The following is a 229,532-nucleotide window of genomic DNA, read 5'->3' as shown; positions in this document are numbered from 1 at the left end:
GTTCGCCTTCGAGAAGTTCCCCCAGGCCGACTCGCGCCTGACCACCCAGATGAAGTCGGTGGGCGAGGTGATGGCGATGGGCCGCACCTTCCAGGAGTCGCTGCAGAAAGCCCTGCGCGGGCTGGAGACCGACAAGGTCGGCCTCGACCCGACCGGCATCGACCTGACCACCGATGAAGGCATGGCCACGATCCGCCGCGAGCTCAAGGAGCCGGGCCCGGAGCGGATCTTCCACATCGGCGATGCCTTCCGCGCCGGGATGAGCGTGGAGGACGTGCACGCGCTGTCCTTCGTCGATCCGTGGTTCCTCGACCAGATGGAGGAGATCATCGCCGCCGAGAAGGACGTCGCCGCGCACGGGCTGTCCGCGCTTAACGCGGGCCGCATGCGCGAGCTCAAGCGCATGGGGTTCTCCGATGCGCGCCTGGCCCAGCTGACCGGCACCGACGAGACGGCCGTGCGTTCACTGCGCCGCGCCTTCGGCGTGCGCCCGGTGTACAAGCGCGTGGATTCCTGCGCCGCCGAGTTCGCCACCACCACCGCCTACATGTACTCGACCTACGAGGACGAGTGCGAGTCCAACCCGACCGACCGCGACAAGATCATGGTGCTCGGAGGCGGTCCCAACCGGATCGGCCAGGGCATCGAGTTCGACTACTGCTGCGTGCACGCGGCAATGGCCCTGCGCGAGGACGGGTTCGAGACCATCATGGTCAACTGCAACCCGGAAACCGTGTCCACCGACTACGACACCTCCGACCGCCTGTACTTCGAGTCGCTGACGCTGGAAGACGTGCTGGAGATCTGCGAGCTGGAGAAGCCGAAGGGCGTGATCGTCCAGTACGGCGGCCAGACCCCGCTGAAGCTGGCCCAGGCCCTGGAGGCCGCCGGCGTGCCGATCATCGGCACCAGCCCCGACAGCATCGACCTGGCCGAGGACCGCGAGCGTTTCCAGCAACTGGTCGACAAGCTGGGCCTGAAGCAGCCGCCCAACCGCATCGCCCGCAACGCCGAGGAGTCCGTCGTGCTGGCGCGCGAGGTCGGCTATCCGCTGGTGGTGCGTCCGAGCTACGTGCTCGGCGGACGGGCGATGGAGGTCGTGCATTCCGATGCCGACCTGGAGCGCTACATCCGCGACGCGGTGCGCGTGTCGGAAAAATCGCCGGTGCTGCTGGACCGCTTCCTCGACAACGCGATCGAGGTGGACGTCGACATCATCGCCGACAAGGACGGCAACGTCCTGATCGGCGGGGTGATGGAGCACATCGAGGAGGCCGGCGTGCACTCCGGGGATTCCTCCTGCTCGCTGCCGCCGTACTCGCTGTCGGCGCAGACCCAGGCGCGCCTGCGCGAGCAGGTGACGGCGCTGGCCAAGGCGCTCAACGTGGTCGGACTGATGAACACCCAGTTCGCGATCCAGAACGACGGCAACGGCGAGGACACGATCTACCTGCTGGAAGTGAACCCGCGCGCCTCGCGCACTGTGCCGTTCGTGTCGAAGGCCACCGGCATGGCGCTGGCGAAGATCGCCGCGCGCTGCATGACCGGCAAAACCCTGGCCGAGCAGGGCGCAACGGGCGAGATCATTCCGGACTACTACTCGGTCAAGGAAGCGATCTTCCCGTTCGCCAAGTTCCAGGGCGTCGATCCCATCCTTGGCCCGGAAATGCGCTCCACCGGCGAGGTGATGGGCGTGGGCCGCAGCTTCGGCGCGGCCATGGCACGCGCGCAGGAGGCCGCCAGCATCAAGGCGCTGCCCGACGGCGGCAAGGTCTTCGTCTCCGTGCGTGATCCGGACAAACAGCGCGTGCTGCCGGTGGCCCAGGATCTGGTCGCCCGCGGCTACTCGCTGGTCGCCACCAGCGGCACGGCGAAGTTCCTGCGCGCGCAGGGCCTGGAATGCCAGGCGATCAACAAGGTCAATGAAGGCCGCCCGCACATCGTGGATTTGATCAAGAACGGCGAGATCGTCTACATCGTCAATACCACCGAGGGCAGCCAGGCCATTTCGGATTCGTTCTCGATCCGTCGCGAGGCCCTCCAGCAGCGCATTACCTATTCGACCACCATCGCCGGCGCACGCGCATTGCTGCAGTCGCTGGAGTTCCGTGATGCCGGGCCGGTGCTGTCGCTGCAGGAACTGCACGCGACGGTGAAGACCACCGCCTAGCTTTGCCCCGACGCTCCCGGGCACAATCGGGACGTCGCAGAAAAACCAGTGCCGGCCACGCGCCGGCCCGAGGACCATTCCATGCAAGCACCCCTTACCGCCAAGGGTGCGCAGCGTCTGCGCACCGAACTTGAGCAGCTGAAATCCGTCAAGCGGCCGGCCGTCATCGCCGCCATTGCCGACGCCCGTGAACACGGCGATCTCAAGGAGAACGCCGAATACCACGCCGCGCGTGAGCAGCAGAGTTTCATCGAAGGCCGCATCAAGCAGCTTGAGAGCGAGCTGTCGAACTCGCAGATCATCGACATCGCCGCGCTGAACGTGGGCGACAAGATCGTGTTCGGCGCAACCGTCGACCTGGTCGATACCGAGAGCGATGAGGAGCGGACCTACCAGATCGTTGGCGACCTGGAGGCCGACATCAAGCTGGGCCTGATCGCGATTTCCTCGCCGGTCGCGCGCGCGCTGATCGGTCGCCATGAGGGCGACAGCATCATCATCGATGCACCGGGCGGCACCCGCGAATACGACATCGTCGCCGTCCGTTACGTCGTCTGAGGATGACCCGGCGCGCGGTCACCCTGCTGATGCCGGCGCGCAGCCGCTTCGGCGGCCAGCGGCTGTCGGAAAGCGCGGGTCGCTGGTTCGCCCGCGCGGACCGTTCCGATCCCGGCGGCGAGATGGTGCAGCGCCAGTTTGACGTGCTGCCGCGCGGCTGGCCGGTCGCGGCCGTCACTCGTCAGCGCGACGCCGGCGACGCGGCGGGATCGGCCTGGATGCGCGCGGACCCGGTCTATATCCAGCCGGAGATCAACGGCGCACGCCTGATGGCGCATGGCGACGCGCTGTCGCTGAGCGAGGCTGACATCGCCGCGTTCCTGCCGGCGCTCAAGCCGTACTTCGGCGATGGCGGGACCTTGCTGGATGCGCCCGTGCCGTCACGCTGGTACCTGCAAATGCCCGCCGGCGCGAAGCTGCCGGCGATGGCGTCGCTGGACAACGCGCTGGGCGCGGATCTGTTCGAGCAACTGCCCGACGGCCCGGACGGGCGCCGCTGGCGGGCGCTGCTGAGCGAGGCGCAGGTGATCCTGCACAATCATCCGCGCAATGCCGAGCGGGCCGCGCTGGGCCTGGCGCCGGTGAATTCGCTGTGGTTCTGGGGCGCCGGCACGCTGCCGGACCACGTGCGCACCGGGCATGCGCGGATCGCCAGCGACGACGACACCCTGACCGCGTTCGCGACCGCCGCCGGCGTGCCGGCCGGTCCGCTTCCCGCGCGCTGGACGCAGGACGGCGAAGGGCTGTTCGACCTGCGTCATCTGCGGGATCTGGCGGTGTTCGATTGCGACTGGTGGCAGCCCTTGTCGGTGCAGCTGGGATTGGGCGGCATTGCGTCGGTGATAGTGGAATTCGCCGACGGCCACCGTCTGGACATCCTGCCGCGCCATCGCTGGCGGTTCTGGCGGCGGCCAATGCGGTCCTTCGTCAATCCGGCGCCGGAATCCGTGCAGTGAGCCGCGGCGGGATCGTACGTCGCCCGGCCGGTGTCGGGTCCGGATCGTGGCCGGACAGCATTCCGCCACTGCTCCGGCGCATCTACGGCGCCCGCGGCGCGCTCACCGAGGCACAGGCGCGTCCTCGCCTGGCCCATCTGCTGCCGCCCGACGGCCTGCTCGGGCTGGACGCCGCCACTGCGCTGCTGGCTGACGCGATCTCCGGTGACCGCCACATCCTGGTGGTCGGTGACTTCGACTGCGACGGGGCGACCGCGTGTGCGGTCGCGGTTCGGGGCTTGGGCATGCTGGGCGCCCGGCGCGTGTCCCATGCCGTCCCCAACCGCGCGGTTCATGGCTACGGGCTGTCGCCCGCGCTGGTGGCCGAGCTCGCACCGCTGCAGCCGGACCTTCTGGTCACCGTGGACCACGGCATTGCCTGCCACCCCGGCATCGCCGCGGCCAAGGCGCTGGGGTGGAAGGTGCTGGTGACCGACCACCATCTGCCCGGCGACACGCTGCCGCCCGCCGATGCGATCGTCGATCCGAGCCAGCCCGGTGACACCTTCCCCAGCAAGGTGCTCGCCGGCGTCGGAGTGATGTTCTACGTGCTGCTGGCCCTGCGTCGGCGGCTGCTCGCGGACGGCTCGCTGGACGGCGGCAGCAACGGGCGCGGCCCCGACCTCAGCCAGTTGCTCGATCTGGTCGCGGTCGGCACCGTCGCCGATCTGGTGCCGCTGGACGCCAACAACCGCGCCCTCGTCGCGGCCGGGCTGCGGCAGTTGCGGGCGGGTAAAGGATGCGCAGGCCTGCAGGCGCTGATCGAGGCCGCTCAGCGGGATCCGGCGCGGTTGAGCGCCAGCGATATCGGTTTCGCCATCGCCCCGCGCCTGAACGCGGCGGGCCGGTTGGAGGACATGGCCGTCGGCATCGAGTGCCTGCTCACCGACGACCTGACCCAGGCGCGGGAGATTGCCACCACGCTCAACCGCATCAACACCGAGCGCCGCGCGGTCCAGCAGCAGATGACCGAGGAGGCCGAGCAGGCGTTTGCCCGGGTGGCCCTGGACACCAGCGACGTGCCGCTGGCCGCATGCCTGTTCGATCCGGGGTGGCACCCGGGCGTGGTCGGGCTGGTCGCCTCCAAGATGAAGGAGCGGCTGCACCGCCCGGCCATCGCCTTTGCACCGGCCGAGCCGGGCGGCGACATGTTGCGCGGTTCGGCGCGCTCGATTCCCGGCTTCCACATCCGCGATGCACTGGCCACGGTCGATGCGCGCAACCCCGGCCTGATCGAGCGCTTTGGCGGGCATGCGATGGCCGCCGGGCTTTCCCTGCCGCTCGCTTCGCTGGACGCGTTCCAGCATGCGTTCCGCAAATGCGTCGAGCTGACCCTGTCGCCCGAGTTGCTGCACCTGCAGATTCCCAGTGACGGCGAATTGGCCGCCGACGAGTTCACCCGCCACAGCGCCGATGCACTGCGCCACGGCGGCCCGTGGGGACAGGGCTTCCCCGAGCCCCAGTTCGACGGCGAATTCGATGTGCTCGGCTGGCGCATCGTCGGCCAGAAGCACCTGAAGCTCGAGCTCGCGCTCGCTGGCCGGCGGGTCAACGCCATCCATTTCGGTGGTTGGGACGAGCAGGAACCGCCGCCCCGGGTGCGGATCGCGTACCGGCTGGAAGCGGACGACTACCGTGGCGGCGACGCGATCCAGCTGGTCGTGGTGCACCGCGAAGCGGCGTGACGGGACGCCTCAGTCGACCTGCAGCGGTGCTGCCTTTGGCCGTTCAAGCCGCGCGCCCCGCGGCACCAGTCCGAGTCCGAACAGTGGCCGCAGCACCGTGACGCGACGAATCACCAGTTCGTGCAGCAACGCGCAGCCCGCGATCGTCAGCACTGTCACCAGCACCGGTTCCAGCACGGGCCCGATCTGCAGAGGGATCAGCCAGTACGCGGCCAGCACGATCAGGCTCTGGTGCAGGATGTACCACGGATACACGGCTTCGGTGGCGTAGGGGAGCCAGCGCATCCGGCGGTTCAACAGCGCGTGGCCCCAGGCAAAGATCGCCAGCAGCGCCGACCACATGTACAGCGCACGCGCGGCTCGCTCGACCGTGCCCCAAGGCACATGTTGCGCCCAGAGCGGGACGTCGCCGGCGGGCAGGTGCTGGCCCGCTGCCTTGAGGCTCAGCTCCACCGAAATGCAGGCCACCGCGATGGCCAACAACGGCTTTCGCAGGCGGGTCAGGCCGGTCCAGAACGCGGCTTTGTCGGCGACAGCGAAACCGAGTACGAAGACCGGAAAGTATTCCGCATGCAGGTACCAGTCGCCGACCAGCGCGTGGGTTTCCGGGAAGCGCGGCTTCAGGAGCACCAGGAAAGCAAAGAACATCGTCGCGGGCATCAGCAGCCAGGCAAGCCCGCGCGGGCGGACCAGCGATTCGATGGCCCGCTGTGCGGGGGCGGAGCGGAGCAGCGGCGCCAGCGCCAGCAGCACCAACGTGTACACCCACAGATAGGCCAGGTACCACAGGTGGTTCCACGTGATCCCGTGGGTGGACCCCGCGAAAGTGCCTGCCGGCCACGGGCGCAGTTGCAGATACCGCCACATGAAGGCGCCATAGCCGGTTTCGATCGTTCCCTTGCTGACCCCTTCGCAGTACGCCTGCGCGGACACAATGAACAGCATGCCGAAAACGAGCGGGGCCAGCAGGCGCCAGGTGCGGGCAAGCATGAAGCTGCGCGGGTTCCGTCCCCGCAGCGCCAGCCCGAGGGCAATGCCGGAGATGGCGAAGATCAGCGGCATCCGCCAGCGGTTGAACACGATCCGGACATAATCCAGCCAGCCATTCTGGTAGCTGCTGACAATGTGGAAATCCGAGTCGCGCTGATACACCCCGCTGACGTGATAGAGGATCAGGATGGCGAAGGCGATGACGCGCAACGCATCGATGTCATTGCGGCGGGGCATGCGGCGGTCCCTGGTGATTTCGCCAACCGTACTGCAATCCTCAGGCACCGCGCATCTTGACGGACGTCAGCGGCGCGCGGTCATCCTCTGCTGATGCATCCAGCAGGCAATGCTCAACCGGTTGCGCGTGGCCGGCAGCACCTCATGTTCGAATTGCGCCGAGAGAAACAGCACCAGTCTGCCGGCCTGCGGAAGGATGTCGCGATGCGATCCGTCGTCGAGGTAGAGCCTCAGTGCGCCACCGTCTGACTCGCGCCACGCCTCATTGAGGTAGTACACCGCGGACACGACGCGTGCGTCATCGTCGTGAATGCGGTCTAGATGTCGCGCATAACCTGTCGCGGGACGGTAGACGGCGTAATGCGATTCGCAATCGACCAGGCCGAGCATCAATTCGTGATTCAGCGCGATCCGCAGGGCGTTCATGCGGTCGATGAAGGCCCGCTGGGCCGCGCTTTCCGTGCTGGTGGAGAACCAGTGGATACGGTCACCGCGCAGCGACGACACGGTGCGGGCCGCACCGATCCGTGCCGGTGAAAGCGCATCGGCATCGTGCATGGCGGCGCACTCATCCGCCAGCGCCCGCGTCTGTCCGGGGTGCATCAGGTTCGCCAGCACGTACCATCCGTCCGCGGCGAGCGTCCGGGCGGCCACATGGAACTCGTCGTGGGAGAGGTTCATCGAGTGCCTGTCGCAGGGGAAGGATTGGAACTGTCGTTACCAATGCCGGTGCGAGTATGGGCGCCCCGTACCCCCACGCACATGCGCAAGCGGATTCGCCTTCTCCGGTCACGGGCGCGGGACGCCCTCAGCCCTTGCGCCTGCTAGACTTGGCGGTCATTTTTCGCATGAAACCACGGACATGATCGAACTGAATCCCGTCCACGAGCGCATCGACGATCTCAAGGATCGTTTGCAGGCGCTCAGGGGGTATCTTTGACTTCGACACCAAGGTCGAACGTCTGGAAGAAGTCAGCCGCGAGCTGGAAAGCCCGGACGTCTGGGACGACGCCGAGCGCGCGCAGTCGCTGGGTCGCGAACGCGCTTCGCTGGACCGCGTCGTCAATGGCATCCGCAGCCTGACCGAGAGCGTCACCGGTGCCGAGGAGCTGCTTGAGCTGGCGGAGATGGAAGGCGACGACGACACCGCCCAGGCGGTGATCGAGGACGTTGAAACCTATGTGAAGGCCGTCGACGAGCTCGAGTTCCGGCGGATGTTCTCCGGCGAGATGGACAACGCGGCTGCATTCGTCGACATCCAGGCCGGAGCCGGCGGCACCGAGGCCCAGGACTGGGCCGAGATCCTGTTGCGGATGTACCTGCGCTGGGCCGAATCGCGCGGCTGGAAGGCCGAGCTGATGGAAGTCAGCGGCGGCGACGTGGCCGGCGTGAAGTCGGCGACCTTCCGCGTCGAGGGTGAGTTCGCCTACGGCTGGCTGAAGACCGAGACCGGCGTGCACCGGCTGGTGCGCAAGTCGCCGTTCGACTCCGACAACCGCCGCCACACCAGTTTCACCTCGGTGTTCGTCGCGCCGGAAGTGGACGACAACATCGAGATCGACATCAATCCGGCCGACCTGAAGACGGACGTGTACCGCTCGTCGGGCGCCGGCGGCCAGCACGTCAACAAGACCGAGTCGGCCGTGCGCATCACCCACGTGCCGACCGGCACGGTGGTGGCCTGCCAGACCGAGCGCAGCCAGCACGCCAACCGCGACCGGGCGATGAAAATGCTGGCCGGAAAGCTCTATGAGCTGGAGATCCAGAAGCGCAACGCCGAGCGCGACGCGGTGGAGGCGACCAAGTCCGACATCGGCTGGGGCAGCCAGATCCGCAACTACGTGCTCGACCAGAGCCGGATCAAGGACCTGCGCACCGGTATCGAGCGCAGCGATACCCAGAACGTCCTCGATGGCGACCTTGACGAGTTCGTCTCGGCCAGCCTCAAGGCGGGCCTGGCGGTGGGCGCGAAACGCTCCGACGCCACCTGATCCGGGTCCCGCGACCGTTGCACCCCCATGCATCACCTTTCAGACATGACCATGACCGATTCCGCTCCAGCCCCTGCCGACGCCACGACCGCCGACGCCCGTCCCGACGAGAACAAGCTGGTGGCCGAGCGCCGCGCCAAGCTCGCCGAGTTGCGGGAGCAGGGCATCGCGTTTCCCAACGACTTCCGCCGTCATGACTACGCCGGTGATCTGCAGGCCGAATACGCCGATGCGGAGCAGTGGAGCGCGGAAGCACTGGACGCGAAGCAGCACCGGGTCGCGGTCGCCGGACGCATCGTGCTGAAGCGGGTGATGGGCAAGGCGAGCTTCGTCCAGATCCAGGACGAGTCCGGCCGTCTGCAGCTCTTCCTGCAGGCGAACACGCTGGGCGAGACCTATGCCGCGTTCAAGGGCTGGGACGTGGGCGACATCGTCGGCGCGCAGGGCGTGCTCACGCGCACCCGCACCGGCGAGCTGTCGGTCCGGGTCGACCAGTTGCGCCTGCTGACCAAGTCCCTGCGGCCGTTGCCGGACAAGTTCCACGGCCTGTCGGACGTGGAGCAGCGCTACCGCCAGCGCTATGTCGACCTGATCGTGTCGCCGGAAGCGCGCGAGGTGTTCATCAAGCGCTCGCGGATCATCCGCGCGATGCGCGAGTGGCTCGACAGCCGGCGCTTCCTGGAAGTCGAGACGCCGATGATGCACCACATCCCCGGCGGCGCCACGGCCAAGCCGTTCAGGACCCACCACAACGCGCTCGACCTGGACCTGTACCTGCGCGTCGCGCCCGAGCTGTACCTCAAGCGCCTGGTGGTCGGCGGCCTGGAGCGCGTCTACGAGATCAACCGCAACTTCCGCAACGAGGGCGTGTCCACCCGGCACAATCCCGAGTTCACGATGCTCGAGTTGTACGAGGCCTACGCGACCTACAACGAGGTCATGGATCTGACCGAAGCGATGATCCGCGACATTGCGGTGTCGGTGCTGGGCACCACTCAGCTGGAATGGGACGGGGAATCGATCGACGTCGGCCCGGCCTTCCGGCGCTGGACGATGAGCGACGCGGTGCTGGAACACAATCCGGAAATCAGCGCCGCCGACCTGCGCGATGTGGATGCGATGCGCGCCCACTGCGAGCGTCTGAAGATCCCGCTGAAGCCTGGCTATGGCTGGGGCAAGATGCTGCTGGAGATCTTCGAGGAAACCGTCGAGCACACCCTGATCCAGCCGACCTTCATCACACGCCATCCGGTCGAGGTCAGCCCGCTTGCCCGCGAAAGCGACGACGATGCCGGCATGACCGACCGCTTCGAGCTGTTCATCGGCGGCAAGGAGCTGGCGAACGGCTTCTCCGAGCTCAACGACGCCGAGGACCAGGTCGCGCGCTTCAAGGCGCAGGTCGCGGCCAAGGACAGCGGCGACGACGAGGCCATGCATTTCGACGCCGACTACATCCGTGCGCTGGAGATCGGGCTGCCGCCGACTGGCGGGCTGGGTGTGGGCATCGACCGTCTCGTCATGCTGATGACGGGTTCGTCTTCGATCCGCGACGTGCTGCTGTTCCCGTACATGCGGCCGGAATCGGCGAGCTAGCCACGCCGGTTCGCTGTAACGCGCGTAGGCTCGCTTCGCACAGCCACTCGGGTCACAGCAGTACTGACACGCATCGGCAACACCCACGCACCCGCACGCGTTGCTGGATGGTTCCCCGTGCCTAGAACCGTTCGCTGGCGGGCATGTAACGCCACTGCCCGACGGGCATCTTGTTCAGGCCGATGCGGCCAATGCGCAGGCGCCGGATTGCCACCACCCGCAGTCCCACCTGCGCGCACATGTCGCGCAACTGGCCGGGGCGGACATCCTTGATCGCAAAGCGCAGGCGGATCTCGTTCTGCCAGCTGACCTTGCACGTCGGTAGCGTGCGACCTTCGTAGCTCAGTCCGCGCGCAAGACGGCTCAAGGTGTAGGGACCTGCCTGGCCGTCGATCTCGACCAGGTACTCCTGCTCCAGTTTCGCCCCGTCCTCTTTCAGGCGCCGGGCGGTGCGGGGGTCTTGGCTGACCACGACCAGCCCGCTGGCATCGTCATCCAGCGGCATCAGCGGTTGCAGGTGGGAAAAATGGCGCTGCAGCGTGCGGATGCCGCGACGCTCGTCGCCTTCGATGCGGTTCGCCTCGGTGATCAACGACGCCGAATCGGGAAAGGCCAGGGCGGCCGGCTTGTGCAGCAACATGGTCGCCGGTTCGCTGGCTCCCAGGCGCGCGTCCGGGTCGAGCTCCACGCACTGCGCATCGACCATGAATTGCGGCGACTCGACCACTTCGCCGTCGACCTTGACCCAGCCCCCTTCGATGTACTGTTCGGCCTGCGCGCGCGAGCACGCCGCCAGGTCGGATACCTTGCGGGAGAGTCGCTCAGGGGATGGGGCGGGGTGATCGGACATCGGCGGCACCTGGGTACGGCCGACCAGTGTAGATCGACCCGGCCATAAAGGCCGGGTCGCGTTCGTGCTGCCGCCCGTTGCAGGCGGCGCGGCTCGTGTCAGGAAGCGTCGGCGATGTCCTTGATGGCCTGGTCCAGCACCGGCGCATCCGCGCCGGGCGCGACGTGGTGCGGCTTGCGCTCATCGGCGGCCAGCTTGCCCAGCGAGCTCTCCAGCTTGCTCTTGAGCTTCTGCGCGGCGCCGTTGATCGACTCCTGCACGGTGGCGGCCTCGGCGGTGACGGCGACCGGGTCGCGCGACGCCAGGCGCGCTTCCATCAGGCAGCGCTTGTCATTCTGGCCGGACTTGTCCGCGTTCAGGTCGCTCAGGTGCACCTCGATCCGGGTGATCTGGCTGGCGAAGCGCGACAGCACGTTGTTCACGACCTTGTCGACGTGGGCCGCGACCGATTCGTCGCCCTGGATGTTTCTGTCGGTGTTGAGCTGGATCTTCATTCAGACGTATCTCCGTCGGTGGGGTCGGCGTTGTCGCCGGGTCACAGGCAACAATAGTCCATTGCATGTTGACCGGGTGACAACGGGGCCTTGGACGCCGGAGCGGCCGCCGAAGTTCCCTCCGCGCCGACTGTGGCGGCCGCCACACAGCCAGTGGCCCCGGTAAAATCGGCGGATGAAGGTCATCAATATCGCCGCCTACCACTTCACCCACATCGCCGACCCTGACGCGATCGCCGAGCGTCTGCACAGCCGTGCGGTCGAGGCTGGTCTGCTCGGTACCGTGCTAATGGCGCCGGAAGGTCTCAATATCTTCCTGGCCGGCGCGGCGGAAGGCATTGACGCCTTCCTGTCGCCTCTGCGGGACGACCCGCGCTTTGCGGGCATGCCGGTCAAGACCAGCCGCAGCCGCCACCAGCCGTTTGTCCGGCTGAAGGTGAAGGTCAAGCCGGAAATCATCGCCTGGCGGCGGGCCGATGGGGCGCCGCTTGCGCATCCGCGGGCGCCGACGGTGGCGCCGGTGGATCTGGCGCGCTGGATCGAGTGCGGCGTCGATGACGATGGTCGCCCGGTGGTGCTGCTGGACACCCGCAATCGCGAGGAGTTCGCCTACGGTAGCTTCCGCAACTCGCTGACCCTGCCGATCGACAACTTCACCGATCTGGTAGGGGCGCTGGCGCCGCACCGCGAGGCGCTTGCCGGTGCGACGGTGGTGAGTTTCTGCACCGGCGGCATCCGTTGCGAGAAAGCCGCGCTGACGCTGCGGGCGGAAGGCATGGACAACGTCCTCCAGCTGGACGGCGGCATCCTCGGCTATTTCGAGCAGGTCGGCGGCGCCGGTTATGAGGGCCGCTGTTTCGTCTTCGATGAGCGCGTGGCGCTGGATCCGTCGCTGCAGCCACTCGTGGACCGGGATCCGCTCCAGCCGGCCGCCTGAGCGCGACGTGGCAACCGACGCCATCGTCCCCATATCGGGTGCTGGGAGTCTGGCGAAAATGGCTCGCTCAAGCGGAGAAATCACGACTGTGTTGCGGCTGGGTGTGGAAGGAATGTCCTGCGCGTCCTGCGTGGGCCGGGTCGAGAAGGCCTTGTCGAAGGTCGCCGGGGTGCGCGCAGTCAGCGTGAACCTGGCCACCGAAATGGCCGAGGTGGACGCGGGCGACGATGTCTCGCTGTCGACCCTGGTCGATGCGGTGACAGCGGGCGGCTACGCGGTCCGCGACGAGTCGATCGACCTGGCGATTGAGGGCATGACCTGTGCGTCGTGTGCTGGGCGGGTCGAGAAGGCGCTGGCCGCGGTTGCCGGCGTGCTGGAGGTCAACGTCAACCTGGCGACCGAGCAGGCCCGCGTGCGCATGCTTGCGGGGTCTGACGCTTCGGCGCTGGTCGATGCGGTGAGGGCTGCCGGCTACGGAGCGCGCATCCCCGCGACCGGTGCGGCCACCGACGGCGACCCGGGTACCACCGGGCGCCCCCCACGCGCCAGCCGCCACTCGCGTGAATTGCGCCACCTGCTGATCGCCATCGCCTTGTCGGCGCCACTGATGCTGCCGATGCTGGCGATGCCGTTCGGCCGCGACTGGATGCTGCCGGACTGGGTGCAGTTCGCGCTGGCCACGCCGGTGCAGTTCTGGCTGGGTGCGCGTTTTTACCGCGCCGGCTGGGGCGCGCTGAAGGCCGGCGCCGGCAACATGGACCTGCTGGTGGCACTAGGCACCAGTGCGGGATATGGATTGAGCGTGTACCACCTGTTTGCGGATGCCGGGCCGGGCGGCGCGCACCTGTACTTCGAGGCCTCCGCGGTCGTGATCACCCTGGTGCTGCTGGGCAAGTGGCTGGAGGCGCGGGCCAAACGACAGACGAAGGAGGCGATCCGCGCGCTGCAGGCCTTGCGCCCCGACACGGCGCGCGTGGTGCGCGATGGCGTGGAGCGCGAGCTGCCGCTGGAAGAGGTGCGGGTCGATGACGAGGTGGTGGTGCTGCCGGGCGAGCGCATTCCGGTGGATGCGCAGATCATCGAGGGTCGCAGCCACGCCGATGAGTCGCTGATCACCGGTGAGTCGCTGCCGGTGGCCAAGGAGCCGGGTGATCGCGTCACCGGCGGTGCGGTCAACGGCGAAGGCCGCCTGCGCCTGCGCACGGTCGCGATCGGCGCTGAAACCGCGCTGGCGCGGATCATCCGTCTGGTCGAGGACGCGCAGGCGAAGAAGGCGCCGATCCAGCGCATGGTCGACAAGATCAGCGCGGTGTTCGTGCCCGTGGTGGTGGGGATCGGTGTGCTGACCCTGCTCGGGTGGGGGTTGATTGGCGGCGACTGGAACGTGGCGATCCTCAACGCGGTCGCGGTGCTCGTGATTGCCTGTCCCTGCGCGCTGGGACTGGCGACGCCGACGGCAATCATGGCCGGCACCGGCGTCGCGGCGCGCGCGGGCATCCTGATCAAGGACGCCGAGGTGCTGGAGACCGCCCGCTCGCTGAAGATCATCGCCTTCGACAAGACCGGCACCCTGACCGTGGGCCGGCCGACGCTGGCGCAGCACATCGGCGCGGACGGCGATGACGCGGCGGTGCTGCGCCTGGCGGCTGCGTTACAGGCCGGCAGCGAGCATCCGCTGGCCAGCGCGGTGCTCCAGGCCGCGAGCGATATCGACGTTCCACGCGCTGCGAACGTGCGCGCCCTGGCAGGCCGCGGACTGGAAGGCGAGGTCGAGGGCAGCGACCTGCTGCTGGGAAGCTCGCGTCTGATGCAGGAAAGCGGCGTTGATCTCAGGTCCTTGGAATCGCAGGGCCGGGATTTGGCCGCACACGGTCACAGCGTCTCGTGGCTGGCCGAGCGCCAGCCCGACGGGATGCGTTTGCTGGGCCTGCTCGCGTTCCGCGACGAGCCGCGGCCCGAGGCCCGCGACGCCATCCGGACCCTGCACGCTCAAGGCCTGCGCACGGCGATGATTTCCGGTGACAACCTCGGCGCGGCGCGGGCCGTGGCCGATGCGCTTGGAATCGATGACGTGCGCGCCGAGGTGCTGCCCGGTGACAAGGCCGACGCGGTGAATGACCTGAAAGCCGCGGGGCCGGTGGCGATGGTCGGCGACGGCATCAACGATGCGCCGGCGTTGACCGCGGCCGACGTCGGCATTGCGATGGGCGGTGGTAGTGACGTGGCGATGCACGCGGCGGGGATCACCCTGATGCGCTCCGACCCGCGTCTGGTGTCGGACGCGATCGCCATCTCGCGCCGCACCAGCGCCAAGATCCGGCAGAACCTGTTCTGGGCGTTCATCTACAACGTGATCGGCATTCCGCTGGCGGCCGCTGGATTGCTCGATCCGGTGGTCGCCGGTGCCGCCATGGCGTTCTCCAGCGTCAGCGTGGTCTCCAACACGCTGCTGCTGCGACGCTGGAAACCGCAGTCGGCGAGTCAGCCCGCGGCGGAGTGACGCATGCTGCGGACGCTCAGCCCGGGATGTCGGCGGAGCGCGCCAGCCAGTCCACCGCGCCCAACCCGGCGCGGCGGCCGCTGGCGAAGCTGGCGCTGAGCAGGTAGCCACCGGTCGGCGCCTCCCAGTCCAGCATCTCGCCGGCGCAGAACACGGCGGGCAGGGCATTGAGCATGAGCGCCTCGTTCATCGCCTCCAGCCGGACGCCGCCGGCGCTGCTGATTACCTCGTCGATCGGGCGCGGGCGCAGCAGTGTCAAGGGCAGGCGTTTGATCGTACGGGCGACCCGGTCCGCATCAGCCAGTCCGTTCTTGCCCAGCACCTCATAAAGCAGCGCGGTTTTGACGCCGTTGAGTCCGGCTTGCCGGCGGAGGTGGTCGCTCATGCTGCGCCCGTTTCGGGGTTTGCCGAGGTCGGCACGCAGTCGGTCCAGATCGCGGCCGGGTGCGAGATCCAGTGTCAGCACGGTGTGGCCGTCGCGCGCAATCCCGTCGCGCAGCGGGGCGGAAATCGCGTAGACCAGGCTGCCCTCGATGCCGTCGGCGGTGATCACGCACTCGCCCTGCAGCGCATGGTCCGCGCCGTCCTCGCGCCAGTGTGCGATGACCGGCTTCAGCGGTGCGCCGGCATGGCGCTGGACGAAGTGCGCGCTCCAGTCGATGTCGAAACCGCAGTTGGCGGGCACCAGAGGCACCGTGTCCACGCCGCGCGCAGCCAGCCAGGGTTGCCAAGCGCCGTCCGAGCCGAGCTGGGGCCAGCTGGCGCCGCCCAGCGCAAGCACGGTGGCGCCATGACCCGCCGCTACTTCGCCCGTAGGCGTCCAGAATCGGAACGCGCCGTCACTGTCCCAGCCCTCCCAACGGTGCTGCACATGGAAACGGACGCCCTGATCGCGCAGTCGCCGCACCCAGCCGCGCAGCAGCGGCGCCGCCTTGCGATCCAGCGGGAAGACCCGGCCGGAACTGCCGACGTAGGTCTCCACTCCCAAGCCGCGCGCCCACTCCCTCAACGCAGCGGCATCGAAGTCGTCCAGCCACGCGCCGACCGCCTCGCTGCGCTCCCGGTATCGCCTGTCGAACGCCGGGCGGTCTTCGCCGTGGGTGAGGTTCAAGCCGCCCTTGCCGGCAATCAGGAACTTGCGCCCGACCGAGCCCTTGGCCTCGTAGAGGTCGACCTCGATGCCGGCCGCGCGGGCGGTTTCGGCGGCCATCAGACCGGCCGGCCCACCGCCGATAACGGCCAAGCCGGGCAGGGCGGTGGGGTCTGACATGAAACAGCTCCGGGGGGCGCAGCGGGGCGCTGCATTATGCCGTGCTGGGGTATCTTCAGCCCTTCGGATTTCAGGGGACACGGACACAGATGCCTATCACCAACCTCAGCCGGCTTGGTGCCGGAAAATGCCTCGCCTTTGCCATCGCGCTGGCCGGTGCCCTTGCGCTGGTCCCCGCCGCGCACGCGCAGGATGCCGCGACGGAGACGACGGCACCCGAAGCAAAGGCGCCCCCCGACCTCGCTGTTTTCGTCGACACGCCCGCCGGATTGCCGGCCCAGCTCGCCGACTTCGACGCCTACATCGATGACATCCGCGAGCGCTTCGAGGTGCCGGCGATGGCGGTGGCGATCGTCAAGGACGGGCGCGTCGTAATGGAGCGCGGCTATGGCACGCGCGACCTCGACAGCAAGGTCCCGGTCGACGAGCACACCCTGTTCGCCATCGCCTCCAACACCAAGGCATTCACCGCCGCCTCGCTGTCGATGCTGGCCGACGAGGGCAAGCTGAAAATGGACGACCGCGTGGTCGATCATCTGCCGTGGTTCCGCATGTCGGATGCCTACGTGACCGGCGAGATGCGCATCCGCGACTTGCTCGCCCACCGCAGCGGGCTCGGCCTGGGCGCCGGGGACCTGCTGTACTGGCCGGGCTCGAAATACACCACGGAAGAAGTCGCGCGCCGCTTGAAGGATGTCCCGCTCAAGGGCGGCTTCCGCGACCGCTACGCCTACGACAACATCCTGTTCGGCGTCGCCCAGCTGGTGGTCGAGTCGGCCAGCGGCCAGCCATTCCGGGAGTTCCTGCAGAGCCGGATCTTCCGTCCGCTGGGCATGGACGACACCCGCTTCAACAGCGACGACCTGCAGCCAAGCGACAACGTCGCGACGGGCTATGCGCAGGCCGATTTCACGAGGCTGGTGGCGGCGCCGCGCGTGAGCTGGGGCAATGTCTCCGGCGCCGGCGGCATCTATTCAAGCGTCCACGACCTGACCAACTGGGTACGCGTGCAGCTCGATGGCGGGGTGATTTCCGGCGAAGGCGACAGTGCCCGGCGCCTGTTCAGCGAGAAGCGCCAGCGCGAGATGTGGTCGATGATCACCCCGATCCCGGTACCAAAGCCGTCGGTGCCGGCGCTGGCCGCCGCCATGCCCAACTACGCCGGCTACGGCGAAGGCTGGTCGCTGTCGGACTACCGCGGCAGCAAGCTGGTCTGGCACACCGGCGGCTGGCCGGGTTTCTTCTCCCGCATCACCCTCGTGCCCGAACACGATCTGGGCGTCATCGTGCTGACCAGCGCCGAGCAGGGCGGGGCGTTCCAGGCGGCGACGATGCGCGTGCTGGATGCGTACCTGGGCGGGCCGCGTATCGACTGGACCGGCGCCTACCTGTCGGCGCGCGGCAATGCGCAGGAAAAGGCCGACAAGTCCTGGCAGGAGCACATCGCCAAGCGTGACCTGCGCTCCAGGCCGTCTCTGCCGCTGAGTGGCTACGCCGCGACCTACCGCGACCCCTGGTACGGCGACATCATCGTCGAGCGAAGCGGCGAGAAGCTGCGGATCCGTTTCGACAAGACGCCCGATCTGGTCGGCACCCTAAGCCATTGGCAGCACGACACCTTCGTGGTGCGCTGGGACGAGCGCTGGCTCAACGCCGACGCCTTCCTGACGTTCGCGCTTGAGCCCGACGGGGCGGTGCGCGAGGCGCGCATGCAGGCGATCTCGCCGCTGACCGACTTCAGCTTCGACTTCCACGACCTGCGGCTGGTGCCGATCAAGCCGGACGCGGAGTAGCGCGCCGATCCGCTAGGCGGTGCCGGTGGGGGCGTCCGGTTCGAACACAACCACGTGCTCCAGGTCGAGGCGGATGCCGATGTCCTGCCCGACCGCGTGGTCGTGGTGGGATGGCACCAGCGCCTGCACCTGCTCGCCGTCATCCACCTGCAGGGTGTAGAGGAAATCGGCGCCGCGGAAATGGCGCCGCACGATCCGCGCCTGCATCGGGGCGTCGTCGTCGTGGATAACGTCATCCGGACGCAGGAGCATCCGCACCTGTGAGCCCGGCGCGCTGAGCAGCCGGTGGTCGGACGTGAGCACGCCAAACCCGGTTCCCACGTGCATGTCGTCCACCACGCGCGCCGGCAACAGCACGCCTTCGCCGACAAAGCCGGCCACGAACGGGTTGGCCGGGCGGTGATAAAGATCGTAGGCGGTGGTCCACTGCTGCAGGCGGCCTTCGCCGATCACGCCGACCAGGTCGGCCATGGCAAAGGCCTCCGCCTGCGAGTGGGTGACCATCAGGGCGCCGATCCCGGTCGCCTTCAGCGCGGCGCGGACCTGGATCGCCAGGCGTTCGCGCAGGTCGGGATCAAGGCTGGAAAACGGCTCGTCCAGCAGCACCATGCGTGGCTCCGGCGCCAGCGCCCGGGCCAGGGCGACGCGTTGCTGCTGGCCCCCGGAGAGCTGGTGCGGCGGGCGTCTGGCGTAATCGGCCAGGCCGACCAGGTCGAGCATCGCTTCCGCGCGCGACTTCGCCTTCGCACGCGGCCAGCGGAAGAGGCCGAAGCGGACGTTGTCGATGACGCTGAGGTGGGGCAACAGGGCGTGATCCTGGAACACCATGCCCATCTGGCGTTTTTCCGGCGCCAGGTGCACGCCGTTGCCGACCAGCACTTCGCCGTCGGCGCGGATGCAGCCGGCGGCAAGCGGCTCGAACCCGGCGACCGCACGCAGCAACGTGGTCTTGCCCGCGCCCGAGGGCCCGATCAGGCAACCGATCTGGCCGTCGGCCAGCTCCAGGCTGGCTCCGGAAAGCACCACGCGGCCGTCGTAGCCGACCGCGGCATTGTCGATCTCAAGCCGCATCGCGTCCTCGACGGGTCAGGGCAATCACGGGAATCAGCCCCGCCAGCGCGATGGCCAGCGAGGGCAGGGCGGCGCGGGCGTACTCGCCTTCATTGGTCAGCTCGAAAACGCGGGTGGCCAGGGTGTCCCAGCCGAACGGACGCATCATGAGGGTGATCGGCATTTCCTTCATCGTGTCGACCAGCACCAGCAGGCCGGCGGTGGCGAAACTGCCGCGCAACAGCGGCCAGTGCACAACGCGCAACTGGCGGGCGCCGGTGACGCCCATGCTGCGGCTGGCCTCCAGCAACTGGGGCCGGACCCGCAACAGCCCGCCAGCGACCGGCGCATGCGCCACCGCGAGGAAGCGGATGCCGTAGGCCACCAGCAACAGCACGAGCCCCCCTTCCAGCGGGACGTCCCAGCCGCGGGTCTCGGCGAGCCATGTGGAGAACCGTGCCACCGGCACGTACAAGCCGATGGCCAGCAGCGCGCCCGGAAGCCCGTAGCCCAGGGTGGAGATGCGGGTGGCGGTGGTGGTGAGCATGCCGGGTTGCTCGCGCGCTGCCAGGGCGATGACGAAGGCCGCGGCGGTGGTGAGCGCCGCGGCCATGGCCGACAACGACAGCGCATTGCGCAGGCTCGCGAAATAGCGCGGATCCAGGTCGTCCAGATGCGCCAGCGCCTGCCAGCCCAACTGCGAGAGCGGCAAGCCGAGCGCGACGACCAACACCAACGCGCACAGGGCGGTTGCCCACCAGCCGCTGCGTCCCGTCTGCAGGCGTGGCGCCTTGGCGTGGCCGACGGAGACGAACGACTGGCGTCGCCGCGACGCGGTTTCCAGGCCGACCAGCACCAGCACCGCGACGAGCAGCACCGCGGCGATCTGCAAGGCCGTGTCGGTCGAGAACAGCGCAAACCACGCCTTGTAGATCGCGGTGGTGAACGTGTCGTAATTGAACGCCGACACCGCGCCAAAGTCGGCCAGGGTCTCCATCATCACCAGCAGCGTGCCGCCGGCGATCCACGGCCGTGCCATGGGCAGGCTGGCGCGGAAAAAAGCGCGCCACGGACCCATTCCCAGCGCGCGCGCCGCCTCCAGTGCGCGTGCGCCCTGGCTGGCAAACGCCTCGCGGGCGACCAGGTACACGTACGGGTACAGCGCCAGCGTCATGACCGCGATCAGGCCGGCGCGCGAGCGGATGTCCGGCAGTTGCCATGCGGCGTGTTCACGCAGCCAGGCGGTGAAGGGCGCGCCGTAGTCGAACAAACCGATGAAGGCGACCGCGAGCACGTAGCCGGGCATCGCCAACGGCAACACCAGCAGCCAGGCAAACCAGCGCCGGCCGGGGAATTCGCACAGCGCCACCAGCGCCGCCAGCGCAGTACCCAGGATCGCGCTTCCCGCGCCCACCCCCAGTAGCAGCCACGCGGTATTGCCGGCCACCTGCGGCAGTACGTACTGCCACAGGTGCTGCAGCGTCTCGCTCTCAGGTCGCGCCAGCGCCGCCAGGGTCGCCCCCAGCGGTATCAGGCTCGGGAGCGTCAGCGCGACCGCCAACCACGTCCATCCGCGCGGAACCGGTAGCGCACGCGCGTGGCGCCCGCCGCCGGCCACTTCCGGCACCGGTGAAACGGGAAACGGCTCAGCGATAGCCGGCACGGTCCATGAGCTTGACGGCGTCGGCCTGCATCGCGCCGGCCTGGGAGACGTTAATCAGGTCCTGGCGGTAGTCGCCCCAGGCCTTGATCAGCGGATCGGTGGAGATCTTGGGGTTGGCCGGGTATTCCAGGTTCTCGCCGGCGAACAGCTCCTGCGCGTCACCGTCGGAAAGCCACTCGATGAACTCGCGTGCCGCCTGCGGATGCGGTGCATGGCGGGTCACGCCTGCGCCCGATACGTTGACGTGCACGCCGCGCTCTCCCTCGGCCTGGTTGGGCCAGAAAACGGTGACCGGCAGCGCCTCGTCCTTGCGCAACGCGCGACCCAGGTAATAGGTGTTGCTGATACCCACGGCGCAGCGGCCGGCAGCGATCGCCTCGATCACCTCATTGTCGCTGGCCATCGGCGGCGCCGCCAGATTGGCCACCCAGCCGCGCACGACCTCTTCGGTCTTCTCCGCGCCCAGGCTGGCCATCATCGTGGCGATCAGGCTCTGGTTGTAGACCGAGTTGCTGGTGCGCAGGCACAGCTTGCCCTTCCATTTCGGGTCGGCCAGGTCTTCATACGTCGACAGGGTGTCCGCGGGGGCCTTGGCCGGGTCGTGGATGATCGTGCGTGCGCGCACCGAGAGGCCGAACCAGCGGTTCTCCGGGTCGCGCAGGTTTTCCGGGATGTTGTCGCGCAGGCGCTGGGAGTCCACCGGCTGCAGCAGGTCCATGTTGGTGGCCTGCCACAGGTTGCCGGCGTCAACGGTGATGAACACGTCCGCCTTGCTGCGGCTGCCTTCGGCCTTGAGCCGCTCCATCAGCGGGGGCGCCTTGTCGGTCAGGTAGGTGATCTTGACTCCGGTCTCCTCGGTGTAACGGTCGAACAGGGGCTTGAGCAGCTGCTCGTTGCGCGAGGTATAGACCACCAGTTCGGTCGCGGCATCGCTGGCCGGGGCGTCGGTGTCGGCATCGCTGGAAGGCGGCTTGTCGGCGGAGCAGGCGGCAAGCGCGGCCAGGATGACAGCGGTCAGGGGGAGCAGTCGCACGGAGGCACCTCGGCTGGGTACAAATGAGAATCGCTATTATCTACGAACCGGCGGCGGAAGTATCGGCAGGCAGGTTGGCAAAACCGTCGCGGCGGCCCCATGTAAAGGGCACTGGACCATCCCCCGCGAGTGTTCCCCATGATTCCCTATTCCCTGCTCGACCTTGCCCCCGTTACCGAGGGCAGCGATATCCGCCAGGCCTTCGTCAACACGCTGGACCTGGCGCGCAACGCCGAGCGCCTGGGCTACCAGCGCTTCTGGCTGGCCGAACACCACAACATGCCCGGCATCGCGAGCGCGGCGACCGCGGTCCTGATCGGCTATGTCGCCGGCGGCACCTCGACCATCCGCGTCGGCGCCGGCGGCATCATGCTGCCCAACCACTCACCGCTGCAGGTCGCCGAGCAGTTCGGCACCCTGGCGTCGCTCTACCCGGATCGCATCGACCTTGGATTGGGCCGAGCGCCGGGCACGGACCAGGCGACCGTGCGCGCGCTGCGGCGCTACCACGAGGGCGCCGACGCGTTCCCGCACGACGTCGCCGAACTGCTCGGCTTCTTCCGTCCGGCCAAGCCGGGCCAACCGGTGCGCGCCGTGCCCGGTGCCGGGATCCAGGTCCCGGTCTGGCTGCTGGGCTCCAGCCTGTTCAGTGCGCGGCTGTCGGCGGCGATGGGCCTGCCGTTCGCATTCGCATCGCATTTTGCGCCCGACGCGATGGACGACGCGCTGGCCCTGTACCACGGCGAGTTCACGCCGTCGGCGCGCCTGGACAAGCCGCACGCGATGCTGTCGCTGAACGTGGTCGCTGCCGAGACCGACGCCGAGGCGCGACGCCTGTTCACCACCCAGCAGCAGGCGTTCGCCAAGCTGCGCCGGGGCGACATCGGCCTGGTGCCGCCGCCGATCGACGACATCGACGCGTGGTGGACACCGCAGGAGAAGGAAGGCGTTGGCCGCGCGCTGGCCTGCGCGGTGGTCGGTGATATCGACACCGTGCGCAAAGGCATCGCCGCCTTCATCGAACGCCACCGGCCTGATGAGCTGCTGCTCACCGCGAACATCTTCGACCACGCGGCGCGGGTGCGCTCGTTCGAGATTGCCGCCGAAGCGATGTCGAAGAACTGACGCTCGATCCGCGGACGGGCCCCGGCTCAGTGCTTCTTGCTGACGTCCATCAGTTCGACCTCGAACACCAGCGAGGCGTCCGGCGGAATCACGCCGCCGGCGCCCCGGCTGCCGTAGCCCTGTGCGGCGGGTATCAGCAGCACGCGCTTGCCGCCGACCCGCATGCCGGCGACGCCGTCATCCCAGCCGCGGATCACCCGGCCGGCGCCCAGCACGAACTCGATCGGCGTGCCGCGCTCGCGCGAGCTGTCGAATTGCGCGCCTCGGTTTTCCGGCGCGTCCTGGTCGTACACCCAGCCGGTGTAGTGGACGCTGACCTCATCGCCCGCGGCCGCCACCGCTCCGGTGCCGTCGACCAGATCGATGCGCCGCAGTTCGGCCACGCTGCCGTTGGGTGGCGCAGGCGGAGTGGATGGCGAGCATCCGGCCAGCAAGGTGCCGGCGAGGGCGAAAACCAGCAGAAAAGTGGATGCGGCGCGCGCGGGTTTGCGGGTCGGGAAGGGCTTCAAGGTAACGGCTTCGCTGGCGGCTTCGGGAGGCCAACGATACCGCCCATCGGGAACCGGTTCAGCGCGATCCGGGCCAGAGCGCGGCCAATCGACCATACTGGCCGGCCGTCCAAGGCCGAACGTCAAACATGAAGACCCCCGCCGGCTTGCAGCCGTTGATAGATGAAGGCGTGATCGACGAAGTGCTGCGCCCGCTCAAGAGCGGCAAGGAAGCAGACGTTTACGTGGTCCGTTCCGGTGACGAGATCCTGTGCGCCAAGGTCTACAAGGACATGGCCCAGCGCAGCTTCCAGCAGCGCGTGCAGTACCAGGAAGGGCGCAAGGTCCGCGGCAGCCGCGAGCAGCGCGCGATCACCAAGGCGAGCAAGTTCGGCCGCAAGGAGCAGGAGGCCGCCTGGAAGAACACCGAGGTCGACGCGCTGTATCGCCTGGCCGATGCCGGGGTGCGCGTGCCTGCACCGCGCGGCTATTACAACGGCGTGCTGGTGATGGAGCTGGTGACCGACGCCGAGGGCCATTCCGCCGCGCGCCTGGGCGAGGTCGAGCTGACTGCCGCGCAGGCCCGCGAATACCACGCCTTCTTGGTGCGCCAGGTCGTGCTGATGCTGTGCATCGACCTGATCCACGGCGATCTGTCCGAGTACAACGTGCTGGTCGGGCCGGACGGTCCGGTGGTGATCGATTTCCCGCAGGTGGTCAGCGCATCGGGCAACAACGCCGCGCGCAAGATGCTCCAGCGTGACGTCAACAACCTCACCCTCAGCCTGGGCGGGGTCGCCCCCGAGTTGCTGTCCACCCACTACGCCGAGGAGATGTGGGCGCTGTACGAGAAGGGCGAGCTGCGGCCCGACAGCGAGCTGACCGGCCAGTTTGCATTCGATGAGTCCAGCGCCGACCTGGACAGCGTCCAGCTGGCCATCCGCGATGCCCGCGAGGAAGCGCTGATCCGCCAGCAGGGACGCGAGGCGGCGGCCGAGGAGTACTGACTTCGGCTTGACTGGTCGCGCGGGGCGGTTGCCGGGCACTACCATTCACCGGGTCTTTTCGCCACATGCGATTGGATGGCTGCCTTGCCGCCGATTGGGCGGCCTCCGGAGTCTTCCATGAGCACACCCAGCAGTGACCGCGCCGCCCACATCAAGCACCTGGCCGAACTGATCCACGACGTGGACGTGGCGATGATGACCACCATCGCCCGCGACGGGCGCCTGGTGAGTCGACCGCTGGGCACGCAGGAGGTCGAGTTCGATGGCGACCTCTGGTTCGCCACAGGGCGTTCCAGCGACAAGGTCGCCGAGATCAGAGCCAATCCGCAGGTCAACGTCTCCTACGCGTCCACCAGCAAGAACAGCTACCTGTCCGTGGCGGGACGCGCCTCCATCGTCAATGACCGGGCGAAGATCGACGAACTGTGGTCGCCGGCGATGAAGCTGTTTTTCCCGGGCGGCAAGGACGATCCCGACCTGTGCCTGATCCGGGTCGAAGTGGACAGCGCCGAATACTGGGACGGGCCGGGCAGCATTTTTGGCAAGGCGCTCTACATCGCCCTGACCGCAGTCACCAACGATCCCGCCAGCTTGTCGGAGAACGAGCGCTTCGAGCTCTAGACCGCGCTGCCGGCGGCGTGCCCCGACGCCCACGCCCACTGGAAGTTGTAGCCGCCCAGCCAGCCGGTGACGTCCAGCACCTCGCCGATGAAATACAGCCCCGGCACGTGGCGGGACTCCATCGTCGTTGATGACACGCCATGGGTATCGACGCCGCCCAGGGTGACCTCGGCGGTGCGGTAGCCCTCCGTGCCGCTGGCCACCAGCGGCAAACGGTGCAGCACCGCGGCGACTTCCTGCAGCTCCGGCAGGTTGAACTGGCGGATGGGCCGGGCGGGCTGCAGATGGCCCAGCCACGCCTCGCACAGGCGCTGGGCAAAGCGCTTGGGGAAGAGCTCGGCCAGCAACGTTTTCAACTCGGCCGCGGGCCGCGCGCGCTGCATGTGCTGCAGGGTGGTCAGCGCATCGGTATCGGGCAGCAGGTTCAGCTGCAGGTCCTCGCCGGGCTGCCAATAGGACGAGACCTGCAGGATCGCCGGGCCACTGATGCCACGGTGCGTGACTAGCAGGAAATTGCTGAAGGACTGACCGCCGGCGGTGGCGGTAACAGGCAGCGAGACGCCGCTCAGATCGACCAGGCGTTCCTGGTGATTGCCGCTGAGGGTCAGCGGAACGAGACCGGCGCGCAGCGGAAGGACGGCGTGGCCGAACTGCTTGGCCACTTCGTAGCCGAAACCGCTGGCGCCCATGCTGGGGATGGACAGGCCGCCACTGGCGACCACCAGCGCCGGCGCGCGGAACTCGGCCAGGCTCGTGTCGACCGCGAACCCGTCCTGCCCGCTCCCCGGGATGTCGCCGGGTGCGACGAGCCGCTCGATTTTGCGGACGCTGCAGCCCGTTTCCACCCGCACGCCCGCCGCGCTGCACTCGTCCAGCAGCATCTTCACGATCAGCTTGGAGGACTCGTCGCAGAACAGCTGGCCGAGCTCCTTCTCGTGCCAGGCGACGCGATGGCCGTCGACCATGTCGAGGAAGTGCCACGGCGCGTAGCGGGCCAGGGCGGACTTGCAGAAATGCGGGTTGGCCGACAGGAAGTTGGCCGGACTGGTGCCGGTATTGGTGAAATTGCAGCGACCGCCGCCGGACATCAGGATCTTCTTGCCGACCCGGTTGGCATGCTCGACCACCACGACCCGTTTGCCACGCCGGCCGGCGGTGATCGCGCACATCAGGCCGGCCGCGCCGCCGCCGACCACGATCACGTCTACTTCGCGGACGCCCGCAGGTCCACTGGAGTCAGGCGTCGCCACCGGTTCAGTCGGTGCTGGGCGCCATGCGCACGGTGGGGCGCAGCGATGTGCTGCCGCGATCGCCCATCAGCTGCAGTTCGCCGTCCTGGATCAGCACGTTCAGGCGCATGCCGCGCTCGCCGATCGCCGGCAACGCATCGACCACGTGGCTGGGGATGTCGAGGACGGTGAGGTTCTTCAGGCGCGACACGGAGCTGGCGATCTTGTCCCACCAGATATCCGAGGCGTTGCCGCCGTAGTTCACCACCACGACCTGCTCGGCCTTGGCGCAGGACTTCTTGATCCGCGACTCGTCGGGATGGCCCAGGTCGATCCACAGGCCGATGTCGCCCACGTAATCGCGCTGCCACAGGTCCGGCTCATCCTCGTTGCTGATCCCGCGGCCGAACTCCAGCCGCTCGTCGGCATACAGCGCGAAGGCGAGCAGGCGCACCATCAGGCGCGCATCGGTTTCGGAAGGATGCTGGGCCAGCGTCAGCGTATGGGTGGCGTAGTAATGCCGGTCCATGTCGCTGATCTGCAGCTCGGCTTTGACGACGGTGGAATTGGCTGCCATGACGGACTCGCGGAAGGTAGCCCGCCATTCTATGCGGTGCGGCCTCGCGGTGCCGGTTTAAACCTGTCCGGTGGCGAACTGGACCGCCAGGCTGGAAACCGCCACCGCGATCCACACGCCCAGTCCCAGCGCGATCGGCTTGAAGCCGGTGCTCGCCATCCGCCGCAGGTCGGCCGACAGGCCGATGGCGGTCAGCGCCATGATGATCAGGAAATTGGCGGCGACATGGATGGCAGGCTGCACTGCCTCGGGGATCAGCCCGAGCGTGCGCGCGGCAGAGGCGACCACGAACCAAAGGATGAACCACGGCACGATGGCCGACAGCCGGAAATCGCTGGCGCCGCTTTTCTTGTGTTTCCACGCCTCGATCGCGGCCAGGATCAGGCACATCGGGATGATCAGGGTCGCCCGGGTGAGCTTGACGATGGTCGCGTGGTCGCCGGCCTCCTTGCCATAGCTGTAGCCGGCGGCCACGACCGATGAAGTGTCGTTGATCGCGGTGCCAGCCCACAGGCCAAATCCCTGCTGGCTGAGGTCCATCAGGTGGCCCAGTGCCGGAAACACCAGCACCGCCACCAGGTTGAAAAGAAAGATCGTGGAGATCGCAAACGCGGTGTCGTGCTCGTCGGCCTTGATGATCGGCGTGACGGCAGCAATGGCGGAGCCGCCGCAGATCGCGGTTCCCGCGCCGATCAGCAGCTTCAGTTTCGACGGGATGTTGAGCAGCTTGCCCAGCACGAGGGCCGACGTGAACGCCGCAATGATCGTCACGGCGGTGATGGTGAGCGACTCCATCCCGGTCCGGGCCACCTGGGTCAGGCTGAGGCCGAACCCGAGCGCCATGATCGACCATTGCAGGATCTTCTTGCCGGCGAAGCGGATCCCCGGCTCGCATGCGCGCGGCGGCGACACCGTGTTGCGGATCAGCACCCCGAGCAGAATGCCGAAAACCGGACCGCCGACCAGCGGCAGCCAGCGCCCGAGCACCAGCGCGACCATCGCCACCACCGTGGCCAGCAGCAGGCCGGGCCAGAGCGGGGAGGGTGGGGCGGGAGTGGGGACTGGGGAGGTGGCTGGGGAGTGCGTGGGAGTGGCCGACATCAATCGCGTGGTCCAGGAACCGGACGCACAGGATAGACGCCGGCCCGGCAAGGGGCGAGCCCGGGCGGAGGCTCACCCGCCCGATCGATGCGGCGCCCGTCTCAGTTGTCGCGCAACGCCATCGCTGCCTTCATGTGGTCCTCGTAGTTGCCACGGGTGCGTTCCAGGTGCGCGCGGATGACGTCACGGTCCGACCCCTGCAGATGCTTGTCGATCAACGCCAGAGCCTGCTCGTGGGTCTCGACCACCGCGTCCAGATAGCCGCGCTGATAGGCGTCCGCATCCAGCTCGGCCAATGCCTTGAGCCGCTTCTCCTCCTCGCTGCGCTGGTTCCTGACGGCGGGAGTGTCGGTCACGTCCAGAGCCTCGGCATCCCCCAGCGCGCGGGTCTGGGTCAGATTGCGCCGGTGGTGCATGGAGATCTGCTCGGCCAGTTCGGCCACCGCGGGGTCCAACTGCTCGTGCTGGCGGGCCTGCTCGGCCATCGCAATCGCCTGCTGATCCAGCGCGATCAACTGGGCAAGCGTTTCGCCGGGCGCGATGGCACTCTCACTGGCTGCGGCTGTGGTCGTTTGATCCGGCGGCATCGGCGCACGGGTGCAAGCCGCCAACGCAAAAACTGTCAAAGCGACGAAGACAAGAGATACCTTTCTGGACATGTCATTCCTCCCGGGTTCGTGGCGCGCCGCATGAGTCGCAAGGCCCGCGGCCCGTCCATGGATGAATGGACCCGCAACAACCAAGCTAGGCCAAGCGCGGCAATACCGCGTGAAGGCGAGGTGATGGTGGGACGTTCTCACGGCTTGGCCTGTGCCGCCGCCCGGCCTCCCGTACGCTTGGGGGATGAAACCGAGACCCACCCCGGTCGATGGCGTACCCGCCAGCCGCGTGCAATTGCCGGGCGGAACCTGGCCGTCCGCCTTTGATGCGATGTGCGCCCGGTTTCCGCGGATCGATAAGGCGACGTGGCGGAGCCGGTTCGCCCGGGGCCGGGTGCTGGATGACGCGGGGCTCCCGCTGGCCGCGGACGCAAGCGTCACCGCAGGGATGACGCTCTATTACTACCGCGAGGTGGTGGAAGAGCCGGCCATCCCGTTCACCGGACAGGTCCTGCATGCCGACGCGGACCTGCTGGTGGTCGACAAGCCGCACTTCCTGCCGGTGATGCCAGCGGGCGCGTACGTGCGCGAGAGCCTGCTGTTTCGGCTGCAGCAAACCCTGAAAAACGCGGATATCGTCCCGTTGCACCGCATCGATCGGGGCACCGCCGGGCTGGTGATGTTCTCAGTCAATCCGGCGACCCGGGACGCCTATCAGGCGCTGTTTCGCGACCGGGCAATCGGCAAACACTACGAGGCGCTGGCGCCGGCGCTGCCCGCCACCCGGTTTCCCCTGGTCCACCGCAGCCATTTGCAGCGCGGCGAGCCGTTCTTCCGCATGCGCGAAGTACCCGGCGACGCCAACAGCGAAAGCCGGATCGACGTGCTCGACCGCGATGGCGACGTCTGGCGCTACGCGCTTGAACCGGTCACCGGCAAAAAGCACCAGTTACGGGTACACATGACGGCGCTGGGCGCGCCGATCATCAACGACCCGTTCTATCCCGACCTGCTGGAGCAGTCAGCCGACAAGCACGCGTTGCCGCTCAAGCTGCTGGCGCGGTCGCTGGCGTTCATCGACCCGCTGACCGGGGATGCGCGGGAGTTCCGGAGCGCGCTGGCCCTGGAACTCCCGGAGCCGATCAGCGCGGCTTGAAGGGTTTACGCGGAGCGAAATTGCCCGGCTTGCCACCGGCTGGCTTGCCGGCATGCGGTCCACGCGGGCCGGACGGTCGGGCCTGCGGCGGGCGCGGCGAGTTCGGACGCGCAGCGCGCCCTCCGGTGTTGTCGCGCTCGTCCGCGTGGCGGATGCGCAGGGCCTGGCCGGCCACATAGACCCGCTTCAGGTGCTCCATCAATTCGTGCGGCATGCCTTCGGGCAGGTCGACCAGGCTGTAGTCGTCGCGGATGTCGATCCGGCCGATGTAGCGGCTTTCCAGGTCGGCTTCGTTGGCAATCGCGCCGACGATGTTGCCAGGCTGCACGCCGTGCTCATGCCCGACTTCGATGCGGAATGTCTCCATGCCGATCTCGTCGGTGCGCGGTGCGTTGCGCTGCGGCGGCGCCGAAGGCGCGCTGCGTGGCGGCTGCGACGACGCTGCCGGTGCGGCGTCGTCGAACATGGCTTCAGCCGCGTTGGCGCCACTCGGGCGTGCGGGTGGCTGCGGCGCGGCGCGGGGCGGCGTCGGGCGGTCCTCGTCGAAGCGCCGCGGCTCCGCTGACGCCGGCGCCGGCGCGGAGTGGCGCTGGTCGAAGCTTCGCGGTGCGACATCGCGCTCGGTCCGTTGCTGGCGGGGCGGCCGCGGCGGCTGGCCGCGGTGACCGACGTCGCGCGGGCTGGCCCCACGCGGGTCCGGGCGCGGCTCGTATTTGGCCCGCGGCGGTGGCGGCGCCAACAGCAGCGGGTGATCGCCCTGGAACAGCTTGGCCAGTGCGGCGGCGATTTCCACCGCAGGCACGTTCTGCTCGCGCTCGTAGCGCTCGATCAGCTCGCGGAACAGGCCCAGGTCGTTGTCGGCCAGGGTGTCGGTGATGCGGTCAAGGAACTTGGAGACACGCTGCTCGTTCACCGTCTCGATCGAGGGCAGTTCCATCTGCTGGATCGGCTGGCGCGTGGCGCGCTCGATGGCGCGCAGCATGCCGCGCTCGCGCGGGGCGACGAACAGGATCGCCTCGCCCTTGCGCCCGGCGCGCCCTGTGCGGCCGATGCGGTGGACGTAGCTCTCGGTGTCGTACGGGATGTCGTAGTTGAGCACGTGGCTGATGCGGTCCACGTCCAGCCCGCGGGCGGCGACGTCGGTCGCGACCAGCACGTCGATCTTGCCGTCCTTGAGGTTCTGGATGGTCTTCTCGCGCTGCGCCTGCTGCACGTCGCCGTTGATGGCCGCAGCGGCGATGCCCCGGGCGGCGAGTTTGGAGGCGAGCTCATCGGTGCCCAGCTTGGTGCGCGCGAACACGATCATCGCGTCGAACGGCTCGGCCTCCAGGATACGGGTCAGCGCGTCGAGCTTCTGAACGCCGCTGACGGCCCAGTAACGCTGACGGATGTTGTCGGCGGTGCTGGTCCTGTTCTTGATCGCGATCTCGACCGGGTCTTTCAGGTAGGTCTGGGCGATGCGCCGGATCTGTACCGGCATGGTGGCCGAGAACAGCGCGACCTGGCGGGTTTCCGGGGTCTTCTTGAGGACCTTCTCGACATCGTCGATGAAGCCCATGCGCAGCATCTCGTCGGCCTCGTCCAGCACCAGGAATCGCAGCGCGGAGATGTCCAGCGAGCCGCGGTCCAGGTGGTCGATGACGCGACCCGGCGTGCCGACGATGACCTGTACGCCGCGCTTGAGCGCCTGCAGCTGCGGGTAATAGCTCTGGCCCCCGTAGATCGGCAGCACCTGGAAGCCCTTCATGTGCGAGGCGTAGCTCTGGAACGCCTCGGCGACCTGGATCGCCAGTTCGCGCGTCGGCGCCAACACCAACGCCTGCGGGGTCTTCTGCGCAGGATCGATGCGCGCCAGGATCGGCAGCGCGAATGCCGCGGTCTTGCCGGTGCCGGTCTGCGCCTGGCCGATGACGTCGCGGCCCTGCATCAGCGGCGGAATGGTGGCGGCCTGGATAGGCGAGGGCGACTCGTAGCCCAGCGCGCTGATGGCCTGCCGCAGTGTCTCGGGCAGGGCCAGGCCGTCGAAGTTCAACGGAGTGTCGGGGAGGGAGTCGGGGGTAGCGGGCGTTTCGGCGCTCATCGCGGTTCTCGGCAGCGCCGGCTGGGCCGGTCGGGTAGACCGCACAGTTTAACGCCCGCGCGCCGTTGACGCGATGCCAATCGTGATCGGGTGCGGTCCGGGTCAGCTGCCGCTAAGCAGATGACGCCAATGCAGCGCGCGCACACCCCCGTCCCGGGCTTCAGCCCTGTTCGGTGGTCGGCGCACCATCGCCGGCATGCGCGCCTGGCTCATCGCCGTCGTTGTCCGGCTTGTCGGCCTGCTTGCGCGAGAGCTTTTCTTCCTTCTTCTTCTTCTTGGCGATTTCTCGCTGACGCTTTTCAAACGAATAATTCGGCTTCGCCATCGGCATTTCCTTGGGGGTGTCTGGATCGGTGGATGGATCGGTGTGTCCGGACCAGTCTAGGTCATGCGTCCCCGGCGCACCGCTCCTGCGGCGGGAACGGCGCCCGCAAACGTTAGGATGGACGGTGCCCGCGCAACCAGGCGGCTCTTGAGCGGTGATAAGCAATGCTTGATCTGACGTTCGACAATGCCTTCGTGCGCGACCTTCCCGGTGATCCGGATACCTCGGCCGGCGTACGCCAGGTCGAGGGCGCGGTGTGGTCGGCAGCGGCTCCTACGCCCGTGCCTGCGCCGCGCGTTTTGGCCTGCTCCGCGGAAATGCTGGCCCATCTGGGGCTGACCGAAGCCGACGCCGCGACCCCTCAGTTCGCGGACGTGTTCAGCGGCAATGCGCTGCTCGCGGGCATGCAGCCGTACGCGGCCAATTACGGCGGCCACCAGTTCGGTGTGTGGGCCGGGCAGCTGGGCGACGGCCGCGCCATCAGCCTGGGCGAAGTCGTGACGGAAGCGGGCGAGCGCTGGGAGCTGCAGCTCAAGGGCGCCGGACCGACGCCGTACTCGCGCAGCGCGGACGGGCGGGCGGTGCTGCGTTCCTCGATCCGCGAGTTCCTGTGCAGCGAGGCGATGCACCATCTGGGCGTGCCGACCACCCGTGCGTTGTGCCTGATCGGTACCGGCGAGCAGGTCGTCCGCGATATGTTCTACGACGGCCGCGCCGCACCGGAGCCCGGCGCGATTGTCTGCCGCGTGGCGCCGTCCTTCCTGCGCTTTGGCAGTTTCGAGCTGCCCGCATCGCGTGGCGACACCGGCCTGCTGCGGCAGCTGGTCGATTTCTGTATCCGCCGTGACTTCCCCGAGCTTGACGGCGAGGGGGATGCCCTCCACGCAGCGTGGTTCAGCGAGATCTGCCGACGTAGCGCGGTCATGGTGGCGCACTGGATGCGTGTGGGTTTCGTGCACGGCGTATTGAACACCGACAACATGTCGATCCTTGGCCTGACCATCGATTACGGCCCCTACGGATGGATCGACAACTTCGATCCGGGCTGGACGCCCAACACCACCGACGCGCGGCGCAAGCGCTACCGCTTTGGCCAGCAGCCCGCCGTGGCCTACTGGAACCTGGGGCGACTTGCCGGCGCGCTTTCGCCCTTGTTCGGCGAGCCGGCACCGTTGCAGGCGGGCCTGCAGATCTACGTGGATGCCTACAACGCCGCTGATCGCGACAACACGGTGCGCAAGCTCGGTCTGGCCGCGTACCGCGAAGGCGACAGCGCGTTGATGCAGTCCTTGCAGCAATTGCTGACCGAGGCCGAGGTCGACATGACGCTGTTCTTCCGCGCGCTGTCGGATTGCGACCCGGATGCACTCGACGGGGCGATGGACAGCCCAGCATTTATCGAAGCGTTCTACGACGCGGACAAGCGCGTCGCGTCAGTCGCCGCATTCCGGGACTGGATGAAGCTCTATCAGGAGCGCCTGGCGGCCGACAGACTGGATCCGGAGCAGCGCCGACGGATCATGCGTGCCGCCAATCCGCGCTACGTGCTGCGCAACTACCTGGCCCAGCAGGCGATCGATCGGGCCACCCGTGGCGACATGGACGGAATCACCGAGCTGCTGGAAGTAATGCGCCGGCCGTACGAGGATCAACCCGGCCGGGAGCCATTCGCCGCCCGCAGGCCGGATTGGGCCCGCGACAAGGCGGGCTGCTCGATGCTCTCGTGCAGTTCCTGAGGCGCCGGTCCCGCGGCATCAACCGGACAGCGACGATCAGGCCGGAGTGAAGGCTTTCCCGGCTTTCTTGTCGCGCTTCTCCGCCTTCTTCTCTTTCATCGTCTTGGACGGCTTTTTCTTCTCGTCCTTCTTCTGGTCCATGCCCTTTGCCATGTCAATCTCCGGTAGCGCCGCTGAGTGGGCAGACGGACGTTTGCGGTCCGCACCGCCCAGTATGCGCGATTCCCTGCTACCGGGTTCGCGGGCCGCGTAGAATAGGGACATGTCATTGATCACCCTGAACAGCGTCGACTACAGCGTCGGCGGCCCGCTCCTGCTCGAGAACGTCGAGCTGTCCATTGAACCCGGCGAGCGCATCGCCCTGATCGGCCGCAACGGCGCCGGCAAGTCCACCCTCATGCGCCTGATGGCGGGCGATATCCAGCCCGACGACGGCGAGATCCGCCGTGCCAGCGGTCGCCGTATCGCGCGCCTGGAACAGGAGGTCCCGCCCGACGCCGGCGGCACGGTGTTCAACGTGGTCGCCAGCGGGATGGGCGAGCTGGGTTCCTGGCTGGCCGAATACCACCGGATCAGCCACGCCGACGTGTTCGACGGCGATGCGCTGTCCGACGTGCAGGCCAAGATCGAAGCGGCCGACGGCTGGGGCGCGGACCAGAAGGTGGTGGAGACCCTGGACCGCCTGGGCCTGGACGGCGACGCCGAGTTTTCCGGCCTGTCCGGGGGCATGAAGCGCCGCGTGTTGCTGGCCCGCTCGCTGGTCTCGGCGCCCGACCTGCTGCTGCTGGACGAGCCGACCAACCATCTGGACATCGAGGCGATCGACTGGCTCGAGGACTTCCTCAAGAATTCCTGGAAGGGCGCGCTGCTGTTCGTGACCCATGACCGGCGGTTCCTGCGCGCGCTGGCGACCCGGATCGTCGAGATCGACCGCGGCCAGGTCACCAGCTGGCCCGGCGACTGGGCCAACTACGAGCGTCGCCGCGAGGAGCGGCTCAACGCCGAAGCGCAGGAGAATGCGCGCTTCGACAAGATGCTGGTGCAGGAAGAGATCTGGATCCGGCAGGGCATCAAGGCGCGGCGCACGCGCGATGAAGGCCGCGTGCGGCGGCTCGAGGCCATGCGGTCCGAGCGCGCCAAGCGCCGCGATGCGGTCGGCAACGTGCGCATGGACCTGGCCCAGGCCGAGTCCTCGGGCAAGAAGGTCATCGAAGCCAAGTCGGTGTTCTTCGATTTCGGCGGCAAACCGCTGTTGAAGGACGTCTCCACGACGATCTTCCGCGGCGACCGCATCGGCCTGATCGGTCCCAACGGCAGCGGCAAGACCACGCTGCTGAAGGTCTTGCTGGGCGAACTGCAGCCGCTTTCTGGCGAGGTCCGCTCCGGCAGCAACCTGCAGATCGCCTACTTCGACCAGTACCGGGCGACGCTGCGCGAAGACTGGAACGCACTGGAGAACGTCTCCGAAGGCCGCGAGTTCGTCGAGGTCGGCGGCAAGCAGAAGCACGTGATCGGCTACCTGCAGGATTTCCTGTTCACACCGGAGCGCGCGCGTGCGCCGATCACGCGCCTGTCGGGCGGCGAGCGCAACCGCCTGTTGCTGGCCAAGCTGTTCGCCCAGCCGTCCAACCTGCTGGTGATGGACGAGCCCACCAACGACCTGGACGTGGAGACACTGGAGCTGCTGGAGGAGATCCTCGGCGACTACCCCGGCACGCTGCTGCTGGTCAGCCATGACCGTGACTTCATCGACAACGTCGTGACCTCCACCCTGGTGATGGAAGGCGATGGCAAGGTCGGCGAGTACGTCGGCGGCTACAGCGACTGGGTTCGCCAGCGTCCGGCAGAGCGGGTGGAGACGGCGGCGAAATCCGCCTCGATGCCGGTCTCCCCGATCGCCGCCGCCGCAACGACGCCGAGCAAGCCCAAGCGCAAGCTCGCCTACAAGGAAGCCCGCGAGCTGGACGCCTTGCCGGGCGTGATCGAGGGCCTGGACGCGCGCATCGCGGAGATGACGACGCAGATGAACGACCCTGCGTTCTACCAGCGCGACGCCGATGCGATCGCTGCCCACAACGTGGCGATGGCGCAGCTGCACGTGCAGTTGGAGCAGGCATTCGCGCGCTGGGCGGAACTGGAAGGCGAGGACTGAGCGACCCGCTGCGGCGGCTGCAGGCAAGTCCGCAGCGGCGGAGGTTCACGACGCGGTCAACCGGCCTTCGCCATCCTCGCCAGTCGATCCGAATCGGGCCACGCGATGTCGAGTCACCCTGTCAGCGCGAACCGTACGCGCAAGGCGCCGTCCTTGGGCACGCCCACGTCCGGCGGGGACGACGGTTTCGTCCGGGTGCGCGGCGCCCGCGAGCACAACCTGCAGGACATCGATGTCGACATTCCGCGCGACGCGCTGGTGGTGTTCACCGGCGTGTCGGGCTCGGGCAAGTCCTCGCTGGCGTTCGGCACCCTCTACGCCGAGGCCCAGAGGCGTTATCTGGACTCGGTTGCGCCCTATGCGCGCAGGCTGATCGACCAGGCCGGCGTGCCGGACGTGGACTCCATCGATGGCTTGCCACCGGCGGTCGCGTTGCAGCAGCAGCGTGGCTCGCCGAGCACGCGTTCCTCGGTGGGCAGCGTCACCACGGTGTCCAACTCGCTGCGCATGCTCTATTCCCGCGCCGGCGACTATCCGCCCGGGCAGCCGATCATCTATGCCGACGGGTTTTCGCCCAACACGCCGCAGGGTGCATGTCCGCGCTGCCACGGTCTGGGCAGCGTGCATGAGGTCAGCGAACGCTCGATGGTGCCTGACGACACCCTAAGCATCCGCGAGCGCGCGATCGCCGCCTGGCCGCCGGCGTGGCACGGCCAGAACCAGCGCGACATCCTGGTCACGCTGGGCTACGACATCGACATTCCCTGGCGGGAACTGCCGCAGGAGCAGCGCGACTGGATCCTCTTCACCGATGAGCAGCCGGTGGTGCCGGTGTACCGCGACCTGAGCCCTGCGCAGACCCGCGAGGCGATCGAGCGCGGCGACAACCCCAGCTACAACGGCACGTTTACCAGCGCGCAGCGCTACGTGCTGCACACGTTCGCGACCACCCAGAGCGCGATGATCAAGAAGCGTGTCGCGCGCTACATGGTCAGTGCGATGTGCCCGCTGTGTGAGGGCAAGCGTCTGCGTCGCGAGGCGCTGTCGGTCACGTTTGCCGGGCTGGATATCGGCGAGTTGTCGCGGCTGCCGCTGAAGGAACTCGCTGTGCTGCTGGAGCCGGTCGCGCACGGCGCGGCAGCAGATTCGCCGCAAGCGCATGAACATCCGGAGCAGGCGATCGTCGCGCAGCGCATTGCCGCCGACCTGCTGGCGCGGATCGAGGTCATCGTCGCGCTGGGCCTGGGCTACCTGACCCTTGAGCGCACCACGCCCACGCTGTCGCCGGGCGAGCTGCAGCGGTTGCGGCTGGCCACCCAGATCCGCTCCAACTTGTTTGGGGTGGTGTATGTGCTCGACGAGCCGTCGGCCGGGCTGCATCCGGCCGATACGCGGGCGCTGCTGGCGGCGCTGGATCAGCTCAAAGGCGCCGGCAACTCACTGTTCGTGGTCGAGCACGAAACCGACGTGATCCGCCGCGCCGACTGGGTGGTCGATATCGGCCCGGCGGCGGGCGAGCAGGGCGGTCGCGTGGTCTACAGCGGTCCGCTGGATGGGCTGGCCAGGGTGAGCGAGTCGCAGACCGCGCGCTACCTGTTCCCGTCGCCTGGCGCGAGGGTTGACGCCGCGTGCAGCGACAAACCCGGCGGGCCGATCGCTGAGGCGGGGCGTACGCCGCGCATTCCCACCGACTGGCTGCGACTGGAGGGCATCAGCCGCAACAACCTTGACCAGCTCGCCGTTGCCTTCCCGCTGGGGGTCTTCACCACCGTCACCGGGGTATCCGGTTCGGGCAAGTCCAGCCTGGTCAGCCAGGCGCTGGTCGAGTTGCTGTCCGAGCACCTTGGTAAACCGGCCGACAGCGACAGTGATGAGGACGACCCGCTGGAGTCCGCTCCGGTGACCCGCGGCGGCCGGATCGTTGCCGGACTCGACGCAGTCAGGCGGCTGGTGGTGGTTGACCAGAAGCCGATCGGCCGCACGCCGCGCTCCAACCTCGCGACCTACACCGGACTGTTCGACCAGGTCCGCAAGCTGTTCGCCGCCACGCCGGAAGCGCGCGCCAGGGGTTACGACGCGGGGCGGTTCTCGTTCAACGTCGCCAAGGGCCGCTGCCCGACCTGCGAGGGCGAGGGCTTCGTCAGCGTGGAATTGCTGTTCATGCCCAGCGTCTATGCGCCGTGCCCGCAGTGCCACGGCGCCCGCTACAACGCCGAGACCCTGGAGATCACCTGGCGCGACCTCACCATCGCCGGAGTGTTGGCGCTCACGGTGGATGCGGCGGCCGACTTCTTTGCCGACGCCCCGGCAGTGTTGCGCCCGCTGGAGGTGCTGCGCGAGATCGGGCTGGGCTATCTGCGGCTGGGCCAGCTGGCCACGGAACTGTCAGGCGGCGAGGCCCAGCGCATCAAGCTGGCCAGCGAGCTGCAGCGCGCGCAGCGGCGAGGAACGGTGTACCTGCTCGACGAGCCGACCACCGGCCTGCATCCGGCCGACGTGGACGTGCTGATGCGCCAGCTGGACGGGCTGGTGGAAGCGGGCAACACCGTCATCGTGGTCGAGCACGACATGCGGGTAGCGGCAGCCAGCGACTGGATCATCGATATCGGGCCCGGTGCCGGCGACGAGGGTGGGCGAGTGGTGGTGCAGGGGACGCCGTCGGACGTCGCAAAATCACCGGCCAGCAGGACCGCAGCTTTCCTGGGTGCGCAACTGCGCGGCGCGCACGTCCCCGAACTCTAGTCCGTGCCAGACTGGCCGCGTTCCCAAGCGGAGTCTGCATATGTCCGACGCCAAGCGCGCTCCTGACAAAACTGCAGCGCCCGGCGTCGATCGCATCCGTGTCGGCATCGGCGGATGGACATACGCGCCTTGGCGCGCGGGAATGTTCTATCCCGCCGGGTTGGCGCAGCGTCGCGAGCTGGAGTACGCCAGCCGGCATCTGACCGCCATCGAGATCAACGGCACCTATTACCGCGCGCAGAAGCCGGCGATCTACGCGAAGTGGCGGGATGAAACGTCTGAGGGATTCGTGTTTTCGGCGAAAGCGCCCAGACGCATCGTGGAATCCCGCATCTTGGCGAACACGGGCCCGCAGATTGACGACTTCATCAACGGCATTGTCGAACTGGGCGATCGCCTTGGGCCGCTGGTCTGGCAGTTCACCGCCAGGCACAAGCTCGACGCGGAGGATTTCGCGAAATTCCTCGACCTGCTGCCGAAAAAAGCGAACGGCCGGCGATTGCGCCACGCGCTGGATGTGCGCGATCCGGCATTCGTTGACTCCGCCTATCTGGATCTCGTGCGCAGCCACGGTATGGCGACGGTGTTCACCGACTCGAACGAGGAGCCCTCGTTTGCCGATATCACCGGCGATTTTGTCTACGCGCGACTGATGCGCTCACACGCTGACAGCATCACCGGCTATGAGCGCGGCGCCATCAAGGACTGGGCGCGCCGGGCAAGACTCTGGGCCAGCGGCCGGGAACCCGGCGACCTGCCGCGAATCGGTCCGCGACCCGCCAAGCCGGATCCAAAGCAGCGGGACGTGTTCGTTTTCTTCATCAGTGGGGCGAAAGAGCGAAACCCGTGTGCAGCGATGACGCTGATCGACGAGCTTTCGAGTCATTCCGCCTGACGTCCATCGGCCGGTGAAAATCATGGCCCGCTGCCAGCGCCCGAAGTACGCGCCGGCGGCGACCGTGGATCATCATTTCAAGACGGTTTGAGCAGCTGCGGCACGAATTCGCGCAGCGCCGCCTCAAGCAGGGTGCGGTCCAGGTCCGGTTCGCGGGTCTGGCGCACCTTCAGGCCTTCAAACAGCAGCTGCATCAACAGGGCGCGTTGTTGGGCCAGCGCGTGCGGCAGGCCGGGGCGGCCGTCCTCGTCGTCCTCGGCCAGCCAACCGGCCAACGCGCCCCGCATCGCCCGGTCAAAACCGTCCAGGGAGGCGGCGATGCTGGGATCGCGGGTCGCCTCGGCGGACATTTCCAGCAGCAGCGCCGGGTTCATGCCGCGGGTTTCATCGTCGCCGCACCGGTCGAAGCTGGCGATCAGTTCGGCGGTGATGTCGACCTTGCGCTTGAGGTTCATGTCCTTGAGCAGCATCGCCAGCTGGTGCTCGACGATGGCCAGGATGATCTCGTTCTTGCCGGCGAAATACCGGTAGATCAGGCCCGCGCTCATTCCGGCTGTGTCGGCGATGTTGGCCATGCTGGCGCCGTGGAAGCCGCGCTCGACGAAGCATTTCTGCGCGGCGACAAGGATCCGCTCGCGCTGCGCCTCCACGCGCGCTTCGGCCTTGTTGGCTCCAGGAAGGTCCGGCGTGGCGTTCATTGGCCTTCGACCCAGCCTCCGCCCAGCACCTTGTACAGCGTGACGCGGTTGGCCTGTTCGGCAAGCAGCGTGGCCACCAGCGACTGCTGGGCGTCGTACAGCGTGCGCTGGGTGATCAGCAGCGTGAGGTAGCTGTCCAGGCCGGCGTCGTAGCGGGCCTGGCTCAGCTCGTTGGTACGCGTGGCCGCCTGCAGCAGGGCTTCCTGCGCGATGCGCTGCTGGGCCAGCGTCTTGCTGAGCGCGAGCGCGTCGGCGACTTCGCGGAAGCCGCTCTGGATCGACTTCTCGTACTCGGCCAGGGCGATGTCGCGATCCGCCGTTGCCATGCCCAGGTTGGCGCGCAGGCGGCCGCCCTGGAAAATCGGCAGGTTGATCTGCGGCATGAACGACCACACGCCGTTGCCGGACTTGAACAACCCCGACAGCTCATCGCTCGCCGAGCCGATCGACCCCGTCAGGCTGATGGAGGGGAAGAAGGCGGCGCGCGCGGCGCCGATGTTGGCGTTCGCGGCCAGCAGGCGGTGCTCCGCGGACATCACGTCGGGCCGGCGCAGCAACACGCTGGAGGGCAGGCCGGCAGGCAGCCCGGCCAGGCCGCTCACGGCCGGTTCGAACCGGGTCGGCAGCAACGCAGGATCGAGCGTGTCGCCCACCAGCAAGGTCAGTGCGTTGATGTCCTGGGCCACCTGGCCGGCGAACCGGGCCACGTCGGAGCGCGCGGTTTCTACCGTGGTGCGGGCCTGGTTGACATCCAGCGCCGACAGCGCGCCCAGCTCGAAGCGTTTCTCAGTCAGGTCAAAGGCGGCTTGCTGGTTCGCCAGCCGCGCTTCGGTGACGCGCAGCAGTTCCTGGTCGGCAGCCAATGTCAGGTAGGTGTTGGCCACTTCGGCCACCAGCGCGAGCTGCGCGGCACGGCGCGACTCCTCGCTGGCGAAGTAGCTCTGCAGCGCTGCGTGGCTGAGGCTGCGCACGCGGCCGAACAGGTCCAGCTCGAACTGCGCGATGCCCACCCCGGCGGTATAAAGGTCGGTGACCGGCGCGTCACCGCCGGTGCGTTGCAGCTCCGCGCTGGCGCCCACGGAAGGCACCCGGTCGGCGCGCTGGATGCGGTACTGCGAACGCGCGCGCTCGACATTGAGCACCGCCACGCGCAGGTCGCGGTTGTTTTCCAGGGCCTGGCCGATCAGCTGCTCCAGTCGCGGATCGACGAAGAAGTCGCGCCAGCCCACATCGGCAACCGGTGTTGCGCCCAGGTCCATCTGCGGCTGGGCGGCGGCCGTGGACGGCCGATTGGCATCGGCCGAGGTGGTCGGCGGAAGCGGCCACTCGGCGGGGATCGCGGGGGCCACTTCCGGCACCCGCGGCTCGAGCATCGCGCAGCCGGACACGAACAGGCTGGTCGCCAGCGCGAGCGCGGTCACAAGTGGCTTATGCATTGCGGTCGTCTCCTGCTGCGAGGGCTTCGGCAGCGGGTTTGCGCAGGTCACGGTCAAACAGCAACTCGATGACCACGAAGAAGAGCGGGACGAAGAACAGGCCCAGCAGGGCGCCGACGATCATTCCGCCGAGCACGCCGGTACCGATCGCGCGCTGTGCACCCGAGCCCGCGCCGGTGGCGATGGCCAGGGGTAGCACGCCCATGCCGAAGGCCAGCGAAGTCATCAGGATCGGGCGCAGGCGCTCGTGCACGGCCTTCATGGTCGCGCGGATCAGGTCCATGCCTTCCTTCTCCATGTAGTCCCTGGCGAAGGTGATGATCATGATCGCGTTCTTGCTGGTCAGCCCGACGGTGGTCAGCATGGCGACCTGGAAATACACGTCACGCTCCATGCCGCGCATGGATGCGGCGAGCGCCGTGCCCAGGATGCCCAGCGGGGCGACCATCAACACGGCCGTCGGGATGGTCCAGCTCTCATACAGCGCGGCCAGGCAGAGGAACACGATCAGCAGCGAGAGGGTGTACAGCAGCGGGGTCTGCGCACCGGCGGCGCGTTCCTGGAAGGACAGGCCGGTCCACTCGATCTCGAAGCCCGGCGGCAACTGCGACGCCAGCTCCTCGACGCGGTCCATCGCCGCACCCGAGCTTTCGCCTGGGGCCGCCTCGCCGTTGATCTCCATTGCCGGCACGCCGTTGTATCGCTCCAGGCGCGGCGAGCCGTATTCCCAGCGCGAGGTACCGAAGGCCGAGAAGGGCACCATCTCGCCCTCGTTGTTGCGCACCGACCAGCGGTTGAAATCCTCGGGCACCATCCGGAACGGCGCATCGGCCTGCAACATCACCCGCTTGACCCGGCCGCGATCGATGAAATCATCGATGTACTGGCCGCCCCAGGCAGCCGCCAGCGTCGCGTTGATCTGCGCCGCCGACAGGCCCAGCGCTGCCGCCTTTTGCTGGTCGATGTCCAGACGCAACTGTGGCGCGTCTTCCTTGCCGTTGGGGCGCACGTTGACCAGCATCGGATCCTGCGAGGCAGCCCCGAGCAACTGGTTGCGCGCATTGACCAGCGCGTCGTGGCCGAGGCCGGCGTTGTCCTTGAGGTAGAAGGCGAAACCGGCCGACGTGCCGAGCTCGGGAATCGCCGGCGGCGAGAACGCGAACGCGAATGCGTCCTTGATTCCCGACAGGCCCATCATCGCGCGACCGGCCACGGCCGTGGCCGCCAGGTCCTCGTCCTTGCGCTCGCTCCAGTCCTTGAGCTTGATGAAGGCCATGCCGCTGTTCTGGCCAGTGCCGCTGAAGCTGAAGCCCTGGATGGAGAAGACCGACTCCACGGCTTCCTTCTCGTTCTCCAGGAAGTAGGACTCGACCTTCTTGATCGACTCCATGGTCCTTTGCTGGGTCGCACCGACGGGCGCGACGATCTCGGAGAACAGGATGCCCTGGTCCTCCGGCGGCAGGAACGAGCTGGGCAGGCGCAGGAACAGGAAGCCCATCAGCAGCACCATCAGCGCGAAGATGCCCATGTAGCGCTTGCGGCGACCGATCATCGAGCGCACGCCGCGCTGGTACTTGGCGCTGCCGCTGTCGAAGTGGCGGTTGAACCAGCCGAAGAAGCCGGTCGTCTTGCCGTGTTCACCGGGCTTGATCGGCTTGAGCATCGTCGCGCACAGCGCCGGCGTCAGCACGATGGCGACCAGCACCGACAGGCCCATCGCCGACACGATCGTGGCGGAGAACTGCCGGTAGATCACGCCGGTCGATCCGCCCAAGAACGCCATCGGCACGAACACCGCCGACAGCACCAGGCCGATGCCGACCAGGGCGCCGGTGATCTGGTCCATGGACTTGCGCGAGGCCTCCAGTGGCGACAGGCCTTCCTCGCTCATCAGTCGCTCGACGTTCTCCACCACCACGATCGCGTCATCCACCAGCAGGCCGATCGCGAGCACCATCGCGAACATGGTCAGCATGTTCACCGAGAAGCCCAGCGCCGCGAGGATGCCGAACGTGCCCAGCAGCACCACCGGCACGGCGATGGTCGGGATCAGGGTCGCGCGGAAGTTCTGCAGGAACAGGTACATGACCAGGAACACGAGCACGATCGCCTCGATCAGGGTCATGATCACGCCCTTGATCGCCACCCGGACGAACGGGGTGGAGTCGAACGGAGTGACCGCCACCAGGCCCGGCGGGAAGAACGGCTTCAGCTCCTCGAGGGTCTTCTTCACGCCATCGGCCGTGTCCAGCGCGTTCGCGCCGGTGGCCAGCGAGATCGCCACACCGGTCGCGGTCTGGCCGTTGTAGCGGGTGATGAACTCGTAGTTCTCCGCGCCCAGCTCGACCCGGGCCACGTCGCCCAGCCGCAGCACCGAGCCGTCCTTGTTGTTGCGCAGCATGATGTTGCGGAACTGTTCCGGGGTCTGCAGGCGGTCCTGCGCGGTGATGGTCGCGTTGATCTGCTGGCCATCGATCGCGGGTGCACCGCCCAGCGTGCCCACGGCGACCTGCGCGTTCTGCGCCTGCAGCGCGGCGGTGATGTCGGCCGGGGTCAAGGCGTAGGTGTCGAGCTTGTCGGGGTCGAGCCAGATGCGCATGGCGTACTTGGCGCCGAACACCTGGATGTTGCCGACGCCGGGGACGCGGCTGAGCGGATCGGCGATGTTTGCCCCCACGTAGTCGGCGATGTCGTCCTTCTCCAGGCTGCCGTCCTCGGACACGAAGCCGATGACCTGCAGGAATCCGCTGGAGGACTTGCTGACGTTCACGCCCTGGCGCTGGACTTCCTGCGGCATCAGCGGCATGGCGGACTGGAGCTTGTTCTGCACCTGCACCTGGGCGGTGTCCGGGTCGGTGCCTTCCTCGAAGGTCAGGGTGACCGACGCGCTGCCGTTGGCCTCGCTGGTGGAGGAGAAGTACATCAGGCCGTCCAGGCCTTTCAGGTTCTGCTCGATGATCTGGGTCACCGAGTCCTCGACCACCCGCGCGGACGCGCCCGGATAGTTGGCGCTGATCGACACCGTGGGCGGCGCGATCGTCGGGTACTGGGAGATGGGCAGGGTGAAGATCGCCAGCGAGCCGGCGAGCATCACGATGATCGCGATCACCCAGGCGAAAATCGGGCGGTCAATGAAGAAGTGGGCCATGGGGGATTCTCTGCTTACTGCTTCGAGGCCGGCGCGTCGTCAGCGGGCGTGGCTGCATCGGCGGGCGGCGCCGGGTCGGCGGCATCGGGATTGGGTGTGCCGGGCGACGCGGCCGCCGGTTGGGCTGGCGCGGGCGCGGCAGCGCCGGGGGCGGCCGGGGCCTGGGCCTCAGCTCCGGCTTCGGTCGGCTGCACCGGCGCGTCGGGCTGCACCTTCTGCAGGCCCTCGACGATCACCCGGTCGCCTGCCACCAGGCCGTCATCCACCAGCCACTTGTCGCCGATGGTGCGGCTGACCTTGACCTGGCGCACTTCAACCTTGTTCTCGGCGTTGACCACCATCGCCGTCGCGTGCCCCTTGGGGTCGCGGGTGATGCCCTGCTGCGGCACCAGGATCGCGTTCTGGCGGACGCCGCCGCCGATCACCGCGCGCACGTACATGCCAGGCAGCAGCAGGTCGTCGGGGTTGGCGACCTTGACCCGCAGCGCGTAGCTGCCGGTGGTGGGATCGACGCTGACCTCGGAGAACTCCAGCTCGCCTTTCTGGCCGAACTCGGTGCCGTCCTCCAGCAGGATCGTGACAGGCATGCTGCGGCCGTCCTCCAGCTTTCCCGACGCGAGTCCCTTGCGCAGTTCAAGCAGTTCGCTGGCCGACTGGGTGAGGTCGACGTAGATCGGATCCAGCTGCTGCACCGTGGCCAGCGCCTCGGGCTGGTTGGCGGTCACCAGCGCGCCCTGGGTGACGGAGGATTTGCCGATCCGGCCGCTGATCGGAGCGGTGATGTGGGCAAAGCCCAGGGTCACCTGGGCGCTCTGCACGGCCGCCTGGCCGGCAGCGACCTCGGCCTCGGCCTGGCGCAGCGCGGCAATCGCGTTCTCATTGTCCTGCTTGCTCACCGCATCGATCTTTGCCAGGTCGCTGGAGCGCGCGGCGGTGAGCCGCGCTGCCACCAACGTCGCCCTGGCGCGGGCCAGCTGCGCCTGCGCGGTCGCGGCCGAGGCCTTGTAGGCCGCGTTGTCCAACTGGTACAGCGGCTGCCCCGCCCTGACCATGCTGCCTTCCTGGAACAGCCGCTTGGCGACGATGCCGCTGACCTGCGGCCGCACCTCGGCAATCTGGAAGGCGGTGGTCCGGCCCGGCAGCTCGCGGGTCAGGGTCGTGGTTTCCGGAGCGAGCGTTACTACCGTGACCGGTGTCGGGGGCCGCTGCTGTGCTTCCGGCTCACCGCCACAGGCGGCGAGGGTGATGGCGAGCGCCAACGGCAGGAAAACCAAGCGGCGGGGGGACCTGGACATGGGAATGGACTCGGGAATTGGAAGAAAAAAGAGCGGAAGGCCGCTCAGACCGGGGGAGAATGAACGATCATTCTTTTGTTGTCAATACTGGCGGCGTGAAATATGAACAGGGGTCGCGAGGGATCCGGCAGAGCCCGTCTCATTGCCGCCGGCCAAAACGCAGCGCAGCAAAGCGGAAATAGTCGCGTTCCGGACTTTAAGTCGCGGTGATTGCGCGCCTGCGAGCGGTCGCACGTGAGTGTCGCGTTCAGGCCGTTCGCGTGTTGCACGGTAGGCTGCGCATCCATTGACCGCGGCGCTGTGACCGCGACGACGAGGTTTTGCACCATGCGACTACCCGCCCGCAACGCGGAGCCGCGCGCTTCGCTCCTGCACGGCTGCCTGCTGATTGCCCTGGGCCTGCCCGCGGGCGTGAGCGCGCAGGCGTCCGGCCAGCCGCAAGGCGACCAGTCCGGGCAGCCAGCTGCCGCGGTGCAGCTGCCTTCGGTCGTGGCCTCGGCGACCCGGATCCCGGCCGACGCCCTCGTGGTGCCGGCCGCCATCGACGTGGTGGAAGCCGACGCCATCCATCGGGCGCGTCCGGCCATCGACCTGTCCGAGTCCCTGGACCGGATACCTGGCGTGGTGGCGCGCAATCGCCAGAACGACGCCCAGGACCTGCAGATCTCGATCCGTGGCTTCGGCGCGCGGGCAACCTTTGGCGTACGAGGCGTGCGGCTCTACACCGACGGAATCCCCGCCACGATGCCGGACGGGCAGGGGCAGGTGTCGCATTTTCCGATCGCATCGGCGGAGCGCATCGAAGTGCTGCGCGGCCCGTTCTCGGCGCTGTACGGCAACGCCTCGGGCGGCGTGATTTCGCTGTTTACCGCATCGGCACCCGCCGAACCGACGCTCTCCGCCGGCCTTGTGCTGGGCGGCTACGGTTTGCAACAGTCCTCGCTGTCGTTCCAGACCCCGTGGGGTGACGGGAACGACGGCAGCTTCGTCGGCGATTTCGCCGATGTGCGCAGCGACGGCTATCGACGCCACAGCCGCTCGCATCGGCGCAGCGGCCAGGCGGTACTCAAAGGCGTCGCCGGCACGGGGACGCGCTACACCGTGCTGGTCAATGGCCTGGACCTGGAGGCCGACGACCCGCAGGGGCTGACCGCGGGCCAGTTGCGTGGTGACCGTCGGGCTGCCAGCGATGGCGCGCTCGCGTTCGACACCCGCAAGACGGTCCGCCAGGGCCAGGCCGGCGCCCGGATCGAGCAGGCGCTCGGCGAATCGCAGACGCTGCGACTGACGGCCCACGCCGGCAGTCGCAAGACCACCCAGATGCTGTCCGTGCCCGTCATCGTCCAGCGGAAGAACCCCATGCACGGCGGCGGGGCGATCGACCTGGATCGCGACTACAGCGGCGCCGACCTGCGCTGGCAATGGGCCTCGAGTCTCCTGGAGCGGCCGTTCTCGCTGACCACCGGGCTGGAACACCAGGTGTCGGAGGAGCGCCGGCGCGGTTTCGAGAATTTCATCGGCGACCGCATCGGCGTGGTGGGCAAGCTCCGCCGCGATCAGGACGACCGCGTCACTGCCCGCGATGTCTACGCGCAGGCCGAGTGGGCTCCGGCCGATCGCTGGCGGATCAACCTGGGCGCACGCCGCAGCCAGGTGCGTTTCAACTCGCGCGACCATTACATCACCGCCGACAACCCCGATGACAGCGGTTCGCTGGAGTACGCGCGCACCTCGCCGGTCGCCGGAGTGCTGTTCCGCGCGACCCCGTGGCTGAGCGTGTACGCCAACGCGGGCGCCGGATTCGAAACGCCCACCCTGTCGGAGCTGGCCTACCGCGATGACGATCGTAGCGGCCTCAACGATGGCCTTGAGCCGGCGCGCAGCCGCAACATCGAAGCCGGCGTCCGCGCACGGCGCGACGGCTGGGAGTGGTCCGGGGCGGTGTTCCAGAGCCGGACCCGCGACGAGCTGGTGGTGGTCGCCAACCAGGGCGGGCGCAGCGTGTACGGCAACGCCGGCGTGTCGCGGCGGCGAGGTGTCGAACTGGCCGGCACCGTCGAGTTTGCGCCGCAGTGGCACCTGTCGGGCGCCTACACCTTCCTGGACGCCGAATACCTGACCGATTTCGCCGCCTGCGGGACGCCGCCCTGCGGTGACGACAGCCTGATTATCCAGGCCGGGCGACGGATCCCGGGGCTGGCGCGCAATACCGCCTGGTCGGAGCTGCGCTGGAGCCCGCTCGCCTCGACCGACGTGATGCTGGAAGGCCAGTTCACCGACCGCATCGCCGTGGACGATGCCAACTCCGAATACGCACCGGCGGCCGCGCGCTTCGACCTGGCCGCCGAGCACCGCATCCAGCGCGACGGGCTGGAGTGGCGCGGTTTCGCACGGCTCAACAACGTCTTTGACCGCGACATCATCGGCTCGGTCATCGTCAACGACGGCAACGGCCGCTACTACGAGCCGGCGCCGGGGCGCCACTGGCAGGTGGGCGTGTCCGCGAGCCGCAGCTTCTGATTGAGCGCAAGAGCGCCAGCGGCAGGGGCGTTGGCGACCGGCTTCGCGTAGGCTCCGGGTTTCGATTTTTCCGGACCATCCAACGATGACGACCAACGCCGCCGCGGCGACCGGCAAGGCCCGGTTCCCGCGCCAGATCCGCTACATCATCGGCAACGAGGGATGCGAGCGCTTCAGCTTCTATGGCATGCGCAACATCCTGGTGCAGTTCCTGATCACCTCGACGTTGCTGCAGCACATCCTGGAAGGCACCGAGCGCGAGCTGGCGGCGAAGGACCTGATGCACACCTTCATGATCGGTGTGTACTTCTTCCCGTTGCTGGGCGGCTACCTGTCGGACCGGTTTTTCGGCAAGTACAACACCATCCTGTGGTTCAGCCTGATCTACTGCGCCGGCCACGCCTGCCTGGCGATGTTCGAGGACAGCCGCACCGGGTTCTTCACCGGCCTGGGCCTGATCGCGCTGGGCGCGGGCGGCATCAAGCCGCTGGTGGCGTCCTTTGTCGGCGACCAGTTCGACCGCACCAACAAGCACCTGGCGAAGCTCGTCTTTGACGGCTTCTACTGGATCATCAACTTCGGCTCGCTGTTCGCCTCGCTGATGATGCCGTTGTTTCTCAAGCACTTTGGTGCCAGCGTGGCCTTCGGTATCCCGGGCGCGCTGATGTTCATCGCCACCCTGGTGTTCTGGCTGGGCCGCAAGCACTACGTGGTCGTCCCGCCGGCCACGGTGGCGGATCCGGACTCCTTCTCGCGGGTCATCCGCACCGCGTTGCTGGCCGAGAAGCCGGGGCAGGGGAGGATGGGCCTGTGGATGGCGATGGCGGGCGTGGTCGTGGCCGCCGCCTCGTTCGCACTGATTCCGACCCTGGGATTCGTGATCGCGTTCTGCATCGCGCTGGTGGTGTTGCTGGTCGGCGTGGGCGGCGGCGCCTATATGCAGCTGGATAGGGCCCGCGGCGTGCATCCGGACATGGCGGTCGACGGCGTGCGCAGCGTCCTGCGCGTGCTGGTGATCTTCGCGCTGACCACTCCGTTCTTCTCGCTGTTCGACCAGAAGGCCTCGACCTGGGTCATCCAGGGCAACGCGATGACCAAGCCCGAATGGTTCGTCTCATCGCAGATGCAGGCGCTGAACCCGGCCCTGGTGATGATTCTGATCCCGTTCAACAACATGGTGCTGTACCCCGCGCTGCGTCGCTTCGGCTGGGAACCCACCGCTCTGCGCCGGATGACCGCGGGCATCGCCTTCAGCGGCCTGGCGTGGATCGTCATCGGCGGCATCCAGGTGGCCATGGACAACGGCGATCCGATGTCCATCGTCTGGCAGGTGCTGCCGTACGCGCTGCTGACCTTCGGCGAGGTACTGGTCTCGGCGACGGGGCTCGAGTTCGCCTACAGCCAGGCGCCGCTGGCCATGAAGGGCGTGGTGATGAGCTTCTGGAACCTGACCACCACCATCGGCAACCTGTGGGTGCTGCTGGCCAACGCCGCGGTCCGCAACGATGCGGTGACCGGCAACATCGCCGCCACCGGGCTCAGCACCGCCTCATTCCAGATGTTCTTCTTCGCCGCCTTCGCCCTGGTGGCCGCGCTGGTATTCGGCTTGTATGCCCGCCGCTACCGCGTCGTCGACCACTACCGGAAAGTCTGATTCATGATCACCCTGGCCATCATCGCCGTCACCGTCCTGGTCTCCTGGCAGGCGTTCGGAAATCCGCGCCTGCTCGAACGCCTGATCCTGTGGCCGCCGGCCATCAGCGGCGCGAAGCAGTACGACCGCCTGATCACCCACGGCTTCATCCACGCCGACTGGCAGCACCTGCTGTTCAACATGATCACGCTGTTTTTCTTCGGCCGCTTCGCCGAGCAGCTGATCACCCAGATGATCGGGCCAGTGGGCTTCGCGCTGTTCTACCTGTCGGCGATCGTGGTGGCGATCATGCCCACCTACGTGCGCCACAAGGGCGACCGCAACTACCGCAGCCTGGGCGCGTCCGGGGCGGTATCGGCGGTGTTGTTCGCCTTCATCCTGGTCAAGCCGTGGTCGCTGATCTTCGTGTTCTTCCTGCCGGTGCCGGCGATCCTGTACGGCGTGTTCTTCGTGGGCTATTCGTTCTGGATGGACCGCAGCGGCGGCGGCCGGACCAACCACAGCGCGCACCTGTCGGGCGCGATCTACGGTGTGCTGTTCGTGCTGATGCTCAATCCCGCCATCGGCAGCCACTTCCTGCGCGAGTTGCTGACTCCGTCGTTCGGGTAGGGCCGCCCGCAGGACGGGTCGCCCGCTGCGTCAGCCTCGCTTTCGACCCGCTTGCCTGTTGCCCGGTGCTCATCCGCGGTGAATGCCTGCGGTAGTAGATTGACTGCGATCCCACACAGTCAGGAGCTACCCATGGCCGGCCAATCCCCGGAGAACACCCCAGCGCAAACCCCGGCGCCGCGCCACGACGCCGATGCCGGCCGTTTCATCCTCACCGTGGATGGCACCGACGCGGTGCTCGACTATCACCGCGATGGGAACGTCATGGTCATCACCCACACCGGCGTGCCGTCGGAAATTGGCGGCCGCGGCATCGCCGGACAGCTGGTGGAAGCGGCCTTCCAGCACGCCAGCCAGCACAAGTGGAAGGTGCGTCCGGAATGCAGCTACGCCGCTGGATGGACCAAGCGCCACCCGGCCTACCTGTCGCTCGTCGAGTAAGCCCGGCAAACCTTACCCGGGCGCCGCGCATCGGTGGATCTTCCACCGGTGTTCGCCATTGAGGGACACTTGTGCCAGCCTACGCGGCCCCCACCGGTCCCCATCCCGTCATGCGCCTCAACAAACACATCAGCGAAAGCGGGTTCTGCTCCCGCCGCGAAGCCGATCGCCTGATCTCCGAAGGCCGGGTGACCGTGAACGGCATCCGCGCGCGGGTCGGCTCGGAAGTCGGTGAGGATGACGAGGTCAAGGTGGATGGTCAGGCGTTGCGGGTGAAGACCGTCGCCAAGGGCAAGCGCAAGCACGTCTACATCATGCTCAACAAGCCGGTCGGGATCACCTGCACGACCGAGTCAGCGGTGGACGGGAACATCATCGACTTCATCGGCCACGAGCAGCGGATCTTTCCGATCGGCCGGCTCGACAAGGATTCGGAAGGGCTGATCCTGCTGACCAGCAACGGGGACATCGTCAACGAGATCCTGCGCGCGGAGAACAAGCTGGAGAAGGAGTACCTGGTGGCGGTCAACCACGACGTGACACCCGAATTCCTGCGCGCGATGGCCAAGGGCGTGCCCATCCACGGTCAGACCACGCTGCCCTGCAAGACCACCAAGCTGGGCCGCTTCGGCTTCCGCATTGTTCTGGTGCAGGGACTCAATCGCCAGATTCGCCTGATGGCGGCGTATTTCAAGTTCCGGGTCAAGACGCTGGTGCGCGTGCGCATCGGCAACGTCAAGCTGGGCCGCCTGAAGATCGGCCAGTGGCGCAACCTGACCGACGAGGAGCTGCAGGGCCTGATCCCGCACCGCACCGAGTGGTGATACGCAGCGCGGCCTGAGCGGTCCGCGAGTGGAGTCCAGCCGCGCGCATGGCTGCGCCGGGCTCCCGTGCATTTGGGCGTCACGTCAGCGCGGCTAGGCTGCACGTAATTCGTCCAGGGGGATCACTGCATGCGTCACACGCCACTTATCGCCGCGCTCATGGCCGGCTTGCTGGTCACTGCAGTCGGCTGCGATCGCTCGCCGCCCGACACCGCGGGTCCCACCGGCACCGGCGCAACCCAGCCGGCGCCTGGATTGCCCGACCCGGTGACCGACGACCAGCCGGTGGTGCTGGAAGATATCGTGGAAGGCACCAGCGACTACCTCGTCGGCATCAGCTACCAGGGTGACGCGTCGGCCTATCCGGGCCTGGCCAGGCGCATGAAAGCCTATGCCGACAGCGCCCGCGGGGAAATGATCCAGGCCGCGCAGTCGCGTCCACCTGCGGAAGACGGCGGCAGCAACGCGCCCTACGACCTCTCGCTGAGCTTTGTCGAATTGCTGCGCACGCCGCAGCTCGTTTCCTGGGCCGCCGATGGCAGCAGCTACACCGGTGGCGCCCATGGCATGCCGCTGCTTGCGCGCTTCAACTGGCTGCCGGCCCGCAACAGGATGCTGACCCCCGAAGAGCTCGTAACCGATCCCGCCGGCTGGAAAGCGGTCTCCGAGTACGCCCGCGAGCAGTTGCACACACGTCTCTCGCAGCGCATCGATGGCGACGCCTCAGATCCTGCGGAACGCAACCGGATGATGCGCAGTGCAGGACGCATGATCGACGAGGGCACCGCACCCGAGCCCGCGCAGTTCGGCCAGTTCGAGCCCTTGCCCGGAGCGGCGGGAAAGCTGCGCGGCCTGCGCTTTGTTTTCTCGCCCTACCAGGTGGGTCCGTACTCCGATGGCGTGCAGACGGTGGACGTTCCGGCGGACGTCCTGAAGCCGTACATCGCGCCGGAATACCGTGACCTCTTCGAGGGTGGCAGCTAGCGCCACTCGATGCGTGGTCTGCTTCACACGGCCCGCTTCAGGCCATAAAAAAACGCCGCCGGGATCAAACCCGGCGGCGTTTTTGATCCAGGCCTCGTGGCTGGGCTACTCCTTGATGACTGGCACCTTGGCGTCGTCGGCGACCGGGCCGTCCAGTCCTCGGCGCACCAGCAACGGGTTGATCTCCGCCTCGTGGCCGGCAAAGTCACGGAACAGCTGCAGGGCGTCCTTGCTGCCGCCGCGCGAGAGCAGGGTGTCGCGGAAGCGATCGCCGTTCTCGCGGGTCAGGCCGCCGTTCTTCTTGATGTACTCCACCGTGTTGGCGTCCAGCACTTCCGACCAGATGTAGGCGTAGTAGCCGGCTGCGTAGCCGCCCATGATGTGGCTGAAGTAGGGCGTGCGGTAGCGCGGTGGCACGGCGGCGTAGTCGGTGCCGTTGGCTTTCAGCGCAGCGGCTTCGAAGTCCATCACGCCGGCGGCGTCGGGGATGGCGTCGGCCTTGGCCTGGTGCCAGCTCTGGTCAAGCATCGCCGAACCCAGGTACTCGGTGGTGGCAAAGCCCTGGTTGAACTTGGAGGCTGCCGCCACCTTGTCCAGCAGCGCCTGCGGCATCGCCTCGCCGGTCTTGTAGTGCTTGGCGTAGTTGGCCAGCACGCTGGGCCAGTCGGCCCACATCTCGTTGACCTGGGACGGGAACTCGACGAAGTCCCGCGGCACGCTGGTGCCGCTGAAGTAGGGGTACTTCACGTTGGAGAACATGCCGTGCAGCGCATGGCCGAACTCGTGGAACATCGTGGTGGTCTCGTCCCACGTCATCAGCGCCGGGCCGTTGGTCGGCTTGGTGATGTTGAGGTGGTTGGCCACGATCGGCAGGTTGCCGGTGAGTTCGGACTGGGACACGTAGGAGTTCATCCACGCCCCGCCGCGCTTGGACGGACGGGCAAACGGGTCGAACACGAAGATCGCCAGCTGGCTGCCGTCCTTGTCGAACACGTCATACGTGGTCACGTCGGGGTGATAGACCGGCAGGTCGGTGCGCTGCTTGAAGCTCAGGCCGTACAGCTGGCCGGCGGCGTAGAACACGCCGTTCTCGAGCACGTTCTTCATTTCCAGGTACGGCTTGAGCTGTGACTCGTCGAAGTCGTACTTGTCGGCGCGGACTTTCTCGGTGTAGTACGCCCAGTCCCACGGCTCCAGCTTGAAGGTCGGCTCGCCCTTGGCGGCCTGCTCCTTGTCGATCATCGCCTGCAGCGCGGCGCCTTCGCGGCGGGCGTTGGCGACGGCCGGCGGGGCGAGCTTGCCGAGCATTTCGTTGACCGCCTCGGGGGTCTTGGCGGTTTCATCGGCCAGCACGTAGGCCGCGTACGTCGGATAGCCCAGCATCCCGGCCTTCTCGGCGCGCAGCTTCAGGATCGTCGACACCAGCCTGGTGTTGTCGAACTCGTTGCCACGGCTGCCACGGTTGATCGAGGCCTTGTACAGGCGCTCGCGCAGGGCGCGGTTCTCCAGCTGCGACTGCAGCGGCTGGCCGGTGGTGTTGAGCAGGGCGATGACGTACTTGCCGTCCTTGCCGGCCGCCTTGGCGGCGTCGGCCGCGGCGGCGATCTGGTCGTCGGTCATGCCGGCCAGTTCGTCCTTGCTGTCAACCGTGATGGCGGAGGCGTTGACCTCGGCCAGAACGTTCTGGTTGAAGCTGGTACCCAGGTTGGCCAGCTCGCCGTTGATCTCCTTCAGACGCACCTTGTCGGCCTCGGGAAGCTTGGCGCCCGAACGGACCAGGTCGGTGTGGTAGCGCTCGACCAGGCGCACGCCCTCGGCGTCCAGGCCCAGCGAGTCGCGGGTGTCGTACAGCTTCTGGATGCGCTCGAACAGCTTCGGGTTCAGCGCGATGGCGTCGCGGTGCGCGGCCAGCTTGGGCGCGTACTCGGCCTGGATCGCCTTGCGGGTGTCGTTGGTGTCCGCACCGACCAGGGAGAAGAACACGGTCGAGGTGCGGTCGAGGATCTCGCCGGATTTCTCCAGCGCGATGATGGTGTTCTCGAAAGTCGGCGCTGCGCTGTTGTTGGCGATCGCCTCGACTTCCTTCAGGTGCTCGGCCATGCCGCGATCAAAACCGGGGCCGAAATCGGCGTCGGTGATCTTGTCGAAGGCGGGGTAGTGCAGCGGCAGGCTGCTCTCGGTGAAGAAGGGGTTGTTGCTGGATTCGTTCACGGTGTTGCCGTCCTGGGATGCGGACTGGCTGGGCTCAGCCGGATTGGCTTCGGACTGGCTGCATGCGGCCAGGCTGGTGGTCAGCGCCACAGCCAGGGCCAGCGCGAGAGGGTGCTTCATTGGACAGGAACCTCGTCGTTGGGATATTGCAGCCTAACCGATGCACGATTCGCGCACCCATGACAAAAGCCACCCCCCGCAAACAACCCTGGCGGACGGTATCCTTGCCGGTTTGGCGGATCCTGCGCCGCTTCCTGCCGCAATGCCTGAGCGCGCCATCATCATGAAAGACCAGTTTCCCGCGTGGACCCAGCAGTGGCTGGACGTGTTGTTGCCGGCCGGGCAGATCGTGCTGATCCTGATCGCGGCATGGGCGTTGCGGGCAATGGGCCGGCACCTGATCAAGCGGGTCAGTCAGCGCTACAACCTGCTGCCCCAGGTGGCCGTCGGCGGCCGGCGCCTGCTCGGGTTCCTGGTCTCGTTCGGCGCGCTGCTGCTGATACTGGAGCGTTTTGGCGTGTCCGGGACGATCCTGTGGACCGCGTTCACCGGCTTCGCCGCCGTCGGCGCGGTGGCGTTCTTTGCGGCGTGGAGCGTGCTGTCCAACATCTTCTGCACCGCGCTGATCCTCACCACGCGCCCGTTCCGGCTGAACGACCACATCGAATTGCTGGAAAACGGCGAAAAGCCCGGGCTGAAAGGCCAGGTCGTGGACATCAACCTGATCTACACGACGCTGCAGGAGTGCATCGACGGCAAATCCTCGTCGGTCCTGCAGGTGCCCAACAACCTGTTCTTCCAGCGTACGGTGCGGCGCCATCTGCCTGCACGTGGGGGCGCCAACCCCACCGCAATCCACACGCAGCCGCAAACAATTGCCCCCTATCCGGGTGTCCTGGCCGGTCCGGCTGAACAGAATTCCAACCGGCGCTACGGTCTGCCCGACGCTTGACCCGGATCACGGCCGCTCCGCCGCCCTCCGCGCACGATGGTTGGCAACACGAAATCAGGCAGGAGGACCGGCATGAGCGAGTTCCACATCGACATGGGCGAAAAGGCGGGCGCAATGGCGCTCGACCCGCAGGCGCTGGGTCGGATCGAAGATGCGATCCACGACGTCGATCCTGCGGCAGTGATCGATTTCGCTCCCTCCAGCCATCGCCTGCGGGTGGCGGCGGCGCTGGATGCCAACCATCTGGCCGTCGTGCTGGGCTTCGCCGGCTATCCGGTCGGGCCGGACGCGATCGAGCAACTGCCTTCGATCTGTTGCGGGGGTTGCAGCGGCTGAGGCGGTGATTCGGAGCATCGCGCCGTACCCGACGCTACTGCCGGACTGAGTTCCGCTTGGCCAGATCCAGCTGCGTCAGGTACAGCCGCATATCGAATTCCAACTGGTGGTAGTCCGGCTCCATGTGGTTGCACAGCTGGTAGAACGCGCGGTTGTGGTCGGACTGGCGCAGGTGGGCCAGTTCGTGGACGACGATCATGCGCAGGAACGGCTCTGGCGCATCGCGGAAAACCCCGGCGATCCGGATCTCGCGGCTGGCCTTGAGCCGGCCACCCTGCACGCGCGAGACCGCTGTGTGGGTTCCCAGCGCGTGCCGCACCGCCTGCAGGCGGTTGTCGAATACCACCTTGTCCAGCGGCGCCGCCTTGCGCATGTGGCGATCCTTGAGCCCGACCACGTACTGGTAAAGGGCGCCGTCGGTGCGCACCTCGTGGGCCTGGTCGTAGCGCTCCTGCAGCCAGGATCCCAGCCGGTCGCGACGGATCAACTCGCGCACCTGTTGGCGAAGTCCAGGATCGTAACCGGCAAGGTAGGGCAACTCGGGCATGTCGCCACGATACGGCATCGCGCCCTTCCTCCCGCCGGCGCGAGTCAGCGCGCAGGGTGGGTCGCGACATTGCCTTCAGGCGGGGAGGGTAGACTGGATTCAGGTCGCAGAACCCGGGTTTTGCCGCCCCCAAATTCACGTTCACAGAGGTGCCACGATGCATTCACTTATCGACGACTTCACCGGAAACCTGTTCCAGGATCCGGTCGGCCCGTGCATTTCGCTCTATCAGCCGACCCACCGCAGCCACCCGGACAACGGCCAGGACCCTATCCGTTTCGGCAACCTGGTCAAGAAGGCGGAGGCGTCGTGGAAGGAGCGCTACCCGGACAAGGATCCCGCGCCGCTGCTGGCCAACCTGCGCAAGCTGGGCGAGGAGCGCAACTTCTGGAACCACACCCTGGACGGACTGGCGGTGCTGGTCTCGCCGGACATGTTCCGCGTCTATCGCCTGCAGCGCGCCGTGCCCGAGCTGGTCAATGTCGGCGACAGCTTCCACATCAAGCCGCTGCTGCGGATGGTGCAGTCCGCCGATCGCTACCAGGTGCTGGCGATCAACCGTCACAGCGCCAAGATGTTTGTCGGCAACCGCGATGCGCTGGATCCGTTCGAAGCCGGCGACGACTTTCCCGACACGCTTGAGGCCGTGCTTGGCGATGACCCGCTGCGCCAGCGCCCGGCGTCGTGGGCGCGCGGAGCGGCGGCAACCATCGCCGGCGTCAACGACGGCCAGATCGAGCGCAGCAAGCTGGTCGATGCCGACACCGAGCAGTTCTTCCGTGCGGTTGATCGCGCGGTCGCCGAGCAGTTCTCGCGTCCGGCGCGACTGCCGCTGATGCTGGCCGCGCTGCCGGAGCATCAGGCGATGTTCCGCAAGCTGAGCCACAACGCCTATCTGCTGCCGCAGGGGATCGACACGCATCCCGACGCCATCAGCCTGGACGAGCTGCGCGAGCGCGCCTGGCGCGTCATGGAGCCCAAGTACCTGGAGCGTCTGGCGGGGCTGGTGGACATGTACCACGCCGCGCGTGCGCGCTGGCTGGCCAACGACGATATCGCCCAGGTGGCGCGCAGCGCCGTGTCCGCACGCGTATCCACTTTGCTGGTGGAAGCCGATCGGCAGGTCAACGGCCGCATGGACCTGCAGAGCGGTGCGGTCGACTTCGCCGCGGAAGGCGGCATCGGCGAGGACCTGCTGGACGATATCGCCGAGAAGGTGATCGCCAACGGTGGCCAGGTCGTAGTCGTGCCCAAGGGCCGCATGCCCAGCGAGACCGGGCTGGCTGCCATCTACCGCTTCTAAGGGCGCAATCGATCCTAGAATGGGGCTCCACAGCCAAGGAGCCCCATCGCATGCCGCACCTTCACACGCTTGCCGTCCACGCCGGGCGCGAGGATTTCGGCCAGTTGGGCGTTCACGCCCCGCCGATCGACCTCTCCGCGACCTACCCGGTGCCCGATCTGGCGGCAGGTACGGCCAGCTTCGACGCGCTGGTGGCCGGGGAGGCAAGCGCGGCCAACCCGATCTACGCACGGCTCCACAATCCCACGGTGGCACGGGTGGAGGACGCGCTGGCCCAGTTGGAAGCCAGCGAGGCCTGCGTCGCTTTTGGCTCCGGGATGGCGGCGCTGGCGGCATTGCTGATGGCGGTGAGGAAGGACGGCGGACACGTGCTGGTCGTGCGTCCGTTGTACGGGACCTCAGATCACCTGCTCGCCAGCGGCATGGCCGGACTGGAGGCCGAGTTCGTGGACGCGGCCGATATTGCCTCGCGTATCCGCCCCACGACTGCGCTGGTGATGATCGAGACGCCGGCCAACCCGACCCTGGACCTGGTCGACATCCGCGCCGTGGTCGCAGCGGCGGGCAAGGTCCCGGTAGCGGTGGACTCCACGTTTGCCACGCCCGTGCTGCAGAACCCCATCGCCCTGGGCGCGACGTATGTACTCCACAGCGCAACCAAGTTCCTCGGCGGCCACGGCGATGTGATTGCCGGGGTGGTGTGCTGCAGCGAGGAAAACGCCAAGCCGCTGCGACAGGTCCGTGCCGTTACCGGCGCGTTGCTGCACCCGCTGGGAGCGTATCTCCTGCATCGGGGGTTGCCGACGCTGGCGCTGCGCGTCGAGCGCGCCCAGCACAACGCCCGGGTCTTGGCACAGCGGCTGGCCGAACACCCTGCGGTGGCAACGGTGTTCTATCCCGGAATGGGGACCGTCGCCAACGATCACCTCGCGGCCACGCAGATGCGCGGGCCGGGCGCCCTGCTCGCCTTTGATTTGCACGGCGGGCACGCCGCGGCCTCGACCGTGATGAAGGCCGTGCGCCTGCTGACCCCGGCCGTCAGCCTGGGCTCGGTGGACAGTCTGATCCAGCACCCGGCCGGGCTGACCCACCGCGTACTTGATGAGGCGACCCGTCAGGCGACCGGCATCACCGCCGGCCTGCTGCGGGTGTCGGCCGGCATCGAGCATGTCGATGACCTGTGGGCAGACCTCTCAGCAGCGCTGGAGAACGCCCGCGGCTGATCACTTCGGGGACGGCTTACTCCGCCGGCGGCGCGGCTTCGTCGTAGAGACGCGAGTAGGCATCGCGAACGCTGCGGCAATCCGGGCTGCCCATCCGGAACGCGCGGCAGATTCCCGGCCGCTGGTCGTAGATCGTGCAGTTCATGCGCGTCGGGTCCACGGCCACGCACCAGCCGTCCTCGTCGTGGGCCATGACGTGCAGGCCGTGCGGCGTACGCGCGATCATGTGGCGGGGGACGGCAGTGTCCTCCGGCATGACCAGGACGGTTTGTCGGCAACACACCGCGTCGCATCGCTGGCAGCTTATCGAGCGGTCGATGTCCGGCAAATCCGTGCCCTCCGACATCATTGCGGACCGTCTGCCGCGCGGCGCCGGTAGTGCAGCAGTCGACCGCGCAAGGTCTCGGGCTCATCCTCGTCCAGGGCGCCGCGCGATTCGCTGACCTCAAAGCCCTGCAATGCCAGTGCGCGGGTGAACGCGCCGCTGTGGCCCCGGCCGGGGTCGCAGAACAACAACTCGGCCTCGGACAGCGCGTGCCTCTCGACCAGCGCGGCAATCAGTTCCGCGTGCGGCCGTTCGTAGAGGACATCCGCTCCTATGAGCAGGTCGAAGCGTCCCAGCGTGGGCAGTGGCACGCCCCACTGGAGCTTGCGGTAGGGCACGCTGGGCAGGTCGTTGAGTGCGCTGTTGTAGGCCAGGAAGGGCTCAGCCAGAGGGTGCATGTCGCTGGCGATCACGTCCGCACCGCGCCGCTGCAGCACCAGGCTTGCCAGCGCCAGGCCACAGCCGACCTCCAGGATGCGCTTGCCCTCGATATCGAAGGTCGCCATCGCATTGGCCAGCAGCTGTCCGGCGGGCCAGACCTGCCCGAACAGCGACCACTGGGCCGAGGAGATGCCCAGCCGTTTGGCGCGCCCGTCGGGGTCGGAAAACTGCTGTTTATCGCTGAGCGAGCGGATCGTGTAATCCAGATCGCCCAGGCGGATGCGCTGCTGGCGCGTGAGATAACCGGGCATGAAGACCCCCTGTTAGAACGCCGCCGATTGAGGGCAGGGCGCATGGCGGGAGCAGGCTTGGACCATGGAAAGCGGTCGGCAAGGAGAGGACCGTGCAGCAGGCCCCGCTCCATGCTACTCCGAAAGCGCCGCCAGCGCTGCGTGCCCGGGCACGCGATGCACGCGCGCTTCATAAGCAGATTCAATGAGTTGCGGCCACGTCCTGAGGCGCTGGCTTATACTGTCCGGCCCCCCCGACTCTTCGATGGATGGTGCGTTGATGCCTGATATTCCGGCCTGTTCCAAGTGCGGCAAGGAGAACACCTACCCCGACGGTGATCACTACGTCTGCGCCGACTGCGGCCACGAATGGCCGACCGATCCGAACGCGAAGCCCGCGGACGCGATGGTGGTGCGCGACGTCAACGGCAACATCCTCAACGAGGGCGACACCGTTACCGTCATCAAGGACCTCAAGGTCAAGGGCTCCTCGATCCCGCTCAAGCAGGGCACGGTGATCCGCAACATCCGCCTGGTGGAGGACGACCCGGAAAACATCGAAGGCAGCTCGGACAAGATCAAGGGTCTCGTGCTGAAGACGTGCTTCCTCAAGAAGGCCTGATGCCGCCGATCACCCGAGCCGCGGCGCCCACCGGTTGCCGGTAAACGGCGCTAGCATGGCCGGCATGCCTACCCTCTCATCGTCGCGGTCATCGCCGACGCCCGCGCCGGCGCCGGCTTCGGAGGAGCTCGCCAACGCCCTCACCCACGGACTGGGCGCGACGGCCGCGCTCGCCGGCGGCGCCGTCCTCATCACCCTGGCCGCGATGTGGGGCGATGCGTGGCAACTTACTAGCGCGATCGTCTTCGGCGTGTGCCTGTTGCTGCTTTACGTCGCATCAACGCTGTACCACGCGGTGCGCCACCCGGTTGCCAAGGCGAGGCTGAAGGTCTTCGACCACTGCGCGATCTACCTGTTGATCGCGGGGACCTACACGCCGTTCACGCTCATCGGCCTGCGTGGTCCGTGGGGCTGGTGGCTGTTCGGCGTGATCTGGACGCTGGCCGCAGCCGGGGTGGTGTTCAAGCTGTTCCTCACCGGCCGCTACAGGCGCCTGTCGACGATGATCTACATCGCGATGGGCTGGCTGGTGCTGGTCGCGATCAAGCCGATGTGGCGTGCGCTGGACGGCTGGACCCTGGGCTGGCTGCTGGCGGGCGGCATTTTCTACACCGCAGGGACGATTTTCTATCACCGGCCGGCACTGAAGTACTCGCATGCGATATGGCACATGTTTGTTCTGGGCGGCAGCCTGTGCCACTACATCGCAGTGATGGCGCACATTGTCTGAGCGCCGCGCCGACTCGCGGTCAACCGGAGCTACACGCATGCTGTGGGATGGGCTGAGCGCAACCCGGGATCTGGGGCGGGTCTACGACATCGCCTCGATACTGATCCGCTACGGCTTCGGCGACATGGTCGGCCGCCTCGGACTGGCGCCGGTGCTCGCCCGCGCAGGGCGCGTGCTGCCCCTGGGCCACATGGAGGAGCTGGTGGCGCTGCCCACGCCGGTGCGGGTGCGCCACGCGCTGGAGGAAATGGGCCCCAGTTTCGTCAAGCTGGGGCAGGTGCTGGCGACGCGCGTGGACCTGTTCCCGCCGGAGTGGATCGCCGAGTTCGGTAAGCTGCAAAACCAGGCGCCGGAAGTGCCCTACGAGCTCATCCGCCAGCAGATGCTGGAGGACCTGGGCGCGTCGCCCGAAGCCGTGTTCGCCTGGCTGGATCGGACGCCGCTGGCGGCCGCATCGATCGCCCAGGTCCACCGTGCGCGCCTGCACGACGGCACCGAGGTGGTCGTCAAGGTGCGCCGGCCAGGCATCAAGCCTGTGGTGGAAGCCGACATGCGCCTGCTTCACCGCGCGGCCCAGGCGATGGAGGCGCGCTTCGAGGAACTGCGCCAGTTCCAGCCCAGCGCGATGGTCCGCCAGTTCAAAATATCGCTGGGCCGCGAGCTCGACCTGGCGGCCGAGTGCCGTCACGCCGAGCGCATTGCTGCCAGCTTCGCCGGCTCGGGGGAGATCGTGGTTCCCGCGGTGCATTGGCAGTACACCGGCGCGCGGATGAACGTGCAGGATTTTGTCGACGGTGTGTCGCTGTCCAACCTGGCGGCGGTCGATGCCGCCGGGCTGGACCGCAAGCTGATCGCTCGGCGCGGCGCGAACGCAGTGCTGAAGATGATGTTCGAGGACGGGTTTTTCCACGCCGATCCGCACCCCGGCAATGTCTTCGTGCTGCCCGACAACGTTATCGCCCTGATCGACTACGGCATGGTCGGGCGACTGTCGGATGCCCGCCGCAACCAGGTGATCGGCCTGTTGGATGCGCTGGTGATGCGCGACGCGGCCCGGGTCACCGACGTGATGCTCGAGTGGGCCACGCAGGCCCACGCCGACGAGGCCCAGATGGCGCTGGACGTGGACGCGCTGGTCGACCAGTACCACGGGATTTCGCTGGGCCAGTTGAACCTGACCACGATGCTGGGCGACGTGACGGCCCTGCTGCGGGCCAACCGGCTGGCCCTGCCGGCCGACCTGGCCTTGATGATCAAGGTGTTCGTCACCCTGGAAGGCCTGGGTCGCAGCCTGGATCCGGATTTCGACATGGCCAGCGAGGCGGCGCCCTTCCTGCGCCGCGCGATGTTGCAGCGCTATCGACCGGCGACGCTGTTGCGCCAGGGCGCGCGCACGCTGGCGGAAACGACGGAATTACTGGCAGGCTTGCCGCGGGACATTCGCCGGCTGATGCGCTCGGTGCGGCGCGGCAACGTCAAACTGCATGTCGACATCGACCGCCTGGACGAATTCGGTACCCAGCTCAACCACGCAGCGAACCGCCTGACGGTCGGCGTGGTCCTGGCCGCACTCATCATCGGATCCTCGATCACCCTGACCGTGCGTGGCGGGCCCACACTGCTGGGTCTGCCGGCTTTCGGCCTGCTGGGTTTCGTCGGCGCCGCCATTGCCGGTGCCTGGCTGGTGGTGTCGATCTGGCGCAGCGGTGGCGGCACCTAGAGCGGGGCCTCCACACAGAACGCGGACAGCCGGCTCGCTGCGAGACGCTACGCTGCAGGACGCTTCCTGCAGCACCCTTTGCCACGGAACCGGCGGGCTAGCTAGCGCTTGTCAGGGCGCAGCGCGATACGGAAATTTGGCGAAGATCGCGCTTATCGCCTGGTCGGCCGCCGCGACGCGCTGCTGCGGGGTTTTCTGGTTGACCCGGCCGATGGCATCGCCGCTCCAGACGAGCCGGTTGCGCGCGGCGTCGACCAGGTCGACGGTCAGCGTGCCTTCGGTGTACTGGCTCACCCGGGTCTCGTCGTACCACACCGGGAACGCGTAATACGCGCGTGCTCGGTAGCTGTAGAAGTACTGGACGTCCGAGCGCGGAATCTCGTAGACGTCCGTCTTCTCGCGGATCACGCCCTGGAAGTTGACCAGCAGGTCGGCCTTGTCGGCGCTGTAGCGGTAGCCACGTGCTTCCATCTCCCGGCGCACCGCCATCTTGATGTTGTCGGAGAGGTAGGAGGTGTAACCCGATTGCTCCATCGCCAGCGGCTGGTAGAAGCCGTAGGACCGGTACTGCGAGAAGTCGGCCGTGGGATCCGCGTCGGTACGGATCCGGGGACCGGTGGCACACGCCGCCAGCATCGACACAAGCGCCAGCCCGATCAGGGCGCGCCACCAGAACGAAGACAAGGATGCGGTTTTCATGGTCGGTCCCACCGGTTTGGCCTGTGCCGAAAATAGCAGCGGCAACCCGTGCGACGCGTGAAAACCCGGCCTTTCACGACACCACGGCAGTCCATTCCGCCGTCTCGAATTTGGCCTCTGCCAGTCGCATCGCCTGACCCAGCTCATCCGGGGTGAGATGGTCATCGCGCAGCCCGTGGTTGCGGCGGAAGGTCGCGATCATGCGCTCGATGACGGCCGCGCGTGGCAAGCCGGTCTGGCGGCGCAGGGGATCGACCCGTTTGGCCGCACTGGTGGTGCCCTTGTCGGAGAGTTTCTCGCGTCCGATGCGCAGCACGTCGAGCATTTTGCCGGTGTCGATGTCGTAGGCCATGGTGACGTGGTGCAGCACGGCGTTGCCCTTGCGCGCCTGCGCGGCCCCGGCGATCTTGCCGGCGGGGGAGGTGATGTCGTTGAGCGGCTGGTAGCTCGCTGCCACGCCCAGTTCGGCCAGCGCCTCGATCACCCAGCGATCCATCAGCTCGTAGGACTGCTGGAACGACAGGCCCTCGACCAGCGAGAGCGGGCCGCAGATCGAATAGGTGATCGTGTTGCCCGGTTCGATGAACATCGCGCCGCCGCCGCTGATGCGTCGGACCACCTGGATGCCATGACCCGCGGCTGCATCTCCGTCGACCTCGTTGCGCAGCGACTGGAAGCGACCGATGACGACCGCCGGATCCGCCCATTCCCAGACCCGCAGCGTGGGGCGACGGCGGCCGGCGGACACCTCGTTGGTCAGCACCTCGTCCAGCGCCATGTGCATCGCCGGCGATTGGGCGTCGGTGTGGATCAGTTGCCAGTCGTGCTCGTGCCACCCGGTCCGGCTCATGGCGCGGCCTCGCCGTTGACCGCGCGGTCCACCGCGATGGCGACACCCTCGGCGCTGATGCCGTACAGCGACGCCCCATCGCCCAACGCGGTGCGTACGCCGGTGGCCCAGGCGTCGACGCCGGCGTCGGCGCGGGTGCCGACCAAGGCGCGGTTGATAAGGTCAAGCGCAGAATCGGGCTCCAGGAAGAAATCTCCGCTCACGCGAACGTCGCTCAACCGTCCGCCGGACACGACCAGATCGACCACCACCAGCTTGCCGCCGGGCTCCTTGTATTCGCCGTGCATGGACATCGACTCCTCGCCGTAAGCGCCGCAAGCGCGGCTGAGGCAGCCATCCTCGTCTGTGGGGGCGTGCGGATCAATGACATGGGTCACTCGACCGGCGCCGGCGGTGCTAACGCGCCGTGGCGTGTCTCGCGATCACGATTTCCCCGCAAGCGGCCAAATCATCGGCGCGGTCGGCGACAATCGACGCTTCGTGCGCGGCCCGGACAGCGGCCGACGCGGATGCCTCCCGACCCGGACCTGACTTCATGACCGATCCCCGCCTTCCCGAGAACAAACCCACGCCGTCGCTGCCCGGCAAGCAGTCGCAAGGCCTGCTGGCACGCTGGACCGGGACGAGCCTGGTCCTGCGGATCGTGATCGGGCTGATCGCCGGCACGCTGCTGGCGCTTGTTGCCCCCTCGGCGGCGTTGGCGGTCGGGCTGCTTGGCACGGTGTTCGTCTCGGCCCTGAAGGCGGTCGCGCCCATCCTGGTGCTGGTGCTGGTGGCCGCGTCCATCGCCAACCACCGGCAGGGTCAGAAGACCCACATCCGCCCGATCCTCGTGTTGTACCTGGTCGGCACGCTTGCGGCGGCCATGGTGGCCGTGGCGGCCAGTTTCCTGTTTCCGGTCACGCTGCACCTGGGGGTCGCCGGCGCAGGCGATCTGAGCCCGCCGGGCGGAATCGGCGAGGTGTTGCGCAACCTTCTGCTGCAGGTCGTGGACAACCCGATCCACGCGCTGCAGGCCGGCAACTACATCGGCATCCTCGCCTGGGCGGTCGGGCTCGGGATTGCCCTGCGTTACTCGGCCGACACCACCCGCACCGCGGTTGCGGACCTGTCGGATGCGGTGACCCGGCTGGTCCGCGCGGTGATCCAGCTGGCCCCGATCGGAATCTTCGGTCTGGTGGCCGAGACGATTGCAGCGACCGGACTGTCGACCCTGCTGGACTACGCCCAGCTGCTGGCGGTCCTGCTCGGGTGCATGCTGTTCGTGGCGCTGCTGGCCAATCCACTGATCGTGGCCCTCGTGACCCGCAGCAATCCGTATCCGCTGGTGCTGCGCTGCCTGCGCGAGAGCGGCATCACCGCGTTCTTCACCCGCAGCTCGGCGGCCAATATCCCGATCAACATGGAGCTGTGCCGCAAGATGGGCCTGCATCGCGAGACCTACGCGGTGTCGATCCCGATCGGCGCGACCATCAACATGGCCGGCGCGGCCATCACCATCACGGTACTGACGCTGGCGGCGGTGCACACGCTGGGGATTCCGGTGGACCTGCCGACCGCGCTCCTGCTCAGCGTGGTCGCCGCGGTCGCGGCCTGCGGCGCCTCCGGGGTGCCGGGCGGGTCGCTGCTGCTGATCCCCCTCGCGGCCGGCCTGTTCGGCATATCCGACGACCTGGCGATGCGCGTGGTCGCGATCGGCTTCATCGTCGGTGTGGTGCAGGACTCGGCCGAGACCGCGCTGAACTCCTCCACCGATGTGTTGTTCACCGCCGCGGCCTGCCAGCGCGCCGAATCCCGCGCAGCGCGCTGAAAGCGCGGGACGCGGTCAGGGCAGCATGCTGCCCGTGTCGATGAAGCGCTGGTGCCACGACAGGGCCTCCGGCAACAGGTGCGGGGTGTGCTTGGCGTAGCTGTCGCGGCAGGCGCGGTCGAAGTAGTCCTGCAGCATCGGCTTGAACTCGGGGTGCGCGCAGTGTTCGATGATGGCCCGGGCGCGCTGCTTGGGCGCCAGACCGCGCAGGTCGGCCAGCCCCTGGTCAGTGACCACGACCATGGTGTCGTGTTCGGTGTGGTCCACGTGGCTGACCATCGGCACGATGCCGGAGATCTTGCCGCCCTTGGCCGTGCTGGGCGCCATGAAGACCGACAGGTAACTGTTGCGCGCGAAGTCGCCCGAGCCACCGATGCCGTTCATGATCCGGCTGCCGGCGATGTGGGTCGAGTTGACGTTGCCGTAGATGTCCGCCTCGATCATGCCGTTCATGGCGATGCACCCGAGCCGGCGGATGACCTCGGGGTGGTTGGAGATCTCCTGCGGACGCAGCAGGATGCGCCTGGAGTAGAAGTCGACGTTGGCGTTGAATTCCTCGATCCCGGCCGGGCTGAGCGAGAACGAGGTGGCCGATGCCATCCGCAGCACCCCCTCCTTGATCAGCTGCAGCATGCCGTCCTGGATCACCTCGGTGTAGGCCGAGAGTCCGCTGTAACCGCCGGTCGCCAGCCCCGCCAGCACCGCGTTGGCGATGTTGCCCACGCCCGACTGCAGCGGCAGCAGCTTGTCGGTCAGCCGGCCGCGCTTGACCTCGCGGCCGAGGAAATCCAGCAGGTGCCCGGCGATCCGCTGTGACGCCTCGTCGGGCGGGTTGAATGGCGAGTTGCGGTCGGGGTCGTTGGTCTTCACGACGGCGATGACCTTGTCCTGGTCCAGGCGGAACCAGGGCTGGCCGATGCGGTCATCGGGATGCAGCAGCGGGATCGGCTTGCGGTCCGGGGGCAGGGCGGTGCCGTAATAGATGTCGTGCATGCCGGCCAGCGCCTCGGGCTGCCAGCGGTTGACCTCCAGGATGATCTTGTCGGCCTGTTCCAGCCAGGTCATGTTGTTGCCAACCGAGGAGGACGGAATCAGGCTGCCGTCCTCGCGGATGCCGGAGACCTCCACCACCGCCACATCGATCTTGCCGAAGAACCCGAACCACGTGTGCTGGGCAACGTGGCTCAGGTGGATGTCGATGTATTCCAGGTTGCCGGCGTTGATGCGCTCGCGCACGGCCGGGTCGGACTGGTAGGGCAGGCGCAACTCCATGCCTTCCACGCGGGCCAGCGCGCCGTCCAGCTCGGGCGCGGTGGATGCGCCGGTCAGGACCTTGATCTTGAACGGATGGCCGGCGGCGGACGCGGTCTCCATGCGCGCGGCGAGCGCCTGCGGAACCGCCTTGGGGTAGCCGGCGCCGGTGAATCCGCTCATGGCGACGGTCATGCCGGGCTGGATCAACTCGGCGGCCTGCGCCGCACCCATGATCTTGCCGGCCAGGCCGGGGTGGAGAATGCGTTCGGTCACGGTTGCCCTCGCTGCTGGGTAGTGGGGATCTTAACGGCCCGCTGCGCGCGCCGCAGTCCACGACCGTCAACATTCGCACCCGTATGTCCAGGCTTGACCCAGGTCATGGAGACTCCGCGGGCGGATGCCTATCGTGCCGGCCAACGAAGCACTTTTGCTGACTGGAAGGAAGATGGGAATGAAAGAGCTGGTTTTGCTGTTCGCCCTGGCCGGAGCGGCCGGGTTTGTGCCGCAGGCCATTGCGGCGCGTTCGGCGGACGTCACCCCGGTGGCGGACGTCACCTTTACCTTGCGCACCGCGATCGAGAACGGACAGCTGGTGTTCGTCGGCAACGCGGGCGCCATCAAGGGCCAGGTGAACCCCGAGCTGAAGGTCGCTGAAGGCGCGGTGGTTGCCATCACCGTGGTCAACGGCGACGGTGCGATGCACGACATCGCGGTGCCTGCGTTCAACGCGCAGTCCGACCAGCTTGTCGGCGAGGGGTCGTCGACCACCATCGTGTTCCGTGCGGGCAAGGCCGGCGTGTTCGAGTACGTCTGCACGATCCCCGGCCACAAGGCCGCGGGCATGTTCGGCAAGCTGGTCGTCGGTGACGTCGCCGACGTCGTCAGCACCGCCGTGGACGTTGCCAAGGACCCGTACCAGGTCGGCAAGCCGGTCGGCGACCGTGCCGCCCAGCACATCACCTACGACCTTCTGACCACCGAGGTGGAGGGCCAGCTGTCGGATGGCAGCACCTACCGCTACTGGACCTTTGACAACACGGTGCCCGGCCCGCTGCTGCGGATCCGCCAGAACGACACGGTCACCATCAACCTGAAGAACGCCGAGGACAGCATCAACATCCACTCGGTCGACTTCCATGCGGTCACCGGACCAGGTGGTGGCGCGGCGGTGACCCAGGTCGCGCCGGGGCAGACCAAGAGCTTCACCTTCAAGGCGCTGCATCCGGGACTGTTCGTCTACCACTGCGCCACCCCGATGATCGCCCAGCACATCTCCAACGGCATGTACGGGATGATCCTGGTCGAGCCCGAGGGCGGATTGCCCAGCGTGGACCGCGAGTTCTACGTCATGCAGGGCGAGCTCTACACCGCGCAGAAGCACGGCTCCAGCGGCCTGCAGGAGTTCTCGGTCGAGAAACTGCTCGATGAGCGGCCCGAGCACCTGATGTTCAACGGCAGCATGAACGCGCTGACCAAGACCTTTGACATGCAGGCAAACGTCGGCGAAACCGTGCGCATGTTCTTCGGCGTCGGTGGTCCGAACCTGACCTCCAGTTTCCACCTGATCGGTGAGGTGTTCGACCGCGTCTACAACCTGGCGTCCTTCACCAGTCCGCCGCTGCTCGACGTGCAGACCACGCTCGTGCCGCCGGGCGGGGCCACCATGGTGGAGTTCAAGGTCGACTACCCCGGCCGCTACCTGCTGGTCGACCACGCGCTGTCGCGCGCGGAGAAGGGCCTGATCGGGTTCCTCCACGTCAAGGGCGAAGCGGACGCCTCGATCTTTGACAGCAGCGAGAAGAGCGACCCGGCATCGGGCCACTGAGCCACGGGAGCAAGGAAGAAGGCGGGCCATCGCGGCCCGCCTTTTTTTTGCGCGACATTTCGCGCGCGTGCCTGACCAACGGCACGCTCGCCCGGCGCCCAGGCCGCTACGATGTCCGATTCGCCGCGACCCTTCCGGTTGCGGCAGGCCGATGCGGAGCAGCTGTATGCGCAAGACCACCCTTTCCCTGTTGATTGCTGCCAGCCTGCTTGGCGCCGGCGCGCTGTCCGGATGCCAGACCGCACCGGTCGCAGCGGACAGCAAGGCCGCCGCGGTGGACGCGGACTTCGCGAGCGTGGCCGAGTCGCTGCTGATGCGGGGGCTGGAGCGCAGTCCGGAGTCCTCGATCTATGCCGGTCGCTACGACAACGCGGCGACGCTCACGATTCCGGACGCCCGGCAGCGCGCCGCCGACCTGGCATTCGCCAGGGCAGGGCTGCAGGAGCTGGCCGCATTCGACCCGGCGCAACTGTCGCCCGCCGAGCGCATCGACCACATGCTGCTGAAGAACCGGTACGAGGCGAGCATCTGGTACCAGGAGACCTTTCGCGACTGGCAGTGGAATCCTTCGCGCTACAACATTGCCGGTCCCATTGGCCTGCTTCTCAACACGCCGTATGCCGACGAGGACGAGCGCCTGCGCACCGTCATGGCACGGCTGGAGCACGTCCCGCAGTACTACGCGGCCGCACGTGCCAACATCGCCGACCCGACCGCCGAGCACGTCGAACTCGCGATCGTGCAGGGTCGTGGGTCGCTCAGCGTGCTCGGTGATCCGCTGCGCAAGCAGATCGCCGATTCGGGTCTTGATGCCGCCGACAAGGCCACGTTCAACGCGCGCATCGACGCGGCCCGCTCCGCGATCGGCGAATGGACCGGCTGGCTGGAAGGCTTGCAGGCCCAACAGGTCGCCGCCGGCAAGGCCCGCTCCTTCCGCATCGGCGCCGAGCAGTACGAGCGCAAGTTCGCCTACGACATCCAGTCGCACTTCACCGCCGCCCAATTGCACCAGCGCGCGGTGGACGAGAAGAACCGCCTGCACGGGCAGATGGACAAAATCACCGTGGAGCTCTGGCCGAAGTACTTCGCCGGAACCGCGATGCCGGATGACCGCCTGCAGCGGATCGGCATGATGATCGACAAGCTTTCGGACCGGCACGTGGCGCCTGATGAGTTCTTCGACGAGATCAAGCGCCAGATCCCGCTGCTGGCCGAGTTCGTCCGCAAGCACGACCTGCTCGACCAGGACACCAGCCGCCCGCTGGTGGTCCGCGAGACGCCCGAGTACATGCGTGGCGGTGGTGCCGGCGCCTCGGTCAGTGCGCCGGGCCCGTTCAACCCGACCGCCAACACCTACTACAACGTCAGCCCGCTGGATGACTACAGCGACGAGCAGGCCGAGAGCTTCCTGCGCGAGTACAACCATTGGGTCCTGCAGATCCTCAACATCCACGAGGCGATCCCGGGCCACTACACCCAGCTGCTGCATGCCAACAAGAGCCCGAGCCTGGTCAAAAGCCTGGTGGGCAACGGCGCGATGATCGAAGGCTGGGCGGTCTACGCCGAGCGGATGATGCTGGAAGCCGGCTGGGGCGAGCAGGCGCCGGAGATGTGGCTGATGTACGGGAAGTGGAACCTGCGCGTGGTCACCAATGCGATCCTGGACTACGAGGTCCACGTGGAGGGCTTGAGCGAAGCCAAAGCACTCGATCTGCTGCGCCGCGAGGCCTTCCAGGAAGAGACCGAGGCGGTCAACAAGTGGCGCCGCGTCCGCCTGTCGCAGGTCCAGCTGACCTCGTACTTCACTGGCTACGCGGAGATCTACGACTTCCGTGAGCAGCAGAAGCAGCGCCTGGGCGAGGACTTCGACCTGAAGACCTTCCACAACCGTTTCCTGAGCTACGGCAACGCGCCGGTGCCGGCGATCATGCAGCTGATGGCCGAGTAGTCCGCAGACGTTTCCAGGGCGACGTGGCCCCTACAATAGGGGCTCATGATTGGAAAAAAACACGTGTTCCGCTGGCCCACGGTGGTCGCCACGCTGGCGCTGCTGATGGTGGCGCTGGCGATCAGCGCAAGGCTTCCGTCGCTGGACGGGCGGTCGCAGTCCACGCGCCTGGCCGACACCGCCGACACGCTGCTGGGTCGCGGCATCCAGCAGTTTGCCCGGGCGCATCCGGGGCTTTCCGGCGTGTTGCCGCTGGCGCGCGGCGATGACGCGTTCGCGGCCCGCGTCGCCCTCGCTGAAGGCGCGCAGCGCTCACTGGACGTGCAGTACTACATCTGGCGTGGCGACATGTCCGGGACCCTGCTGCTGGAAGCGCTGCACCGGGCCGCGGACCGCGGCGTGCGGGTGCGGCTCTTGCTGGATGACAACAACACCGCCGGGCTGGATCCGCTGCTGGCGACGCTGGATACGCATCCGCTGATCGAGGTCCGCCTGTTCAATCCGTTCCCGCACCGGAACTGGCGCTGGCTGGATTACCTGACCGATTTCGCGCGCCTGAACCGGCGGATGCACAACAAGTCCTTCACCGCCGACAACCAGGCGACGATCATGGGCGGGCGAAACGTCGGCGACGAGTACTTCGACGCCGGTGACGGCGTGCTCTTCGTCGACCTTGATCTCCTCGCGGTCGGGCCGATCGTGGACGAAGTGTCGCTCGACTTCGATCTCTACTGGGCCAGCGGCTCGTCCTATCCGTTGCACGGCATTGTCCCCGCCGCGCCGCCCGGTGCGCTGGAGGCGTTGGCCACGGCGGCGTCGGTGGTGGAGCGCGACCCGGCCGCGCGCGCGTACCTGCGTGCGCTGGATGACTCGCCGTACCTGCAGGCGCTGGCGAGCGGCGACCTGGGCCTGGAGTGGGTTCCGGTGGAGCTGCTCAGCGACGATCCGGCCAAGGGGCTCGGGCTGGCGGCGCGCGAGAGCCTGCTGTCGGAACGGCTGCAGCAGGTGATCGGCGTACCCGACGCCGAGCTGCAGATCGTCTCCCCGTACTTTGTCCCCACGGCGTTCGGGGTCGACTACCTGGCCGGACTGGCCAGAGAGGGCGTGAAAGTAACGGTGCTGACCAACTCGCTGGCGGCCACCGACGTCACGGCGGTCCACGCCGGCTACGCCAAGCGGCGCAAGCCCTTGCTGGACGCCGGGATCACCCTTTACGAAATGAAGCCGGAGACAGCGGACGTCCCGGCGGTGCGACGCAAGCTCACCGGCAGCTCGGCGTCGAGCCTGCACGCCAAAGTGTTCGCCGCCGACCGCCGCCGCGCCTTCATCGGTTCGTTCAACTTCGATCCGCGCTCGGCCAACCTCAATACCGAAATGGGGCTTGTGGTCGAAAGCACGGCGATCGCATCGGGCATCGCCAACCGCTTCGAGGAACTCGTTCCCGAGAGCGCCTGGCTGGTTCGGCGCGGGTCGGACGGCAAGCTGGAGTGGGTGGAGCGCGGCGAGCTGCCCGGTGAGGAGCATGCCCTGAAACAGGAGCCCGGCAACGGCTTCTGGCTGAACACCGCGGTCAGGGTGATGGAGGCGCTGCCGATAGAATGGCTGTTGTGAGCAACCCGACGACCCGATCCGACCTGACGCTGGAGCTGCTGCCACTGCCGCAGCCCGCCGCAGTCAACGACCCGCCTCCCGTGGAGCCCGAACGCCCGCTGCCGATGGATTGCTGCGACAGCGGTTGCGAGAGCTGCGTCCACGATGTCTACGCCGACGAAGTAGACCACTACCGGTCGCTTCTGGCCGCCTGGCAGGCCCGCAACCCGGGTCGATCAGCGGACTGAGTCAGTCCCCGATGACGTCGCCCTGGGTCAGCTCGCCCAGCGTGGCTTCGCGGACGTCCACCACCCGCAGGTCGAAGTGCAGCGTCTTTCCCGACAGCTCGTGGTTCCCGTCGACCTTGATCCGGTCACCATCGACCGTCAATACCGTCGCCAGCACCGGGCCCTGCGCGGTTTCCGTCAGGAACTTCGCGCCCGGCTTGACCATGTCCACATCCTCGAATGCCGACAGCGGAACCGTCTGGACCAGCTGTTCGTGACGCGGACCGTAGCCTTCCTCGGGGGGAACCACGGCCTTCAGTCGATCACCGACTTTCTTGCCTGCCAGCGCCTTCTCCAAGCCAGGCATCAACTTTCCCGCGCCGTGCAGGTACACCAGCGGTTGCGCGGAGTAGGACGAATGCACCTGCGTTCCGTCGTCGAGCTGGAGCGTGTAGTGCACCGTTGCAACGCGGCGGTCGGCAATTTCCATCGGGATTCCTGGGCTTCGTGTGCCGGATTGGCGGACGGGGCAGGCTAGGGGAAAGGGGACGACGGCCGCAAGTGGACACGCCCATCACGACGGCCCCCGCACGGCCTCGGCAGCACGACCGCGGCAGCACGACCGCCGCCGCGCGATGTCCACGACCTCATGGCATCCTGTGCTCCCGTTTTCCGGCGACCGCGCATTGGCCCTCAATACCATCATCACCACGGTCGACCTGATCGGGACCTTCGCCTTTGCCATCAGTGGTGCCACCGTCGGCGTGCGCAACCGGCTGGACATCTTCGGCGTGCTGGTGCTTTCTTTCGCCGCCGCGACGGCCGGTGGCATCACGCGCGACCTGATGATCGGTGCGATCCCGCCCGTCGCGCTGGCTAACTGGCATTACCTGGCGGTCAGCTGCCTGGCCGGGATCATCACGTTCTACCGCTACGCCGACATCGAGCGATTGCGCAACCCGGTTCGACTGTTCGACGCGGCGGGTCTGGCGCTGTTTGCGGTCATCGGTACGCTGAAGGCGCTCGACCACGGCCTGGGGCCGGTGGGTGCCGTGCTGCTGGGAATGCTCAGCGGGATCGGTGGCGGCATTGTCCGCGACGTGCTGGTGGCGCGCACGCCGGTGGTGTTCCAGTCCGACCTGTATGCGATCGCGGCGATGCTGGGAGCGATCGTGGTGGTGATCGGGGTTGCGCTGGAGCTACCCGCGGTGCTGGTGATGGCCACCTCGGCGGCGGTGTGCTTCGGCTTGCGCTACATGGCGATCCGCTACGACTGGCATCTTCCCGTCGCGCCGCCGTCGTGATTCTCCGGCGGAACTGATATCTTCGCGGCGGGGCTGCTGTGGCCAGGTTCGAGGATATGTCGATGAAGCAAGCCACCGACACGCGCGGCCGGAGCTGGGTTCTGGGTGTCGCTTTGCTGGCCACGGCCGGTTCCGGTTGCGCCACGCTCGCCGCCGGCGCCGCGCCGGGCTATGCCGACAGCATGACCGCGGCTGAAACGGCGATGCGCGGCGATGATGCCGCAGCAGCGATCCAGGCCTACCGGCGTGCGGCGGATGCCGCGCCGGGCCAGACCTTGCCGTGGCTCCACATCGCCGAGATCCATGCCGGACTGGGCGACTGGTCGCAGGCCGTGACGGCCGCGCGCGAAGTGCTCGATCGCGACCCCCAGGTCGAGGAAGCCCGCGACCTGTACCTGCGCGGCAGCGTCCAACTGGTCGAAGACGCGTTGCAGTACCTGCCCGAAGAAGACAGCAGCGGGATCCGCGACATGGCCGGCGCACTGCTGGCCAGGTTGATCAGGGACCTCGGCGACGAAGCCATCCCAGCCGATGTGCGTGCGCGACTGGAAAGCGGCGTGCAGGCGCGTCCGCGCCGGTCCGGCGCGCGTCCCGGAACTCCCCGGCAAGCCCCGCGTGGCCCGGAGAAGACCACCGCGGACCCGCTTGAGGTGTTGGGCGGCGGTTGAGCCGCAGCCGTCCGTCGGGCGGTATCATCGGCGGATGTCAAAGCTTCTGCTCAACCTGCGCCTGGTCCTGGACGATGAGATCGAGGACGTGCGCGCGATGCTCGATGAAAACCGCATCGAGTATTACGAGACCAAGCCCAGCCGCTGGGGCATCTCCCACGGCGCGATCTGGTTGTCCAACGACGGCGATCTGCCCGAGGCCAAGCGGCTCATGGCGATCTACCAGGGCAACCGGCAGGCCAGGGCCCGCGCCGAGTACGAGGCCGGGCAGCGGGACGGTACCGGCGAGACTTTCGCCGACGTGTGGCGCCGCGAACCGCTCAAGGTCCTCCTGGCCGCCGCTGCGGTCATCGTGTTGCTTGGTCTGGTGGCGCTGCCGGCGATCCTGCTGCGGGGATGACCGCCGGACCCGGCGCTGGTCGTTTGCGCTGGAACCACGGCAGCATCAGCTGGATCAGCGGGCCGATCAGCAGCATGTACAGCACCGTGCCCACGCCCAGCGTGCCGCCCAGCAGGTAACCGGTCGCCAGCACGCTGCCCTCGATGAGCGTGCGCACCAGCCGGACCGAGCGACCGCTGCGCCGGACCAGGCCGGTCATCAGTCCATCGCGCGGGCCGGCACCAAAATCCGCTCCCAGGTACGCCGCGGTTGCCGCGCCGTTGAGCACGATGCCGCCGCCCAGCAAGGCCATGCGCATCGCCGGGCCGGCGTTCTCGACCAGTTGCCCCACCGGGCCCACCACCGCATCGAAGGTCAACCCGATCAGGATGGCGTTGCAGACCGTGCCGAATCCCGGTTTCTGGCGGATCGGGATCCAGGCCAGCAGGACCACGAAGCTCACCGCCACGGTGACGCGACCCATCGGCCAGCCGCCCTGCAGCGAAAGGCCCTGGTGCAGCACATCCCACGGCATCAGGCCGTAACGGGACTGCAGCATCATCGCCATCGACAGCCCGTAGGCGGCCAGGGCGATGAACAACTTCAGCAGGCGGTAGGGCATGGACACGGCGGCAGGGCAGGGCGTGCAATTCTAGGGCTTTGCCGGCTGCTGCGCCCGGCGCCGGCGCGGGCGCACGCGCGGACCGGCTAACATGGTCGCTTCCCCAAAACGAGGTCCTGCCATGTCGATTTCCATGTACGCCGCGTCCGTTCCGGTCTTCCGGCAGATGCTGGGAAGCTTGGTGGCCATCATCGGCAAGGCCGAGGCCTACGCGGCGGAGCGCAAGATCGAGCCGACGGTGCTGCTGCAGTCGCGGCTTTTCCCGGACATGCTGCCGCTGGTCCGCCAGGTGCAGATCGCGTGCGATTTCGCGACCGGCGTGACCGCCCGTCTCGCGGGACAGGACGTGCCTGCCTACGACGACCAGGAGCAGGGTTTCGAGCAGCTGCGCGACCGGTTGCAGCGCACTCTGGCATTCCTCAACAGCGTCGATGCGGCGCGATTCGATGGCAGCGAGGACCGCGAGATCCTGACCCGCCCGGGTACCCCGAAGGAGCGTCGCTTCAGCGGCCAGGACTATCTGCTGACCTACGGCCTGCCGCAGTTCTTTTTCCATGTGACGACGGCCTACGCACTGCTGCGCCACAACGGCGTGGAAATCGGCAAGCGCGATTACATGGGCGCCTACTGAGCGCGGGTCGGCGATAATGCCCGGCCACGTCACTCCAGGTCCCGCTTTTGAATACTGACGCCAGCCCGCCCACCGCCCGAATCCTGGATGGCAAGCGCATTGCCGAGGACCTGCTGGACAACCTCAAGGCGCGTGTCGACGTGCGCCTGGCGGCGGGCAGGTCCGCGCCCGGGCTCGCCGTCGTGCTGGTCGGCGGTGATCCGGCGTCGGCGGTGTACGTGCGCAACAAGCGGCGGGCGGCACGCAAGGTGGGAATCCGCGCGGTGGACTTCGATCTGCCGTCCGGCACTACCGATGACGAGCTGCTGGAACTGATCGACCGTCTCAACGCGGATCCCAACATCCACGGCATCCTGGTCCAGTTGCCTTTGCCGGACCGCCGCGATGCCAGCGCCCTGATCCACCGCATCTCGCCGAGCAAGGACGTGGACGGGTTCCATCCCGAGAACGTCGGCCACTTGGCCCTGCGCCAGTTCGGCCTGCGCCCGTGCACGCCACGCGGCATCACCACCTTGCTAGCCTACACCGACCGGCCCGTACGCGGCGCCAGCGCGACCATCGTCGGCGTCTCCAACCACGTCGGCCGGCCGATGGCGCTGGAGCTTCTGATCGCCGGCTGCACGACCACCTGCTGCCACAAGTTCACTCCGCAGGACGTGCTGGAGGCGTCCGTTCGCGGCGCCGACATCCTGGTGGTGGCCGTGGGACGCCCGCAGCTGATCCCGGGCGAGTGGGTGAAGCCCGGCGCGGTGGTGATCGACGTGGGCATCAACCGCCTTGATGACGGGCGGCTGGTGGGCGATGTCGGCTTCGAGGCGGCCGCGCAACGTGCCAGCTGGATCACCCCGGTCCCGGGCGGCGTGGGTCCCATGACCGTGGCGACCCTGATGCAGAACACCCTGGAAGCCGCCGAGGCGGCCCACGGCTGAGCGCGATGGGAGCGCTGCGAAAGCGGTACAATGGCGCGCTTCACCTATTCCGGTTCCGACCATGTTGCGCATCCAGGCTGAAGCTCTCACCTACGACGATGTTTCGCTGATTCCGGCCCATTCGACGGTCCTGCCCAAGGACGTCAACCTGGGCGCCCGATTGACCCGCGAGCTTGGCCTGCGCCTGCCGATCCTGTCGGCGGCCATGGATACCGTCAGCGAGGCGCGGCTTGCGGTCGCCCTGGCCCAGCTGGGCGGGATGAGCATCATCCACAAGAGCATGACGGTCGCCCAGCAGGCCGCCCACGTCGCCCAGGTCAAGGGCTTCGAGGCCGGCGTGATCCGCGCGCCGTTCACCGTCAGTCCCGACACCACCATCGCCGATGTGCTCAACCTCACGCGCGAGCGCAACATCTCCGGCGTGCCCGTGGTCGACAGCGGCCAGCTGGTCGGCATCGTCACCAGCCGCGACATGCGCTTCGAGACCAAACTGGACGATCCGGTGCGCCACATCATGACGCGCAAGGACCGGCTGATCACCGTCAAGGAAGGCGCCAGCGACGAGGAAGTCATGGGCCTGCTGCACAAGCACCGGATCGAGAAGGTGCTGGTGGTCAACGATGCTTTCGAGCTCAAGGGCCTGATCACCGTCAAGGACATCCAGAAGAAGACCGACAACCCCAACGCCGCCTATGACAGCAGCGAACGCCTGCTGGTCGGAGCCGCGGTCGGTGTGGGCGGAGACACCGATGCGCGGGTCGAAGCGCTGGTCGCCGCCGGCGTCGACGTGGTGGTGGTGGACACCGCCCACGGCCATTCGCAGGGCGTGCTGAACCGGGTGAAGTGGGTCAAGAAGCATTTCCCGCAGCTGCAGGTGATCGGCGGCAACATCGTTACCGGCGACGCCGCCCTGGCGCTGATGGATCACGGCGCGGACGCGGTGAAGGTCGGCGTGGGTCCGGGCTCGATCTGTACCACCCGCATCGTCGCCGGCGTCGGCGTGCCGCAGATCTCGGCCATCGACATGGTCGCCGAGGCGCTGCAGGACCGGATTCCGCTGATCGCCGACGGCGGCATCCGCTACTCGGGTGATATCGGCAAGGCATTGGCGGCCGGCGCCTCCACGGTGATGATCGGCAGCCTGTTTGCCGGCACCGATGAGTCGCCCGGCGACAGCGAGCTGTTCCAAGGCCGTCATTACAAGAGCTACCGCGGCATGGGCAGCCTGGCGGCGATGGAAACCGGCTCCAAGGACCGCTATTTCCAGGACTCCTCCGATGCCGACAAGCTGGTGCCTGAAGGCATCGAGGGCCGGGTGCCGTACCGCGGTCCGTTGCGCAATATCGTCCACCAACTGGTGGGCGGCCTGCGCGCGACCATGGGCTACGTCGGCTGCGCGACCATCGAGGAGATGCGCAGCAAACCGGAGTTCGTGCGGGTGACGTCCGCCGGGTCGCGCGAGAGCCACGTCCACGACGTGCAGATCACCAAAGAGCCACCGAATTACCGGGTGGGCTGAAGACGATGACCGACATCCATAGAGACAAGATCCTGATCCTCGACTTCGGGGCCCAGTACACCCAGCTGATCGCGCGGCGCATCCGCGAGCTCGGCGTGTATTGCGAAATCTGGGCCTGGGACCACGACCCGGCCGAGATCGAGGGCTTTCGTGCCAAGGGCATCATCCTGTCCGGCGGCCCCGAATCGACGACCCTGGACGGCAGCCCGCAGGCGCCGCAGGAGGTCTTCGATTCCGGTTTGCCGCTGCTTGGCATCTGCTACGGCATGCAGACGATGGCCAAGCAGCTGGGCGGCGAAACCGAGGCCGCCGACCAGCGTGAGTACGGCCATGCCGAGGTGGCGCTGGTCGCGCAGGACCGTTTGCTGGACGGGCTCAAGGACCATCCCGGCTCGCCGCCACGGCTGGACGTGTGGATGAGCCACGGCGACCACGTCTCCAGGGCGCCGGACAGTTTTGTCGTTACCGCGCGCACCGATCGCGTGCCGGTGGCGGCGATGGCCAATGACGAACGCCGCTGGTACGGCGTCCAGTTCCATCCGGAAGTCACCCACACCAAGCAGGGCGGGGCGCTGCTGGAGCGCTTCGTCACCGACATCTGCGAATGCCAGACGCTGTGGACGCCGCAGCAGATCATCGAGGACCAGATCGCCCGCGTTCGCGAGCAGGTCGGCGAGGACGAGGTCATCCTCGGCCTGTCCGGCGGCGTGGACTCGTCGGTGGTCGCGGCGCTGCTGCACAAGGCGATCGGCGACCAGCTCACCTGCGTTTTTGTCGATACCGGCCTGCTGCGCTGGCAGGAAGGTGACCAGGTGATGGCGACGTTTGCCGAGCACCTGGGCGTCAAGGTCATCCGCGTCGATGCGGCGGACCGCTATTTCACCGCGCTGGCAGGCGTCACCGATCCGGAGGCCAAGCGCAAGATCATCGGCAACCTGTTTGTCGAGATCTTCGACGAGCAGTCCGGCAAGCTGGCCAACGCCAAATGGCTGGCCCAGGGCACGATCTACCCCGACGTGATCGAGTCGGCCGGCAGCAAGAACGGCAAGGCCCACATGATCAAGAGCCACCACAACGTGGGTGGCCTGCCCGAGCACATGAAACTGGGTCTGGTCGAGCCGCTGCGGGAGCTGTTCAAGGACGAGGTCCGCCGCATGGGGGTCGAGCTCGGCCTTCCCGCCTCGATGGTCTACCGCCATCCGTTCCCCGGCCCCGGCCTGGGCGTGCGGATCCTGGGCGAGGTCAAGCGCGAGTACGCCGAACTGCTGGCCCGCGCGGACCACATCTTCATCGACGAACTGCGCAAGGCCGACCTGTACGACAGGACCAGCCAGGCGTTCGCGGTGTTCCTGCCGGTCAAGTCGGTCGGCGTGGTGGGTGATGCGCGGGCCTATGAGTGGGTCATCGCGCTGCGTGCGGTGGAGACGATCGACTTCATGACGGCGCACTGGGCGCACCTGCCGTATGATTTTCTTGGGCGTGTTTCCAACAGGATAATCAACGAGTTGCGTGGTGTTTCTCGCGTGGTTTATGACATCAGTGGAAAGCCGCCCGCGACCATCGAGTGGGAATGAGCGACGACCAGCGCTGGATGCGCCACGCGCTGGCGCTGGCGGACCGCGCTGAGCGTGAGGACGACGAGATCCCGGTGGGCGCTGTGGTGGTCGCCGCGGACGGCTCGCTTCTGGGCGAGGGCTGGAACCGCAACATCACCGAGCATGATCCCACCGCACACGCGGAAATCGTGGCGATGCGCCAGGCCGGGTTCCGCCTGGCCAACCACCGCCTGCTCGGATGCACGGTCTACGTGACCCTGGAGCCATGCGCGATGTGCGCGATGGCCATGGTGCATGCGCGGGTTGCGCGGGTGGTCTATGGCGCCGCCGACCCGAAGACGGGCGCCGCCGGTGGCGTCTTCGACCTGCTGACCGACCCGCGCCACAACCACCGGGTGGAGGTGGAGGGCGGCTTGCTGGGAGAGGAGGCGGGTGCGCGACTAACCGCCTACTTCCGCCGCAAGCGTATGAAGTCGTCGTAAGGCGGCATTGCGCCTGACTCAGAACGGCTGCGGGATGGTCGAATCCTTGTCCAGCTCCGCGCGCAACTCGCGCTCCAGTACCCGCAGGCTGATCCGCGCCTCCTGCCCCAGGCACAGCGAGGCGGCCAGCATCAGCAGCACGCCGAGTACCGCCAGCAGCGTTGGCAGGTAGCCCAGCTGATAATGGAAGAACGCATCGGCGGCGATCCCGATGCTGGTGCCTACGAACGCGCTGAGCGCGGCGTACAGGATCCGCAGCGCGCCCAGCACCAGATACGAGCGACGGCGGTGGTAGCCGATCCGGATCTCCAGCTCGGTGCGCATCGGGCCCGGCACGGTTTCGCGCAGGTGCTCGATCTCCTTGCGCATGCGGTCGACCACGCGCGCCAGGCGGTTGTTGGAGGAGATCAACAGCGAACCGGTGGCGGTCAGGAAAAATGCGGGGGTGATCATCGCCGAAATCACTGCGTAGTGGTTGGGATCGGCGAAGGGCGTGGCAGACATGCAGGCTTCCGTTGCAGGGTGACGGTATGATGCCTGCCCCCTCCAAGCGACGCGAGCCCCCGATGGCCAACGGCCCTGTCAATGCCGACAACCTGGTCTGGATCGACCTGGAAATGACCGGTCTGGACACCGACAACGACGCGATCCTCGAGATCGCCACGGTGGTCACAGACAAACAACTGAACGTGCTCGCCGAAGGTCCGGAACTGGCCATCGCCCACCCGCTGGCGACGCTGGAGGCGATGGACGACTGGAACCGCAACCAGCACGGCGGCTCCGGGCTGTGGGCGCGCGTGCTGGAGCAGGGCGTGTCGCTGCAGGAAGCCGAGCAGCAGACCCTCGCATTCCTTGCCCACTGGGTGCCGGCGAACGCCTCGCCGATGTGCGGCAACTCCATCTGCCAGGACCGACGCTTCCTGCATCGCCAGATGCCGAAGCTGCAGCGCTATTTCCACTACCGCAACCTGGATGTCAGCACGGTCAAGGAGCTGGCGAAGCGCTGGGCGCCGTCAATCAGCGCCGGCCTCAACAAGCAGGCCAGCCACACCGCGTTGAGCGATGTTCACGACTCCATCAACGAGCTGCGCTATTACCGCCGCTTCATGGGCTCGCTGGGCGGTCTGGAATCCGCGGACCGGTTACCGGCGCAGGCTTGAGCAACAAGCAACGCCCCGCGGTCAGGCGGGGCGTTGGATGTGGTACCGGCGTGCGCGAGCGCCGTCTTCTGCGGCGCCTGATGGATCAGCCGGCGGCCTTGGCCTTGGCCAGGCGCAACCAGGTGTCGACCACGGTATCGGGGTTCAACGACACCGAATCGATGCCTTCTTCCATCAGCCACTGCGCCAGGTCGGGATGGTCGCTCGGCCCCTGGCCGCAGATACCGACGTACTTGCCCTTCGCCTTCGCGGTCTTGATCGCCATCGACAGCAGCTTCTTCACCGCCGGGTCGCGTTCGTCGAACAGGTGCGCGATCAGCCCCGAGTCCCGGTCCAGGCCGAGAGTGAGCTGGGTCATGTCGTTGGAGCCGATCGAAAAACCGTCGAAGATCTCCAGGAACTCCTCGGCCATCAGCGCATTCGATGGCAGCTCGCACATCATGATGATCTTCAGGCCGTCCTTGCCCTGTTCCAGGCCGTTGGCGCGCAGCACCTCGACCACCTTGCGACCCTCGTCCAGGGTGCGCACGAACGGGATCATGACCCACAGGTTGGTCAGGCCCATCTCGTCGCGCACCTTCAGCACCGCGCGGCACTCCAGCGCAAACGCATCACTGAAGCTCGGATCCACGTAGCGCGAGGCGCCACGGAAGCCGAGCATCGGGTTTTCCTCGTCCGGCTCGTAGGCCGCGCCGCCGATCAGATTGGCGTACTCGTTGGTCTTGAAGTCCGACAGGCGCACGATCACGGCCTTGGGTGCCACCGAGGCGGTGATGGTCGCGATTCCCTCGGCGAGGCGGTCGACGTAGAACTGGACCGGGTCGTTCCCGTAGCCGGCGATCTTTGCATCGATCTGCTTCTTTGTCCCCGCATCCTGGCGGTCGTATTCCAGCAGGGCCTTTGGGTGGATGCCGATGTGGCTGGCGATGATCATCTCCAGCCGGGCCAGGCCGATCCCGGCGTTGGGCAGCATCGCGAAATCGAAGGCGCGGTCGGGGTTGCCGACGTTCATCATCACCTTCAGCGGTGCCTCGGGCATCTTGTCCAGATCGGCGACGTGGCGCTCGAAGGGCAGGGCGCCGTCATAGATGAAACCGGTGTCGCCTTCCGCGCAGCTCACCGTCACCGTCTGGCCTTCCTTGATGGCCTCCAGCGCGTTGCCGGTGCCGACCACTGCGGGAACGCCGAGCTCGCGGGCGATGATCGCCGCGTGGCAGGTGCGTCCGCCGCGGTTGGTGACGATCGCCGCGGCGCGCTTCATCACCGGCTCCCAATCCGGGTCGGTCATGTCGGCGACCAACACGTCGCCGGCCTGCACGCGGGCCATGTCGTCCAGTGAACGGATCACGCGGGCGACGCCGCTGCCGATCTTGTTGCCGATCGAGCGCCCCTCGCACACGACCGGACCGCGCTCGCCCAGCTGGTAGCGCTCGATCTGGGTGGCGTGGCCGCGCGATTTCACGGTCTCCGGGCGCGCCTGGACGATGAACAGCTTGCCGCTGACGCCGTCCTTGGCCCACTCGATGTCCATCGGGCGGCCGTAGTGCTTCTCGATGATCAGCGCTTGGCGGGCCAGCTCGTGCACGTCCTCGTCGTTGATGGAGAAGGTGCCGCGCATGTCCGCCGGGGTGTCCTCGGTACGCACGCGCTCGCCGGGCTGGTCGGAGTAGACCATCCGCAGCTGCTTGGCACCGATCGAACGCCGCAGGATCGCCTGCTTGCCCTGCGCCAGGGTGGGCTTGTAGACGTAGAACTCGTCCGGATTGACCGCGCCCTGGACGACCATCTCGCCCAGGCCGAAGCTGGAGGTGATGAAGACCACTTCGCGGAAGCCCGACTCGGTGTCCAGGGTGAACAGCACCCCGGACGCACCCACGTCGGAGCGCACCATCAACTGCACGCCGGCCGACAGGAACACGTCCTCGTGCTTGAAGCCGTGGTGCACGCGGTAGGCGATCGCGCGGTCGTTGTAGAGGCTGGCGAAGACCTCCTTCACCTTGACCACCACGTCGTCCTCGCGGGTCACGTTGAGGAAGGTTTCCTGCTGGCCGGCGAAGCTGGCGTCGGGCAGGTCCTCGGCGGTCGCCGATGAACGCACCGCCACGGCCACGTCGCCTCCGCCGTTCTCGTCGCACAGCTGGCGATAGGCGATGCGGATGTCGCGGTCCAGCCCGGGCTGCAGCGGGGCGCTGATCACCCAGTCGCGGATGTCCTTGCCGGCTTCCGTCAGGGCCGCGACATCGTCGACGTCCAACGGCGCCAGACGGTCGAAAATGCGCTGGTGCAGGTCGTTGTGGGCGATGAAGTCCTTGAACGCCTCTGACGTGGTCGCATACCCGCCGGGAACGGAGACCCCGAGGGAGGACAGATTGCCGATCATTTCGCCCAGCGACGAGTTCTTGCCGCCGACGCGGGCCAGGTCGTCAAGGCGCAGCGCGTGCAGCCAGAGGATATTGTCGTTCAAAACAGGGTATCTCCGTGGGGGGACACGCCGCTGAACGCGGCGAAGCCGCTATGATCGCCGCTGCGCCGGGTGCTTACAAGGTTGATCTGGCGGGCTTTTTCCCTGCCGATTCCGAGACGCCAGACCCCATGAACGAAGCACGGCCCGTTTTCTACATATCCGATGGCACGGGCATCACCGCCGAGACGATCGGCCACAGTCTGCTGACCCAGTTCAACGGCACCGACTTCATCGCCGAGCGCATCTCCTTCGTCGACAGCGTGGAGCGCGCAGAAGACGCGGTGGAGCGCATCAAGGCCGCGGCCGAGCTGCATTCGGTGCGTCCGGTGGTGATCAACTCCTGCATGGACAGCGAGGTCGGCGAGGCGCTGGCCAAGAGTGGCGCGCTGATGCTGGATGTGTTCGCGCCCTTTATCGAGCCGCTGGAGCGGGAGCTGGGCCGGTCGCGCATGCGCCAGGTCGGTCGCGCCCACGCGATCGTCGATTTCGACACCTACCACCGGCGTATCAACGCCATGAACTACGCGCTCACCCACGACGACGGGATTGCCATCGATTACAACGACGCCGATGTGATCCTGGTGGCCGTGTCGCGCGCCGGCAAGACGCCCAGTTGCGTCTACCTGGCCCTGCAGTACGGCGTGCGGGCAGCCAACTACCCGCTGACCGAAGAGGATCTGGAGCACGACCGGCTGCCCGAGCGCCTGCGCAAATTCCGCGACAAGCTGTTCGGCCTGACCATTGATCCGCACCGGCTGCAGCAGATCCGCCAAGAGCGTCGTCCCGATTCCCACTACGCCAAGCTGGAGACCTGCAAGCGCGAGGTCGCCGCGGCCGAAGCGCTGTTCCGTGCCGAGCGGATCCCCACCCTGAGCACCACCAACACGTCGATCGAGGAGATCGCGAGCAAGGTCATGACGACGCTGCGGATCAATCGCGAGATGTTCTGAACCGCAGCGTTCCAGCGCCCCGGCGCTGCGCGGTCCGGCGCGACGGCGGACGTGTAGGATCAGTGCATGACCAGTTCTGTTGCCACCCGCCGCCTGCCTTCACTCGACCGCTTCGGCTGGTTGATGGCGTTGTATGCGGAGAACCACGTCCGCCTGCGCCGCCTGTTCAACACCTCCGATCTCGCGCCCGGGACGCACATCTCCAGCGTGGGTGATGGCCTGGACCTGCGGGTGGAAGTGCTGCTGCAGCATCGCTACACGACCGAGTTGCGCGTGAGTTACACGATGGTGGACCCGGTGACCGGGATGCCGGACCCCTCGGCCTACCTGCGCCATTACCACGACGCCAACCAACTGGAAGCCACGCACTGCTACATCGGTCGTCGCTGGCAGGATGTGCTGGGCATGTATCCACTGCCGGCGGCCCTGATAAGCCATCGTCTGCGGATGAACACCTTCCTCGGTAAATGGCTGGAGTACCTTGCCGAACGCGGGCACGGCCGGGGCACTTTGCGGCTGGAAAGCGAAAGTTCCGCGGAAATCCTGACTGGGGCTTGACGGGTGCCGGATAGCGCTCTAATCTTACGGACTTTCCAGCCCCGTGGGGCCATAGCTCAGCTGGGAGAGCGCCTGCATGGCATGCAGGAGGTCGGCGGTTCGATCCCGCCTGGCTCCACCATTTCAAAATGGTTTTTGTACCTGGTTGTGTGAAAGACAGCCGAAAAACAGGGTACAGGGACTACCGCGTCCCCATCGTCTAGAGGCCTAGGACACTGCCCTTTCACGGCGGCGACAGGGGTTCGAATCCCCTTGGGGACGCCACTTCAAACCATTGATTACCTTAGGGTTTTCAAGCAGTCAAGGCTCCTTAAACGGAGCCTTTTTTGTGTCTGCAAACCGTGCGGTGTCGCCGCCGCTCAGCCCCTCGGTCCGCCCATCACCGGCAGCACGATCCCGCTGATGTAGGAGGCGGTAACCGGGGAGGCGAGGAACACGTAGGCAGGCGAGATCTCCTCGGGCTGGGCGGCGCGCTTCATGTCGCTGTCGCGTCCAAACTCGCCGACCTCGTCGGCCGGCTTGTCGGCCGGATTGAGCGGGGTCCAGACCGGACCCGGTGCGACCGCGTTGACCCGGATGCCGCGCTCCAGCAGGTTGCTGGCCAGGGACTGGGTGAAGGCGTGGATGGCGCCCTTGGTCGCGGAGTAGTCGAGCAGCGACTTGTGCCCGAAGATGCCGGTTTCCGAGCCGGTATTGATGATGCTCGAGCCTTCCTTCAGGTGCGGCAGCGCCGCCTTCGCCATACGGAAGTAGCCGCCGATATTGGTCTGCAGGGTTTCCTGCAGGTGCTCCTCGCTCAGGTCCTCCAGTTTCTCGGCATGCAGCTGGAACGCGGCGTTGTTGACCAGCACGTCCAATCCGCCGAGCGCCTTGACCGAACGGGCGACTGCGCGCTTGCAGAATGCAGGATCCTTGACGTCGCCACTGATCAGCACGCAGCTGCGCCCCTCGGCCTCCACAGCCGCCTTGGTGGCCTTGGCGTCCTTGTGCTCGTTGAGATAGACCACCGCAACGTCGGCGCCCTCGCGCGCGAACAACACCGATACGGCGCGCCCGATGCCCGAATCACCGCCCGTGACAATGGCCTTCATGCCGGCGAGCTTGCCGCTGCCTTTGTAGTCGGGCGCCTGGTAACGCGGAGCGAGGCGCAGTTCATGCTCATTGCCCGGCTTGGGCAGATGCTGGGCAGGCATGTCGACCGGTTGCTCGCGGGTGCCAGCCTGGACGGCATCGGTCTTTTTCCGGGATTTAGTGGTCGATTTCGGTTTGGAAGACTTCGCGTCGATGGGCTCCTGCAGGTCCTGCTGGTGTTCCGCGGTGCTCGCCGCCTTCTTCGCCTCGGCCGAGGATTTTTTCCCTGTGCCGGGTTTGGATGAGCTGGCCATGAAACCTCCGTGTGGGTGTGTGGGCGCGGATCCGCGCGGTTTTCCAACGCTACGAAGGGTCGATTCAATGGCGGGTGAAACCCGCACGGGCGGTTCACATTCCCGTGAGCCACCGGCGCACAGATTTCCCCGCATGGACCACCGGAAAACACCGATGAAGGTTTCAGCACACACGGCACTGCTGGTGATCGACATGATCAACCCGTTCGACTTCGAGGACGGCGCAGCCCACGCCAAGGCGGCACTTTCGATCGCGCCGGCCATCGGCCGCGTGAAGGCTCGGGTGCGCGATGCGGGCGGGCAGTGCATCTATGTCAACGACAACTTCGGTCGCTGGAAGTCGAATTTCCTGCAGATCATCGAACGCGCGGACAAGGGACTGGCGCCGAAGATCCTCGACCACCTGATGCCGGACGAGGAAGACCTGTTCGTGCTCAAGCCCAGGCACTCCGCGTTCTTCCAGACCCCACTCCCGCTGCTGCTCGAATCGCTGGAAAGCACTGGCGTGGTGATCACCGGAATCGCTGCCGATGCCTGTGTTCTGGTGACGGCCCTGGATGCGCACATGCGCGGGTTCGACGTCCATGCGCCTACCGACTGCGTGGCGGCGCTGTCACAGCCGCGCAAGCAGGCCGCGTTGCAGGTGATGCGCAACGCGGACGTGCTGACCACGGCGGCGGGGTAGGGCCGGGGCCCGGAGAGAGTTACGCCGTTGCGGCGCGTGCGTGGCGGGCGCGCAGCGTCCTGCGCAGTTCCAGCAGCCCGGGCGCAACGATGATGAGCAAGGAGGCTGCGATCACCGCGGCGATAACCCACGGCGCAAAACCCGGCGTTCGTAACTGCAGCGACCAGTTCGCGCTGCCCGGCGAGAGCAGCGACACCGTCTGCGGCCAGTGGAGCACGCAGATGATTGCCAGCCCCACCAGCGGGAGCACGATCAGGAATGCGTGCAGAAACTGCTCCACGGGCGGGATGGGTCGCAGCGGTGCCGTGTAGCTCAGGTCCCAGTAAGCCGTGGCGGTGTGCGTCGCCGAGGCCACGAACGCCAGCACCAGCACGCTCGCGTCGACCTCGAGAAACAGGATGGCGATGATCGGCAGGCCCATCTGCGCGGTCTGCAGCAGATGCAGGACGGATTCGCCAACCCCGGACGTGTGCGCGATATCGGTTCGCGCGTGACAGATGAAGTCAGCGGCGCCCGCGGCAAGCCACAACGGGAATATCACGAAGCCGAGCAGGCCCCAAAGCAGCGCGCTGGAAACTCCGTCCACGGTGCAAATCTCCATCAGGTGAAAGCAGGAACGCCCGCAATTGCGGGCGTTCCTGGCTGCGCTTCAGGTTCAACGGCTCTTGGAGTCGTCGCTTTTCTTGGTGCTCTTGGATGTGCTGCCTGACGAGGACTTGCCGCTCTTCTGATCCGAGCCGCTGGCCTGCTTCTTGTCAGATTTGTCCGTCGATTGTTTCTTGTCGGTTGGCATGGTCATCTCCTGTGAGCCCTGCGAGGGCACGTAAAAAGCTATGCCCGGATTTGTGATGACGGCGTGGTCTGGAAAGGCTTCTGAAGGTGCTCCAGCGCTCACGTCATGAATGATTCATGTTCTGCGCTTGTCCCCGCCGGGCTTGGCTCTTGGCGCTCGTCGTATGCGACCGGGTTCGTGATCCGCCAGCGCCGGCCCTGGGTGGCTCAGCGCGGATTTGGCGGCAGGGCTCTGTGCACTGCCGTGGCCGCGATCGCTGCCTGTCCGACTGCCACGCTGATCTGGTTGAGCGCGCTGACCACGTCGCCTATCGCGTAGACCGCGCTTACGCTGGTCTGCATGTGGGCGTCGACGATCAACGCTCCGGCATCGTCGGTCGCTGCGCCAAGCGGCGACAACAGGGAAGACTGGACGTGTGAGCCCAGGACCGGATAAAGGGTGTCGAAGCGATGACGGGACCCGTCCGGGAGCTGCGCCTCGCAGCCGCCGTCGACCAGGCGCCACCGCTCCGGCGCCGCAAGCAGTGTCACGCCGCTGGCGGCGGCCCGGTCTCTCAGCGCCGGGTCCCCGTCAAGGCCGTCGGTCGCGATGGCGGTGACGCTGCGCGAGAACGTCCGCAGGAACTCGGCGTGGCCGATCGCCTCCTTGCGGCGACCGAGCACGGCTATCGCATCGTCCCGGGCCTCGTACCCGTCGCAGACCGCGCACAAGCGGATTGCGCCCGTGGCGATGGCATCTTCGGCGCCTTCAATCTCGGGCAGCAGGTCGACCACGCCGGTGGCCAGGATGATGCTGCGGGCGCGCCATTGGCGTGTCGCGGAGCGGGCGATGAAGATATCCCCGGCGCGTTCGAGCGCGTCCACCCGGTCCTCGACCACGGGCACGTAGTACTGGGTGGCGTGCTCGCGGAATCGGCCCAGCAGTTCATTGCCTGCCACGCCAAACGGAAAACCCGGGCAGTTGTGGCTTGCCGGGATCCAGCGCGCGCGGCTCTGACCCGCGTCGACCAGCACCAGTTTGCGACGGAAGCGCGCCAGGTAGGTCGCCGCCGTCAAACCACCCGGACCGCCGCCGATGACCAGGCAGTCCAGAACCGTATCGTCGGCATCAGGTGCAGTCATTGCGCGCTCCGGTAGGAAGCGGTGGATGTTAGCCGACGTCGATCTCCTGGAAGCCGTCGCCATCGTGCAGGGTGAACAATGCCTCCATTCCGCGTTCACGCGCCAGCCTGACCCCTTCCGTCTCGCCCAGAGCCAGCAAGGCGGTCGCCCACGCGTCGGCAAGCATGCACGTGGATTCCACGACACTGACCGCTGCCAAGCGGTTGCTGGCGGGCTGCTGGCCGGTGGCGTCCATCGTGTGCGGGTAGCTGCGGCCGTCATGCTCAACCCAGTGCCGGTAGTCGCCGGACGTGGCAATTGCCGCGTCAGCCAACTCCATCACCCCGGTGACCTCGCGCACACCGCGGACAGGCTTCTCGATCGCGACGGCCCAGGGACGGCCGTCTGGCTTGCTGCCGCGGGCGCGCATCTCACCGTCTATCCCGACGAGGTAGCGGGTAATGCCGAAACCGTCGAGACAGCGGGCCAGTTGGTCCACCCCAAAGCCCTTGGCGATCCCCGCGAGATCCAGGGTGATCGCCGCCCGCTTGCGGACGCGGCTCTGCGGGGCTTCCAGTTCGAGGATCTCGGATGCGGCGCGGCGGACACCCGCTTTACGAGCGGCGATCGCCGTAAGGTCGATCGCGCCTCCGGCGGGGCCGAAACCCCAGGACTGGACCAGATCGCCGACGCCGATATCGAACGCGCCCCAGGACTGTCGACCGACCTGAAGGGCGGTTTCCAGCACCGTGAACAGTTCGGCCGGAACCGGAACCCATTCATTGACCGGCGCCGCATTCAGCCGGTTCAGGTCGGACTCGGCCTTCCAGCTCGACATCTGTCGATCGACTGCATCGACCGCGGCGAACAGCCGCTGCCCGATGGCCGCTTCATCGACGCCGGGGGCGGCAAAGAACAGCGCGCTGTAACGGGTGCCCATCGTCTCGCCGTGCAGGCTGTACCGCTGCATCACCGCGACGGATGGATCAGCGGATTCAGAAGACGTCTTCACGGTAGCGCCCCTGCAGTTTGAGGGTGGCAACATCCAGGCCGATCGGAGCCACGATGGCGTCGATGGTCTGCCGGATGCTGTCGGCCATCGCGCGGCCGCCACAGACCAGGATCTGAGCGCCGTCTTCAATCAGTCGCCGCATCTGCGAGGAGTGGTCCAGCAGCCGGTCCTGCACGTAACCGCCATTGGCGGTGCGGGAGAAAATCGCGTTTAACCCGGTCAGCCGGTGATCGGCCAGGTAGCCGTCCAGCTCCGGCTCGTAGAGGAAGTCCGACGCCGGATCGCGGCCGCCCCAGTACAGATACATCGGGTGTTTACCGGTGTTGTTGCGGATGAATCCGGCCAGCGGCCCGATTCCTGTTCCGGCGCCGATGAGAACAACCGGCGACTTGCCCGAGGCCGGCCGGAAGTCGGGGTTGGGTTGGATAAACGCATCGATCCGGGCGCCGGGTTGCAGGTCGTGAAGCATCCCCGAACACAGGCCGCCGGGGTGCTTGCGCACACAGATTTCAAGGAAGCCGTCGCTGGATCCGCTGGCAAGGGAATAGAACCGCGGGACCGGGCTTCCCGGCGCCACGATTCCCACCAGATCACCTGCGTCGAAGTGGGGCAGTTCACTGGTACCGAGCATCCGACGCAACCTCCCGCCAGCGCTCGGTGAGGCGACCGGCCCGAAGCGCAGGATGCTGGTCGGCGCATTGACCTGGGCACCGTAGTCCATCCGGCTGATCAGCTCGAGTGGGCAGGTTTGGGGGTGGGACGGTACGTGGGTCAGCCCCAGCTTGAGGGACAGTGCACGTTCAACAGCCTCTCCCCAGCGCGCGAACTCCTGCGAGGACTGCCTGTCGACGGTGTCCAGCTCGAGAAATTCGGTCCAGCCGCGGCCAAGCAGGGCCTCGCGGGCGTCCCTGGCGAACTGGCAGAACCGCGGAAACTGGCGATCCCCGAATCCCAGGACCGCGAACGCCGGGTTGTTGTCACCGCTGAACCTTCCCAGGCGCGCAAGGAACTGCCTGGCCGATGTGGGCGCGTCTCCGTCACCGTAGGTGGCGGTGAGTACGAACAGGCGGCGTGCCTGGCGATATTCCCCCGCCAGCAGGTTCATCGGGGCGGTGTGCACCCGCTTGCCGGCCTTGTGCAACGCGTCGTGCAACGCGTTCGCAAAGCCCCAGGTGCTGTTGCCTTCGCTGCCCACAAGGATGACGGTGTCTGCCGCCTGCGCGCCGCTGTTGTTGGCGATGCGCGGCATCAGGCGGCGGCGCTGCCACCACATCACCACGCCGGTGGCGCTCATCACCGGAACGCTGAGTGCACAGACGCCCAGCAGGAGACCCAGCCACCACAGTCCCTCGCCGGTGTGCAGGCGGTAGATCAGTTCATGGATGTTCTGGACCCGGTCATGTGGCCGGAAGACCAGCAGGACGCCCGTGGCCTGGTCGATGTAGCCGTCGCCCTGCGCGGTGGCGAGCGAGTAGAAGTCCGAGGGAGTGTCCGGCATCGGATAGACGAGTTCGCGCAGGTCCTGGAGATCGATCTCCAGCAGAGCGGGCAGGGTGCCCACCGGTACCGGCGCGGCTGGCGTCTCCACCGCAGTCGGGAACGCAGGCTCGGTGTCCGCCCCCTCCGGTATCAGGCCGAAGGTGGTCGCCGACATGAGGATGCCCGTCAGCGCGGACAGCAGCAGCCCCAACAGGGCGATTCTCCCGAGCTCCGAGTGCCAACGCTGGCTCAAACTGCCTCGCAGTGGGCGCAACAGGTGCCGCCATCCCCCGACGCGCTTGAGCAGCAGTGCCATGCCTGACACGCACAGGACCAGCATCGTCAGCGCCGAGATCCCGGCCGCGGCCCTGCCCGGCGTGTCCGCAAGAAACGAGCGATGCAGGTTCTTGATCCAGCGCGTGGCGGGCGAGGGCGCATACGGGCCGATCGCCTTTCCGCTGAGCGGGTCGACACGCATCGCCTCGGCCCGGTCATCCTGGCTGTAGTAGACGATGATCGAGCCGGACGGGCTGCGCTGGATCTGCTCCACGCCGACGAAGTTCTCGGCTATCCGCTCCGCAAGCAGAGCGACGCTGACCTGCCCACGCTCCGGCACCGTCGTTCCCAGCCGGTCAATGGTTGGATTGACCGACAGGATCGCGCCGCTGATCGCCAATACGGCGATCAGCAGCCCAAGGACAAGAGCGGGCAGTGAGTGAATCCGACGCAACATGATGCGGACCTCCTTCAGGCCGATCGATTACATGTCGTAAGTGAATGACTGCACGTAACCGCGCCCCGCAGTCGCTTTGCCGCTGCCGGCCTTGGTCAGGGGCGCCCGCACGTCGGCGGGATTGTCGCGACCGTCTTCCACCGCAGTGTCGATCCGTATTTCATAGCCGGCATCGATCAACGAGTCCGCAAGTTCGGCGGTGACCTTGAGCGTGCGGCCGCTGCCGACGCTCGCGCCGCTCACGCCGTCGAATTCGCTCGCCCGCATGCCGCTGCCGCTGGCCCAGTCGCGCAGGTTCTTGTAGTACTTCGACTTCTTGCCCGAGACCCAGAGCGTCTTGTGGTACTTGCCCGAGGCATCGGTGACATAGATGGCCAGGTAGGCGCCGTCGCCGCCGTAGGCTTTCATCTGGGTGGTCAGGGTGAAGGGCCTGGCGTCAGCCAGTCCGGGCAGGGCCATGGCGCCGGCCAGACAGAGGGATAGGACGAGCTTGTTCATGTTGTTGCTCCTGCAATCGGGTGGGTGGCGGACTTGACTTCGCCCTCTGGTCCGGTTTTTGGTCCAGGTAGTCGCGGGCGCCGCCTTTGCCGTCGAACTTGATCTTCAGCTCGCGGATCTGCAGCGATGCCGGGGAGTACTCGGCCTTGAAGCGGTTTCCCAGCTTGTCGGTCCCGCGGACTTCGTAGCAGCCGTCGTCGACCTTGATGCGCTGGACTTCCCAGCCCTGTTGTTCCAGCTGCTGGCGCAGGACTTCCCGCGGCTGCCAGTCGGCTACGGGATCGGTACAGTCGTCACTGGCCAGTGCGCCGCCGCTGAAGGCGAGGCCGACGAGGACGACGCCGGTCAGAGTGAGCAGTTTCATGAGCGCGATCTCCTTTGAGTGGGTGCAACGTGGACTCTGGCGGAGCATCCTGATGCCAGCCTTAAGGCGGGGGTTTTTTGCAATGCGGGTACTGTTGATCGAGGACAACGCCGACCTGGGCCAGGCCGTGCGCGAGCAGATCGGCGATGACGGACACGCGGTGGATTGGGTGCAGACCCTGGCTCACGCGCAACTGGCGATCGGCTCGACTCCGTACGACCTTCTCCTGCTCGACCTGATGCTGCCCGACGGCCGCGGCATCGATTTCCTGCGCCGCCTGCGCTCGGCCGCCGACCGCACGCCGGTCATCATCCTGACGGCCATGGACCAGCTGTCCGACCGCATTGCCGGCCTCAACGCCGGAGCAGATGACTACCTGGTCAAGCCGTTCGACCTGTCGGAACTGTCCGCCCGCGTGGCTGCCGTGGCGCGTCGTTACAGCGGCAATCCGAACCCGAGGTTGCAACTGGGAGAGCTGTCCATCGACTTGACGGATCGAAGCATCCAGCGCGAAGGCGAAACCATCGCCTTGACGGCGCGGGAATGGGCGCTGCTGGAAGCCTTCCTCCAGCGCCCCGGCGCGTTGTTGTCGAAGTCCCAGTTGGAGGAACGCCTGTACGAGTTCGGGGCCGAGATAGAAAGCAATGCGGTGGAGGTCCATGTCAGCCACCTGCGTAAAAAGCTCGGCTTCAACGTGGTCGATACCGTCCGCGGCATGGGCTACCGATTGGGCCGGCTCGAGCACTCATGAAGGCGGCGGGCAGCCTGCAGAAGCAGCTCGTATACGGCCTCACGCTGGGGATCGTCGTGTTGTGGGTGGTCGCGACCGCCCTGTCCGGGCTGATCGTGCAGAACAGGCTCGACGATGCGTTTGACGATGCGATGCAGGGCGCTGCGCAGCGGATCCTGCCGCTCGCGGTCATGGACATCCTCAATCGCGAAGAGCCACTTACCCAGCAGAGGGTGGCGCCACTGAATGCGCTTCCCGGCCAGGTCGCGTATCTGGTGCGCGACCGCGAGGGCACCATCCTGCTGCAATCGCGCGACGCCGACCTGACGGTCTTTGGCCGACCGACGATGCAGGGCTTCAGCACGACGTCGACCCACCGCCTGTACGGCGCCAGTGCACTGCGCGACACGCTGTTCCTGCAGGTCGCCGAACCCCTGTCATATCGCCGCAAGGCCGCGCGGGATGCCACCTTTGCCCTGCTGCTGCCACTGCTGTTGCTGGTGCCGGCCAGCCTGCTCGGCGTCTGGCTGTTCGTGCGTTTCAGCCTGCGCAGCGTGCGCTCCTATCGACGCGCGGTCGAAGCCCGAGGCGTAGGTGACCTCTCGCCGATCCAGACCGCGCCCTTGCCGCTGGAAATCCGTCCGAGCGCGGATGCGGTCAACAACCTGATTGATCGCCTGCGGCGTGCGCTTGAGACTGAGCGCAGGTTCACCGCCAACAGTGCGCACGAGCTGCGCACCCCGCTGGCGGCCGCGCTTGCCCAGGTGCAGCGTCTCCGCCATGAGGCGGCCGACGGACCGGTCAAGGAGCGCGCAGCGCAGATCGAGGCATCGCTGAGGGAGCTGGCGCGCCTCGCCGAGAAGTTGATGCAACTGGCAAAGGCGGAGGGCGGGAGCGTGCTTGCGGAGGTTCCCCAGGACCTGGCGATGCTGCTGAACCACGTTGTGGGGGACCTGCAACGCGTGGCCACGGTTCCCATCCAGCTGACGCTGCCGCCGGATGGGCCGGTCCTCTCGCCGATCGATGCAGACGCATTCGCGATCCTGGCGCGAAATTTGATCGAGAACGCGTTGAAACACGGCGCGCCGGGACGTCCCATCCATGTCGAACTGACCACAGACGCGTGGCTTACCGTCGTCAATGCCGGCGACGTCCTGGACCCCGCCGAGCTGGCACAGCTGACCGAGCGTTTCGTCCGCGGTAGCGGCCGGGCGCCCGGCTATGGGCTGGGATTGGCGATCGTCTCGACCGTTGCGACGGCGGCACGCGCCGAGCTCAAATTGGCCTCGCCCGCCACTGACCGGGCAGACGGATTCCAGGCCTCAGTGCAGTTTCCGGTTGCCGGGATGTGATTCGGGGGGCTCAGTGCAGCCCGCTGCGGTCGGCCGCGCTGCTCGCGGATGAGGACGGGTTGGTCTTCATCTTCTCGTCGAGCTGGGCTTCGAACTGCGGGAACTCCAGTCCGAGCTGACGCGCTTCGGTGTGGGCGGCATCGCGCAGCGCATCGGAGAACTTGAGCGTTGCGGTGGCGCCGGTGCGCTCGTGCATCGAGGCGGCACGGCGGATGAGGGCCAGCATGGTGGCGGCGCTGTCGGAGCTGCCGACCATCTTGCCGTCCATGCCGAGCACCCATTCGCCATCGCGGCGGACGATTCCACCCAGCAGCTTGCCGGCCGCATCGCGCAGGTCGGCGTGGGGCTCGATGCCCGTATCCGGGGTGTCGTCATTGTCGTTGCGGCTGCCATTGAACTTGCTGGACATCAGGATTCCCTACTGTTGCGGGGCGCATCAAGCGGTGGTGCGTGGACGCCACAGGATACGGCAGGGCGATGTCCTATCCCTGAGCGAGTCGTATATCGACGATGCCTGAGGCGGCGTTGGCGTCGTCGATCTCCCAGCCGATGCGGTGGGCAAGCCGGCCGACCAGGGTCAGGCCAAGGCGACGGTCGCTGGTGGACGGGTGCGGCCTCGACGTGGTGGGTCGCCGGGTGTCATCGGCGTCGAAGACGAACGAGATACTGCTGTCGCAAATCGAGACACGCACCACTCCCGGCACGCCCGGAGGGAGCAGCCGGCGCAATACGCCGTGGACGATCAGGGTCGCGTCGCTCGCCGGCAGTTGCACGTGGATCTCGGGGCCTTCCAGCGCGACGCTCACCGCTCCGTCGGCGATGGACGCAACGCCTGCCAGGCAGGATGCCAGCCAAGCGTGCAGCGCCACCGGCTCAGCCGAATCGACGCGGTGACGGGCCAGGCGCATCAGCGCATCGATGAGTTCCGACAGTTCACGGATGCCGCGGTCCAGGCGCTGCAGACGCGGCTGCAGCGCCGGTATGTCGGCGCTGTCCTCCAGCAGCAACTCGGTCGCGCCGCGCACCACGGAAATCGGTGTGCGCAGTTCGTGGCTGGCATCGCCCAGGAAAGCCTGCTCGGCTTCGGCGGCAGCGGCCAGTCGGGCCTGGTAGTCATCAATTGCCGTGGCCAGCTGTCCCAGCTCGTCGGGTGGCAGTTGGGCTGCGAGCGCCGTGCGCTCGGGCTGGGTCGGCAACGCGGCGACGGACTCGGCCAGTTGCTGGACCGGGCGCACGACCCGACCCGACAGGAGCCATCCCAGCCACGCGCTGAAAGCGGTTCCCGCTAGCACCACCACGGCGAGGACGAAGGCGAGGTAGCGCTCCAGCGCTTCAATGTCGTGCAGGTCCATCACGAAGAACAGGCGTCCGGCCGCGGTATCGAACACGCCCAGGAACACCTCGTCGCCATCCGGGTCGCGTACCTCACGGATCCCCGGCGCCTGGGCCAGGAATACGCCCGGGACTTCGCCGCGGTTGCCCGGCAGGAGCTGATAGCCGCTGACCCGGTCGCTGCGTGGAAGGTCGATATCTGACTCGCGTTGCAAGCGCTCGGCGTAGTCATGCGCCTGGCCGGTGAGGATCGACTCCACGAGCACGCGCTCGTACTCCTCGGCGATGAACACCACGCCCAGCGCAAACACCACGCTCAGGACGGCGCCCATGGCCGTGTACAGGAAGGTCACGCGCGTGCGCAGCGGCAACGGGAACCTCATTCGGGTGGCACCAGGCGGTAGCCGATGGCGTGCACGGTGCGGATCAGTGGCGTGTCGAACGGCTTGTCCACCAGGTTCCGAAGGTCATACATATGCGTGTGCAGGGAGGCTGCATCGCCGCCGCGGGAGCCCGCAACGGCCCGGATCAGCAGTTCATGGGTGACCACGCCGGGCGATCGCTTCATCAGCAACTCCAGGATGCTGCTCTGGCTGCGCGTGAGCGCGATGCGGGTACCGCCGCGACTGGCGACCATCGACCCGGCGTCCAGCTGCAGCGGACCGGTGACCAGCGGCACCAGTGGCGAGGGCGCACCGCGACGGTGCAATGCCCGTATGCGCGCTTCCAGTTCCTTGAGTTCAAACGGCTTGACCATGTAGTCATCCGCGCCCTCATGGAACCCGCGGATCTTGTCGTCGAGCGTGTCGCGGGCGGTCAACATCAACACCGGTGTTCCACGGCCGGCCTCACGCAGCTGCCGGCACAGGTCCAGGCCGTCCAGGCGGGGCAGGCCAAGGTCCAGCACGATCACGTCGAATGCGACGCGAAGGGCGTGCATCAGCCCGGTCTCGCCGTCGGCTGCGTGGTCGACTTCGTGGCCGCGGCGCTCCAGGAAGTCCCAGATGTTGGCGGCGATATCGTGCTGGTCTTCCACGATCAGGATTTTCAGGGAGTCGGACATTGGCTCTGCTGGGGGCACGGATCAATGCAAGTCTAAGCGGGGCGGTTGCCGGTCAATAACGAACGGCTGAGAAATGCTTGAGAGCTCGCTACAGCGCGGCGCCCATGCTTCTTGCCTGCTCCCACTGCGATAGACCCGACGTGCCCGCCAGACCCGCAATGCCTTCCTCCTTGCCCCGCCGACACGGGTACCTGCATGTACCGACCGGCACCCTCAGGAATGTCCTGCGTAACCACCTCGTTCTTCCGCTGCTGGCCACCAGTCTGGCGAGCGCGATCCTGATCGGCGCCCGCGGCGATTTTTTACTTGCGGACCTGCTGTACGCGGCCCAAGGCCACACGTGGGCCCTTCGCGAGAGTTGGATCACCACAACGGTGGTGCACGAGGCCGGTAAGACCGTCTCCGCCGCCGCGTGGCTGGGCGTCTTGCTCGCATGGCTGTGGAGTCTTTTCGACAAGAGGCTGACCCGTTGGCGTCGCCCGCTGGGATATCTGGCGTGGGCAACGCTTGCAGGAGCGGTCACCGTATCGCTGCTCAAGGCAGGTAGCGGGATGGATTGTCCGTGGGACCTGCAGCGCTACGGTGGCTTGCAGCCGTTCGTCGGCTTGTTTGATGCGCGGCCGCCGAGCATGGGTCGTGCGGCGTGCTTTCCGGCCGGCCACGCAAGCGCCGGTTACGCGTGGGTGACGCTCTACTTCTTCTTTTGCGCCGTGCGACCGCGCTGGCGGTGGGCGGGACTTGCGGTTGCGCTGGGGGTGGGCGCGTTGTTCGGGATCAGCCAGCAGTTGCGCGGAGCCCACTTCCTGTCCCACGACCTGTGGACCTTGATCATCTGTTGGCTGGTGGCACTGGGCGGATCGACGTGGCTCCTTCGCCCGAACGGGAAGGGGGCGTCGGGATGAGCGCCGTCGTCCAAACCAGCGACGCGCGTCGTCGCGTATCGGTGTGGCGCCCCTCGGTTAGTCAGGAGGGCATGGCCCTGGCAGCGAGTATTTTCTTTTCCGTCGCCTGCAACGCCGCGTTCTGGCGTGCCTACGCCGGGACCGGTGCGCTGGACAGCGCAAGCGGCTGGGTGACCGCCGCGTCGCTGGCAACGGCGATGACCGGTCTGCACTTCCTGCTCCTGTGCGTGGTCATGAACCGCTGGACCGCCAAGCCGGTGCTGTCGGTGCTGCTGGTGGTCACCGCGGTGGCCGGCTATTACTCCCACCATTACGGCGTCTATCTGGATCCGGACATGATCCGCAACGTCCTGCATACCGACAGCCGCGAGGCCCGCGAATTGTTGACGCCCGGGCTGGCGCTGCCCGTGCTGGCCGCACTCATCCCCGTGGCGATGGTCTGGTGGACGCGGATTCCTGTGCAAGCGCCCGCGCCCGCGCTGTTGCGGCGTGTGGTCCTCATGGTGGCCGTCGCGGCCGTGACCACCGGCGCACTATTGGTGTCGTTCCAGGATATCTCGGCGCTCATGCGCAACCGGACTGAGTTGCGCCACCTGATCGCCCCGGGCAACTACCTCGTCTCCCTGATACGGGTTGCGACGGAGGATCCCGCGGCGGCCGTCCGCGCACGCCAACCGGTCGGCAGCGACGCCTTCGTTGTGGGACGCAGCGACGGCAAACCGCGGGTGCTGGTGATCGTCGTGGGCGAAACCGTGCGGGCACAGAACTGGGGCCTCAACGGCTACGCGCGCCAGACCACGCCCGAGCTGGCCAATCTGGATGTCCTCAACTTCACCGACGTGAGCGCGTGCGGTTCGAGCACCGATGTCTCCCTGCCGTGCATGTTCTCCGCGCAGGGGCGACGTGGCTACGACAAGCGGGCGATCAGGGAGTCGGAGTCGCTGCTCAACGTGCTCGACCACGCGGGCATCGCGACCCTGTGGCGCGACAACCAGGGCGGCTGCAAGGGCGTATGCGCCGGCTTGCCGTTTGAATCGCTCGTGGACGCCCGGGTTGCGGAGCTGTGCAACACGGAGCGCTGCCTGGACGAGGTTCTGTTGCATGACCTGCGGGCGAAGATCGACGCCCAGGATCGCGATCAGGTGATCGTGCTGCACCAGCTGGGCAATCACGGGCCGAGCTATTACCAGCGCTACCCGGATCAGTTCCGCCGGTTCGTCCCGGTGTGTGAATCGGCGGACCTGGGCAAGTGCCGCCAGGCGGAGATCGTCAACGCCTACGACAACGCGATCCTCTATACCGACCATTTCCTCGCCCGTTTGATCGAAACCCTGGGCGCGGACGACACCCGTGACAGTGCGGTGATCTATGTCTCCGACCACGGCGAATCGCTGGGCGAGGGCAATCTCTATCTGCACGGGATGCCCTACACGATCGCGCCGGCCACCCAGCTGAAGGTGCCCATGGTGATGTGGCTGTCACCAGCGCTGGCGGCGGACCGGCATATCGACATCGGCTGCATGCGCCAGCGCCTCGACGCACCTGCCACGCACGACAATCTTTTCAGTTCGGTGCTGGGGCTGATGCAGGTGGACACGACCGTCTACGACCCGAGCCAGGACCTGTTCGTACCGTGCATGGGTCGCGGGCACGGGTGATCGGGCGCTCCCCTCGCCATTCGCCTGCCGTCACGTTCGGGTTGGCAAAATCGACGGGTCGACTTACCGGAGCAGCGGCATGGCCACACCCGTCTCAGACGCATTCGTTTTCTTCGGCGCCACGGGGGACCTGGCGTACAAGAAGATCTTCCCTGCGCTGCAGGCGATGATCCGCAGCGGCGAGCTGGAGATGCCCCTGATCGGTGTCTCGCGTGGCGGCTGGTCGCTGGAGCGCCTGCGTCAGCGGGCGCGCGCCAGCCTTGAAGCCAATGGCGGCGTGGACGAGGACGCCTTTGCCCGCCTGTGCGAACAACTGCGTTACATCGACGGCGATTACAGCGACCCCGAGACATTCCGCGGTCTGAAACAGGCGCTGGGTTCGGCCTCGCGACCAATCCACTACCTGGCCATCCCTCCCAGCATGTTCGGCACGGTGGTGCAGGGCCTGGCCGCTTCGGGGTGCAACGCCAATGCTCGGGTGATTGTCGAGAAGCCGTTCGGGCGGGATTTGGCCTCGGCGCGGGAGCTCAACCGGGAACTGCACGCGGTGTTTCCCGAATCCTCGATCTTCCGCATCGACCACTACCTGGGCAAGGAGGCCGTGCGCAACCTGCTGTATTTCCGTTTTGCCAATACCTTCCTGGAGCCGGTCTGGAACCGCACCTATGTGGACAGTGTGCAGATCACGATGGCCGAGGACTTTGGCGTGCAGGGGCGTGGCGCGTTCTACGAGGAGGTCGGCACGATCCGCGACGTGGTCCAGAACCACCTGCTCCAGGTCATGTCCCTGCTGGCCATGGATGCCCCGGCGGGCCGCGATCCTGAGTCGCTGCGCGCCGAGAAGCTGCGCCTGTTCCGCGCCACCAGGTCGCTGCGCCCGCAGGACGTCGTGCGCGGGCAGTTCCGCGGCTATCGCGACGAGGCCGGGGTTGCCGCGGACTCGCAGGTTGAGACCTTCGTCGCGCTGCGCCTGTACATCGACACCTGGCGCTGGGCGGGAGTGCCGTTCTACATCCGCGCCGGCAAGAAGCTGCCCATCACCAGCACCCAGGTGATGGTCGACCTGAAGCCGCCGCCGCTGGAAATTTTCGACGGGATCTCACTGGCCGATACCAACTATTTCCGCTTCCGGCTGAGCCCCGAAGTGGTGATCTCCACCGGCGCACGGGTCAAGAAGGCCGGCGAGGGCATGGAAGGGCGCCCGGTCGAGCTGGTCGCGCGCAGTTCCCGCGACCTTGGAAAATCACCCTACGAGCAGCTGCTTGGCGACGCGATCGAAGGCGACACCAGCCTGTTTACCCGCGACGATTCGGTGGAGGAAGCCTGGCGCATCGTCGAGCCGGTGCTGCCCGATTCGCATGGCAATCACAACACGCCGCTCACCATCTACGAACCCGGAAGCTGGGGTCCGGAATCGGCCAGCGAGCTTGTCACCGACGGTCGCCACTGGCAGGACCCGCAGCCCGAGCAGAGCCACCCCTGCTAACCGGGCGCCGGCCCGGTTGCGCCGCGCCGACCACGCAATGGCATTGCTCCTTCGTACGCCCGGGGCACTACCATGTTGGTTGTTGCTGCATACCGGAGGACGCATGAAAACCACCCGAAAGCTCCACGACATGGGCCAGAGCCTGTGGCTGGACAACATTTCCCGAACCATCCTGGATGACGGCACCCTGGCGCGGTATATCGCCGATTTCTCCGTGACCGGGCTGACGTCCAACCCGAGCATCTTCAACGAGGCCGTTGGCGGCAGCGACGCCTACGACGAAGGGATGCGCACGAAGGCGGGCGAGGGCAAGTCCGGCGAAGCGCTGTTCATGGAGCTTGCGCTGGAGGACCTGCGCCGGGCGGCGGACCTGTTCAGGCCGGTCCACGACGCGACCGACGGCGTGGATGGCTGGGTATCGATGGAAGTCTCCCCGCTGCTGGCTGCCGATACCGCCGGCAGCATTGCCGCCGCCCAGGCAATCCACGAGCAGGGCGATCGTCCCAATCTCTTCGTCAAGATCCCGGGGACGCCTGAAGGGGTGCCGGCGATCGAGGAGTCGATCTTCGCCGGCGTGCCGGTCAACGTGACGCTGCTGTTCTCGACGGCGCAATACCTGGCCGTGGCCGAGGCGTACATGCGCGGGCTGGAGCGACGGCTGGAAGCCGGGCTGGATGCCCGAGTGGCCTCGGTGGCGTCGCTGTTCGTCAGCCGTTGGGACCGTGCGGTTGCCGACAAGGTGCCCGAGGAGATGCACAACATGCTGGGCATCGCGGTCGCCCGGCAGACCTACAAGGCCTACCGCGAACTGCTTGAGTCGCCGCGTTGGCAGAAACTCGCGTCGCGCGGCGCGCAGCCGCAGCGGATGTTGTGGGCGAGTACCGGCACCAAGGATCCCAAGGCGCCGGACACGCTGTACATCGAAGCACTCGCCGCGCCGGACACCATCAACACCGTTCCGGAGAAGACCCTGCACGCGTTTGCCGACCACGGCCAGCTGTCGGGCGCCATGGCGCTGGACGGCGGCGATTCGGAGGCGGTGCTGCAGCGGTTCTCCGCGGCTGGCGTGAATATTCCCGCGCTGGCGGACCGCTTGCAGGTGGAGGGCGCCGAGGCCTTCGTGAAGTCATGGAAGGAGTTGCTGCACACCATCGAATCGCATAGCCGCGCGCTTGCGGGAGAGGAAAGCGTCTGATGAAGGAGGGGTCGCTCACCGGAAAACCGCAATGGAAGGCGCTGGAGGAGCACCTGGCGTGGATGGCGCCGCGCCATCTGCGTGAACTGTTTGCCGACGATCCGGAGCGGGGCGCGCGCATGGCGGCGCAGGGAGCCGGGCTGTACCTCGATTACTCGAAGAACCGGGTCAATGGGGAAACCCTTGACCTCCTGTTCGCCCTGGCGCGTGCCCGCGGCCTCGAGGAGCGTCGCGAGGCGATGTTCGCCGGCGCCCGCATCAATGTCACCGAAGACCGTCCGGCGTTGCACGTCGCCCTGCGCATGCCCGCTGGCAGCAAGCTCGTGGTGGACGGCGAGGACGTGGTGGCCGATGTACACGCCGTGCTGGACCGGATGGCGGCGTTCTGCAATCGCGTGCGCAGCGGCCAATGGACGGGCCACACCGGCAAGCCGATCCGCAACATCATCAACATCGGCATCGGCGGCTCGGATCTGGGGCCGGTCATGGCCTACGAGGCGCTGCGTTTCTACAGCCAGCGCGAGCTCGCGTTCCATTTCGTGTCCAACGTGGACGGCACGGATTTCACCGAGGCCACCCGCGGTCTGGATCCGGCCGAGACCTTGTTCATCGTCTGCTCCAAGACGTTCACCACGCTGGAGACGCTGACCAACGCGCATGCCGCCCGAGCCTGGTGCATGCAGTCCCTGGGCGATGAGGCGGCGGTCGCGAAGCACTTCGTCGCGGTATCCACCAACGCCGAAGGGGTGGAGGCGTTCGGCATCGACACCGCCAACATGTTCGGGTTCTGGGACTGGGTGGGCGGACGCTATTCGATGGATTCCGCGATCGGCCTGTCGACGATGCTGGCCATCGGCCCGGAGCGCTTCCACGAGATGCTGGCGGGCTTCCACGCCATGGACGAGCATTTCCGGAGCGCCCCGATGGAGCGCAACCTGCCGGTGCTGATGGGCCTGCTGGGGATCTGGAACAACAATTTCCTCGGCGCCAATACGGTCGCGGTGCTGCCTTATTCGCAGTACCTGAGCCGGTTTCCCGCCTACCTGCAGCAGCTCACCATGGAGAGCAACGGCAAGCACGTGACCGCCGATGGCAGCCGGGTCGACTACCAGACCGCGCCGGTTTACTGGGGCGAGCCGGGCACCAACGGGCAGCACTCGTTCTATCAGCTGATCCATCAGGGCACGCGTCTGGTGCCGTGCGACTTCATCGGCTTCTGCCATCCGCTGAACCCGCTGCCGCTGCAAGCTGAGGCCGGTGCGGATACGGTTGCCGGCGACCAGCACGATCTCCTGATCGCGAACCTGCTGGCCCAGGGCGAGTCGCTGGCATTCGGCAAGACGCCCGCCCAGGTCGAGGCGGAGGGCACCGCCGAAGCGCTGCAACCGCACCGCGTGTTTGACGGCAACCGTCCCAGCAACACCATTCTTGCCGACCGGCTGACCCCGCACGCGCTGGGCAGCCTGGTGGCGCTCTACGAGCACAGCGTGTTCGTGCAGGGAGCCCTGTGGAACATCGATTCCTTCGACCAGTGGGGTGTCGAGCTCGGTAAACAGCTGGCGACGCCTCTTGCGGAGGAGCTCAAGGCCACGGACGCGCCCGCGCTGACCCACGACAGCTCGACCAATACCCTGATCCAGCGCTACCGCGCAGCGCGGGGACGAAGCTGATGGGCACGCGGATCGACAAACGCGCCGGGTCGCCCGCCGAAGCCCGGGACCTCATCGACGTAGGCCATCTGGTCAACGCCTACTTCCAGACCCGCCCGGACGCGTCGAACCCGGCCGAGCGGGTGTCGTTCGGGACCTCCGGCCATCGCGGCTCCTCGCTGGAAGGCAGTTTCAACGAGGACCACATCCTCGCCGTTACCCAGGCCATCTGTGCGTACCGGGAGGGGCAGGGCATCGACGGCCCGATCTTCATCGGCGCCGACACGCACGCGCTCTCCGCGCCGGCGCTGGAGACCGCGCTGGAGGTGCTGGCCGCCAACGGCGTCGAGGTGCGCGTCTCCGCGGGCGGGGAGCCGGTGCCGACGCCGGCGATTTCCCACGCGATCCTCGTCCACAACGCGAACCGCGAGCGCGGTCGTGCCGACGGCATCGTGATCACGCCGTCGCACAATCCGCCGGCGGACGGTGGCTTCAAGTACAACCCGCCCGACGGCGGCCCCGCCGATACGGACGTCACCGGCTGGATCCAGAAGCATGCCAACGCGAGCCTCGCCAACGGCCTGGCCGACGTGCGGCGCTGGACCGGCGGGCGCGCCCGCGCCGCGGACACCACGCGCGAGCACGACTTCCTGTCGGCCTATGTCGCCGATCTGGGCAATGTGATCGACTTTGACCTGATCCGCAGCGCGGACCTGCGGCTGGGCGTGGACCCGCTGGGCGGCGCTGGCGTCCACTACTGGGCCCGCATCGCCGAGCACTACCGGATCGCGCTGGACGTGGTCAGCGAGCAGGTGGATCCGCAGTTCGGCTTCATGAGCCTGGACTGGGACGGGCGCATCCGCATGGATCCGTCATCGCCGTACGCGATGAGCCGGCTGATCGGCATGAAGGCCCGCTACGACGTGGCGTTCGCCTGCGATACCGACCACGACCGCCACGGCATCGTGACCGCCAGCGCCGGGCTGATGCCATCCAATCACTACCTCTGCGTCGCCATCGACTACCTGTTCCGCAACAGGCCGCAGTGGGGCGCGCATGCCGGCATCGGCAAGACGGTGGTCAGCAGCGCCATGATCGACCGCATTGCCGCCGGGCTGGGCCGGCAGCTGTACGAGGTGCCCGTGGGGTTCAAGTGGTTCGTCGACGGGCTGTTTTCCGGCGCGCTCGGATTCGGCGGCGAGGAAAGCGCCGGGGCCTCCTTCCTGCGGCGCGACGGTTCTGTCTGGACGACCGACAAGGACGGCATCGCCCCGGCGCTGCTGGCCGCGGAAATCACCGCCCTGAGCGGCGATGATCCGGGCGTGGTCTACCGCCAGCTGTGCGAGCGCTATGGCGAGCCGTTCACCGATCGGGTGGAAGCGCCGGCGACCAAGGCCCAAAAGCGCGCGCTCGCTGCGCTGACCCCCGACGCCATCAGCGGCACCGAGCTTGCCGGCGAGCCGATCCGGCGCGTGCTGGACAAGGCGCCGGGCAACGGTGCGCCCATTGGTGGCATCAAGGTGGTCTCTGACAGTGGCTGGTTTGCCGCCCGCCCGTCCGGGACGGAGGACATCTACAAGATCTACGCCGAGAGTTTTCGCGACGCCGACCATCTGAAGCAATTGCTCAAGGATGCACAGCAAACCGTTGACGCCGCACTGGAGGAAGCATCCACCCAGGAGTGAGGTAACAGCATGTCCGCGCGAATCGACCAGCTCTGTATCGACACCCTTCGTTTCCTGTCCGTGGACATGGTGCAAAAGGCCGACAGCGGACACCCCGGTCTTCCGCTCGACGCCGCGCCGATGGCCTACGTGCTGTGGTCGCGCTGGCTGAAGGTCAATCCGCGCAACCCCGACTGGGCCGACCGCGACCGGTTCGTCCTCTCCGCCGGGCACGGTTCGGCCTTGCTCTACAGCCTGCTGTACCTGAGCGGCTTCGACCTCTCGGTGGAGGACATCAAGCAGTTCCGCCAATGGGGCAGCCGGGCGCCGGGCCATCCCGAGCGCGGGCACACGCCTGGCGTCGAGCTCACCACCGGACCGCTTGGGCAGGGCTTCGCCAACGCGGTCGGCATGGCGATGGCCGAGGCGCAGCTCGCGGCCCGCTACAACCGGCCCGGGCACAAGCTCGTCGACCATCGAACCTGGGTGCTGGCCAGTGATGGCGACCTGATGGAAGGCGTCGCCTCCGAGGCCGCCTCGCTCGCCGGCCACCTGCAGCTGGGCAAGCTGACCTGCCTGTACGACGCCAACTTCGTGACCCTGTCGGCGGCCACGGACATCGCCTTCACCGAGGATTGCGAAGCGCGCTTCCGCGCGTACGGCTGGCATACGCAATGGGTGGAGGATGGCAATGACCTGTCGGCCATTGACGCGGCAATCCGCGCGGCCGCCGATGAATCCGCGCGGCCGTCACTGATCCTGGTCCGCACCCACATCGGTTACGGCTCGCCCAAGCAGGACAGCTTCGAGGCCCACGGCTCGCCGCTCGGCGAGGAGGAGGTGCGCCTGACCAAGCAGAACCTGGGCTGGCCGGTGGAGCCGGCGTTCCGTGTTCCCGACGAGGCGCTCTCCACCATGCAGACCGCAGTGGGGAAGGGCGCCGACCAGGAAGAGGCCTGGAACCATCGGATGCAGGCCTACGCCGACGCCCATCCCGAACTGGCGTCGGAACTCCGCCGGCGCCTGGAGGGCGTGCTCCCGATCGGCTGGGATGCCGACATCCCGGTTTTTCCGGCCAATGCAAAGGGGATGGCGACCCGCGTTGCCAGCGGCAAGGTAATGAACGCGCTCGCGCCCAAGTTGCCGGAACTGTCGGGCGGTTCCGCCGACCTGGACCCCTCCACCAAGACCGCCCTGAAGGGAATGGGCGACTTCAATCCGCCGCTGGAAGCGGGCGAAGACCCGCAGGGCTCCGACGGAGGTGGCTGGAGCCTGGCCGGCCGCAACCTGCATTTCGGCGTGCGTGAGCACGCGATGGGCGCGATCGTCAACGGCATGGCGGTCCACGGCGGCTTCATCCCGTATGGGGCGACCTTTCTCGTCTTCTCCGACTACATGCGCCCGCCGATACGCCTCGCCGCACTGATGGGCCTGCATCTGATCCACGTGTTCACCCACGACAGCATCATGCTCGGCGAGGACGGCCCGACCCACCAGCCCGTCGAGCAGCTCGCCAGCCTGCGGGCAATCCCGCGGCTCAGCGTGATTCGGCCCGCTGATGCGAACGAGACCGCCGTGGCCTGGCGCGTTGCGGTGGAGACGCGCGACCGGCCGGTGATGCTCATCCTGACCCGGCAGGATCTGCCCACGCTGGACCGGGAGGTCTACGCCGCCGCCGAGGGCCTGAGGCAGGGCGCCTACGTGCTCGATGCCGACGCCGACGACTCGCCGCAGATCATCCTGATCGCCAGCGGATCGGAGGTCAGCCTGATCGTGGAGGCCGCGGGACGGCTTCGGCGCGACGGCGTCAGCGTCCGGTGCGTGTCGATGCCGAGCTGGGACCTGTTTGAGGCGAAGCCGCGCGACTACCGCGACTCGGTGCTGCCGCCTGCGGCCACTGCGCGGCTGGCGGTCGAGGCCGGAAGCGCGCAGGGCTGGCATCGCTGGGTCGGCGACGGCGGCGACGTGCTGTCGGTCGACCGCTTTGGCGCGTCCGCGCCGATGCAGGCACTGGCTGACGCCTACGAATTTACGGTCGACAACGTGGTCAAGCGGGCGAGGGCGCTGCTGGGCTGAGCGGCGCCGGAGTGATTACCAGACCAGGTCGTCGGGCACCTTGAACTGGCTGTAGAAATCATCGTCCTCGCCGGAATCGCCGGAATCGCCGGAGGCATCATCGCTGCGGCCGTGGTCAAGCACGATTGCCTCCGGATCACGCTCGCGGATCTTTTCCGCGGCGGCACGGGGCACCAGTTCATGGCTGTCGCCGTGGCGCACGATCACCAGTGCGCCCTTGGCGAGCTGGGCGCGCAAGGCCTCGTTGACCAGCACGCTGCGGATGGCCTTGCCGTCGTTGAAGCGGTAGTCGATCTCGCCCTCGCGCTTGACCCGGTGCATCTCCACGATCTGGCGCACCTGCGCCTTCAGCTCGTTGGCCCGCGCCTGCGCATTGCGTTCGGCCGACAGCGCGCGGTCGCGCTCGGCGCGCTCGGCGCGCAGTTGCTGGGCATCGACCGCGTCGGGCTCGGGCGATGCGTTGGGCGAGCCCTTGCCGTGCCGCTTCCTGTTCTGCTCGCGGACGACCTGGGTGACCTTGTTTTTCTTGACCAGGCCGGCTTTCAGCAACTGGTCCTGCAGGGGATTACGCATGGCTCTTCGGGCGCATCGAGCGACGGCGGTGTGGGGTGTCAGTGTAACGCCGGCGTCACTCCTTCTTGATCGCGTGCCCGCCGAACTGATTGCGCATCGCCGCCAGCAGCTTGTCGGAGTAGGAATCCTTGTCACGCGAGCGCAGCCGCTCCAGCAAGGCGAGGGTGATCACCGGGGCCGAGACGTCCAGATCGATCGCCTCCGCCACGGTCCAGCGGCCTTCGCCCGAGTCGTCCACCCACGGGGCGATCCCGTCCATCGCCGGGTTTTCGTCGAGGGCGCGGGCGGTAAGGTCCAGCAGCCACGAGCGCACCACGCTGCCGTTGCGCCAGATCTCGGCCACCTGATGCAGGTCCAGGGAGAATTCCTGCTTGTGCTGCAGGATCGCGAAGCCTTCCGCGTAGGCCTGCATCATTCCGTATTCGATCCCGTTGTGGACCATCTTGGTGAAGTGGCCGGCGCCGGGCGGGCCGACGTGGCCCCAGCCCTGGTCCGTCGCCGGAGCGAGGGTCTCGAACACCGGGCGCAGCGCCTTCACCGGGGCCGGTTCCCCGCCGATCATCAGGCTGTAGCCTTCCGCCAGGCCCCAGACACCGCCGCTGGTGCCGCAGTCCACGTAATGCATGTCGTGTTCGGCCAGCGATTTCGCCCGCCGCACGGTGTCCTTGTAGTTGGAGTTGCCACCATCGATCAGGGTGTCGCCGGCATCCAGCAGCGCCAGCAGGTCGCCTACCGTGCTTTCGGTGATGTCGCCGGCGGGGACCATCATCCAGACGTTGCGCGGGCCGGGCAGGGACTCGACCAGCGCCTTGAGGCTGTCGGCGGTCTGCGCGCCGTCGCTTTCCAGCGCCTTGCGGGCATCCGGGTCCGGATCGAATCCAACGATCGAGTGGCCGCCCTGGATCAGGCGGCGGGCCATGTTGGCGCCCATGCGTCCCAGGCCGATCATGCCGAGTTTCATCTCGCGCCTCCTTCTTCAAATAATGGGTCTTCGATCAGTGCGTGACTCCGTAGTCACCTCAGTCTCGCAATTTCCCCGTGACGGCATGGCCACGCTGGCTGTGCACAAACGCATCAGCCGCCATGCGGATGGCTTCAGACTGGGTGGGGTAGGGGTGGATCACCCGTGACAGCGTGTCCAGGCCCAGCTTGGCGACCATCGCCAGGGTGATCTCGTTGATCATTTCGCCGGCGTGGCGGGCGACGATCGTGGCCCCGAGGATCTCGGCGGTGCCATCGCGCACGTGGATCTTGACGAAGCCGCGGTCCTCGCCGTCGATGATCGCCCGGTCGACAGTGTGCATCGGGACGGTGAACGTGCGGACACCGATCTCGCGGGCCCTGGCCTGGCGCACGTACATGCCGACGTGGGCGATTTCCGGATCGGTGTAGGTGCACCAGGGAATCACCAGCTCGCTGAGACGTTGTGCAGCGCCGTCCAGGGCGTTGCAGACCGCCAGCCGGGCCGATGCGCGCGCAGCGTCGTTGAAGCGGTGCTCCAGACACACGTCGCCGGCGGCGAAAACGTTCGGGTTGGTGGTGCGCAGGAAGTCATCGACGTGGATGCCCCGGCTGCCGTCGTAGTGGATCCCCGCAAGCTCCAGATCCATGCCCTCCACGCGGGGAGAACGGCCCGTGCCGGTGAGGATGGCATCGAACTCGAGGGTGCTGCGGTCGTCGTCGCTCAGCAGCTCGGCGATCCGGTGCTCGCCGTCCATGCGGATATCCACCACGCGGGTGTTGAGGCGCACTTCCAGGCCGTCGCTCGCGAAGGCGCCCGACAGGATCTGCGCGGCGTCGCGCTCTTCGCGCGGCAGGAACAGCGGCCAGTCCTGCACGATGGTGGTGCGGGCGCCGAAGCGGCACAGCGCCTGGGCCATCTCGCAGCCCAGCGGCCCGCCGCCGATGACCAGGACGCGCGGCGGCAGGGCGGTCAGCTCGAACACGGTGTCACTGGTCAGGAACCCGCACTCGGCCAGCCCCGGAATCGCCGGAATCAGCGGCTGCGCGCCGGTCGCCACCAGTGCCTTGGAAAACTGCAATGGGATTCCCTCCACCTCGAGCGTGTCGTTGGCCGTAAACCGGGCCTGCCCGAAGAAGACATCCGTGCCCTGGGCCGACAGACGCGCCGCCGCGTCGCCGCGGCTGATCCGCGCTCGGGTGGCGCGCATGCGCTCCATCACGCTGGCAAAATCCACGCGCTCGGTCGCTGCAGGACCGTTGCCGTGTATGGCGGCGTCGCGCCACGCATGCACGGTCCTGGCGCTGTGGACCAGGGACTTGGACGGGACGCAGCCCGTGTTGAGGCAGGTGCCGCCGAGCAGCCCGGATTCGATCAGCGCGACCCGCGCCCCGCGCGAGCGTGCCTCGGCCGCAGCAGTCAGCCCGGCGGTCCCGCCTCCCAGGATCGCCAGGTCGTAACGCCCGGTCGGTCGCGGATTGCACCAGCCCGGCGGCCGCACGTTGCCCAGACGTTCTTCCTCATGCCGATCCAGCTCTGCAGGGATCAGCGCGTCGCCATGGTCGGGATCGTTCATTGCAGCCAACCTTCGCCGAAACCGGCGTTCTTCAATCCGCTGCCCAGATAGGGGCATCCGCGCATCAGTTCCCAGATCAGGCCGGTGCGGTGGTTCTCCACCATCATCACCACCAGGCCCTGGTCCAGCCCGAAGGTACCCGCCGACACCCAGGGCTCACCGTCGCTCCCCGCCAGCGACGGGTTGAAGGCACTGGCGAAACGGCCGTCGTGCAGGGTTTGCGGGTAGCGTTGCAGCACGGCGTGGGTGGCAGCGAGTCCCGCTTCCGGATCAAACGGCAGGCAGGACAGACCGAGCCAGGCACTCAAGGTGCCGTCATCGGGGCCATAGGGAACTCCGCGGGCCGCGTAGCCGTACAACCGCCCCAGGTGGCTCGCCAGCTCGGGCGTCCCCTCGTCGGGACCGTCGCACGCGGTGAGACCCCAGCAATCGCGGGTGTAGCCGGCAAATCCCCGGGGATTGCGCCATGCATATTCGCGCTGGACGGCGATGGCGCGACGGGTGTTTTCGAAATAGTCGCTGCGCTTGCGGCGCATGAAGGCGTCGCGTATCCCGCGAAAATCGATCCACGCATGCGAGAACAGGTGCACGAACAGCGGGCCGGCGTAGAGGAACTCCTCGCCGTACAGGTTTTCCCACTGGTAGGTGGCCGTCCAGGCCGTGTACTTCGCGGTCTCGATGGGGTGGGTCGGCGAGCCGGCAGCCAGCACATACAGCAGGATGCCTTCGTCGTAGCCGTCCCATCCGTAATGCAGGAATCCGCACTCCGGTTTCCAGCCCTGGCGGATGGTCGCGCGCCCCGCGCACGCCCAGTCCCAGTCCACCCGCAGGTACAGGGCCTCGGCCAGAAAGCGCAGTTCGCGCTCATCGCGGTGGGCGCGGTTGAAATACTGCGCTGCGAGCAGGACGCCGGCGATGAGCAGGGCCGTGTCGATCGTCGACAGCTCGCAGCGCCACGTCCGCCTGCCCGCTTCCATGTCCAGGAAGTGGTAATAGAAGCCCTTGTGGCCGGTGGCGTCGGCCGCGCCACTTTGGTCGCTGCCGTGAAAGAAGCGAAGCGTGGCCAGCGCACGCTGCAGCGCTTCGGTCCGGCCGATCCAGCCGCGTTCCACGGCGACGGGGTAGGTGGAGAGGGCGAAGCCGACCACCGCGATGCTGCAGGGCGCGCCCGGGCGGGTGGTGTCGGCGACCAGTCCGTTCGCTGGATTGAACGCACCGGGAAAGTAGTCGAATGCGGCGTGCTGCAGCCGGTCGATCAATTGCTCGTCGGTCACGGTGGCACCCGTCCGCCTCGGTAAGCGCAAGGTATCGAAAAGGCCTTCAAGGCGGCGTAACGGGCCGGGAGTAGGATCAGGTTTCCATGCTGTCTGATGGAACGGGCATGTCCGTGTCGAACGTCGCGACGATTGCCGTGCAGCGCGCGCACCTGCTGTCGAACGGCCGCTACACCACCCTGCTGACCGATGCCGGCTCGGGGTGGAGTCGTTGGTGCGGCCGGGCCTTGACCCGTTGGCGCGAGGACCCGACCCGCGACGTCTGGGGCAGTTACCTGTTGCTGCGCGACGTGGACGGTGGAGCGCTCTGGTCACCCACCAGGCAGCCGATGCCCCATGTTCCGGGCGACATCGATATCGACGCCGGCTGTGGGGTGTTCTCCAGCAGGCGGATTGCGCAGTTGCTGGAAACCCACCTGATTGTCGTCGTCGCTGCCGATCGCGATGCCGAGCTGCGCCACCTCACCATCACCAACCGGGACCTGCGTCCGCGCGTGCTCGAGGTGACCTCCTACAGCGAGCCGGTGTTGGGCTCGCTGACTGCCGACGCGGCGCACCCGGCCTTTTCCAAGCTGTTCGTGCGTACCGAATGGGTGGCCGAGGGCGGCGTCCTGCTGGCCACCCGGCGGCGCCAGTCGCCCGAGGAGCATGAAACGTGGGTCGCGCAGGTGGCCCGCGTGGAGGGCCAGCCTTCGGACACCTGCGAATACGAGACCGATCGCCGCCGGTTCCTCGGGCGTGGCCGGCCGCTGCAGGGCGCCTGCCAGTTGCGCAACGGCGAGGTGCTGGGCGAAAACGCCGGTGACGTGCTGGACGCGGTCATCAGCCTGCGTCGTCGCGTCCGCGTGGCGCCCGGCGCCACCGTAAGGATCGCGTTCTGGAATTGCGTGGCCGACTCGCGTGAAAACGTCCTCGCACTGGCGAGGTCGCTGGCGTCCGCGGAGCACTGCGGCGCGGTCATCGAGCAGGCGCGCGCCGCCGCGGCCGCCCGACGGACGCAGTTCGAGCTGGACGAGACGTGCGCGGCTCGTTATTCGCAATTGCTCGCCGCCCTGATGGTTTCCAACCCCGCGTGGCGCGCCTCGCGGGACGCGATCGCCAGCGCCGTCGGCGGCGCGCCGCAGCTCTGGGCCGGTGGGATTTCCGGCGACCGCCCCATCGTGCTGGTGATCGCGGACGAGCACCCGACCGCAACTGCCACGAGTGAACTGCTGCGGGTCCAGCGCTACTGGCAATCGATGGGTCTGGGCGTGGATGTGGTGGTGCTGGGGCACCGGAATGCCGTTGGCGGAGCCGCGCCAGGCCAGTCGCTCGCCCGGCTGGTGGAAGCGCAGAAGCGCGCACTCGGCGCCGATCCGGAAGCGGCGAAGGCGGAGGCGTTCTTTGTCGACGTGGACCAGATCGACCCGGGCCTGCGCGACGGCCTGATCGGCGCGGCGCGCGTGATACTGCCGGCCGGGGAGTGGCCCCCGTCGACCGAGGTGGGCGGCGATTTCCCGGGCAGCACGACAAGGGCAGGGCGGGTCGAGACGGCAGCCCAGGATGCGCCAGCGCGGACCGTGTCTGCTGCCGCCTCGCCACACGCGGGTCCCGGCGACGATCTGGCGCTGCAGTTCGACAATGGATACGGCGGTTTCTCACCCGGCGGTGACGAATATGTCATCCGTACCGATGGCTACCGGTGCACGCCGGCGCCGTGGAGCAACGTCGTTGCCAATCCGGTCGCCGGCTTCATCGCCACCGGCGAGGGCGGCGGGCACACATTCTCCTGCAACAGCCAGCAGAATCCGCTCACCCCGTGGCCCAACGATCCCGTCACCGATGAGCCCTGCGAGGTCGTCTATCTGAGTGACCGCGACAGTGGGGCGCTGTGGAGCGCGACCCCGTTGCCACTGCCCGGGCCCGGTACGAAGCGCATCACTCGCCATGGGCGCGGCTGGTCCAGTTGGTCGCACCAGTGCGACGGGCTGGAAATCGAACTGCTGCAGCTGCTCTCGCCCGACGATGGGGTGAAGGTCTCCCGCCTGCGGATCCGCAACCGCTCCGGTCGAGCCCGCGCCATTGTCGTGACCGCCTACCTGCAATGGGCGCTTGGACGCAACGGCAGTGTTCCCGGTCCGCAGGTGGTCACCTCGCAGGATCCACAGACCTCGGCCGTGTTTGCGGTGAACCGCTGGCGCGCGGACTTCGCCGGGCGGGTGGCCTTTGCCGACATCGGCGAGGGCATGCGGTGTTTCACCTGCGACCGGGGCGAGTTCCTGGGCATGCATGGCTCGCTCGAACGACCGGCCTCGCTGCACGGGGCCCTGCCGCTGTCGAACTGGTGCGGCGCGGGTCGCGATCCCTGCGCCGCTTTGCAATCGCTACTGGAAATCGAGCCGGACGCGACCGGCGAGCTGCGTTTCCTGATCGGCGATGCGGAGTCCACGGATGCGGCCAGCGCGCTGGTGCAGCACGCCCGCGGCCTGGATCTGGACGCTGTCATGGACGCGATCCGCAACCGCTGGGACGATGTCACCGCAACGCTCCAGGTCGACACGCCGGATCCGGCGATGAACCTGCTGCTCAACCAGTGGCTGCTCTACCAGGTCCTCTCGTGCCGGATGTGGGCGCGCACGGCGTACTACCAGGCCAGCGGCGCATACGGGTTCCGCGACCAGTTGCAGGACGTCATGGCGCTTTGCATCGCCTGTCCCGAGGTCGCCCGCGAGCATCTCCTGCGCGCCGCCTCGCGCCAGTTCCTCGAAGGCGACGTGCAGCACTGGTGGTTGCCGCCGAGCGGGAAGGGCATCCGCACCCGGATGAGCGACGACCGGCTTTGGCTGCCGTATTCGGCGCTGCACTATGTGACGGTGACCGGGGATGCACAGCTGCTCGATGCGCACGCCGCCTTCCTTGAGGGCCCTACGCTGGAAGAAGGCCAGACCGACGATTTTTTCACGCCGACCGTTTCGGCCACAACGGCGAGCATCTACGAACATTGCGCCCGCGCCGTCGATGCCTCGCTGGCACTGGGCCCACATCGCCTGCCGTTGATGGGCACCGGCGACTGGAACGACGGAATGAACCGGGTCGGGGCGCAGGGCAGCGGCGAGAGCGTCTGGCTCGGCTGGTTTCTGCTGGACGTCATCGCGCGGCTGGGGCCGATCGCCCGGTCGCGTGGCGATCACCAGCGCGCCGATTGCTGGGATCGAACCGCCGCCACGGTGAAGTCGGCGATGGAAGGAGCCGGTTGGGACGGCGCCTGGTACCGCCGCGGCTATTACGATGACGGCACCCCGCTGGGCAGCGCGCAGCAGCCTGAATGCCGCATCGACAGCATTGCCCAGTCCTGGGCGGTCATGTCGGCGGCCGGAGATCCCGACCGCCGGCGCCAGGCCATGGAGTCCACCGAGCGCGAACTGGTCGATCACCAACACCGCCTGGCGCGGCTGCTGACCCCGCCTTTTGAGAACGGTCCGCACGACCCGGGCTACATCAAGGCGTACCCGCCCGGCGTGCGCGAGAACGGCGGGCAGTACACGCACGGCTGCATCTGGTCGATCTTCGCCTGGGCGGGCCTGGGCGAGGGCGGCAGGGCCTGGGAACTCTTCGACTACTTCAACCCGATCACGCACTCAAATTCGCCACCCGCAGCGGAACACTTCGTCGTGGAGCCCTACGTGTCCTGCGCCGATGTCTATTCGGTGGGCGCGCTGGCGGGGCGGGGTGGCTGGACCTGGTACACCGGCTCGGCCGCCTGGCTCTACCGCGCAGGCGTCGAGGCGCTGCTGGGTTTCCACCTGCGCGGCGACCATCTACTGCTGGACCCCTGCATTCCCGCCAACTGGCCCGGCTTCAGCATCCTCTACCGCCACGGCGCTTCCCGCTACCGCATCCAGGTGGACAACCCCGAGGGAGCGACGCGCGGAATTCGCGACGCCACCTTGGACGGCGCCCCGATCCGCTGGACCGGTCCGGCCGCGCGCATCCCGTTGCGCGACGACGGGCAGGAGCACCGTTTGCACCTGACGATGGGCGTCCATGCCGCGGACGGCTGAGCCTTTCACCGTCATTCCCCGCATCACGTTGCGTATGCGCGGGCCGAACCATCTTTGAAGTCCCGCACCGTGGACAGGACCATGAGCCAGCACAACAGCCGTGACCGCAAAGACCCGCCGCCGCCGGATGAGCCGCCGGCAAGGGACGAGACGCCGGAGGAGCGGCAGCGCCGCAAACAGATCGAGAGCGAGAACCAGGACGAGGCGCTGGAGGAAACCTTCCCCGCCAGCGACCCCGTGTCGCCCTTCGTGCCGGCAAAACGGCCGGAATAGGCCGCCGCGGATCGATGAGTCTCACCGAGTACCGCAGGAAGCGGCAGTTCAACAGGACCCGCGAGCCCGAGCCGGGTAAACCGTTGACGCCGGGTGACCGGGCGATTTTCGTCGTCCAGCTCCATCACGCCTCGCGCCGCCATTACGACTTCCGCCTGCAGGTGGGCGATGCGCTGAAATCCTGGGCCGTGCCCAAGGGCCCCAGCTACGACCCCAAGGTCAAGCGCATGGCGGTCGAGGTGGAGGACCACCCGGTCGACTACGCCAGCTTTGAGGGCGAAATTCCCAAGGGCGAGTACGGCGGCGGCCACGTCGCGCAGTTCGACCATGGCGTCTGGAGCACGCAGTACGACGCCAAAGCCCAGCTCGCCAAGGGTCACCTGCGCTTCCAGCTGTTCGGCGAAAAGCTCAAGGGCGGGTGGCATCTGGTGCGCTCGGGCAAGGCGGCCCGGCAGCCGCAGTGGCTTCTGTTCAAGGACGATGACGCCTACGCCTCCGATCTGGAGGCCGACGACCTTCTGGGCGATGTCACGCCCGCGCCGGCGGCCGACGTCAAACGAGCCGGTCGAGGCAAGACGGGCAAGAAGGGCCTGCTGGCGCCACCGGAACCGCGCGCGACGTCAACACGTGCGGCGAAAAAGAAATGGGCGACGGCGGCGGCCAAACTGCCAGGCGCGAAAAAGGCCACGCTCGACGGTGGCGCGTTCGAGCCGCAATTGGCCAAGTTGGGCGATGCACCTCCCAGTGGTGAGCGCTGGCTGCACGAAGTGAAATGGGACGGCTACCGGCTGGTGGCGACCATCGTGGCCGGGCGGGTGCGGCTGTGGTCCCGCAACGCACTGGAGTGGACGGGGAAGGTCCCCGAGGTGGCACAAGCGCTGGAGCAACTGGGGCTGCGGAGTGCGGCGCTGGACGGTGAACTGATCGCCGGCACCGGCACCCAGCAGGACTTCAATGTCCTCCAGGCGACGCTGTCGGGAGAGCAGCAGGGCGCCCTGAGCTACGTCCTGTTCGACCTGTTGCACCTGGACGGGATCGCCATTGACCAAGCGCCGCTGCTGGAGCGCAAGCGATTGCTGGAAGCCGTGCTGGCCGACGCTCCGCCGTCGCTGGCGTACAGCTCGCACATCCCGGTCGATGGTGCCGCCGCATTCGCCCTGGCCGGCGAACAGCACTTCGAAGGCATCATTTCCAAACGCGCCGACGGCGTCTATCACCCCGGTCGCGGCGACGACTGGCGCAAGACCAAATCGATCCAGAGTGACGAGTTCGCCGTGGTTGGGACGCTGCCCCCCAAGGGCTCGCGCAAGGGCTTTGGCGCGCTTTTGCTGGCCCGCCCCGACGGGGCAGGGGGCTGGTCCTACGCCGGTCGCGTGGGCAGCGGTTTCAGCGACCGCCAGCTCGACGAGATCAGCGCCCATATCGGCAACGCCGGCAGTGCGACGCCCACCGTGGAGGTGCCGGCCAGCCAGAAGGGGCCGCTGCGCGCGGCGACCTGGTTCGACCCGCTGTTTGTCGCCGAGGTCTACCTGCGGGGCATCAGCGGCCAGGGCCTGCTCCGGCAGCCTTCGTTGAAGACCATTCGACTGGACAAGGATCCCGGTGACCTGATGAGCAGCGACAAGTCCGCCCCCAAGCCGTCCGCCGAGCCGATCAAGATCAGCAGCCCTACCAAGCTGATCTATCCCGACGCGCGCATCACCAAGGCCGACGTTGCGGCGTACTACGAGCAGGTCATGGACTACCTGCTGCCGGAGGTCATCAATCGGCCGCTGTCGGTGATCCGGTGCCCGTCCGGGACCGCCAAGGCGTGCTTCTTCCAGAAACACCACACCGCGGGCATGGAGCGCGTGGACCTGGTCCGCCTGAAGGAGGAAGCGGGCACCAACGCCAACTACCTGGTGGTCCGCGATGCCGCCGGGTTGATGGAACTGGTCCAGTTCAACGCCCTGGAATTCCACCCCTGGGGCTCGTTCGCCGACAACCCGGACGTGGCCAACCGGGTGGTTTTCGATCTGGATCCGGGCCCGGACGTCCCGTTTGCCGAGGTCAAGCAGGCCGCCCGCGACGTTCGGAAGCTGCTGCAGCAAGCCGGGCTGGTGAGCTTCCTGCGCACCACCGGCGGCAAGGGGCTGCACGTGGTGGTACCGCTGAACCCGGGGTGTGAATGGGAACTGGTCAAGCACTTCGCGCACGGGTTTGCTGACGCCCTGGCCGAGTCCGAGCCCGAGCGCTTCATCGCGGTCTCAACCTTGAAGCTGCGTCCGGGCAAGATCTTCATCGATTACCTGCGCAACAGTCGCGGCGCGACGGCGATCGCCAGTTACTCGCTGCGGGCACGGGAGGGCGCGCCGGTCGCCTTGCCACTGACATGGGCGCAACTGGGATCGCTCAAGGCCGGCAACGAGTTCGATCTGCGCAGCGTACCGCCGCGTCTGCGGCGCAGGCGCAAGGACCCGTGGGAGGGCATCAACTCCGTCCAGCAGGACCTGTCGCGCTGGTCGGCAGGCTGACGCGTATTTGATGCGGGTTTCACCTTCGCGGCCGTACGTTTCCCGTTCCAGACCACGCCGCGAGAGCACCATGCCGACTTCCAAACGCCCACCGTCCAATGGCAGCAAGAAGAGCGGTGCGGCTGCCAAGGCCGCCGCACGCGCGTCCGACAGCGGGCCCGCAGCGCCGCCTCCCGGTGACATCGACGATGCGCCGGCGCAGCAGGCCGCCGACATCAACGCCACCGTCGCGGCCATGCCTTACAACCCGACCAAGCCCGCCGAATACGGCCACGACAACGCCCGCGCGCCCAGCGAAGGGGCCCACAATCCTCCCGCGTCCGCGCTGGTCGGTGCCAGCACACTGGCGGAGACCAACCACTCCGACAAGACGGGGCGTGCGGCCACGGCAGGCAGGAACCCCACCGTCGATCCGCTCGACCGCGTCCGCGTGGATGCGACTGGCCAACCGCTGACGACCAACCAGGGAGTAGGGGTCGCCGACAACCAGAATTCCCTGAAGGCCGGGCTGCGGGGACCGGCCCTGCTGAAGGACTTCATCCTCCGCGAAAAGCTCACCCACTTCGACCACGAACGCATCCCGGAACGCGTCGTGCATGCGCGCGGATCCGGTGCCCACGGCATTTTCGAGTGCTACGAGCCGCTGACCAAGCTCACTCGGGCGGCGCCGTTCCAGGAGGCCGGCAAGATCACGCCGGTATTCGTCCGTTTTTCCACGGTGGCGGGCGAGCGCGGCTCCAAAGACACCCCACGTGACGTGCGCGGCTTCGCGGTCAAGTTCTACACCGACGAGGGCAACTGGGATCTGGTCGGCAACAACATGCCGGTGTTTTTCATCCAGGACGCGATGAAGTTCCCGGACCTGGTCCACGCGGTCAAGCCCGAGCCGCACCACGCGATGCCGCAGGCGGCGTCCGCCCACAACACGTTCTGGGACTTCATCGGCCTGATGCCCGAGTCGATCCACACGATCATGTGGCTGATGTCGGACCGGGCGATTCCGCGCAGCTTCCGCATGATGCAGGGCTTTGGCGTGCACACCTTCCGGTTCGTCAACGCGGAAGGCGCGTCGGTGTTCGTCAAGTTCCACTGGAACCCGATCCTGGGCACGCATTCGCTGGTCTGGGACGAGGCAGTCAAGATCGGCGGCGCAGACCCGGACTTCAACCGGCGCGACCTGTGGGATGCGATCGAAGCGGGGGAGTACCCGTCATGGGAACTGGGCGTGCAGATCTTCAGCGAGGAGGATGCGGAGAAGTACAGCTTCGACGTGCTCGACTCGACCAAGATCGTGCCCGAGGAACTGGTGCCGGTGAGACCGATCGGACGCATGACCCTCAACCGCAATCCGGACAATTTCTTCGCCGAAACCGAACAGGTCGCGTTCTGCAGCGCGCACGTGGTGCCGGGCATCGACTTCACCAATGACCCGTTGCTGGCCGGGCGCATCCATTCCTACGTGGATACCCAGCTCAGCCGGCTGGGCGGACCGAACTTCCACGAGATCCCGATCAATGCCCCGATCGCGCCGGTGCAGAACAACCAGCGGGACGGCATGCATCGCCAGGCGATCCACCGGGGTTCGGTCTCCTATGAGCCCAACAGTCTGGCGGGCGGGTGTCCGTTCCAGACCGGCGTGGCCGGTTACGTGCCATTTCCCGAGCCGGTGCATCAGGACGAAGTGCGCGGCAAGCCGGAGAAATTTGCCGAGCATTTCAACCAGGCAACCCTGTTTTACGAGAGCCAATCCGCCCCCGAGCAGGCGCACATCGTTGCCGCGTTCCGCTTTGAGCTGAGCAAATGCACCGTGCCGGCGATCCGCGAACGGATGGTGTCGATGCTGCGCAATGTTTCCGAGTCGCTGGCCGCACAGGTCGCCCAAGGGCTTGGCATGGCGCTTCCGGAGCCGATGCCCCGTGCACTGGCCAATCCGCCGGCCCCGGAAATCACCCGTTCACCCGCATTGTCGCTGTTGGCAAGGCCCGGCGATGGCGGCATCCGGACGCGAAAGATCGCAATGCTGGTCGCCGATGGCGTTGACGGGGAGGCCGTTGCCAGCACCCAGGCGGCGCTGCTTGCGGCCGGTGCGGTGCCGCGACTCGTGGGCAGCCGGATCGGTCCGGTCAAGCCGGCGGCGGGCGACACGTTGGATGCGGATGCGTCGATGGAGAACGAACCTTCGGTCCTGTTCGACGCCCTGGTGTTGCCGGCGGGCGAGGCAGGCATCGCCGCGCTCGCCCGCGATGGCCACACGGCCGAGTTCATCAAGGACCAGTACCGTCACGGCAAGACGATCCTTGCACTGGGCGGTTCGCGCTCCTTGCTCGATGACGCTGGCATTCCGGTCACGCTCGTCGACGGAAGTCCGGATCCGGGAATTCTGGTCGGCGCGGAGGAATCGCTCACGTCCAGCGTCAAGGCGTTTATCGAAGCGGTTGCCCGCCATCGTCATCCCGAGCGTGAGACCGATCCGCCGCGGGTCTGAGTGACAGGTCAGGCGCACCCAGCCATCCGGCATAGCGCCGGGTGGCTTTTTTGTGCCGGCCGCTTCAATGGGGTGGTCGCTCTGGGGATGGACGAGAAAGCCGTGCGACGGCGGCGCTGGTTCGTAGGTCAGATGTCCTGGTACATAATCTGCATTATGCGAAGTGTGGGGCGCAGGCTTTCCAGCCCAAACCTTCCCGCACCTTCGCCCACAGACCTTCCCGGAGCGCCGCCCGCAAAGCTGGCTGAACTGACCACCGCCGTTCAGCCCTCGGCGTACGCCGTGCTACGGTAGTTGGCATAGCTCGAGGAGACACCCGATCACCCATCCCGTTGATGCGCCCTCAATGGAAACGCTCTACAAGGCACTGAAGAAGTACGTGCCGCGGGTGAGAAAAGACAAACGCCTGCCCGCGCCGCCTGCCCGCACCGTTGACGTATACAGCGAGCTCTGCGGCAGCAAATTGACCCTCGATGCGGAAATAGTCGACGGTCGTGTGGCCGACGTCGGTTACCGCGTCCGCGCCTGCTCGCTGGGACAGGCCGCCACCGCCATCGCCGCGCAGCGCGCCATCGGCATGGACGCCGCCGGCCTGGCTCGCGTCCAGACCCAGCTTGAGAATCTACTTTCGGGTTCATCCGAACCCGATGCCCCACTCGACTGGCCTGAAGTCGAGATTTTCGCCGCCGCCAGGCAGCACAGTGCGCGACACGGAGCAATTTTGCTGCCGTTTGTCGCGTTCCAGAAACTGTTCGCCAATGACCACGCCCCTGGCAAAGGCGCAACTGAAGGAGAGTCCGTGTGAAAAAGGATATTTTCGTGATCGGCGGAGGGATCGGCGGCACCATGACCGCCAACAGCCTCGTCGCCAAACTCTATCCGGAGATCCGTCGCGGCGAGGTTCGCGTCTCGCTGATTTCCAACAGCCCGTGGCACTACTACAAGCCGGCCTTCATGTACGTGGCCTTTGGCATGTTCTACAAGAACGAACTGCGCCGCCGGCAGACATCGCTGCTGCGCCCGGAGGTGAATTTCATCCTTGACGAGGTCAGCGCGTTCGACTTCAAGGACAGCCGCCTGCGCACCAAATCGGGCGCCGACCACAGCTACGACTACCTGGTGGTGTCGACCGGCTGCATCCCCTCCCCCGAGCGCATCGAAGGCCTCGCCGAGGGCGGCGACCACTTCTACCAGCACGATCCCGCGCTGAAGCTTTACAACAAGCTGCGAACGATCGAGAAGGGCCGCATCTTCATCGGCGTGACCTTCCCGCAGACGCCCAACGTGCCCCATCAGTGCGGTATCGCGCCGATGGAGACCACCCTGATGCTGGACGACCTGCTGCGCAAGCGCGGCGTTCGCGACCAGGTTGAGATCGTCTACACCTACCCCACGATCTCGCAGCTATTGCGCAACTGCCTGTTCCTGCAAAAGGACGTCGGCGAGGTGCTGCCGGGCGTCTTCGAATCCAAGGGGATCGAGTACAAGCGCGGCTTCACGCTCAACCGCGTCGACCCGGACGCCAAGGTCGCCTACTCCGAGGAAGGTGGCGAGGAGCCCTTCGACATCCTGATGCAGACTCCGCCGATCCGCGCGGTCGATGCGGTGCTCAATTCCGGCATCTCGCAGGCGCCCAACAACGAAGGCTGGCTGCCGACCGATCGCCTGACGCTGCAGATGGACGGGTTCCCCAACGTGTTTCCGATGGGCGACACGGTGGACCTGCCGATCAGCAAGGCCGGCGGCAGCTGCCACAACCAAGCGCCGGTGATCTGCGACAACATCGCGGGACTCATCCGACTGGGGCACACGGTGGCCGAATACGACGGCAAGGTGCAGGCAATCGCGCAGATGGGACTGGAGGCGGGCATGCCGCTCTGGTACGACTACGACAAAGACGTGCAACCCACCCCGGCCACCAAGATCGGCGGGCTGATGCGCAAGGGATTCAACCGCGGCGTGTACTGGTCCGTCGCCCGTGGCCTGGTCTGAGGAGAACACCATGAACAAGGAAATTGAAACGACGCCCCAGCCGATGCAGTCACTCGCGGATCTGGCGCGCCAATCGCCGGAGCTGAACGATCGGGCTACGCTGGAAGGCATTTCCGACATCGTCGCCAAGCTGGCTCCGCTGCTGCAGGGCAAGCGGCTGCACAACGTTGTCGACCTGTTGTCGGCGGTGTCGGACGTGGTCGACATGGCCGATGACGCGATGGTCCAGAAGCTCATGAAGGGCTACGAAGACGTCGTCGCCGGCGCCTGGAACCTCAACAACATCACCCGCCATTCGGCGGCCTTGGCTGGCGCGGTGGAGACCCCGCCCACCCTGTGGCAGGGGATCCGGGCGTTCAACCGTGACGAGGATGCCCGCCGCGGACTGCTGGTGGCAATGAACCTGTTGAGCAGCGTGGGCCGCCAGGCGAGACTGGCCAGCGAGCCCATCGCCGAGGACTGAACCTGGAGGACACCGGAGGACAGCAGCTGGACGCGATCGCAGCCATCGGAAACGCCCTCGCCCGGGACGCCAGTGTCCTGCCCCTGGACTTCTACCAGCGACCGGCGACCGAACTGGCGCCGGCGCTGCTGAACAAGTTGCTGGTGACCACGGAAGGTCGCGCCGGCCGGATCGTCGAAGTCGAGGCCTACACCGATTCCGGCGATCCGGCGTCGCATTCCCACCGCGGACCAACGCCGCGCAACGCGACAATGTTCGGCCCGCCTGGCCACCTGTACGTCTATCTCAGCTACGGCATCCACTGGTGCGCGAACGTGGTCTGCGGCCAGGAGGGACAGGGCACTGCGGTGCTGATCCGCGCTCTGCAGCCGGTTGCCGGGTTGGAGCGGATGCGGGAGGCGCGTGGCAAGGCGCGCAGCGACCTGGACCTGTGCCGCGGCCCTGCGCGGCTCGCCCAGGCATTGGGCATCAGTGGCGAGGATGACGGCACCGACCTGCTCCGCGGCCCGATCCGGCTGCTTGGGGACGGCTGCCCTCCCCCGCCGCACCCCGTGTCCAGCCCACGGATAGGCATTACCCGCGCGACCGAACTGCCGTGGCGCTGGTACGTGCCCGACAATCCGCACGTATCCCGGCTGTCGGGGACCTCACGCTCGCGCTAGCCGCGCAGCTCAGAAGGTCATGGGAACCCGCGCCGTCAGGGTGACATCAGGCGTGTCGCGGGTGACGCCGACCCCTAGCGAGACATTGAGCGTGTAGCGCTCGCTGTAGCGGTAGGACGCGCCGAGCAGCAGCGTGCCCAGGGTGACGCGCACCGCGCCCGGCGCGTCTTCCCCGTTCTGCTGTGTCTTGCCGACCAGGCTGGTGTCGTAGCCGATGCTGATCGACGCCTTCTCGTTCAGCGCCAGCCCCATCCCGACGTTGAAGCCCCAGATATCGCCGGCGTCGACGTCGCCGATCGGATCGGTGGCCGTCTGGGGATAGCCCTCGGGCGCGCCGGTCAGCACGGTTCGCGACACTTCGTGACGGGCGAAATTGTGCAGGTAGCTGAAGCTGCCGAAAAACACGACCGGGTCCGACGGGTACAACCACGTGAGCCCGGGCTGGATGGACTGGAAACCGCTGCCCGTCGGCAGATGCAGCGGCAATCCGGTTCCGGTCGCGTTGGCGACGCAGCGGGTCACGCAGTCTGTGACCACTTCGAACGGGTCCTTGCCGGTATTGGATTTGTAGCGCAGCCAGCCAACATAGAACGCTTTGTCCGGCCCGCCCCGGTTCAACTGGTAGCGGACGGTCGCCTCCACATCACCGATCCCTTCGCCATGGGCGTTGAACACCTTGTCGAGCGCGCTGCCGGTAAAGATCTCCCGGCTCACCGTATCGGCGCTGGTGTAGACGTAGGGGACCCGCGCTTCGAGCTCCAAGCGGTTACTCAGCCCGTAACGCGCGGTCATGGTGGCCGTGCCGGTGGTGGTCTTGACCTGGCGCACGTCGATCAATCCGATCAGGATCGCCGGAATGACCGTATAGCCGACCAGGGCGACGCGGTTGCTGGAGGAATAGCCGTACTGCAGCGACGGTTCCAGGACGAACTTGCCCGGTGGCGTAAGCACGCCGGGCTGTTCGAATATCTGCGCGACTTCAGGCGGCCGCAGGTCCTGTTCCGGCGCTCGGCCGACCGGCTGCGGCCGGCGCTCCGGGTCCTGGCTGGATCGGGCGCCCTCGGCCGACGCGAGGGACGCCGCCGTCGCGTCTATCGGCCGTTCGGCGTCCTGCGTCGTATCGACCACACCGCGCGCGCGAGCTCCGGCCAGCCGCTCATCGGCGAGCGCCTGGCGAAGCTCGGCAACGCTGTGTTCCTGGGCCTGCAGTTGCGACCGTAGATCCTCCAGCTGGACCGTTTGCTGGTCCAGGCGCAGCTGCAGCGAGTCCAGACGGTCGCCCTGGCCCGTATCCGCCCCGCCGTCCTGCGCCCTCGCCCTGCCGGTGTCCAGCAGCGTCAGGCAGGGCGCCAGCACCGCAAGGGCCACCATGTGCTGCATCCGTTTGCTCATGGGCCTTCCTGTTCGATCACTTCGGGAGGTGACGTCGCGATGCCTTCAAGGCGCACCCGGTGCCCGCTGCAGGGCCGTTTGCAGCGCCTCGTTGGCCATGGCGCTGCGCATGGCGCCCAGCGAACCGATGCCGACATCGATCGTGGTAAGGGCGCTGATGTCCTGGCCGCTGGATGCGTTCTGGATTACCAGCACCGCGCCCTGGCTGACCAATCCGGCGCCACCTGATGAAGCGAACGTGTTCCCGTCACCGATCTGGACAACCATCCCCTCGCGGACGCGGGCGAGATCGCGCGCCTGTTCCGCAGTGATCCTGCTCAGATCAGGAATGACCACGCGGCTTGACGCAACCTGGGTGCCGTTGACCAGCACCACCCGCTCGATGCCAAAGGACAGTTGCAGTCCCGACGGCAGCTGGAATCCGCCGCGCATCGTTTCCAGGCGTGAAACAGGCAGCGCCTTCCACTCCGGCCCCAACGCCGGCAGTGAGGCTGGCGGCGGATCGGCCGCGGCAACCCTGGCAGGCGCCGCGAGGGCGGCAACCATCGTCAGCGCCAACAGTGGGTGGGCATGCATCGGATAGGCGCGCATCACGAATCCCCCGGGCCGAACTTGGGCCGCACAATGTCGTCCAGGCCGCGGCGGCCGAGGCCGGCGTCCAGCGGGGCCGGCGGGGCGGTACGCCAGTCACGTGCCAGGTTGAAGCGGGCGTCGTCTCGCTGGTTGTGGACGACGAAAAGCACGCCGTTATCCCATAGCGCATTGAACCGCCGCAGTGACATCGCCCGGGTTCCGCGTGCCGGGTCGCCCAGCAGCACGCGGCCGTTGCGCAGGCCCTTGACCACGACAAAGTGCCGGTAGCCGCGGTCGTTGAGCAGGACGATGGCCGGCAGTCCCTCCTCCAGCAGCTTGTCCAGCGGCAACTCGAAGCCGTCCGCAATGAACCCCAGGGACGCCAGGTAGCGCCGCATGTCGAGCAGCGAAAATCCCTCCGCGCGGATCTTTGGCTGATCGCCATGCCGGTACATCTGCACAAACACGTCCTGTTCCGTGACCGGATGGCCGTACTGGTAGGTCAACAGGGTTGCAGTGGCCGCGGAGCCACAACTGAAGTCGAAACGCTGCGCGATCGTGGTCTTGAATCGTGCCTCCTTCAGGCTGGTGATCGGCAGCGAGTAGCTGCCTCCGTGCGGTGCCTGGACCGTCAGGGCCGAGGCACCGGCCGCGATCGGGTTCGTGAGCACGAGCGCCGCGAGCAGCAGCGCCGCGGGGATCGCGCCGCCCCTCTCAAGCGGCAAGCCAGCGCTCCCGGATCCCATCGCTCTGAAGCTCATGGGCCTGAGCCGGAAAACTGCACGTTCACGATCATCGCGTTCTGGATCAGCACATTGGCGCCGCTGTTCTGGATCACCGTGCTGATGCCGTTCGCGTTGGAAAAAGCACCGCCGGTAAGTGAATTGGTCCCGGTGACCACGTTCTCGGCGTGGTTGTCGCTGACGATGCCGTTGTTGCGGAGCTCACTTTTCGCTTCGCCGCCGCGCAGTTCCTGCAGCACGCTGGCATTGACGGGCGCGCCGAAGCCGGTGACCGGCGCGGACGACTGCCCTTCGGCCCAGGCGCTTCCGCACGCCGCGGATACCGCGAAGGCGACGAGAAGCGACCATCCAGACCATTGCGCACGGCTGCGTGGACTCGCAGTTGACGGGTAGTGGTACATGCATGTTCTCCCTGGCCGATGGGGCCGTGTCCCCGGCGGTCGATGCCAGACCGCCAGGGCATATGCCGGGTTGGCCCGTGCCAGCTCCGGCGTTGGCAGCTGCTACGGGCCGACGGCCAGGTTCGCCTGGACAGTCACGCCCTGCTGGATCAACGATGCCGCGCCGCTGTTCTGCGCCACGACCATGATCCCGGCAGCCGCATTGGCCGAGCCGTTCATGTAGTTCGACATGTCGAAGCTTCCCGCATCGGCCATGGTGGAGCCGCCATCGCCCGCGCGGCCTCCGTTGCCACCCGTGCCGTCGCCGCCACGGCCGTTGCCGCCCATGCCGTCACCGCCGTTGCCGCCGTCACCCGACGTCGCCATGGCATCGCCGCTGTAACCCGAATCCGCGCTGTCGGCCGCGCCCGAATCGGCACTCGCGGTCGCGTCGGCTGTCGCCGCGCCCGAAGTCGATGTGTTGGCGCTGTCGGTGGTCGCATCTGCGCTTGCATCCGCCGTGGCATCCGCGGTCGAGTCACCCGCACGACGCTCACGGGCACGTGCGTCGGCATCCGAATAGCCATCCGCCCAAGTCTCCGCCAAGCCAAGGGCCGCAGAGTCGGAGCTTGAACCGGAGCCCGCCCAGGAGCCGGCATCGCCACTGTCACTGGACGCGTTGCCCAGGCGCATGCTGGCGGCCGTCGCGTCGCCGGTATCGCCACCGTCAGCGCCGTAGCCCTCGCCGCCGTTGCCGCTGCCGCCGCGCCCATCGCCCGCATAGCCGCCGTCGCCACCGCGCGCGTTGCCGTTGTTGCGCGCCACGTTGCCGATGTCATACACGCTGACACCGCTGACGTAGCCGTTCAGTTCGGTCCGGGCGACAGCCCTGCTGGTGTTGAACGAGCTGGACCAGTTGGCCGTGGCCGTGCTGTTGTTGTTGGCCGCCGCACTGCCCTGCCCCGAGGCGTCCGCGCGGCCGCGATTGTTGCGGTTGTTGCCGCTGTAGTCCTCGTCGTTGCTATCGGTGTTCGTGGTGGTCTGGTCGATCGTCTGGGTGTTGTCACCCGGTCCGCGTTCGTCGGCCGACTGCGCCAGGGCCTGGCCGGAGACACCCAGCGCCAGCAAAATCGTGGATGAGATGAGGGTTCTGCGTAGTTGCATCGTCGTTCTCCTGGGTCAATGCGCCGACCGTGGAAAACAGGGGGGAGGGGCCGACGCTGTAAGGAGAAAACGCATCAGTCATGCCAAGGTGTGCCCGGTCGAGTGCAAGCCAGAAACGGTGCGGGGCGTTCTGCCCATGCGCATGCCGCGAACCCAATCTCGGCTGTTGCACGCCCTGAACAGCTGGAGAGTCGACGCTTTTCCGTGCGGACGTTCTTGGCGTTGGGGAAGCGCGGCCCGGCGTTGCCGGACGCGGCATCGGGATCCGGACCCGCTGATGCAGCGATCCCACAGGGGTGTAACGGTGTAGTTACACCTTGTTACACCAGGGTTACATCGGCACCAGGTGGCGGCCAAGGCACGCCGATCAGCGTGCTTTTTTCTGCGCCACTATCCGCGCCGCGCGGATCCGGTCGATCTTTTCCTTCAACTTGATTTCCATACCCCGCTCCACCGGTCGGTAGTAGACCTGCTCGCCCATCGCATCGGGAAATCCGGTCTGCTCCAATGCGATGCCGTCGGCCGCATCATGGTCGTACTGATAGCCCTTGGCGTAGCCCAGTTCCTTCATCAGCTTGGTGGGCGCGTTGCGCAAATGCATCGGCACCTCCTGCGTGCCGTGCTCTCGCACGTCGCGTCGGGCGGCGTTCCAGGCCGTATAGGCGGCATTGGATTTGGCGGTGCTGGCCAGGTAGATCACCAGTTGGGCCAGCGCCAGGTCGCCCTCCGGACTGCCCAGGCGGTCGTAGGTATCCCAGGCGTCGATCGCCATCTGCTGGGCGCGCGGATCGGCCAGGCCGATGTCCTCGGTCGCCATCCGCGTCAGCCGGCGGGCCAGGTAGGCCGGATCGCAGCCGCCGTCCATCATCCGCGCGAACCAGTACAGCGCGGCGTCGGGGTTGGAGCTGCGCACCGACTTGTGCAGGGCCGATATCTGGTCGTAGAACTGCTCGCCACCCTTGTCGAAGCGGCGGGTCCTGTCGGCGAGGACCTGCACCAGCGTCGCCGGGGTGATCTCGCCCTCTTCGCCCAGAGCCAGCTCGGCGGCGATCTCCAGCAGCGTCAATCCGCGGCGTACATCGCCATCCGCCGCGCCGGCAATCTGCAGCAGTGCCTCGTCGGTGACTTTCAGGTGCTGCCCGCCGAGTCCGCGGTCGGCGTCGTCCAGCGCGCGGCGCAGTGCGATTGCGATGTCGTCGGCGGAAACCGCGTCCATGACGTGCACGCGGCAGCGTGACAGCAGCGCGGAATTGAGCTCGAAGGACGGATTTTCGGTGGTCGCGCCAACGAACAGGATCGTGCCGCGCTCGATGTGCGGCAGGAACGCGTCCTGCTGGGTCTTGTTGAAGCGGTGCACCTCGTCGACGAAGAGCACCGTACGCCGGCCTTCGGCGAATCGCTGAGCCGCCTCTGCCAGCACCTTGCGAACTTCCGGCAAGCCGGACAGCACCGCCGATATCGCCCGGAACTCGGCATCCGTGTACTGGGCCAGCAGCAACGCGAAGGTGGTCTTTCCGCAGCCCGGCGGTCCCCAAAGGATCATCGAGTGGGCGTGGCCGGATTCCACCGCGCGCCGCAGTGCCGACTCGGGTGCCAGCAGGCGTCGCTGGCCGACCATCTCGTCCAGCGACGCCGGCCGCATGCGCTCGGCGAGCGGGCGCAGCGCGCTGTTGTCCACGCTCAGCAGATCAGGCGTCAGGGACGCATCGGTACCGGCGGCGCGCGATCTGGGCAAGCGGGGAGCGTGATCAGCCTTCGCCGATCACGTCCACGCCCTTGGGCGGCGTGTATTTGAAGGTGGACGCGGCGAAGTCGGGATTGCGCTTCCACGCGCCGAACTCGATGCGGGTGCGCTGGCCTACAGCGTCCTCCACCTCCATGCGGACCAGCTTGGCGTCGGCAAAGCCCAGGCGTGCGGTGCGGAAGCTGGCCTCCTCGTCGCTCCTGGGGGCCAGGCTGAGCCAGTCCAAGCCGTCCGCCTTGCCGGTTTCCTTGACCACGAATCGCTGGTCCAGCTTGGCCGGCTCAAACAATGCGGAAAGCGGGCTGCTCTGCTCCTCGCCGCCCTGGGAACGCACGGTCACCTGCTCCAGGTCAGGATCGAAGATCCACACCTTCTTGCCGTCGGCGACGATCAGCTGCGGATGCGGTTTGACGTACTCCCAGCGGAACAGGTGCGGAACCGACAGCTGGACCTTGCCGGTGGAGGTCTCCTTCAGCTTGCCGCCAGCGTCGTACACCTGCTGGGTGAAAGAGCCATCCAGCCCGGTCAGCCCCTTGGTGAATTGCGAGAGATCATCACGTGCGCCCGCAAGCGCGCTGCCGGCGACAAACGCTCCCAGCAGCAATCCGGTACCCCAGCGAATCATCGGGTTCATAGGTCGATCTCCGGTTGCGTCAACGTTGCTGTCCAACGAACGTCAAGTGTGTGGGCACCAAGCTGAACAGGTACGCGACATCGTGCGCGACGGTTCAGTCCCGCGGTGGCGGCGGCGCCAGTACGCTGCGGTCGCCGTTGTGTTCCTGCGGGCTGACGATGCCGGCGGCCTCCATCGCCTCGACCAGCCGCGCGGCGCGGTTGTAGCCGATCTTGAGACGCCGCTGCACGCCCGAGATCGACGCCCTCCTCGTCTCGGTGACCACGCGGACCGCCTCGTCGTACAGCGGGTCGGATTCGTCGCCGCTGCTGACGGTTTCCGGCAGGCCACCGGCACCCACCACCACGCCGTCGCCCATGGTCTGGACGTCTTCCAGCACGCCGGTGATGTAATCGGGACCACCGCCGGTCTGCTTGAGGAACTCGACCACGCGATGCACCTCGTCGTCGGACACGAACGCACCGTGCACGCGCTCGGGCATCGCGGTGCCCGGCGGGAGGTAGAGCATGTCGCCATTGCCAAGCAGCGTTTCCGCGCCGGACTGGTCAAGGATGGTGCGGGAGTCGATCTTGCTCGACACCTGGAAGGCGATCCGGGTCGGGATGTTGGCCTTGATGAGCCCGGTGATGACGTCCACCGACGGCCGCTGCGTGGCCAGGATCAGGTGGATGCCGGCAGCGCGGGACTTCTGCGCCAGACGGGCGATCAGCTCCTCCACTTTCTTGCCGACGATCATCATCATGTCGGCGAATTCGTCGATGAAGATCACGATGAACGGCAGCGGTTCCAGCAGCGGCGCCACTTCATCGATTTCCGGATTCGGCTTGAACAGCGGGTCGCTCATCGGCTGGCCGGCGTCGATTGCGTCGCGCACCTTCTTGTTGAAGCCCGCCAGGTTGCGCACGCCGACCGCGCTCATCAGCTTGTAGCGCCGCTCCATCTCGGCCACGCACCAGCGCAGCGCGTTGGCGGCTTCCTTCATGTCGGTGACCACCGGCGCCAGCAGGTGCGGAATGCCCTCGTAGACCGAGAGTTCCAGCATCTTCGGGTCGATCATCAGCATCCGTACGTCTTTCGCCGATGCCTTGTAGAGCAGGCTCAACACCATCGCATTGACGCCGACCGACTTGCCCGAGCCGGTGGTGCCGGCGACCAGCAGGTGCGGCATGCGAGCCAGGTCCGCCACCGTCGGACGTCCACCGATGTCCTTGCCCAGTGCGATGGTCAGCGGACTGGAGGATTTGTCATATTCCTTGGAACGCAGCAGCTCGGAGAGGTAGATCATCTCGCGCTTGTCGTTCGGGGTTTCCAGGCCGATCACCGCCTTGCCCGGAATCACGTCGACCACGCGGACGGCCTTCACCGACAGCCCGCGCGCGATGTCCTTGTCCAGCGAGCTGATCTGGCTGACCTTGATCCCGGGCGCCGGCTCGATCTCGAAGCGCGTGATCACCGGCCCCGGATAGGCGCCGACCACGGTCGCATCGATGCGGAAATCCTTGAGCTTGAACTCGATCTGCCGCGACAGGGTCTCCAGCGTCTCGGAGTTGTAGCCCTTGGGCTGCGGCTTGGGGTCGTCCAGCAGCGACAAAGGCGGTATCCCGCTGCCATCGCTGACGTTGAGCAACGGGATCTGCTGCTCGCGGTGGGCGCGGTCGCTGCGCTCCACTGCCGCCGGTGCGGGCGGCTCGATCCTGACCGGCGCACGTTTTGCCCGCAGCTCGGTATCGACCTTGCGGACCTCCTCGCGCTCCTCGCGCAGCGCCCGGGTGTGCTGCCACTCGCTGGCTTGCTTCGTGCCACGCCGGAACAAACCGCCCAGCACCGGCCCCAGGCGCATCACGCCCTGCCCGATTCGATCCATCACAGCCAGCCAGGAGATGCCGGTGGCCAGGGTTACCGAGACCAGCAGCAAGGCCAGCAGGAACAGGTTGCCGCCGACCGGCCCGAAGCCCTTGTACAGCGAGTCCCCCACGAGCTTGCCCAGGATGCCGCCGGCGCCGGCCGAAAAGTCCGCCACCGGGCCGATGCGCAACTGCAGCAATCCGGTCGCCGAGACGAGGAAACCGACGATGCCGACCAGGCGAAGCGCGGGACCGAGGTCGGCCTCGCCGTCGCCGTCGGTATCCATTCCGAACAGCGCGATCCAGGCGACCAGGCCCAACATCACCGGCAACAGGAACGCCACATAACCGCACAGGGCGAGCAACACACTCGCCGTCCACGCGCCGAAATAGCCGCCCACGTTGCTGGTCGGCGCGGTCACGCTGACCGACTGCGACCAGCCCGGGTCGCTGGGCGAATAGGTGAACAGGCTGGCGACCAGATACAGCAGGACCGGCGCGATCACGATCATCGCGATATCCCGCATCAGCCGCTGGCGGCCCGGCGAAGGCGTTTTCGCAGCGCCGGGACTCAATGGGGCTTTCTTTTTCCGGGATGCAGCAGACGCTTGCGCCACCGTGATGTTCCGCCTTAGCTAAGTTGCGTTAGCTATTGAATATACGTGAAATAATGGAATCCGGCCGCATCAAGCGACTGCGATGCAACGATCCGTTCCCGCCCCTTCGCCTTGTGTTGCCGGGAACCGGACTCCAAGCTAGGTAGCATCCTGGCAGCTGCATTAACGCTGCCGCCGCATCTCCGACAACCGTTGCGATTATAGACATGACCCCAAACAAACACGCCCGCCTCATCATCCTGGGCTCCGGCCCTGCGGGCTGGACTTCCGCGGTGTACGCTGCCCGCGCCAACCTCAAACCGCTGCTGATCACCGGCATGCAGATGGGCGGTCAGCTGATGACCACCACTGACGTGGACAACTGGCCCGGCGATGCGCACGGCCTGCAGGGCCCCGACCTGATGTCGCGCATGCAGGCGCACGCCGAGCGCTTCGACACCGAGGTGGTGTTCGACCACATCCACTCGGCGGACCTGTCGCGTCGCCCGTTCCGCCTGATCGGCGACAGCGGCGAGTACACCTGCGACGCGTTGGTCATCGCCACCGGCGCCAGCGCCAAATACCTGGGGCTGGAGTCGGAGACCAAGTACATGGGCAAGGGCGTGTCCGCCTGCGCGACGTGCGACGGCTTCTTCTACAAGGAACAGGAAGTGGCGGTCATCGGCGGTGGCAACACGGCCGTCGAGGAGGCCCTGTACCTGTCCAACATCGCCCGCAAGGTCTATCTGGTGCATCGCCGCGACACCCTGCGCGCGGAGAAGATCCTGCAGGACAAGCTGTTCGCCAAGGCCCAGGCGGGCAAGATCGAACTGGTCTGGGACCATGCGGTGGAGGAAGTGCTCGGCGACGACTCCGGTGTGACCGGCATGCGCCTTCGCTCCACCAAGGGTGACCAGAGCGTCCGCGAGATCCAGGTCAACGGCTTCTTCGTGGCGATTGGCCACACCCCCAACACCTCGTTGTTCGAAGGCCAGCTGGAAATGAACAGCGGCTACCTGCAGATCGAGTCGGGCCTGGCCGGCAACGCGACCCAGACCTCGGTGCCCGGCGTGTTCGCCGCCGGCGATGTGGCCGACCAGGTCTACCGCCAGGCGATCACCTCGGCCGGCTTCGGCTGCATGGCCGCGCTGGACGCCGAGCGTTTCCTCGACCTGGAAAGCTGACCACCGGCACCCGCCGATGAGCGCCCTGCTCGCTCGCACGGTCGCCCGGCTGGATGAGATAGAGCCTGCAGCGTGGGACCGGCTGCACGACGGCGGCAATCCGTTCGTGCGCCATGCGTTCCTTGCCGGCCTGGAACGGCACGGCTGCATCCAGGCCGAATGGGGCTGGACGCCCCGGCACCTGACCCTGTGGCGCGACGGCACGCTGGTGGCCGCCGCGCCGGGCTATCTGAAAGAGAACTCGCACGGCGAGTTCGTGTTCGACCACGCCTGGGCCCGCGCTTACGCTTCGCAGGGCCTGGCGTACTTCCCCAAGCATCTTTACGCGGTGCCCTACTCCCCGGTCACCGGCCCGCGCCTGCTGGCGGCTGGCGATGCCGGGCTTGAGCGGGCACTGGTTGATGCGATGGCCGACGATGCGGCGCGTATGGGTAACTCCTCGGCGCACGTCAATTTCCACCCGGCGGGCCAGCAGGGAGCATTCGAGGACGCCGAAACCAGCAGCCAATGGCTGGCCCGCATCGACGTCCAGTACCACTGGACTAACCACGGCGACTGGGAGGACTTTGCTGCCTTTCTGGGCGCGCTCAGCCACAAGCGTCGCAAGAACATCCGCCAGGAACGCGCCCGCGTTGCCGCCGCAGGGGTGAGCTTGCGCATCGTCGATGGCACGAGCGCGACGGCGGAAGACCTGCGCCAGATCCACGGTTTCTACCTGCAGACATTCGCCGAATACGGTAACCACCCGGCGCTGACGCTGCCCTTCCTGCACCATCTCGCCGCGACGATGCCCGAGTCGATCGTCCTGTTCTTCGCCGAGCGCGAGGGCCGGCCCATCGCAGGCGCGCTGTGCCTGCGTGGCGGCGACACGCTGTACGGGCGCTACTGGGGCTCGATCGAAGACGTGCCTGGCCTGCACTTCGAGACCTGCTACTACCAGGGCATCGAATACTGCCTGCGCGAAGGCCTGTCGCGCTTTGAGCCCGGCGCGCAGGGCGAGCACAAACTGGCGCGCGGCTTCCTGCCTGTCTTCGTGCACAGCCGTCACTGGATTGCCGAGCCGGTGCTTCGTGACGCCCTGCGGCCCTGGTGCGCCCACGAGGCCGAATCGGTGCGCAGCTACGCGCGCACGCTGTCTGCGCATTCGCCGTTCAAGCAGGCCGAGCCCGGGCAGGCAGCAGATGCCGATCTATCTTCCTGAACTGCCGGAAGATCCGGCCGCGCCGTTCCCGGATTCGCGCACCGCACTGCGCGACCCGGACGGCTTGCTGGCGATGGGCGGCGACCTGTCACCAGCGCGTCTCTTGACCGCGTATGCCAGCGGGATCTTCCCCTGGTATTCCGAAGGCCAGCCGTTGCTCTGGTGGTCACCGGATCCGCGCACCGTTTTCCGCACCAACGCGGTGCACCTTTCCAGACGTTTCCTTCGTGATCTTCGGCGCTCCACATGGACGGTCACCGCCGACACCGCGTTCCGGCAGGTCATCGACGCCTGCGCGCAGACGCCCCGCGCCGGCCAGCCGGGCACCTGGATCACTCCCGCCATGTGTCAGGCCTACCACGCGTTGCACGCGCTGGGGTTCGCGCATTCCATCGAGGTCTGGGACGGCGCCACATTGGTCGGCGGACTGTACGGCGTGGCGATTGGCAGGATGTTTTTCGGCGAGAGCATGTTCAGCGCCGCGCCCGGAGGATCCAAGACCGCATTGGCCGCCCTCGCCCATCAGCTGGACCTGCGCGGCTGGCCGTTGATCGACGCGCAGATCGAGAATGCACACCTGGTGTCGCTGGGTGCCGAGTCGTGGCCGCGCGACCGGTTTCTGGATGTTGCTGGGGCGCTGGCCGCCGAACCGGGTGAGCCCGGTCACTGGCGTGATCGCTTCGGTCGCCTCCCGGCCAGGAGCCTGGCGGGCGCGGGCGGCAAGGCGACGGCGACCCCGACCCCGATGGGGCGCGCCACGTGAACAGGAAACCCGCGCTGGTTTTGCGCGGCGGGCCTGATCGTGTCAGAATGCCGGGCTTCGCGGCCGCATTGTTGCGCCGCCATTCGAGTGATACAGGAAACACATGGCAAAAGACGACGTGATCGAATTCGAGGGCACGGTGGCGGAAACCCTTCCGAACACCCTGTTCCGCGTGCGCCTCGAAAACGGGCACGAGATCATCGCCCACATTTCAGGCCGGATGCGCAAGAACTACATCCGCATCCTGACCGGCGACAAGGTAAAAGTGGAGATGACCCCGTACGACCTCACCAAGGGGCGCATCACCTACCGCAACAAGTAATCGCGGCGGGTACGACGCAAAAAAAGGCGGCCAGTGGCCGCCTTTTTTGTGACTCCAAATCGGGATGCCGGGTCGGCCATGACGGCGCGACCCGGACGGTAGTCCCTTACTCCACCGAAGCCGGCAGCAATTTCTCCGGCTCCGAGCGCGAGTCGATCACCAGCTCGTCGTCCTTGACCTCCACGCTGACGCGACCGCCGTTCATCAGCTTGCCAAACAGCAGCTCGTCGGCCAGCGGGCGCTTGATCCTGTCCTGGATCACCCGTGCCATCGGCCGCGCGCCCATCTGCGGGTCGAAGCCGTGCTGGGCCAGCCACTCGCGCGCTTCCGGCGTGGTCGACAGCGTCACGCCCTTCTCCTGCAGCTGGGCTTCCAGCTCGATCAGGAACTTGTCCACCACGCGCAGGATGTGCTCGAAGCCCAGTGCGTCGAATTGCACCACCGCGTCCAGGCGGTTGCGGAACTCCGGCGTGAAGGCCTTGCGGATGGCTTCCATGGCGTCGGAGCTGTGGTCCTGGCGGGTGAAGCCGATGGTCCGTCGCGATGCCAGGGCGGCACCGGCGTTGGTGGTCATCACCAGGATCACGTTGCGGAAGTTGGCCTCGCGGCCGTTGGTGTCGGTCAGCGCACCGCGGTCCATGACCTGCAGCAGGATGTTGAAGATGTCCGGATGGGCCTTCTCCACCTCGTCCAGCAACAGCACGCAGTGCGGGGTCTTGACGATCTTCTCGGTCAGCAGGCCGCCCTGGTCGAAACCCACGTAACCCGGGGGCGCACCGATCAGGCGCGACACCGAATGCGGCTCCATGTACTCGGACATGTCGAAGCGCACCAGTTCGATGCCGAGCTGCAGCGCCAGCTGACGGGTCACCTCGGTCTTGCCCACGCCGGTCGGGCCGGCGAACAGGAAGTTGCCGATCGGCTTGTCGGGATTGCCGAGGCCCGAACGCGACAGCTTGATCGCCGAGGTGAGCGAGTCGATGGCCGGGTCCTGCCCGAAGATCACCATCTTCAGGTTGCGCTCCAGGTTGCGCAGCACGTCCTTGTCGGTGGCCGATACCTGCCGCGCCGGAATGCGCGCCATCTTGGCCACGATCGTCTCGATCTCGTCGACATCGATCTGCGACTTGCGCTGCCCCTCCGGGAGCAGGCGCTGGCGCGCGCCGGCCTCGTCGATCACGTCGATCGCCTTGTCCGGCAGCAAGCGGTCACCGATGTGCTTGACCGACAGGTCCACCGCCGCCTGCAGGGCGTCGTCGTTGTAGGTGACGCCGTGGTGGGTCTCGTAGCGCGGCTTGAGCCCGTGCAGGATCTCGACGGTCTCGCCCGGGGTCGGCTCGACGATATCGATCTTCTGGAAGCGACGCGCAAGGGCGCGATCCTTCTCGAAGATGCCGCGGTATTCCTGGAACGTGGTTGAGCCGATGCAACGCAGGTCGCCCGACGACAGCGCCGGCTTGATCAGGTTGCTGGCATCCATGGTGCCGCCGGATGCGGAGCCCGCACCGATGATGGTGTGGATCTCATCGATGAAGAGGATCGCCTCGGGGATCTTCTTCATCTGCGCCAGGACGGCCTTCAGGCGCTTCTCGAAGTCGCCGCGGTACTTGGTGCCGGCCACCAGCGCGCCCAGGTCGAGCGCGTAGATGGTCGCGTCGGCGAGCACTTCGGGAACATCGCCGTCGACGATGCGCTTGGCCAGGCCTTCGGCGATGGCGGTCTTGCCCACGCCGGCCTCACCCACGTAAAGCGGGTTGTTCTTGCGGCGTCGGCACAGCACCTGGATCGTCCGCTCGACTTCCTCGCGGCGGCCGACCAGCGGATCGATCTTGCCGTCGCGGGCCAGCTGGTTGAGGTCCACGGCAAACTCCGACAACGCGTCGGCCTTGCCCTCGCCTTCGGCCTCCGCGGGGCGGGCTTCGCCATCGGCCGGCTGGCTGTCCTCGCCGTCGCCGTGGCGGGCGATGCCGTGGGACAGGTAATTGACCACGTCCAGCCGGGCAATGTCCTGCTGGTTGAGGAAATAGACGGCGTGCGAATCCTTCTCGCCGAAGATCGCCACCAGCACGTTGGCACCGGTCACTTCCTTCTTGCCGGAGGACTGCACGTGGTAGACGGCGCGTTGCAGCACGCGCTGGAAGCCCAAAGTGGGCTGGGTGTCGCGGTCGAGGTCGTCGGGGAGTACCGAGACCGAGGTGGCAATGGCTTCCTCCAGGTCGCTGCGCAGACGGTGGTCGTCCGCGTCGCAGGCCTTGAGGACCGATTCGGCCGAGGGGTTGTCGAGCAGGGCCAACAGCAGGTGTTCGACCGTCATGTACTCGTGGCGGGCCTCACGGGCGCGCTTGTAGCACTGGCCGATGCTGTACTCGAGATCTTTGCTGAACATGGGGCATGTGCCTCCGGTAACTACTGCATCCCAAGATGGGGGTGCCGGAACCATTTTCCACGCCGCCGGCAGTTCAGGCCCGTTCCATCGTACATAGCAACGGGTGTTGGTTCAGCCTGGCGAACTCGTTGACCTGCGCTACCTTGGATTCGGCCACGTCGCGTGTGAAAACGCCGCAAACCCCGCGCCCGCGGGTATGCACGTGAAGCATGATCTGGGTAGCGTTCTCGGCGGTCATCGGGAAAAAGCGCATCAGCACCTCGACCACGAAATCCATCGGCGTGTAGTCATCATTGAGCAGGAGCACCGAGTACAGCGGCGGCGGGGCCAGTTCCGGCCGGCCCACCTCCGCAACGGTTCCGTGGTGATGTTCGGTTTCAGTGTGTCTTGGCATGGCCGCATTATAGATCGCCGGGTCCCGCCATTTTCCTCCGCGATTGGACGCGCTTCAGGCTCTGCCTCAGAATTGCCGGTTTGATCAGGGCCACTTTGATGAAACTGAATAGACAGGTCGCCGGTCTGCTGGGGGCCGCCGTGCTGGTCAGCGGCGGTGCGGCGGCGCAGTACGCGACCGTCGGATCCAACAGTGCCGCGGCTGCTGAAGCGCCCGCGGTCGAGGTCTCGATCGGCAAGCAGCTGGATGAGCTCGGCTACGAGCACGACGTTGACGACGACGGCGATTACAAGCTGGTCCTGGAAATGGAAGACGATCGTACCCAGCTGGCCTACGTGCGCAGCCCCGTGCACGAGTTCGGCACGCACCGGGTCCGGGAGATCTGGTCGCCGGCCTACCGTGTCGATGGCGGTCGCTTCCCTGCTCCCGTGTCGGTTCGCCTGCTGGAAGACTCCCATGACTCGGTCCTGGGCGGCTGGGTGAAACAGGGCGACATCGCGATGTTCGTGGTGAAGCTCGCCGCCGATGCAAGTGCCACCGAGCTGAAGGATGCGATCGCCGCTGCCGTCACCACCGCGGACGCAATGGAAACCGAGTTGAGCCCCGGCTCCGATGAGTTCTGAATGAGCTACCGCGAAGGCCGTTTCTGGCAGCCCGACGTGACCGTGGCGACCGTCGTCGAGCGCGACGGCCGACTTCTGATCGTCGAAGAGGCCTCCAAGGGCCGGCTGGTGCTGAACCAGCCCGCCGGCCACCTGGAGCCCGACGAGAGCCTGCAGGAGGCCGCCGTGCGGGAAGCCCGCGAGGAAACCCGCTGGGACATCCGCCTGACCGCCTTCATCGGTGCCTACCAATGGAACGCGCCGGCGCTGGAACCCGGCGGGAAGGCGCGCTATTACCTGCGCTTTGCGTTTGTCGGTGAGGCGCTCGGCGAAGATCCATCGCGGACCCTCGACGACGGCATCGCCCGCGCGCTTTGGATGACCCCCGACGAGTTGGAACAGGCCTCGGATCGTCATCGCAGTCCGCTGGTATGGCGCACCGTCGCCGACTACCTCGCCGGGCAGCGGCATCCCCTCTCGCTGTTGCAGCAGGCGTGAATACAAGCGGCCCGTCGACCGGCGGCGCAGCGACCGGCAGCGCAGCCGGGCCGCGGACGATTGTCGGCATGTCCGGCGGTGTCGACTCATCGGTCGCCGCGCTGCTGCTGCGCGACGCGGGCGAGCCCATCGCCGGGCTCTTCATGCAGAACTGGGCGGACGACGGCAGCGGTGATTGTCGCGCCGACGACGACCGGCGCGATGCGGTGGCGGTCTGCGGCCGGCTCGGTATCCCGATCCATTTCCGCGACTTTTCCGGCGAGTACTGGGATGGCGTGTTCGCGCACTTCCTGGCCGAATACGCGGCCGGCCGCACGCCCAATCCGGACGTGTTGTGCAACCGCGAGATCAAGTTCAAGCACTTCCTTGACGCAGCCCGCGAGCTGGGCGCGGACTTCATTGCCACCGGCCATTACGCCCGCGTTGATCGCCAGCGCGGCAGGCATCGCCTGTTGCGTGGCGTGGACCGCGACAAGGACCAGAGCTACTTCCTGCACCAGCTGGGGCAGGAACAGCTCGCGGCAACAAGGTTTCCGCTGGGCGATTTGCGCAAGCCGGCCATCCGCCAGATGGCCCGCGATGCCGGACTGCCCACCGCGGCCAAGAAGGACTCCACCGGAATCTGCTTCATCGGTGAGCGCGATTTCCGCAGCTTCCTCGGCCAGTACCTCCCCGCCCGCAGCGGCGAGATGCGCACGCCGGACGGCCAGCGGATCGGCACCCATCCGGGCGTCTTCTATTTCACCCTTGGCCAGCGCGAGGGGCTGAACATCGGCGGTGTGCGCGGCTTTCGCGCGGAGCCGTGGTACGTCGTCGGCAAGGACGTGGCGGGCAACGTGCTGTATGTGGACCAAGGCAGTGACACCAAATGGCTGAAATCGCGCCTGCTATGGTCCGAGGGAGCCCACTGGGTCGCGGGCGAGCCGCCGGCGAATCGCTTCCACTGCACCGCGCAGACGCGCTATCGGCAGGCCGACGAGCCCTGTGAGGTGCTGGTGGGCGATGATGGCTGCCTTGAAGTGCGCTTCGCCAACCCCCAGCGTGCAGTCACTTCCGGACAATCGCTGGTCCTGTACGACGGACCGGTCTGCCTGGGTGGCGCGGTGATCGCGCGCACCGACGCTCCCCTCGAACAACGTCTGAGAACCGCCTCCGAATGACCGACATTGGATCCACCGCCATTCCATCGCCCAGCACCCGCTTCAACCCCATGTCCGACCGGGTGTTGGCCCTTGCCGGGCTCGCCCAGGCGCTGGCGCAGGTGCGGCGCATTGCGGACACCGGGCAGGCGGAGGCATCGGTGCTGGAAACGATGCTCAGCTCGGTGTTCCAGATCGACGCGGCGTCCGTGGCCGACGTGTATGGCGGGGCGGCCGCGTTGAGGCCGGGGCTGCTGTTGCTGCGCGACTACTTCGCCGGCACGACCAAGGACGCGCAGCTGCCGCGACTGGCGCTGTCGGTGACCCAGCTGGAGCGCCGTTTTGTCGCCGACATGGCCATGGTCAGCGAAGTGCAGGCCGGGATCCTGTCGCAGAAGGACGAGGCCGATGAGCTGGGCGTCGCCCATCCCGAGGTCCTCGCCGCGCTCGGTGGGCTGTACGCCAAAACGCTGAGCAACCTGCGGCCGCGCGTGCTCGTGCAGGGCAACCCGCACTACCTCGGCCAGCCGGCCGTCGTCGCAGAAGTCCGAGCCGTCCTGCTCTCAGCAGTCCGCTCGGCCGTGCTGTGGCGCCAGTCCGGCGGCGGGTTGCTGGACTTCCTGCTGCGTAGGCGCGATCTGACGGCGGCGGTGAACGCGCATCTGGGTGGCTGACGCGCGATCTGCAGACGCCAGCGATCGCGGTTTCGTCCGTGATCAGGCCCGGGGGACGATCAGTTTCAGACCCTTGAAGTAATCGCGGTAGAACGCGTCGTTCCAGGTGATGAGGCCATCGCACTGGAGCAGTGCGTGGGCGCCGACCAGGAAGTGGTCCAGGCGACCGGGTGCACCACTGCGTTGTCGGTGGCGTCGTTGCATTTCGCCGGCGCGCAACGCGGCTTTGGCCTCCAGCGGACTGAAATGGAGGCCCATCTCTTCCAGGGCTTCCTGCACCTGCGACCCGCCACGCAGCGACGCGCAGATTTCCGCCAGCGTTACGCTGCAGATCACGACCCGGCCAGCGACAAGCGCCTGGCGCAGACAGGACTCGACCGCATCGGCTTGTGGTCCGTTGCTGAGCAGTTCGATGACGACAGGCGCGTCTACCGCGATCAACGCGTGGATCCGCCGTCGGTCGATCCGCCGTCACGGGACGGGTGAACGTTATCGGCCCCCGGCGTAACCCTGTCCAGCTCGAACTTGCCACGCACCCGTGAAAGGGCGTCGTCGACACTCTTGCTCAGAATGATGCGGCTGCCGTCGAGTTCGACCTTCAGCAGGGTGCCCTTGCTCAGCCCCAGCGCGTCACGCACGGCTTTGGGCAAAGTGATCTGGCCGCGCTCTGCAACGGTAACGTCCATAAGGTGCGTCAATTCGAGTATGTCCTCATAATACATACTTTTTCAGGCATACTATGTCGGCCAACTTGGCGTTGCACGACAGTACATCCGGAGGCACTGTGTTCATCAACGTGATGACGCAATCAACACGCCTGCCCTTGTAAGCTGCTTCCGATATCGACGGACTCAGCGCCTGCCGCGGCTCGCCACTGTCGACGCACGCAAACCGCCAGGAACATCGCAAGGAGACGGGCTCCCCTGCCCTGTCCCGCACGCCATCCGCAACAAGGAGCTCCCACATGACGACCGATTCGTTCTCCACGCTTGACCGCCTGGACGCCAACGGCAAGCAGTACAACTTCTTCAGCCTGCGCAAGCTGGGCGAGAAGTTCGACATCGCCCGCCTCCCCTACTCCATGAAGATCCTGCTGGAGAACCTGCTGCGCCACGAGGACGGCGGCATGACCGTCGGCACCGAGCACATCGAGGCGGTGGCGAACTGGGATCCAAAGGCGGAATCGTCGCGCGAGATCGCCTTCATGCCGGCGCGGGTCGTGTTGCAGGACTTCACCGGCGTGCCCTGCGTGGTCGATTTCGCCGCGATGCGTGACGCCGTCACGCGCCTGGGCGGTAGGCCGAACCAGATCAACCCGCAGATCCCGTCGGAACTGGTCATCGACCACTCGGTGCAGGTGGACGTGTACGGCCGATCGGACGCGCTGGACATCAACGGCCGGATCGAGTTCGAGCGCAACAAGGAGCGCTACGGCTTCCTGCGCTGGGGCCAGAAGGCGCTGGAAAACTTCAAGGTCGTGCCGCCCAACACCGGCATCGTCCACCAGGTGAACCTGGAAAAGCTCGCCCGGGTGGTCATGGAGCGCGAGATCGACGGCAAGCTGTTCGCCTATCCCGACACCGTGTTCGGCACCGACAGCCACACCACGATGATCAACGGCATCGGCGTGCTGGGCTGGGGCGTGGGCGGTATCGAGGCCGAGGCCGCCATGCTTGGCCAGCCCTCCTCCATGCTCATCCCGCAGGTGGTCGGCATGAAGCTGACCGGCAAGCTGCCCGAGGGCGCGACGGCAACCGACCTGGTGCTTACCGTTACCCAGATGCTGCGCAAGTTCGGCGTGGTCGGCAAATTCGTCGAGTTCTTCGGCGAGGGCCTGCAGCATCTGCCGCTCGCCGATCGGGCCACCATCGGCAACATGTCGCCCGAGTACGGCGCGACCTGCGGCATCTTTCCGGTGGACGCCGAAGCGGTGAAGTACCTGCGCCTGTCGGGTCGCAGCGAGGAGCAGATCGCATTGGTCGAGGCCTACGCAAAGGCGCAGGGCATGTGGCACGAGCCCGGCCAGCCGGATGCACATTACTCGGCGACGCTGACCCTCGACATGAGCCAGGTGCAGCCCTCGCTGGCCGGTCCCAAGCGCCCGCAGGACCGCGTCCTGCTCAGCGACATGCAGGAAAACTTCCGCACCAACGTCAAGGGTTTCACCAGCAACCGCGGCGTGGGTTGCGCGGTGCAGGAGCTGAAGGAAGAAGGCGGCGGGCAGCCGCAGGCGAAGACACTGGCGGCGAAGCCCGTGTCGACCATCAACCTGGCGGACGTGGACCACGAGCTGACCGACGGATCGCTGGTGATTGCCGCCATCACCTCGTGCACCAACACCTCCAACCCGGCCGTGATGATCGGTGCCGGCCTGGTGGCACGCAAGGCCGCCGCCAAGGGGCTGACCGCCGCGCCGTGGGTGAAGACCTCGATTGGTCCCGGCTCGCGGGTCGTCACCGATTACCTGGAAAAGGCCGGGCTGCTGAGCGACCTGGAAAAACTCAATTTCTACATCGTCGGCTACGGCTGCACGACCTGCATCGGCAACTCCGGGCCACTGGCCCAGGAGGTTTCGCGCGGTATCGCGGAGAACGACCTGGCGGTCGCGGCGGTGCTCTCGGGCAACCGCAACTTCGAAGGCCGCATCCACGCGGAAGTGAAGATGAACTACCTGGCGTCGCCGCCGCTGGTCGTGGCCTACGCCATCGCCGGCACCGTGGACATCGACCTGGCCAATGATCCGCTGGGCAAGGACCAGGACGGCAACGACGTGTACCTGCGCGACATCTGGCCCTCCAACAAGGAAATCAGCGACACGATCGCCGCGACGGTCGGGCCGGAACTGTTCGCCCAGAACTACGCCGACGTCTTCAAGGGCGACGCGCGCTGGAACGAGATCGAGTCTCCCGATGGCGAATCCTTTGCCTGGGACGAGGGGTCCACCTACATCAAGAACCCGCCCTACTTCGACGACATGACCATGGAGGTTGCCGCCATTGACGACCTGCACGGCGCGCGCGTGATGGGTTTGTTTGGCGACTCGATCACCACCGACCACATCTCCCCGGCCGGCGCGATCAAGGCCGACTCCCCGGCGGGCCGCTTCCTGGAGTCGCGCGGGGTGCAGCCGGCGGACTTCAACAGCTACGGCTCGCGCCGCGGCAACGACGATGTGATGGTGCGCGGCACCTTCGCCAACATCCGCATCCGCAACCAGATGCTCGACAACGTGGAAGGTGGCTTTACCAAGCACTTTGACGCCGAAGGCAACGGCGAGCAGATGGACATCTACGACGCCGCCATGCGCTACAAACAGGAAGGCGTTCCGCTGGTGGTGTTCGCCGGCAAGGAATACGGCACCGGCTCGTCGCGCGACTGGGCGGCCAAGGGCACCATCCTGCTCGGCGTCAAGGCCGTGATCGCCGAAAGCTTCGAGCGTATCCACCGTTCCAACCTGGTCGGGATGGGCGTCCTCCCGCTGCAGTTCAAGGCGGGCGAGAACGCGCTGGCGCACGGACTGGATGGCTCGGAAATGATCGACATCATCGGCCTGAACGATGGTGCCTCCACGACGGCCACGGTCGTCGCGACCAAGGCGGACGGCAGCCAGAAGCGCTTCGAGGTCGATGTGCTGCTGCTCACGCCCAAGGAAGTGGAGTACTACCGCAACGGCGGCATCCTGCACTATGTGTTGCGCGACCTGGCCAAGAAGGCGGCCTGAGTCACGGCACAGGCCCGGCGTTGATCGCCGGGCCGAATAGTGAAGAAAGCGGCTCAGGCCGCTTTTTTCATGCCTGCAGGTACTGCAATGCTGCGCGTAGTGTCGCGGACGCGCCTGGACCGCGATCGCCTATTGCTGAAACAGCGCAGCGATCGCCAGCGTCGTTTCCATCGGTTCCGGATCGTTGCGGTTGCTCAGGATCACCACCGCCAGACCCTGCTTCGGGTATCGCACGAGTACGTTGCGGAAGCCGATCGTCTCGCCCGAGTGCCATACACGGTCCTTGCCGACGTACCAGCCCAGACCGTAATGAACCGCCGGATCATGGGTCGATACCGCCGGCGCGAACGCCAGCGCCCGCGATTGATCGGATAGCAGGCGATCGTCACTGAGGGCGGCGTTCCACTTCTCCAGATCCTCGATCGAGGAGTAGATCCCTCCGTCACCCAGCACCGCGCTGGTCGAACTCTGGTCGGTTCGCACCCACGCGCCGTCCATCAGGCCGTAGCCGTAAGCGCGATGGCTGATCGCCGGCCCACCTTCGACATAGGCCAGCGTGCCGGTCATACCCAGTGGCCGGAAGATGCGCTCCTGCAGGAATGCCGGATACGACTGACCCGACACCCGTTCCACGATCAGCGCGAGCAAGGCATAGCCGCTGTTGCTGTACTGGAAATCACCACCGGGCGGGAAATAGGTCGAGTCCTGTCGGGAAAGGATCGCCAGTACGTCCGCATCGTGCACCTGATGGGCAAGATCGTCGGGCAATTCGTCCTCGTAATCGATCAGCCCCGAACCGTGGGTCAGCAGGTGGCGAATGGTGACGCCCGCATTCGCGGTCGGAAGTTCCGGCAGCCAATTCCGTGCCGGGTCGTCCAGGCTCAAGCGGCCGTCCTGCGCGAGCAGCAGTGTTGACGCGGCGGTGAACTGTTTGCTGACCGAGGCCAGGCGGAAATTCGTGGCCGCGGTGACCGGCATCGCGTTCTCGACGTCGGCCATTCCATAGGCTCGACGGATCGGTGGCTCGCCGGCGCGAACGACCAGCAGCGAAGCGCCTGGCCCATTGCCGGCATAGCGCGCCATCAATTGGTCGATCTTGTTTTCCACGGCCTCGGGCCCGGCCTGATCCAACGGTTCGGCTGAAGGCGCGTTGGCAACGGCGGTCATCGTGCAGGCTCCCAGCGTGACGGTGATAAGCACGCCGGCGGCAAAACGCCGTGCGAGCAAGGCCACTGGCAGAAACCTGCTGGCCGAAGTGATTCGGAGCATGCCGCTCTCCTGGTCGCGCGCGTCGTGTCCGCCTGCTTGAGTGGCGAGCCGATGAAGTTCATCGACCCGCACAATCGCCGATGCGCTGAAAATGAAGGTCTTCGTAGTCGTAGCTGAAGTCCGCGTCCGGGTCGACCTTGGCCATGGTGAGTTGCGGGCTGGCGGGATGCGGTCCGCCGGCAGCGGATGGCTGGGCAAAATCCAGCCACGCATCGGCGTCCGACTCCAGTGTGTCGAAGTCGACCAGCAGGCGCCCGTCGGCGTCGAGCACCGGCCCCGACAGCCGCGGTGATTTGACCGACTGGAAACGCACGCCAGACTCGGACGCACAGATCGATACGTCGCCAAACCACGGGTCGCGGTACTCGCCGAGCCAGGAAGCAAGTTCGCCCGGCGCGACGGCCGAGCGCGACGCTGACGCTCGCGCATCCGCTGCGATGACGGGCGGGTCCTCGGCGGGAGTCGAGTGACGAGCCGACCGCTCACGGGCCAGTTCGTCGGCGTAGTAGGCGACCGTCCGCTTCTCGCCGGGTGCGGTGAAGTGCTTGCTCAGCACCTGCTCCAGCACCGTCCGCGCTTCCCCTGCTTCAGCGTTGATCAGGATCACGAACCCGGTGTCCAGCTCGGGCAGCAGGGTCACCGCGGAATACATCCCTGAAAGCGTGCCGGTATGAGCCACTTTTGAGGTGCCATCCACGTCGCTCAGCCGCCATCCGTAGCCATACGCGTAGAAGTGGCTGCCATTCCAGTCGCGCATTCGGGGCGAAAGGGGCATCGGCATGTGCGGTGTCCACACGGCCTTGCGCTGCTGCGTTGAAAGCCAGTCGGTCCCGGACCCGTTGCCGTCTTTACCGAGCCATGCCTGCGTCCAACGAAGCATGCTGTCCAGGTTGCAGCGCACCCCGCCGGCGGCCGCCATCGGCATGTCGGTGACGACTTCCCCGTCCAACCTCGCTGCCCACTTTCCCTCACGCGTCACATGGGGCGCGGCTACGCTGCCCGCGTCGGCCACACGCCATTCGCCGATCCGGCAGCCGTCCATTCCCAGCGGCTCGAAGACTTCGCGCCGCAGCAGCACGTCGTACGGGGCTCCGCCAACGGCAGCGGCGACTTCGCCGGCCACGATGTACAGGGTGTTGTCGTAGGCGTAACGCGAGCGGAAGCTCCAGCGCGGCTTGAGATGCTTCAGTCCGGCAATCACGTCCTCGCGGGTGAAATGGTTGGGTTCGGGCCACAGCATCAAATCGCCGGCGCCGGGCCCCAAACCACTGTTGTGGATCAACAGGTCGCGCACCTGCATTTCGCGGGTGACCCAGTCCTCGTGCATACGAAACCCGGGCAGATGCTTCACGACCGGGTCGTCCCAGGACAGGAGGCCGGCGTCGACCTGGCGAGCCAGCAAAGCCGCCGTCATCGCCTTGGTATTGGACGCGACCTTGAACAGTGTGTCGCGACGCACCCGCTCGCCGCTGCCTGTGGTCGTCTCGCCGCGTACTTCCCACTGCCGGACCTTGCCGTCAACGACCACGCCTACGGCGATGCCCGGCAACTCGTACCGGGCGACCACGTCGTCGACCGCAGTAGTGACCTCAGCGGATGGCAGCGCGGCCTGCGGCGATGCCTGGGCGTTCGCCGGGGCCAGAAAGAGTGCGGCCGCTAATGCGGCCGCGGTGTAAACGTGACTAGCCACCAACTTTGCAACTCCTTGTCGGACCCCGGGGCGCCCCGGATGATCTCCGGGACGCCCTGGCCAATATCAAGACAGCCAAGCGTGCATCAGAAGGCGTAGGTAACCACCAGCTGTGCATAACGCGGCGACTGCCAGTTCGTGGCTTCCCCGAAGTACGGCATCTTGTTGCCGGGGGTGCTTTCGTAACGGGAATGCACGTTGACCATGGTCTGGCTGTTGAGCAGGTTGTAGATGGACAGGCGAGCCTTCAGGTCGATGTGCTCGACCGGGAGCGTCCAGGTCACGCTGAGGCCCACATCCTTCACCCACGGCATCCGACCGAAAGCGCCACGCGGCGAGTAGGTCATGTCCCGCGTCGTGTAGTCGTCGCAGCCGGAGTTGCACAGCCACCCGGATCCGCCACCGCTGTACTCGCTCGGACCGCCGGCGCTGCGGTTGTCATTGGGCCAACGCACGCCAAACGCCGTGATCGGACCGCCCGAGCGCGCAGACACCGTGGCACCAACGCTCCACATGTCGTTGAACTTGAAACTGCCGCGCGCCTTGATCTGGTGGCGGTGGTCGTTGAACGTGGGACCGAAACGTTCGTTCACGGCCGGATGGTCGTAGTGCTGCACCAAACTTGTGTCGTTGTAGCCGGTATCCGAGTTCACCGGGCCTTCGATATTGCCGTCGGACTTGGACCAGAGGTAGCTGACGTTCAGTGCCCACTTGTCATCCCATGCGCGGTCCAACTGGAATTCGACAGCCTTGTAGGTGCGCTTGGGCCTTTTGTAGCCCATCACGATGTTGCTGCCGGACGTGATGTAGCCGTCTTTGGAGCTATCGAACGACACCCAATCCTGAGTGTCCGGGCACCACAGCGTATTGCTTTCACCCGGGTTGAGGATGGGCCAGTCGCCGGAGTACCAGGGGCAACCTTCCACATGGCGGATGCTTACGTCTTCCACCGCACGGGTCATCTCGCGATAGGTGGCGTTGACGCCATACGACCAGGTGTTGTTCAGCGCCTGCTGAAAGCCGAGGATGAACTCATCCTGGTAGACCTGCTTCAGATCGCGAGCCACAGCGGTGCGGACATCATCAGGTGCGGGGGCGTTGCCTTCCGTGTTAACCGGACCAAGTTGCTGGCCAATGATCGGATACAAGTAGGCGGTACCGAGAATTGGATCGATCCGCTCTTCCCAGCCGTCCAACACGTAATACGTGTGCTCGTCGGTGGTGCCTCCGCCGAAGTAGTCGGTGAGCTTGTTGGTCAGCGGAATGTAGTAACGACCCGCGTTGCCGAACACCTTGGTTCTGCCATCGCCCTTCATGTCCCAACTGAAACCCAAGCGCGGCGAGATCATGTCGCCGAAGTCAGCCTTGGCGAAGGTCACGCCCGAAGCGAGTGTGTTTTCGAATTTATCGGCGCGCAGACCGAGGTTCAGCAGCAGGTTCGGGGTAACACTCCAGTTATCCTCGATGTAGATCGCCTGCGCCTTGGTGCTGACTGGGGCGCCGGTGACCTTGTAACGCCCGTCGAGGTAGGCATGCACGTCCAGCGGGATTGGTGTGCCGTTGGGAAGAACCCCGTTGTTGGGGGGATTGGGAATATCCGGGTCAGGTGCGGCCCCCATCAGCCTGTAGCGCATTCCGTCACCGGGGAAAACGGATGAACTCGTGGAGTCCATGATTTCCTGGTCGGCGCCGAAGCGCACCAGATGGTCGCCCAGCGTCCATTCGAAGTCGAGGCGCGCGGCCTCGCGCTTGTCGTCCCGGTTGCTGACGCTGTTCTTACTCGGGGCACAGCCTTCGCGCCTGGTTGCCGGGCCGAAAATCGAGTTGTAGGTGCCGTCGCGATCCAGAATGCTGCAGTAGGGGTCCCACTGACTATAAGAGGAAGAGCTTCGCTCGTTCACGCCGTACATCGCCTTGGCGACGAAGTTCTGGGTGAAGCTGCCGGTATACGTCAGCGACCAGTTGTCACCGCCTGAGCCGACCGAGCTTCCACCCTGGGCAGCGCCGCGCGTGGCGGTATCCCAGTCATACTTGTAGCTGAGAGTGTCTGACTCGGATTTGTCCGAAAAAGCGAGCAGTTCCAGCAGGTGATTGTCATTGATCTGCCAGTCGAGCTTGGCACCCCAGAAGTCGTTGTTGCTCTCCGTGTACCAAGCCTCGATCGTATCGATATCCCGGGGGTTGCTGTCGCGCTTTTCGTAAATGCCGAAGAAAAACAGCTTGTCCTGCACGATTGCGCCGGATGCCCACACGTTGGCCTTCGAAAACGAACTGTCGTCGCGGCTCATGCGGTCCTGCTCGACGATCGTCCCGTCCCGGTGATAGCGGTCCTTTCTCGAGGACGTCCAGGCAGCAGGCTCCATGGTGACCTCCGCGCCGGCATGGAACTCGTTTCCACCCGAGCGCGTCACCGCGTTGATGACGCCGCCGGTACTGCGGCCGAACTCCGCCGAATAGCCGCCGGTCTTGACCTGGAACTCCTCGTAGAATGCGAACGGCACAGAGGAGAAGCCCTGCCGCCGATACGGGTCGGTGACGTTGAGACCATTGATGTAGGCCACGTTCTCTGCGACCGACGAGCCGCCGAAGGAAAGCCCCCCGAAACTGGCCCCCGAGTCGACCACGCCCGGGGCCAACAACGCAACCGACGCAAGGCTCTGGTCGACCGGCAACTTGGCAAGCTCGGTGCGGGTGATATTCGTGGAGGATTCCGTGGTATGGACATCGACGCGGTTGACCACGCGCGAACCCACCACCTGGATGGCCGCCAGGTTGACCGCGCCTTCATTGGTCAGGTTCACGGTGGTGGTGCCGCCCAGCGACACCGTGAAGGAGACCGGTTCGCCCGAACCCGACCTAAGGATGTAGTCCCCCGGCGGCAGTTGACCGATGCGGTAACTGCCGTCCCTGCCCGCCGTGCCGGTGCGCGATGCGCCGGTGGAGGTGTTGGTGATGGTGACCTGCGTGCCGGCTTCGGCGCGTCCGGCCACGGCACCCGTAACGCTTTGTGCCATGGCCAGGCTTGGCACCATGGACGCCAGACAGACGCCCATTGCCAGGCTCAGTACGCTCTTGCGCAATCGTTTGTGCTGCATGTCCCCTCTCCCGAAAGGTAATTGAAAATCCAGGCCCTGCAGTCGCCCCCTAAGGCCGCAGGACCTCCGCATTGAAGTCGTAGGTCCATTGATCGAAATACAGGTTTCCTCCGCTCCACTCCACTTCGCCGCGCTGCGAGTCGACGTTGTCGGAACGGAAATGCCGCTTCGCCGGTTGAAACTGTGTGCCGAAGTCGTCATTGAATGCGATCCGGTACGCATCCAGCCCACCCAGATAGAACCACTCAAGACTTCTGCCCTGCCCGTCCATCGCACCAGGCAGCCGGCCTGTTGTCACGTCCATCGGAACCCACCCGTAGGGCGCCAGATACACCTGGCCCCAATCGTGGAGGTTCCAGTAATCGGCACGATCCGCGCCACCGACCTGCGAGTCGGAGTAGACCATTCCCGATTGCCACCGCGCGGGGATCCCATTGAGCCGGAGCAACGTGATCAGCAGCAGGGTCTGCTGGCCGCAGTCGGCGTGGCCTGTGCGCAGCGCGTGCTCGCTGATGTTGGAAATCGTGGAATATTCGCGCGCGCCTGCCCAGGGGATGCGGTCGACAGCGGCGAACAGCTTCTGCGTGATGCGATAGGGGTTCGTTTCGTCGCCCACCACGTTCCTGGAAAATGCACGCAAGGCCGGGGTGAAAACGATGTGCGGAGGACGCTCGGCCAGGCTTTCGGCCAGGTCGGGGTCATCCGCTGTCGACTGAACGCGATCGCCGTCGATCTGGTGGTATCGACCGTAAACGGTCATTTCGTATTGGATGCTGAACTCGGTCGGCGTTCCGGCGCGCGCCGGCTTTTCCATATGGACGGTACGTTGGGCCGCGGAAACCGGCGCGACCTGGGCCTTGTCGGGCTCGGTTTGCAGAAGGCGGATGTCCTCCTGCTGGCCGGGAATCTGACGCGGGAACGGAATCCACGCACGCACTTGCTCACCCGCGGGAACCGCGTCGGCGTTCACGGTCAGGGACTGGGTGACGCGGATCCGCTGCGGCAGCACGCTGCTTTGGGCGCTGGACAGCGCCGTTTCGGCGATCGCGACGTGGTGGGCATTGGCCGACTCCATTGGGCCGTCGCGGAATGGCGTTTGCACCGCCCGGCGTGCGGCAGCTTCCGGACTGATGCGGAACAGGTTGGACACTGCGCGCTTGAAATACTGGGTGCGGCCATCAATCAGCCGATGCTCGAGCAGTCCGGACTGGCTCCAGGCATCAACCTCTGCCGCCCGCAGGTCGGGGATCTGGCGCCGCAGCTGCTGCTCCACGTCCGCCGGCTCGAGAGTGAAGTCCATCAGGATGCGACGCATGCGCTCGCGTTCAAACAGCACAGGCTGCTGCGCATCCACGCTGTTTCCGCGCGCGGACAAAGCCAGATCGATCGCGGATTCCGCCTGCCTGAAGTGGCCGGCATCAACCAGTGCCACGATGGCTGCGACGGTCGCGTCGGGATCGTGCTGGCCTGCGTGGCTGTCCGGTTCCGCCGTGCCGCCGAGCGGTACCGCATCGACAGCGGCACCCATCCCTACGCACAGGGCAAGCGCTGCCAGCATCAGACGGCGTGGGGAGCTCACCGCCGAACCCCTATGCGTTCGACGCGAGGCCTGCCCGGTGGCCGATACCCGGCAACATCCCAAATGACTATCGTTGGTGTAACCCCATGCACCACTGCCTGCCCCGAGCCGGTGTCCCAAAGCGATGTTTAGCACGGCCTGCGAGCGGAAGCAATAATATATTCTGGAATTGCGTGATATAAGAATCACGTATTCCGTGTGCTGAAATCGTGCGCAACGGCGACGCCTTCACCCGTTCAGATCGAGGAAATCCATGCGTATCACCGTACTTGCCGCGAGCCTTGTGCTGGCCAGCGCGCTTTGCCTCCCGCTGCACGCGCAGGCCCCGCTGCCCGGCGTGGCACCTGTTGCCGCGCAGGTTCCCGCCCACGGCGTGGTCGGGATCACCGATGAGGCGATGCTGTCGCCGGACTATTGGACAGCGCCCATGGCCGCGCCCAATCAGGTTCTGCTGGATACCTCGGCCATCCGGGCCCAGAACCGGCGCCTGTTTGAGCTGGACCCTTCGATGCACGACCTCGGCAAGCTCCCTGCCCGCCTGGACGGCAGGCAGGTCCGCAAATGGCTGGACGGCGCATCGTCGCGCCCCACCACGCCGCGCTGGGATGTGGAGGGACATGAAGTAGCGGTAGCCTCGATCGACGCGATGTTCGCCAACACCGCCGTGGACGCCGTCCCGGCCGATCAGCCCACTCGCTACGGACTGGTCGTGCACCGCACCGACATGCGCGGCCTGCCGACCACGATGCGCATCTTCAGCAGTCGCGGTGATACCGACATCGACCGTTTGCAGGAGAGCGCGCTGTTCCCCGGAACGCCGGTGGTGATTGCGCACGAAAGCGCTGATGGCGAGTGGTTGTTCGTGATCAGTCCGCGCTACGCCGCGTGGGTGGACAAGCACCACATCGCCGAAGGCAGCCGCGCGCAGGTGCTGGGTTACACCACCGAACCGCCTTACCGGATCATCACCGGCGGCGTCGAGCACACCGTGTTCACCCGTGAGGAGCCGCGCGTGTCACAGCTGCAGCTCGACATGGGCATCCGCCTGCCACTGGCGGACGTTGCCCCCGACAAGCCGGTCAACGGCCAGCACCCCTACGCCGCCTACGTGCTGGAGATGCCGGTGCGCAACGAGGACGGGAGCCTGGCGATGTCGCCGGCGCTGCTGCCGCGTCGCGCTGACAGCGCCGCGGATTACCTGCCGTTGACTCCGGCAAACCTCGTCGACCAGGGGTTCAAGTTCCTCGGCGAACGCTATGGCTGGGGACACGCCTACGGCACCCGCGACTGCAGCGGTTTCGTCTCGGAGATCTACCGCAGCATGGGCGTCGAGCTGCCGCGCAACACCAGCGCGCAGGCGGTGAGCCCCGCGCTGGAGCACATCACCTTCGAGCGCAGCGATGACGCCGCCAAGCGCAAGGCCGCGGTCGCCGCGTTGCAGGTCGGCGACCTGGTCTATATCCCCGGCCACGTGATGATGGTGATCGGCCACCACGGGGGCATGACCTACCTCATCCACGACACCCACGGCGGCCGCTACAAGGGCGCGGACGGCGAGCTGGTCTCAATGGCGCTGAACGGGGTGGTGGTGACCCCGCTGGAACCGATGATGTTCAACGAGACCGAGAGCTACATCGATCGCATGACCAGCATCGTGCGCCCGCACGGCGCGCTGCGCCTGCCGAGCCACTGACCCTACGACGCACACTGCAACCGGACCTGCGACAAATGAAGATCACCCGAATTGAATTCGGCATGCTCCGCGTGCCGCTGAAAACCCCGTTCAAGACCGCGCTGCGGACGGTCCAGCAGGTCGAGGACATCGTTGTGATGGTCCACACCGACAGTGGCAACATCGGCTACGGCGAGGCGCCAGCGACCGCGGTGATTACCGGCGACACCCACGGCTCCATCGTCGACGCGATCCGCCACTACATCTCCCCGCGGCTGATCGGTGAGGAGATCGCCGACCTCAACCGCATCACCCGCTTGATCCAGACCGCGATGGAGAAGAATTCCAGCGCCAAGGCCGCCGTCGAGATCGCCATCTATGACCTGTTCGGGCAGCTCTATGGTGCGCCGCTGTACAAGATGCTCGGCGGCGGCGACCCGCTGGTCACCACCGACATCACCATCAGCGTGGACACCATCGACAAGATGGTCGCCGACTCGATCAGCGCCGTCGACCGCGGCTTTGACTCGCTGAAGATCAAGGTCGGCAAGGACATCGGCGTCGACATCGAGCGGGTCAAGGCGATCTACGCGGCGGTGGAGAACCGCGCCCTGCTGCGCCTGGATGCCAACCAGGGCTGGAGTGCCAAGGAGGCGGTGTACGCCATCCGCGGCCTGGAGGATGCCGGCGTCCGGCTGGAGCTGGTGGAGCAGCCGGTCCGCGCGCGCGACCTCGAAGGCATGCGCTACGTGACCGAGCGCGTGCATACCCCGATCATGGCCGACGAGAGCGTGTTCGGCCCGATGGAGGTGATCAAGCTCATCCACATGCGCGCCGCCGACATCATCAACATCAAGCTGATGAAGACCGGCGGCATCTCCAACGCGGTGCGTATCGCCGACATCGCGGCGATGCACCAGGTCGAGTGCATGATCGGCTGCATGCTCGAAACCAGCATCAGCGTCGCCGCCGCCGTCCACCTGGCGGTGGCCAAGTCCGACGTCATTACCAAGGTCGACCTGGACGGGCCCTCGCTGTGCGCCTACAACCCGGTCGAAGGCGGGGTGATCTTCAACGAGTCGGAGATCTCGATCACCGATGCGCCAGGGCTCGGCATCCGCGAGATCCGCGGCCTGGAGCCGATCAGCAACTGCAACGCCGCCGCGTGAAATGTCGGCCCTGTTGACCATCCGCTCGCGGCGCGACCAGATGTCGGCGATCGAGCGGCGCATCGCCGACTTCGTGCTCGACAACGCCAACCTGCTGCGCGACTACTCCTCGCAGCAGCTGGCCAACGCGTTGGGCGTCAGCCAGTCCAGCGTGGTGAAGTTCTGCCAGAAGCTCGGCTTCAAGGGCTACCCGGACCTCAAGTACTCGGTGGGAGAGGACATCGCGCGCGCCGACAACGGCGACGAGCCGCCGGCCACCAGTGCCCCCGAGCATCCGGCCGATGCCATGGCGGCGGAGCTGTGGCGACGCAAATCCGCGGCCGAGGAGGAAACGCGGTCGATCAATCCGCCCGGCACCATCGCCGCCGTCGCGGCCGCGATCACCCTCTCCGGCGAAGGTGGCAAGGTCTTCCTGATCGGCCTGGGCGATGACGATATCCGAGCCCGTGCGCTCGCCCTGCGGCTGTCGTTGCTGGGCATTCTGACCGTGCACAACTTCGATCCCGCGCACATGGCGGCCAGCGTCAGCGCTGCCTGCACGGGCGACGTGCTGATGGTGTTCTCCGAGCACGGAAAGCCGCCGCCGCTGTGCTACATCGCGCGCTGCTTCCGCGAGCGGGGTGGCACTGTGGTATCCGTTACCCGCCACACTTCCAACCCGCTGCGTGCGTATGCCGACATTGCCCTGCTGGTATCGGCCCACGACGAGGAGGTGCATATCCAGCCGCTGCTTTACCAGGCGGCCGCGCAGCACCTGATGGATCGGGTGTTCGTCCGCCTTTGCGAAGGCGGGCGCGATCAGCAACTGCGTGAGAACCTTGAACGCCTTCAACCGATGCTCGAACCTTGAGCGCAGCCGCAGATCCTGTTCTCTTCCCATACCACGCCGGCCGCGCTGCGCGGTCGCCGGCGCCTGTCGCGAGCCCGTCCATGCAACGACCAGCCGTGTTTCACCACCGTTCCTGCGCATCTGCCACTGAGGTGGGCACCCTCGCCACGCGGAGCTCGGGGCTGTGAGCGGCACCTCACGTGTTCTGCTTGCGCTGGCACTTGGCGCGCTGATCGGCCTGGGCCTGGCGTGGATGGACCCGACCGTCGCGACACGCGTCGCCGACGTCGTCCACCCGTTTGGCCGGTTGTGGTTGAACGCGCTGCAGATGACCGTGGTGCCGCTGGTGCTGGCCCTGGTCGTGGTCGGCGTCAGTACCGCCGCCGATGCGGCCTCTTCGGGTCGGATCGCCCGCAACGCCATCCTGGTATTCATCGCGCTGCTCGCCCTGGCGGCGGTGTTCACCGCGATCGCCGCACCGGCGCTGCTGTCGCTGCTGCCGCACGATCCGGGCCTTGCCGTTGCACTGGGCGGAGGCGCGAGCGAGACCGCCGCCCTGCCCGCTCCGGCGGGCTGGTCGCAATGGGTGACCGGCATCGTCCCCAGCAACGCCGTGGAGGCCGCAGCGAGCGGCGCCATGCTGCCGCTGGTCGTCTTCGCGCTGTTCTTCGGATTCGCGCTGACGCGGATCGAAGCGCCGCGGCGCGCGCTGATGGTCGAGTTTTTCCAGGCACTGGCCGACGCCATGATCATGATCGTGCGTTGGGTGCTGTGGGCGGCCCCGGTGGGCGTGTTCGCGCTCATCCTGGCCGTTACCGCCCGCGCCGGACTGAGCATGCTCAGCGCGCTGGGCATCTATATCGCGCTGCAATGCCTGCTCTACCTGACCGTCACGGTCGCGATGGTGCTGGTGGCGGTCGTGTGGGGCGGCGAGTCGATCCGGCGCTTCGCCGCGGCGATTGCCCCCGCCCAGGTGGTCGCGGCCAGCACCCAGTCGTCCCTGGCGTCGCTGCCGGCGATGCTTGAGGTCGCCAATGACCGACTGCGCTACCCGCGGCAGATTTCCGGACTGGTCCTGCCCATGGCGGTGACGTTGTTCAGGATCACCAGCCCGGTGCAATACCTCAGCGCGGCCGCCTTCATCGCCTGGGCTTATGGAATCGACCTCGGCGTTGCCCAACTGGCAGCCGGATGCGCGCTCGCGGTGGTGATCAGTCTGGGTTCCGTCGGACTGCCGGGCCAGGTCAGCTACATGGCCACCAACCTGCCCGTCGCCCAGGCGATGGGGCTTCCCGTCGCGCCGCTGGGATTGCTGTTGGCAGTGGACACGATTCCCGACGTTTTCGCGACGCTCGGCAACGTCACGGCCGACCTTGCAGCCACCAGCATCGTCGCCAGGACCGCGCGGGATGATGCGGTGCCGCCCGGCGCAAGGAATGAGGGCTGACCGCAAACCGCCGTCCGTCGTCTTGCCACCCTTCGGGCCCTATGCTCCAATCTTTGCGACCATGCGCCGTCGCGGATCCGAACCACCGGTCGCGCACGCACCACAGTTATCAAGGGGATCGCGATGAGTGTTGAACGTCCATGGCTCGACCATTACCCGGCGGGCGTGCCTGCCCAGATCGATCCGGACGAGTACAGCTCGATCGTCGCGGTCATGGAGACTGCGATCGTCAGTTTCCGCGACCGTCCAGCGTTTGCGAACTTCGGCAAGACCCTGACCTACGCCGAGATCGACACCCTCAGCGCGCAGTTCGCGGCCTACCTGCTGGGCGTGCTCAAGCTACGCAAGGGTGATCGCGTGGCGATCATGATGCCCAACTGCCTGCAGTACCCGGTGGCCACGTTCGGCGTGCTGCGCGCCGGCCTCACGGTGGTCAACACCAATCCGATGTACACCGCCCGCGAGCTGCGGCACCAGCTGGTCGATTCCGGGGCCAAGGTGCTGCTGGTGCTGGACAACTTCGGCGACACCGCCGCGGAGGTGCTGCCCGATACCAGCGTGCAGCACGTCATCACCACCGGCCTGGGCGACATGCTCGGGGTCAAGGGCTCGGTGATGAACTTCGTGCTCAAGTACATCAAGAAAATGGTGCCGGAATACCGCATCCACGGCGCGGTGCGTTTCAATGAAACCCTCAAGCTCGGGTCCAGGCACTCGCTGCCGGATATCGATGTGGGGCCGGAGGACATCGCCTTCCTGCAGTACACCGGCGGCACCACCGGCGTGGCCAAGGGCGCGATGCTCACCCACCGCAACATGGTCGCCAACATGCAGCAGGCCTCGGCCTGGGTGGGCACCAACGTCACGCTGGGTCAGGAAATCATCATCACCGCGCTGCCGCTTTACCATATCTTTGCTTTGACGGCGAACGGCCTGGTCTTCATGAAGTTCGGCGGCTTGAACCACATGATCACCAATCCGCGCGACATGCCCGGCTTCGTAAAGGAGCTCAAGAAGGTCCCGTTCACCGCCATCACCGGCGTCAACACGTTGTTCAACGGCCTGCTGAATACGCCCGGTTTCGATGAGGTCGATTTCTCCAAGCTGCGCCTCACGCTGGGCGGCGGCATGGCGGTCCAGCGGTCTGTCGCCGAGCGCTGGAAGAAGACCACCGGCTGTACCTTGATCGAGGCGTACGGCCTGACCGAAACCGCACCGGCCGCGTGCATCAACCCGATGGACCTCGCCGAGTACAACGGCGCCATCGGCCTGCCCATCCCGTCCACGGATGCTTGCATCAAGGATGAGGACGGCAACATGCTTCCCGTCGGCGAGGTCGGCGAGCTGTGCCTGAAGGGCCCGCAGGTAATGAAGGGTTACTGGCAGCTGCCCAAGGAAACCGCCGACGTGATGGATGCCGACGGCTGGCTGCACACCGGCGACATCGCCCGGATGGACGCGAACGGGTTCTTCTACGTCGTGGACCGGAAGAAGGACATGATCCTGGTCTCGGGCTTCAACGTGTACCCCAACGAGGTCGAGGACGTCATCGCCATGATGCCCGGCGTGCTGGAGGTTGCCGCCATCGGCATGGACGATGAGCACTCCGGCGAAGTGGTCAAGGTGGTCGTGGTGAAAAAGGACCCGTCATTGACCGCCGAGCAGGTGAGCGCGTTCGCGCGGGAGAACCTGACGGGCTACAAGCGACCCAAGGTCGTCGAGTTCCGCAGCGAGCTGCCCAAGTCGAACGTCGGCAAGATCCTGCGCCGCGAGCTCCGGGACGAGCAGCCCAGCTGAAACCGGATCCGATATTCGCATCAATCCAATCCCCTCCTTGCGAGGGGATTTTTTTGCGTGGCTCAGCCGCGCTTTACGTGGCGGATCAGACGGCGCCGCTTGGCCACCTGCTTCTCGCTGAGCACGTTCTTCTTGCCTTCGTACGGATTGACGCTGTCCTTGAAGACGAAGCGCACCGGCGTTCCGACCAGCTTGAAACGCTTGCGGAAGAAATTCTCCAGATATCGCTTGTAGCTGTCGGACAGTGTCTTCAGGCGCGTACCGTGGATCACGAAGGTCGGCGGATTGCTGGCCGCAGGGTGCGCGTAGCGCAGCTTGGCGACATGGTTGCGGATCACCGGCGGCGGGTTGGCCTCATACGCCGCTTCCATGGCCTGGGTCACCTCACTGGTGCTGAACTCGCGGGTCGCCGAGGCGTGCGCGCGATGCACCGCCGCGAACAACTCGCGCAGCCCGGAGCCGTGGGTCGCGCTGATGCGCACCCGCTCGGCCCAGTCAACGAAGGTCAGCTTGCGCGCCAACAGCGATTCGTTCTGCTGGCGCTGGTATTCGCTGAGCCCGTCCCACTTGTTGACCGCGATCACCAGCGCGCGCCCCGCGTCCAGCGCATAGCCCAGCACGCTGGCGTCCTGGTCGGTCACGCCTTCATTGGCATCCAGCATCACCACCGCCACCTGGCACTGCTCGATCGCATGCAGTGTCTTGATGATGGAGAACTTCTCCACGACCTCGTCCACGCGGGATTTGCGCCGCAGGCCAGCCGTGTCCACCAGGCGGTACAGGCGCCCGTCGCGCTCCATGTCCACGGCGACCGCGTCGCGTGTGGTGCCGGCAACTTCGGAGGCGATCATCCGCTCCTCGCCCAGCAGGCGGTTGACCAGGGTCGACTTGCCGACGTTGGGACGGCCGATAAAGGCCACCTTGATCCGCGAAGGATCGTTGTCCAGCTGCGCGGAATCGCCCAGCTCGGGCAAGCGCTCCAGGATCACGTCAATCAGGTCATCGATGCCCTGGCGATGGGCCGAGGAGATGCCGATGACATCGGTGAAGCCGTAGTGGGCGAATTCGCTCAGCGCGGCGTGCGTGTCCAGCCCGTCGGTCTTGTTGACCACCAGATAGGTCGGACGCGCGGTTTTGCGCAGCCAGGCGAGGATGTCGTCGTCCAGGCGCGACGCGCCCTGCCGCCCATCCACGATGAACAGCACCAGATCGGCTTCGGCAGCCGCGGCTCGCGCCTGGCGCGTGGTCGCGCCGGCGATGCCCTCGTCCTCACCGCCAATGCCGCCGGTGTCGACGACCGCGAATTCCCGCTGGCCTTCCGGCCGGCACAGGCCGTAATTGCGGTCCCGGGTAACGCCGGGCTGGTCATGGACGAGGGCGTCGCGGGTGCGGGTGAGCGCATTGAACAGGGTCGACTTGCCGACGTTGGGGCGGCCCACAAGGGCGACTAGCGGCAGCATTGGCGGATCCGGTCGGGATGGAAAAACGTGATGATCACTGTCCCAGCCGGTACGCGCTCAGCTTGCCGCCAACGTCCTGCACCACCAGGATGCCGTCCGCCACGCGCGGCGCCGAGAGCAAGCGGTCACGCCCGACGCGCGTGCGCGCCGCGAAGTCACCGGTATCCAGCGAAAGCCAGTGCAGGTAGCCGTCCAGGTCGCCAACGACCGCGTAGTCGCCGTGGATGGCCGGAGCCGTCAGGTTGCGGCGCGTCATCGCGGGCTGCGTCCACATCGCACTGCCGCCGGACTTGTACAGTCCGACCACGTTGTCGGCCGCTTCGGACACGACCAGCACGTTCGGCCCAACGCCGATCCGGCCCGGACCGCCGTGATCGGAGATCCACATCGGCTGGCCACTGGGCGCGTCGATGGCGATGGTCTTGCCCTTGTAGCTGGTGGCGTACAGGGTGGTGCCGTCGAGCACCGGCGCGCCATCCACGTCGGCCATGCGGGAGAGTTCGGTGCGCCCTTCCTGCTGGGCGACGCTCTCTTCCCACAGCGGACGGCCGTCGTTGGCCGACAGCGCGACCACGGTGCCATCATCGTTGCCGACGAAAAGATAGCCCGGACCCAGAACCGGCGTGTCGTTGCCGCGTACCGACAGCATCGGCACGTCCTGGTTCCAGAACCAGCGACGCTCGCCACTGGCCGCGTCGAACGCCGTGACGCGTCCGTCGTTGGAGCGCACGAAGACCATGCCCATGCCGACCGCCGGTGCGGCGATGATTTCATTGCCCAGTTTGGCCGTCCATTTCTCGCTGCCGGTGTCCGCGTCCAGCGCGACCACATCACCGTCCAGGCTGCCCACTGCCACCACGCCCTCGCCCACGCCGGGGCCGCCGATCAGGAGCAACTTGCTGGGGTAGTTCCACAGCTTCGCGCCAGTCTGCAGGTCGTAGGCGTGCACGCCACCCTTCACGGCTGCGGCATACACCCTGCCGTCGGCAATGGCCGGCCCCTGGCGTGCGCCGATCTTGCCCTCACCCTTGCCCACGTTGGCGGACCAGATACGCGATGGCTGGGCGGACGGCTGGAAGTCGACCAGTGCCGCCGGCGCTGCGGCCTTCTTCTTGTCGCTGCTGAACCAGCCCTTCATGGTGCTGCAGCCGACCAGGGCAGTGGCGCACAGCATCACGACGGAAATACGCAGCGCCAGTTGGCGTGCAGGAAGACGGGCGTTCGAAAGGTTCGATACGGCATTCATCAGGAGCGCACCTCGGAGTCGTCGGGCTTGCCGCCGACTTCCATCAATTTGAGTTCCAGCAGCTTGCGACGAGGCGAGGCGACATCCATCCGGGTCAGCGCCTGCATATAGGCTGCGCGCGCGTCGTCGGTCTTGCCCAGCGCATATTCCGCATCCCCGCGCACTTCCAGGGCCATGGCGGTATCGGCGCCTTCAAGCAGTCCGATCGCCTCCTCGCCCTTGCCGGCGTCCACCAGCAAACGGGCCAGGCGCTGATGCACGATCGTCGCCATGCGCTCATCGGCGGGCTTGATTGCCCGCAGGGTCGCAATGGCTTTCTCGTTCTCGCCCGCGCGAACCTGCCGGGAAGCCAGCTCCAGGCCCGCCAGCTCGGCGTAGACGCCATTGTCCAATGTCGTGATGCGTGAAGCGGCCTCGGGATCGCCGGCCTCGATGGCGCTGATCACCTGCTGATAGCGATCGGCGTCCGCCAGCGCTTCGGTGTACTGGTGGTGTCCCCACCACTTCCAGCCGCCGATCGCGGCGAGTCCGAGCACGATCCCACCGACCAGGGCGATACCGTTCTGCCGCAGCCACGCCAATACGCGCTCGCTCTGCTCGTGTTCGTCTAGCGGATCGTCAATTGCCATCTGGGGTCGCCATGTTGTCCGGATCCGCCTGGATAAACGGATCGTTGATTACGAACGGCCCGCACTGCGGGCCGAAGGGGAAGTGCCGGATTGGGGCGACGATGCCGTCGAGGCTGATCAGTCGCTGCTCGGCACAAGTGAACCGTCAGAGGATAGCGTAAAGCGGGCGACGTTCGCGCGGCTGAATGCTTCCAAGTCCACCGGTTTGCCGTTTTGCCGGGCTTCGATCGCAGCGGTGTTGCCGATCACGATCCGCAGGTCTTCCTTTGCGTCCCACTGGCGCTTCTCGCCGCTGCCGACGACGGCCTGCTCCAGCACCTCGCCACTGCGGGTGGTTACCTGCAGCCAGCTGTCACCGCTGAACGCCAACGAAAGCCCCGGGGGCTCGGCGACACCGACCGGCGCGCGGATCGCGGCCATCGACGCGATCACCGGCGTGCGCTCCTGAACGGCCGCGTCAGCCTGCCGAGGGGAATCAACCATGCCGGTGGCAAAGGACGGTATATCCAGCGATTGCACTTCCGGCGCGCTGGACAGGTGCGGCTTGGTCGCCAACCACACCGGCACGACGATAAAGGCGGTGATGGCGATATAGATGCCGCGCCGCGCCGCCTGCTCGAACATGTAGCGGTATTTCGGCGTATGGGTGTGGCTGATCAGTTCGGCCGGGCGGACTTCGTTGACGCCGGACCTCACAAGATCCTGCTCGATGTCCACCCCGAGCATCCTGGCGTAGCTGCGCAGGTGGCCGCGGACGAACACGGTCGGTTCGGATTGCCACTCGTCGTTTTCCAGCGCGCGGACCACGCGAACGGGCATTTTCAGGCGTGCGGAAGCCTGCTCAAGCGTCAGCCCGGCAATTTCACGGGCACGAGCGAGCCGCGCACCACAACGCCCGGCATCGTCCGCCCGCCTTTCGTTGGACTGTCCCATCACTTTCCGATTTCCCCGTTTCCGGAACCCGGTACGGCCGGGAACTCCGCCCCCAACCGTTGAACATATCTATTGGCGGCTTCCCTGTCGCCCAGCTTTTCTTCAATCTGTGATGCAAGCACGAGCGACCGCCAGTCCGCCGGTGCTGCCGCCAGCCGTCGCTGCGAAAACGCACGGGCGCGAAACGCGTCGCCGGCCTTGAACATGCGCTCGGCCATCGCGCCCAGCGCGACGGGATTCTCCGGATCCAGCTCCAACGCGCCCGTCAGGTAGCGTTTCGCGTGCGCCTCCTGCCCCGCATCCGCGGCGCAGGCGCCGGAGTTCGCCATCGCGATCGCCGGGGTACGGTAGCCCGGATCCGCCAGCGCGCGATCGAACCACTCCAGCGACTCCTGCGCGCGACCGTTGCTGCACAACCACGTGCCGTAGTTGTTGGCCACGCCACCCTGGCGCGGCTCCAGGTCCACGGCGCGCCGGTGGTGTTTACCCGCCGCAGCCGAGTCGCCCTTCCGCTCCGCCACCAAGGCCGCCAGGGTGTGGGCCGAGGCGTTGTCGGAGGCCATGCGCAGCGCCTGGTCCGCGGCTTTCGCAGCAGCCGTGAGGTCGCCCTGGGACAATGCCGCCTGCCCCTGCTGGATGAGCACGCGGGATTTGGCGGCCGGAGAATCGTAGCTGTCCGGCGTCATGCGCACCTCGGGCGCCTTGCGATCCATGCCGCTGCGGGCGAGCTTGGGCTTGACGAAGCTCAAGCGGCTGCAGGCCGTGGACGCAAGGACCACGGCAACCAGCACAACCACCAATGCCCTTCCCCCCGAACGACGACTGGACATAAGCCCCTCAGGCACTGGCATCTCCTGCTTCCTGCTCGGCCAGCATCTTCCGGAAGGTTGCCTGACGGCGCGTGCGGTCCATGACCTGCCCCTTGAGCTGGCCGCATGCGGCATCGATGTCGTCGCCGCGGGTGCGACGCACGGTGGTGAGGACGCGGGCCTGCTGCAACAGCTGCTGGAACGCGCGGATGTCGTCCTCGTCGGAACGCTCGTACCGCGTCCCCGGGAACGGGTTGAACGGAATCAGGTTGACCTTGGCCGCATCCTTCATCTGGGTCGCATTGTCGAACTGCTTCATCAGGCGCGCGAGCTGGCGCGCATGCTCGGGCTGGTCGTTGACGCCGCGCATCAGGGTGTACTCAAACGTGATGGACGAGCGTGGCTTGCGCATGACATAGCGCTCGCAGGCGGCCATCAGCTGGGCGATCGGGTACTTCTTGTTCAGCGGCACCAGCTCGGTGCGCAGCTCATCGTTGGCCGCGTGCAGCGACACCGCCAGCGAGACATCACTGAGCTCGCCCAGCTTGTCGATCATCGGGACCATGCCGGCGGTGGAAAGCGTCACGCGCTTGTTGGCGAGCCCGTAACCCAGGTCGTCGCGCATGATGCTCATCGCACGGACCACGTTGTCGAAATTCATCAGCGGCTCGCCCATGCCCATCATCACCACGTTGGTGAGGCGGCGGCGCTGGTGGGGCATGTTGCCAAGGTGGCGGGCGACCACCCACACCTGGCCGATGATCTCGGCGGTGGTGAGGTTGCGGTTGAAGCCCTGGGTGCCGGTGGAGCAGAAGGAGCAGTTCAGCGCGCAGCCCACCTGGCTGGACACGCAGAGCGTGCCGCGCCCCTTCTCGGGGATGAAGACCGCCTCGATGGCGTTCTTCGGGTCCATCCCGATAAGCCATTTGTGGGTGCCGTCAACGGACGGCTTCTCGGTCAGCACGATCGGCGCGCGGACCTCAGCGTGCTCGTGCAGCTTGGCCCGCAACGCCTTGCCGAGGTCCGTCATCTCGTCGAAATCGGTGACGTAGCGATGATGGATCCACTTCATGACCTGGTGGGCACGGTAACGCTTTTCGCCCAGCACGCCTTCGAAGAAGTCCTCCAGCTGCGTGCGGTCCAGGTCGAAGATGTTCTTCCGCGGAGCAGCGCTTGCTGCCCCGGGAAGTGCCTGTGATGTCTTATCCGCGGCGGCACCGGTCACAGCCTGGCCTTCCGCCACAGGCGAAGCGGTCAGCTGGATGTCGATGGTGTTGTCGCGGTTGGCGGTCATGGCATGGGTACTGCGATTGCGTGTTGCGTTCCCGGCGGCCGGGAGTGGATGGTCAGCGCGAGTAGACGTCGGTGGCCGGGAAGAAATAGGCGATCTCGATCGCGGCGTTCTCCAGGCTGTCCGATCCGTGTACCGCGTTGGCGTCGATGCTGTCGGCGAAGTCGGCGCGGATGGTGCCCGGTGCGGCGTCCTTCGGGTTGGTGGCGCCCATCAGGTCGCGGTGCTTGAGGACAGCGCCCTCGCCTTCCAGCGCCTGGATCATCACCGGCCCGGAGCTCATGAACTCGACCAGCGCGGCAAAAAACGGACGTTCGCGATGGACTGCGTAGAAGCCTTCGGCTTCGTCCTTCGAAAGATGCTTCATCTTCGAGGCGACGACCTTCAGGCCCGCCTTTTCGAAACGGCTGTAGATCTCGCCGATCACATTCTTGGCAACTGCGTCGGGCTTGATGATGGAAAGGGTACGCTCCAGCGCCATGGAAAATCTCCGGTTGGGCGGGCGGCACCCCGTATGTCAGGGATACGCGCCAAAGGATAACAGGAAAACCCGCGTACTGACGCGGGTTTGGCCGTAATGGCTGCCACGGATTCTACCGGAAATCCGCGTGCGCAATGCACGCATCGGGGTTGAATTTGACGGCAGCGGCCCTGGCGCCTAGCATCCAAACAAGCGTTTGATTCATCTTTGCGCAACCTTGCTGGTCGCGCTGGTTCAGGATGCCGCCATGTCTACCAACACCCAGTTCTCCACCAAGGACCGCATCCTGACTGCGGCGGAGGAGCTGTTCGCCCAGCACGGCTTTTCGGGCACATCGCTGCGCCAGGTCACCGGGCGCGCCGACGTCAACATCGCGGCGGTGAACTACCACTTCGGCAGCAAGGAAAACCTCGTCAACGAGGTGTTCCGCCGACGCATGGACGAGATGAGCGCTCAGCGCCTCGAGGCGCTGAAAGCCGCGCTGGACCAGCATCCTGGCGATCTGGAGCCGATCCTTGCCGCCTTTATCGAGCCGGCACTGGCGGTCGCGCTGCATCGCCAGGGCGGCGCCGCTTTCGTGCGCGTCATCGCCCGCGCCTACGCGGAAAAGAACGATGGCCTGCGGACGTTCCTTTCCGAGCGCTACGGGCACGTGCTGCGCGATTTTGCGCGTGCCATCGGTGGCTGCCTGCCGGGCCTGAGCAAGGAGGAGCTGTACTGGCGTCTGGACTTCCTCGCCGGCGCATTGACCTACGCGATGGCCGATTTCGGCCTGATCAAGCGCCCCGGCGGAGTGCAGGAGAAGGCCCATGCGGAACGGGCGGCGCGCGAACTCATCCGCTTTGCCGCGGCCGGATTCAAGAACTGATGGTTGACATAAGACAATCCAATCAAGGAGTTACAAGTAATGTCTAATAAACTACTTGTCCGGCGTGCGGCCGTTCTGGGCGCAGGCGTCATGGGCGCTCAGATTGCTGCGCACCTGACCAATGCCGGCGTCGACACGGTGCTATTCGACTTGCCGGCCAAGGAAGGAAATCCCAACGGCATCGTCGACAAGGCGATCGCCAACCTCGCCAAGCTCAGCCCCGCTCCGCTGGCGGACAAGCGTCTCGCCGGCCGTATCACTGCGGCCAATTATGAGACCGGCCTGGAGCAGCTCGCCGACTGCGACCTGATCATCGAAGCGATCGCCGAGCGCATGGACTGGAAGCAGGACCTGTATCGCAAGATCGCACCCCACGTCGCAGGTCACGCCGTACTGGCCAGCAACACGTCCGGCCTGGGCATCAACAAGCTGGCAGAAGTATTGCCCGAGCAGTTGCGTCACCGCTTCTGCGGCGTGCATTTCTTCAATCCGCCGCGCTACATGCACCTGGCGGAACTGATTCCGGCCCGCACGACCGACGCAGGCGCGCTCGGGTCGCTGGAAACCTTCCTGACCACCACCCTGGGCAAGGGCGTGGTGATCGCCAAGGACACGCCGAACTTCATCGGCAACCGCGTCGGCGTGTTCTCGATGCTGACGGCGATGCATCACACCGAGCAGCTCGGACTGGGCTTCGACACGGTGGATGCGCTGACTGGTCCCGCCATCGGACGCCCCAAATCGGCGACCTACCGCACGGCCGATGTGGTCGGGCTCGACACCATGATGCACGTCATCAAGACGATGGCTGACACCCTGCCCGATGACCCGTGGCACAAGTACTTCAAGGCGCCAAAATGGCTCGCGGCGCTGGTTGAGAAGGGCGCCCTGGGTGCCAAGACCGGCACCGGGTTTTACACCCGCAAGGGCAAGGACATCCTGGTGCTCGATCTGGAAGCACAGGACTACCGTCCCTCCGCTCCGGACTTGGATCCTGAGGTCGCCGCACTGCTCAAGGAACGCGATCCGGCGAAGAAGTTCGCCGCCCTGCGCGCGAGCGAGCACCCTCAGGCGAAGTTCCTCTGGGCGTGCTTCCGCGACACCTTCCACTACAGCGCCTTCCACCTCAAGGACATCGCGCAGACCGCGCGTGACGTGGATCTCGCGATGCGCTGGGGTTATGGCTGGTCGGTCGGTCCGTTCGAGAGCTGGCAGGCAGCGGGCTGGAAGCAGGTGGCCGACTGGATCGCCGAGGACATCGTGGCCGGCACTGCGATGAGCACGGCGACCCTGCCCGACTGGGTCTTTGACGGCCGCGATGGGGTCCACGTCGCCGATGGCAGCTATAGCCCGGGCCGCGACGCGATCGTGCCGCGCTCGTCCAACCCGGTGTATGCGCGGCAGCGGTTCCCGGACGCGCTGCTGGGCGAGAAGCCCTCGCAGGGGCGCACCGTGTTCGAGAACGACGGCGTGCGCATGTGGGCCGATGAAGGCGACGACATCGCCGTGGTCGGCTTCAAGACCAAGATGAACACCGTCTCCGACCAGGTGCTCGATGGCCTGCAGGAAGCGATTTCCCGCGCCGAGAAGGAGTTCTCCGGGCTGGTCATCTGGCAGGCCAGGGAGCCCTTCTCCGCCGGCGCGGACCTCTCAGAAGCGCTGGGATTGCTGCAGGCCAACGACATCAAGGGTTTCGAGGCGATGGTCGCCAACTTCCAGCGCACCAGCCAGCGGATCAAGTACTCACTGGTGCCGGTGGTTGCCGCCGTGCGCGGCCTGGCATTGGGCGGCGGTTGCGAGTTCCAGATGCATGCGGCGCGCACGGTGTTCGGGCTGGAGAGTTACGTCGGGCTGGTGGAAGCCGGCGTCGGCCTGCTGCCCGCCGGCGGCGGCCTGAAGGAGCTCGCCGTGCGCGCATCCGATGCGGCCGGGCCCAACGGTGATGTCTTCGCCGAGCTCAAGAACGTGTTCGAGACCATCGCAATGGCCAAGGTCGCGACCTCGGCCATGGAGGCCAAATCACTGCAGCTGGCGCGGGAAGACGACGTGGTCGTTTTCAATGCCTTCGAACTGCTCCACGTCGCCAAGGCCCAGGCCCGCGCCCTGGCGGAATCCGGCTACCGCCCGCCCCTGCCCGCGCGCCGGATCCAGGTGGCAGGGGACGTCGGCATAGCGACCTTCAAGATGCTGCTGGTGAACATGCTCGAAGGCCGCTTCATCTCTGAACACGATTACGAGATCGCCAGCCGCATCGCGACCGTCATGTGCGGCGGCGAAGTGGACCGCGGATCGCTGGTGGATGAGGAGTGGCTGCTGAAGCTGGAACGCGAACATTTTGTCGAGCTGGCGCAGATGCCCAAGACCCAGGCCCGCGTGGCCCACATGCTCAAGACCGGCAAACCCCTGCGCAACTGAGTGACGACGAGGACAACACCATGACCAAGCAAGTACAAGACGCCTACATCGTCGCCGCCACCCGCACGCCGGTTGCCAAGGCCCGCGGCGCGTTCCGCAATACCCGACCCGACGACATGCTCGCCCATGTGCTCAAGGCCGTCATTGCCCAGGCACCGGGGATCGACGTGAACCGCATCGATGACGCGATCATCGGCTGCGCGATGCCCGAGGGCGAGCAGGGAATGAACGTGGCACGCATCGGCGTGCTGCTGGCAGGCCTGCCCGAGACCGTTGCCGCCCAGACCATCAACCGCTTCTGCTCCTCCGGGCTGCAGGCGGTGGCGCTGGCGGCCGACCAGATCCGTCTGGGCAACGCCGACCTGATGCTCGCCGGCGGCACCGAGTCGATGACGATGGTGCCGATGATGGGCAACAAGGTCGCGCTCTCGCCCAACGTGTTCAAGGACGACCACATCAACATCGCGTACGGGATGGGCATCACCGCCGAGAAGGTCGCCGAAGAGTGGAAGGTCAGCCGCGAGGACCAGGACGCGTTCGCGCTGGAGTCCCATCTGAAGGCGCTGGCGGCGATCGAAGCCGGTGAGTTCCGCGACGAGATCAGCCCGCTGGAGGTCATCTCGCAGCTGCCCGACCTAGAGCGCGACAGCATTCGCGAGAAGCGCACGCTGGTCGACACCGACGAGGGCCCGCGCGCCGGGTCCACGATTGAAGGCCTGGCCAAGTTGCGGCCCGTTTTCCGCAACGGACAGTTCGGCGGCACGGTAACCGCGGGCAACAGCTCGCAGATGTCCGACGGCGCCGGCGCAATCCTGCTCGCCTCGGCCCAGGCCATCAAGGATTACGGCCTGACGCCGCTGGCGCGCTTCGTCAGCTTCTCCGTTGCCGGAGTGCGGCCGGAGGTGATGGGCATCGGCCCGATCGCCGCGATTCCCAAGGCGCTCAAGCAGGCCGGCCTGACCAAGGATCAGATCGACTGGATCGAATTGAACGAGGCGTTTGCGGCGCAGGCGCTGGCAGTGATCCGCGACAGCGAGCTGGATCCGGCCAAGGTCAACCCTCTGGGGGGAGCGATCGCACTGGGCCATCCGCTGGGCGCGACCGGAGCGGTGCGCACCGCGACGATCCTGCACGGGATGCGCCGCCGCCAGCAGAAGTACGGACTGGTGACGATGTGCATCGGGACCGGCATGGGTGCTGCGGGCATCTTCGAAGCGCTGTAAGCAGAAGCGCCGCAAAAAAACCTGTGCACTGAAACAAGCGAAGGGAGCCGGGCAAACGCTCGGCTCCCTTTCGTTCCTATTCGCTCAAGCCTAGGCTGGAGCGGGTCGTCCAGCGCACGACGCCGGCGCTCTATGCCGAGTCCGGACGCCCTACTCCAGTTCGCGCACACCCATTTCATTCAGTGCGTCGCGCATCATTCCCTGCGCGGCCTCGCTGAGCTTCTCGTGGTCGAGCGCGTAGCGGATGGTGGCGCCGATCAGGCCCAGATGCGTCCCGCAGTCGAAACGCGTTCCCTGAAACCGGTAGGCGTCAACCGCCTCCTCCACCAGCAGCGCGGCGATGGCGTCGGTGAGCTGTATCTCGCCGCCCGACCCCGGAGTGGTGCCTTCCAGCAAGTCGAAAATGCGTGGACTGAGCACGTAGCGTCCGACCACGGCCAGGGTGCTGGGAGCATCGGCGGGACTGGGCTTTTCGACGATGGCGCGGATGCGCCCCTGCCGGCCACTGAATTCGTCCGTGGCGACGATGCCGTAACTGCCGGTGTTCTCCCGCTCCACATCCTGCACCGCGATGACGCTGGCGCCACTCGCTTCAGCGGCGTCGGCCATCTGCTTCAAGGCACCTGCGCCCCGGTTCCAGATCAGGTCGTCGGGGAGGATGACCGCGAACGGTTCATTGCCGATCACCGGCTTGGCGCAGAGCACCGCGTGACCAAGGCCGAGCGCCTCGGTCTGGGTCACGAACACGGCCCGCACGCCGGGGGGAAGCGGGTTGCGCACCAGCTCCAGTTGCTCGAGTTTCCCCGCCGCTTGCAACTTGTCTTCCAGCTCGTAGGCCTTGTCGAAGTAATCGGCGACGGCGTGCTTGTAGCGGTTGGTCACGAACACCAGCGTGTCGCAACCGGCCTCGATCGCCTCATCGACGGCGTACTGGATGAGCGGCCGGTCGATGATCGGCAACATCTCCTTGGGCACGGTCTTGGTGGCGGGAAGGAAACGGGTGCCCAGTCCTGCGACCGGGAATACCGCCTTGCGTATACGTTGCGACATCAATTCTTCCTTGAAGCGTGGGAGGGGAACGCCACCACCGTGGTGGCAGCTGCGGTCGGCGCGGCATGCGATCCGATCGGCTGGAATTCGGGCACGGCACGTCGCAGTACGAGGTCCAGGGTGGCCAGGTCATAGCGGCCTGCGGCCTCACGCAGACGCTCGAGCGCCTGGTGGATCTCACTGACGACCACGGCGCGCGGCTCTGCCTGGAGAATCTTCGGGTGAGCCGTCGCGCGGTAGCGCTCGTCGGCGTGGAACAGGGTCTCGTGCAACTTCTCGCCCGCTCGCAGGCCGGTGTAGACAATCGATACATCCCGCCCAGGCTGCTTGCCGGCAAGGCGGATCATCTGTTCGGCCAGCAGGCGGATCGGAACCGGCTCGCCCATGTCGAGCGTGTAAATCGCCTCCTGGCTGCCGATCGCCGATGCCTGCAGGATCAGCTGGCAGGCTTCCGGAATGGTCATGAAGTAGCGCGTCACTTCCGGGTCGGTGACGGTCACTGGCCCGCCCTGGCGGATCTGCTCACGAAACAGCGGTACCACACTGCCGGCCGAATCCAGCACGTTGCCAAAGCGCACCGTCACGAACCGGGTGCTGCGGGGGTCCACCAGCGACTGGCAGACCATCTCGCCCAAGCGCTTGGTGGCGCCCAGGATGTTGCCCGGATCCACGGCCTTGTCAGTCGAGATCAACACAAAGGTGCCAACATCCGCATCGCGGCAGGCGCGGGCAACGGTCTCCGTCGCCAACACGTTGTTGCGTACGGCCTCGCGAAGCTGGGTTTCCAGCAGCGGCACCTGCTTGTAGGCAGCCGCATGGAAAACCGCCTCGGGCTGCGATGCATCGAGCGCGTGGCGGATCACCGCGGTATCCCCGCAATCTCCCAGCACCGGGATGTATTCGAGGTCCGGGAAGTCGCGGCGCAGACTGGCCAGAACCGTGATCAGCGCAAACTCGTCCTGCTCCACCATCGCGATGCGACGCGCCCCGTGGCGCGCGCATTGCCTGCACAGCTCTGAACCGACCGAGCCGCCGGCGCCGGTAACCAGCACCGAGCGCGCACCCAGCCAACTGCGGATCGCTTTCCAGTCGGGCAGTACCTGCTGGCGTCCGAGTAGATCCTCGATGGCCACTTCCTTGAGTTGGCCCGAAAGGGAGCGACCCTCCAGTGCATCACGTAACCGCGGGACCATCCGGAACGGCAAGCCGGAGCGTTCACAAGCGGCCACAATGCGCTGCATCTGGGTCGCGCTGGCAGACGGAACCGCGATTACCAGCAGCCGTGCCGCGGTCTCCCGCGCAATCTCGGCCACATCGTCAATGCCTCCGAGAACCGGTATACCCTGAACCTTGCTTCCGCGCAGGCTTCGCGCATCGTCCAGAAATCCAACCGGCTGATAGGAGCCGAGGCGACGAAGGTCGCGCACGAGGGCATCACCAGCACGTCCGGCACCAAGGATCAGGATCCGCACCGAAGCGGCGTCGGTCTGATCACTGTTGCTGTCCTTCCACGCGCGATACAGCAAGCGCGGCGCCCCCAACATGCCCATCAGCACGAACGGGTACATCAGCAGGACGGTGCGGGAAACGAGCTCGAGCCGGTTGTAGAGAAAGAGGCCAAGGACGATCGCAAACAGGCCCAGCGCACAGGCCTTGAAGATGTTCCACAGATCGGGAACGCTGGCGAAGCGCCACAGACCGCGATACAGACCCACCTGCCAGAAGACCAGTCCCTGCGCGGCCAGCACCATCGCGATCTCGGTGGACCACAACGGCAGTTCAGGCGGCGACACCATTACGCCGTAGCGAACCCGGTGCAAAACCACCCACACGATCCAGACCATCGCAAGGTCGTGAACCACCACTGCCGAACGTGGCACCGCGCCGGACCAACGCTCCCGCCATCTAGTCATTTGTCACCTGTTGTTTTCAAATGCGATTCCATTCGCTCCAGCCTCCACCAGACCACGGATGCGGCCAGATACGTCACAACGCACAGCGCCACTGCCAGGGAAACCGGCGTTGTGCGGAGCACGATCATCACGGCGACAGTCGTCGCCGTCCATGATGCGTAGAGCAATGTGACACTCATGTGTCCTTTTGAGCGCGCCCAGACTTGGTAGGCGTGCCGGGTATGCGCTTCCCACCAGCGCTCCCCCTCAAGCGTACGCATCGACAGCGTCAGCCCCGCGTCCACCAGGAACGCCGACAGGGGCAAGAGGAGCCAGAGCGCGGCGCGGCTGTCGTGCATGACGGCAACGGTTCCCAGCCCCGCGATTGAGAACCCGATACCGCCACTGCCGCCGTCGCCGAGGAAGATGCGCGCGCGCGGAAAATTGAACGGCAGGAAGCCTGCACACGCCGCGGCAAGGGCCCCAGCGAGCAGCGCCCAGGAGCCGCCCAACACCCAGGCCAAGGCCATTGCGACCAGCAACGCCTGGCTTGCGGCCAGGCCGTTGATACCGTCCATGAAATTCCAGACGTTGGTCAGGATTATCGCTGAGACAAACGCGAGCATCGCCAGCCAGTGGTTGCCCGACGCCATCTGCAGGCTGATCGCGAGCACCGCCGCGGCGAGCGCGTGGACGGCCAGTCGCAGGCTTGCCGGCAGCGGCCGATGGTCGTCCGCCATGCCGATCGCCGCGACCAGGACAAGTCCGATACCAAACCCTCCCAGCAGCCAGCGCTGCGAGGGGTCCCGCGTCGCCAGCGCCACAATCGCGACGAGCAGCGCGGCAACGATGGCGATGCCGCCCCCGCGCGGCGTGACCACCTGGTGGCTGCGACGCTCCCCCGGGTGGTCAAGCAGGTCGCGCTGCAGCGCATAGCGGCGCGCCAACAGCGTTCCGACCGACGCAATCAGGAAATGCAGGAGCAACCAGGAAAGCAAAAGGTCACACTACCGCGTAGTTCAGGAGGGGCTTGACGGTGCCCCACTCCTTGCAGCTCGGGCATTGCCAATGATGGCTTCGGGCGCCGAAGCCACAATGATTGCAGCGGTAGCTCGGATTGCGGACCAGCAGCTGCTCGGTGATGTGCTTCAGGTCATGCAGGGTCGCCAGCGGATCCGCGCCCTCGGCGATGCTCAACTCCATGAGCGCCGCCTCGCCACGCACCGACGGGCGGTCCTTGAGCTCGTTGGCCAGATAGGCGCGCGCCGCTGCGACGCCGTCCTGGCTCTCGACCATTTTCGTCAGCGCCAGCACGGGCGCTATACCGCGATAGTGCTCGCACATCTCGGACAGAAACGCCCGCGCGCCTGAACCATCGCCAGTCCGTTCGTAGCACGACAGCAATGCCGGCATCACCTCGGGGAGGTAGTCCGGATCGGTCCGCGCGACGCGCTCGAAGGCGCGGATCGCCCCGGCATCGTTTCCCGACTCCACCTCCAGCCGCCCTTCCAGCATCCCGGCACGCACTGAATTGGCATCCGCCTGGTAGGCGCGCGCGACCGCGGCGCGTGCCGCCGGGACGTCGCCCGCAGCACGGTGGCGATCGGCCAGCTCGCATTCGAACTGGCCGATCAACTTGCCCATCGACTCGCCGGTCGCCGCTTCGTAGCGTTGGGCGTTTTCAATGGCCTTGTCCCATTCACGCTCGGACTGGTAGATGTGGATCAGGTGCCGCAGCGCCAGCGGCGCGCGCATGTCCAGGTCAACCAGATCGCTGAACACGGTTTCCGCGCGATCCAGCAAGCCCGACTTCATGTAATCCTCGCCCAGCGCCAGCAGCGCCTGCACCTTCTGCTGGTCGCTCAGGCCGGGACGTTGCACCAGCGCCTGGTGCAGGCGGATGGCGCGGTCCACTTCGCCACGGCGGCGGAACAGGTGCCCGAGCGCCACCTGGGTCTCGAAGGTGTCCTTGTCGAGCTCCGCGATATGCAGGAAAAGCTCGATCGCCTTGTCGGGCTGCTCATTGAGCAGGTAGTTGAGGCCCCGAAAATAGGTGGTGGAAAGCCGGCTGACCTGGGTCGTGCTGTGTCTTTCACCACCTCGACGGCCGACCACCCAGCCGCCAAGCGCAGCAACAGGCACCAGCACAAAGAACCAGAACCACTCGCTGATGAAGTCCATTTACGGGATTTCCTTCGCCGAGGATGGCTCGGAGGAGCCCTGCTTCTGCGCATTGGCCAGGCGACGACGCAGCGGCCAGACCACGCTCGCGCTGATCGCCATGCCGCCCACGATCACGCCAACAAGCAGGCACGCGAGCATCACGATGCCGAGGTTGGATGCGACGTGGCCGAAACCGACATCGATCGATACCGCCTGCCGGTTGAGTGCGCCCAGGACGGCACCAAACGCCAGGCAGACAATGGCCGCCAGAAATCGGATCACTCGCATGACAATCTCCGGGTTGGCCTGTGGGCGAAACACAGGTCGGCCCAGCGCCTCGGCGCCGTTCTACAACCCGACACAGGGCTGGCCGGGGCCGGGTTCAATCCGCCTCATCCACGGGCATCGCGTCACTGACGCGTTCGCGCAGTTCCTTGCCCGGCTTGAAATGGGGCACGTGCTTTCCAGCCAGTGCGACCGACTCGCCCGTTCGCGGGTTGCGACCCATGCGCGGCGGACGGTAGTGCAGCGAGAAACTGCCAAAGCCTCGCACTTCAATGCGCTCGCCGTCGGCGAGCGAGCTGCCCATCATCTCCAGCAAGGCTTTCACTGCCAGATCCACGTCTTCGCCTTTGAGGTGCGGCTGGCGCTGGGACAGGATCTCGATCAGTTCGGACTTGGTCATGGATGTCTGGGGTGGCTGCTTGTGGCCAATTCAAATAGGGGGTGTTGATTCAAACGAAGTACGGCCCGGCCAAAGCCGGGCCGTACTCATGTTGCGACAACAAGGTACCGGCAACAACGCGCCATCCAGCAGACAGCGCGCCGATGCGGATTACTCGGACTTGTTGCTGTTCAACTGCTCACGCAGCAACGCGCCCAGCTTGGTCGTGCCGCTGGCAGCGTCCGCGCTGGCGCGGCTGTAGTCGGAGACGGCTTCCTGCATTTCCGCCTCGTCCTTGGCCTTGATCGAGAGCTGCATGGTGCGGCCCTTGCGGTCCATACCGATGAAGCGCGCTTCGATCTCGTCGCCCACCTTGAGCACCTTGCTGGCGTCGTCAACGCGATCCTTGGAGATGTCGCGTGCCGCCACGTAGCCTTCGATGCCGTCCGCCAACTCGATGGTGGCGCCCTTCTCGTCGACTTCGGTGACCTTGCCGGTGACGATCGAGCCACGGGTGTTGGAGGCCATGAACTGGCCGAACGGGTCCTGCTCCATCTGCTTCACGCCCAGGCTGATGCGCTCGCGCTCCGGATCCACGGCCAGCACGACAGCTTCCAGGGTGTCGCCCTTCTTGTAGTTGCGCACGACGTCTTCGCCGGTGGTGTTCCAGCTGATGTCGGACAGGTGGACCAGGCCATCGATGCCGCCGTCCAGGCCGATGAAGATGCCGAAGTCGGTAATCGACTTGATCTGACCTTCGACCTTGTCGCCCTTCTTGTGCAGCACCGAGAAAGTCTCCCACGGGTTGGAAGAGACCTGCTTCATGCCCAGCGAGATGCGGCGACGCTCCTCGTCCACGTCCAGCACCATGACCTGGACCTCGTCACCGACCTGCACGATCTTGGACGGGTTGACGTTCTTGTTGGTCCAATCCATCTCCGACACGTGCACCAGGCCTTCCACGCCCGGCTCGATCTCGACGAACGCACCGTAATCGGTGACGTTGGAGACCTTGCCGAACACGCGGGTATCGGCCGGGTAGCGGCGCGCGATGTTGTCCCATGGATCCTCGCCCAGCTGCTTCAGGCCGAGGCTGACGCGGTTGCGCTCGCGGTCGTACTTGAGCACGCGGACGTCCAGCTCCTGGCCGACTTCCACAACTTCCGACGGATGGCGCACGCGCTTCCAGGCCATGTCGGTGATGTGCAGCAGGCCGTCGATGCCACCCAGGTCCACGAACGCGCCGTAGTCGGTGAGGTTCTTGACCACACCCTTCAGGATCGCGCCTTCGACCAGCTTCTCCATCAGCTGCTCGCGCTCTTCCGAGTGCTCGCTCTCAACCACCGCACGGCGGGAGACGACGATGTTGTTGCGCTTGCGGTCCAGCTTGATCAGCTTGAACTCGAGTTCCTTGCCTTCCAGGTAGGTCGAGTCGCGCACCGGGCGGACGTCAACCAGCGAACCGGGCAGGAAGCCGCGGACATCCTTGATGTCGACGGTGAAACCACCCTTGACCTTGCCGCTGATGCGGCCGGTGATGGTCTCGTTGTTCTCGAGCGCTTCCTCCAGCTCGTCCCACACCATCGCGCGCTTGGCCTTCTCGCGCGACAGGACGGTCTCGCCGAAGCCATTCTCGATGGCGTCCAGCGCGACCTTGATCTTGTCACCGACAGCGATGTCGATCTCGCCGTCGTCGTTACGGAACTGCTCGATTGGCACGATGCCTTCGGACTTCAGGCCGGCGTTGATCACCACGACGTCGCTGCGGACCTCGACGACGGTGCCAACAACGATGGAGCCAGGCTTCAGGTTCGAGAGGTACTGCTCGCTTTGCTCGAACAGTTCTGCAAATGATTCGGTCATTGGAAAAATATCCGTGTGAACACACGGGTCGCACCGGCTGGCATCGTTTCCCACAGGGGATAACGCAAGCAGCACGTGGTCGACCCACCCGTTGATGTGGTGCGGTGGAGCTGCACCATGTGTCGGTTGGTTGATCCGCCGCGGAATTGCGACGGGGTTGTTACAGCGGTATTGCGGTACAGCTCACTGCGCCTGCGCCATTACGGCAAGGACCCGGTCCACCACATCGTCGATCGCCATGCCCGTGGTATCAATGGCCACGGCGTCGGCCGCCGGTCGCAAAGGGGCCACGGCACGGTTGGCGTCGCGGGCGTCACGGGCAAGAATCTCCCGCAGCAGCCCTGCAAATGTAACGGAAACCCCCTTGTCCTTCAACTGCTTATACCGCCTTTGTGCGCGCTCGTCCGCGCTCGCAGTCAGAAACACCTTGTAGGCGGCGTCGGGGAAGATCACCGTCCCCATGTCGCGGCCGTCGGCGACAAGCCCCGGTGGACGGCGGAACGCGCGCTGCCGCTCCTTCAGCACCTCGCGCACCTCGCCGATCGCGGCGATCGCCGACGCGGCGGCACCGGCGGTTTCCATCCGCAGCTCGTGGGTGGCATCGGAACCGTTGACCATCACCCGCAAACCGTCCTCCGCCTCGCGGAAGTCGACCCGGGTATCAAAGGCGCACCGCACCAGCGCCGCCGGATCGCCCAGGTCGATGTCTTTCCAGCCGGCGGCCACGCCGACGGCGCGGTAGAGCGCGCCGGAATCCAGGTAGTGCCAGCCGAGCCGGCTGGTGACCAGGCGGCTGATCGTGCCTTTGCCGGAGCCGGACGGGCCGTCGATGGTCAAAACGGGAGCTGGATCGGATGGGTTTGCGCTTGGGGTGCTGGTCATCGGGCTATTATGCCGTCACCGGATCGGCGCGCGCGGTGCGAAGCACTCTGACCACCGTGCGTGGTTTGGCGCCGACCACCTTTCGCTGCATGGATGCGCGCATGCGCTTGATCGGGATGTAAATAGCCGCTACCATTGCGGGCTTGCTTATTCCCATCTGTTGCCGAGGTCTCTCATGAAGGTCCTGTCCTCCCTGAAGTCGGCGAAGGCCCGTCACCGCGACTGCAAGGTCGTTCGCCGTCGCGGCAAGGTCTTCGTGATTTGCAAGTCGAACCCGCGTTTTAAGGCGCGCCAGCGCTGATCCACGGGCGCTTCCTGCGCTTCGCCAGAAAGCCGCCTCCGGGCGGTTTTCTGCGTTTGGTGCCCGGCGTGCGGCCTCGCCCTTGCGCACCTCCCAAAGCGACACGGTCGTGTCGCCCATGTGCTTACAATCCAGATTCAGAATCCGTCCAGGGAAATCAGGAAATGACCATCAAGACCGCTGTCACCAGTCTCTCGCTGCTTGCCCTGATCGCGGTCGCTGCCCCCGCGGCTGCCGACACGCTGCTGATCGAGCGCACTGCGTTCCTCAACCAGGCTGCCGTTCCTGCCCGCGGAGCGAGCATGTCCGAGGTCGAAGCGCGCTATGGAGCGCCGTCGCAGCGGCTGGACCCGCGCGGTGGCCAGAAGCGCCAGTGGCCGACCATCAATCGCTGGTCGTACCCGCAGTTCACGGTGTACTTTGAGAAGGATCGCGTGATCGACGTGGTCGCCAATCATCAGGCTGTCAGCACCGAGATCGGCCCAGCGCCGGCGATCCGCTGAGCCGGGTTTGCAAGCCAATATCATGACCGAGGCGATGCGCTTTCCCGCCGAGTGGGAACCCCAGTCCGCAATCCTGATCGCCTGGCCGACCGCCGGTACCGACTGGGCGGACCGTCTGGGCGAGGTCGAGGAAACCTACATCCTTCTGGTCGCCGCGATCACCCGCTTCCAGCGCGTGCTGATCTGCGTCGCCGACGAAGACGTCGAGGCCTACGCGCGGGCGCGGCTGGCCTCGGCCCGCGTGGACATGCAGCGGGTCGGATTCATCGAGGTGCCCTACGACGACACCTGGCTGCGCGACACCGGCCCTGTCACGCTGCAGGCCATGCACGAAGATGCGGCAAGCGACTTCCGTCTGCTGGATTTCCGCTTCACCGGTTGGGGTGGCAAGTTCGAGGCCAGCCGCGACGATCGACTGGTCGAAGAACTGTTCGCGCGCGGGATATTCCAGCGCAGTGCCCGCCAGGACATCGACTTTGCGCTGGAAGGCGGCGCAATTGAAACCGACGGCGAAGGCACCCTGCTGACGACCTGGACCTGTTTGCACGAGCGCCACCCCGAGGCGACGCGCGCGGAGCTGGATGTCAAGCTGTCGCGGCATCTTGCCCAGCAGCGGGTGCTGTGGCTGGACCACGGGTATCTTGAAGGCGACGACACCGACGCCCACATTGATACGCTGGCCCGGTTCGCGGCGCGCGACGCCATCGTCTATCAGGCGTGTGACGACCAAAACGACTCCCACTACGCTCCGCTGCAGGCGATGGCGGCCGAGCTGGCGGCGCTGCGCACTGTCGAGGGCCAGCCCTACCGGCTTTTCCCGCTGCCCTGGCCGGCACCTGTCATCGACGGCGACCGTCGGCTGGCTGCGAGTTACGCCAACTTCCTCATCATCAACGGTGCGGTTTTGATGCCGGCCTACGACGCCAGCACCGATGATGAGGCCGCTGCCGTGCTCGCCGCCGCGTTTCCCGGCCGGGAAATCATCCAGGTGCCGTGCCGACCCTTGATCTGGCAGAACGGCAGCCTTCACTGCATCACCATGCAATTGCCGCAGGGCGTCGTCTGATCGCTGTCTCCCTCCAAACATCGGAACCGTCATGAAAACCAGGACCCTCCCCGTTGCGCTGATCCAGGATCGCGCCGTCATTGACCGCGGCGCCGGCAACGCCGAGGCCAATCTGGCGCAGATCGAAGAGCGCGTCGCCCAGGCCGCCACCGATGGCGCGCGCCTGGTCCTGCTGCAGGAGATCCACAACGGCCCGTACTTCTGCCAGCACGAGTCGGTGGACGAGTTCGATCTCGCCGAGCCCATCCCCGGGCCCAGCACCGACCGTCTCGGGCGCCTGGCCGCCAAGCACAAGGTCGTGATCGTCAGCTCGCTGTTCGAGCGCCGCGCGGCCGGGCTGTACCACAACACCGCCGTGGTGCTGGAGGCCGACGGCAGCATTGCGGGCAAGTACCGCAAGATGCACATTCCCGACGACCCGGGTTTCTACGAGAAGTTCTACTTCACCCCCGGCGATCTGGGTTTCGAGCCGATCGACACGTCCGTCGGCCGCCTCGGCGTGCTCGTGTGCTGGGACCAGTGGTACCCGGAGGCTGCCCGCCTGATGGCGCTGGCGGGCGCCGAACTGCTGCTCTACCCCACCGCAATCGGCTACGACCCCGATGACGACCAGGCCGAGAAAGATCGCCAGCGCGAGTCCTGGATCGTGAGCCACCGCGGACACGCGGTCGCCAACGGCCTGCCCGTGTTGAGCTGCAACCGCGTGGGCCATGAGCCTTCCCCGCTGGGCACTGCCGGGGTCGACTTCTGGGGTCATAGCCACGTGCTCGGCCCGCAGGGCGAGTTCCTGGCAATGGCAGGCGACGGTCCGGAAATCCTCATGGCGGAGGTCGACCTGCAGCGCAGCGAGGACGTGCGGCGGATCTGGCCGTTCCTTCGCGACCGGCGCATCGACGCCTACGACGATCTGCTCAAGCGCTATCGCGATTGACCCGCTGCGCTCGCGCGCCACCCCCAACACGGTTGTACCTAGATGAGCGATACCCCACTGGCGGCCACCGCCGATTTCCTGCATGGCCAGCCGCACGAGGTCGTCGAGCGCGACGGCGTCCGCTACACGCTGCTGGGCACGGCGCATGTATCGCAGGCGAGCGTGGACGCGGTGCGCGATGCGATCGGCAGCGGCCGATTCGACGCCGTCGCCGTGGAACTCGACGACGCGCGGCTGCAGGCGCTGTCAGATACCGATTCGATGGCCAAGCTGGACCTGGTGAAGGTGATCCGCACCGGCAAGACCGCGATGTTCGCCGCCAACCTGGCGCTCGCGGCCTACCAGCGCCGGCTCGCCGAGCAACTGGGCGTGGAGCCGGGGGCGGAGCTCAAACGAGCGGTGCTGGAGGCGCGTGCGCGCGACATGCCGGTGCACCTGATTGACCGCGACGTCGGCCTGACCTTCAAGCGCGCATCCGCCCGGCTCGGCTTCTGGGGCCGGGCCAAACTCGGTGGCGGCCTGCTGGCGGGACTGCTGGCCGATGACGAGGTCGGCGCAGAGGAAATCGAGAAGCTGAAACAGGGCGACATGCTGGAGGCCAGCTTCAACGAGTTCGCCAGCGAAAGCCCGGCGGTGTACGAGACTGTCATCGCCGAGCGCGACCGCTACATGGCCGCGCGCCTGCGCGAAATCCGCGAGGACACCAACAACGACGGTTCCCGCGAGGTGCTGGCCGTGGTCGGCGCGGGCCACCTGCAAGGGCTGGCCAGTCACCTGCGCGAGGAAACCGCGCCTGCCGGCGCAATCCGCGAGGAGCTCGAGTCCATCGCGCCCAAGAGCACCATCCCGTGGTTCACCATCATCCTGTCGACGGTGGTGATCGGCGGATTCGCCTGGGGCTTCTGGCAGGGCGGGATCGATGTGGGTTCCGACCTGCTGCTGCAATGGATCCTGGCCACCGGCCTGCTCGGCGCGCTGGGTTGCGCGATAGCCGGCGGCCATCCGCTGAGCATCCTGGTGGCGTTCGTCGCCTCGCCGATCACCCCGCTCCACCCTGCCCTGGCGTCCGGCACCCTGAGCGCGCTGACCGAGGCGTGGATCCGCAAGCCGACCTATGCCGACTTCATGGCTCTTCGCGCCGATGTGCAGACGGTGCGCGGCTGGTGGCGAAACCGCGTGTCGCGGGTGCTGCTGAACTTCTTCCTCACCAGCCTCGGTACCGCAATCGGCGTGTGGACCGGCGGCTTGAAGATGCTGGGCACGCTGTTTGGCTGAGTGACACGCCGGGCGGCAGGCGCGTCCTTGCGCCAGTGCCCGCCTCGGCGTAGCCGGTTGTCAGTGTGCAGCCTGGTGGGACGACGCCAGCTGCGGCGGAACCCCGCGCGCACGCCGGGTCAGGCGCGCCGTGGCGTTGCGCATGTCGTCCAGGATCGCGTAGATCGTCGGCAGGAACAGCAGGCTGACCACGGTGGAGAACGCCAGGCCGCCAGCCACCGCGCGTGCCATCGGCGAATAGGTCAGTCCGCCCAGCACCACCGTGTCGCTCAGCGAGATCGGGATCATCGCCAGGATCGCCGTGCCCATGGTCATCATGATCGGACGCAGGCGCTCCCGACTGCCCTCCACCAGCGCATCGGTGCGCGACAGCCCGCGCCGGCGCAGGTTATTGATGTGCTCGACCATCACGATGCCGTTGTTCACCACCACGCCCATCAACACCAGGATGCCGATGAAGGCCATCACCGAGAACGACGTGCCGGTCAGCCAGAACAGCCAGAACACGCCGAAGATCGAAAACACCACGCAACTCATGATCGCCGACGGAAACACCAGCGACTCGAACACCGCGGCCATCACGACATAGATCATGACCAGCGCGATGACCAGGTTGAACATCATCTGGTTCACCGCCTCGGCATCGTTCTGGAAGGAACTGCCCTCGAAGGTGAAGCCGTAGCCGGCCGGAAACGCCACGCCGGCAAGGGTCTGCTCGATGGCCTTGCGGGCTTCGGGCGTGGTCGACTTGTCGGCCAGGTTGGCCTTGATCACCAGCGCCGTCTGCCGGTTGGTGCGCCGGATCTGGGTCGCCGCGGCGCTGGTGTCCAGATCGACCATGCTCAGCAGGGGGACATCCCGCCCGTCCGGCGAGCGCACGGTAAAGGCGGCGATATCGGCGATGTCGAACTCATCCGCGCCGGCAAACCGGACCCACACCGGCAACTCGGTCTGGCCCCGGCTGAAGTCGCGCAGTTGCGCACCGCGCAGTGCCAGTCCGACGAACTGCGCCACTTCCTGTGCGCTGAAGCCGAAGGCGGCCGCGCGTTCGCGGTCCACGCGCACGTTGAGCTCGTTGTTGGTATCGCCCGCATCCACCCGCACATCGCGCAACGACGGCTGGCGGGCGAGCAGCGGCACGACGTCGTTGGCCAGGTCGGTCAGCACCTGGGTGGAATCACCGACCAGCTGGAACTGCAGGCCCTCACCGCCCCCGCCACCCTGGTTGCCCTGGTCGCCGATGGCGAGCTCGGCGCGGGCGGACTTGGGCAGGCCCTTGCGGATCGCCTCCACCAGCGCGCCCGCATCGGCGACGTCATCCTTGAAGGTGATCATCGTGCCCGCGTCGCTGCCGGTGCTGAACCACGAATAGACCTGGGCGATCCGGAACTCCTCGCGGTTGCGCTCCAGGTACGCCTCGACCCGGGCCACTTCGTCGGACACCTGGTCCTTGCTGTAGCTGCCGCTGAAGCGGTAATTGACCGATGTCTCATTGCGCTGGTTGCCGCCGCCGAACATGTCGAACTTGGTCTGCGTCATCGGCACGATGCTGAGGGCGCTGATCAGCACGATGCCGGCGATGCTCCAGCCTCGGTGTTCCAGCGTCCAGCGCAGCAGGCGTGCGTAGCGGGCCTGCAGGCGACGGATGATGCCGCGCTGGTCCTGCACGGCCGCGGGCGTCTTCATCCGCGATGACAGCATCGGGATCAGGCTTACCGCGACCAGCCACGATGCCAGCAGCGACACCGAGATGGTGATCGCGATCTGCGACATGAAGATGCTGATGTTGTTCTTCTCGCCCAGCAGGTTGGGCACGAAAACGATGCAATGGCACAGCGTGCCGGCCGACAGCGCGATGGCGACGTTGCGGGTACCGACAATGGAGGCTCGAACGGGTTGATCGGGCATCCGCTCGCGCTCCTGGTAGATGCTCTCCACCACCACCACCGCGTTGTCGACCAGCATGCCGACCGCCAGCAGCAGGCCCATCAGGCTGAGCACATTGAGGCTGACACCGACGAAGAACATGAATCCCAGCGTCATCACGAAGCAGATCGGGATGGCCAGCGTCACCATCAGCGTGGACGGCCAATGACGCAGGAAGAAGAACAGCACCGCGATCGACAGCAGCAGGCCGATGCCGCCGGCCTCGCCCAACTCCAGCAGCGAGCTGGTGACGTCCTTGCCCTGGTTATCGATCACCTTGAAGTCGACGCCGCGCAGGCTGGGTTTGGTGCGGATCCGGTCCAGTTCGGCCAGCACCATCCGGGAGACTTCCACCAGGTTCGCATCGCGCTCCTTGAACACCTCCAGCGCCACCGCCGGGCGACCGTCCAGGCGCCGGCCGACCTCAAGCCGCGCCGGTCCCAACTCGACGTTGGCCACGTCGCCCAGCCGGAGACCGCTGGCGTTGAGCGGAAGCTCGCGCAATTGCTGGATCTGGTTGATCTCGCCAATGGGTTGCACGCGCAGGCGACGACCGTCGTGCTCGATCTCACCGGCCGACACGGAGAAGTTGGCGGCCTGCAGACGCGAGGTCAGCTCATTGAGGTTGAGCCCGTGCGCGACCAGACGGTCCGGGTCGATCGCGACCTCGACCTCATTGGCCGCCGCCCCGCCGATGTCGACCTTGGCCACGCCGGGGATCCGCTCCAGCGGCGTCTTGAACTCGCGCTCGATCAGGTCGTATTCGCCACTCATGTCAACTTCGCCGGCAAGGCGAAGCCTCATGATCGGCTGATCGTTGGTGGAGAACTTGAAGACGAAATACCGGCGCAGGTCGTCGGGAAGCTCGCCGCGGATGGCGTCGATCCGCTCGCGCGCCTCCGAGGCGGCGATTTCCACGTCGCGGCTCCAGTCCGAGAACATCATGAATACCGATGCTCCGTCGGCCGACGCGCGGCCCTGGATGCCCTTGATGTCGCTCATCGTGGCGAGCGCTTCCTCGGCCGGACGCAGGATGTTGCGCTCGACCTCTTCCGGCGTGGATCCGGTGTAGGGCAGCTGGACGAAAACAAACGGCGCAGACACGTCCGGCAGCGCCTCCAGCGGGAGGCGCACGGCGGCGATCAGCCCGATCGCGACCATCGACACGAACAGCATGATGGTCGTCACCGGCCGGCGCAGGCTGATCTCGGCGATGCTCATGCGACCGGCTCCGGGTAGGCCTCGCCCGCCGGAGGGATGTCCTCACCGCGCCGGGCGCGGTGGCGGTAGTACTCGTCCGGCCGGCGGTCGAGCAGGTCGTAGACCACCGGGATCACGATCAGGGTCAGCAGGGTCGATACCAGCAGCCCACCGATGACGGTGATCGCCATCGGCGAGCGGACTTCGGCGCCCTCGCCAAAGGCCAACGCCAGCGGCAGGAAGCCGAACAGCGTGCTCAGCGTGGTCATCACGATAGGCCGCAGGCGCGACTGGGCACCCTGCAGCAAGGCCTCGCGCTTGGCCACGCCGGCCTCGCGCAGCTGGTTGACCTTGTCGATCAGGATGATCGCGTTTTTGGTCACCAGCCCGACCAGCAGGATCAGCCCGATGAAGACCACCACCGAGACCGGCGATCGCGTCAGCAAAAGCGCCAGCACGGCGCCGACCATCGCCAGGGGGATGGTGAACAGGATCACGAACGGGTGCAGCAGCGATTCGAACTGCGAGGCCATCACCAGGTAGACGAGGAAAATGGCCAGCCCGAAGGCGAACAGCAGCGAGCGCAGGGAATCGCCGAGTTCCTCGCCCTGACCGCCAATATGCATCTGCACCTCGGCGCCCAGCGGGTTGTCGGCGACCAGCTTCTGCACCTCCAGCACCGCACTGCCCAGATCGATGCCCTGCAGGTTGGAGGACACGACCGCGACCCGGACCTGATCGGCGCGATGGATCTCGCTCGGGCCCGTGGTGGAGACCACCTCGGCCACCGAGCCCAGCCGCACCGTCTTGCCGCCGGCGTTGATGATCAGGTTGCGGATGTCATCCACCGAGCCGCGCTCTTCCTCCTTGAGCCGCACCAGCACGTCGATCTTGCGATCGCGGAAGCTGTAGCGCGTCGCCACGTCGCCGCGCACCTTGGACACCACCGCATCCGCGATCTGGCGGGTGGTGAGGCCGAACGCGGCCGCCCGCTGCTGGTCGAACAGGATCTGGATCTCCGGAAAGCCCTGCTCGACGGTCGAGCTGACGTCGGTGTAGTGCGGGTTGGCCCGCAAAAGGGCGGCCATCTTCTGCCCTGCCTTGCGGATGGTCTCCGGGTCCGGTCCCGCCAGCTCGATCTCCAGCGGCATGGAGAAACTGAACAACTCGGGACGGCTGAAATCGACCTGCGCCGACGGGTGGTCGCGCATGCTCTGGCGCAACGCGTCCGACATCGACGCCTCTAGCCGGTCGCTGCCTCCGTTGCTCATCACGATGCTGAGCTTGCCGACGTTGTCGCCGCTGTCGGTCGGGCTGGCATCCAACCGCGTGCCGCTGCCACTGACTCCGTAGATTGCATGGATGCCTTCCGTGCCCGCGTGTTTCTTCTGCAGGCTCTGCACCAGCGCGTCGGTTTCCCGCAAGGGCGTGCCCGGCGGCAGCTTGACCGTCATGTCGAAGCGGTCCTGGGCCAACTGCGGTATCAGGTCCGCGCCAAGCATCGGCACCAGCAGCAAGGCCAGCGCGAAAGCGGCCGCGGCCGACCCCAGCACGAACACCGGGCGGCCCATCGCCGCGGGGAGCAGCTTCCGGTAACCGCGCTCGGCACGTGCGTACGGCGCCATGGCCAGATCGCTGGCCTTGCGCATGACCGGCCCCACCACGGCGGACACGCCGCGCCACATGCGCACGAACACCCACGCAATCCCGAACAGCGCGCCACCCACGCCGGCGCCCACACCGCGTCGGGTAGCCGCCACCGGCTTCTGCCAGGTGCGGCTGGGTTGCCACTGCGGATGGGGCGGCTCCTCGGGCAGCGATTCCGAGGGCCGGCCACGCAGCGCGCTCAGCATCGGAATCAGGGTCATCGCCACCGCAAGCGAGATGCCGATGGCAATGGCAACGGTGAGGGCCTGGTCGCGGAACAGCTGCCCGGCGATGCCTTCCACGAACACCAGCGGCAGGAACACCGCCACCGTCGTCAGGGTCGAGGCCACCACCGCCATGCTGACCTCGGCGGTGCCGGTAATGGCTGCCTGCAGGATCCCCAGGCCGCGTTCGCGCGCCTTTGCGATCGACTCGAGCACCACGATAGAGTCATCCACCACGAGCCCCGTCGCCAGCGCCAGCCCGCCCAGCGACATCACGTTGAGGCTCAGGCCCAGCTGGCCCATGAAGAAGAAGGTCGTGATGATCGAGATCGGCAACGACAGGGCGATGACGAACGTGCTCCAGCCATCGCGCAGGAACAGGAAGATCACCAGAATCGCCAGCATCCCGCCGATCACCGCGTCCATCTTGACGTCGCTGATGGCGTTGCGGATGAAGGTGGACTGGTCGTCAATGACGGTCAGGTCGATGTCGGCCGGCACCTGCTTGCGGATGGATTTGAGCCGCTCGTGGATCGCGTCGGCGGTCGCTACGGTGTTGGCATCGCCCTCCTTGTAGATCGCCAGCTCGACGGCTTCGCGGCCATCCAGGCGGATGATCGCTTCGCGCTCCTTGTGGCCCTGGACGATCTCGGCGATGTCCTTCAAGCGCACCGGCTTTCCGCCGGCAACCGTGCTGGCATTTCCCGAGGACGCGCTTTGCACCGACGCCGCCGCGGCCATCGCATCGGCCGAGCCCGACGCCGCGGCCACGCGCGCCATCTGCATCGCGGCTTCGGCGGCCGCGTCGCTGCCGCCTGTACTGGTGGTCACCAGCAAATCGCGGATCTGGTCGACGCTGGAGAACTGGTTGACCGTCCGCACCAGGTAGCGCTGTGAACCTTCCTCCAGCCGCCCGCCGGAGATGTTGATGTTCTCCTGGCCCAGGCGCTGGGTCACGGTGGAGATCGGCAGATTGAGCTGCGCCAGTTTCTGCTGGTCCACCAGCACCTGGATCTCGTCCTCCAGCCCGCCGCCCACCTTCACCGCCGCCACGCCGAGTACCGGCTCGAGCTTCTTTTTCAGGTCATCGTCGGCGTACTGGCGCAGCAGGGCCAGTTGGCGCAACTCATCGCCTTCGGCCTTGGACGACAGCGCGACGCGGATGATCGGCTCGGTGGACGGATTGAAGCGCAGCAGCACCGGCGGCTTGGCCTCCAGCGGCAGCTGCAGCGACTCCATCTTGTCGCGCACCTCCAGCCCGGCCTTGTCCATGTCGGTGCCCCAGGCGAACTCGAGCACGACGTCGCTCTGCCCGGTCCGCGAGACCGACTTGAGCTTGCGCAGTCCTTTCACCACGCCCACGGCCTCTTCGACCGGCTCGGTGATCAGCGTCTCGATCTCGGTCGGCGCCGCACCGGTGTATTCGGTACGTACCGTCAGCGTCGGGTAGCTCAGGTCCGGCAACAGGTTGACCTTCAGGTTGCCCAGCGCGATCAAGCCGAACAGCACGAAAGTGAGGGTCACCATCGCCACCGTGACCCGGCGCCGGGTCGAGAATTCGACCAGGTTGAAGTTCCGCTGCGGGTGCGCCCCGGGCACGGCCGGCGCGGTCTGCTTGAGGTCGCTCATCGGGAGGGCGCCTTACTGTTCGGTGGCGGAGGCGGCCGGGACTGCCGGGGCCGGCGGCGGTGCAGCCGTATCGATGACGGTTACCGCGCTGCCATCGCGCAGCGTCGTCTTGCCCGCCACCACCACTCGGTCGTTGGCGGAGAGCCCGTCCAGGACCTCGACCCAGCTGCCGTCGCTGTAGCCGGTCTGGATGGCGGCACGGCGTACCTTGTCGCCCTCCAAGACGAACACCGCTGGATCGCCCTCCCCTTCCAGCAGCGCGTTGCGCGGAACGACCATGGCGTCGGCGCGCTGGCCGTAGTTGATGCTGATGCGTCCGAACATGCCCGCCTGCAGGGCGCCCTCGCTGTCGAACCGGGCGATGACGCGGAAGGTGCCGCTGCCCGAATCCACCACCGGCGATATGCGCTCCACGACGCCGGTGAACGTCTTGCCCGGCAGCGCATCCACCGCGAGTGAGACCGGCAGGCCCGCGCTCATCGTCGCCAGTTCACGCTCGGGCACGTTCAGGGTCGCTTCCAGGGTCGAAATGTCCACGATCCGCACGATCGGCGTATTGATCTGGATGAAGTTGCCCGCCTTGGGTGGAACCGAGGCCACCACGCCGTTGATCGGTGCTTTCACGTCCGCGTAGGACAGCTCCAGGTTCGCCATGCGGTTGGCCGCCTGTGCGTTGGCCAGGTCGTAGCGGATCTGGTCGTAGTCGGCGGCGGCGATCAACTGCTCGGCGGCCAGCTTCTGGGCGCGCTCGAACTGGTTGCGCAGCTTGCCGACCTGCGAGGCGGTCTGCGCCACCTGCAGCCGCGCGCGATCGGAATCGAGCCGCACCAAGGTCTGACCGGCGCGCACCGTGTCGCCCTCCGACACCAGCACTTTCAGCGCCACCCCGGACGTCTTGGCCACCACCTGGGCCTCCACCGACGCCTCCAGCGGCGCGGTGCCGGTGTAGCTTGCGGCCATCAAGCGCTCCTGCACGGGCGCGACCTCGACGGTGACGGCCTCGGTCTCCTCCGCATCGCCTTCCTTGCCCGCCCCGCCGGCGCCGCCCTTGCAGGCCGAAAGCAGCAGGACACACACAAGCAGGTAAGCGCAGCTGCGAAACCAGGCAGTGCCGCTGGAATTGGCGCGATGTTGCATTGGAGACCCCGATGGTGTGATTTTTGATGGACACAGCCCGGTCGCAATGCCGGTGTTGTAGATAAGTATGTCACCAACACTTCACCACCGGAATGCGCCGAAGGTCATGCCGATGCGACCCGCAATTATCACCCGCAACCAAGGCGTCTTCGCGACCTGCCCTCTTCGTTGATCGATGAACGCAAGCTATACTCCAAAAATTGAGCGGCGCCCGCGGCATTTCGACGCGGCCCAGCCGTCCCGAATTTCGCCAGCCACACGAGATTGCCGATACCTATGATGCGACTGCTGACCATTGCCGCTGCCCTGGCGCTGAGCCTCGCCACGGCCCCTGCCGTCGCGCAGGAGTCCGCCGACGCGGCTGCGCGCACCCAGAACGGCTACGAGCTGACCTACACCTGCCAAGGCTGCCACGGCATCGACGGCTACAAGAACGCGTACCCGAACTACCACGTGCCAAAGCTGGGCGGGCAGTCCGTGGATTATCTGGTCAACGCGCTCACCGCTTACCAGACCGGCACCCGGACGCATCCGACCATGCGCGCGCAGGCCCAGGGCTTTTCCGACCAGGACATCGCCGACATCGCCGCTTTTCTGTCCAACGTCAAGTAGGAACGCCGCCCCATGACGATCCGCAAAACCCTCGCCATCGCCCCTGCGGTCCTTTCCTGCATTGCCGTGATTGCGCTGTCCGCGTGCTCGCAGTCGCCTGCCGACCCGTCGCGATCCTCGTCGGCTGGCCTGCCGCAGGGCTTCGTCGCGGCCGGCGAGCAACTGGCCAACGCCAAGGGCGCGGCAACCGGCCAGTCGTGCATCGACTGCCACGGCGCGGACGGCAACGCACCCATCGATTCGACCTACCCGGTGATTGGCGGGCAGTATCCGGATTACTTGGCGCACGCACTGCAGACCTACCGCGACGGCAGCCGCGACCACGTGATGATGTCGATGCAGGCCAAGGCGCTTACCGACCAGCAGATCGCCGACCTGTCGGCCTATTTCGGTTCCCGTCCCAGCAAACTGGTCAACCTGACCGGCTCGCACAAGAAGTAGCAGACACCTCCGCGGCGCAGCGAGCGGTCCTGCTTCCCCGCTGCGTCGAACCAGAAAAAGCCCGCATCGCGGGCTTTTTGTTGCCTGGACATCGCCTATGCGGCTACTGCTCGATCGGCGCCGGCAGGCTGCCGTTGTCTTCCTGCAGGCCGGGCTTGAAGGGGATGTCGGGTGCGGGACGCGCGGTGGCGGGAACGTCGAGCAGGTTCGGATCGCTGATGTCGCAGCCGCCGCCAACCACCAGCAGGACGGTCTGGCAGACCACGTGCTTGTTGGTGCCCGGGATCGGGATCCGGATGGTGGTGACGCTCTTGCGCACCCACTCTTCCAGCAGCGTCTCACTGGGTCGCCAGTAGCGGTCGAAGGACGTCGGCTCATAGTCCGTGGGCTTGCGCTTGAGCCATGTGCCGGCACGATCCAGGTTGACGATTTCGTCCGTCAGCGCTCCCGGGGGTTGCGCTGGAGAGGCGGAGCCCGGTGTCTCGGCCAAGCGCACGCTGCCGTCGCTGTTGTACAGGCCGGCGGGCGTGCCCTTCTGGCCACCCTCCACGTTGCGGGTGGATTCGCCCCAGTCGTCGGCGCGCTTGCGCGTATCCCAGCCGCCTGGCGCGGTCGCGGTCTTCGGACCGGCATTGGACGGCATTGCCGCAGCGTCCGCGGCGGCGACCGAGGCAGCGCGCTTCCGCTCGCTTGCCACGGCGCTTTCCGAGCTCGCAGTCGACGCGGGAGCCGATGCCGGTGGTGACGCGGGAGTGGGTGGCGCTGGCGAAGGGATTTCCCGCTCCCGTACTGGGGCGGGTGTCAGGGCTTGCTCGCGCAACGCCACTTCGCGCTTCGGCACCGTCACCGTCGGCGCGGTCGGCAGTGGCGCGGCAATCTCACGTACCACGACCTCCGACGGCGTCGGCTGCAGCGTGACGTCCGCGATCGGTCGAGGCGTGATCGCGGGGACCTCCGGAACCGGGCGCGAAGGAACCTCCACCACGGCTATCTCCGGCACGACCGGGCTGCGCTCGGGAACGGTCACCTGCGGAACCGGCAGCGCGGCCATCGGCGGCGGCAACTGGTAGTCCGACACATCCGGCGCAGGTTCGCTGACCTCGACGTTTTGCTGCACCTGCGGGGGTGCGGCTTTCGACACGGGCTGTACGGGCACAACGGCGGGCATCGGCGGCGCCGGCTCCGAAGCCGCGACCACTGGACTGGGCTCGACCAGCGTAGGCGGCGCCTGCGCGCCACTTGCGGCGGTGCTCGCGCTGGCCTCTGCGGCAGATGCTGCAGGCTGCGCGGCCGCTGCTTCTGCCTCCGGGCCACCGCCGACTTCCCCGGTGGCACCGTCGCCGATGAACTCGACCTGGACGACATCCTCCTGCCCCTTTTGTGGCGGATGGGCGGGTGCCAAGTACTGCTGATACATCAACCAGACCAGCGCCACCGCGACGAAGACGTGCCAGCCAACGGCCACCAGCCAGGCGACGCGCCGCATCGGGCGATCTTCGGCGTCGGGCGGATCCCACTGCTCGCGGCACAGCGCCTTGAACGAGTCCCAGCGACCGAGTTCGGGAGCGCGTGGTAGAGGCGGCGCAACGCCCCGTGCGGCAATGGCCAGCGCCAGGGCTTCGGGAGGCGCGGCCGCCGGGCGGGCGCCTGCACCGCGATCCACCCACTCCTTCCACCCCGGTGGAAATTCCCCGGCGCCGCGTCGGCGGTGCGGCGCCACCAGCTTCATCCGAAGCTGGAGCGCATGCAGCCACTCGTCAACCGGGAGGGTCAAAGGCGACCGGTCGGTCAGCTGGCGCCGCGCGCGATGTACGGTGCGGCGCCGGTATCGTGATCGGTCGCATCACGCACGCCGGTTACACCCGGCACCTTCTCGCGCAACGTCTTCTCAATACCATTCTTCAGCGTCACATCGGCCATCCCGCACCCGTGGCAGCCACCGCCAAAGCGCAGCACCACGATCCCATCCGCCGTGACCTCCTGCAGCGCGACGTTGCCGCGGTGCGTCGCCAGTTGCGGGTTGATTTCGTGCTCGATGAGGTAGCGCACACGCTCCACCAGCGATGCCGCCTCGCCGGGAACCGCGCCCTTGATCTTCGGAGCGCGGATCTGCAACTGGCCTCCGGTTGCCATGGCTTCGTAATCGATCTCGGCGCCGTCCAGTGCGCTGACGCTGTCCGCCTCCAGCCACAGCGTGAAGCCCTTGCAATCAATCGCCCATTCATCGCCGTCGAGCTCGGCCGGTTCGGTGAATTCCAGGCGGACGTCGGCGCGCGGCGTTCCTGGATTCACTGCCGACAGGCGGACACCCAGGCCGGGGATCGCCTCGCGTTCGATGAGTTTGCGGAAATGGGTCTGTGCGGATTCGGATATCTGGATCATGCCGCTATTCTAACGGGCTTGGCGCTATACAACCGTATGCCACCGTTAAGCCCCGGCAAGGCTGCGAACAGTGTTCAGCCTGCCCATCAAGGAGTTGCCATGAACGACAGGATTCCGCTCGCCCAGGCCCATTGCGTCCCGCGCAAGGGCGCCAGCCACCGACTTGATGAAGCCCAGGTCCGCGAGCTTCACGGCCAACTCAACGGCTGGACGCTGGCCGAGGACGGTCGCGCCCTGACCCGCACGTTCAAATTCGACAACTATTACCGGACGATCGCCTTCGTCAACGCGCTGGCCTTCATCGCCCATCGCGAGGACCACCACCCCGACCTGGGCGTGCACTACGATCGTTGCGAGGTGCGCTTCTCGACCCACGACGTGGGCGGCCTGAGCGAGAACGATTTCATCTGTGCCGCAAAAACCGACGCCCTGCAGGAGTGAACAAGATGCCCGGCATACGCCCGCAACCCCTTTCCATCCGCCGCTGGATGCTGTTCCCGGCCGTTTCCGCGCTCGCCATTGGCCTGATGCTGGCCGGTTGCAGCGCCGAGCAGGCCGACCAGCCCACTCAGGTCGCACCGACACAGCCGATGGCCGTGGAGACGCCGCCCCCGGAGTACCCGGAGGAGCTCGCCTGCGCCGGGATTGAAGGCGAGGTGGGGGTGCTGCTCACCATTGGCGTCGACGGGATTCCCAAGAACGTGAAGGTGGAAGACAGCAGCGGGCACCCACAACTCGATGCGGCGGCAGTGGACGCGGTGAAGGGCTGGAAGTTCCAGGCCGGCACCAGTCGTGGCCAGCCGGCGGAGAGTCCGCTGCGGGTGCCGGTAAAGTTCACCGCCCCGGGCATGGATTCGGAACGCTGCCGGGACGTGTCCGGCGGGCTGCCGCAGTAGCGGGATGAACGGTCGTCGCCGGCGCTGAATGGGCGTGCAGCCGGCGAAGCCTACTTCAGGCGGTCGAGGACATCCAGCAACTCGGGCGCCAGTGGCGCGGTGAGGCTGTAGGGCGTTTTGCCACCGTCCAGGGCGAATTCCAGCGTGGCTGCATGCAGGAACAGGCGTTTCAGCCCGGCCTGATCCCGCAGGCGGCGGTTGACCTCCGGATCCCCGTACTTGTCATCGCCGGCGACGGTGTGACCGATGTGCTGCGCGTGCGCGCGGATCTGGTGGGTACGCCCGGTTTCGATGCGCACCTCGCAGTACGAATGCCCACCGCGCCGCTCCAGCACCTTGAAATGGCTCAGCGCCGACTTGCCTGACGGATTCACCTGCACGTGCCGCTCGCCGCCCTGTCGCAAGCCGACGTGTAGCGGCGCGTCCACGCTCATCGTTCCATCGGGCATCCGCCCGGCCAGCAACGCCAGATAGCGCTTGCGCATGCCGCCCCCGCCGCTGGTGCTTTCGCGCATCAGCGCCTGGATCTCGGTCAGCGTGGAGCGCTTCTTGGACACCACCAGGACGCCGGAGGTGTCGCGGTCCAGCCGATGCACCAGCTCCAGGCCCTGCCCCGGCCGCAGCGCACGAAGCGTCTCGATGGCGCCAAAGCTGATGCCGCTGCCGCCATGGCTGGCGACGCCCGAGGGCTTGTTGAGCACCAGCAACCGGGCATCCTCATGGACGATTGCCGCTTCCAGCGCATCCATGAATCCGCGCGGCGGTACGGGTCGCTCGCCCTCGGGCTCCACCCGAACGGGGGGAATGCGGACCTTGTCGCCACTTTCCAGCTTGCGATCCGCCTTCGCCCGGCCCCCGTTCACGCGCACCTGGCCGGACCGCACCAGCTTGTAGACCAGCGACCTGGGAGCACCCTTCAGCAGGCCGAGCAGGAAGTTGTCCAGCCGCTGGCCTTCGCGGTCGTCGGGAACCACCGCAACGCGCGCTCCGGCATGGCTTTGCTGGCTATCTGAATGGGTCATTCTGGGGAAGTTATCTGATACACTCGCGACGCGAGATAAGATTTTGATTTCGCAGGAAAGTCGTTCCGGCCACCACACTACGTCGGTAGCCGGAACACGGGCCAAAAGCCCAACCTGCGATTCCGGTCTGCGTCTGACCCCCGCCCTCGGGGCGGCCATGTTAGCAGCGCCAGCACGGTGGAACCTCGGCTCGTCCGGTTTTGTCGAATACCCCGTCAACCACCGGTCGATGAACACGACCCGAGCGGCGTCACGGCATCTGCCCGAAACGCCTCCGGCCCCAAAATTTGGTAAGCAACAAAAACAAGCGCTCCCGCGGTGTGCCGTGGTGTAGAAGCGCTGGAAATTGTCAGGTCACGTCAGCGCGCGCACGCCGGTTCACCGGCCTGCAGGTTCCATTCCGCGGCGACGGGACGCAGTGTCCAGAGGCGAAACGCCAGGGCGTTCCGCGCGGTAGAGCGCGCGAGGAATGCAACAATGAAACGCATGCTGATCAACGCGACGCAGGCCGAAGAGCTGCGCGTCGCGATTGTCGACGGGCAGAACCTGTACGACATCGATATCGAGCAACCGTCGCAGGAACAGAAAAAGTCCAACATCTACAAGGGCAAGATCACCCGCCTGGAGCCCTCGCTGGAGGCGGCGTTCGTCGAATACGGCGGTGATCGACACGGCTTCCTGCCGATGAAGGAGATCTCGCGCGACTATTTCGCCGCGGGCGTGGACCACAACAAGGCCGGTCTGAAGGAACTGCTGCGCGAAGGCCAGGAAGTCGTGGTCCAGGTGGACAAGGAAGAGCGCGGCAACAAGGGCGCGGCGCTGACCACCTACATCTCGCTGGCCGGGCGCTACATGGTGCTGATGCCCAACTCCCCCACCGCGGGCGGCGTGTCGCGCCGTATCGAGGGCGAGGACCGCGCCGAACTCAAGCGCGCGATGGATGCGCTGAACATCCCCGACGACATGGGCGTGATCATCCGCACCGCCGGTGTCGGCCGTGATGCCGAGGAACTGCAGTGGGACCTGGATTACCTGTTGCAGGTCTGGAAGTCGGTGGCAGATGCGGCGCTGACCAAACCCGCGCCGTTCCTGATCTACCAGGAAAGCCGCCTGATCATCCGCGCCCTGCGTGACTACATGCGCCCGGACATCGGCGAGGTGCTCGTTGACACCGAGGAAATGTACGCCGAGGCGCGCGAGTTCGTCGAGCAGGTGATGCCGCACAACCTGCGCAAGCTCAAGCACTACACCGACGACGTGCCCCTGTTCAACCGCTTCCAGATCGAGTCGCAGATCGAAAACGCCTACGAGCGTGATGTGCGCCTGCCCTCGGGCGGCGCGCTGGTCATCGACCAGACCGAGGCGCTGACCGCGGTGGACGTCAACTCGGCACGCGCCACGCGTGGCAGCGACATCGAGGAAACTGCGTTCAACACCAACCTGGAGGCGGCCGAGGAAGTCGCCCGCCAGATGCGCCTGCGCGACCTGGCCGGGCTGGTGGTGATCGATTTCATCGACATGTCCTCCAGCAAGCACCAGCGCGAGGTCGAAAACCGCCTGCAGAACGCGCTCAAGCAGGATCGCGCCCGCGTCCAGGTCGGCCGCATTTCCCGCTTCGGCCTGCTCGAGATGAGCCGGCAGCGGCTGCGTCCGAGCTTGGGCGAGTCCAGCCAGCTGGTCTGCCCGCGCTGCGAAGGCCATGGCCGCATGCGCAGTGTCGAGTCCCTGTCGCTTTCTATCCTGCGCGTGAGCGAAGAGCACGCGATGAAGGAGAACACCGGACAGATCCTGGTCCAGGCGCCGGTCGAGATTGCCAACTACCTGCTCAACGAGAAGCGTCGCGCGATCAGCGAGATCGAGCGGCGCCACGGCACGCCGATCGTCATCGTGGCCGACGAGCACCTGCAGACACCGCATTACGAAGTCAGCCGGCTGCGCGACAACGAGCTGGGCGAAGACAGCAACCGCCCCAGCTACCACCGCGGAAGCCAGCGCAAGCTGCCGACCCACGCGCTGACCAAGGCGAACCTCAATGTTCCGGTCATCGCCGCGGTGACCAATGTCAGGCCGGCCCAGCCGGCGCCGTTGCGTGAGCCGCGCCAGGCTGACGTGCCCGCGCCCGTCGCGCCGACGCCGGTGGTGGTTGCAGCTGCTGCACCCACCCACTCGGTCGGCATGGTCGACCGCATCATGCGGTTCTTCCGCGGCACCCCTGCGCCGGCTGCCGATACGGCGACCGAGCGCCCGGGCGGTGCTCGTGGCCGTTCCAACGGCACTGGCCAGGCCGAGCGCGGCGAACGGGGCGATCGTCAGGATCGCGGCGGGCAGCGCCGTGGTGGCGGCAAGCAGCAGGGTCGCGACGGCGGACGCCGTGACGACGCCCGGCGCGGCAACGGTCAGTCCCAAGACGATCGCGCCGCGTCGAGCAATGGCCGCGGACCGCGACAGCAGCGCGAAAAGCAGCCGCGTCGCCAGGACGAGACAAACGTGGCGGCAATGGATGCCGCCGAGAAGTCGACGCAGCGCCAGCCCCGCCAGCCCCGCGGTGATCGATCCGGTCGCGATGTCAGCGCTCCGCAGGTCGACAACGCCGATCAGCCGGTGGTGGCGGCAGCGGTTGCCACGGCCGCCGCGGCCTCAACGGGAACCGAGCGCGCCGCGGAAAAGGACCACGCACGCGTGGCCCAGAACCCGCAGCCGGTGGAGAGCACGGCTCCGGGCCACGGCCCGGCCGAGGACGACAACAATCCGGACGGCACGAGTCGCCGTCGCCGCGGCCGTCGCGGTGGACGTCGCCGTCGCCGTGGTGGGGCCGACGCGGGTTCGGCCACGGATCACGCGTCCGACAACGTCCTGACCGATGAAGCTTCCGCCGATGAGGAAGGCTCAGGCGAGGCGCAGACCAGTGGCGCTTCGACGGCAGTCAGCCGGGCGCAGCCGGAGTTTGATTTTGATGACGTGCCGGAGTCCGACAACACACAGGACGAAACGCCGAAGGCCGAGTCGAAGTCGGGCACGCAGCTACCGGGCGTAGAGCCCGAGGCGAAGGCTGCCTCCGCGGAAAACGGGACCGCGGCCGCCGACGCCACCTCGCGGGAACCGGCAGCGCCGAAGGGTCTGGAGGCCGACGACGGTGGTGAAACCGGCGAAAGTGCCGACAGCGCGGACAGCGCGGACAGCGCAGAAAGTGCCGACGCCGGGGACGCTGCCGCATCAAGGGCGCGAAAGCCACGCGCGCCGAGGACGCCGCGTCAGCCGAGGGCCCGCAAGCAGACGGTTGCCGCGGACGAAGGCAGCGAGACCGGCGGCAGCGACGCGCCGGCGGCGCAGGACAGTCCGGATTCGAACAAGGCTGACTCGCCTGATTCCGCGACCCCGGCTTCGGAAGAAGCGACGCCAGCGCCCGCCCGGGCGGATGCAGACGCGGCCACGGCTGACAGGATGCCATCTGCGAAGGTCCCGGCTGCCAAGGTGCAGGCCCCTCAGGTCCGCGCCAATCCCGGCTACATCACCGGCGAGAACGCCGACAATGACTCCGGCGACGCACCGTCGGCGCTGCCGGCGGTCGTAGTCGCTCCGCCAACCGTTGTGCGAACGGAGACGGTGTCGGTGGAGCCTGCAGCGGAAGCGGTGAATGCCCGCAAGGACGAGGAACCGCGGCCGGCCCACCTCTTCGACAGCGACGGTCCCGGCAGCAACAACGCGGCAGGCCAGAGCGCCGAAGAGAAGCAGAAGGATCCGGAAGCGAAGGACGCGGCGGACGAAAAGCACAACGCCTGACGTTTGCGAAGGCGGCGGTTCAAAGCCACCAATGAAACGGGCCGCGTACGCGGCCCGTTTCATTTTGTACTGATCCTTCGCGGCTCTGGCCCCCCTGCCCTGAACAGCCCGGCCGGCTAGAGCACCCGGCTGGGCTCAAGTAGGCCGTGCTGGCCGAGCAGCCTGGCAAGCGCGATGTTGTCGCTGATGCCCAGCTTCTCGAACATCCGGCTCTTGTGCGTGTTGACCGTCTTCGCGCTCAGGCACAACCGCCGGGCGATCTCCTCCTGGCGCAGCCCCTGGGCCAACAGCAACGCCACTTCGAGCTCGCGCGGTGAGAGCTCATCGAACGGGGAATCGTCCCCCTCCAGCCCGGACAGCGCCAGGTTCTGGGCGATGTTGCTGGCCAGATAGCGTCGACCGCGGGCCACCGCGCGTACCGCACGCACCAGCTCGGTGGCATCGCCGCCCTTGCCGACGTATCCGAACGCGCCTGCCTCCAGCAGTCGTCGGGGCATCGGGCCGTCCTCCAGCACCGAGACAATGATCACCCGCGTGCCATGCCCGCCCTTCACCACCCGCTCGGTGACCTCCAGCCCACTCACACCCGGCAGGTGCAGGTCGCACAGCACCACATCGGGTTGCAGTTGGCGTATCAGCGGCAAGGCCAGCTCGCCGCTCTCCACGTCGCCCACGACCTGGATGCCGTCCTCGGCCGACAGGATCATGCGCATGCCGGTACGCACCAGCGCGTGGTCGTCCACGATGAAAACCGTAATTCCCATTGACCCCTCCTTGTCTACGATCCATGTAGTCCCCTCCACGCGAGGCTACCGCCGCGCTTGACCCCGCGCAACATAGGGCGTGGCATCGGGCCGCAGCGAAAGGATTTGAACCGGGGAAATGGCGGAAGAGGTGGGATTCGAACCCACGGAAGGTTTAACCCTTCGCCGGTTTTCAAGACCGGTGCCTTCAACCGCTCGGCCACTCTTCCTGGAACTGGTGTTGCCGCTGTTGGGCGGCGGGGTGGTGCAAACCGCGTGACTGCACGCGGACGGACCGGCATTGCACCTGGACCGCCGCGCCGGATTATCGCACGAGCATCGCCGACGCGTCAGCGCCGGAACGCCTTCAGCTCCGCCTCGCTGCAGGGCTTGCGGTTGATGTCGCCGCAGCCCAGGCGCGCATCGGCGACCAGCGCGGGAACGGTCTCGGCGAGGTAATCGATGAACACCCGCACGGCAGGCAGCATGCCGCGGCGGGAGGCGAACACGGCGTGGAAGATGCCCTGCGGCAAACGCCACGCCGGCAGCACCACGTGCAGGTCGCCGCGGCGCACCGCATCGGCGCACACGCTCTCGGGCAACAGGGTGATGCCTACGCCCTGTATCGCCAGCGAGAGCAGCATGGGCAGGTCGAAGCCCATCACCCGCGGCTTGATCTCGACCGGCTGGACGTCCCCCTCGGGGCCGTGCAGTTCCCAGCGTTGCCGGGCGTCGTCCTCGCTCATGCTCATGGTGACGTGCTCGGAGAGTTCCTGCGGGGTCGAGGGACGACCCATCTTGCGCAGGTAATCGGGACTGGCGACCAGCAACTCCTGGATCTGGCCGAAGCTGCGCATCACCAGGCTGCCGTCGTCGTCCAGCTTGCTGCGCACGCGCAGGGCCACGTCGATGCCCTCATTGATCACATCCACCCGGCGATTGCTGACATGCAGTTGCACGCGCACTTCCGGGTAGCGGCCGAGGAACCCCGGCAGCAGCTTGGGCATCTGTTGCTGGGCGACACCCACCGGGACGCTGACCCGGATCACGCCGCGCGGCTCGGCACTCAGCCGATCGACGACTTCGCGGGCCGCCTGCGCCTCGGCGAGCATGGACTGGACGTGGCGGTAGACCGAATTGCCGACCTCGGTTACCGCAAAACGGCGCGTGGACCGTTGCAGCAGGCGAACGCCCATCTCCGCTTCAAGCTGGCTGATGCGTCGGCTCAGGCGCGACTTGGGGACGCCGGTCGCCCGCTCCGCCGCAGCGAAGCCGGCGTGTTCCACGACCATCGCGAAGTAGTGGAGATCGTTGAGATCCTGCATGCCTGACAATTCCAATAGCGGAACATTGGGCAGCATTTGATCAGCACAGACCGCAAATCGCAACGATCAATTTTCAAAAACTTCCCGGCCAGCTGGCTCGTCTGGTTCGGTCAGGCGGTGAACGGGCCGCGGTCGAGCGCGCGGGCGCCCGGGCGATCACGCAATCAGGTCGATCCCGCCCATGTACGGACGCAGCACTTCGGGCACCACGATCGAGCCGTCCGCCTGCTGGTAGTTTTCCATCACCGCCACCAATGCACGGCCGATCGCCACGCCCGAGCCGTTGAGGGTATGCACCAGTTCCGGCTTGCCCGACGCCGGGTTGCGCCAGCGCGCCTGCATCCGCCGGGCCTGGAACGCATCGCAGTTGGAGACCGAGGAAATCTCGCGGTAGGTGTCCTGCGATGGCAGCCACACCTCCAGGTCGAAGGTCTTGCTGGCCGCGAAGCCCATGTCCCCCGAGCACAGCAGCATGCGCCGGTAAGGAAGCCCGAGCTTCTCCAGCACCACCTCGGCGCAACGGGTCATGCGCTCGTGCTCGGCGTCGGAGTCTTCGGGGCGGACGATGCTGACCAGTTCGACCTTTTCGAACTGGTGCTGGCGGATCATGCCTCGGGTATCGCGGCCGTAGGCGCCGGCCTCGGCACGGAAGCACATCGAGTGCGCGGTCATCCGCATCGGCAGTTCGGATTCGGCCAGGATCTCGTCGCGGACAATGTTGGTCAGCGGCACCTCGGAGGTCGGGATCAGGTAGCGCTTGCTCTCGCCCACCGCGGTGGCAAACAGGTCGTCCTCGAACTTCGGCAACTGGCCGGTGCCGACCAGGCTTTCAGCGTTCACCAAAACCGGAACGCTGGTTTCCTCGAACCCGTGCTCGCCGGTGTGCAGGTCCAGCATGAACTGGGCGAGCGCACGGTGCAGCCGCGCGATCGGGCCGCGCAGGACGGTGAAGCGCGCACCGCTCAGCTTGGCCGCGGTGTCACCGTCCAGCCAGCCGTGGCGGGCGCCCAGTTCGACATGGTCCTTGGCCGGGAAGGCGAAGACGCCCGGCGTCCCCCAGCGGTGCTGCTCGACGTTGTCGCTCTCGTCGGCGCCGCCGGGCACGGAAGCATCGGGCAGGTTCGGCAGGCCCAGGGCGATGGCATCCAGCTCAGCACGGATCGCGTCCAGGCGGGTCTCACTGGTCTTAAGCTCCTCGCTGAAGCCGGCGACCTCGGCCAGCAGCGCACTCGCGTCCTCGCCCTTGCCCTTGGCTTGGCCGATGGCCTTGGACCGCGTATTGCGCAGGTTCTGCAACTCCTGGGTGCGCACCTGGATCCGCTTGCGTTCGGTTTCCAGGACGCGCAACGCGGCGACATCCAGGTCGTGACCGCGCGTCTGCTGCAGGCGCTCGGCAAGTTCGTCGGGCTGCTGGCGCAGCAGGGTTGGATCAAGCATGACGGGACCGCAAGGTGGTATCGGACCGCGCATTATTGCGTGGATCGGCCGCGGAGGGCAGCCGATTGCCGCCTCGTTAACCGCGCGTGTGCACAATGCGCTTACCCAGACTCCCGGATTGGCCATGCCTGCAGCGTCCCGCCCCCGCTTTGATCCCGCCCGATGGCTCCCTACCCAGCGGATGTGGTGGGTGGTGATTTTCGCGGCGGCGGCGGGCTTGCTGCTGTTCGTGATCATCTGGGCACGCAGCCGCAGCGAGCCGGACTTCTACCGTCCCGGCGAGGCACCGGCGGACACAGTCGCCGCCGACTACACGCCGCTGCCGGTGCCGACCGGCGATGGCACCGGCGAGCGTATCGAGGTTCCCGCCGAAAGCGCCGCGGCGCAGACCCAGTCGCCGGCATTCATCGAGCCGGAACCGGCGCAGGTGGTGGAAAGCACTCCATCGTTCGACCCCGGCCCTGCGCCCGTGTATGCCCCCGCGTCGAATTCGCCGATTGTCCCACCGGTACCACTGGCCGGGCAGACGCCGTCACCGCGCTACCCCGCCCGCGCGAATCGCCGTGGCGAAAGCGGCACGGTGATGGTGGAGGCCATGATCGGTGCGGACGGCGTGCCTACGGCGGTCCGGGTGGCGCGTCGCAGCGGGTCCAATGATCTGGACCGTGCCGCGGTAGAGGCGGTCCGCCGGTGGCGCTTCCAGCCCGCTACCCAGGACGGCCGACCTACCACGGGCGTGGTCAACGTGCCGGTCAGCTTCCAGCCCGACGGGTAGCTCGGGACGGCTGGAAAGATACGGACGGGACAGTGAAATAAAAACGGCGGCAGGCCATGGGCCGCCGCCGTCTTACCCAACCGGAACCGCGTCCGGTCAGAAGTTGTAGCGCACCGACAGGTAGTAGTTGCGCGGCATGCCGTAGTACGCGGTCTGGATGTTGGCGACGCTGGAGAATTCCTGGCCGTCGGTCTTGTAGACCTTGTCGCCCAGGTTGCGCACGCCGGCGCGGATCTGCCAGGCGTAGTCCGACGAATCCCACACACCGAAGGCGCCGTAGGTCGCGTAGGCCTCCTGCATCAGGTTGCTGCGGTTGTCGACCGACAGCCAGGTGTCATCCCGGTAGGACACATCGCCGCCGATGGTGAAGCCGGCCCCGCCGTCCAGCATGAAGGTGTGCTGCAGGGCGACTCGCGCGGTGAAGTCAGGCGAGAACGGCACATGGTCGTGCAGGTTGGCCAGGGCCGGATTCAGCTGCACGCGCGGGTCGACGAACTTGTCGTAGCGCGCATCCATGTAGGACAGCTGGCCCGACAGGCGGGTGCCTTCGCCCAGCAGCGCACTGCCCTCGAACTCGATGCCGTCGATCTTCAGCGACGCGGCGTTGAGCACCGGGAAGGAGAAGCTCGGGGTCGGCGAACCCGGGTTTACGATCTCCGACACGCGGGCCTGGAAATCCTTGTACTCGCTGTGGAAGGCGGTGACGTTGCCCTGCAGGCGACCGTCGTTCGAACGCATCTTCAGGCCCGCCTCGTAGGTCCAGACGAACTCCGGATCAAACACCGCCTGGGTGGTTTCCAGAACGGTGTTGGCGCGACCGTTGAAGCCGCCGGATTTGAAGCCGCGGTTGGCGGAGAGGTAACCCATGACGTTGCTGCTGAACGCCTTCTGCAGGCTGATCGACGGCGTCCAGGCGTCCCAGCTCTGGCGACCGTCGAATGCAACGGTCTCGTCAAGATTAAGACCGGTTGCTGCGAACAGCAGCGGATCCCAGAAGGTGCTCGTGGTGCGGTCGTATTCCTTTTCGTCCTTGGAATAACGCAGTCCCGCAGCCAGCGTCCACGTCGGCATGAACTCCCAGCTCATATGGGCAAATGCCGCCTTGGAGGTCGTATCCAGATCGTCTTCGATGGTCCGCAGGAATGACAGCGGCGTTCCCGCAAGCGCGAAGAAGTCCCCCGCATACGCCTCCTGATAGGAAGGCACCTTCTCGTTCATGTAATACAGACCGAAGATCGCCTGCAGGTTGCTGCCGTTGTCGTACTGGAACTGGAATTCCTGGCTCTTCTGGTTCTGGTCGATCGCCACCAGCACGTCGCCCAGCTCGAACTCCGAGGCATCGATGTCGATGAAGGATTCGGTTTTCAGCTTGCGCCAGGCGCTGATGCTCTTGAAGCGCCACTGCGCGCTCATGTCCCAATCAACGGCAAGGCTGGCGCCGGTATGGGTCATCTCCTGCCCCTGGTTCGGGCCGAACGAGGTGCGGGTGCGGAAATCGTACTCTCCGGTCGGCGCAGGCTTCAGGATCACGGGACCGAACGCCAGGTCGGTCTGGATGAGCGGCGCGGTCGGCTGGCCCAGGGTCAGCGGCGCGTACTGCTTGTTGCGGTCCAGCGACAGGGTGGCGTTGACGGTGTCGCTGACCTTGAAGGCGATCTTGCCGCGCAGGGCGTTGTTTTCGTCGCCGTTGTACTTGCGGCCGGTCGACGGGTCGGTCACGTAACCGTCGCTCTCGCTCATCGCGCCGGCCAGGCTCATGGCGACCGAGTCGTTCAGCACGCCGCCGAAGTAGAACTTACCTTCGCGCTGGCCGAAGTTGCCCACGGTGGCCTCGACCGCGCCGCCGGTGTTCTCGAACGGGTTCTTGGTGGTGACCTTGATCGCGCCGCCGGTGGAGTTCTTGCCGTACAGCGTGCCCTGCGGGCCGCGCAGCACTTCCACCTGCTGCACGTCGAACAGGGAGAACATCGCGCCGTTGATGCGCGAGTAGTAGACGTCATCGACGTACATGCCGACGCCGGGATCGAAGGTCTGCAGCGCGTCGGGCTGGCCGATGCCGCGGATGAAGACGTTGATCGAGTTGGCCGAGCCGCGGCCCTGCACGATGTTCATGTTGGGCACGACGCCCTGCAGGCCCTCGACGGTATCGGCCTGCAGGTCCTTCAGGGCCTCCTCGCCGAATGCGCTGATCGCGACCGGCACGTCCTGGATGGACTCGGTGCGCCGACGGGCCGTCACCGTCACGGTGTCGAGCGTCCTGGCCTGGCTGTCCTGCGCGGTGACGTCCGGCGCTGCGCTTGACGCCTGCTGCGCCCAGGCGCCCGGCGCGAGCAATGCGCAGACGATGGCGACACTCAACTGCTTACGGTACATACGGTCTCTCCCCTTGAATTCGATTGGCTTGCCGGTTGTCGTGTCGAGGTTTCGGATCCACGGCAAACCCGGACCCGCTCCACCCTGGCCGCCAGACTAGGTGGGGCGGGTAACCATCACAGCTGTACCTTCGGACAATGCCCGGCGCCCGGCTCTGCGCGGACACTCCTCGGTCACTGATACACGGGGAGTGGCGGATGGCGGGGTTGACATGGATTTCCTGATTGTCCTGGGCGCGCTGGCGTTCCTGATGTTCGTCGCCTACCGCGGCTACAGCGTCATCCTGTTCGCGCCGGTGGCCGCGCTCGGCGCGGTGCTGCTGAGCGACCCGAGCCTGGTCGCGCCAATGTTCACCGGCCTGTTCATGGACAAGATGGTCGGCTTCCTGAAGCTCTACTTTCCCGTGTTTTTGCTGGGGGCGATCTTCGGCAAGGTGATCGAGCTGTCGGGCTTCTCCAAGGCCATCGTCGCCGCCACCATCAAGCTGTTCGGCGCCAGCCGGGCGATGCTGTCCATCGTGATGGTCTGCGCCTTGCTCACCTACGGGGGCGTTTCGCTGTTCGTGGTGGTGTTTGCGGTGTATCCGTTTGCCGCCGAACTGTTCCGCCAGAGCGACATCCCCAAACGCCTGATTCCCGGCACCATCGCGCTGGGCGCGTTCACCTTCACGATGGATGCCCTGCCGGGCACGCCGCAGATCCAGAACATCATCCCGACCCCGTTTTTCGGTACCGACACCTGGGCGGCGCCGTGGCTGGGAACGATCGGCGGCGTGTTCATCCTGATCGTCGGCATGAGCTACCTGGAGTGGCGCCGTCGCGTCGCGCTGAAAGCCGGCGAAGGCTACGGCGATCCGGCAAAGCTGCTCAACGAGCCGGCCGAGTTCACCGGCGGCAAGCTGGCCAATCCGATGCTCGCGATCCTGCCGCTGATCCTGGTGGGCGTTTCCAACAAGCTGTTCACCAACTGGATCCCGCGCTACTACGGCGAGAGCCATTCTTTCGATCCGGCCGTGATCGGGACGAACGCGCCGGTGGTGCAGCAGATCTCGTCCGTGGTCGCCATCTGGGCGGTCGAGGGAGCGCTGCTGGTGGGGATCCTGTCAGTCATTGCGTTTGCCTGGAAGCCGGTCATCACCAGCTTTGCGGTCGGTACCAAGGACGCGATCGCCGGCGCGCTTCTGGCGGCCATGAACACCGCATCCGAATACGGCTTTGGCGCCGTGATCGCCGCGCTGCCGGGCTTCTTGATCGTGGCCGACGCGCTGGGCGCCATCCCCAATCCGCTGGTGAACGAGGCGATCACCGTCACCGCGCTGGCCGGCATCACCGGCTCGGCATCGGGCGGCATGAGCATCGCCCTGGCGGCGATGTCGGAGACCTTCATCGCCAACGCGAATGCGGCGGGCATACCGATGGAAGTGCTGCATCGCGTGGCGTCGATGGCGTCCGGCGGCATGGACACCCTGCCCCACAACGGCGCGGTGATCACGCTGCTGGCCGTGACCGGCCTGACCCACCGCCAGGCCTACAAGGACATCTTCGCGATCACGATCATCAAGACCCTGGCGGTGATGGTGATCATCGGCGTGTTCTACAGCACGGGCATCGTCTAGACGGCGGCAGGAAACATCGCAGCGCGTCGGATCGCCGATGCGCTGGGTGGCCGTCGTGAATTTGCGTCGCTAAGTGAACATCAGCGAGGCCCGAGCACGACGTTGAGATCGTTGCCCTGTGGCATGCCCGAGCGACGCTGCACGTTGCCCTGCTCGTCCTGGAACAGGATGCCGGGAGTGCCCTGGAAGCCCAGCTCCAGCATCAGGCGCTCGTTGCTGTCCAGCTGGGGGCGCACGTCCGCCGGAATGGCCGCCATCGGCTTGATGCCGCCGCTGGACTGGTTGCGCTCGTTGTCCGCCAGCGCGTTTCCAGGCGAAGGCGCCTTGAGGATCGCGGCAGCCTTGTTGGCGCTGTCCTGGCGGATCACCCCGACCATGACATGCCGCAACTGGACCTTGCCCGAGTCCACCCAGGGCCGCGCGGCTTCCCAGAAGCTGTGGCAGTAAGGGCAATTGGCGTCGGTGAAGGTGTAGATGACCCGCGGCGCACCGGTCTTCCCGTCCTGCACCCAGGTCGCGTTCTCGAGCTTCTTCCAGATGCGTTCCGACATCGGCTTGACGACCAGATCGCGCATCGCGTCCGCTCCGGCATCATTGCCTTGCGCGTCGACGAGCGTGCCGATCAGGGCATGCGACCCGTCGCCGGTCAGGTAGATCGACACCGGATTGCCGCCTGCGATCCCGGCATAGCCGGTCAGGCCCGACGGCGCTTTGAAGGTTCCCATCACCTCCAGGCCCTGCGCTTCCAGCGCCTGGATGGGCGCGGGATAGTCGCCGGCTTTCTTGCCAGCGGCGGAAGATGCGGCGTTCGCGCCCGGCTGGGCCGGCGCTGGCTGGGCGCCTGATTCCACGGCGTCGCTGCAGGCACTGGCCAACAGCAGGATCGGGGCCAGCAACAGCCAGGACTGGGTGGTCTTGCGTGCCATCACGGCACCTCCGGGGGAGTGGGGGGAAGTAGTACGGGCGAGCCGGCGATGGCCTGCAGCTTGCTGGCGAGACCGGCCTCGGTCAGCTCGCCCATGTGGAAGTCCACCAGCCGCCCGTCGGCGCCAAAGAAGAGCGTGGTCGGCAGGCCGCGCGCGCCCATCTCGTTCATGAGGCTGGAAAACGGGTCGAGCAGCACGTTGTCGAGCGACAGGCCCTCGGCGTCGAGGTAGTCGCGGATCTGCTCGGGGCCCTCGCCCTGGTTCACGAACACGAATCCGACATCGGGCGTGGACTGCTGGCCCTTGGCCAGCACCGGCATCTCGCGGCGGCACGGCGGGCACCAGGTGGCCCACAGATTGACCACCAGCGGCTGGCCGGACATCGCCGAGAGGCTTACGCGCTCATCGTCGAGCGTGGTCATCTGCGTGCTTGGCAACTCGACTCTGGACTGGTGCATCAGCCACACCGATCCCAGCAAGGCTCCCCAAGCGAACAGTCCAGACACGCTTCCTGCGATCAGCGGGACCCGCAGCCCGGGGCGTTGGCGCAGCTTCCACGCACCCCAGCCGAGGGCGGCCAGCACGCCGGCCCACCAGGTGAAGCCGCCGTCGCCAATGCGCAGGACCGACCAGGGCTCCGCCACGTATGCCGGCCACCAGCGCAACACGAAGGCCAGCCGCGCCGCCAGGACGCCGACAAAGAACATGTCGAAGAGGACCGAGGACGCGCTGGGCGCGGAGGAAACCCCGTCGGTGCCAGACGCCTCAACGCCGCCGCGCGGGCGCCGGCCAAACCAGCGTGAGACCAGGATTGCAACGATCAGCGCGACCGCCAGCATCGCCGCGGGCAAGGGGAAAGAACCAAGGCTTAGCATCCCGCCACTGTAGCGGGTCGCTCTTAAGCCGACCTAAAGGATGCCGCGCGGGGGATGCTGCAGTCGGTCGCCGATCAGATTCTCATTCGTCCGGCGCGGGGTCGTCCGGTGCTGCCTTGTCCGGCACTGGTGTCTCCAGCTTGCCGACCGGTTCGCCAAGCGCACTGCCCTGCGGCGTCAACAGGTACCACTGGCCCCATTCGTCATGCCGCTGGTGGCCAAGCGTGTCGCCCGGCCGGCTGTCGCCGACGAAGTGGTAAAGCGGATGGCCGTTGTAGGTGATCTGCCGGCTGCCGTCCGGGCGCTCCACGGTGCCGATCAGGACGGGACTCAAGCCCCCGCTGACTGTCGGCTCGCCCGTCGGCGGAAAAAGCGGCGCCCATTGGGTCAGGCAGGACGCGGCGCAGGCGCTGCCGTCCTCGTCGCCTTCCAGCATGTAGACGGCTCGGCGGTCGTTGTCGGCAAGAAAGTCGCCGGGGCCGCCCACGGACATCACGGTCAGGCTTCCCGATGCGTCCGCCGCCGCCGTTACCAGCGTGCCGCCCGGGCCGGTCGGGGACGGCATCTCGCCATCCGCGGTGGCCGGCGCGTCCATGTGCGTGCCGTCCTCGGCAGCGCGGTTGCAGCCGCCTGCGGCGAGCGCGATAGAGAGCGCACACAGCGCCGGCAGCAGGCCTCGGCCGGGAACGATGCGGAAAGCGTGCAATGGATGGGGCATAGGTCCTCGTCGTACGCGCAGCGGCGCGAATGGCAACCGGCCAGATGCGGTCGCCTCCATTGATAGGTGCGACGGCGTTAACGCCGGGTCGACGGCTCGGGCGTGGGCCGTCGTGCGCGGCCGGCCTGGATCAGCCCAGTCCCGCGGCTGCAAGCGCGTCTGACAGGGCCATCCCGTCGGTGGGTCGGACCACGCGCGCCACTTCCTCGCCATCACGCAGGAAAACCAGCGTGGGCCACAGTTTGACCCGGAACGACCGCCCCAGGCGCCGGCCCGGGCCGTCCTCCACCTTGATGTGCTTCAGCTCGGAATGGGGCGCAAAGGCGGCGGCAATGGACACCTGCGCACGCTGGCAGTGGCCGCACCACGAGGTGCCGAACTCGATGACGCAGATGCCTGGCATCGCGTCCACTTCGTCCCGCGTCGGCGCGGCGGTGGCGTAATCCTGACTCATGCGTCTGCGTCTCCTGCATCGGTGATCGTGCCCGGCCCGGCGGGACCGCGTGGGGCCTGCGCATCGCGCGCGGCGCCGGCGGGTTCCTTCAGCCGCGCCAGCATCGGTTCCACGAGATCCATCGGCAGCGGGAACACGATCGTGGACGTGCGGTCCCCGGCGATCTCGGTCAGCGTCTGCAGGTAGCGCAGCTGGATCGCGCGCGGGTCGGCCCCCATGATCCGGGCCGCCTCGACCAGCTTCTCCGCGGCCTGCTGCTCGCCCTCGGCGTGGATGATCTTGGCCCGCCGCACGCGCTCGGCCTCGGCCTGGCGGGCGATGGCGCGCACCATCGTCTCGTTGATGTCGACGTGCTTGATCTCGACGTTGGCCACCTTGATGCCCCAGGCGTCGGTCTGGTTGTCGAGGATGGAACGGATGTCGTTGTTGAGCTTGTCGCGCTCGGCCAGCAGCTGGTCCAGCTCGTGCTGCCCAAGCACCGAGCGCAACGTGGTCTGTGCCAGCTGGCTGGTTGCCTCGTAGAAATGCTCGACCGCGATGATCGCCTTCTCGGCATCCACGACCCGGAAGTACACCACGGCGTTCACCTGGACCGACACGTTGTCGCGGGTGATCAGGTCCTGCGAGGGCACGTCCATGACGATGGTGCGCATGTCGACGCGGACCATCTGCTGCACCACCGGTATAAGCAGGATCAGGCCGGGACCCTTGACCTTCCAGAACCGGCCGAGCTGGAACACCACCCCGCGTTCGTACTCGCGCAGGATCTTGATGGCGCTGAAGAAGAACAGCGCGATGATCACCAGTATCGGGAAGTACATGACCAGGTTCATGGTGGAACTCCTTTTTTGCCGGCCCGCGCGGCGTCGACCGGACCAATTGGGATGACGTGCAGCAACAGGCCGTCGAGGGCCTGCACCTGCAGGGCCTGGCCGCGGGTCACCGGCAGGTCGCAATCGGCCTGCCAGACCTCGCCGCGGATGCGCACGTGGCCGCGGCCGACGAAATCTTCCATCGCGATGGCATGCTGGCCGATCATCGTACCGGCCGATGCAGAGACGGGACGCGAGCGCGATCGCGCCATCAGCCACACCAGCCCCATGAATGACAGGGCGCTGGCAACGCCAATCCCGAGAATCAGTTGCCCCGGCACGCCAAAGCCGGGCACGTCGGTGTCAAACAGGATCAAGGAGCCCGCCACCAGCGCAAGCACCCCGCCGATCCCTACCGCACCGAAGCTGGGCGCGGAGAACTCCAGCCCCATCAGCAGGACGCCCAGGGCAATCAGGCCCACCCCCGCGTAGTTGACCGGCAGCACCTGCAGTGCGTACAGCGCCAGCAGCAGGCAGATGGCGCCGGTGACGCCAGGCAGCACGGCGCCGGGGCTGTAACCCTCCAGCAGCAACCCGTACATTCCGGCCAGCAGGAGGATGTAGGCGACCGACGGGTTGGTCAGCACTGCCAGCAGGCTGGAGCGCCAATCGGGCGTCATCTCTTTGACCGTCGCGCCTCGGGTGGCAAGCACCACGCTGCCGCTTGCCAGCTGGACTTCGCGGCCATCGGCCTGGGCCAGCAGGCTGTCCAGGCTGTTGGCGATGATCTCCACCACGTGCCTTTGCAGCGCCTGATCAGCCGACAGCGTGGCGGCATCGCGCACCGCTGCTTCGGCGAAGCCGGTGTCACGGCCGCGCAATTCCGCCAGGCTGCGCAGGTAGGCGACCGCGTCATTGACCACCTTGTGCGACATCGGGTCCGCGGACTGACTGGCGGGTGCCTCGTCGGCTTTGTCATCGGATCCGGCAGGCGCGGCAGGATCAGGGCCCCTGTCGCGGCCCGGTGCAGCCCCGCCCATCTGCACGGGCGTCGCCGCGCCCAGGGCGGTCGCCGGGGCCATCGCTGCCAGATGACAGGCATAGAGGATATACGTCCCTGCACTGGCGGCCCGGGCGCCCTGCGGCGCCACCCAGCCGATCACCGGCACCGCGGACGCAAGGATGGCCTGGTTGATGTCGCGCGTCGCGGCGTCCAGACCGCCGGGTGTATCGATGCGCAGGACCACCGCGGCTGCGGAATCCTCGGCCGCGCGCTGGAGGCCGCGCACCATGTAGTCGCGGTTGGCCGGGCCGATTCCGCCCTTGATGTCGAGCACGACCACCCCGCCCGGCTCTGCGGATGCCGCAGGCCGCTGCGCGACCGCGGCAGCCGGCCGCACCAGGATCAGCAGGCAGGCAAGCACCCCCAGTACAGACAGCCACTTTGTCAGCGACGTCATCTCCACCCTCGACGACGGGCGGCGCAAGGCCAGTGAGCTCAAATATTCACCGCGGGCTGTTAAAGGCACGGGAAAGCCCGGAGCCCCGGTGCACAGGCCGGCGTGCACAAAGCGCTCTGCACAGTCGCGACACGCCGCTCGCCTATGCTGGCCCCGAACTATGCTGCCCCCGACGGATCGTCGTCATGACGATCGCCAACCGCCACGCATCAGAGGGAAATCAAATGAGCAACCTTGATGGACAGGTCATCATCGTTACCGGCGGAGCCGCCGGGATCGGAGGCGCGATCACGTCGGTACTGGTTCGCCGCGGCGCGCGGGTGGTGGCGGTGGACATCGACGCCACCGCCGGCGAGGAAGCGGAGAATCGCGACCCCGCCAATATCGCTTTCCTGCAGGCCGATGTGTCCAGCAAAGCCGCCGCGCTGGATGCGGTCGACCTGGCGATTTCGCGGTTTGGCAAGCTGACCGGACTAGCCAACAACGCCCACGCGTCAAGGCAGAAGCCCTTGATGGAGCTGACCGAGGAGGATTGGGCGCTGTCGTTTGGAACCGGGTTCAATGCGACCCTGTTTTTCATGCGCGCCGCCTATCCACAACTGCTCAAGAGCGGTGGATCCATCGTCAACTTCGGCTCAGGCGCCGGGCTGACCGGCCTGGAAACACAGGCGAGCTACGCCGCGGCCAAGGAAGCCATCCGGGGCCTGAGCCGGGTCGCGGCCAATGAGTGGGCGAAGGACCGGATCCGGGTCAATGTCGTCTGTCCCAAGGCGGAGACCGAGGGCGTGCGCAAATGGAAGGCCAGCCATCCGGAGCACTACCAGGAAGCGGCCTCCCGCATCCCGCTCGGGTATTTCGGTGATCCCGAGAAGGACGTCGCTCCGGTGGTGGCTTTCTTGCTGAGCGACGACAGCCGCTACATGACCGGACAGACGCTGATGGCTGACGGCGGGTCGATCCAGCTGCGTTGATTCGTGTGGGTCACGCCAGCTCGAAGCGGTCCGCATCCAGCATGGCCGGAAAGTGCTCACGGTGGGCGCGCAACCCGGCCGCGAGCAGGGTCGTGGTGGTGACCAGCTCGCGGTCGGTGCATTCACTCAGCGCATCGCCGACGTAATCGATGACCGCACTGTCGCCGGAATAGGTCAGGTTGTTGCCATCCATGCCGACCCGGTTGACGCCCGCCACGAAGCACAGGTTCTCGATCGCCCGCGCCCGCAGCAGGGTCTTCCAGGCATGCGCGCGCGACGCGGGCCAGTTGGCGACATACAGGGCGAGGTCGTAATCGGGCGCATCCTTGCGCTCCACGTCGAAGCGGTTGCGGGAAAACACCGGGAATCGCAGGTCGTAGCAGACCATCGGGCAGACCCGCCAGCCTTTCCACTCCACCGTCAGCCGGTCACGGCCGGGCGCGTAGCGCTTGTGTTCGCCGGCGTAGCGGAACAGGTGGCGCTTGTCGTAGCTGTGCAGGCCGCCATCGGGCGTAGCGAACAGCATCCGGTTGAAGACCTTGTCGCCGTCGCGGATCTGCACGCTTCCCGTAACCGCCGCGTCAAGCGCCCTGGCCTGCTCGCGCATCCACGCCACCGATTCGCCGTCCATGGTTTCGGCGTCTTCGATGGCATCGTTGGAGAAACCGCTGGTGAAGGTCTCCGGCAACACCACCAGATCGGTCAGGCCACGCAGGGACGCGATCAGGCCACCGTAGTACTCGCGGTTGCCGGCGGGGTCGTGCCAGAGCGTTTCGCCCTGGACGAGGGAAACACGAAGGTTGTCCATCACAGCTTCTCCAATCGTTTGATCGCCGCATCGCGGGTGGCTTCGCTCTTGGCAAAGCACAGCCGAACCAGCCGCTGCCCGTCCGGCGGCGTGCCATAGAACGGGGACAGCGGAATCGCGACGACGCCGTGCTCGATCGCCAACCAGCGGCAGAATTCGGCATCGTCCAGATCACTCACCGCCGAGTAATCGACCAGCTGGAAGTAGCCGCCCGGCACCGGCAAGGGCTTGAAGCGGGTGGTCAGCAGCTGCTCGCGGAAACGGTCGCGCATGGGCTGGTAGAACGCGCCCAGCTCCAGGTAGTGCTCCGGCTCTTCCCGGATCATCTGCGCGAAGGCGAACTGCGCCGGGGCGAACGTGCAGAAGGTGTTGTACTGGTGGACCTTGCGGAATTCGGCGCTCAACGCCGGCGGCGCCACGCAATAGCCGACCTTCCATCCGGTGCAGTGGTAGGTCTTGCCGAAACTGGAGATCACGAACGCGCGCTCGCGCAGTTCCCGATCGCGCAGCACCGACTCGTGGCGCGCCCCGTCAAAGACGATGTGCTCGTAGACCTCGTCCGACAGCAGGTAGATGTCGGTATCGCGCAACAGCGCGGTCAGTTGCTTGATGTCGTTCGCATCCAGCGTCGCGCCGGACGGATTGTGCGGGCTGTTGATCATCAGCATCCGGGTCTGCGGTGTGACCGCAGCGCGGATCAGGTTCCAGTCGGGGGCAAACGTGTGCGGATCCAGCGGCACGTGGACGGGAATGCCACCGGCCATCTCGATGGCGGGCTCGTAACAGTCGTAACAGGGGTCCAGGACGATCACCTCCTCGCCAGGCCGGACCACGGCGTGGATGGCGTCCAGGATCGCCTCGCTGCCGCCGGAGGTGACGGTGATCTCGGCATCCACATCGGGCCGGTAGCCGTAGCAGCGCTCGGTCTTCTCCGCGATCGCCTCGCGCAGCGCCGGGATGCCGCTCATCGGCGCGTACTGGTTGTGTCCGTCGCGCATCGCCGTGGCCAGGGCCTCCACCAGCCGTTCGGGCGGATCGAAGTCGGGAAACCCCTGACCCAGGTTGACCGCGTTGTGGTCAGCGGCCAGCTGCGACATCACGGTGAAGATCGTCGTGCCCACCTTGGGCAACTTGGTTTCCGGGGTGGGCACGGGGCGGGCGGAAGCGTTGGTCGACATCGGCGGGACCTTTGATTCGCAAAGGCAGCCAGTCTACGAAATCGCGGGGCAGCGGGGATGCCGCCTGTGCCGCCGGCTCGCCCAGCGCGGCGGCGTTTGCTTCCGCTGGAGCAACCACCGCCGGGATGCTGCAGCGAACGGCTAACATGGGCGCCCGCAGTTCCACCGGCCATGACGCCTCCAGATGACCGCCGCCGATCGATCCGCACCGCCCCTGCTTGCCGCCCGCGGCCTGCATTTCGCCCGCAATGACGACCCCGTGTTCGGCCCGCTGGATTTCTCGGTGGACGCGGGCGAAGCGCTGCTCGTCCAAGGCGGCAATGGCTCCGGCAAGACCACCCTGCTGCGCGTGCTGGCCGGCCTGCTTCGCGCCGACGGCGGCGAGGTGGATATCGACGGGCAGCGGGCGCGGGCGTCGCGCCGGGCGCGGGCCATTGCCTACATGGGGCATCTGCCCGGCTTCAAGGCCGACCTGAGCGCGATGGAAAACCTCTCGTTCCTGTGCGGCCTGCAGGGGCGGCGGCGCAACCAGCTGCCGATCAATGCCCTGGCCATCGTCGGGCTGGGCGGCTACGAGGACGCGCTCGCGCGCCAGCTGTCCGCCGGCCAGAAGAAGCGGCTGTCACTGGCGCGCCTGTGGTTGTCGCCCGCACCGCTGTGGCTGCTGGATGAGCCCTACGCCAACCTGGACCTGGAAGGCATCGAGCTGGTCAACCGGATGATCCAGGCACACCTGCGCAGCGGCGGGGCGGCCCTGGTGACGACCCACGGTGCCTACGCGGCGCCGCCGGTGCGCACGCGCATGCTCGAGATGGTCCGACCGTCGAGCGCGGCAATCGCATGAGCAACGCCCTGCCCGGTCTTGCCGGCTCCGCAAAGGCGCTGATGAAGCGCGACCTGCGCCTGCTGTGGCGCCGCCGCGGCGATGCGTTCCAGCCCGCGTTGTTCGCGCTGCTGGTGGTGGTGCTGTTCGCGCTGGCCCTCGGCGGCGAGCCCGACACCCTTGCCGCGGTCGCGGGGGCGGTGCTCTGGGTCGCGATCCTGCTGGCCGGCCTGCTCTCGCTGGACACACTGTTTCGCGGCGATGCCGAGGACGGGTCCCTGGAGCAATGGATGCTCGCGCCGGTGCCGCTGGGCTGGCTGGTGGGCGTGCGCACCCTCATGCACTGGGCGACCACGGCCCTGCCGCTGCTGCTCGCCGCGCCGTTCCTGGCCGAACTGATGCATCTGCCGCGGGCCCAATTGCCCGTGCTGATGGCCGCCCTGGCACTGGGTACTCCCCTGCTGAGCCTGCTGGGCGCCGTGGTTGCCGCATTGACCGTTGGAATGAGGCGCTCCGGTATACTTGTCGCCTTGCTGGCCCTGCCCCTTTACGTGCCTGTGCTGGTCTTCGGCGCCGGCAGCGTCGCTGCAGCGGCGCAGGGGCTGGATCCGGTCGGCCCGCTGCTCCTGCTGGGCGCCGGACTGGCGGTAGCGCTGGTGCTGGCGCCACTGGTGGCAGCAGCGGCGATCCGGATTGCTCTGAATTGAGGCATATGAATCCCATCGTTCTGTGGTTCCACAAACTCGGTTCGCCTCCCACCTTCGACCGTTTCGCCGCCCGTTGGGCGCCTTGGGCGTACGGGCTGGGCCTGCTGGTGATGGCGTGGGGTATTTATGGCGCCCTGTTCACCGTGCCGGCCGACTACCAGCAGGGCGACAGCTTCCGCATCCTGTACATCCACGTGCCGGCGGCATGGATGAGCCTGGCGGTGTTCGGCCTGATGGCGATCTACGCCGCGATCGCGCTGGTCTGGCGGATCAAGCTGTGCGAGATCCTGGCGATGGCCTGTGCACCGATCGGCGCCGGGTTCACCCTGATTACCCTGGCCACCGGCTCGATCTGGGGCAAGCCGATGTGGGGCACCTGGTGGGACTGGGACCCGCGCCTGACCACCCAGCTGATCCTGCTGTTCCTGTATCTGGGCGTGATCGGCCTGTACAACGCGATTGATGACCGCCGCAGTGCCGCGCGCGCCGCAGGACTGCTGGCGATTGTCGGCGTGGTGTTGCTGCCAATCATCCGCTACTCGGTGGTGTGGTGGAACTCGCTGCACCAAGGGCAGACGATCCGGCTGCTGGGCGAGTCGACGATGGACCCCAGCATGCTGCAGCCGCTGATCTGGATGCTGGTCGGTACCAAGCTGTGGTTCATCGGCGCGCTGCTGGTGCGCGCGCGCGCCGACAACCTGCGCCGCGAATCGGGCAAGGCCTGGGTCGCCGCGCTGGCGTCCGCGCCGACCGGTGACAGGCCCCAGACGAGCCCGGGTATCTCGCCATGAGTTACCTGGGCTATGTGATTGCCGCCTACGCGGTGTTTGCGGTCGTGCTGGGCGGGGAGTTCCTCGCCAGCTGGCTGCAGGTGCGCAGGGAGTTGCGCACCGCACGTCGCCGTGTCGCGCGGCAGGCCGCCGCCCGCGCGCACCAGGCGCCGACCTCCGTCTCCAACGAGTTGACCCGATGAATCCGATTCGCCGCCGCCGCCTGATCTGGGTGCTTGCCCTTGTCGTCGCCGCCGCCATCGCCGCCTCGCTGGTGGCCATGGCGCTGCAGCGCAACGTCGCCTATCTCTACACGCCCAACGAGGTGATCACCGGCGAGGCCGGCGCGGACGTCTCATCGGGCCAGGCGCGGTTCCGCCTCGGCGGCATGGTTGCCGAAGGTTCGCTGAAACGCACCGACGGATCGCTGGACTCGCACTTCAGCGTGACCGACGGCGACGCCGAGATGCCCGTCGTCTACACCGGCATCCTCCCGGACCTGTTCCGTGAAAACCAGGCGGTGATCGCCACCGGCAGGATGGAGGGCGACCGCTTCGTCGCCGAGCAGGTCCTGGCCAAGCACGATGAGACCTACATGCCCAAGGAAGTGGCCGACAAGATGGGCATCGCGCACCAGAAACACGACGTCGATACGCCGGCGGGGCCGTAGGCATGCTGCCGGAGCTGGGCCAACTCGCCCTGATTCTTGCCCTGCTGGTGGCGGCGCTGCAGGCCGCGCTGCCACTCATTGGTGCCCACCGCGGCATCCACACTTGGATGGCGGTCGCCCGGCCGGCGGCCTACGCGCAGATGGTGCTGGTGGGTTTCGCGTTCGTGGTGCTGACGATCGGTTTTGTCACCCAGGATTTCTCGCTGCGGTACGTGGCGGAGAACTCCAACTCCCTGCTGCCACTGGGCTATCGCTACACCGCCGTCTGGGGCGCGCACGAGGGCTCGCTGCTGATGTGGGCGACGGTGCTCACGCTGTGGACGGGCGCGGTGGCGAAGTTCTCCCAGCGCCTGCCGGCGGAGGTGGTCGCCCGCGTGCTCGGAGTGATGGGCATTGTCAGCCTGGGCTTCCTCGCCTTCCTGATCTTCACCAGCAACCCGTTCGAGCGGCTGCTGCCTGCCGCGATGGAAGGCCGCGACCTCAACCCGCTGCTGCAGGACCCGGGGATGATCATCCATCCGCCGATGCTGTACATCGGCTACGTGGGTTTCGCCGTGCCGTTCTCCTTCGCCATCGCCGCGCTGCTGGACGGCAGGGTGGACACGCGCTGGGTGCGCTGGACGCGGCCGTGGACCAACGTCGCCTGGTCATTCCTTACCTTGGGCATCGCGCTGGGCAGCTGGTGGGCGTATTACGAGCTCGGCTGGGGCGGCTGGTGGTTCTGGGATCCGGTCGAGAACGCGAGCTTCATGCCATGGCTGGCCGGTGCCGCGCTGTTGCACTCCCAGGCCGTTACCGAGAAGCGCGGCAGCTTCCGCGGCTGGACCCTGCTGCTGGCGATTGCCAGTTTCTCGCTCTCGCTGCTGGGCACCTTCCTGGTGCGCTCCGGCGTGCTGACCAGCGTGCACGCTTTCGCGGCTGATCCCGCGCGCGGCCTGTTCATCCTGATCTTCCTGGGCATCGTGATCGGCGGCTCGCTGGTTCTCTACGCCATCCGTGCGCCGGGAATTCATCACGACAAGCCGTTTGCGGTCTATTCGCGGGAAACCCTGCTGCTGGCCAACAACCTGCTGCTGGCGACGGCCTGCGCGATGGTGCTGCTGGGCACGCTGTACCCGCTGCTGGCCGACGCGCTGGAGCTGGGCAAGATCTCCGTCGGGCCGCCCTACTTCGCCTTGTTGTTCATCCTGTTGATGGCGCCGATCGTGTTGCTGCTGCCCTTCGGGCCGCTGACGCGCTGGCAGCGTGACCAGCCATCGCGGGTGATCGCAATGCTGGCGCCGTGGCTGCTCGTTGCTCTGGTGGCCGGCGTGGCCGCGTTCTTCCTTGCACCGCAGGGTCGCTGGAAGGTGGCCGCGGGCATCTTCGGCGCCGCCTGGGTGGGGCTGGGAACGCTGCGTTTCGTGTGGTCCCGCTACAAGGGCACCAAGACGCGCATGACCGCCGAAATGCTGGGCATGACCCTGGCCCATCTGGGCGTGGCGGTGTTCCTGGTCGGCGCACTGCTGGTTGAAGGCCTGGAGCAGCAGAAGGAAGTGGCGGTCAAGGCCGGCGAGACCGTGGAGTTGGGCCACTACGCGTTCCGCTTCGACGGCGTGGACATGCGCCAGGGCCCGAACTACACCGCCAGCTACGCCACCGTGCACGCGTTCAAGGACGGCAAGCCGCTTGCCGAGCTGCACCCCGAGAAGCGCACCTACGCCAGCGGCGGCGAAGTCATGACCGAGGCGGCGATCGTCAGCGGCGTCACCCGCGACCTCTACGTCGCAATCGGCGAGTCGCTGGGCAACGACGCCTGGGCGCTGCGGATGCAGGTCAAGCCGTTCGTGCGCTGGATCTGGGCCGGCGCGCTGCTGATGATGCTTGGCGGGCTGGTATCGGCTTCCGACAAACGATTCCGCCGGCCGGCGCCGCCTGCTGTCCGACCCGAGGCCACGCCATGACTCCCATCGAAAAATCGACCTTCTCGCGCTGGGTGCCGCTGCTGGCCGCTGCGGCCATTGGCGCCCTGCTGCTGGCGGGCGTGATCCTGAGCCGCAACCAGGATCGCGAAGCCCTGCCCTCGCCGTTGATCGGCAAGCCGGCGCCGGCGTTGGACCTGCCGGTGCTGCATGACGCGTCCTACCGCATCTCGTCCAGGGACCTGCTGGGCGAGCCGTACCTGATGAACGTCTGGGGCAGCTGGTGCCCGGAGTGCCGGGTCGAGCATCCGGTGCTCACCAGATTTGCCGAGACCAAGCGCGTGCGCGTGGTCGGCTACAACCTCAAGGACGAACGCGAAGACGCCCTGCGCTGGCTGGAGCAGTTCGGCAACCTCTACTTCGTGGTGCTGGCCGACTACAGCGGCGAGACCGCGCTGGACTGGGGTATCTACGGCGCACCGGAGACCTTCCTGGTCGACGCCAAGGGTGTGGTTCGCTGGAAGCACGTTGGCACCGTGACCCAGCAGATCCTCGACGACGAGCTCATCCCCCTGCTCGATCGCATGGACGCTGAATCATGAGGCGATCCTGGCCGCTGATATTGCTGCTCGCCCTGCTGTTGCCGGCGTTGGCCGTCGCGCAGGCGGTCAGGGACCCCTCGCCGATGCAGTTCACCGACCAGGCCGAAGCCGACCGCTTCCACGACCTTGCCGGCGAGTTGCGCTGCGTCAAATGCCAGAACCAGTCACTGGCCGACTCCAATGCGGCCATCGCCCAGGACCTGCGCCACGAGGTGCTGACGCTGATGCGCCAGGGCAAGTCGAACGCGGAGGTCAAGGAGTACCTGGTGGCGCGCTACGGCGAGTTCGTGCTGTACCGGCCGCGGATGGACACCAAGACCTGGCTGCTCTGGTTCGGCCCGGCCCTGGTGCTGCTGGCCGGCGCGGTGGTCGTGATCAACGTGGTCCGGCGGCATGCGCGGATGGGTGCGGCCGGAACCGCTGACAACGCAAAAGCCACCGCCGCCATTGATGAAGACCAGGAGTGGTGATGACTGTTTTCGTGATCGCCGGACTTGGCATGGCCCTGGCCTCGATGCTGTGGGTGCTGCGGCCGCTGTGGCGCAGCCGTCCCTTGCCGGGCATCGCGCTGGCGGTGCTGCTGGCGACCAGCGCCGGGCTGATTTATTCGGTTGTGGGCACACCTCGCGCGCTGGATCCGCTGCAGCGCACCGCGCCGGAGACGCTGGCTGACGCGGTCGGTCAACTGGAGGCCGAGCTGGCCCGCGACCCGAACCAGGTGGAAGGCTGGCGCTTGCTCGCCCGCGCGCATCTTGCGCAAGGTGATATCGAGCAGTCGATGCATGCCTATGACCGGGCGTTGAAGCTGGCACCCGATGATCCCGATATCCTCGCCGAAGCCGCCGAGGTCCGCGCCCGCTCGCACGCCGACCGCAGTTTCGACGCCATCTCGGTCAGCATGCTGGAGCGCGCGCTCGCCCAGCAACCCGACCACCAGCGCGCCCGCTGGTTCCTCGGTATCGCCCAGCGCCAGGCCGGCGACGCCGCAGCCGCGGTCGCGACCTGGGAACCGCTGCTCGACCAGGTGGATGCTGCAACGGCCGCCAGCCTGCGTCCGCAGATCGACGCCGCGCGACTGGATGCCGGGATGGAACCGCTGCCTGAGGCCGCACCGGTCGCCGCGTCGCCGGTGAACATCACCGTCAGCGTATCGCTCGACCCGCGTCTGGCGATGCAGTATCCGCAGGGCGCTAGCGTCTTCGTCATCGCCCGCCAGACCAATGGGTCCCCCGTGCCGGTCGCGGTCAAGAAGCTGCAGGCCGGTGCGTTCCCGCTCACGGTGACCCTGACCGACAGCGACAGCCTGATGCCGACCATGAAGCTGTCCGAGCTGGAGCAGGTGCGCCTGAGCGCGCGCATTTCCGCCAGCGGTGAGGCCAGCGCACGCCCCGGCGATTTCGAGTCGGCGCCGGTCGAGGTCGAGGCCGGGCCCGAAGTCGCCGCGGCGCTGCTGATCGACCAGGTGGTCAAATAATGGCCGCGCAATGACCGAATTCATTCCGCCAGGCACGCGCTGGATCGACCTGCCCTCGCCCTTTCCGATGAAACGCGGCGGCCGCCTGCACGGTGCGCGGATTGCCTACGAGACCTGGGGCGAACTCAACGCCGCCGCCGACAACGCGGTGCTGGTCGCGCCCGGCCTCTCGCCCAACGCCCACATGGCCTCGTCCGAGGCCAATCCGGCGGATGGCTGGTGGGAGCCGATGGTCGGCCCGGGTAAGCCGATCGATACCGATCGCTGGTTCGTCATCTGCGCCAATCCGCTCGGCAGCTGCAAGGGATCCACCGGGCCCGCCTCCAGCAACCCCGACACGGGGCTGCCGTACCGCTTCCGTTTTCCCGAGCTCTCCATCGAGGACGGCGCCGACGCCCTCGCCCATGTGGTCCGCGCGCTGGGCATCGACCGCCTGGCCTGCGTGGTCGGCAATTCGATGGGCGGGATGGTCGCGCTGTCGCTGCTGATCCGCCACCCGGGCATCGCCGCCGCGCATCTGAACGTCGCCGGCGCCGCCCGCGCACTGCCATGGTCGATCGCCATCCGCTCCTTGCAGCGCGAGGCGATTCGGCTCGACCCGAACTTCAACGGTGGCGATTACAGCGACGCAGCCTACCCGGAGTCCGGCATGCGCATGGCGCGCAAGCTGGGCGTCATCACCTATCGCTCGGCGCTGGAATGGGATGGCCGCTTCGGTCGGGTCAGGCTCGACCCGGAGCAGACCGACGACGAGCCCTTTGGCCTCGAGTTCCAGGTGGAAAGCTACCTGGAAGCCCACGCGCGCCGCTTTGTCCGCCATTTCGATCCCAACTGCTACCTGTACCTGAGTCGCTCCATGGACTGGTTCGATCTGGGCGACCACTGCGCCGACCGCGAGGTGGGCGACCGCGCGGCCAGCCAGGCCCACACGCGCGCCGGACTCGCAGCGATCCGCATCGATCGTGCGCTGACCATTGGTGCGCAGACCGATGTCCTGTTCCCGCTGCAGCAGCAGATGGAGATTGCGGACGGATTGCGCGAGGGCGGCGCAGCGGCGGAGTGCCTGCCGATGCCGTCCCCGCAAGGCCATGACGCATTCCTGGTGGACTACGACCGCTACTGCCCGGCAATCCGGACGTTTTTCGACAGCCTGTGATTCGCGCGACCTGCGCTGATCGGCGGATTGCGTGCCCAGGCGCTCGCGAGCCCATCCAGTAGAATCAATCACATGAACGCAAACGCCTTGCCCGACCTCACCCCGCCCGACATCAGCTTCCCCGGCCGAGCCAAGCTCGTCGCCCTGCTCGATGCCGCCGTCAGCCGCGGCGACGAGCACCAGGTCACCGCAGCGTTGCGCAATGCGCTGTCCAGCATCATCCCCGACAGCGAGATCCAGCTGCCCGATTGCGTCTCCGAGCCCATCGAAGGTCATTACGCACGCCGCGAGATCTATCGCAGCGCCGAGCACGGCTACAGCGTTGTGGCGATG

The 229,532-nt window shown here is 66.8% G+C and carries 199 protein-coding genes, 3 tRNA genes and 1 pseudogene (2 of these 203 cut by a window edge); 107 read left to right on the top strand and 96 right to left on the bottom strand.

Annotated features, from left to right (window positions below):
* From carB to recJ, 4 genes are all read left to right on the top strand, one after another.
* Positions 1-2,170, top strand: partial view of a carbamoyl-phosphate synthase large subunit gene (gene carB, locus INQ40_RS07150; RefSeq protein WP_194339819.1) — the 3' portion only. Its footprint begins 1,082 nt before the window's first position; the window shows 2,170 of its 3,252 coding nt (coding positions 1,083-3,252); its start codon lies beyond the left edge, outside the window; the stop codon is at positions 2,168-2,170.
* 81 nt (positions 2,171-2,251) lie between these two features.
* Positions 2,252-2,728, top strand: a complete 477-nt coding sequence (greA, locus tag INQ40_RS07145) for a transcription elongation factor GreA (protein ID WP_043959024.1) — start codon at positions 2,252-2,254, stop codon at positions 2,726-2,728.
* A 2-nt stretch (positions 2,729-2,730) separates the two neighbouring features.
* Complete coding sequence (locus tag INQ40_RS07140) at positions 2,731-3,684, top strand: phosphoglycerate mutase (protein ID WP_194339817.1); 954 nt, start codon at positions 2,731-2,733, stop codon at positions 3,682-3,684.
* Positions 3,681-5,408, top strand: coding sequence for a single-stranded-DNA-specific exonuclease RecJ (gene recJ / locus INQ40_RS07135; protein WP_194339816.1), 1,728 nt, complete (start codon positions 3,681-3,683; stop codon positions 5,406-5,408). Before INQ40_RS07140 ends, recJ begins: the two co-directional genes overlap by 4 nt.
* 9 nt (positions 5,409-5,417) lie before the next feature.
* On the opposite strand, the gene INQ40_RS07130 is transcribed toward recJ, so the two are convergent.
* A complete protein-coding gene (locus tag INQ40_RS07130) occupies positions 5,418-6,635 on the bottom strand; it encodes an acyltransferase family protein (RefSeq protein ID WP_194339814.1) in 1,218 nt (405 codons plus the stop codon).
* Between the two features lie 66 nt (positions 6,636-6,701).
* Positions 6,702-7,316: a 2OG-Fe(II) oxygenase gene (locus INQ40_RS07125; RefSeq protein ID WP_194339812.1), complete on the bottom strand. Its 615-nt coding sequence runs from the start codon at positions 7,314-7,316 to the stop codon at positions 6,702-6,704.
* Between the two features lie 181 nt (positions 7,317-7,497).
* Between INQ40_RS07125 and prfB the strand changes: the two genes are divergently transcribed.
* A protein-coding gene (gene prfB / locus INQ40_RS07120; RefSeq protein ID WP_194339810.1) for a peptide chain release factor 2 occupies positions 7,498-8,626 on the top strand; the annotation gives its coding sequence in 2 pieces (ribosomal slippage) (positions 7,498-7,572 and positions 7,574-8,626; 1,128 coding nt in all).
* Positions 8,627-8,677: 51 nt separating this feature from the next.
* Positions 8,678-10,219 carry a lysine--tRNA ligase gene (lysS, locus tag INQ40_RS07115; RefSeq protein WP_194342470.1) on the top strand — a complete coding sequence of 514 codons (1,542 nt, stop codon included), beginning with the start codon at positions 8,678-8,680 and terminating at the stop codon, positions 10,217-10,219.
* A 121-nt stretch (positions 10,220-10,340) separates the two neighbouring features.
* Here lysS and INQ40_RS07110 read toward each other — a convergent pair whose 3' ends face one another.
* The gene (locus INQ40_RS07110) at positions 10,341-11,069 is read right to left on the bottom strand and encodes an rRNA pseudouridine synthase (RefSeq protein ID WP_194339808.1); all 729 of its coding nucleotides are present in this window, start codon (positions 11,067-11,069) and stop codon (positions 10,341-10,343) included.
* A gap of 98 nt (positions 11,070-11,167) precedes the next feature.
* On the bottom strand, positions 11,168-11,563 hold the full coding sequence (locus INQ40_RS07105) for an HPF/RaiA family ribosome-associated protein (RefSeq protein WP_193983295.1): 396 nt from the start codon (positions 11,561-11,563) through the stop codon (positions 11,168-11,170).
* Positions 11,564-11,738: 175 nt separating this feature from the next.
* On the opposite strand from INQ40_RS07105, the gene INQ40_RS07100 reads away from it, so the two are divergent.
* Positions 11,739-12,500, top strand: coding sequence for a sulfurtransferase (locus INQ40_RS07100; protein ID WP_194339806.1), 762 nt, complete (start codon positions 11,739-11,741; stop codon positions 12,498-12,500).
* A 112-nt stretch (positions 12,501-12,612) separates the two neighbouring features.
* Complete coding sequence (locus INQ40_RS07095) at positions 12,613-15,000, top strand: heavy metal translocating P-type ATPase (protein WP_345776513.1); 2,388 nt, start codon at positions 12,613-12,615, stop codon at positions 14,998-15,000.
* A 16-nt stretch (positions 15,001-15,016) separates the two neighbouring features.
* Here the strand turns inward: INQ40_RS07095 and INQ40_RS07090 are convergent, their stop codons facing one another.
* Positions 15,017-16,270 carry a TIGR03862 family flavoprotein gene (locus INQ40_RS07090; protein WP_194339802.1) on the bottom strand — a complete coding sequence of 418 codons (1,254 nt, stop codon included), beginning with the start codon at positions 16,268-16,270 and terminating at the stop codon, positions 15,017-15,019.
* 89 nt (positions 16,271-16,359) lie between these two features.
* On the opposite strand from INQ40_RS07090, the gene INQ40_RS07085 reads away from it, so the two are divergent.
* Positions 16,360-18,063: a serine hydrolase gene (locus INQ40_RS07085; protein WP_194339800.1), complete on the top strand. Its 1,704-nt coding sequence runs from the start codon at positions 16,360-16,362 to the stop codon at positions 18,061-18,063.
* Between the two features lie 12 nt (positions 18,064-18,075).
* Here INQ40_RS07085 and INQ40_RS07080 read toward each other — a convergent pair whose 3' ends face one another.
* The 3 genes from INQ40_RS07080 to INQ40_RS07070 all read right to left on the bottom strand — a co-directional run bounded on the left by INQ40_RS07080 (position 18,076) and on the right by INQ40_RS07070 (position 21,809).
* Positions 18,076-19,134 (bottom strand): ABC transporter ATP-binding protein, encoded by a 1,059-nt coding sequence (locus tag INQ40_RS07080; protein WP_194339799.1) that lies wholly within the window; start codon positions 19,132-19,134, stop codon positions 18,076-18,078.
* Positions 19,124-20,674 (bottom strand): iron ABC transporter permease, encoded by a 1,551-nt coding sequence (locus tag INQ40_RS07075; protein ID WP_194339797.1) that lies wholly within the window; start codon positions 20,672-20,674, stop codon positions 19,124-19,126. Before INQ40_RS07075 ends, INQ40_RS07080 begins: the two co-directional genes overlap by 11 nt.
* Positions 20,675-20,759: 85 nt before the next feature.
* On the bottom strand, positions 20,760-21,809 hold the full coding sequence (locus tag INQ40_RS07070) for an extracellular solute-binding protein (RefSeq protein WP_228481951.1): 1,050 nt from the start codon (positions 21,807-21,809) through the stop codon (positions 20,760-20,762).
* Between the two features lie 138 nt (positions 21,810-21,947).
* Here INQ40_RS07070 and INQ40_RS07065 point away from each other — a divergent pair, with 138 nt between their 5' ends.
* Positions 21,948-22,934, top strand: coding sequence for an LLM class flavin-dependent oxidoreductase (locus INQ40_RS07065; protein ID WP_194339795.1), 987 nt, complete (start codon positions 21,948-21,950; stop codon positions 22,932-22,934).
* A gap of 26 nt (positions 22,935-22,960) precedes the next feature.
* On the opposite strand, the gene INQ40_RS07060 is transcribed toward INQ40_RS07065, so the two are convergent.
* A complete protein-coding gene (locus INQ40_RS07060) occupies positions 22,961-23,395 on the bottom strand; it encodes an FKBP-type peptidyl-prolyl cis-trans isomerase (protein ID WP_228482183.1) in 435 nt (144 codons plus the stop codon).
* 176 nt (positions 23,396-23,571) lie between these two features.
* Here INQ40_RS07060 and INQ40_RS07055 point away from each other — a divergent pair, with 176 nt between their 5' ends.
* Both INQ40_RS07055 and INQ40_RS07050 read left to right on the top strand, forming a co-directional pair.
* Positions 23,572-24,429, top strand: a complete 858-nt coding sequence (locus INQ40_RS07055; RefSeq protein ID WP_193983280.1) for a PA4780 family RIO1-like protein kinase — start codon at positions 23,572-23,574, stop codon at positions 24,427-24,429.
* Positions 24,430-24,546: 117 nt separating this feature from the next.
* Positions 24,547-25,050 (top strand): pyridoxamine 5'-phosphate oxidase family protein, encoded by a 504-nt coding sequence (locus tag INQ40_RS07050; RefSeq protein WP_194339791.1) that lies wholly within the window; start codon positions 24,547-24,549, stop codon positions 25,048-25,050.
* Here INQ40_RS07050 and INQ40_RS07045 read toward each other — a convergent pair.
* From INQ40_RS07045 to INQ40_RS07030, 4 genes are all read right to left on the bottom strand, one after another.
* Complete coding sequence (locus tag INQ40_RS07045; protein WP_194342468.1) at positions 25,047-26,219, bottom strand: NAD(P)/FAD-dependent oxidoreductase; 1,173 nt, start codon at positions 26,217-26,219, stop codon at positions 25,047-25,049. The genes INQ40_RS07050 and INQ40_RS07045 overlap by 4 nt on opposite strands.
* Before the next feature lie 85 nt (positions 26,220-26,304).
* Positions 26,305-26,856, bottom strand: a complete 552-nt coding sequence (locus INQ40_RS07040; RefSeq protein WP_194033644.1) for a YaeQ family protein — start codon at positions 26,854-26,856, stop codon at positions 26,305-26,307.
* 57 nt (positions 26,857-26,913) lie between these two features.
* Positions 26,914-27,957: a YeiH family protein gene (locus tag INQ40_RS07035; protein WP_194339789.1), complete on the bottom strand. Its 1,044-nt coding sequence runs from the start codon at positions 27,955-27,957 to the stop codon at positions 26,914-26,916.
* A gap of 101 nt (positions 27,958-28,058) precedes the next feature.
* Positions 28,059-28,544, bottom strand: coding sequence for a DUF4142 domain-containing protein (locus INQ40_RS07030; protein ID WP_194339787.1), 486 nt, complete (start codon positions 28,542-28,544; stop codon positions 28,059-28,061).
* A gap of 256 nt (positions 28,545-28,800) precedes the next feature.
* On the opposite strand from INQ40_RS07030, the gene INQ40_RS07025 reads away from it, so the two are divergent.
* Complete coding sequence (locus INQ40_RS07025; RefSeq protein WP_194339785.1) at positions 28,801-29,712, top strand: pseudouridine synthase; 912 nt, start codon at positions 28,801-28,803, stop codon at positions 29,710-29,712.
* Here the strand turns inward: INQ40_RS07025 and INQ40_RS07020 are convergent.
* Both INQ40_RS07020 and INQ40_RS07015 read right to left on the bottom strand, forming a co-directional pair.
* Positions 29,699-31,792, bottom strand: a complete 2,094-nt coding sequence (locus INQ40_RS07020) for a DEAD/DEAH box helicase (protein WP_194339783.1) — start codon at positions 31,790-31,792, stop codon at positions 29,699-29,701. The two genes, INQ40_RS07025 and INQ40_RS07020, sit on opposite strands and share 14 nt — an antisense overlap.
* 160 nt (positions 31,793-31,952) lie before the next feature.
* Positions 31,953-32,117 (bottom strand): hypothetical protein, encoded by a 165-nt coding sequence (locus tag INQ40_RS07015; protein ID WP_194339781.1) that lies wholly within the window; start codon positions 32,115-32,117, stop codon positions 31,953-31,955.
* A gap of 164 nt (positions 32,118-32,281) precedes the next feature.
* Here INQ40_RS07015 and INQ40_RS07010 point away from each other — a divergent pair, with 164 nt between their 5' ends.
* The 4 genes from INQ40_RS07010 (at position 32,282) to INQ40_RS06995 (ending at position 39,642) form a co-directional block, all read left to right on the top strand.
* On the top strand, positions 32,282-33,853 hold the full coding sequence (locus INQ40_RS07010) for a YdiU family protein (RefSeq protein WP_194339779.1): 1,572 nt from the start codon (positions 32,282-32,284) through the stop codon (positions 33,851-33,853).
* Positions 33,854-34,115: 262 nt separating this feature from the next.
* Positions 34,116-36,005, top strand: coding sequence for an ATP-binding cassette domain-containing protein (locus INQ40_RS07005; protein WP_194339777.1), 1,890 nt, complete (start codon positions 34,116-34,118; stop codon positions 36,003-36,005).
* A 153-nt stretch (positions 36,006-36,158) separates the two neighbouring features.
* Positions 36,159-38,747 carry an excinuclease ABC subunit UvrA gene (locus INQ40_RS07000; protein ID WP_228481949.1) on the top strand — a complete coding sequence of 863 codons (2,589 nt, stop codon included), beginning with the start codon at positions 36,159-36,161 and terminating at the stop codon, positions 38,745-38,747.
* Between the two features lie 40 nt (positions 38,748-38,787).
* Positions 38,788-39,642, top strand: coding sequence for a DUF72 domain-containing protein (locus INQ40_RS06995; RefSeq protein ID WP_194339773.1), 855 nt, complete (start codon positions 38,788-38,790; stop codon positions 39,640-39,642).
* 77 nt (positions 39,643-39,719) lie between these two features.
* Here INQ40_RS06995 and INQ40_RS06990 read toward each other — a convergent pair whose 3' ends face one another.
* The 4 genes from INQ40_RS06990 to INQ40_RS06975 are packed head-to-tail and all read right to left on the bottom strand — an operon-like array spanning position 39,720 to position 46,219.
* Positions 39,720-40,340 carry a TetR/AcrR family transcriptional regulator gene (locus INQ40_RS06990; protein ID WP_193983255.1) on the bottom strand — a complete coding sequence of 207 codons (621 nt, stop codon included), beginning with the start codon at positions 40,338-40,340 and terminating at the stop codon, positions 39,720-39,722.
* Positions 40,337-41,776 (bottom strand): efflux transporter outer membrane subunit, encoded by a 1,440-nt coding sequence (locus INQ40_RS06985; protein ID WP_194339771.1) that lies wholly within the window; start codon positions 41,774-41,776, stop codon positions 40,337-40,339. The genes INQ40_RS06990 and INQ40_RS06985 overlap by 4 nt, the downstream gene beginning before the upstream one ends.
* The gene (locus INQ40_RS06980; RefSeq protein ID WP_194339768.1) at positions 41,769-44,924 is read right to left on the bottom strand and encodes an efflux RND transporter permease subunit; all 3,156 of its coding nucleotides are present in this window, start codon (positions 44,922-44,924) and stop codon (positions 41,769-41,771) included. Before INQ40_RS06980 ends, INQ40_RS06985 begins: the two co-directional genes overlap by 8 nt.
* 14 nt (positions 44,925-44,938) lie before the next feature.
* Positions 44,939-46,219 carry an efflux RND transporter periplasmic adaptor subunit gene (locus INQ40_RS06975; RefSeq protein ID WP_194339766.1) on the bottom strand — a complete coding sequence of 427 codons (1,281 nt, stop codon included), beginning with the start codon at positions 46,217-46,219 and terminating at the stop codon, positions 44,939-44,941.
* 327 nt (positions 46,220-46,546) lie between these two features.
* On the opposite strand from INQ40_RS06975, the gene INQ40_RS06970 reads away from it, so the two are divergent.
* The 6 genes from INQ40_RS06970 (at position 46,547) to INQ40_RS06945 (ending at position 53,251) form a co-directional block, all read left to right on the top strand.
* Positions 46,547-48,739: a TonB-dependent receptor gene (locus tag INQ40_RS06970; RefSeq protein WP_194339765.1), complete on the top strand. Its 2,193-nt coding sequence runs from the start codon at positions 46,547-46,549 to the stop codon at positions 48,737-48,739.
* An 85-nt stretch (positions 48,740-48,824) separates the two neighbouring features.
* Positions 48,825-50,393 (top strand): oligopeptide:H+ symporter, encoded by a 1,569-nt coding sequence (locus INQ40_RS06965; protein WP_194339763.1) that lies wholly within the window; start codon positions 48,825-48,827, stop codon positions 50,391-50,393.
* Between the two features lie 3 nt (positions 50,394-50,396).
* Positions 50,397-51,002 (top strand): rhomboid family intramembrane serine protease, encoded by a 606-nt coding sequence (locus tag INQ40_RS06960; RefSeq protein WP_194339761.1) that lies wholly within the window; start codon positions 50,397-50,399, stop codon positions 51,000-51,002.
* A gap of 132 nt (positions 51,003-51,134) precedes the next feature.
* The gene (locus tag INQ40_RS06955; protein ID WP_194339759.1) at positions 51,135-51,443 is read left to right on the top strand and encodes a GNAT family N-acetyltransferase; all 309 of its coding nucleotides are present in this window, start codon (positions 51,135-51,137) and stop codon (positions 51,441-51,443) included.
* A 110-nt stretch (positions 51,444-51,553) separates the two neighbouring features.
* Positions 51,554-52,267 carry a pseudouridine synthase gene (locus tag INQ40_RS06950; protein WP_193983234.1) on the top strand — a complete coding sequence of 238 codons (714 nt, stop codon included), beginning with the start codon at positions 51,554-51,556 and terminating at the stop codon, positions 52,265-52,267.
* Positions 52,268-52,396: 129 nt separating this feature from the next.
* Positions 52,397-53,251, top strand: coding sequence for a DUF3298 and DUF4163 domain-containing protein (locus INQ40_RS06945; RefSeq protein ID WP_194339758.1), 855 nt, complete (start codon positions 52,397-52,399; stop codon positions 53,249-53,251).
* A gap of 105 nt (positions 53,252-53,356) precedes the next feature.
* Here INQ40_RS06945 and INQ40_RS06940 read toward each other — a convergent pair whose 3' ends face one another.
* A complete protein-coding gene (locus INQ40_RS06940; protein WP_194339756.1) occupies positions 53,357-55,582 on the bottom strand; it encodes a M3 family metallopeptidase in 2,226 nt (741 codons plus the stop codon).
* 142 nt (positions 55,583-55,724) lie between these two features.
* On the opposite strand from INQ40_RS06940, the gene INQ40_RS06935 reads away from it, so the two are divergent.
* The gene (locus INQ40_RS06935; protein ID WP_228481948.1) at positions 55,725-56,414 is read left to right on the top strand and encodes a mechanosensitive ion channel family protein; all 690 of its coding nucleotides are present in this window, start codon (positions 55,725-55,727) and stop codon (positions 56,412-56,414) included.
* A 72-nt stretch (positions 56,415-56,486) separates the two neighbouring features.
* On the top strand, positions 56,487-56,750 hold the full coding sequence (locus INQ40_RS06930; protein ID WP_228481947.1) for a hypothetical protein: 264 nt from the start codon (positions 56,487-56,489) through the stop codon (positions 56,748-56,750).
* A gap of 34 nt (positions 56,751-56,784) precedes the next feature.
* On the opposite strand, the gene INQ40_RS06925 is transcribed toward INQ40_RS06930, so the two are convergent.
* The gene (locus INQ40_RS06925) at positions 56,785-57,297 is read right to left on the bottom strand and encodes a YgjP-like metallopeptidase domain-containing protein (RefSeq protein ID WP_194342465.1); all 513 of its coding nucleotides are present in this window, start codon (positions 57,295-57,297) and stop codon (positions 56,785-56,787) included.
* Positions 57,298-57,454: 157 nt separating this feature from the next.
* Between INQ40_RS06925 and INQ40_RS06920 the strand changes: the two genes are divergently transcribed.
* Positions 57,455-58,600 (top strand): hypothetical protein, encoded by a 1,146-nt coding sequence (locus INQ40_RS06920; protein ID WP_194339754.1) that lies wholly within the window; start codon positions 57,455-57,457, stop codon positions 58,598-58,600.
* 50 nt (positions 58,601-58,650) lie between these two features.
* A complete protein-coding gene (locus INQ40_RS06915; RefSeq protein ID WP_194339752.1) occupies positions 58,651-59,823 on the top strand; it encodes a PLP-dependent transferase in 1,173 nt (390 codons plus the stop codon).
* 16 nt (positions 59,824-59,839) lie between these two features.
* Here the strand turns inward: INQ40_RS06915 and INQ40_RS06910 are convergent, their stop codons facing one another.
* Positions 59,840-60,172, bottom strand: coding sequence for a YkgJ family cysteine cluster protein (locus INQ40_RS06910; RefSeq protein WP_194339750.1), 333 nt, complete (start codon positions 60,170-60,172; stop codon positions 59,840-59,842).
* Positions 60,169-60,840: an SAM-dependent methyltransferase gene (locus tag INQ40_RS06905; protein ID WP_194339748.1), complete on the bottom strand. Its 672-nt coding sequence runs from the start codon at positions 60,838-60,840 to the stop codon at positions 60,169-60,171. Before INQ40_RS06905 ends, INQ40_RS06910 begins: the two co-directional genes overlap by 4 nt.
* Before the next feature lie 259 nt (positions 60,841-61,099).
* On the opposite strand from INQ40_RS06905, the gene INQ40_RS06900 reads away from it, so the two are divergent.
* The 3 genes from INQ40_RS06900 to INQ40_RS06890 all read left to right on the top strand — a co-directional run bounded on the left by INQ40_RS06900 (position 61,100) and on the right by INQ40_RS06890 (position 63,891).
* On the top strand, positions 61,100-61,441 hold the full coding sequence (locus INQ40_RS06900; RefSeq protein WP_193983221.1) for a zinc ribbon domain-containing protein YjdM: 342 nt from the start codon (positions 61,100-61,102) through the stop codon (positions 61,439-61,441).
* Positions 61,442-61,505: 64 nt separating this feature from the next.
* Positions 61,506-62,171: a hemolysin III family protein gene (locus tag INQ40_RS06895; protein WP_194339746.1), complete on the top strand. Its 666-nt coding sequence runs from the start codon at positions 61,506-61,508 to the stop codon at positions 62,169-62,171.
* Between the two features lie 37 nt (positions 62,172-62,208).
* Entirely contained in the window at positions 62,209-63,891 is a 1,683-nt protein-coding gene (locus INQ40_RS06890; RefSeq protein ID WP_194339744.1) for an AarF/UbiB family protein, read from the top strand.
* Between the two features lie 111 nt (positions 63,892-64,002).
* On the opposite strand, the gene INQ40_RS06885 is transcribed toward INQ40_RS06890, so the two are convergent.
* From INQ40_RS06885 to INQ40_RS06875, 3 genes are all read right to left on the bottom strand, one after another.
* Positions 64,003-64,590, bottom strand: a complete 588-nt coding sequence (locus INQ40_RS06885; protein WP_194339742.1) for a DUF4136 domain-containing protein — start codon at positions 64,588-64,590, stop codon at positions 64,003-64,005.
* 73 nt (positions 64,591-64,663) lie between these two features.
* Positions 64,664-65,440, bottom strand: a complete 777-nt coding sequence (locus INQ40_RS06880; protein ID WP_194339741.1) for a biotin/lipoate A/B protein ligase family protein — start codon at positions 65,438-65,440, stop codon at positions 64,664-64,666.
* Positions 65,437-65,727 (bottom strand): biotin--protein ligase, encoded by a 291-nt coding sequence (locus tag INQ40_RS06875; protein WP_194339739.1) that lies wholly within the window; start codon positions 65,725-65,727, stop codon positions 65,437-65,439. Before INQ40_RS06875 ends, INQ40_RS06880 begins: the two co-directional genes overlap by 4 nt.
* Positions 65,728-65,975: 248 nt before the next feature.
* On the opposite strand from INQ40_RS06875, the gene sstT reads away from it, so the two are divergent.
* Positions 65,976-67,250, top strand: coding sequence for a serine/threonine transporter SstT (gene sstT / locus INQ40_RS06870; protein ID WP_194339737.1), 1,275 nt, complete (start codon positions 65,976-65,978; stop codon positions 67,248-67,250).
* Between the two features lie 15 nt (positions 67,251-67,265).
* Here sstT and INQ40_RS06865 read toward each other — a convergent pair whose 3' ends face one another.
* On the bottom strand, positions 67,266-68,735 hold the full coding sequence (locus tag INQ40_RS06865; protein WP_194342464.1) for an acetyl-CoA hydrolase/transferase family protein: 1,470 nt from the start codon (positions 68,733-68,735) through the stop codon (positions 67,266-67,268).
* A 220-nt stretch (positions 68,736-68,955) separates the two neighbouring features.
* Between INQ40_RS06865 and nirK the strand changes: the two genes are divergently transcribed.
* From nirK to INQ40_RS06845, 4 genes are all read left to right on the top strand, one after another.
* Positions 68,956-70,329, top strand: coding sequence for a copper-containing nitrite reductase (nirK, locus tag INQ40_RS06860; protein WP_228481946.1), 1,374 nt, complete (start codon positions 68,956-68,958; stop codon positions 70,327-70,329).
* A gap of 166 nt (positions 70,330-70,495) precedes the next feature.
* Positions 70,496-72,277 carry a DUF885 domain-containing protein gene (locus tag INQ40_RS06855; protein WP_194339734.1) on the top strand — a complete coding sequence of 594 codons (1,782 nt, stop codon included), beginning with the start codon at positions 70,496-70,498 and terminating at the stop codon, positions 72,275-72,277.
* A gap of 63 nt (positions 72,278-72,340) precedes the next feature.
* Positions 72,341-73,888, top strand: coding sequence for a phospholipase D family protein (locus INQ40_RS06850; protein ID WP_228481945.1), 1,548 nt, complete (start codon positions 72,341-72,343; stop codon positions 73,886-73,888).
* Positions 73,889-73,932: 44 nt separating this feature from the next.
* The gene (locus INQ40_RS06845) at positions 73,933-74,115 is read left to right on the top strand and encodes an oxidoreductase-like domain-containing protein (protein WP_193987268.1); all 183 of its coding nucleotides are present in this window, start codon (positions 73,933-73,935) and stop codon (positions 74,113-74,115) included.
* A 1-nt stretch (position 74,116) separates the two neighbouring features.
* Here the strand turns inward: INQ40_RS06845 and INQ40_RS06840 are convergent, their stop codons facing one another.
* Entirely contained in the window at positions 74,117-74,584 is a 468-nt protein-coding gene (locus tag INQ40_RS06840) for a peptidylprolyl isomerase (protein ID WP_194339732.1), read from the bottom strand.
* 145 nt (positions 74,585-74,729) lie between these two features.
* On the opposite strand from INQ40_RS06840, the gene INQ40_RS06835 reads away from it, so the two are divergent.
* From INQ40_RS06835 to INQ40_RS06825, 3 genes are all read left to right on the top strand, one after another.
* Positions 74,730-75,398, top strand: a complete 669-nt coding sequence (locus INQ40_RS06835; RefSeq protein ID WP_194339730.1) for a trimeric intracellular cation channel family protein — start codon at positions 74,730-74,732, stop codon at positions 75,396-75,398.
* A 62-nt stretch (positions 75,399-75,460) separates the two neighbouring features.
* Complete coding sequence (locus tag INQ40_RS06830; RefSeq protein WP_194339728.1) at positions 75,461-76,066, top strand: tetratricopeptide repeat protein; 606 nt, start codon at positions 75,461-75,463, stop codon at positions 76,064-76,066.
* A gap of 34 nt (positions 76,067-76,100) precedes the next feature.
* A complete protein-coding gene (locus INQ40_RS06825; protein ID WP_194339726.1) occupies positions 76,101-76,466 on the top strand; it encodes a DUF6164 family protein in 366 nt (121 codons plus the stop codon).
* On the opposite strand, the gene INQ40_RS06820 is transcribed toward INQ40_RS06825, so the two are convergent.
* Positions 76,414-77,067 (bottom strand): hypothetical protein, encoded by a 654-nt coding sequence (locus INQ40_RS06820; protein WP_194342462.1) that lies wholly within the window; start codon positions 77,065-77,067, stop codon positions 76,414-76,416. The two genes, INQ40_RS06825 and INQ40_RS06820, sit on opposite strands and share 53 nt — an antisense overlap.
* Positions 77,068-77,188: 121 nt before the next feature.
* Here INQ40_RS06820 and INQ40_RS06815 point away from each other — a divergent pair, with 121 nt between their 5' ends.
* From INQ40_RS06815 to tadA, 5 genes are all read left to right on the top strand, one after another.
* A complete protein-coding gene (locus INQ40_RS06815) occupies positions 77,189-77,698 on the top strand; it encodes a DUF1993 domain-containing protein (RefSeq protein ID WP_194339724.1) in 510 nt (169 codons plus the stop codon).
* A 47-nt stretch (positions 77,699-77,745) separates the two neighbouring features.
* Positions 77,746-78,627 (top strand): bifunctional methylenetetrahydrofolate dehydrogenase/methenyltetrahydrofolate cyclohydrolase FolD, encoded by an 882-nt coding sequence (gene folD / locus INQ40_RS06810; RefSeq protein ID WP_194339722.1) that lies wholly within the window; start codon positions 77,746-77,748, stop codon positions 78,625-78,627.
* Positions 78,628-78,688: 61 nt separating this feature from the next.
* Positions 78,689-80,146, top strand: coding sequence for an IMP dehydrogenase (gene guaB, locus INQ40_RS06805; RefSeq protein WP_194339720.1), 1,458 nt, complete (start codon positions 78,689-78,691; stop codon positions 80,144-80,146).
* A 5-nt stretch (positions 80,147-80,151) separates the two neighbouring features.
* A complete protein-coding gene (guaA, locus tag INQ40_RS06800; RefSeq protein WP_194339718.1) occupies positions 80,152-81,720 on the top strand; it encodes a glutamine-hydrolyzing GMP synthase in 1,569 nt (522 codons plus the stop codon).
* On the top strand, positions 81,717-82,184 hold the full coding sequence (gene tadA / locus INQ40_RS06795; protein WP_194033598.1) for a tRNA adenosine(34) deaminase TadA: 468 nt from the start codon (positions 81,717-81,719) through the stop codon (positions 82,182-82,184). Before guaA ends, tadA begins: the two co-directional genes overlap by 4 nt.
* 18 nt (positions 82,185-82,202) lie before the next feature.
* Here the strand turns inward: tadA and INQ40_RS06790 are convergent, their stop codons facing one another.
* The gene (locus INQ40_RS06790; protein WP_193983184.1) at positions 82,203-82,688 is read right to left on the bottom strand and encodes a DUF2721 domain-containing protein; all 486 of its coding nucleotides are present in this window, start codon (positions 82,686-82,688) and stop codon (positions 82,203-82,205) included.
* 62 nt (positions 82,689-82,750) lie between these two features.
* On the opposite strand from INQ40_RS06790, the gene orn reads away from it, so the two are divergent.
* Positions 82,751-83,344: an oligoribonuclease gene (gene orn, locus INQ40_RS06785; RefSeq protein ID WP_194339716.1), complete on the top strand. Its 594-nt coding sequence runs from the start codon at positions 82,751-82,753 to the stop codon at positions 83,342-83,344.
* A gap of 85 nt (positions 83,345-83,429) precedes the next feature.
* On the opposite strand, the gene ppsA is transcribed toward orn, so the two are convergent.
* Positions 83,430-85,808, bottom strand: a complete 2,379-nt coding sequence (gene ppsA / locus INQ40_RS06780) for a phosphoenolpyruvate synthase (protein WP_194339714.1) — start codon at positions 85,806-85,808, stop codon at positions 83,430-83,432.
* A gap of 128 nt (positions 85,809-85,936) precedes the next feature.
* Here ppsA and INQ40_RS06775 point away from each other — a divergent pair, with 128 nt between their 5' ends.
* The 4 genes from INQ40_RS06775 to INQ40_RS06760 all read left to right on the top strand — a co-directional run bounded on the left by INQ40_RS06775 (position 85,937) and on the right by INQ40_RS06760 (position 87,580).
* The gene (locus INQ40_RS06775; RefSeq protein ID WP_194339712.1) at positions 85,937-86,758 is read left to right on the top strand and encodes a pyruvate, water dikinase regulatory protein; all 822 of its coding nucleotides are present in this window, start codon (positions 85,937-85,939) and stop codon (positions 86,756-86,758) included.
* Between the two features lie 66 nt (positions 86,759-86,824).
* Positions 86,825-87,316 carry a DUF1249 domain-containing protein gene (locus tag INQ40_RS06770; protein ID WP_194339710.1) on the top strand — a complete coding sequence of 164 codons (492 nt, stop codon included), beginning with the start codon at positions 86,825-86,827 and terminating at the stop codon, positions 87,314-87,316.
* Positions 87,317-87,361: 45 nt separating this feature from the next.
* Positions 87,362-87,437, top strand: a tRNA-Ala gene (locus INQ40_RS06765).
* Positions 87,438-87,504: 67 nt separating this feature from the next.
* Positions 87,505-87,580: transfer RNA gene (locus INQ40_RS06760), tRNA-Glu, on the top strand.
* A 95-nt stretch (positions 87,581-87,675) separates the two neighbouring features.
* On the opposite strand, the gene INQ40_RS06755 is transcribed toward INQ40_RS06760, so the two are convergent.
* The gene (locus INQ40_RS06755) at positions 87,676-88,701 is read right to left on the bottom strand and encodes an SDR family oxidoreductase (RefSeq protein ID WP_194339708.1); all 1,026 of its coding nucleotides are present in this window, start codon (positions 88,699-88,701) and stop codon (positions 87,676-87,678) included.
* A gap of 154 nt (positions 88,702-88,855) precedes the next feature.
* On the opposite strand from INQ40_RS06755, the gene INQ40_RS06750 reads away from it, so the two are divergent.
* Positions 88,856-89,386, top strand: coding sequence for a cysteine hydrolase (locus tag INQ40_RS06750; RefSeq protein WP_194339706.1), 531 nt, complete (start codon positions 88,856-88,858; stop codon positions 89,384-89,386).
* A gap of 19 nt (positions 89,387-89,405) precedes the next feature.
* Here INQ40_RS06750 and INQ40_RS06745 read toward each other — a convergent pair whose 3' ends face one another.
* From INQ40_RS06745 to INQ40_RS06715, 7 genes are all read right to left on the bottom strand, one after another.
* Positions 89,406-89,987, bottom strand: coding sequence for a diguanylate cyclase (locus tag INQ40_RS06745; RefSeq protein WP_194339704.1), 582 nt, complete (start codon positions 89,985-89,987; stop codon positions 89,406-89,408).
* A 54-nt stretch (positions 89,988-90,041) separates the two neighbouring features.
* Positions 90,042-90,179, bottom strand: coding sequence for a hypothetical protein (locus INQ40_RS06740; RefSeq protein WP_193983169.1), 138 nt, complete (start codon positions 90,177-90,179; stop codon positions 90,042-90,044).
* A gap of 206 nt (positions 90,180-90,385) precedes the next feature.
* Complete coding sequence (locus INQ40_RS06735) at positions 90,386-91,300, bottom strand: NAD(P)/FAD-dependent oxidoreductase (RefSeq protein WP_194339702.1); 915 nt, start codon at positions 91,298-91,300, stop codon at positions 90,386-90,388.
* Between the two features lie 28 nt (positions 91,301-91,328).
* Positions 91,329-92,219, bottom strand: coding sequence for an FAD:protein FMN transferase (locus INQ40_RS06730; RefSeq protein ID WP_194339700.1), 891 nt, complete (start codon positions 92,217-92,219; stop codon positions 91,329-91,331).
* A 55-nt stretch (positions 92,220-92,274) separates the two neighbouring features.
* The gene (locus tag INQ40_RS06725; protein WP_194339698.1) at positions 92,275-94,503 is read right to left on the bottom strand and encodes a PepSY domain-containing protein; all 2,229 of its coding nucleotides are present in this window, start codon (positions 94,501-94,503) and stop codon (positions 92,275-92,277) included.
* A 27-nt stretch (positions 94,504-94,530) separates the two neighbouring features.
* Positions 94,531-95,001 (bottom strand): DUF2271 domain-containing protein, encoded by a 471-nt coding sequence (locus tag INQ40_RS06720; protein ID WP_194339696.1) that lies wholly within the window; start codon positions 94,999-95,001, stop codon positions 94,531-94,533.
* Positions 94,940-95,365 carry a PepSY domain-containing protein gene (locus INQ40_RS06715; protein ID WP_194339695.1) on the bottom strand — a complete coding sequence of 142 codons (426 nt, stop codon included), beginning with the start codon at positions 95,363-95,365 and terminating at the stop codon, positions 94,940-94,942. The genes INQ40_RS06720 and INQ40_RS06715 overlap by 62 nt, the downstream gene beginning before the upstream one ends.
* Before the next feature lie 82 nt (positions 95,366-95,447).
* Between INQ40_RS06715 and INQ40_RS06710 the strand changes: the two genes are divergently transcribed.
* Both INQ40_RS06710 and INQ40_RS13145 read left to right on the top strand, forming a co-directional pair.
* Positions 95,448-96,116 (top strand): response regulator transcription factor, encoded by a 669-nt coding sequence (locus tag INQ40_RS06710; RefSeq protein WP_194339693.1) that lies wholly within the window; start codon positions 95,448-95,450, stop codon positions 96,114-96,116.
* A complete protein-coding gene (locus tag INQ40_RS13145; protein ID WP_194339691.1) occupies positions 96,113-97,447 on the top strand; it encodes a HAMP domain-containing sensor histidine kinase in 1,335 nt (444 codons plus the stop codon). Before INQ40_RS06710 ends, INQ40_RS13145 begins: the two co-directional genes overlap by 4 nt.
* Positions 97,448-97,457: 10 nt before the next feature.
* On the opposite strand, the gene INQ40_RS06700 is transcribed toward INQ40_RS13145, so the two are convergent.
* From INQ40_RS06700 to INQ40_RS06690, 3 genes are all read right to left on the bottom strand, one after another.
* Positions 97,458-97,856, bottom strand: coding sequence for a hypothetical protein (locus INQ40_RS06700; RefSeq protein ID WP_194339689.1), 399 nt, complete (start codon positions 97,854-97,856; stop codon positions 97,458-97,460).
* Positions 97,857-97,929: 73 nt separating this feature from the next.
* Positions 97,930-99,162 carry a HAMP domain-containing sensor histidine kinase gene (locus INQ40_RS06695; RefSeq protein WP_194339687.1) on the bottom strand — a complete coding sequence of 411 codons (1,233 nt, stop codon included), beginning with the start codon at positions 99,160-99,162 and terminating at the stop codon, positions 97,930-97,932.
* Complete coding sequence (locus INQ40_RS06690; RefSeq protein WP_194342461.1) at positions 99,159-99,830, bottom strand: response regulator transcription factor; 672 nt, start codon at positions 99,828-99,830, stop codon at positions 99,159-99,161. The genes INQ40_RS06695 and INQ40_RS06690 overlap by 4 nt, the downstream gene beginning before the upstream one ends.
* A 170-nt stretch (positions 99,831-100,000) precedes the next feature.
* Here INQ40_RS06690 and INQ40_RS06685 point away from each other — a divergent pair, with 170 nt between their 5' ends.
* From INQ40_RS06685 to tkt, 7 genes are all read left to right on the top strand, one after another.
* Complete coding sequence (locus INQ40_RS06685; RefSeq protein ID WP_194339685.1) at positions 100,001-100,744, top strand: phosphatase PAP2 family protein; 744 nt, start codon at positions 100,001-100,003, stop codon at positions 100,742-100,744.
* Positions 100,741-102,402 carry a phosphoethanolamine--lipid A transferase gene (locus tag INQ40_RS06680; RefSeq protein ID WP_194339684.1) on the top strand — a complete coding sequence of 554 codons (1,662 nt, stop codon included), beginning with the start codon at positions 100,741-100,743 and terminating at the stop codon, positions 102,400-102,402. Before INQ40_RS06685 ends, INQ40_RS06680 begins: the two co-directional genes overlap by 4 nt.
* A 79-nt stretch (positions 102,403-102,481) precedes the next feature.
* On the top strand, positions 102,482-103,888 hold the full coding sequence (zwf, locus tag INQ40_RS06675) for a glucose-6-phosphate dehydrogenase (RefSeq protein ID WP_194339682.1): 1,407 nt from the start codon (positions 102,482-102,484) through the stop codon (positions 103,886-103,888).
* Between the two features lie 103 nt (positions 103,889-103,991).
* The gene (tal, locus tag INQ40_RS06670) at positions 103,992-105,083 is read left to right on the top strand and encodes a transaldolase (RefSeq protein WP_194339680.1); all 1,092 of its coding nucleotides are present in this window, start codon (positions 103,992-103,994) and stop codon (positions 105,081-105,083) included.
* Entirely contained in the window at positions 105,083-106,753 is a 1,671-nt protein-coding gene (gene pgi, locus INQ40_RS06665) for a glucose-6-phosphate isomerase (RefSeq protein ID WP_194339678.1), read from the top strand. The genes tal and pgi overlap by 1 nt, the downstream gene beginning before the upstream one ends.
* A complete protein-coding gene (gene pgm / locus INQ40_RS06660) occupies positions 106,753-108,417 on the top strand; it encodes a phosphoglucomutase (alpha-D-glucose-1,6-bisphosphate-dependent) (RefSeq protein ID WP_194339676.1) in 1,665 nt (554 codons plus the stop codon). The genes pgi and pgm overlap by 1 nt, the downstream gene beginning before the upstream one ends.
* Positions 108,418-108,426: 9 nt before the next feature.
* Entirely contained in the window at positions 108,427-110,472 is a 2,046-nt protein-coding gene (gene tkt, locus INQ40_RS06655) for a transketolase (protein WP_194339674.1), read from the top strand.
* A 15-nt stretch (positions 110,473-110,487) separates the two neighbouring features.
* Here tkt and INQ40_RS06650 read toward each other — a convergent pair whose 3' ends face one another.
* From INQ40_RS06650 to INQ40_RS06635, 4 genes are read right to left on the bottom strand one after another with little or no spacing between them, the layout of a single operon-like run.
* A complete protein-coding gene (locus tag INQ40_RS06650; protein WP_194339672.1) occupies positions 110,488-111,045 on the bottom strand; it encodes a DUF2058 domain-containing protein in 558 nt (185 codons plus the stop codon).
* A gap of 55 nt (positions 111,046-111,100) precedes the next feature.
* Complete coding sequence (gnd, locus tag INQ40_RS06645) at positions 111,101-112,006, bottom strand: phosphogluconate dehydrogenase (NAD(+)-dependent, decarboxylating) (protein WP_194339670.1); 906 nt, start codon at positions 112,004-112,006, stop codon at positions 111,101-111,103.
* A 58-nt stretch (positions 112,007-112,064) separates the two neighbouring features.
* Positions 112,065-113,582 carry a mercuric reductase gene (locus tag INQ40_RS06640; protein WP_194339668.1) on the bottom strand — a complete coding sequence of 506 codons (1,518 nt, stop codon included), beginning with the start codon at positions 113,580-113,582 and terminating at the stop codon, positions 112,065-112,067.
* A complete protein-coding gene (locus tag INQ40_RS06635) occupies positions 113,579-114,856 on the bottom strand; it encodes a glucoamylase family protein (RefSeq protein WP_228481944.1) in 1,278 nt (425 codons plus the stop codon). The genes INQ40_RS06640 and INQ40_RS06635 overlap by 4 nt, the downstream gene beginning before the upstream one ends.
* 107 nt (positions 114,857-114,963) lie before the next feature.
* Here INQ40_RS06635 and INQ40_RS06630 point away from each other — a divergent pair, with 107 nt between their 5' ends.
* From INQ40_RS06630 to INQ40_RS06595, 8 genes are all read left to right on the top strand, one after another.
* Positions 114,964-118,896 carry a glycosyl transferase family 36 gene (locus tag INQ40_RS06630; RefSeq protein WP_194339664.1) on the top strand — a complete coding sequence of 1,311 codons (3,933 nt, stop codon included), beginning with the start codon at positions 114,964-114,966 and terminating at the stop codon, positions 118,894-118,896.
* An 81-nt stretch (positions 118,897-118,977) separates the two neighbouring features.
* A complete protein-coding gene (locus tag INQ40_RS06625) occupies positions 118,978-119,169 on the top strand; it encodes a hypothetical protein (protein ID WP_193983127.1) in 192 nt (63 codons plus the stop codon).
* A gap of 14 nt (positions 119,170-119,183) precedes the next feature.
* On the top strand, positions 119,184-121,682 hold the full coding sequence (gene ligD / locus INQ40_RS06620) for a DNA ligase D (protein WP_194339662.1): 2,499 nt from the start codon (positions 119,184-119,186) through the stop codon (positions 121,680-121,682).
* A gap of 70 nt (positions 121,683-121,752) precedes the next feature.
* A complete protein-coding gene (locus tag INQ40_RS06615; protein WP_194339660.1) occupies positions 121,753-124,167 on the top strand; it encodes a catalase in 2,415 nt (804 codons plus the stop codon).
* Positions 124,168-124,513: 346 nt separating this feature from the next.
* Positions 124,514-124,972 (top strand): iron-sulfur cluster assembly scaffold protein, encoded by a 459-nt coding sequence (locus tag INQ40_RS06610; RefSeq protein ID WP_194339658.1) that lies wholly within the window; start codon positions 124,514-124,516, stop codon positions 124,970-124,972.
* A complete protein-coding gene (locus tag INQ40_RS06605) occupies positions 124,969-126,159 on the top strand; it encodes an FAD/NAD(P)-binding oxidoreductase (protein ID WP_194339656.1) in 1,191 nt (396 codons plus the stop codon). Before INQ40_RS06610 ends, INQ40_RS06605 begins: the two co-directional genes overlap by 4 nt.
* Before the next feature lie 10 nt (positions 126,160-126,169).
* On the top strand, positions 126,170-126,622 hold the full coding sequence (locus INQ40_RS06600) for a hypothetical protein (protein WP_228076516.1): 453 nt from the start codon (positions 126,170-126,172) through the stop codon (positions 126,620-126,622).
* Positions 126,623-126,666: 44 nt separating this feature from the next.
* Positions 126,667-127,284, top strand: coding sequence for a DNA-3-methyladenine glycosylase (locus INQ40_RS06595; RefSeq protein WP_194342460.1), 618 nt, complete (start codon positions 126,667-126,669; stop codon positions 127,282-127,284).
* 9 nt (positions 127,285-127,293) lie between these two features.
* Here the strand turns inward: INQ40_RS06595 and INQ40_RS06590 are convergent, their stop codons facing one another.
* The 8 genes from INQ40_RS06590 to INQ40_RS06555 all read right to left on the bottom strand — a co-directional run bounded on the left by INQ40_RS06590 (position 127,294) and on the right by INQ40_RS06555 (position 136,333).
* Entirely contained in the window at positions 127,294-128,676 is a 1,383-nt protein-coding gene (locus INQ40_RS06590) for an acetate kinase (RefSeq protein ID WP_228481943.1), read from the bottom strand.
* A gap of 45 nt (positions 128,677-128,721) precedes the next feature.
* Positions 128,722-129,267, bottom strand: a complete 546-nt coding sequence (locus INQ40_RS06585) for a hypothetical protein (RefSeq protein ID WP_194339654.1) — start codon at positions 129,265-129,267, stop codon at positions 128,722-128,724.
* Positions 129,267-129,974, bottom strand: a complete 708-nt coding sequence (locus INQ40_RS06580) for a C39 family peptidase (protein WP_228481942.1) — start codon at positions 129,972-129,974, stop codon at positions 129,267-129,269. The genes INQ40_RS06585 and INQ40_RS06580 overlap by 1 nt, the downstream gene beginning before the upstream one ends.
* A 32-nt stretch (positions 129,975-130,006) precedes the next feature.
* Positions 130,007-130,231, bottom strand: a complete 225-nt coding sequence (locus INQ40_RS13035; protein ID WP_228481941.1) for a hypothetical protein — start codon at positions 130,229-130,231, stop codon at positions 130,007-130,009.
* Between the two features lie 264 nt (positions 130,232-130,495).
* Positions 130,496-131,536, bottom strand: a complete 1,041-nt coding sequence (locus tag INQ40_RS06570) for a hypothetical protein (protein WP_194339650.1) — start codon at positions 131,534-131,536, stop codon at positions 130,496-130,498.
* 367 nt (positions 131,537-131,903) lie between these two features.
* A complete protein-coding gene (locus INQ40_RS06565) occupies positions 131,904-133,271 on the bottom strand; it encodes a replication-associated recombination protein A (protein ID WP_305058647.1) in 1,368 nt (455 codons plus the stop codon).
* A 13-nt stretch (positions 133,272-133,284) separates the two neighbouring features.
* Positions 133,285-133,914: an outer membrane lipoprotein chaperone LolA gene (gene lolA, locus INQ40_RS06560; protein WP_194339648.1), complete on the bottom strand. Its 630-nt coding sequence runs from the start codon at positions 133,912-133,914 to the stop codon at positions 133,285-133,287.
* 94 nt (positions 133,915-134,008) lie between these two features.
* Positions 134,009-136,333, bottom strand: coding sequence for a DNA translocase FtsK (locus INQ40_RS06555; protein ID WP_228481940.1), 2,325 nt, complete (start codon positions 136,331-136,333; stop codon positions 134,009-134,011).
* Positions 136,334-136,581: 248 nt separating this feature from the next.
* Here INQ40_RS06555 and trxB point away from each other — a divergent pair, with 248 nt between their 5' ends.
* From trxB to infA, 4 genes are all read left to right on the top strand, one after another.
* Positions 136,582-137,538 carry a thioredoxin-disulfide reductase gene (gene trxB, locus INQ40_RS06550; protein WP_193987099.1) on the top strand — a complete coding sequence of 319 codons (957 nt, stop codon included), beginning with the start codon at positions 136,582-136,584 and terminating at the stop codon, positions 137,536-137,538.
* A 16-nt stretch (positions 137,539-137,554) separates the two neighbouring features.
* On the top strand, positions 137,555-138,739 hold the full coding sequence (locus INQ40_RS06545) for a GNAT family N-acetyltransferase (RefSeq protein WP_194339646.1): 1,185 nt from the start codon (positions 137,555-137,557) through the stop codon (positions 138,737-138,739).
* Complete coding sequence (aat, locus tag INQ40_RS06540) at positions 138,720-139,502, top strand: leucyl/phenylalanyl-tRNA--protein transferase (protein WP_194339644.1); 783 nt, start codon at positions 138,720-138,722, stop codon at positions 139,500-139,502. The genes INQ40_RS06545 and aat overlap by 20 nt, the downstream gene beginning before the upstream one ends.
* Positions 139,503-139,605: 103 nt before the next feature.
* On the top strand, positions 139,606-139,824 hold the full coding sequence (gene infA, locus INQ40_RS06535) for a translation initiation factor IF-1 (protein WP_036193457.1): 219 nt from the start codon (positions 139,606-139,608) through the stop codon (positions 139,822-139,824).
* A gap of 106 nt (positions 139,825-139,930) precedes the next feature.
* Here the strand turns inward: infA and clpA are convergent, their stop codons facing one another.
* Together clpA and clpS are read right to left on the bottom strand one after the other, a co-directional pair.
* The gene (clpA, locus tag INQ40_RS06530) at positions 139,931-142,210 is read right to left on the bottom strand and encodes an ATP-dependent Clp protease ATP-binding subunit ClpA (RefSeq protein ID WP_193987096.1); all 2,280 of its coding nucleotides are present in this window, start codon (positions 142,208-142,210) and stop codon (positions 139,931-139,933) included.
* Positions 142,211-142,283: 73 nt separating this feature from the next.
* Entirely contained in the window at positions 142,284-142,604 is a 321-nt protein-coding gene (gene clpS, locus INQ40_RS06525) for an ATP-dependent Clp protease adapter ClpS (protein WP_193987095.1), read from the bottom strand.
* Between the two features lie 98 nt (positions 142,605-142,702).
* On the opposite strand from clpS, the gene INQ40_RS06520 reads away from it, so the two are divergent.
* The 4 genes from INQ40_RS06520 (at position 142,703) to INQ40_RS06505 (ending at position 145,517) form a co-directional block, all read left to right on the top strand.
* Positions 142,703-143,227 (top strand): hypothetical protein, encoded by a 525-nt coding sequence (locus INQ40_RS06520; RefSeq protein ID WP_228482158.1) that lies wholly within the window; start codon positions 142,703-142,705, stop codon positions 143,225-143,227.
* Entirely contained in the window at positions 143,228-143,704 is a 477-nt protein-coding gene (locus tag INQ40_RS06515; protein WP_194342314.1) for an NUDIX hydrolase, read from the top strand.
* Between the two features lie 68 nt (positions 143,705-143,772).
* Positions 143,773-144,864, top strand: a complete 1,092-nt coding sequence (mnmA, locus tag INQ40_RS06510; protein WP_228482157.1) for a tRNA 2-thiouridine(34) synthase MnmA — start codon at positions 143,773-143,775, stop codon at positions 144,862-144,864.
* Positions 144,865-144,914: 50 nt separating this feature from the next.
* Entirely contained in the window at positions 144,915-145,517 is a 603-nt protein-coding gene (locus INQ40_RS06505; RefSeq protein ID WP_194342454.1) for a DUF489 family protein, read from the top strand.
* 42 nt (positions 145,518-145,559) lie between these two features.
* On the opposite strand, the gene INQ40_RS06500 is transcribed toward INQ40_RS06505, so the two are convergent.
* Entirely contained in the window at positions 145,560-145,958 is a 399-nt protein-coding gene (locus tag INQ40_RS06500) for a type II toxin-antitoxin system VapC family toxin (RefSeq protein ID WP_194342312.1), read from the bottom strand.
* A complete protein-coding gene (locus INQ40_RS06495; protein ID WP_194342311.1) occupies positions 145,955-146,203 on the bottom strand; it encodes an AbrB/MazE/SpoVT family DNA-binding domain-containing protein in 249 nt (82 codons plus the stop codon). The genes INQ40_RS06500 and INQ40_RS06495 overlap by 4 nt, the downstream gene beginning before the upstream one ends.
* Positions 146,204-146,481: 278 nt before the next feature.
* Between INQ40_RS06495 and acnA the strand changes: the two genes are divergently transcribed.
* Entirely contained in the window at positions 146,482-149,238 is a 2,757-nt protein-coding gene (acnA, locus tag INQ40_RS06490) for an aconitate hydratase AcnA (protein WP_194342310.1), read from the top strand.
* 129 nt (positions 149,239-149,367) lie between these two features.
* On the opposite strand, the gene INQ40_RS06485 is transcribed toward acnA, so the two are convergent.
* The 4 genes from INQ40_RS06485 to INQ40_RS06470 form a co-directional block, all read right to left on the bottom strand.
* Positions 149,368-150,579: a serine hydrolase domain-containing protein gene (locus INQ40_RS06485; protein WP_228482156.1), complete on the bottom strand. Its 1,212-nt coding sequence runs from the start codon at positions 150,577-150,579 to the stop codon at positions 149,368-149,370.
* Positions 150,566-152,197 carry a serine hydrolase gene (locus tag INQ40_RS06480; RefSeq protein ID WP_194342309.1) on the bottom strand — a complete coding sequence of 544 codons (1,632 nt, stop codon included), beginning with the start codon at positions 152,195-152,197 and terminating at the stop codon, positions 150,566-150,568. The genes INQ40_RS06485 and INQ40_RS06480 overlap by 14 nt, the downstream gene beginning before the upstream one ends.
* 86 nt (positions 152,198-152,283) lie before the next feature.
* Positions 152,284-155,292, bottom strand: a complete 3,009-nt coding sequence (locus tag INQ40_RS06475; RefSeq protein WP_194342308.1) for a TonB-dependent receptor — start codon at positions 155,290-155,292, stop codon at positions 152,284-152,286.
* A 49-nt stretch (positions 155,293-155,341) separates the two neighbouring features.
* On the bottom strand, positions 155,342-156,850 hold the full coding sequence (locus INQ40_RS06470) for a transglutaminase-like domain-containing protein (RefSeq protein ID WP_228482155.1): 1,509 nt from the start codon (positions 156,848-156,850) through the stop codon (positions 155,342-155,344).
* Positions 156,851-157,124: 274 nt separating this feature from the next.
* On the opposite strand from INQ40_RS06470, the gene INQ40_RS06465 reads away from it, so the two are divergent.
* From INQ40_RS06465 to INQ40_RS06445, 5 genes are all read left to right on the top strand, one after another.
* Entirely contained in the window at positions 157,125-158,564 is a 1,440-nt protein-coding gene (locus INQ40_RS06465; protein WP_194342307.1) for an SH3 domain-containing protein, read from the top strand.
* A gap of 35 nt (positions 158,565-158,599) precedes the next feature.
* Positions 158,600-159,712 carry a dipeptide epimerase gene (locus INQ40_RS06460; protein WP_194035632.1) on the top strand — a complete coding sequence of 371 codons (1,113 nt, stop codon included), beginning with the start codon at positions 158,600-158,602 and terminating at the stop codon, positions 159,710-159,712.
* 1 nt (position 159,713) lies between these two features.
* The gene (locus tag INQ40_RS06455) at positions 159,714-160,562 is read left to right on the top strand and encodes a MurR/RpiR family transcriptional regulator (RefSeq protein WP_194342306.1); all 849 of its coding nucleotides are present in this window, start codon (positions 159,714-159,716) and stop codon (positions 160,560-160,562) included.
* A 163-nt stretch (positions 160,563-160,725) separates the two neighbouring features.
* Positions 160,726-161,988 (top strand): dicarboxylate/amino acid:cation symporter, encoded by a 1,263-nt coding sequence (locus INQ40_RS06450; RefSeq protein ID WP_194342305.1) that lies wholly within the window; start codon positions 160,726-160,728, stop codon positions 161,986-161,988.
* A 123-nt stretch (positions 161,989-162,111) separates the two neighbouring features.
* Entirely contained in the window at positions 162,112-163,785 is a 1,674-nt protein-coding gene (locus tag INQ40_RS06445; protein WP_194342304.1) for a long-chain fatty acid--CoA ligase, read from the top strand.
* A gap of 62 nt (positions 163,786-163,847) precedes the next feature.
* Here the strand turns inward: INQ40_RS06445 and der are convergent, their stop codons facing one another.
* The 7 genes from der to ndk form a co-directional block, all read right to left on the bottom strand.
* Positions 163,848-165,245: a ribosome biogenesis GTPase Der gene (der, locus tag INQ40_RS06440; protein WP_193987083.1), complete on the bottom strand. Its 1,398-nt coding sequence runs from the start codon at positions 165,243-165,245 to the stop codon at positions 163,848-163,850.
* Between the two features lie 34 nt (positions 165,246-165,279).
* On the bottom strand, positions 165,280-166,491 hold the full coding sequence (gene bamB, locus INQ40_RS06435; protein ID WP_194342303.1) for an outer membrane protein assembly factor BamB: 1,212 nt from the start codon (positions 166,489-166,491) through the stop codon (positions 165,280-165,282).
* Entirely contained in the window at positions 166,491-167,120 is a 630-nt protein-coding gene (locus INQ40_RS06430; protein WP_194342302.1) for a tetratricopeptide repeat protein, read from the bottom strand. The genes bamB and INQ40_RS06430 overlap by 1 nt, the downstream gene beginning before the upstream one ends.
* Positions 167,121-167,237: 117 nt before the next feature.
* The gene (locus tag INQ40_RS06425) at positions 167,238-168,053 is read right to left on the bottom strand and encodes a helix-turn-helix domain-containing protein (RefSeq protein ID WP_194342301.1); all 816 of its coding nucleotides are present in this window, start codon (positions 168,051-168,053) and stop codon (positions 167,238-167,240) included.
* Complete coding sequence (gene pilW / locus INQ40_RS06420) at positions 168,053-168,883, bottom strand: type IV pilus biogenesis/stability protein PilW (RefSeq protein ID WP_194342451.1); 831 nt, start codon at positions 168,881-168,883, stop codon at positions 168,053-168,055. The genes INQ40_RS06425 and pilW overlap by 1 nt, the downstream gene beginning before the upstream one ends.
* A 7-nt stretch (positions 168,884-168,890) precedes the next feature.
* A complete protein-coding gene (gene rlmN, locus INQ40_RS06415; protein ID WP_194342300.1) occupies positions 168,891-170,156 on the bottom strand; it encodes a 23S rRNA (adenine(2503)-C(2))-methyltransferase RlmN in 1,266 nt (421 codons plus the stop codon).
* 52 nt (positions 170,157-170,208) lie between these two features.
* Positions 170,209-170,634, bottom strand: a complete 426-nt coding sequence (ndk, locus tag INQ40_RS06410) for a nucleoside-diphosphate kinase (protein ID WP_194342299.1) — start codon at positions 170,632-170,634, stop codon at positions 170,209-170,211.
* A gap of 247 nt (positions 170,635-170,881) precedes the next feature.
* Here ndk and INQ40_RS06405 point away from each other — a divergent pair, with 247 nt between their 5' ends.
* From INQ40_RS06405 to INQ40_RS06395, 3 genes are read left to right on the top strand one after another with little or no spacing between them, the layout of a single operon-like run.
* Positions 170,882-171,502 carry a TetR/AcrR family transcriptional regulator gene (locus INQ40_RS06405; RefSeq protein WP_194342298.1) on the top strand — a complete coding sequence of 207 codons (621 nt, stop codon included), beginning with the start codon at positions 170,882-170,884 and terminating at the stop codon, positions 171,500-171,502.
* Between the two features lie 39 nt (positions 171,503-171,541).
* Positions 171,542-173,917: a 3-hydroxyacyl-CoA dehydrogenase/enoyl-CoA hydratase family protein gene (locus INQ40_RS06400; RefSeq protein ID WP_194342297.1), complete on the top strand. Its 2,376-nt coding sequence runs from the start codon at positions 171,542-171,544 to the stop codon at positions 173,915-173,917.
* Between the two features lie 20 nt (positions 173,918-173,937).
* A complete protein-coding gene (locus INQ40_RS06395; protein WP_194342296.1) occupies positions 173,938-175,140 on the top strand; it encodes an acetyl-CoA C-acyltransferase in 1,203 nt (400 codons plus the stop codon).
* A gap of 150 nt (positions 175,141-175,290) precedes the next feature.
* Here the strand turns inward: INQ40_RS06395 and galU are convergent, their stop codons facing one another.
* The 8 genes from galU to cmk form a co-directional block, all read right to left on the bottom strand.
* A complete protein-coding gene (gene galU, locus INQ40_RS06390) occupies positions 175,291-176,190 on the bottom strand; it encodes a UTP--glucose-1-phosphate uridylyltransferase GalU (protein ID WP_194342295.1) in 900 nt (299 codons plus the stop codon).
* Positions 176,190-178,103, bottom strand: a complete 1,914-nt coding sequence (locus INQ40_RS06385; protein WP_194342294.1) for a nucleoside-diphosphate sugar epimerase/dehydratase — start codon at positions 178,101-178,103, stop codon at positions 176,190-176,192. The genes galU and INQ40_RS06385 overlap by 1 nt, the downstream gene beginning before the upstream one ends.
* Complete coding sequence (locus INQ40_RS06380) at positions 178,100-179,068, bottom strand: lipopolysaccharide biosynthesis protein (RefSeq protein ID WP_228482154.1); 969 nt, start codon at positions 179,066-179,068, stop codon at positions 178,100-178,102. The genes INQ40_RS06385 and INQ40_RS06380 overlap by 4 nt, the downstream gene beginning before the upstream one ends.
* 16 nt (positions 179,069-179,084) lie before the next feature.
* Positions 179,085-180,263: a lipopolysaccharide assembly protein LapB gene (lapB, locus tag INQ40_RS06375; RefSeq protein WP_193987071.1), complete on the bottom strand. Its 1,179-nt coding sequence runs from the start codon at positions 180,261-180,263 to the stop codon at positions 179,085-179,087.
* Positions 180,264-180,533, bottom strand: coding sequence for a LapA family protein (locus INQ40_RS06370; RefSeq protein ID WP_193987070.1), 270 nt, complete (start codon positions 180,531-180,533; stop codon positions 180,264-180,266).
* A 94-nt stretch (positions 180,534-180,627) separates the two neighbouring features.
* On the bottom strand, positions 180,628-180,930 hold the full coding sequence (locus tag INQ40_RS06365) for an integration host factor subunit beta (RefSeq protein ID WP_043959472.1): 303 nt from the start codon (positions 180,928-180,930) through the stop codon (positions 180,628-180,630).
* Between the two features lie 150 nt (positions 180,931-181,080).
* Positions 181,081-182,772: a 30S ribosomal protein S1 gene (gene rpsA, locus INQ40_RS06360; protein WP_193987069.1), complete on the bottom strand. Its 1,692-nt coding sequence runs from the start codon at positions 182,770-182,772 to the stop codon at positions 181,081-181,083.
* Positions 182,773-182,955: 183 nt separating this feature from the next.
* Complete coding sequence (cmk, locus tag INQ40_RS06355; protein WP_194342292.1) at positions 182,956-183,654, bottom strand: (d)CMP kinase; 699 nt, start codon at positions 183,652-183,654, stop codon at positions 182,956-182,958.
* Between the two features lie 175 nt (positions 183,655-183,829).
* On the opposite strand from cmk, the gene ykgO reads away from it, so the two are divergent.
* The 5 genes from ykgO to INQ40_RS06330 all read left to right on the top strand — a co-directional run bounded on the left by ykgO (position 183,830) and on the right by INQ40_RS06330 (position 187,730).
* The gene (gene ykgO / locus INQ40_RS06350) at positions 183,830-183,955 is read left to right on the top strand and encodes a type B 50S ribosomal protein L36 (RefSeq protein ID WP_010342887.1); all 126 of its coding nucleotides are present in this window, start codon (positions 183,830-183,832) and stop codon (positions 183,953-183,955) included.
* Between the two features lie 164 nt (positions 183,956-184,119).
* Positions 184,120-184,458 carry a hypothetical protein gene (locus INQ40_RS06345; protein ID WP_194342291.1) on the top strand — a complete coding sequence of 113 codons (339 nt, stop codon included), beginning with the start codon at positions 184,120-184,122 and terminating at the stop codon, positions 184,456-184,458.
* Between the two features lie 22 nt (positions 184,459-184,480).
* A complete protein-coding gene (locus tag INQ40_RS06340) occupies positions 184,481-185,524 on the top strand; it encodes an agmatine deiminase family protein (protein ID WP_194342290.1) in 1,044 nt (347 codons plus the stop codon).
* 31 nt (positions 185,525-185,555) lie between these two features.
* Positions 185,556-186,455: a carbon-nitrogen hydrolase gene (locus tag INQ40_RS06335; RefSeq protein WP_194342289.1), complete on the top strand. Its 900-nt coding sequence runs from the start codon at positions 185,556-185,558 to the stop codon at positions 186,453-186,455.
* 42 nt (positions 186,456-186,497) lie between these two features.
* Positions 186,498-187,730, top strand: coding sequence for a TraB/GumN family protein (locus tag INQ40_RS06330; RefSeq protein WP_194342288.1), 1,233 nt, complete (start codon positions 186,498-186,500; stop codon positions 187,728-187,730).
* 60 nt (positions 187,731-187,790) lie between these two features.
* On the opposite strand, the gene INQ40_RS06325 is transcribed toward INQ40_RS06330, so the two are convergent.
* The 3 genes and pseudogenes from INQ40_RS06325 to INQ40_RS06315 all read right to left on the bottom strand — a co-directional run bounded on the left by INQ40_RS06325 (position 187,791) and on the right by INQ40_RS06315 (position 195,493).
* Positions 187,791-190,877, bottom strand: a complete 3,087-nt coding sequence (locus tag INQ40_RS06325; RefSeq protein ID WP_194342287.1) for an efflux RND transporter permease subunit — start codon at positions 190,875-190,877, stop codon at positions 187,791-187,793.
* 80 nt (positions 190,878-190,957) lie between these two features.
* A pseudogene (locus tag INQ40_RS06320) lies at positions 190,958-194,326 on the bottom strand (efflux RND transporter permease subunit); the annotation flags it as partial.
* Positions 194,327-194,368: 42 nt separating this feature from the next.
* The gene (locus INQ40_RS06315; protein ID WP_194342285.1) at positions 194,369-195,493 is read right to left on the bottom strand and encodes an efflux RND transporter periplasmic adaptor subunit; all 1,125 of its coding nucleotides are present in this window, start codon (positions 195,491-195,493) and stop codon (positions 194,369-194,371) included.
* Positions 195,494-195,772: 279 nt separating this feature from the next.
* On the opposite strand from INQ40_RS06315, the gene INQ40_RS06310 reads away from it, so the two are divergent.
* Entirely contained in the window at positions 195,773-196,105 is a 333-nt protein-coding gene (locus tag INQ40_RS06310) for a cytochrome c (RefSeq protein ID WP_193987061.1), read from the top strand.
* Between the two features lie 12 nt (positions 196,106-196,117).
* Positions 196,118-196,546 carry a c-type cytochrome gene (locus INQ40_RS06305; protein WP_194342284.1) on the top strand — a complete coding sequence of 143 codons (429 nt, stop codon included), beginning with the start codon at positions 196,118-196,120 and terminating at the stop codon, positions 196,544-196,546.
* 103 nt (positions 196,547-196,649) lie between these two features.
* Here INQ40_RS06305 and INQ40_RS06300 read toward each other — a convergent pair whose 3' ends face one another.
* Both INQ40_RS06300 and INQ40_RS06295 read right to left on the bottom strand, forming a co-directional pair.
* Positions 196,650-198,320: a hypothetical protein gene (locus INQ40_RS06300; protein WP_194342283.1), complete on the bottom strand. Its 1,671-nt coding sequence runs from the start codon at positions 198,318-198,320 to the stop codon at positions 196,650-196,652.
* A gap of 14 nt (positions 198,321-198,334) precedes the next feature.
* Entirely contained in the window at positions 198,335-198,928 is a 594-nt protein-coding gene (locus INQ40_RS06295) for an NfuA family Fe-S biogenesis protein (protein ID WP_194342282.1), read from the bottom strand.
* Between the two features lie 99 nt (positions 198,929-199,027).
* Here INQ40_RS06295 and INQ40_RS06290 point away from each other — a divergent pair, with 99 nt between their 5' ends.
* Both INQ40_RS06290 and INQ40_RS06285 read left to right on the top strand, forming a co-directional pair.
* Positions 199,028-199,369: a 4a-hydroxytetrahydrobiopterin dehydratase gene (locus INQ40_RS06290; protein ID WP_194342281.1), complete on the top strand. Its 342-nt coding sequence runs from the start codon at positions 199,028-199,030 to the stop codon at positions 199,367-199,369.
* 5 nt (positions 199,370-199,374) lie between these two features.
* On the top strand, positions 199,375-199,824 hold the full coding sequence (locus INQ40_RS06285) for an energy transducer TonB (RefSeq protein WP_194342280.1): 450 nt from the start codon (positions 199,375-199,377) through the stop codon (positions 199,822-199,824).
* Between the two features lie 50 nt (positions 199,825-199,874).
* Here INQ40_RS06285 and INQ40_RS06280 read toward each other — a convergent pair whose 3' ends face one another.
* Entirely contained in the window at positions 199,875-200,846 is a 972-nt protein-coding gene (locus tag INQ40_RS06280; RefSeq protein ID WP_194342279.1) for an RluA family pseudouridine synthase, read from the bottom strand.
* A gap of 486 nt (positions 200,847-201,332) precedes the next feature.
* Between INQ40_RS06280 and INQ40_RS06275 the strand changes: the two genes are divergently transcribed.
* Complete coding sequence (locus tag INQ40_RS06275; RefSeq protein WP_194342450.1) at positions 201,333-204,626, top strand: Rne/Rng family ribonuclease; 3,294 nt, start codon at positions 201,333-201,335, stop codon at positions 204,624-204,626.
* 116 nt (positions 204,627-204,742) lie between these two features.
* Here the strand turns inward: INQ40_RS06275 and INQ40_RS06270 are convergent, their stop codons facing one another.
* From INQ40_RS06270 to serS, 4 genes are all read right to left on the bottom strand, one after another.
* The gene (locus tag INQ40_RS06270; RefSeq protein WP_193987054.1) at positions 204,743-205,390 is read right to left on the bottom strand and encodes a response regulator; all 648 of its coding nucleotides are present in this window, start codon (positions 205,388-205,390) and stop codon (positions 204,743-204,745) included.
* Positions 205,391-205,509: 119 nt separating this feature from the next.
* A tRNA-Ser gene (locus tag INQ40_RS06265) sits at positions 205,510-205,599 on the bottom strand.
* 120 nt (positions 205,600-205,719) lie between these two features.
* Positions 205,720-206,694 (bottom strand): LysR family transcriptional regulator, encoded by a 975-nt coding sequence (locus tag INQ40_RS06260; RefSeq protein WP_193987053.1) that lies wholly within the window; start codon positions 206,692-206,694, stop codon positions 205,720-205,722.
* A 156-nt stretch (positions 206,695-206,850) separates the two neighbouring features.
* A complete protein-coding gene (gene serS / locus INQ40_RS06255) occupies positions 206,851-208,131 on the bottom strand; it encodes a serine--tRNA ligase (RefSeq protein WP_194342278.1) in 1,281 nt (426 codons plus the stop codon).
* Between the two features lie 124 nt (positions 208,132-208,255).
* Here serS and INQ40_RS06250 point away from each other — a divergent pair, with 124 nt between their 5' ends.
* On the top strand, positions 208,256-208,906 hold the full coding sequence (locus tag INQ40_RS06250) for an energy transducer TonB (protein ID WP_194342277.1): 651 nt from the start codon (positions 208,256-208,258) through the stop codon (positions 208,904-208,906).
* Between the two features lie 96 nt (positions 208,907-209,002).
* On the opposite strand, the gene INQ40_RS06245 is transcribed toward INQ40_RS06250, so the two are convergent.
* Positions 209,003-211,279, bottom strand: a complete 2,277-nt coding sequence (locus INQ40_RS06245) for a TonB-dependent receptor (RefSeq protein ID WP_194342276.1) — start codon at positions 211,277-211,279, stop codon at positions 209,003-209,005.
* Between the two features lie 211 nt (positions 211,280-211,490).
* Between INQ40_RS06245 and INQ40_RS06240 the strand changes: the two genes are divergently transcribed.
* Positions 211,491-212,894 carry a GntP family permease gene (locus INQ40_RS06240; RefSeq protein ID WP_194342275.1) on the top strand — a complete coding sequence of 468 codons (1,404 nt, stop codon included), beginning with the start codon at positions 211,491-211,493 and terminating at the stop codon, positions 212,892-212,894.
* An 80-nt stretch (positions 212,895-212,974) separates the two neighbouring features.
* Here INQ40_RS06240 and dsbG read toward each other — a convergent pair whose 3' ends face one another.
* The 6 genes from dsbG to INQ40_RS06210 form a co-directional block, all read right to left on the bottom strand.
* A complete protein-coding gene (gene dsbG, locus INQ40_RS06235) occupies positions 212,975-213,820 on the bottom strand; it encodes a thiol:disulfide interchange protein DsbG (protein WP_194342274.1) in 846 nt (281 codons plus the stop codon).
* Positions 213,820-214,671, bottom strand: coding sequence for a TlpA disulfide reductase family protein (locus INQ40_RS06230; protein WP_228482153.1), 852 nt, complete (start codon positions 214,669-214,671; stop codon positions 213,820-213,822). The genes dsbG and INQ40_RS06230 overlap by 1 nt, the downstream gene beginning before the upstream one ends.
* A gap of 106 nt (positions 214,672-214,777) precedes the next feature.
* Positions 214,778-215,413 (bottom strand): hypothetical protein, encoded by a 636-nt coding sequence (locus tag INQ40_RS13030; protein ID WP_228482152.1) that lies wholly within the window; start codon positions 215,411-215,413, stop codon positions 214,778-214,780.
* A 130-nt stretch (positions 215,414-215,543) separates the two neighbouring features.
* A complete protein-coding gene (locus INQ40_RS06220; RefSeq protein WP_194342272.1) occupies positions 215,544-215,867 on the bottom strand; it encodes a thioredoxin family protein in 324 nt (107 codons plus the stop codon).
* The gene (locus tag INQ40_RS06215; protein WP_194342271.1) at positions 215,864-216,700 is read right to left on the bottom strand and encodes a slipin family protein; all 837 of its coding nucleotides are present in this window, start codon (positions 216,698-216,700) and stop codon (positions 215,864-215,866) included. The genes INQ40_RS06220 and INQ40_RS06215 overlap by 4 nt, the downstream gene beginning before the upstream one ends.
* Positions 216,697-218,139 (bottom strand): nodulation protein NfeD, encoded by a 1,443-nt coding sequence (locus INQ40_RS06210; RefSeq protein ID WP_194342270.1) that lies wholly within the window; start codon positions 218,137-218,139, stop codon positions 216,697-216,699. Before INQ40_RS06210 ends, INQ40_RS06215 begins: the two co-directional genes overlap by 4 nt.
* A gap of 224 nt (positions 218,140-218,363) precedes the next feature.
* On the opposite strand from INQ40_RS06210, the gene INQ40_RS06205 reads away from it, so the two are divergent.
* Positions 218,364-219,110, top strand: coding sequence for an SDR family oxidoreductase (locus INQ40_RS06205; RefSeq protein ID WP_194342269.1), 747 nt, complete (start codon positions 218,364-218,366; stop codon positions 219,108-219,110).
* Between the two features lie 10 nt (positions 219,111-219,120).
* On the opposite strand, the gene INQ40_RS06200 is transcribed toward INQ40_RS06205, so the two are convergent.
* Positions 219,121-219,918, bottom strand: a complete 798-nt coding sequence (locus INQ40_RS06200) for an amidohydrolase (protein ID WP_194342268.1) — start codon at positions 219,916-219,918, stop codon at positions 219,121-219,123.
* Positions 219,918-221,096: a pyridoxal phosphate-dependent aminotransferase gene (locus INQ40_RS06195; protein ID WP_194342267.1), complete on the bottom strand. Its 1,179-nt coding sequence runs from the start codon at positions 221,094-221,096 to the stop codon at positions 219,918-219,920. The genes INQ40_RS06200 and INQ40_RS06195 overlap by 1 nt, the downstream gene beginning before the upstream one ends.
* A gap of 184 nt (positions 221,097-221,280) precedes the next feature.
* Between INQ40_RS06195 and ccmA the strand changes: the two genes are divergently transcribed.
* The 11 genes from ccmA to INQ40_RS06140 all read left to right on the top strand — a co-directional run.
* Positions 221,281-221,940, top strand: a complete 660-nt coding sequence (gene ccmA / locus INQ40_RS06190) for a heme ABC exporter ATP-binding protein CcmA (RefSeq protein ID WP_194342266.1) — start codon at positions 221,281-221,283, stop codon at positions 221,938-221,940.
* On the top strand, positions 221,937-222,626 hold the full coding sequence (gene ccmB, locus INQ40_RS06185; RefSeq protein WP_194342265.1) for a heme exporter protein CcmB: 690 nt from the start codon (positions 221,937-221,939) through the stop codon (positions 222,624-222,626). The genes ccmA and ccmB overlap by 4 nt, the downstream gene beginning before the upstream one ends.
* A 5-nt stretch (positions 222,627-222,631) precedes the next feature.
* A complete protein-coding gene (locus tag INQ40_RS06180; RefSeq protein WP_193987039.1) occupies positions 222,632-223,417 on the top strand; it encodes a heme ABC transporter permease in 786 nt (261 codons plus the stop codon).
* Positions 223,414-223,599 (top strand): heme exporter protein CcmD, encoded by a 186-nt coding sequence (gene ccmD, locus INQ40_RS06175; RefSeq protein ID WP_194342264.1) that lies wholly within the window; start codon positions 223,414-223,416, stop codon positions 223,597-223,599. The genes INQ40_RS06180 and ccmD overlap by 4 nt, the downstream gene beginning before the upstream one ends.
* Positions 223,596-224,066 (top strand): cytochrome c maturation protein CcmE, encoded by a 471-nt coding sequence (gene ccmE, locus INQ40_RS06170; protein WP_194342263.1) that lies wholly within the window; start codon positions 223,596-223,598, stop codon positions 224,064-224,066. Before ccmD ends, ccmE begins: the two co-directional genes overlap by 4 nt.
* Before the next feature lie 2 nt (positions 224,067-224,068).
* Positions 224,069-226,009, top strand: a complete 1,941-nt coding sequence (locus INQ40_RS06165; protein WP_194342262.1) for a heme lyase CcmF/NrfE family subunit — start codon at positions 224,069-224,071, stop codon at positions 226,007-226,009.
* The gene (locus tag INQ40_RS06160) at positions 226,006-226,569 is read left to right on the top strand and encodes a DsbE family thiol:disulfide interchange protein (RefSeq protein WP_194342261.1); all 564 of its coding nucleotides are present in this window, start codon (positions 226,006-226,008) and stop codon (positions 226,567-226,569) included. Before INQ40_RS06165 ends, INQ40_RS06160 begins: the two co-directional genes overlap by 4 nt.
* Positions 226,566-227,039: a cytochrome c-type biogenesis protein gene (locus INQ40_RS06155; RefSeq protein WP_194342260.1), complete on the top strand. Its 474-nt coding sequence runs from the start codon at positions 226,566-226,568 to the stop codon at positions 227,037-227,039. Before INQ40_RS06160 ends, INQ40_RS06155 begins: the two co-directional genes overlap by 4 nt.
* Positions 227,039-228,043 (top strand): tetratricopeptide repeat protein, encoded by a 1,005-nt coding sequence (locus INQ40_RS06150; protein ID WP_194342259.1) that lies wholly within the window; start codon positions 227,039-227,041, stop codon positions 228,041-228,043. The genes INQ40_RS06155 and INQ40_RS06150 overlap by 1 nt, the downstream gene beginning before the upstream one ends.
* Before the next feature lie 10 nt (positions 228,044-228,053).
* On the top strand, positions 228,054-229,199 hold the full coding sequence (locus tag INQ40_RS06145) for a homoserine O-acetyltransferase (protein ID WP_194342258.1): 1,146 nt from the start codon (positions 228,054-228,056) through the stop codon (positions 229,197-229,199).
* A gap of 72 nt (positions 229,200-229,271) precedes the next feature.
* A protein-coding gene (locus INQ40_RS06140) for a cysteine dioxygenase family protein (protein ID WP_194342257.1) crosses the window boundary here: on the top strand, positions 229,272-229,532 show its start. 342 nt of this gene lie beyond the right edge of the window; 261 of the gene's 603 nt are visible here — the first part of the coding sequence; the start codon lies at positions 229,272-229,274; its stop codon lies beyond the right edge, outside the window.

The sequence above is a fragment of the Lysobacter sp. H21R4 genome (genome assembly GCF_015277535.1).
In the GTDB taxonomy this organism is placed as follows: Bacteria; Pseudomonadota; Gammaproteobacteria; order Xanthomonadales; family Xanthomonadaceae; genus Novilysobacter; species Novilysobacter ciconiae.
The sequence above is the reverse complement of the archived record's forward strand: the minus strand, read 5'-3'. Positions and strand labels throughout refer to the sequence as shown.

Excerpts from the sequence above, each read along its gene's own strand:
- INQ40_RS06995 (WP_194339773.1), top strand. The coding sequence starts at position 38,788 with ATGTCCGACGCCAAGCGCGCTCCTGACAAAACTGCAGCGCCCGGCGTC.
- INQ40_RS06625 (WP_193983127.1), top strand. The coding sequence starts at position 118,978 with ATGAGCCAGCACAACAGCCGTGACCGCAAAGACCCGCCGCCGCCGGAT.
- INQ40_RS06835 (WP_194339730.1), top strand. The coding sequence starts at position 74,730 with ATGTCCACGACCTCATGGCATCCTGTGCTCCCGTTTTCCGGCGACCGC.
- INQ40_RS06710 (WP_194339693.1), top strand. The coding sequence starts at position 95,448 with ATGCGGGTACTGTTGATCGAGGACAACGCCGACCTGGGCCAGGCCGTG.
- INQ40_RS07045 (WP_194342468.1), bottom strand. The coding sequence starts at position 26,219 with ATGTGCGCGATCACCGCCGGCCGGCGTGGCAAACGGGTCGTGGTGGTC.
- INQ40_RS06750 (WP_194339706.1), top strand. The coding sequence starts at position 88,856 with ATGAAGGTTTCAGCACACACGGCACTGCTGGTGATCGACATGATCAAC.
- INQ40_RS06610 (WP_194339658.1), top strand. The coding sequence starts at position 124,514 with ATGGAAACGCTCTACAAGGCACTGAAGAAGTACGTGCCGCGGGTGAGA.
- INQ40_RS06430 (WP_194342302.1), bottom strand. The coding sequence starts at position 167,120 with ATGGCAATTGACGATCCGCTAGACGAACACGAGCAGAGCGAGCGCGTA.
- INQ40_RS06985 (WP_194339771.1), bottom strand. The coding sequence starts at position 41,776 with ATGCATAAGCCACTTGTGACCGCGCTCGCGCTGGCGACCAGCCTGTTC.
- INQ40_RS06165 (WP_194342262.1), top strand. The coding sequence starts at position 224,069 with ATGCTGCCGGAGCTGGGCCAACTCGCCCTGATTCTTGCCCTGCTGGTG.
- INQ40_RS07095 (WP_345776513.1), top strand. The coding sequence starts at position 12,613 with ATGTCCTGCGCGTCCTGCGTGGGCCGGGTCGAGAAGGCCTTGTCGAAG.
- infA (WP_036193457.1), top strand. The coding sequence starts at position 139,606 with ATGGCAAAAGACGACGTGATCGAATTCGAGGGCACGGTGGCGGAAACC.
- INQ40_RS06585 (WP_194339654.1), bottom strand. The coding sequence starts at position 129,267 with ATGCGCGCCTATCCGATGCATGCCCACCCACTGTTGGCGCTGACGATG.
- INQ40_RS06820 (WP_194342462.1), bottom strand. The coding sequence starts at position 77,067 with ATGCCCTACCGCCTGCTGAAGTTGTTCATCGCCCTGGCCGCCTACGGG.
- INQ40_RS06680 (WP_194339684.1), top strand. The coding sequence starts at position 100,741 with ATGAGCGCCGTCGTCCAAACCAGCGACGCGCGTCGTCGCGTATCGGTG.
- ccmE (WP_194342263.1), top strand. The coding sequence starts at position 223,596 with ATGAATCCGATTCGCCGCCGCCGCCTGATCTGGGTGCTTGCCCTTGTC.
- INQ40_RS06725 (WP_194339698.1), bottom strand. The coding sequence starts at position 94,503 with ATGTTGCGTCGGATTCACTCACTGCCCGCTCTTGTCCTTGGGCTGCTG.
- INQ40_RS07035 (WP_194339789.1), bottom strand. The coding sequence starts at position 27,957 with ATGTCGGCCACTCCCACGCACTCCCCAGCCACCTCCCCAGTCCCCACT.
- INQ40_RS07065 (WP_194339795.1), top strand. The coding sequence starts at position 21,948 with ATGATTCCCTATTCCCTGCTCGACCTTGCCCCCGTTACCGAGGGCAGC.
- ccmA (WP_194342266.1), top strand. The coding sequence starts at position 221,281 with ATGACCGCCGCCGATCGATCCGCACCGCCCCTGCTTGCCGCCCGCGGC.
- INQ40_RS07040 (WP_194033644.1), bottom strand. The coding sequence starts at position 26,856 with ATGGCAGCCAATTCCACCGTCGTCAAAGCCGAGCTGCAGATCAGCGAC.
- INQ40_RS06315 (WP_194342285.1), bottom strand. The coding sequence starts at position 195,493 with ATGCAACATCGCGCCAATTCCAGCGGCACTGCCTGGTTTCGCAGCTGC.
- INQ40_RS06735 (WP_194339702.1), bottom strand. The coding sequence starts at position 91,300 with ATGACTGCACCTGATGCCGACGATACGGTTCTGGACTGCCTGGTCATC.
- cmk (WP_194342292.1), bottom strand. The coding sequence starts at position 183,654 with ATGACCAGCACCCCAAGCGCAAACCCATCCGATCCAGCTCCCGTTTTG.
- nirK (WP_228481946.1), top strand. The coding sequence starts at position 68,956 with ATGAAAGAGCTGGTTTTGCTGTTCGCCCTGGCCGGAGCGGCCGGGTTT.
- INQ40_RS06370 (WP_193987070.1), bottom strand. The coding sequence starts at position 180,533 with ATGCGAGTGATCCGATTTCTGGCGGCCATTGTCTGCCTGGCGTTTGGT.
- INQ40_RS06815 (WP_194339724.1), top strand. The coding sequence starts at position 77,189 with ATGTCGATTTCCATGTACGCCGCGTCCGTTCCGGTCTTCCGGCAGATG.
- INQ40_RS07100 (WP_194339806.1), top strand. The coding sequence starts at position 11,739 with ATGAAGGTCATCAATATCGCCGCCTACCACTTCACCCACATCGCCGAC.
- INQ40_RS06345 (WP_194342291.1), top strand. The coding sequence starts at position 184,120 with ATGACCATCAAGACCGCTGTCACCAGTCTCTCGCTGCTTGCCCTGATC.
- INQ40_RS06405 (WP_194342298.1), top strand. The coding sequence starts at position 170,882 with ATGTCTACCAACACCCAGTTCTCCACCAAGGACCGCATCCTGACTGCG.
- zwf (WP_194339682.1), top strand. The coding sequence starts at position 102,482 with ATGGCCACACCCGTCTCAGACGCATTCGTTTTCTTCGGCGCCACGGGG.
- INQ40_RS06885 (WP_194339742.1), bottom strand. The coding sequence starts at position 64,590 with ATGAAAACCGCATCCTTGTCTTCGTTCTGGTGGCGCGCCCTGATCGGG.
- INQ40_RS06475 (WP_194342308.1), bottom strand. The coding sequence starts at position 155,292 with ATGCAGCACAAACGATTGCGCAAGAGCGTACTGAGCCTGGCAATGGGC.
- INQ40_RS06365 (WP_043959472.1), bottom strand. The coding sequence starts at position 180,930 with ATGACCAAGTCCGAACTGATCGAGATCCTGTCCCAGCGCCAGCCGCAC.
- rlmN (WP_194342300.1), bottom strand. The coding sequence starts at position 170,156 with ATGACCGCCAACCGCGACAACACCATCGACATCCAGCTGACCGCTTCG.
- INQ40_RS06220 (WP_194342272.1), bottom strand. The coding sequence starts at position 215,867 with ATGAGTCAGGATTACGCCACCGCCGCGCCGACGCGGGACGAAGTGGAC.
- ccmB (WP_194342265.1), top strand. The coding sequence starts at position 221,937 with ATGAGCAACGCCCTGCCCGGTCTTGCCGGCTCCGCAAAGGCGCTGATG.
- INQ40_RS06925 (WP_194342465.1), bottom strand. The coding sequence starts at position 57,297 with ATGCCCGAGTTGCCCTACCTTGCCGGTTACGATCCTGGACTTCGCCAA.
- gnd (WP_194339670.1), bottom strand. The coding sequence starts at position 112,006 with ATGAAACTCGGCATGATCGGCCTGGGACGCATGGGCGCCAACATGGCC.
- INQ40_RS07010 (WP_194339779.1), top strand. The coding sequence starts at position 32,282 with ATGCTTGATCTGACGTTCGACAATGCCTTCGTGCGCGACCTTCCCGGT.
- INQ40_RS06260 (WP_193987053.1), bottom strand. The coding sequence starts at position 206,694 with ATGCAGGATCTCAACGATCTCCACTACTTCGCGATGGTCGTGGAACAC.
- INQ40_RS06955 (WP_194339759.1), top strand. The coding sequence starts at position 51,135 with ATGGCCGGCCAATCCCCGGAGAACACCCCAGCGCAAACCCCGGCGCCG.
- INQ40_RS06250 (WP_194342277.1), top strand. The coding sequence starts at position 208,256 with ATGCCTGCAGCGTCCCGCCCCCGCTTTGATCCCGCCCGATGGCTCCCT.
- INQ40_RS06695 (WP_194339687.1), bottom strand. The coding sequence starts at position 99,162 with ATGAGGTTCCCGTTGCCGCTGCGCACGCGCGTGACCTTCCTGTACACG.
- orn (WP_194339716.1), top strand. The coding sequence starts at position 82,751 with ATGGCCAACGGCCCTGTCAATGCCGACAACCTGGTCTGGATCGACCTG.
- pgi (WP_194339678.1), top strand. The coding sequence starts at position 105,083 with ATGAAGGAGGGGTCGCTCACCGGAAAACCGCAATGGAAGGCGCTGGAG.
- INQ40_RS06275 (WP_194342450.1), top strand. The coding sequence starts at position 201,333 with ATGCTGATCAACGCGACGCAGGCCGAAGAGCTGCGCGTCGCGATTGTC.
- INQ40_RS06730 (WP_194339700.1), bottom strand. The coding sequence starts at position 92,219 with ATGGGCACCCGTTACAGCGCGCTGTTCTTTGCCGCCCCCGGCGTCGAT.
- INQ40_RS06495 (WP_194342311.1), bottom strand. The coding sequence starts at position 146,203 with ATGGACGTTACCGTTGCAGAGCGCGGCCAGATCACTTTGCCCAAAGCC.
- INQ40_RS06545 (WP_194339646.1), top strand. The coding sequence starts at position 137,555 with ATGAGCGCCCTGCTCGCTCGCACGGTCGCCCGGCTGGATGAGATAGAG.
- INQ40_RS06160 (WP_194342261.1), top strand. The coding sequence starts at position 226,006 with ATGACTCCCATCGAAAAATCGACCTTCTCGCGCTGGGTGCCGCTGCTG.
- INQ40_RS06425 (WP_194342301.1), bottom strand. The coding sequence starts at position 168,053 with ATGGGACAGTCCAACGAAAGGCGGGCGGACGATGCCGGGCGTTGTGGT.
- INQ40_RS13030 (WP_228482152.1), bottom strand. The coding sequence starts at position 215,413 with ATGCCCCATCCATTGCACGCTTTCCGCATCGTTCCCGGCCGAGGCCTG.
- INQ40_RS06460 (WP_194035632.1), top strand. The coding sequence starts at position 158,600 with ATGAAGATCACCCGAATTGAATTCGGCATGCTCCGCGTGCCGCTGAAA.
- INQ40_RS06830 (WP_194339728.1), top strand. The coding sequence starts at position 75,461 with ATGAAGCAAGCCACCGACACGCGCGGCCGGAGCTGGGTTCTGGGTGTC.
- INQ40_RS06515 (WP_194342314.1), top strand. The coding sequence starts at position 143,228 with ATGAGCTACCGCGAAGGCCGTTTCTGGCAGCCCGACGTGACCGTGGCG.
- INQ40_RS06770 (WP_194339710.1), top strand. The coding sequence starts at position 86,825 with ATGACCAGTTCTGTTGCCACCCGCCGCCTGCCTTCACTCGACCGCTTC.
- INQ40_RS06890 (WP_194339744.1), top strand. The coding sequence starts at position 62,209 with ATGCTGTGGGATGGGCTGAGCGCAACCCGGGATCTGGGGCGGGTCTAC.
- INQ40_RS06310 (WP_193987061.1), top strand. The coding sequence starts at position 195,773 with ATGCGACTGCTGACCATTGCCGCTGCCCTGGCGCTGAGCCTCGCCACG.
- INQ40_RS06615 (WP_194339660.1), top strand. The coding sequence starts at position 121,753 with ATGCCGACTTCCAAACGCCCACCGTCCAATGGCAGCAAGAAGAGCGGT.
- serS (WP_194342278.1), bottom strand. The coding sequence starts at position 208,131 with ATGCTTGATCCAACCCTGCTGCGCCAGCAGCCCGACGAACTTGCCGAG.
- INQ40_RS06650 (WP_194339672.1), bottom strand. The coding sequence starts at position 111,045 with ATGCGTAATCCCCTGCAGGACCAGTTGCTGAAAGCCGGCCTGGTCAAG.
- INQ40_RS06905 (WP_194339748.1), bottom strand. The coding sequence starts at position 60,840 with ATGCCCGGTTATCTCACGCGCCAGCAGCGCATCCGCCTGGGCGATCTG.
- INQ40_RS06715 (WP_194339695.1), bottom strand. The coding sequence starts at position 95,365 with ATGAAACTGCTCACTCTGACCGGCGTCGTCCTCGTCGGCCTCGCCTTC.
- guaA (WP_194339718.1), top strand. The coding sequence starts at position 80,152 with ATGACCGACATCCATAGAGACAAGATCCTGATCCTCGACTTCGGGGCC.
- INQ40_RS06975 (WP_194339766.1), bottom strand. The coding sequence starts at position 46,219 with ATGTCCAGGTCCCCCCGCCGCTTGGTTTTCCTGCCGTTGGCGCTCGCC.
- tadA (WP_194033598.1), top strand. The coding sequence starts at position 81,717 with ATGAGCGACGACCAGCGCTGGATGCGCCACGCGCTGGCGCTGGCGGAC.
- INQ40_RS07055 (WP_193983280.1), top strand. The coding sequence starts at position 23,572 with ATGAAGACCCCCGCCGGCTTGCAGCCGTTGATAGATGAAGGCGTGATC.
- ligD (WP_194339662.1), top strand. The coding sequence starts at position 119,184 with ATGAGTCTCACCGAGTACCGCAGGAAGCGGCAGTTCAACAGGACCCGC.
- dsbG (WP_194342274.1), bottom strand. The coding sequence starts at position 213,820 with ATGGCACGCAAGACCACCCAGTCCTGGCTGTTGCTGGCCCCGATCCTG.
- INQ40_RS06865 (WP_194342464.1), bottom strand. The coding sequence starts at position 68,735 with ATGGGTGCGGCGCAGGCCGCCGAGTTGATCCAGCCCGGCATGACCGTC.
- INQ40_RS07005 (WP_194339777.1), top strand. The coding sequence starts at position 34,116 with ATGTCATTGATCACCCTGAACAGCGTCGACTACAGCGTCGGCGGCCCG.
- INQ40_RS06990 (WP_193983255.1), bottom strand. The coding sequence starts at position 40,340 with ATGAACGCCACGCCGGACCTTCCTGGAGCCAACAAGGCCGAAGCGCGC.
- guaB (WP_194339720.1), top strand. The coding sequence starts at position 78,689 with ATGTTGCGCATCCAGGCTGAAGCTCTCACCTACGACGATGTTTCGCTG.
- INQ40_RS06875 (WP_194339739.1), bottom strand. The coding sequence starts at position 65,727 with ATGCACGGCGAATACAAGGAGCCCGGCGGCAAGCTGGTGGTGGTCGAT.
- bamB (WP_194342303.1), bottom strand. The coding sequence starts at position 166,491 with ATGAATGCCGTATCGAACCTTTCGAACGCCCGTCTTCCTGCACGCCAA.
- INQ40_RS06205 (WP_194342269.1), top strand. The coding sequence starts at position 218,364 with ATGAGCAACCTTGATGGACAGGTCATCATCGTTACCGGCGGAGCCGCC.
- INQ40_RS06950 (WP_193983234.1), top strand. The coding sequence starts at position 51,554 with ATGCGCCTCAACAAACACATCAGCGAAAGCGGGTTCTGCTCCCGCCGC.
- der (WP_193987083.1), bottom strand. The coding sequence starts at position 165,245 with ATGCTGCCGCTAGTCGCCCTTGTGGGCCGCCCCAACGTCGGCAAGTCG.
- INQ40_RS06740 (WP_193983169.1), bottom strand. The coding sequence starts at position 90,179 with ATGCCAACCGACAAGAAACAATCGACGGACAAATCTGACAAGAAGCAG.
- INQ40_RS06590 (WP_228481943.1), bottom strand. The coding sequence starts at position 128,676 with ATGAGCAAACGGATGCAGCACATGGTGGCCCTTGCGGTGCTGGCGCCC.
- INQ40_RS06755 (WP_194339708.1), bottom strand. The coding sequence starts at position 88,701 with ATGGCCAGCTCATCCAAACCCGGCACAGGGAAAAAATCCTCGGCCGAG.
- INQ40_RS06155 (WP_194342260.1), top strand. The coding sequence starts at position 226,566 with ATGAGGCGATCCTGGCCGCTGATATTGCTGCTCGCCCTGCTGTTGCCG.
- ykgO (WP_010342887.1), top strand. The coding sequence starts at position 183,830 with ATGAAGGTCCTGTCCTCCCTGAAGTCGGCGAAGGCCCGTCACCGCGAC.
- INQ40_RS06325 (WP_194342287.1), bottom strand. The coding sequence starts at position 190,877 with ATGAGCATCGCCGAGATCAGCCTGCGCCGGCCGGTGACGACCATCATG.
- INQ40_RS06505 (WP_194342454.1), top strand. The coding sequence starts at position 144,915 with ATGTCCGACCGGGTGTTGGCCCTTGCCGGGCTCGCCCAGGCGCTGGCG.
- INQ40_RS06335 (WP_194342289.1), top strand. The coding sequence starts at position 185,556 with ATGAAAACCAGGACCCTCCCCGTTGCGCTGATCCAGGATCGCGCCGTC.
- INQ40_RS06640 (WP_194339668.1), bottom strand. The coding sequence starts at position 113,582 with ATGAACGATCCCGACCATGGCGACGCGCTGATCCCTGCAGAGCTGGAT.
- INQ40_RS06745 (WP_194339704.1), bottom strand. The coding sequence starts at position 89,987 with ATGGAGATTTGCACCGTGGACGGAGTTTCCAGCGCGCTGCTTTGGGGC.
- greA (WP_043959024.1), top strand. The coding sequence starts at position 2,252 with ATGCAAGCACCCCTTACCGCCAAGGGTGCGCAGCGTCTGCGCACCGAA.
- ndk (WP_194342299.1), bottom strand. The coding sequence starts at position 170,634 with ATGGCGCTGGAGCGTACCCTTTCCATCATCAAGCCCGACGCAGTTGCC.
- INQ40_RS06280 (WP_194342279.1), bottom strand. The coding sequence starts at position 200,846 with ATGACCCATTCAGATAGCCAGCAAAGCCATGCCGGAGCGCGCGTTGCG.
- INQ40_RS07140 (WP_194339817.1), top strand. The coding sequence starts at position 2,731 with ATGACCCGGCGCGCGGTCACCCTGCTGATGCCGGCGCGCAGCCGCTTC.
- INQ40_RS07080 (WP_194339799.1), bottom strand. The coding sequence starts at position 19,134 with ATGCGGCTTGAGATCGACAATGCCGCGGTCGGCTACGACGGCCGCGTG.
- INQ40_RS06980 (WP_194339768.1), bottom strand. The coding sequence starts at position 44,924 with ATGGCCCACTTCTTCATTGACCGCCCGATTTTCGCCTGGGTGATCGCG.
- INQ40_RS06600 (WP_228076516.1), top strand. The coding sequence starts at position 126,170 with ATGAACAAGGAAATTGAAACGACGCCCCAGCCGATGCAGTCACTCGCG.
- INQ40_RS06895 (WP_194339746.1), top strand. The coding sequence starts at position 61,506 with ATGCCTACCCTCTCATCGTCGCGGTCATCGCCGACGCCCGCGCCGGCG.
- INQ40_RS06270 (WP_193987054.1), bottom strand. The coding sequence starts at position 205,390 with ATGGGAATTACGGTTTTCATCGTGGACGACCACGCGCTGGTGCGTACC.
- INQ40_RS06790 (WP_193983184.1), bottom strand. The coding sequence starts at position 82,688 with ATGTCTGCCACGCCCTTCGCCGATCCCAACCACTACGCAGTGATTTCG.
- INQ40_RS06960 (WP_194339761.1), top strand. The coding sequence starts at position 50,397 with ATGATCACCCTGGCCATCATCGCCGTCACCGTCCTGGTCTCCTGGCAG.
- sstT (WP_194339737.1), top strand. The coding sequence starts at position 65,976 with ATGACCGATCCCCGCCTTCCCGAGAACAAACCCACGCCGTCGCTGCCC.
- INQ40_RS06215 (WP_194342271.1), bottom strand. The coding sequence starts at position 216,700 with ATGAACCTGGTCATGTACTTCCCGATACTGGTGATCATCGCGCTGTTC.
- INQ40_RS06965 (WP_194339763.1), top strand. The coding sequence starts at position 48,825 with ATGACGACCAACGCCGCCGCGGCGACCGGCAAGGCCCGGTTCCCGCGC.
- INQ40_RS06855 (WP_194339734.1), top strand. The coding sequence starts at position 70,496 with ATGCGCAAGACCACCCTTTCCCTGTTGATTGCTGCCAGCCTGCTTGGC.
- INQ40_RS06245 (WP_194342276.1), bottom strand. The coding sequence starts at position 211,279 with ATGTACCGTAAGCAGTTGAGTGTCGCCATCGTCTGCGCATTGCTCGCG.
- ccmD (WP_194342264.1), top strand. The coding sequence starts at position 223,414 with ATGAGTTACCTGGGCTATGTGATTGCCGCCTACGCGGTGTTTGCGGTC.
- INQ40_RS06685 (WP_194339685.1), top strand. The coding sequence starts at position 100,001 with ATGCCTTCCTCCTTGCCCCGCCGACACGGGTACCTGCATGTACCGACC.
- INQ40_RS06285 (WP_194342280.1), top strand. The coding sequence starts at position 199,375 with ATGCCCGGCATACGCCCGCAACCCCTTTCCATCCGCCGCTGGATGCTG.
- INQ40_RS07025 (WP_194339785.1), top strand. The coding sequence starts at position 28,801 with ATGAAACCGAGACCCACCCCGGTCGATGGCGTACCCGCCAGCCGCGTG.
- INQ40_RS06570 (WP_194339650.1), bottom strand. The coding sequence starts at position 131,536 with ATGCAACTACGCAGAACCCTCATCTCATCCACGATTTTGCTGGCGCTG.
- INQ40_RS06290 (WP_194342281.1), top strand. The coding sequence starts at position 199,028 with ATGAACGACAGGATTCCGCTCGCCCAGGCCCATTGCGTCCCGCGCAAG.
- INQ40_RS06385 (WP_194342294.1), bottom strand. The coding sequence starts at position 178,103 with ATGACTAGATGGCGGGAGCGTTGGTCCGGCGCGGTGCCACGTTCGGCA.
- INQ40_RS06210 (WP_194342270.1), bottom strand. The coding sequence starts at position 218,139 with ATGACGTCGCTGACAAAGTGGCTGTCTGTACTGGGGGTGCTTGCCTGC.
- INQ40_RS06305 (WP_194342284.1), top strand. The coding sequence starts at position 196,118 with ATGACGATCCGCAAAACCCTCGCCATCGCCCCTGCGGTCCTTTCCTGC.
- INQ40_RS07030 (WP_194339787.1), bottom strand. The coding sequence starts at position 28,544 with ATGCCGCCGGATCAAACGACCACAGCCGCAGCCAGTGAGAGTGCCATC.
- INQ40_RS06775 (WP_194339712.1), top strand. The coding sequence starts at position 85,937 with ATGAACGAAGCACGGCCCGTTTTCTACATATCCGATGGCACGGGCATC.
- INQ40_RS06340 (WP_194342290.1), top strand. The coding sequence starts at position 184,481 with ATGACCGAGGCGATGCGCTTTCCCGCCGAGTGGGAACCCCAGTCCGCA.
- lapB (WP_193987071.1), bottom strand. The coding sequence starts at position 180,263 with ATGGACTTCATCAGCGAGTGGTTCTGGTTCTTTGTGCTGGTGCCTGTT.
- INQ40_RS07085 (WP_194339800.1), top strand. The coding sequence starts at position 16,360 with ATGCCTATCACCAACCTCAGCCGGCTTGGTGCCGGAAAATGCCTCGCC.
- INQ40_RS06395 (WP_194342296.1), top strand. The coding sequence starts at position 173,938 with ATGACCAAGCAAGTACAAGACGCCTACATCGTCGCCGCCACCCGCACG.
- INQ40_RS06470 (WP_228482155.1), bottom strand. The coding sequence starts at position 156,850 with ATGCTGGCAGCGCTTGCCCTGTGCGTAGGGATGGGTGCCGCTGTCGAT.
- INQ40_RS06150 (WP_194342259.1), top strand. The coding sequence starts at position 227,039 with ATGACTGTTTTCGTGATCGCCGGACTTGGCATGGCCCTGGCCTCGATG.
- clpS (WP_193987095.1), bottom strand. The coding sequence starts at position 142,604 with ATGCCAAGACACACTGAAACCGAACATCACCACGGAACCGTTGCGGAG.
- INQ40_RS06920 (WP_194339754.1), top strand. The coding sequence starts at position 57,455 with ATGCATTCACTTATCGACGACTTCACCGGAAACCTGTTCCAGGATCCG.
- INQ40_RS06630 (WP_194339664.1), top strand. The coding sequence starts at position 114,964 with ATGTCCGTGTCGAACGTCGCGACGATTGCCGTGCAGCGCGCGCACCTG.
- INQ40_RS06455 (WP_194342306.1), top strand. The coding sequence starts at position 159,714 with ATGTCGGCCCTGTTGACCATCCGCTCGCGGCGCGACCAGATGTCGGCG.
- galU (WP_194342295.1), bottom strand. The coding sequence starts at position 176,190 with ATGTCGCAACGTATACGCAAGGCGGTATTCCCGGTCGCAGGACTGGGC.
- clpA (WP_193987096.1), bottom strand. The coding sequence starts at position 142,210 with ATGTTCAGCAAAGATCTCGAGTACAGCATCGGCCAGTGCTACAAGCGC.
- INQ40_RS07130 (WP_194339814.1), bottom strand. The coding sequence starts at position 6,635 with ATGCCCCGCCGCAATGACATCGATGCGTTGCGCGTCATCGCCTTCGCC.
- mnmA (WP_228482157.1), top strand. The coding sequence starts at position 143,773 with ATGTCCGGCGGTGTCGACTCATCGGTCGCCGCGCTGCTGCTGCGCGAC.
- INQ40_RS06825 (WP_194339726.1), top strand. The coding sequence starts at position 76,101 with ATGTCAAAGCTTCTGCTCAACCTGCGCCTGGTCCTGGACGATGAGATC.
- INQ40_RS06910 (WP_194339750.1), bottom strand. The coding sequence starts at position 60,172 with ATGATGTCGGAGGGCACGGATTTGCCGGACATCGACCGCTCGATAAGC.
- INQ40_RS06200 (WP_194342268.1), bottom strand. The coding sequence starts at position 219,918 with ATGGACAACCTTCGTGTTTCCCTCGTCCAGGGCGAAACGCTCTGGCAC.
- INQ40_RS06330 (WP_194342288.1), top strand. The coding sequence starts at position 186,498 with ATGAGCGATACCCCACTGGCGGCCACCGCCGATTTCCTGCATGGCCAG.
- INQ40_RS06400 (WP_194342297.1), top strand. The coding sequence starts at position 171,542 with ATGTCTAATAAACTACTTGTCCGGCGTGCGGCCGTTCTGGGCGCAGGC.
- INQ40_RS06935 (WP_228481948.1), top strand. The coding sequence starts at position 55,725 with ATGCCTGAGCGCGCCATCATCATGAAAGACCAGTTTCCCGCGTGGACC.
- INQ40_RS07090 (WP_194339802.1), bottom strand. The coding sequence starts at position 16,270 with ATGTCAGACCCCACCGCCCTGCCCGGCTTGGCCGTTATCGGCGGTGGG.
- pgm (WP_194339676.1), top strand. The coding sequence starts at position 106,753 with ATGGGCACGCGGATCGACAAACGCGCCGGGTCGCCCGCCGAAGCCCGG.
- INQ40_RS06915 (WP_194339752.1), top strand. The coding sequence starts at position 58,651 with ATGCCGCACCTTCACACGCTTGCCGTCCACGCCGGGCGCGAGGATTTC.
- INQ40_RS06720 (WP_194339696.1), bottom strand. The coding sequence starts at position 95,001 with ATGAACAAGCTCGTCCTATCCCTCTGTCTGGCCGGCGCCATGGCCCTG.
- INQ40_RS06240 (WP_194342275.1), top strand. The coding sequence starts at position 211,491 with ATGGATTTCCTGATTGTCCTGGGCGCGCTGGCGTTCCTGATGTTCGTC.
- INQ40_RS06145 (WP_194342258.1), top strand. The coding sequence starts at position 228,054 with ATGACCGAATTCATTCCGCCAGGCACGCGCTGGATCGACCTGCCCTCG.
- acnA (WP_194342310.1), top strand. The coding sequence starts at position 146,482 with ATGACGACCGATTCGTTCTCCACGCTTGACCGCCTGGACGCCAACGGC.
- INQ40_RS07015 (WP_194339781.1), bottom strand. The coding sequence starts at position 32,117 with ATGGCGAAGCCGAATTATTCGTTTGAAAAGCGTCAGCGAGAAATCGCC.
- INQ40_RS06840 (WP_194339732.1), bottom strand. The coding sequence starts at position 74,584 with ATGGAAATTGCCGACCGCCGCGTTGCAACGGTGCACTACACGCTCCAG.
- INQ40_RS13145 (WP_194339691.1), top strand. The coding sequence starts at position 96,113 with ATGAAGGCGGCGGGCAGCCTGCAGAAGCAGCTCGTATACGGCCTCACG.
- INQ40_RS06880 (WP_194339741.1), bottom strand. The coding sequence starts at position 65,440 with ATGAGCCGGACCGGGTGGCACGAGCACGACTGGCAACTGATCCACACC.
- aat (WP_194339644.1), top strand. The coding sequence starts at position 138,720 with ATGCCGATCTATCTTCCTGAACTGCCGGAAGATCCGGCCGCGCCGTTC.
- pilW (WP_194342451.1), bottom strand. The coding sequence starts at position 168,883 with ATGTCCAGTCGTCGTTCGGGGGGAAGGGCATTGGTGGTTGTGCTGGTT.
- INQ40_RS06945 (WP_194339758.1), top strand. The coding sequence starts at position 52,397 with ATGCGTCACACGCCACTTATCGCCGCGCTCATGGCCGGCTTGCTGGTC.
- tal (WP_194339680.1), top strand. The coding sequence starts at position 103,992 with ATGAAAACCACCCGAAAGCTCCACGACATGGGCCAGAGCCTGTGGCTG.
- trxB (WP_193987099.1), top strand. The coding sequence starts at position 136,582 with ATGACCCCAAACAAACACGCCCGCCTCATCATCCTGGGCTCCGGCCCT.
- INQ40_RS06900 (WP_193983221.1), top strand. The coding sequence starts at position 61,100 with ATGCCTGATATTCCGGCCTGTTCCAAGTGCGGCAAGGAGAACACCTAC.
- lysS (WP_194342470.1), top strand. The coding sequence starts at position 8,678 with ATGACCGATTCCGCTCCAGCCCCTGCCGACGCCACGACCGCCGACGCC.
- INQ40_RS07020 (WP_194339783.1), bottom strand. The coding sequence starts at position 31,792 with ATGAGCGCCGAAACGCCCGCTACCCCCGACTCCCTCCCCGACACTCCG.
- INQ40_RS06970 (WP_194339765.1), top strand. The coding sequence starts at position 46,547 with ATGCGACTACCCGCCCGCAACGCGGAGCCGCGCGCTTCGCTCCTGCAC.
- INQ40_RS06180 (WP_193987039.1), top strand. The coding sequence starts at position 222,632 with ATGAATCCCATCGTTCTGTGGTTCCACAAACTCGGTTCGCCTCCCACC.
- rpsA (WP_193987069.1), bottom strand. The coding sequence starts at position 182,772 with ATGACCGAATCATTTGCAGAACTGTTCGAGCAAAGCGAGCAGTACCTC.
- INQ40_RS06700 (WP_194339689.1), bottom strand. The coding sequence starts at position 97,856 with ATGTCCAGCAAGTTCAATGGCAGCCGCAACGACAATGACGACACCCCG.
- INQ40_RS06520 (WP_228482158.1), top strand. The coding sequence starts at position 142,703 with ATGAAACTGAATAGACAGGTCGCCGGTCTGCTGGGGGCCGCCGTGCTG.
- lolA (WP_194339648.1), bottom strand. The coding sequence starts at position 133,914 with ATGAACCCGATGATTCGCTGGGGTACCGGATTGCTGCTGGGAGCGTTT.
- INQ40_RS06930 (WP_228481947.1), top strand. The coding sequence starts at position 56,487 with ATGAGCGAGTTCCACATCGACATGGGCGAAAAGGCGGGCGCAATGGCG.
- INQ40_RS06465 (WP_194342307.1), top strand. The coding sequence starts at position 157,125 with ATGCGTATCACCGTACTTGCCGCGAGCCTTGTGCTGGCCAGCGCGCTT.
- INQ40_RS07105 (WP_193983295.1), bottom strand. The coding sequence starts at position 11,563 with ATGAAGATCCAGCTCAACACCGACAGAAACATCCAGGGCGACGAATCG.
- INQ40_RS06295 (WP_194342282.1), bottom strand. The coding sequence starts at position 198,928 with ATGATCCAGATATCCGAATCCGCACAGACCCATTTCCGCAAACTCATC.
- tkt (WP_194339674.1), top strand. The coding sequence starts at position 108,427 with ATGTCCGCGCGAATCGACCAGCTCTGTATCGACACCCTTCGTTTCCTG.
- INQ40_RS07125 (WP_194339812.1), bottom strand. The coding sequence starts at position 7,316 with ATGAACCTCTCCCACGACGAGTTCCATGTGGCCGCCCGGACGCTCGCC.
- INQ40_RS06195 (WP_194342267.1), bottom strand. The coding sequence starts at position 221,096 with ATGTCGACCAACGCTTCCGCCCGCCCCGTGCCCACCCCGGAAACCAAG.
- INQ40_RS07050 (WP_194339791.1), top strand. The coding sequence starts at position 24,547 with ATGAGCACACCCAGCAGTGACCGCGCCGCCCACATCAAGCACCTGGCC.
- INQ40_RS07110 (WP_194339808.1), bottom strand. The coding sequence starts at position 11,069 with ATGTCCGATCACCCCGCCCCATCCCCTGAGCGACTCTCCCGCAAGGTA.
- INQ40_RS06940 (WP_194339756.1), bottom strand. The coding sequence starts at position 55,582 with ATGAAGCACCCTCTCGCGCTGGCCCTGGCTGTGGCGCTGACCACCAGC.
- INQ40_RS06445 (WP_194342304.1), top strand. The coding sequence starts at position 162,112 with ATGAGTGTTGAACGTCCATGGCTCGACCATTACCCGGCGGGCGTGCCT.